General features: G+C 63.6%; 193 protein-coding genes, 1 tRNA gene and 22 pseudogenes (2 of these 216 only partly in view). 91 read left to right on the top strand and 125 right to left on the bottom strand.

Going from position 1 to position 230686, the window contains the following annotated elements; translation table 11 throughout:
* From QIY50_16275 to QIY50_16255, 5 genes and pseudogenes are all read left to right on the top strand, one after another.
* On the top strand, positions 1-1091 hold the 3' portion of the coding sequence (locus tag QIY50_16275; GenBank protein ID WGV18981.1) for an ABC transporter substrate-binding protein. The gene continues 61 nt to the left of window position 1, outside the view; only the last 1091 of its 1152 coding nucleotides appear in the window; its start codon lies off the left edge, out of view; its stop codon occupies positions 1089-1091.
* Positions 1092-1241: 150 nt separating this feature from the next.
* Positions 1242-2274: pseudogene (locus QIY50_16270) on the top strand (ABC transporter ATP-binding protein).
* A 1-nt stretch (position 2275) separates the two neighbouring features.
* Positions 2276-3187 (top strand): ABC transporter permease, encoded by a 912-nt coding sequence (locus tag QIY50_16265; GenBank protein ID WGV18980.1) that lies wholly within the window; start codon positions 2276-2278, stop codon positions 3185-3187.
* Complete coding sequence (locus QIY50_16260) at positions 3177-3983, top strand: ABC transporter permease (protein WGV18979.1); 807 nt, start codon at positions 3177-3179, stop codon at positions 3981-3983. The genes QIY50_16265 and QIY50_16260 overlap by 11 nt, the downstream gene beginning before the upstream one ends.
* Before the next feature lie 17 nt (positions 3984-4000).
* Positions 4001-5425, top strand: coding sequence for a gamma-aminobutyraldehyde dehydrogenase (locus QIY50_16255; protein WGV18978.1), 1425 nt, complete (start codon positions 4001-4003; stop codon positions 5423-5425).
* A 612-nt stretch (positions 5426-6037) separates the two neighbouring features.
* Here the strand turns inward: QIY50_16255 and QIY50_16250 are convergent.
* The gene (locus tag QIY50_16250; protein ID WGV18977.1) at positions 6038-7144 is read right to left on the bottom strand and encodes an NADH:flavin oxidoreductase/NADH oxidase; all 1107 of its coding nucleotides are present in this window, start codon (positions 7142-7144) and stop codon (positions 6038-6040) included.
* 149 nt (positions 7145-7293) lie between these two features.
* Here QIY50_16250 and QIY50_16245 point away from each other — a divergent pair.
* Positions 7294-7434: pseudogene (locus QIY50_16245) on the top strand (DUF3077 domain-containing protein).
* 450 nt (positions 7435-7884) lie between these two features.
* Here the strand turns inward: QIY50_16245 and recJ are convergent.
* Both recJ and QIY50_16235 read right to left on the bottom strand, forming a co-directional pair.
* The gene (recJ, locus tag QIY50_16240) at positions 7885-9594 is read right to left on the bottom strand and encodes a single-stranded-DNA-specific exonuclease RecJ (GenBank protein ID WGV18976.1); all 1710 of its coding nucleotides are present in this window, start codon (positions 9592-9594) and stop codon (positions 7885-7887) included.
* Between the two features lie 8 nt (positions 9595-9602).
* Positions 9603-10145: a YaeQ family protein gene (locus QIY50_16235; GenBank protein WGV18975.1), complete on the bottom strand. Its 543-nt coding sequence runs from the start codon at positions 10143-10145 to the stop codon at positions 9603-9605.
* A 132-nt stretch (positions 10146-10277) separates the two neighbouring features.
* Here QIY50_16235 and QIY50_16230 point away from each other — a divergent pair, with 132 nt between their 5' ends.
* The gene (locus QIY50_16230) at positions 10278-11477 is read left to right on the top strand and encodes a CaiB/BaiF CoA-transferase family protein (GenBank protein ID WGV18974.1); all 1200 of its coding nucleotides are present in this window, start codon (positions 10278-10280) and stop codon (positions 11475-11477) included.
* A gap of 20 nt (positions 11478-11497) precedes the next feature.
* Complete coding sequence (locus tag QIY50_16225; protein WGV18973.1) at positions 11498-12373, top strand: TIGR02285 family protein; 876 nt, start codon at positions 11498-11500, stop codon at positions 12371-12373.
* Positions 12374-12652: 279 nt separating this feature from the next.
* Here QIY50_16225 and QIY50_16220 read toward each other — a convergent pair whose 3' ends face one another.
* The 12 genes and pseudogenes from QIY50_16220 to ffh form a co-directional block, all read right to left on the bottom strand.
* Positions 12653-12934, bottom strand: a complete 282-nt coding sequence (locus tag QIY50_16220; GenBank protein ID WGV18972.1) for a DUF3509 domain-containing protein — start codon at positions 12932-12934, stop codon at positions 12653-12655.
* 79 nt (positions 12935-13013) lie between these two features.
* Positions 13014-13430 carry a histidine kinase gene (locus QIY50_16215; GenBank protein ID WGV18971.1) on the bottom strand — a complete coding sequence of 139 codons (417 nt, stop codon included), beginning with the start codon at positions 13428-13430 and terminating at the stop codon, positions 13014-13016.
* 157 nt (positions 13431-13587) lie between these two features.
* Positions 13588-14997, bottom strand: coding sequence for a threonine synthase (thrC, locus tag QIY50_16210; protein WGV18970.1), 1410 nt, complete (start codon positions 14995-14997; stop codon positions 13588-13590).
* Positions 14998-15055: 58 nt separating this feature from the next.
* Entirely contained in the window at positions 15056-16360 is a 1305-nt protein-coding gene (locus QIY50_16205; protein WGV18969.1) for a homoserine dehydrogenase, read from the bottom strand.
* A gap of 83 nt (positions 16361-16443) precedes the next feature.
* On the bottom strand, positions 16444-17187 hold the full coding sequence (locus tag QIY50_16200; protein ID WGV18968.1) for a thioredoxin fold domain-containing protein: 744 nt from the start codon (positions 17185-17187) through the stop codon (positions 16444-16446).
* 153 nt (positions 17188-17340) lie between these two features.
* Entirely contained in the window at positions 17341-18237 is an 897-nt protein-coding gene (gene xerD, locus QIY50_16195; GenBank protein ID WGV18967.1) for a site-specific tyrosine recombinase XerD, read from the bottom strand.
* Positions 18238-18408: 171 nt separating this feature from the next.
* Positions 18409-18816, bottom strand: a complete 408-nt coding sequence (locus QIY50_16190; protein ID WGV18966.1) for an acyl-CoA thioesterase — start codon at positions 18814-18816, stop codon at positions 18409-18411.
* Between the two features lie 93 nt (positions 18817-18909).
* Entirely contained in the window at positions 18910-19260 is a 351-nt protein-coding gene (gene rplS, locus QIY50_16185) for a 50S ribosomal protein L19 (protein WGV18965.1), read from the bottom strand.
* 42 nt (positions 19261-19302) lie between these two features.
* A complete protein-coding gene (gene trmD / locus QIY50_16180) occupies positions 19303-20055 on the bottom strand; it encodes a tRNA (guanosine(37)-N1)-methyltransferase TrmD (protein WGV18964.1) in 753 nt (250 codons plus the stop codon).
* A 3-nt stretch (positions 20056-20058) separates the two neighbouring features.
* Positions 20059-20596, bottom strand: a pseudogene (rimM, locus tag QIY50_16175) (ribosome maturation factor RimM).
* A 5-nt stretch (positions 20597-20601) separates the two neighbouring features.
* Positions 20602-20853 carry a 30S ribosomal protein S16 gene (gene rpsP / locus QIY50_16170; GenBank protein WGV18963.1) on the bottom strand — a complete coding sequence of 84 codons (252 nt, stop codon included), beginning with the start codon at positions 20851-20853 and terminating at the stop codon, positions 20602-20604.
* Between the two features lie 259 nt (positions 20854-21112).
* Positions 21113-22489 carry a signal recognition particle protein gene (gene ffh, locus QIY50_16165; GenBank protein ID WGV18962.1) on the bottom strand — a complete coding sequence of 459 codons (1377 nt, stop codon included), beginning with the start codon at positions 22487-22489 and terminating at the stop codon, positions 21113-21115.
* Positions 22490-22776: 287 nt separating this feature from the next.
* Here ffh and QIY50_16160 point away from each other — a divergent pair, with 287 nt between their 5' ends.
* From QIY50_16160 to QIY50_16150, 3 genes are all read left to right on the top strand, one after another.
* On the top strand, positions 22777-23586 hold the full coding sequence (locus QIY50_16160) for an inner membrane protein YpjD (GenBank protein ID WGV18961.1): 810 nt from the start codon (positions 22777-22779) through the stop codon (positions 23584-23586).
* 9 nt (positions 23587-23595) lie between these two features.
* Complete coding sequence (locus QIY50_16155; GenBank protein WGV18960.1) at positions 23596-24801, top strand: transporter associated domain-containing protein; 1206 nt, start codon at positions 23596-23598, stop codon at positions 24799-24801.
* A gap of 260 nt (positions 24802-25061) precedes the next feature.
* Complete coding sequence (locus QIY50_16150) at positions 25062-26363, top strand: MFS transporter (GenBank protein ID WGV18959.1); 1302 nt, start codon at positions 25062-25064, stop codon at positions 26361-26363.
* A 115-nt stretch (positions 26364-26478) separates the two neighbouring features.
* Here the strand turns inward: QIY50_16150 and purT are convergent, their stop codons facing one another.
* The 5 genes from purT to QIY50_16125 all read right to left on the bottom strand — a co-directional run bounded on the left by purT (position 26479) and on the right by QIY50_16125 (position 29741).
* Complete coding sequence (gene purT, locus QIY50_16145; GenBank protein WGV18958.1) at positions 26479-27660, bottom strand: formate-dependent phosphoribosylglycinamide formyltransferase; 1182 nt, start codon at positions 27658-27660, stop codon at positions 26479-26481.
* 76 nt (positions 27661-27736) lie between these two features.
* Entirely contained in the window at positions 27737-28204 is a 468-nt protein-coding gene (locus tag QIY50_16140; GenBank protein ID WGV18957.1) for a VUT family protein, read from the bottom strand.
* A 176-nt stretch (positions 28205-28380) separates the two neighbouring features.
* Positions 28381-28572, bottom strand: coding sequence for a DUF1289 domain-containing protein (locus tag QIY50_16135; GenBank protein ID WGV23071.1), 192 nt, complete (start codon positions 28570-28572; stop codon positions 28381-28383).
* 1 nt (position 28573) lies between these two features.
* Complete coding sequence (locus tag QIY50_16130) at positions 28574-29098, bottom strand: gamma carbonic anhydrase family protein (GenBank protein ID WGV18956.1); 525 nt, start codon at positions 29096-29098, stop codon at positions 28574-28576.
* 43 nt (positions 29099-29141) lie between these two features.
* Positions 29142-29741 (bottom strand): CoA pyrophosphatase, encoded by a 600-nt coding sequence (locus tag QIY50_16125; protein ID WGV18955.1) that lies wholly within the window; start codon positions 29739-29741, stop codon positions 29142-29144.
* A gap of 124 nt (positions 29742-29865) precedes the next feature.
* Between QIY50_16125 and QIY50_16120 the strand changes: the two genes are divergently transcribed.
* The gene (locus tag QIY50_16120; GenBank protein WGV18954.1) at positions 29866-30417 is read left to right on the top strand and encodes an NUDIX hydrolase; all 552 of its coding nucleotides are present in this window, start codon (positions 29866-29868) and stop codon (positions 30415-30417) included.
* A gap of 22 nt (positions 30418-30439) precedes the next feature.
* Positions 30440-30994: a L,D-transpeptidase family protein gene (locus QIY50_16115; protein WGV18953.1), complete on the top strand. Its 555-nt coding sequence runs from the start codon at positions 30440-30442 to the stop codon at positions 30992-30994.
* 53 nt (positions 30995-31047) lie between these two features.
* Here the strand turns inward: QIY50_16115 and QIY50_16110 are convergent, their stop codons facing one another.
* From QIY50_16110 to QIY50_16050, 13 genes are all read right to left on the bottom strand, one after another.
* Positions 31048-31248 carry a hypothetical protein gene (locus tag QIY50_16110; GenBank protein WGV18952.1) on the bottom strand — a complete coding sequence of 67 codons (201 nt, stop codon included), beginning with the start codon at positions 31246-31248 and terminating at the stop codon, positions 31048-31050.
* A gap of 231 nt (positions 31249-31479) precedes the next feature.
* Positions 31480-32139 (bottom strand): general secretion pathway protein GspN, encoded by a 660-nt coding sequence (locus QIY50_16105; GenBank protein WGV18951.1) that lies wholly within the window; start codon positions 32137-32139, stop codon positions 31480-31482.
* Entirely contained in the window at positions 32136-32522 is a 387-nt protein-coding gene (gene gspM, locus QIY50_16100) for a type II secretion system protein GspM (protein WGV18950.1), read from the bottom strand. The genes QIY50_16105 and gspM overlap by 4 nt, the downstream gene beginning before the upstream one ends.
* Positions 32519-33595 (bottom strand): GspL/Epsl periplasmic domain-containing protein, encoded by a 1077-nt coding sequence (locus QIY50_16095; GenBank protein ID WGV18949.1) that lies wholly within the window; start codon positions 33593-33595, stop codon positions 32519-32521. Before QIY50_16095 ends, gspM begins: the two co-directional genes overlap by 4 nt.
* Entirely contained in the window at positions 33592-34143 is a 552-nt protein-coding gene (locus tag QIY50_16090) for a type II secretion pathway protein XcpW (protein WGV23070.1), read from the bottom strand. Before QIY50_16090 ends, QIY50_16095 begins: the two co-directional genes overlap by 4 nt.
* A 385-nt stretch (positions 34144-34528) precedes the next feature.
* Positions 34529-34897: a type II secretion system protein GspI gene (locus tag QIY50_16085; protein ID WGV18948.1), complete on the bottom strand. Its 369-nt coding sequence runs from the start codon at positions 34895-34897 to the stop codon at positions 34529-34531.
* Positions 34894-35325: a type II secretion system minor pseudopilin GspH gene (gene gspH, locus QIY50_16080; GenBank protein WGV18947.1), complete on the bottom strand. Its 432-nt coding sequence runs from the start codon at positions 35323-35325 to the stop codon at positions 34894-34896. The genes QIY50_16085 and gspH overlap by 4 nt, the downstream gene beginning before the upstream one ends.
* A gap of 3 nt (positions 35326-35328) precedes the next feature.
* Positions 35329-35763 (bottom strand): type II secretion system major pseudopilin GspG, encoded by a 435-nt coding sequence (gspG, locus tag QIY50_16075; GenBank protein ID WGV18946.1) that lies wholly within the window; start codon positions 35761-35763, stop codon positions 35329-35331.
* Positions 35764-35780: 17 nt separating this feature from the next.
* Entirely contained in the window at positions 35781-36983 is a 1203-nt protein-coding gene (gene gspF / locus QIY50_16070; protein ID WGV18945.1) for a type II secretion system inner membrane protein GspF, read from the bottom strand.
* 3 nt (positions 36984-36986) lie between these two features.
* A complete protein-coding gene (locus QIY50_16065) occupies positions 36987-38435 on the bottom strand; it encodes an ATPase, T2SS/T4P/T4SS family (protein ID WGV23069.1) in 1449 nt (482 codons plus the stop codon).
* Complete coding sequence (gene gspD / locus QIY50_16060) at positions 38435-40150, bottom strand: type II secretion system secretin GspD (protein ID WGV18944.1); 1716 nt, start codon at positions 40148-40150, stop codon at positions 38435-38437. The genes QIY50_16065 and gspD overlap by 1 nt, the downstream gene beginning before the upstream one ends.
* A 52-nt stretch (positions 40151-40202) precedes the next feature.
* A complete protein-coding gene (locus tag QIY50_16055) occupies positions 40203-40628 on the bottom strand; it encodes a pilus assembly protein PilZ (protein ID WGV18943.1) in 426 nt (141 codons plus the stop codon).
* On the bottom strand, positions 40625-42265 hold the full coding sequence (locus tag QIY50_16050; GenBank protein WGV18942.1) for a lipoprotein UxpA: 1641 nt from the start codon (positions 42263-42265) through the stop codon (positions 40625-40627). Before QIY50_16050 ends, QIY50_16055 begins: the two co-directional genes overlap by 4 nt.
* Before the next feature lie 224 nt (positions 42266-42489).
* Here QIY50_16050 and QIY50_16045 point away from each other — a divergent pair.
* Positions 42490-44551: pseudogene (locus QIY50_16045) on the top strand (PhoX family phosphatase).
* Between the two features lie 148 nt (positions 44552-44699).
* Here the strand turns inward: QIY50_16045 and gspK are convergent.
* Positions 44700-45665 carry a type II secretion system minor pseudopilin GspK gene (gene gspK / locus QIY50_16040; GenBank protein ID WGV18941.1) on the bottom strand — a complete coding sequence of 322 codons (966 nt, stop codon included), beginning with the start codon at positions 45663-45665 and terminating at the stop codon, positions 44700-44702.
* 144 nt (positions 45666-45809) lie between these two features.
* Here gspK and tatA point away from each other — a divergent pair, with 144 nt between their 5' ends.
* The 3 genes from tatA to tatC are packed head-to-tail and all read left to right on the top strand — an operon-like array spanning position 45810 to position 47088.
* Positions 45810-46043 (top strand): twin-arginine translocase TatA/TatE family subunit, encoded by a 234-nt coding sequence (tatA, locus tag QIY50_16035; protein ID WGV18940.1) that lies wholly within the window; start codon positions 45810-45812, stop codon positions 46041-46043.
* Positions 46043-46333 carry a Sec-independent protein translocase protein TatB gene (tatB, locus tag QIY50_16030; GenBank protein ID WGV18939.1) on the top strand — a complete coding sequence of 97 codons (291 nt, stop codon included), beginning with the start codon at positions 46043-46045 and terminating at the stop codon, positions 46331-46333. The genes tatA and tatB overlap by 1 nt, the downstream gene beginning before the upstream one ends.
* A complete protein-coding gene (tatC, locus tag QIY50_16025; GenBank protein ID WGV18938.1) occupies positions 46330-47088 on the top strand; it encodes a twin-arginine translocase subunit TatC in 759 nt (252 codons plus the stop codon). The genes tatB and tatC overlap by 4 nt, the downstream gene beginning before the upstream one ends.
* 106 nt (positions 47089-47194) lie before the next feature.
* On the opposite strand, the gene QIY50_16020 is transcribed toward tatC, so the two are convergent.
* Together QIY50_16020 and purL are read right to left on the bottom strand one after the other, a co-directional pair.
* On the bottom strand, positions 47195-47506 hold the full coding sequence (locus QIY50_16020; protein WGV18937.1) for an NGG1p interacting factor NIF3: 312 nt from the start codon (positions 47504-47506) through the stop codon (positions 47195-47197).
* Between the two features lie 3 nt (positions 47507-47509).
* Complete coding sequence (purL, locus tag QIY50_16015; protein WGV18936.1) at positions 47510-51409, bottom strand: phosphoribosylformylglycinamidine synthase; 3900 nt, start codon at positions 51407-51409, stop codon at positions 47510-47512.
* 244 nt (positions 51410-51653) lie between these two features.
* Between purL and mltF the strand changes: the two genes are divergently transcribed.
* Entirely contained in the window at positions 51654-53111 is a 1458-nt protein-coding gene (mltF, locus tag QIY50_16010; GenBank protein WGV18935.1) for a membrane-bound lytic murein transglycosylase MltF, read from the top strand.
* A 110-nt stretch (positions 53112-53221) separates the two neighbouring features.
* On the opposite strand, the gene tadA is transcribed toward mltF, so the two are convergent.
* Together tadA and QIY50_16000 are read right to left on the bottom strand one after the other, a co-directional pair.
* A complete protein-coding gene (gene tadA, locus QIY50_16005; protein WGV18934.1) occupies positions 53222-53701 on the bottom strand; it encodes a tRNA adenosine(34) deaminase TadA in 480 nt (159 codons plus the stop codon).
* Complete coding sequence (locus tag QIY50_16000) at positions 53701-55083, bottom strand: multicopper oxidase family protein (GenBank protein WGV18933.1); 1383 nt, start codon at positions 55081-55083, stop codon at positions 53701-53703. The genes tadA and QIY50_16000 overlap by 1 nt, the downstream gene beginning before the upstream one ends.
* Before the next feature lie 42 nt (positions 55084-55125).
* Between QIY50_16000 and QIY50_15995 the strand changes: the two genes are divergently transcribed.
* The gene (locus QIY50_15995) at positions 55126-58221 is read left to right on the top strand and encodes a membrane-targeted effector domain-containing toxin (protein ID WGV18932.1); all 3096 of its coding nucleotides are present in this window, start codon (positions 55126-55128) and stop codon (positions 58219-58221) included.
* Between the two features lie 47 nt (positions 58222-58268).
* Here the strand turns inward: QIY50_15995 and guaA are convergent, their stop codons facing one another.
* From guaA to QIY50_15975, 4 genes are all read right to left on the bottom strand, one after another.
* Positions 58269-59846 carry a glutamine-hydrolyzing GMP synthase gene (guaA, locus tag QIY50_15990; protein ID WGV18931.1) on the bottom strand — a complete coding sequence of 526 codons (1578 nt, stop codon included), beginning with the start codon at positions 59844-59846 and terminating at the stop codon, positions 58269-58271.
* Between the two features lie 78 nt (positions 59847-59924).
* Positions 59925-61394 (bottom strand): IMP dehydrogenase, encoded by a 1470-nt coding sequence (gene guaB, locus QIY50_15985; GenBank protein ID WGV18930.1) that lies wholly within the window; start codon positions 61392-61394, stop codon positions 59925-59927.
* An 86-nt stretch (positions 61395-61480) separates the two neighbouring features.
* Complete coding sequence (locus QIY50_15980) at positions 61481-62038, bottom strand: sugar ABC transporter ATPase (GenBank protein ID WGV18929.1); 558 nt, start codon at positions 62036-62038, stop codon at positions 61481-61483.
* A 51-nt stretch (positions 62039-62089) separates the two neighbouring features.
* Positions 62090-62845 (bottom strand): sulfite exporter TauE/SafE family protein, encoded by a 756-nt coding sequence (locus tag QIY50_15975; GenBank protein ID WGV18928.1) that lies wholly within the window; start codon positions 62843-62845, stop codon positions 62090-62092.
* Positions 62846-62942: 97 nt separating this feature from the next.
* Here QIY50_15975 and QIY50_15970 point away from each other — a divergent pair, with 97 nt between their 5' ends.
* From QIY50_15970 to leuA, 4 genes and pseudogenes are all read left to right on the top strand, one after another.
* Positions 62943-63821, top strand: coding sequence for a LysR substrate-binding domain-containing protein (locus QIY50_15970; protein WGV18927.1), 879 nt, complete (start codon positions 62943-62945; stop codon positions 63819-63821).
* Positions 63822-63958: 137 nt separating this feature from the next.
* A pseudogene (gene xseA / locus QIY50_15965) lies at positions 63959-65339 on the top strand (exodeoxyribonuclease VII large subunit).
* Positions 65340-65342: 3 nt separating this feature from the next.
* Positions 65343-66170 carry a peptidoglycan DD-metalloendopeptidase family protein gene (locus QIY50_15960; protein WGV18926.1) on the top strand — a complete coding sequence of 276 codons (828 nt, stop codon included), beginning with the start codon at positions 65343-65345 and terminating at the stop codon, positions 66168-66170.
* A 432-nt stretch (positions 66171-66602) separates the two neighbouring features.
* Entirely contained in the window at positions 66603-68276 is a 1674-nt protein-coding gene (gene leuA, locus QIY50_15955; GenBank protein WGV18925.1) for a 2-isopropylmalate synthase, read from the top strand.
* A gap of 237 nt (positions 68277-68513) precedes the next feature.
* On the opposite strand, the gene QIY50_15950 is transcribed toward leuA, so the two are convergent.
* Genes QIY50_15950 through zwf form a run of 3 tightly spaced genes read right to left on the bottom strand, consistent with a single transcriptional unit; the run spans position 68514 to position 71381 of the window.
* Positions 68514-69194: a bifunctional 4-hydroxy-2-oxoglutarate aldolase/2-dehydro-3-deoxy-phosphogluconate aldolase gene (locus tag QIY50_15950; protein WGV18924.1), complete on the bottom strand. Its 681-nt coding sequence runs from the start codon at positions 69192-69194 to the stop codon at positions 68514-68516.
* Positions 69195-69211: 17 nt separating this feature from the next.
* A complete protein-coding gene (gene pgl / locus QIY50_15945) occupies positions 69212-69925 on the bottom strand; it encodes a 6-phosphogluconolactonase (GenBank protein WGV18923.1) in 714 nt (237 codons plus the stop codon).
* Positions 69912-71381, bottom strand: coding sequence for a glucose-6-phosphate dehydrogenase (gene zwf, locus QIY50_15940; protein WGV18922.1), 1470 nt, complete (start codon positions 71379-71381; stop codon positions 69912-69914). Before zwf ends, pgl begins: the two co-directional genes overlap by 14 nt.
* Positions 71382-71592: 211 nt before the next feature.
* Between zwf and hexR the strand changes: the two genes are divergently transcribed.
* On the top strand, positions 71593-72456 hold the full coding sequence (gene hexR, locus QIY50_15935; protein ID WGV23068.1) for a DNA-binding transcriptional regulator HexR: 864 nt from the start codon (positions 71593-71595) through the stop codon (positions 72454-72456).
* Here hexR and QIY50_15930 read toward each other — a convergent pair.
* The 11 genes and pseudogenes from QIY50_15930 to edd all read right to left on the bottom strand — a co-directional run bounded on the left by QIY50_15930 (position 72449) and on the right by edd (position 85800).
* Complete coding sequence (locus QIY50_15930; protein ID WGV18921.1) at positions 72449-73303, bottom strand: D-hexose-6-phosphate mutarotase; 855 nt, start codon at positions 73301-73303, stop codon at positions 72449-72451. The genes hexR and QIY50_15930 overlap by 8 nt on opposite strands.
* Positions 73304-73430: 127 nt before the next feature.
* On the bottom strand, positions 73431-74723 hold the full coding sequence (locus QIY50_15925) for a carbohydrate porin (protein ID WGV23067.1): 1293 nt from the start codon (positions 74721-74723) through the stop codon (positions 73431-73433).
* A 101-nt stretch (positions 74724-74824) separates the two neighbouring features.
* Complete coding sequence (gene ugpC / locus QIY50_15920; protein WGV18920.1) at positions 74825-75979, bottom strand: sn-glycerol-3-phosphate ABC transporter ATP-binding protein UgpC; 1155 nt, start codon at positions 75977-75979, stop codon at positions 74825-74827.
* Between the two features lie 3 nt (positions 75980-75982).
* Positions 75983-76828, bottom strand: coding sequence for a carbohydrate ABC transporter permease (locus tag QIY50_15915; GenBank protein WGV18919.1), 846 nt, complete (start codon positions 76826-76828; stop codon positions 75983-75985).
* The gene (locus QIY50_15910) at positions 76821-77729 is read right to left on the bottom strand and encodes a sugar ABC transporter permease (protein WGV18918.1); all 909 of its coding nucleotides are present in this window, start codon (positions 77727-77729) and stop codon (positions 76821-76823) included. Before QIY50_15910 ends, QIY50_15915 begins: the two co-directional genes overlap by 8 nt.
* A 178-nt stretch (positions 77730-77907) precedes the next feature.
* Positions 77908-79194 carry an ABC transporter substrate-binding protein gene (locus tag QIY50_15905; GenBank protein WGV18917.1) on the bottom strand — a complete coding sequence of 429 codons (1287 nt, stop codon included), beginning with the start codon at positions 79192-79194 and terminating at the stop codon, positions 77908-77910.
* Between the two features lie 104 nt (positions 79195-79298).
* Positions 79299-80549: an AGE family epimerase/isomerase gene (locus QIY50_15900; protein ID WGV18916.1), complete on the bottom strand. Its 1251-nt coding sequence runs from the start codon at positions 80547-80549 to the stop codon at positions 79299-79301.
* A gap of 229 nt (positions 80550-80778) precedes the next feature.
* A complete protein-coding gene (locus QIY50_15895) occupies positions 80779-82233 on the bottom strand; it encodes an ATP-binding protein (protein ID WGV18915.1) in 1455 nt (484 codons plus the stop codon).
* On the bottom strand, positions 82214-82939 hold the full coding sequence (gene gltR / locus QIY50_15890; protein ID WGV18914.1) for a two-component system response regulator GltR: 726 nt from the start codon (positions 82937-82939) through the stop codon (positions 82214-82216). Before gltR ends, QIY50_15895 begins: the two co-directional genes overlap by 20 nt.
* A 74-nt stretch (positions 82940-83013) precedes the next feature.
* A complete protein-coding gene (locus QIY50_15885) occupies positions 83014-83976 on the bottom strand; it encodes a glucokinase (protein ID WGV18913.1) in 963 nt (320 codons plus the stop codon).
* Positions 83973-85800, bottom strand: a pseudogene (edd, locus tag QIY50_15880) (phosphogluconate dehydratase). Before edd ends, QIY50_15885 begins: the two are co-directional and overlap by 4 nt.
* A 264-nt stretch (positions 85801-86064) precedes the next feature.
* Between edd and gap the strand changes: the two are divergent.
* The 6 genes from gap (at position 86065) to QIY50_15850 (ending at position 92997) form a co-directional block, all read left to right on the top strand.
* Entirely contained in the window at positions 86065-87066 is a 1002-nt protein-coding gene (gene gap, locus QIY50_15875) for a type I glyceraldehyde-3-phosphate dehydrogenase (protein ID WGV18912.1), read from the top strand.
* Between the two features lie 246 nt (positions 87067-87312).
* A complete protein-coding gene (locus QIY50_15870; protein WGV18911.1) occupies positions 87313-87825 on the top strand; it encodes a sigma-70 family RNA polymerase sigma factor in 513 nt (170 codons plus the stop codon).
* Positions 87826-87896: 71 nt separating this feature from the next.
* On the top strand, positions 87897-88859 hold the full coding sequence (locus tag QIY50_15865) for a FecR domain-containing protein (GenBank protein WGV18910.1): 963 nt from the start codon (positions 87897-87899) through the stop codon (positions 88857-88859).
* Between the two features lie 267 nt (positions 88860-89126).
* Positions 89127-91730 carry a TonB-dependent receptor gene (locus tag QIY50_15860; protein WGV18909.1) on the top strand — a complete coding sequence of 868 codons (2604 nt, stop codon included), beginning with the start codon at positions 89127-89129 and terminating at the stop codon, positions 91728-91730.
* 202 nt (positions 91731-91932) lie between these two features.
* Entirely contained in the window at positions 91933-92526 is a 594-nt protein-coding gene (locus QIY50_15855; GenBank protein ID WGV18908.1) for a biliverdin-producing heme oxygenase, read from the top strand.
* 54 nt (positions 92527-92580) lie between these two features.
* On the top strand, positions 92581-92997 hold the full coding sequence (locus QIY50_15850; protein ID WGV18907.1) for a YbaN family protein: 417 nt from the start codon (positions 92581-92583) through the stop codon (positions 92995-92997).
* On the opposite strand, the gene arcD (QIY50_15845) is transcribed toward QIY50_15850, so the two are convergent.
* The gene (gene arcD, locus QIY50_15845; GenBank protein WGV18906.1) at positions 92977-94404 is read right to left on the bottom strand and encodes an arginine-ornithine antiporter; all 1428 of its coding nucleotides are present in this window, start codon (positions 94402-94404) and stop codon (positions 92977-92979) included. The genes QIY50_15850 and arcD (QIY50_15845) overlap by 21 nt on opposite strands.
* 437 nt (positions 94405-94841) lie before the next feature.
* Here arcD (QIY50_15845) and arcD (QIY50_15840) point away from each other — a divergent pair, with 437 nt between their 5' ends.
* The 7 genes and pseudogenes from arcD (QIY50_15840) (at position 94842) to gltS (ending at position 103538) form a co-directional block, all read left to right on the top strand.
* Positions 94842-96269: an arginine-ornithine antiporter gene (arcD, locus tag QIY50_15840; protein WGV18905.1), complete on the top strand. Its 1428-nt coding sequence runs from the start codon at positions 94842-94844 to the stop codon at positions 96267-96269.
* A 32-nt stretch (positions 96270-96301) separates the two neighbouring features.
* Entirely contained in the window at positions 96302-97555 is a 1254-nt protein-coding gene (gene arcA / locus QIY50_15835; GenBank protein ID WGV18904.1) for an arginine deiminase, read from the top strand.
* Between the two features lie 69 nt (positions 97556-97624).
* Positions 97625-98635 (top strand): ornithine carbamoyltransferase, encoded by a 1011-nt coding sequence (locus tag QIY50_15830; GenBank protein ID WGV18903.1) that lies wholly within the window; start codon positions 97625-97627, stop codon positions 98633-98635.
* A gap of 180 nt (positions 98636-98815) precedes the next feature.
* A pseudogene (gene arcC, locus QIY50_15825) lies at positions 98816-99746 on the top strand (carbamate kinase).
* Positions 99747-99800: 54 nt separating this feature from the next.
* Positions 99801-100169 carry a DUF5064 family protein gene (locus QIY50_15820; protein WGV18902.1) on the top strand — a complete coding sequence of 123 codons (369 nt, stop codon included), beginning with the start codon at positions 99801-99803 and terminating at the stop codon, positions 100167-100169.
* 355 nt (positions 100170-100524) lie between these two features.
* The gene (locus QIY50_15815; protein ID WGV23066.1) at positions 100525-102033 is read left to right on the top strand and encodes a sigma-54-dependent transcriptional regulator; all 1509 of its coding nucleotides are present in this window, start codon (positions 100525-100527) and stop codon (positions 102031-102033) included.
* 308 nt (positions 102034-102341) lie between these two features.
* Entirely contained in the window at positions 102342-103538 is a 1197-nt protein-coding gene (gene gltS / locus QIY50_15810; protein ID WGV18901.1) for a sodium/glutamate symporter, read from the top strand.
* 16 nt (positions 103539-103554) lie between these two features.
* Here gltS and QIY50_15805 read toward each other — a convergent pair.
* Positions 103555-103845, bottom strand: a pseudogene (locus QIY50_15805) (LysR substrate-binding domain-containing protein).
* 156 nt (positions 103846-104001) lie between these two features.
* Here QIY50_15805 and QIY50_15800 point away from each other — a divergent pair.
* The 7 genes and pseudogenes from QIY50_15800 (at position 104002) to QIY50_15770 (ending at position 112862) form a co-directional block, all read left to right on the top strand.
* The gene (locus QIY50_15800; protein WGV18900.1) at positions 104002-105456 is read left to right on the top strand and encodes a TrkH family potassium uptake protein; all 1455 of its coding nucleotides are present in this window, start codon (positions 104002-104004) and stop codon (positions 105454-105456) included.
* A 338-nt stretch (positions 105457-105794) separates the two neighbouring features.
* Positions 105795-106178: a glycine cleavage system protein GcvH gene (gcvH, locus tag QIY50_15795; protein ID WGV18899.1), complete on the top strand. Its 384-nt coding sequence runs from the start codon at positions 105795-105797 to the stop codon at positions 106176-106178.
* Positions 106179-106189: 11 nt separating this feature from the next.
* Positions 106190-109046: pseudogene (gcvP, locus tag QIY50_15790) on the top strand (aminomethyl-transferring glycine dehydrogenase).
* A gap of 142 nt (positions 109047-109188) precedes the next feature.
* Positions 109189-110565, top strand: coding sequence for an L-serine ammonia-lyase (locus QIY50_15785; protein WGV18898.1), 1377 nt, complete (start codon positions 109189-109191; stop codon positions 110563-110565).
* Positions 110566-110592: 27 nt separating this feature from the next.
* The gene (gcvT, locus tag QIY50_15780) at positions 110593-111714 is read left to right on the top strand and encodes a glycine cleavage system aminomethyltransferase GcvT (protein ID WGV18897.1); all 1122 of its coding nucleotides are present in this window, start codon (positions 110593-110595) and stop codon (positions 111712-111714) included.
* A 355-nt stretch (positions 111715-112069) separates the two neighbouring features.
* The gene (locus QIY50_15775) at positions 112070-112282 is read left to right on the top strand and encodes a cold-shock protein (protein WGV18896.1); all 213 of its coding nucleotides are present in this window, start codon (positions 112070-112072) and stop codon (positions 112280-112282) included.
* A gap of 91 nt (positions 112283-112373) precedes the next feature.
* On the top strand, positions 112374-112862 hold the full coding sequence (locus tag QIY50_15770; GenBank protein WGV18895.1) for an RDD family protein: 489 nt from the start codon (positions 112374-112376) through the stop codon (positions 112860-112862).
* Between the two features lie 176 nt (positions 112863-113038).
* Here the strand turns inward: QIY50_15770 and lptG are convergent, their stop codons facing one another.
* Positions 113039-114100 carry an LPS export ABC transporter permease LptG gene (lptG, locus tag QIY50_15765; protein ID WGV18894.1) on the bottom strand — a complete coding sequence of 354 codons (1062 nt, stop codon included), beginning with the start codon at positions 114098-114100 and terminating at the stop codon, positions 113039-113041.
* The gene (gene lptF, locus QIY50_15760) at positions 114093-115208 is read right to left on the bottom strand and encodes an LPS export ABC transporter permease LptF (protein WGV18893.1); all 1116 of its coding nucleotides are present in this window, start codon (positions 115206-115208) and stop codon (positions 114093-114095) included. Before lptF ends, lptG begins: the two co-directional genes overlap by 8 nt.
* Positions 115209-115509: 301 nt before the next feature.
* On the opposite strand from lptF, the gene QIY50_15755 reads away from it, so the two are divergent.
* The 5 genes and pseudogenes from QIY50_15755 (at position 115510) to rlmF (ending at position 121982) form a co-directional block, all read left to right on the top strand.
* A complete protein-coding gene (locus QIY50_15755; GenBank protein ID WGV18892.1) occupies positions 115510-117003 on the top strand; it encodes a leucyl aminopeptidase in 1494 nt (497 codons plus the stop codon).
* 49 nt (positions 117004-117052) lie between these two features.
* Positions 117053-117484, top strand: coding sequence for a DNA polymerase III subunit chi (locus tag QIY50_15750; protein WGV18891.1), 432 nt, complete (start codon positions 117053-117055; stop codon positions 117482-117484).
* A gap of 5 nt (positions 117485-117489) precedes the next feature.
* Complete coding sequence (locus QIY50_15745) at positions 117490-117855, top strand: DNA polymerase III subunit chi (protein ID WGV18890.1); 366 nt, start codon at positions 117490-117492, stop codon at positions 117853-117855.
* Between the two features lie 210 nt (positions 117856-118065).
* Positions 118066-120913 (top strand): annotated as a pseudogene (locus tag QIY50_15740) (valine--tRNA ligase).
* 118 nt (positions 120914-121031) lie between these two features.
* Positions 121032-121982: a 23S rRNA (adenine(1618)-N(6))-methyltransferase RlmF gene (gene rlmF, locus QIY50_15735; GenBank protein ID WGV18889.1), complete on the top strand. Its 951-nt coding sequence runs from the start codon at positions 121032-121034 to the stop codon at positions 121980-121982.
* 50 nt (positions 121983-122032) lie between these two features.
* On the opposite strand, the gene QIY50_15730 is transcribed toward rlmF, so the two are convergent.
* Positions 122033-122314, bottom strand: coding sequence for an HU family DNA-binding protein (locus QIY50_15730; GenBank protein ID WGV18888.1), 282 nt, complete (start codon positions 122312-122314; stop codon positions 122033-122035).
* A 365-nt stretch (positions 122315-122679) separates the two neighbouring features.
* Here QIY50_15730 and yejK point away from each other — a divergent pair, with 365 nt between their 5' ends.
* Positions 122680-123693: a nucleoid-associated protein YejK gene (gene yejK, locus QIY50_15725; protein WGV23065.1), complete on the top strand. Its 1014-nt coding sequence runs from the start codon at positions 122680-122682 to the stop codon at positions 123691-123693.
* Here yejK and QIY50_15720 read toward each other — a convergent pair.
* The 14 genes and pseudogenes from QIY50_15720 to QIY50_15655 all read right to left on the bottom strand — a co-directional run bounded on the left by QIY50_15720 (position 123641) and on the right by QIY50_15655 (position 134838).
* The gene (locus QIY50_15720; protein ID WGV18887.1) at positions 123641-123988 is read right to left on the bottom strand and encodes a GIY-YIG nuclease family protein; all 348 of its coding nucleotides are present in this window, start codon (positions 123986-123988) and stop codon (positions 123641-123643) included. The two genes, yejK and QIY50_15720, sit on opposite strands and share 53 nt — an antisense overlap.
* Positions 123981-124457 carry a nuclear transport factor 2 family protein gene (locus tag QIY50_15715; GenBank protein WGV18886.1) on the bottom strand — a complete coding sequence of 159 codons (477 nt, stop codon included), beginning with the start codon at positions 124455-124457 and terminating at the stop codon, positions 123981-123983. Before QIY50_15715 ends, QIY50_15720 begins: the two co-directional genes overlap by 8 nt.
* 179 nt (positions 124458-124636) lie before the next feature.
* Positions 124637-125918, bottom strand: a pseudogene (locus QIY50_15710) (CynX/NimT family MFS transporter).
* Between the two features lie 13 nt (positions 125919-125931).
* Positions 125932-126582, bottom strand: coding sequence for a FadR/GntR family transcriptional regulator (locus tag QIY50_15705; GenBank protein ID WGV18885.1), 651 nt, complete (start codon positions 126580-126582; stop codon positions 125932-125934).
* Between the two features lie 237 nt (positions 126583-126819).
* Positions 126820-127866: a histidinol-phosphate transaminase gene (gene hisC, locus QIY50_15700; protein ID WGV18884.1), complete on the bottom strand. Its 1047-nt coding sequence runs from the start codon at positions 127864-127866 to the stop codon at positions 126820-126822.
* Positions 127867-127868: 2 nt separating this feature from the next.
* Positions 127869-129194 (bottom strand): histidinol dehydrogenase, encoded by a 1326-nt coding sequence (hisD, locus tag QIY50_15695; protein WGV18883.1) that lies wholly within the window; start codon positions 129192-129194, stop codon positions 127869-127871.
* Between the two features lie 134 nt (positions 129195-129328).
* Positions 129329-129964: an ATP phosphoribosyltransferase gene (gene hisG / locus QIY50_15690; GenBank protein ID WGV18882.1), complete on the bottom strand. Its 636-nt coding sequence runs from the start codon at positions 129962-129964 to the stop codon at positions 129329-129331.
* A 179-nt stretch (positions 129965-130143) separates the two neighbouring features.
* Complete coding sequence (murA, locus tag QIY50_15685) at positions 130144-131409, bottom strand: UDP-N-acetylglucosamine 1-carboxyvinyltransferase (protein WGV18881.1); 1266 nt, start codon at positions 131407-131409, stop codon at positions 130144-130146.
* A 23-nt stretch (positions 131410-131432) separates the two neighbouring features.
* Positions 131433-131672, bottom strand: a complete 240-nt coding sequence (locus tag QIY50_15680; protein WGV18880.1) for a BolA family protein — start codon at positions 131670-131672, stop codon at positions 131433-131435.
* A gap of 117 nt (positions 131673-131789) precedes the next feature.
* Entirely contained in the window at positions 131790-132092 is a 303-nt protein-coding gene (locus QIY50_15675) for an STAS domain-containing protein (protein ID WGV18879.1), read from the bottom strand.
* A pseudogene (locus tag QIY50_15670) lies at positions 132089-132737 on the bottom strand (ABC transporter substrate-binding protein). Before QIY50_15670 ends, QIY50_15675 begins: the two are co-directional and overlap by 4 nt.
* Positions 132738-132746: 9 nt before the next feature.
* Positions 132747-133232, bottom strand: a complete 486-nt coding sequence (mlaD, locus tag QIY50_15665) for an outer membrane lipid asymmetry maintenance protein MlaD (GenBank protein ID WGV18878.1) — start codon at positions 133230-133232, stop codon at positions 132747-132749.
* The gene (gene mlaE, locus QIY50_15660) at positions 133232-134029 is read right to left on the bottom strand and encodes a lipid asymmetry maintenance ABC transporter permease subunit MlaE (protein ID WGV18877.1); all 798 of its coding nucleotides are present in this window, start codon (positions 134027-134029) and stop codon (positions 133232-133234) included. Before mlaE ends, mlaD begins: the two co-directional genes overlap by 1 nt.
* Entirely contained in the window at positions 134029-134838 is an 810-nt protein-coding gene (locus tag QIY50_15655) for an ATP-binding cassette domain-containing protein (protein ID WGV18876.1), read from the bottom strand. Before QIY50_15655 ends, mlaE begins: the two co-directional genes overlap by 1 nt.
* Before the next feature lie 248 nt (positions 134839-135086).
* Between QIY50_15655 and QIY50_15650 the strand changes: the two genes are divergently transcribed.
* From QIY50_15650 to QIY50_15605, 10 genes are all read left to right on the top strand, one after another.
* The gene (locus tag QIY50_15650) at positions 135087-136061 is read left to right on the top strand and encodes a KpsF/GutQ family sugar-phosphate isomerase (protein WGV18875.1); all 975 of its coding nucleotides are present in this window, start codon (positions 135087-135089) and stop codon (positions 136059-136061) included.
* 12 nt (positions 136062-136073) lie between these two features.
* Positions 136074-136598, top strand: coding sequence for an HAD family hydrolase (locus tag QIY50_15645; GenBank protein WGV18874.1), 525 nt, complete (start codon positions 136074-136076; stop codon positions 136596-136598).
* Between the two features lie 8 nt (positions 136599-136606).
* Entirely contained in the window at positions 136607-137179 is a 573-nt protein-coding gene (gene lptC, locus QIY50_15640) for an LPS export ABC transporter periplasmic protein LptC (protein WGV18873.1), read from the top strand.
* Positions 137166-137690, top strand: coding sequence for a lipopolysaccharide transport periplasmic protein LptA (gene lptA / locus QIY50_15635; protein ID WGV18872.1), 525 nt, complete (start codon positions 137166-137168; stop codon positions 137688-137690). The genes lptC and lptA overlap by 14 nt, the downstream gene beginning before the upstream one ends.
* A complete protein-coding gene (lptB, locus tag QIY50_15630; GenBank protein WGV18871.1) occupies positions 137691-138416 on the top strand; it encodes an LPS export ABC transporter ATP-binding protein in 726 nt (241 codons plus the stop codon).
* A 176-nt stretch (positions 138417-138592) separates the two neighbouring features.
* Positions 138593-140086 carry an RNA polymerase factor sigma-54 gene (locus QIY50_15625; protein WGV18870.1) on the top strand — a complete coding sequence of 498 codons (1494 nt, stop codon included), beginning with the start codon at positions 138593-138595 and terminating at the stop codon, positions 140084-140086.
* 79 nt (positions 140087-140165) lie between these two features.
* Positions 140166-140474, top strand: coding sequence for a ribosome-associated translation inhibitor RaiA (raiA, locus tag QIY50_15620; protein WGV18869.1), 309 nt, complete (start codon positions 140166-140168; stop codon positions 140472-140474).
* A 12-nt stretch (positions 140475-140486) separates the two neighbouring features.
* The gene (gene ptsN / locus QIY50_15615; protein WGV18868.1) at positions 140487-140951 is read left to right on the top strand and encodes a PTS IIA-like nitrogen regulatory protein PtsN; all 465 of its coding nucleotides are present in this window, start codon (positions 140487-140489) and stop codon (positions 140949-140951) included.
* 2 nt (positions 140952-140953) lie between these two features.
* Positions 140954-141808: an RNase adapter RapZ gene (rapZ, locus tag QIY50_15610; protein ID WGV18867.1), complete on the top strand. Its 855-nt coding sequence runs from the start codon at positions 140954-140956 to the stop codon at positions 141806-141808.
* A gap of 19 nt (positions 141809-141827) precedes the next feature.
* Positions 141828-142100 carry an HPr family phosphocarrier protein gene (locus QIY50_15605; GenBank protein WGV18866.1) on the top strand — a complete coding sequence of 91 codons (273 nt, stop codon included), beginning with the start codon at positions 141828-141830 and terminating at the stop codon, positions 142098-142100.
* A 148-nt stretch (positions 142101-142248) separates the two neighbouring features.
* On the opposite strand, the gene QIY50_15600 is transcribed toward QIY50_15605, so the two are convergent.
* The 3 genes and pseudogenes from QIY50_15600 to pmbA all read right to left on the bottom strand — a co-directional run bounded on the left by QIY50_15600 (position 142249) and on the right by pmbA (position 145601).
* On the bottom strand, positions 142249-143625 hold the full coding sequence (locus tag QIY50_15600; protein ID WGV18865.1) for a class II fumarate hydratase: 1377 nt from the start codon (positions 143623-143625) through the stop codon (positions 142249-142251).
* The gene (locus tag QIY50_15595) at positions 143618-144010 is read right to left on the bottom strand and encodes a FagA protein (protein WGV18864.1); all 393 of its coding nucleotides are present in this window, start codon (positions 144008-144010) and stop codon (positions 143618-143620) included. Before QIY50_15595 ends, QIY50_15600 begins: the two co-directional genes overlap by 8 nt.
* Before the next feature lie 242 nt (positions 144011-144252).
* Positions 144253-145601: pseudogene (gene pmbA / locus QIY50_15590) on the bottom strand (metalloprotease PmbA).
* Between the two features lie 108 nt (positions 145602-145709).
* Here pmbA and yjgA point away from each other — a divergent pair.
* Positions 145710-146231, top strand: coding sequence for a ribosome biogenesis factor YjgA (gene yjgA, locus QIY50_15585; protein ID WGV18863.1), 522 nt, complete (start codon positions 145710-145712; stop codon positions 146229-146231).
* A 118-nt stretch (positions 146232-146349) separates the two neighbouring features.
* Here yjgA and tldD read toward each other — a convergent pair whose 3' ends face one another.
* From tldD to mreB, 8 genes and pseudogenes are all read right to left on the bottom strand, one after another.
* Positions 146350-147789 (bottom strand): metalloprotease TldD, encoded by a 1440-nt coding sequence (gene tldD, locus QIY50_15580; protein WGV18862.1) that lies wholly within the window; start codon positions 147787-147789, stop codon positions 146350-146352.
* Between the two features lie 2 nt (positions 147790-147791).
* Entirely contained in the window at positions 147792-148643 is an 852-nt protein-coding gene (locus tag QIY50_15575; GenBank protein ID WGV18861.1) for a carbon-nitrogen hydrolase family protein, read from the bottom strand.
* An 8-nt stretch (positions 148644-148651) separates the two neighbouring features.
* On the bottom strand, positions 148652-152473 hold the full coding sequence (locus QIY50_15570) for a YhdP family protein (GenBank protein ID WGV18860.1): 3822 nt from the start codon (positions 152471-152473) through the stop codon (positions 148652-148654).
* A gap of 82 nt (positions 152474-152555) precedes the next feature.
* A complete protein-coding gene (rng, locus tag QIY50_15565) occupies positions 152556-154013 on the bottom strand; it encodes a ribonuclease G (GenBank protein ID WGV18859.1) in 1458 nt (485 codons plus the stop codon).
* 54 nt (positions 154014-154067) lie between these two features.
* Positions 154068-154680: pseudogene (locus QIY50_15560) on the bottom strand (Maf family protein).
* Positions 154681-154713: 33 nt separating this feature from the next.
* Positions 154714-155202 carry a rod shape-determining protein MreD gene (gene mreD, locus QIY50_15555; protein ID WGV18858.1) on the bottom strand — a complete coding sequence of 163 codons (489 nt, stop codon included), beginning with the start codon at positions 155200-155202 and terminating at the stop codon, positions 154714-154716.
* The gene (mreC, locus tag QIY50_15550) at positions 155202-156218 is read right to left on the bottom strand and encodes a rod shape-determining protein MreC (GenBank protein ID WGV23064.1); all 1017 of its coding nucleotides are present in this window, start codon (positions 156216-156218) and stop codon (positions 155202-155204) included. Before mreC ends, mreD begins: the two co-directional genes overlap by 1 nt.
* A gap of 196 nt (positions 156219-156414) precedes the next feature.
* Positions 156415-157453: pseudogene (gene mreB, locus QIY50_15545) on the bottom strand (rod shape-determining protein MreB).
* A 205-nt stretch (positions 157454-157658) separates the two neighbouring features.
* Here mreB and gatC point away from each other — a divergent pair.
* The 6 genes from gatC (at position 157659) to QIY50_15515 (ending at position 162870) form a co-directional block, all read left to right on the top strand.
* On the top strand, positions 157659-157946 hold the full coding sequence (gene gatC, locus QIY50_15540) for an Asp-tRNA(Asn)/Glu-tRNA(Gln) amidotransferase subunit GatC (GenBank protein WGV18857.1): 288 nt from the start codon (positions 157659-157661) through the stop codon (positions 157944-157946).
* Positions 157947-157961: 15 nt separating this feature from the next.
* On the top strand, positions 157962-159413 hold the full coding sequence (gene gatA / locus QIY50_15535) for an Asp-tRNA(Asn)/Glu-tRNA(Gln) amidotransferase subunit GatA (GenBank protein WGV18856.1): 1452 nt from the start codon (positions 157962-157964) through the stop codon (positions 159411-159413).
* Between the two features lie 11 nt (positions 159414-159424).
* Positions 159425-160870: an Asp-tRNA(Asn)/Glu-tRNA(Gln) amidotransferase subunit GatB gene (gatB, locus tag QIY50_15530; protein ID WGV18855.1), complete on the top strand. Its 1446-nt coding sequence runs from the start codon at positions 159425-159427 to the stop codon at positions 160868-160870.
* Positions 160871-161006: 136 nt separating this feature from the next.
* Positions 161007-161381 carry a septal ring lytic transglycosylase RlpA family protein gene (locus tag QIY50_15525; protein ID WGV18854.1) on the top strand — a complete coding sequence of 125 codons (375 nt, stop codon included), beginning with the start codon at positions 161007-161009 and terminating at the stop codon, positions 161379-161381.
* Positions 161382-161441: 60 nt separating this feature from the next.
* The gene (locus QIY50_15520; protein ID WGV23063.1) at positions 161442-162485 is read left to right on the top strand and encodes a calcium/sodium antiporter; all 1044 of its coding nucleotides are present in this window, start codon (positions 161442-161444) and stop codon (positions 162483-162485) included.
* Positions 162486-162495: 10 nt separating this feature from the next.
* The gene (locus tag QIY50_15515; protein ID WGV18853.1) at positions 162496-162870 is read left to right on the top strand and encodes a carboxymuconolactone decarboxylase family protein; all 375 of its coding nucleotides are present in this window, start codon (positions 162496-162498) and stop codon (positions 162868-162870) included.
* Between the two features lie 126 nt (positions 162871-162996).
* On the opposite strand, the gene QIY50_15510 is transcribed toward QIY50_15515, so the two are convergent.
* The 4 genes from QIY50_15510 to QIY50_15495 form a co-directional block, all read right to left on the bottom strand.
* The gene (locus QIY50_15510; GenBank protein ID WGV18852.1) at positions 162997-164355 is read right to left on the bottom strand and encodes an amino acid permease; all 1359 of its coding nucleotides are present in this window, start codon (positions 164353-164355) and stop codon (positions 162997-162999) included.
* Between the two features lie 56 nt (positions 164356-164411).
* Positions 164412-165353, bottom strand: a complete 942-nt coding sequence (locus QIY50_15505) for an AEC family transporter (GenBank protein WGV18851.1) — start codon at positions 165351-165353, stop codon at positions 164412-164414.
* Positions 165354-165569: 216 nt separating this feature from the next.
* Positions 165570-166130 (bottom strand): response regulator transcription factor, encoded by a 561-nt coding sequence (locus QIY50_15500; protein WGV18850.1) that lies wholly within the window; start codon positions 166128-166130, stop codon positions 165570-165572.
* Positions 166130-167386: an ATP-binding protein gene (locus QIY50_15495; GenBank protein WGV18849.1), complete on the bottom strand. Its 1257-nt coding sequence runs from the start codon at positions 167384-167386 to the stop codon at positions 166130-166132. The genes QIY50_15500 and QIY50_15495 overlap by 1 nt, the downstream gene beginning before the upstream one ends.
* Positions 167387-167588: 202 nt before the next feature.
* Here QIY50_15495 and QIY50_15490 point away from each other — a divergent pair, with 202 nt between their 5' ends.
* From QIY50_15490 to QIY50_15430, 13 genes and pseudogenes are all read left to right on the top strand, one after another.
* Positions 167589-168305, top strand: coding sequence for an SIMPL domain-containing protein (locus tag QIY50_15490; GenBank protein ID WGV18848.1), 717 nt, complete (start codon positions 167589-167591; stop codon positions 168303-168305).
* A 391-nt stretch (positions 168306-168696) separates the two neighbouring features.
* Positions 168697-170322, top strand: coding sequence for an ABC transporter substrate-binding protein (locus tag QIY50_15485; protein ID WGV18847.1), 1626 nt, complete (start codon positions 168697-168699; stop codon positions 170320-170322).
* Between the two features lie 143 nt (positions 170323-170465).
* Complete coding sequence (locus QIY50_15480) at positions 170466-172058, top strand: ABC transporter substrate-binding protein (protein WGV18846.1); 1593 nt, start codon at positions 170466-170468, stop codon at positions 172056-172058.
* A 219-nt stretch (positions 172059-172277) separates the two neighbouring features.
* Positions 172278-173657 carry an OprD family porin gene (locus tag QIY50_15475; protein ID WGV18845.1) on the top strand — a complete coding sequence of 460 codons (1380 nt, stop codon included), beginning with the start codon at positions 172278-172280 and terminating at the stop codon, positions 173655-173657.
* A 78-nt stretch (positions 173658-173735) separates the two neighbouring features.
* Positions 173736-175347 (top strand): annotated as a pseudogene (locus tag QIY50_15470) (ABC transporter substrate-binding protein).
* A gap of 91 nt (positions 175348-175438) precedes the next feature.
* Positions 175439-176449, top strand: a complete 1011-nt coding sequence (locus QIY50_15465; GenBank protein WGV18844.1) for an ABC transporter permease subunit — start codon at positions 175439-175441, stop codon at positions 176447-176449.
* A gap of 10 nt (positions 176450-176459) precedes the next feature.
* Positions 176460-177386, top strand: a complete 927-nt coding sequence (locus tag QIY50_15460; protein ID WGV18843.1) for an ABC transporter permease subunit — start codon at positions 176460-176462, stop codon at positions 177384-177386.
* A gap of 10 nt (positions 177387-177396) precedes the next feature.
* On the top strand, positions 177397-178365 hold the full coding sequence (locus tag QIY50_15455; protein ID WGV18842.1) for an ABC transporter ATP-binding protein: 969 nt from the start codon (positions 177397-177399) through the stop codon (positions 178363-178365).
* Positions 178365-179333, top strand: a complete 969-nt coding sequence (locus QIY50_15450) for a peptide ABC transporter ATP-binding protein (protein ID WGV18841.1) — start codon at positions 178365-178367, stop codon at positions 179331-179333. The genes QIY50_15455 and QIY50_15450 overlap by 1 nt, the downstream gene beginning before the upstream one ends.
* 372 nt (positions 179334-179705) lie before the next feature.
* Positions 179706-180515, top strand: a complete 810-nt coding sequence (locus QIY50_15445) for a nuclear transport factor 2 family protein (GenBank protein ID WGV18840.1) — start codon at positions 179706-179708, stop codon at positions 180513-180515.
* Positions 180516-180579: 64 nt separating this feature from the next.
* Positions 180580-181986 (top strand): FAD-dependent oxidoreductase, encoded by a 1407-nt coding sequence (locus QIY50_15440; GenBank protein ID WGV18839.1) that lies wholly within the window; start codon positions 180580-180582, stop codon positions 181984-181986.
* 32 nt (positions 181987-182018) lie between these two features.
* Positions 182019-182360, top strand: coding sequence for a cupin domain-containing protein (locus QIY50_15435; GenBank protein ID WGV18838.1), 342 nt, complete (start codon positions 182019-182021; stop codon positions 182358-182360).
* A 52-nt stretch (positions 182361-182412) separates the two neighbouring features.
* Positions 182413-183492 carry a polyamine ABC transporter substrate-binding protein gene (locus tag QIY50_15430; GenBank protein ID WGV18837.1) on the top strand — a complete coding sequence of 360 codons (1080 nt, stop codon included), beginning with the start codon at positions 182413-182415 and terminating at the stop codon, positions 183490-183492.
* Between the two features lie 130 nt (positions 183493-183622).
* On the opposite strand, the gene QIY50_15425 is transcribed toward QIY50_15430, so the two are convergent.
* A complete protein-coding gene (locus QIY50_15425) occupies positions 183623-185206 on the bottom strand; it encodes a peptide chain release factor 3 (protein WGV18836.1) in 1584 nt (527 codons plus the stop codon).
* A gap of 557 nt (positions 185207-185763) precedes the next feature.
* On the opposite strand from QIY50_15425, the gene QIY50_15420 reads away from it, so the two are divergent.
* The 4 genes from QIY50_15420 to QIY50_15405 are packed head-to-tail and all read left to right on the top strand — an operon-like array spanning position 185764 to position 189209.
* Positions 185764-186477 (top strand): ABC transporter permease, encoded by a 714-nt coding sequence (locus tag QIY50_15420; protein WGV18835.1) that lies wholly within the window; start codon positions 185764-185766, stop codon positions 186475-186477.
* 13 nt (positions 186478-186490) lie between these two features.
* Complete coding sequence (locus QIY50_15415) at positions 186491-187405, top strand: glycine betaine ABC transporter substrate-binding protein (protein WGV18834.1); 915 nt, start codon at positions 186491-186493, stop codon at positions 187403-187405.
* Positions 187402-188055, top strand: a complete 654-nt coding sequence (locus QIY50_15410) for an ABC transporter permease (protein WGV18833.1) — start codon at positions 187402-187404, stop codon at positions 188053-188055. Before QIY50_15415 ends, QIY50_15410 begins: the two co-directional genes overlap by 4 nt.
* The gene (locus QIY50_15405; protein WGV18832.1) at positions 188052-189209 is read left to right on the top strand and encodes an ABC transporter ATP-binding protein; all 1158 of its coding nucleotides are present in this window, start codon (positions 188052-188054) and stop codon (positions 189207-189209) included. Before QIY50_15410 ends, QIY50_15405 begins: the two co-directional genes overlap by 4 nt.
* A 122-nt stretch (positions 189210-189331) precedes the next feature.
* Here QIY50_15405 and QIY50_15400 read toward each other — a convergent pair.
* The 3 genes and pseudogenes from QIY50_15400 to QIY50_15390 all read right to left on the bottom strand — a co-directional run bounded on the left by QIY50_15400 (position 189332) and on the right by QIY50_15390 (position 193346).
* Positions 189332-191763 (bottom strand): annotated as a pseudogene (locus QIY50_15400) (TonB-dependent siderophore receptor).
* Positions 191764-191871: 108 nt separating this feature from the next.
* Positions 191872-192828 (bottom strand): FecR family protein, encoded by a 957-nt coding sequence (locus QIY50_15395; protein ID WGV18831.1) that lies wholly within the window; start codon positions 192826-192828, stop codon positions 191872-191874.
* A 20-nt stretch (positions 192829-192848) separates the two neighbouring features.
* Positions 192849-193346: a sigma-70 family RNA polymerase sigma factor gene (locus QIY50_15390; GenBank protein WGV18830.1), complete on the bottom strand. Its 498-nt coding sequence runs from the start codon at positions 193344-193346 to the stop codon at positions 192849-192851.
* 493 nt (positions 193347-193839) lie between these two features.
* On the opposite strand from QIY50_15390, the gene QIY50_15385 reads away from it, so the two are divergent.
* On the top strand, positions 193840-195003 hold the full coding sequence (locus tag QIY50_15385) for a type III PLP-dependent enzyme (GenBank protein ID WGV18829.1): 1164 nt from the start codon (positions 193840-193842) through the stop codon (positions 195001-195003).
* Between the two features lie 156 nt (positions 195004-195159).
* On the opposite strand, the gene QIY50_15380 is transcribed toward QIY50_15385, so the two are convergent.
* Positions 195160-195909, bottom strand: coding sequence for a tetratricopeptide repeat protein (locus tag QIY50_15380; protein WGV18828.1), 750 nt, complete (start codon positions 195907-195909; stop codon positions 195160-195162).
* Positions 195910-195912: 3 nt separating this feature from the next.
* Entirely contained in the window at positions 195913-196593 is a 681-nt protein-coding gene (locus tag QIY50_15375; protein WGV18827.1) for a Fe2+-dependent dioxygenase, read from the bottom strand.
* A 222-nt stretch (positions 196594-196815) separates the two neighbouring features.
* Between QIY50_15375 and QIY50_15370 the strand changes: the two are divergent.
* Both QIY50_15370 and QIY50_15365 read left to right on the top strand, forming a co-directional pair.
* Positions 196816-199090, top strand: a pseudogene (locus tag QIY50_15370) (TonB-dependent siderophore receptor).
* A 252-nt stretch (positions 199091-199342) separates the two neighbouring features.
* The gene (locus QIY50_15365) at positions 199343-201898 is read left to right on the top strand and encodes a sulfite reductase flavoprotein subunit alpha (GenBank protein WGV18826.1); all 2556 of its coding nucleotides are present in this window, start codon (positions 199343-199345) and stop codon (positions 201896-201898) included.
* A gap of 128 nt (positions 201899-202026) precedes the next feature.
* Here the strand turns inward: QIY50_15365 and QIY50_15360 are convergent, their stop codons facing one another.
* From QIY50_15360 to trmJ, 21 genes and pseudogenes are all read right to left on the bottom strand, one after another.
* Positions 202027-202818, bottom strand: coding sequence for an amidohydrolase (locus QIY50_15360; protein WGV18825.1), 792 nt, complete (start codon positions 202816-202818; stop codon positions 202027-202029).
* Positions 202806-203954: a pyridoxal phosphate-dependent aminotransferase gene (locus QIY50_15355; protein ID WGV18824.1), complete on the bottom strand. Its 1149-nt coding sequence runs from the start codon at positions 203952-203954 to the stop codon at positions 202806-202808. Before QIY50_15355 ends, QIY50_15360 begins: the two co-directional genes overlap by 13 nt.
* A gap of 225 nt (positions 203955-204179) precedes the next feature.
* The gene (der, locus tag QIY50_15350) at positions 204180-205643 is read right to left on the bottom strand and encodes a ribosome biogenesis GTPase Der (GenBank protein ID WGV18823.1); all 1464 of its coding nucleotides are present in this window, start codon (positions 205641-205643) and stop codon (positions 204180-204182) included.
* A gap of 116 nt (positions 205644-205759) precedes the next feature.
* Positions 205760-206902 carry an outer membrane protein assembly factor BamB gene (gene bamB, locus QIY50_15345; protein ID WGV18822.1) on the bottom strand — a complete coding sequence of 381 codons (1143 nt, stop codon included), beginning with the start codon at positions 206900-206902 and terminating at the stop codon, positions 205760-205762.
* Positions 206903-207541 carry a tetratricopeptide repeat protein gene (locus QIY50_15340; GenBank protein ID WGV18821.1) on the bottom strand — a complete coding sequence of 213 codons (639 nt, stop codon included), beginning with the start codon at positions 207539-207541 and terminating at the stop codon, positions 206903-206905.
* A gap of 39 nt (positions 207542-207580) precedes the next feature.
* Entirely contained in the window at positions 207581-208870 is a 1290-nt protein-coding gene (gene hisS / locus QIY50_15335) for a histidine--tRNA ligase (protein ID WGV18820.1), read from the bottom strand.
* 25 nt (positions 208871-208895) lie between these two features.
* Positions 208896-210005, bottom strand: a complete 1110-nt coding sequence (gene ispG / locus QIY50_15330) for a flavodoxin-dependent (E)-4-hydroxy-3-methylbut-2-enyl-diphosphate synthase (protein ID WGV18819.1) — start codon at positions 210003-210005, stop codon at positions 208896-208898.
* Between the two features lie 3 nt (positions 210006-210008).
* The gene (locus QIY50_15325) at positions 210009-211052 is read right to left on the bottom strand and encodes a DUF4115 domain-containing protein (protein ID WGV18818.1); all 1044 of its coding nucleotides are present in this window, start codon (positions 211050-211052) and stop codon (positions 210009-210011) included.
* Positions 211049-211810 carry a type IV pilus biogenesis/stability protein PilW gene (pilW, locus tag QIY50_15320; protein WGV18817.1) on the bottom strand — a complete coding sequence of 254 codons (762 nt, stop codon included), beginning with the start codon at positions 211808-211810 and terminating at the stop codon, positions 211049-211051. Before pilW ends, QIY50_15325 begins: the two co-directional genes overlap by 4 nt.
* 14 nt (positions 211811-211824) lie before the next feature.
* Positions 211825-212970: a 23S rRNA (adenine(2503)-C(2))-methyltransferase RlmN gene (gene rlmN, locus QIY50_15315; protein WGV18816.1), complete on the bottom strand. Its 1146-nt coding sequence runs from the start codon at positions 212968-212970 to the stop codon at positions 211825-211827.
* Positions 212971-212994: 24 nt separating this feature from the next.
* A pseudogene (gene ndk, locus QIY50_15310) lies at positions 212995-213427 on the bottom strand (nucleoside-diphosphate kinase).
* 89 nt (positions 213428-213516) lie between these two features.
* Positions 213517-213717: a Fe-S cluster assembly protein IscX gene (gene iscX, locus QIY50_15305; protein ID WGV18815.1), complete on the bottom strand. Its 201-nt coding sequence runs from the start codon at positions 213715-213717 to the stop codon at positions 213517-213519.
* Between the two features lie 10 nt (positions 213718-213727).
* The gene (gene fdx / locus QIY50_15300) at positions 213728-214069 is read right to left on the bottom strand and encodes an ISC system 2Fe-2S type ferredoxin (protein WGV18814.1); all 342 of its coding nucleotides are present in this window, start codon (positions 214067-214069) and stop codon (positions 213728-213730) included.
* A 3-nt stretch (positions 214070-214072) separates the two neighbouring features.
* Positions 214073-215935 (bottom strand): Fe-S protein assembly chaperone HscA, encoded by a 1863-nt coding sequence (gene hscA, locus QIY50_15295; protein WGV18813.1) that lies wholly within the window; start codon positions 215933-215935, stop codon positions 214073-214075.
* Positions 215936-215977: 42 nt separating this feature from the next.
* Complete coding sequence (gene hscB, locus QIY50_15290; GenBank protein WGV18812.1) at positions 215978-216499, bottom strand: co-chaperone HscB; 522 nt, start codon at positions 216497-216499, stop codon at positions 215978-215980.
* A gap of 8 nt (positions 216500-216507) precedes the next feature.
* Entirely contained in the window at positions 216508-216831 is a 324-nt protein-coding gene (gene iscA, locus QIY50_15285; protein WGV18811.1) for an iron-sulfur cluster assembly protein IscA, read from the bottom strand.
* Positions 216832-216859: 28 nt separating this feature from the next.
* On the bottom strand, positions 216860-217246 hold the full coding sequence (iscU, locus tag QIY50_15280; protein ID WGV18810.1) for a Fe-S cluster assembly scaffold IscU: 387 nt from the start codon (positions 217244-217246) through the stop codon (positions 216860-216862).
* Between the two features lie 46 nt (positions 217247-217292).
* Positions 217293-218507: an IscS subfamily cysteine desulfurase gene (locus tag QIY50_15275; GenBank protein WGV18809.1), complete on the bottom strand. Its 1215-nt coding sequence runs from the start codon at positions 218505-218507 to the stop codon at positions 217293-217295.
* A 46-nt stretch (positions 218508-218553) separates the two neighbouring features.
* Positions 218554-219045 carry a Fe-S cluster assembly transcriptional regulator IscR gene (gene iscR / locus QIY50_15270; protein ID WGV18808.1) on the bottom strand — a complete coding sequence of 164 codons (492 nt, stop codon included), beginning with the start codon at positions 219043-219045 and terminating at the stop codon, positions 218554-218556.
* 179 nt (positions 219046-219224) lie between these two features.
* Positions 219225-220011, bottom strand: a pseudogene (gene cysE, locus QIY50_15265) (serine O-acetyltransferase).
* A gap of 3 nt (positions 220012-220014) precedes the next feature.
* The gene (trmJ, locus tag QIY50_15260) at positions 220015-220770 is read right to left on the bottom strand and encodes a tRNA (cytosine(32)/uridine(32)-2'-O)-methyltransferase TrmJ (GenBank protein WGV18807.1); all 756 of its coding nucleotides are present in this window, start codon (positions 220768-220770) and stop codon (positions 220015-220017) included.
* Positions 220771-220921: 151 nt separating this feature from the next.
* On the opposite strand from trmJ, the gene suhB reads away from it, so the two are divergent.
* Positions 220922-221740: an inositol-phosphate phosphatase gene (gene suhB / locus QIY50_15255; protein ID WGV18806.1), complete on the top strand. Its 819-nt coding sequence runs from the start codon at positions 220922-220924 to the stop codon at positions 221738-221740.
* A gap of 217 nt (positions 221741-221957) precedes the next feature.
* On the opposite strand, the gene QIY50_15250 is transcribed toward suhB, so the two are convergent.
* From QIY50_15250 to secD (QIY50_15240), 3 genes and pseudogenes are all read right to left on the bottom strand, one after another.
* A complete protein-coding gene (locus QIY50_15250; GenBank protein WGV18805.1) occupies positions 221958-222500 on the bottom strand; it encodes a glycine zipper 2TM domain-containing protein in 543 nt (180 codons plus the stop codon).
* 118 nt (positions 222501-222618) lie between these two features.
* Complete coding sequence (gene secF / locus QIY50_15245) at positions 222619-223527, bottom strand: protein translocase subunit SecF (protein ID WGV18804.1); 909 nt, start codon at positions 223525-223527, stop codon at positions 222619-222621.
* Between the two features lie 10 nt (positions 223528-223537).
* Positions 223538-225133 (bottom strand): annotated as a pseudogene (secD, locus tag QIY50_15240) (protein translocase subunit SecD).
* Here secD (QIY50_15240) and QIY50_15235 point away from each other — a divergent pair.
* Positions 225117-225518 (top strand): hypothetical protein, encoded by a 402-nt coding sequence (locus QIY50_15235; GenBank protein WGV23146.1) that lies wholly within the window; start codon positions 225117-225119, stop codon positions 225516-225518. The pseudogene secD (QIY50_15240) and the gene QIY50_15235 overlap by 17 nt on opposite strands.
* Here the strand turns inward: QIY50_15235 and secD (QIY50_15230) are convergent.
* The 4 genes and pseudogenes from secD (QIY50_15230) to queA form a co-directional block, all read right to left on the bottom strand.
* Positions 225506-225772: pseudogene (gene secD / locus QIY50_15230) on the bottom strand (protein translocase subunit SecD). The gene QIY50_15235 and the pseudogene secD (QIY50_15230) sit on opposite strands and share 13 nt — an antisense overlap.
* A gap of 64 nt (positions 225773-225836) precedes the next feature.
* The gene (yajC, locus tag QIY50_15225; GenBank protein ID WGV18803.1) at positions 225837-226172 is read right to left on the bottom strand and encodes a preprotein translocase subunit YajC; all 336 of its coding nucleotides are present in this window, start codon (positions 226170-226172) and stop codon (positions 225837-225839) included.
* A gap of 42 nt (positions 226173-226214) precedes the next feature.
* A complete protein-coding gene (tgt, locus tag QIY50_15220; protein ID WGV23062.1) occupies positions 226215-227330 on the bottom strand; it encodes a tRNA guanosine(34) transglycosylase Tgt in 1116 nt (371 codons plus the stop codon).
* Between the two features lie 14 nt (positions 227331-227344).
* Positions 227345-228394: a tRNA preQ1(34) S-adenosylmethionine ribosyltransferase-isomerase QueA gene (gene queA, locus QIY50_15215; GenBank protein ID WGV18802.1), complete on the bottom strand. Its 1050-nt coding sequence runs from the start codon at positions 228392-228394 to the stop codon at positions 227345-227347.
* 107 nt (positions 228395-228501) lie between these two features.
* Here queA and QIY50_15210 point away from each other — a divergent pair.
* Together QIY50_15210 and QIY50_15205 are read left to right on the top strand one after the other, a co-directional pair.
* Positions 228502-228586, top strand: a tRNA-Leu gene (locus QIY50_15210).
* Positions 228587-229050: 464 nt separating this feature from the next.
* The gene (locus QIY50_15205) at positions 229051-230046 is read left to right on the top strand and encodes an IS110 family transposase (GenBank protein ID WGV18801.1); all 996 of its coding nucleotides are present in this window, start codon (positions 229051-229053) and stop codon (positions 230044-230046) included.
* A 75-nt stretch (positions 230047-230121) separates the two neighbouring features.
* Here QIY50_15205 and QIY50_15200 read toward each other — a convergent pair whose 3' ends face one another.
* On the bottom strand, positions 230122-230686 hold the 3' portion of the coding sequence (locus QIY50_15200; GenBank protein ID WGV18800.1) for a LysR substrate-binding domain-containing protein. The gene runs 344 nt beyond the window's last position; the window shows 565 of its 909 coding nt (coding positions 345-909); its start codon lies beyond the right edge, outside the window; it ends in the stop codon at positions 230122-230124.

The raw sequence follows: 230686 nt of genomic DNA, 5'->3' as shown, positions 1-230686 counted from the left end.
GCTTGCAGGCTGGCGAACCGCCCAAGGCCCTGGGGCCCGGCGAGGGCCGCCTGGACATCGTCGCCTGGCCCGGCTACATAGAGCGCGGTGAAAGCGACAAGGCCTACGACTGGGTGACCGGTTTCGAGCAGGAAACCGGCTGCAAGGTCAGCGTGAAGACCGCCGCCACTTCGGACGAGATGGTCAGCCTGATGACCAAGGGCGGCTACGACCTGGTCACCGCCTCGGGTGATGCGTCGCTGCGGCTGATCGCGGGCAAGCGGGTACAACCGATCAACACCGACTTGATCCCCAACTGGAAGAACATCGACCCACGGCTGCAGAACGGCGGCTGGTACGTGGTCGACAAGCGAGTCTATGGCACCCCGTACCAGTGGGGGCCGAATGTTCTGCTGTACAACACCGAGGTGTTCAAGCAGGCACCCACCAGCTGGGGCGTGCTGTTCGAGCCGCAGAACCTGCCCGACGGCAAGCCGAACAAGGGCCGCGTGCAGGCCTACGACGGGCCGATCTACATCGCCGATGCGGCGTTGTACCTGAAGACGGCCAAGCCGGAGCTGGGCATCCAGGACCCATACGAGTTGAACGAAGCGCAGTACAAGGCCGTGCTGGAACTGCTGCGCCAGCAGCAACCGCTGATTCACCGCTACTGGCATGACGCCACGGTACAGATGAGCGACGTGAAGAATGAAGGCGTAGTCGCCTCCAGCTCCTGGGGTTATATGGTCAATGGCCTGAAGGCCGAGAAGCAGCCCGTGGCCTCGACCATCCCCAAGGAAGGCGCGACCGGCTGGGCCGATACCACCATGCTGCACAGCGAGGCCAAGCACCCTAACTGTGCCTACAAATGGATGGACTGGTCGCTGCAGCCGAAGGTACAGGGTGACGTGGCAGCCTGGTTCGGTTCGTTGCCTGCAGTACCGGCGGCCTGTACCGGCAGCGAGCTGCTGGGGGCCGAGGGTTGCAAGACCAATGGCTTCGACAACTTCGACAAGATCGCCTTCTGGAAAACCCCGCAGGCCCAGGGGGGCAAGTTCGTGCCGTATAGCCGCTGGACCCAGGATTACATTGCGATCATGGGTGGGCGCTGAGGTTGCCTGAATGCCTGGCCCGGCCTCTTCGCGGGCTTGCCCGCTCCCACAGGTAGGGCACCGGCCTTGAAGGCTGTGTAGTACCTGTGGGAGCGGGCGTGCCCGCGAAGAGGCCGGCACAGGAGAAACTTTGATGCCTGGAGCCCACGCATGCCCCTAGCCGTTCAGTTCACCCAGGTCTCCCGCACCTTCGGCGAGGTCAAGGCCGTCGACCAGGTCAGCATCGACATCGTCGATGGCGAATTCTTTTCCATGCTCGGCCCCTCTGGCTCGGGCAAGACCACCTGCCTGCGCCTGATCGCCGGCTTCGAGCAACCCACCAGCGGTTCGATCCGCATCCACGGCGTCGAAGCCGGCGGCGTGCCGCCCTACCTGCGCGACGTCAACACCGTATTCCAGGACTACGCATTGTTCCCGCACATGAACGTACTGGACAACATCGCCTACGGCCTGAAGGTAAAGGGCGTGGCCAAAGCCGAACGCCACAGCCGCGCCGAAGAAGCCTTGGCGATGGTGGCTTTGGCCGGCTACGGCGGGCGTAGGCCGGCGCAGCTGTCCGGCGGCCAGCGTCAGCGCGTGGCCCTGGCCCGTGCGCTGGTCAACCGGCCACGGGTACTGCTGCTGGACGAGCCGCTGGGCGCGCTGGACCTGAAATTGCGCGAACAGATGCAGGGCGAGCTGAAAAAGCTGCAGCGCCAGCTGGGCATCACCTTCATATTCGTCACCCACGACCAGACCGAGGCGCTGTCGATGTCCGACCGTGTCGCAGTGTTCAACCGCGGCCGTATTGAGCAGGTCGACACCCCGCGCAACCTGTACATGCAGCCGGCCACCCCCTTCGTTGCGGAATTCGTCGGCAGCTCCAACGTGGTGCGCGGCGAACTGGCCATGGCGCTCAATGGCAGCCCGGCGCCCTTCTCCATCCGCCCCGAACACATCCGTCTCGGTGACCCGGCCACAACCGGTGAGCATGTCCAGGTCAGCGGCCTGCTGCACGATATCCAGTACCAGGGCAGTGCCACCCGCTACGAGCTGCAGCTGGACAGCGGCCAGTTGCTGGCGGTGAGCCAGGCCAACGACCGCTGGCAGGCGCAGGCACACGGCCTGGCAACCCGGGCAACGGGTCCAGGCCCACTGGCCCCGCGAAGCCATGACGCTGCTGCAGGAAACCGAGGGCCGCTGACATGAGCACATTGCGCGGCCTGTCCAACCTGCTGTACCGGCGCCCCAACCTGTACCTGGCCCTGCTGTTGATCCCGCCACTGACCTGGTTCGGCGCGATCTACCTTGGCTCGCTGCTGAACCTGCTGTGGCAGGGCTTCTATACCTTCGACGACTTCACCATGGCGGTAACCCCGGACCTGACCCTGGGCAATTTCACCGCACTGTTCAACCCGTCGAACTTCGACATCATCCTGCGCACCCTGGGCATGGCGCTGGCGGTGTCGCTGGCCAGTGCGGTGCTAGCCTTCCCTGTCGCCTACTACATGGCGCGCTACACCAGCGGCAAGACCAAGGCATTCTTCTACATTGCAGTGATGATGCCGATGTGGGCCAGCTACATCGTCAAGACCTACGCCTGGACCCTACTGCTGGCCAAGGGCGGCGTGGCCCAGTGGTTCGTCCAGCAGCTGCACCTGGATGCCTTGCTGCAAACCGTACTGGCCGTGCCAGGCGTGGGCGGCAGCACCCTGTCGACCTCGCACCTGGGCCGCTTCATGGTGTTCGTGTATATCTGGCTGCCGTTCATGATCCTGCCGATCCAGGCTTCGCTGGAGCGCTTGCCGCCGTCGTTGCTGCACGCCTCGGCAGACCTCGGCGCCCGGCCCGGGCAAACCTTCATGCAGGTGATCCTGCCACTGTCGATCCCGGGCATTGCCGCCGGCTCGATCTTTACCTTTTCGCTGACCCTGGGCGACTTCATCGTGCCGCAGTTGATCGGCCCGCCCGGTTATTTCATCGGCAGCATGGTCTATGCCCAGCAAGGGGCGATCGGCAACATGCCGATGGCCGCCGCGTTCACCCTGGTGCCTATCGTGCTGATCGCGGTGTACCTTTCCATCGTCAAGCGCCTGGGGGCCTTCGATGCACTCTGAAAAAGCCTCGACCGGGCTGCGCCTTGCCGCCTGGGGCGGCTTGCTGTTCCTGCACTTTCCGATCCTGATCATCTTCCTGTACGCCTTCAATATCGAAGACGCAGCGTTCAGCTTCCCGCCCAAGGGCTTCACCCTGAAGTGGTTCGCCGTAGCTTTCGCCCGGCCCGATGTGCGGGAGGCGATCACGTTGTCGCTGCAGGTGGCCTGCCTGGCCACGCTGATCGCCCTGGTGCTCGGCACGCTGGCCTCGGCGGCGCTGTACCGGCGCAGCTTTTTCGGCAAGGAGAGCATTTCGCTGATGCTGATCCTGCCCATCGCCCTGCCCGGCATCATCACCGGCATCGCCCTGCTCTCGGCGTTCAAGACCCTGGGGATAGAGCCTGGGGTGTTCACCATCGTGGTCGGCCACGCCACGTTCTGCGTGGTGATCGTCTACAACAACGTGATCGCCCGCCTGCGGCGCACTTCGCAGAGCCTGATCGAAGCCTCGATGGACCTGGGCGCCGACGGCTGGCAGACCTTCCGCTACATCATCCTGCCCAACCTCGGCTCGGCGCTGCTGGCCGGCGGCATGCTGGCCTTTGCCCTGTCGTTCGACGAAATCATCGTCACCACCTTCACCGCCGGCCACGAACGCACCTTGCCGATCTGGCTGCTCAACCAGCTCAGCCGCCCGCGCGACGTGCCGGTGACCAACGTGGTCGCCATGCTGGTGATGCTGGTGACCATGCTGCCGATTCTTGGCGCCTATTACCTGACCCGTGGCGGCGAAAGCGTCGCGGGCAGCGGCAAATGACCCTGGAGGATTCCCCGATGCAAACGCAGATGCTGATCAATGGTCAAATGGTCGCTGGCCAAGGCCCGGCCTGGACCGTGCTCAACCCGGCGCTGGGCACTGCCCTGGCGCAGATCAACGAAGCCAGCGAAGCCCAGGTGGACAGCGCCGTACGCGCCGCCGACCAGGCCTTCGACAGCTGGTCGCAAACCAGCCCCAAGGAGCGCTCGCAAACCTTGCTGGCGCTGGCCGACGCTATCGAAGAACATGGCGATGAACTGGCCAGGCTGGAATCGCAGAACTGCGGCAAGCCGCTGAGCGCCGCGCTGAATGACGAGATCCCGGCGATTGCCGACGTGTTCCGCTACTTTGCCGGTGCGGCGCGCTGCCTGGGCGGCTCGGCAGCCGGCGAGTACCTGCCGGGCCATACGTCGATGATCCGCCGCGACCCGCTGGGCGTGGTGGCTTCGATCGCGCCTTGGAATTACCCGTTGATGATGCTGGCGTGGAAGATCGCCCCGGCCCTGGCGGCCGGCAATACGGTGGTGATCAAGCCCTCCGAGCTGACCCCGCTGACCGCCCTGCGCCTCGGTGAACTGGCCCGGGACCTGCTGCCAGCGGGGGTGCTGAACATTCTCTTCGGCCGTGGCCAGACGGTCGGTAACCCGCTGGTCACCCACCCCAAGGTGCGCATGGTGTCGCTGACCGGCTCGATCCCTACCGGCGCACACATCATCAGCGCCACTGCCGACAGCGTGAAACGCATGCACATGGAACTGGGCGGCAAGGCCCCGGTTTTGGTGTTCGATGATGCCGACATCGACGCCGCCATCGACGGTATCCGCACCTTCGGCTTCTACAACGCCGGCCAGGACTGCACCGCCGCCTGTCGGCTGTATGTGCAGGACGGCATCTACGAGCGTTTCGTCGAACGCCTGGGGGCCGCAGTGGCCAGCCTCAAGCCAGGCCTGCAGGATGCCGAGGACACTGAACTTGGGCCACTGATCAGTGCACAGCACCGCGACAAGGTCGCAGGGCTGGTGCAACGGGCCATCGCCCAGCCGCATATTCGCCTGGTGACGGGTGGCAAGGCGATTGATGGCGACGGTTTCTTCTTCGAGCCGACGGTGCTGGCCGATGCGCTGCAGGATGACGAAATCGTGCGCAATGAAGTGTTCGGCCCGGTGGTGTCGGTGACCCGCTTCAGCGACGAAGCGCAGGCGCTGGAATGGGCCAACGACTCCAACTACGGCCTGGCCTCATCGGTCTGGACCCGCGACACCGGCCGCGCCCACCGCCTGGCGGCGCGCCTGCAGTATGGCTGCACATGGGTGAACACCCACTTCATGCTGGTCAGCGAAATGCCCCATGGCGGGCAGAAGCATTCGGGGTATGGCAAGGACATGTCGATGTATGGGCTGGAGGACTACACCTGTGTGCGGCATGTGATGATCAAGCATTGAGGGTAAAGCCTGGGCTGAGATCGGCACCTCAGTCCGGGAGCTTTCCTGCAATCGGTTCGGCCCATTCCTAATGCCACATCCTTTAGCTTGTAGTCATCGAAACTGGATTATCACGAGGCTGGATGACATGAAATATCGAGGACAACGAGCAAAGGTGAAATACAGCAAGGAAGACCATTCATGGGTCGGGCACCTTTGCACGACTTGCGATATCGTCGGGTTTCACGCTCGGTCGCGCAGGCTATTGCCTGCCGCGTTCAAAGAGGCAGTGGACGACTATTTGGAAGTAGCCAATAGAAAGGAGTAAGTATCAACGCCTGACTTTGCGCGATTTCTGTGGGAGCGGGTTCATCGAGGCGTCGAACCGCCGCGAACACCGGCAAAGCCGGTGCCCTACACCGAGTCGCCTTCTTCGCGGGCATACCCGCTCCCACAGATACCGCACCGCATTCAAAGGCAGTGCAATACTGTGTAGGAGCGGCCTTGTGTCGCGAAAGGGCCGCAAAGCGGCCCCGGCAATATCAGCGGCGGAGCTGAAAACCTGGGGCCGCTTCGCAGCCCTTTCGCGACACAAGGCCGCTCCTACAACGACCGCGTAATGCTTGGGTCAGGTCAATCCCGCAGGTCCGACTCGTGAATCGGGTTGGCCCGGCTGGTGGCGCGCTGGTACTGCGCTGGCCAGGTGGCCTTGTTGCCGCCCAGATCATCGTCGGCATGCAGCGGCCAGTACGGGTCGCGCAGCAGTTCACGGGCAAGGAAGATGATGTCGGCCTGGCCGGTGCGCAGGATGTGCTCGGCCTGGGCCGGTTCGGTAATCATGCCCACGGTGCCGGTAGCAATTTCCGACTCCTTGCGCACGCGCTCGGCGAAGCGGGTCTGGTAGCCGGGCCCGGTGGGGATTTCGGCATTGACCGAAGTGCCGCCGGAGGACACGTCGATCAGGTCGACGCCCAAGCCACGCAGGCGGCGCGCCAGTTCGACGGTTTCATCCGGATTCCAGCCGTCCTCGACCCAGTCGGTGGCCGATACACGCACGAACAGCGGTAACTCGGCAGGCCAGACCTTGCGCACGGCCTCGACCACCTGCAGGGTCAGGCGGATGCGGTTTTCGAAGCAACTGCCGTATTCGTCGCGACGCTGGTTGCTCAGCGGCGACAGGAACTGGTGCAGCAGGTAGCCATGAGCGGCGTGGATTTCGACCACCTTGAAACCGGCCTTCAGGGCACGCTCGGTCGAGGCGACGAAGGCGGCGATCACATCCTGGATCTCGTCATGGGTCAGCTCGCGTGGCGGTGTGTGTTGCGGGTCGAAGGCGATCTTCGACGGCCCCACCGGCTGCCAACCGCCCTCTTCCAGTTTGACGCTGCCTTGCTTGCCCAGCCACGGGCGATAGGTGCTGGCCTTGCGCCCGGCGTGAGCCAGCTGAATACCGGGCACGCCCCCCTGGGCGGTGATGAAACGGGTGATGCGCTGCAATGGGGCGATCTGCGCGTCGTCCCACAAGCCGAGGTCTTCAGCGGTGATGCGGCCATCGGCGGTAACCGCCACGGCTTCAGTGATTACCAGGCCCGCACCACCCACGGCGCGGCTGCCTAAATGGACAAGGTGCCAATCGTTGGCCAGGCCATCGACAGCGGAATACTGGCACATCGGCGAAACAGCTATGCGGTTGGGCAGGGTCAACTGACGCAGGGTGTAAGGCTCGAGCAACAGGCTCATGAGGGCACCTCCCAAGGACTCCAATGGTGATCCGGCCCGAACACTCAATTGCACGTCCTTGGCCCGGGTCCGGTCATAACATCAGACTAGACCAGAATGGTTGGGGGGGAGGTTCCATGGGATTTTGGGTGGGGGTGCGGGGGCTTGGCTCGAAAGTGATGGGCTATGTGCGAGAGCTGACCATCGTCGGCCTGATCGATGAGAAACCCATGATGATCTGGGCTGCGCACTATCTCAGTGCGATGGCCAAGGCACTGATGGATGATGCCGAGTTAGGTATGGCGCGCTAAGTTTGATGTGATCATCGATCGCACATGGAGCACATTAGCCAGCCCGCCGCAGAGCCTTGTGGGAGCGGGTTTACCCGCGAAGAATGCGACTTGGTGCATGGCACCGGCTTCGCCGGTGTTCGCGGCGGTTCGACGCCTCGATGAACCCGCTCCCACAGGTACAGCGCAAGCCTTGAGCCCGGTGCAGGCCCTGTGGGAGCGGGCATGCCCGCGAAGCAGCGACTCGGTGGATGGCACCGGCTTCGCCGGTGATCGCCGGCAAGCCAGCTCCCACAGGTACAGCGCAAGTCTCAAGCCCGCCGCAGGCCCTGTGGGAGCGGGTTTACCCGCGAAGCAGGCGACGCGGTGCATGGCACCGGCTTCGCCGGTGTTCGCGGCGGTTCGACGCCTCGATGAACCCGCTCCCACAACGGGCCAGCGCCAGGCCGTCAGCAGCGGCGGTATCTACCCTCAGCGCGGCTCCATGTGCGCAATCATCAACTGCACACTCTCATTACCGCGAAACTCGTTCACATCCAGCTTGTACGCCAACTCCACCCAGCGCACCGTCGGGTTCGGCCACACTTCGCGGTCGATACCGAAGGCAATGCCATCCAGCCGCACCGAGCCACATTCGCTCTTGAGCACCACCTTCAAGTGCCGCTCACCGACCACACGCTGCTCCACCAGCTGGAACACGCCATGGAACAGCGGCTCGGGGAAGTGCTGCCCCCAGGGCCCGGCATGGCGCAGGGCCTTGGCCAGGTCGAGGTGGAACTCCTCCACCGCCAGGCTGCCATCGGACAACAAGCGGCCGGTCAGGTCTTCTTCACGCAACTGGCGCCGTACTTCTTCGTCGAACGCCTCGGCAAATGCCGGGAAATTGGCCTCGGGCAACGACAGCCCCGCGGCCATGGCGTGGCCGCCGAACTTGCTGATCAACTGCGGGTGGCGCGCCGCCACGGCATCCAGTGCATCACGAATATGGAACCCCGGTACCGAGCGCGCCGACCCTTTGAGCATCCCTTCGCCAGCATTGGCGAAAGCAATGGTAGGCCGGTGGTAACGCTCCTTCAGGCGCGATGCCAGAATTCCGATAACACCTTGGTGCCAGTCGGCATCGAAAAGGCACAGGCCATAGGGCATGGACTCGACCGGCAGGTCCTTGAGCTGCGCCAGGGCCTCGCGCTGCATGCCTTGTTCGATGGACTTGCGGTCCTGGTTCAGGTCGTCCAGCTGCTGGGCCATGTCCTGGGCCTGGGCCGCGTCTTCACAGAGCAGGCATTCGATACCCAGGCTCATGTCGTCCAGGCGCCCGGCAGCGTTCAGCCGTGGGCCGAGGATGAAGCCGAGGTCGGTCGAGGTGATGCGCCGGTGATCGCGACGGGCCACCTCCAGAATGGCCTTGAGCCCTGGCCGGGCGCGGCCGGCGCGAATGCGTTCGAGGCCCTGGTGCACCAGGATGCGGTTGTTGGCATCCAATGGCACCACATCGGCGACGCTGCCCAGGGCAACCAGGTCAAGCAGTTCGCCGATGTTCGGCTGTGGCTGCGTTTCGTAGCGCCCCAGGCTGCGCAGGCGCGCACGCAGCGCCATTAGCACGTAGAAGATCACCCCTACCCCGGCCAGCGCCTTGCTCGGAAAGCTACAGCCCGGCTGGTTGGGGTTGATGATCGCGTCGGCATCGGGCAACTCAGCGCCCGGCAGGTGGTGGTCGGTGACCAGCACCTTGAGCCCGGCGGCCTTGGCGGCCGCCACACCGTCCACGCTGGAAATACCGTTGTCCACGGTGATCAACAACTGCGGCTGACGTTGCAGTGCCACCTCGACGATTTCCGGGGTCAGGCCGTAACCGTATTCGAAGCGGTTGGGCACAAGGTAATCGACATGGGCCGCCCCCAGCAGGCGCAGGCCCAGCACGCCGACAGTGCTGGCAGTGGCACCGTCGGCATCGAAGTCACCAACGATGAGGATGCGCTGGCGCTGGTCGATAGCCTCGACCAGCAGGTCCACGCCGGCCTCGATGCCCTTGAGCTGCTGGTACGGCAGCAGGCGCGCGAGGCTTTTGTCCAGCTCGGCCTCGCTCTGCACGCCGCGCGCGGCGTACAGGCGGGTCAGCAAGGGTGGCAGGTTACCCAGGAATGGCAGGGTCGGAGGCAGCGGGCGAGGTTCGATACGCATGGGGTGGTTCAGCCGCGCTCACCCAGCAGCCACTCCAGCTGCACTTCGTGCTGGCCACGGTCGTCGGTGACGAACACGGTGCCTTCGCTGATCATCACGTCCCACTTGATGGTACGGGGCATGTCGGTGGCGAGGGTTTCCAGCACCTCCTGCGGCACGGCAGCGATGCTCAGGTTCTTCAGGCCCTTGACGGCATCTACCACCTTGTTCTGCCATACCCGCAGGCTGCCGTAGGCCAGTAGGCTGGTGCGCTCGGTACGGCGCGAGCACCAGGTCAGGCGGTCGGCGTCCGGCTGGCCCACTTCGATCCAGTGCAGGATGCGATCGTCCAGGCTCTTTTCCCACAGCGCCGCTTCGTCCACATCGGACAAGCCACGGCCGAACGACAGGTTTTCGTTGTACCAAAGGGCGTAGGCCAGCAGGCGCACGGCCATGCGTTCTTCGGTTTCCGAAGGGTGGCGGGCGATTGTCTGCCGGACGTTTTCGTACACGCCGCGGTCGAGGTCGGTCAGGTTCAGTTCGAATTTGTAGGTAGTGGACGGCTGGGCCATGGTCGACGGGCTTCTTGCGCAAAGAAAAGTGGCACAGTCTAACCGATACTGTCCTTCGTTGCCCCGCAGCAGTATCTGCCGCTTCGGACCTATGATAAAACCACGCCTCTGCCCAGCTGCCACGGATGCCCCATGACTACGCCCAGCAAACCCCTCGCCGGCCTCAAAGTTGTCGAACTCGGCACCCTCATCGCTGGCCCGTTCGCCTCGCGCATCTGTGCCGAATTCGGCGCCGAGGTAGTCAAGGTCGAATCGCCCGACGGCGGCGACCCGTTGCGCAAATGGCGCAAGCTGTACGAGGGCACCTCGCTGTGGTGGTTCGTGCAGGCCCGCAACAAGCAGTCGCTTACCCTAAACCTCAAGCACCCCGAAGGTCGCGAGATTCTCAAGCGCCTGCTGGCCGATGCCGACATCCTGATCGAGAACTTCCGCCCGGGCGTGCTGGAAAAACTCGGCCTGGGTTGGGACGTGCTGCATGCACTCAATCCGCGCCTGGTAATGGTGCGCCTGTCGGGATTCGGCCAGACCGGGCCGATGAAGGACCAGCCGGGCTTCGGCGCCGTGGGCGAGTCGATGGGTGGCCTGCGCTACATCACCGGTTTCGACGACCGCCCACCCGTGCGCACCGGCATTTCGATCGGTGACTCGATTGCCGCCCTGTGGGGGGTGATCGGCGCACTGATGGCACTGCGGCACCGGGAAGTCAACGGCGGCCAGGGCCAGGTGGTGGATGTGGCCCTGTACGAGGCGATCTTTGCCATGATGGAAAGCATGGTCCCGGAGTTCGATGTGTTCGGCTTTATCCGCGAACGCACCGGCAACATCATGCCGGGCATCACGCCCTCCTCCATCCATACCAGCGCCGACGGCAAGCATGTGCAGATTGGCGCCAACGGCGATGCGATCTTCAAGCGCTTCATGCAGGCCATAGGCCGCACCGACCTCGCCGACGACACGAGCCTGGCCACCAACGATGGCCGTGACCTGCGCCGTGACGAGCTGTACGGGGTGATCGACCGCTGGGCCAACAGCCTGCCGCTGGAGCAACTGATGCAGGTGCTGAACAGCGCCGAAGTACCGGCCAGCCGCATCTATTCGGCCGAGGACATGTTCAGTGACCCGCAGTACCTGGCACGCGAAATGTTCCTGCAGGGCAAACTGCCGGACGGCAAGCCGTTCCGCATGCCGGGCATCGTGCCCAAGCTCTCGGACACCCCCGGTTCCACCGAGTGGGTCGGCCCGGCGCTGGGCGAACACACCGAGGCGCTGCTCGGCAGCCTGGGCTACGACACCGCGGCCATCGCCAGCCTGCGCGCAGCAGGCACGGTCTGACCCTGGCGCGGCCCTGGTCCATGCGCGCGGCCCGTTGCGTACGTTACCTGGCCCTGCTGTGCGGGCTGCTGCCGGCGTTGCTGCTGCAGCCTGCCAGCGCCAAGGAGCGCATCTTCTGGCTGGTGCGTGACCTGCCGCCGTTCACCATTTTCGAAGGACCGGGAACCGGCCAAGGGGTTATCGACCAGCTGTTGCCGCTGCTGATCGGGCAGATGCCCGAGTACGACCACAGCATCGTGCGGGTCAACCGCGCCCGCGGCATCCAGATGCTGCAGGATCCGAAAAGTTTCACCTGTGACCCGACCCTGCTGTGGACACCGGAGCGCGCCGAGTATGTGCGCTTTTCCACACCCTCTTTGGGCGTGCTCAGTGGCGGCCTGGTGCTGCGCAAGGACAGCGAGGCGCTGGTGGCGCCTTACCTCGATGACCAGCAGGTGGACCTGCATGGCCTGCTGAGCAAGACCCCGCTGAAGCTGGGGGTTGTCGCCGAGCGCAGCTATGGCACGCAGATCGACGCCATCCTGCGCCAGTTGCCCGACACCGCGCTCAGCCGCCACTATGGCAACGACGCCACCGCCAACCTGTTGCAGATGCAACAGCTGGGGCGCCTGCGTATGGTGCTCGGCTACTGGCCCGAAGTGCGCTACCTGGTCGAGCAGCAGGGTGGAACACTGGCCGATTACCGGTTTCATCCTGTACAGGGTGTGAACCGCTACCAGTTCCTGCATGTAGGCTGTTCGAACAGTGAGTCGGGGCGTGAAGCGATTGCGCACATCGACCAGCTGCTGCCTGCCCTGCGCCGCAATGTGCTGCCGGCGTTGTATGCACGCTGGCTGGACCCGGCATTGCAGGAAAGCTACCTGGAAGAGAGCAAGCGCTTCTTCGAAGACCACTAGCCTGCCCGGCACCTGTAGGAGCGGCCTTGTGTCGCGATGGGGCGCGTAGCGGCCCCCACATTTTCAGCTTCGCAGCGAAGATTGCCGGGGCCGCTTTGCGGCCCATCGCGACACAAGGCCGCTCCACAAGGATATGTGCCAGCCAGCAAAAAAAGAAACCCCGGACGCTGGGGAAACACGCCCGGGGCCAAGCGAAAGCCCTTGGGGCTTCCCGTGACAGCCTTGCCAGCGCCGGAGCAAAGCACTGGCTGGCTGCCCTTACTGTTTCTGATAAGCCACTCAGGCAAAGGTTCCGTGGGGTTGCTGGCGCTGCTGCAGGGCTGCGATCACACAGGGCTGCAAACGCCCTTCGGCAATCTGCAGGTCACGGTGCAGGCCATCCACAAGGTCGATCAACAGGCGTTGTTCCTGCAACTGGCGCTCGCTGACCGTGCGCCGCAGGGTGATGCCGGTGAGGCTGTCGTGAACGGTCAGTTGGCGATTACCCTGGGCATCGGCGATGCCGAGGTGGGCCTGATAGGGTGTCAGGGCTTCGTTGAGCAGTCTGCAGATTCTTTCCATCCGGATCACTCGCTGCGTGGTGGGGTATAGAGGAACTGACCAACAGACGCAGCGGAAAGTTCGTTACACCGCGCCCGCTTCAGTGAGCATGCTGGGCAGATGTGACAGTTTGAATACGCCGCCCGGGGCGCACCTGTATGGCTTGCAGGGCACGCTGCAGGCGTGGCATCGACAGCGGCCAGGGCAGCTCGGCGAGCACCCACAGCCCGCGGCTTCTGGCCTCTTGGGCCAGGTTGCGGCGTTTTGGGGTGGCCTGGCCCACGAACAGCAAAGCGCGTGTTCGCTGCTGCTTGAGCACGGCAAGTCCGGCCCGGGTTGGCATGGCATGATCAAGGATCAGCAGATCGGGGCAGTGATCGCCATTCAGGCAGGCATCGAGATCCGCGCCGGTTTCGCTGATGCGCACATGGAAGATGCCCTGGGCGTTGAGGGCCTGGTGCAGGAGGATCTGATGGGATGGGCGAGCCTGGTGAATCAACACGTAGGGCTGGTGCATGAGCCGCTCCTGGTTGGAGGACCGGCTAATTTAGTCTTGGCGCTGGGCTATCTGAATAGGACTTTTCTGATGCAGCACTGGGAAGAGTCGGGGAAGCAGGGCTGCTTTGCAGCCCATCGCCGCGGTTCGGCGATGGGCCGCAGAGCGGCCCCGATATTTACAGCGGCTTGCCGCGATTACCATGCTGGCTGACAAAGCCCTGCACAGCCTTCAGGTCATTGGCCAGCACCGTGCAACGCTCTTCACGGCTGAACAGGTCGCTGAGGTGCGCCGGCAGCTCCAGCGCCTTGCCTACACCGGCCTTCTCCACCGCTTCCGGGAACTTGACCGGGTGCGCGGTACCCAGCACCACCATCGGCGTGTCCAGGCTGCGGCGGCACTCGCGGGCGGCCTTGACGCCAATTGCAGTGTGCGGGTCCAGCACCTCACCGGTAGCGGCGAACACTTCGGCGATCGTCTCGCAGGTTTGCTCATCGCTCACTGCCAGCGAGTCGAACAGCTTGCGCGCTTCGGTCCAGCGGTCTTGCTCGACGCTGAAGCCGCCACCTTGCTTGAAGTTGGCCATCAGCTCGGCAATGGCGCCGCCGTTGCGGCCGTGCAGGTCGAACAGCAGGCGCTCGAAGTTGGACGAGACCATGATGTCCATCGACGGCGACAGGGTCGCGTGCAGGGTTTCCTTGACGTACTGGTTGCCGCTCATGAAGCGGTGCAGGATGTCATTGCGGTTGGTGGCGACGATCAGCTGGCTGACCGGCAGGCCCATGTTACGTGCCAGGTAGCCGGCAAAGATGTCGCCGAAATTGCCGGTCGGCACCGAAAACGCCACGGAACGCGCCGGGCCACCCAGCTGCAGGGCCGCGTGGAAGTAATAGACGATCTGGGCCATGATCCGCGCCCAGTTGATCGAGTTGACGGCAACCAGGCGGGTGCCCTTGAGGAACGACTGGTCGGCGAAGCTGGCCTTGACCATTTCCTGGCAGTCGTCGAAGTTGCCTTCGATGGCGATGTTGTGGATGTTGTCACCGAAGATGGTAGTCATCTGCCGGCGCTGCACTTCCGACACGCGCTGATGCGGGTGCAGGATGAAGATGTCGACGTTGTCGCAACGGCGGCAGCCTTCGATGGCGGCAGAACCGGTATCACCGCTGGTGGCGCCGATGATCACCACGCGCTCGTTGCGCTTGGCCAGTACGTGATCGAGCAGGCGACCGAGCAGTTGCAGGGCGAAGTCCTTGAACGCCAGGGTCGGGCCGTGGAACAGCTCCAGTACCCACTCGTTGCTGTTCAGCTGACGCAGCGGGGCAACTGCGGCGTGGGCGAACTCGCCGTAGGTTTCTTCGAGGATCTTCTTGAAGTCGGCGTCGGCGATACTGCCTTCGACGAACGGGCGCATCACCCGGAAGGCCAGTTCGTGGTACGGCAGGCCGGCCCACGAGGCGATTTCTTCCTGGGTGAAGCGTGGCAGGTTTTCCGGGACGTACAGGCCGCCGTCGCTGGCCAGGCCAGCCAGCAGGACGTCTTCGAAATTCAGGGCCGGTGCCTGGCCGCGGGTACTGATATAGCGCATGGGTGCAAACCTTCGATGCTGGGGCCGGGGCCGCGCTGGCGGCCTGCCGGCACTATTGTTAGTTGAGCTGTTCGACGCGAATGCGCACGACCTTGCCGACCACGTCCTGCAAGGCTTCCAGGGCGACGATAGCGTCGTTGATGCGCTGCTCGACCACGCGGTGGGTCAGCAGGATCATCGGCACCAGGCCGTCCTGCTCCTCGGCTTCCTTCTGCATGATCGACTCGATGTTGATGCCACGCTCCGAGAGGATGCTGGCCACCTGGGCCAATACGCCCGGGTGATCCTTGGCCTGGATGCGCAGGTAGTAGGCGCTTTCGCAGGCTTCGATCGGCAGGATCGGGTGGGCCGACAGCGAATCCGGCTGGAAGGCCAGGTGCGGCACGCGGTTTTCCGGGTCGGAGGTCATGGCGCGGACCACATCGACCAGGTCGCCGACCACCGACGAAGCGGTAGGCTCCATGCCGGCACCCGCGCCGTAGTACAGGGTGGAGCCGGCAGCATCGCCGTTGACCATGACGGCGTTCATCACGCCATTGACGTTGGCGATCAGGCGGTCGGCCGGGATCAGCGTAGGGTGAACGCGCAGCTCGATACCTTCGGCAGTACGGCGGGCCACGCCCAGGTGCTTGATGCGGTAGCCCAGGGCCTCGGCGTAATTCACGTCAGCAGTGGTCAGCTGAGTGATGCCTTCGGTGTAGGCCTTGTCGAATTGCAGCGGGATGCCGAAAGCGATAGAGGCGAGAATGGTCAGCTTGTGCGCGGCATCGATGCCTTCAACGTCAAACGTCGGGTCGGCTTCGGCGTAACCCAGCGCCTGGGCTTCGGCCAGCACGTCCGGGAAGGCACGGCCCTTCTCACGCATTTCGGTGAGGATGAAGTTGCCGGTGCCGTTGATGATACCGGCCAGCCAGTTGATGTGGTTGGCCGACAGGCCTTCGCGGATGGCCTTGATCACCGGGATGCCACCGGCCACAGCCGCTTCGAAGGCAACGATCACGCCCTTCTCGCGGGCCTTGGCGAAGATTTCATTGCCGTGCACGGCAATCAGCGCCTTGTTGGCGGTGACCACGTGCTTGCCGTTTTCGATGGCCTTGAGCACCAGGTCGCGGGCCACGGTGTAGCCACCGATCAGTTCGATGACAATGTCGATCTCCGGGTTGCTCGCAACTTCGAACACATCAGCGGTAATGGGGGTACCGGTAATCTGGCAGTTCGGGTTCTGCGAGCGCATGGCAATCTGTGCCACTTCAATACCGCGCCCGGCACGGCGGGCGATCTCCTCGGCGTTGCGCTGAAGTACATTGAAGGTTCCGCCACCGACGGTCCCCAACCCACAGATGCCTACTTTGACCGGTTTCACTGTGAACTCCCCATTGTACGGCCGGCACCTATGCCGACCGTGAAACATGCCGTCACCCCATGACGACGGCGTACTGAATTGGATTATTTGGCCAGTGCCAGCTTGGCGACCTGTGGCGCCGGCTGGTAGCCCGGAATGACCTGGCCGCTTTCAAGGACGATCGCCGGCGTGCCGTTGACGCCGATCGACTGGCCCAGCTGGAACTGCTTGCTGACCGGGTTGGCGCACTTGGCGGCCTTGATTTCCTCACCCTCGACCATCTTGTCCATCGCCGCACGGCGGTCGCTGGAACACCAGACGGCCTGCAACTGCTGGTCACCCGGCGAACCGAGGCCCTGGCGCGGGAAGGCGACATAGCGCACTTCGATACCGCGGCGGTTGAGTTCGGGCACTTCGGCGTGCAGCTTGTGGCAGTACGGGCAGGTGGTGTCGGTAAACACGGTAATGTGCGATTTGGTCTCGCCCTTGGCAGGATAAACCACCATCTCGGCAGCTGGAATGCCGTTGATGAGCTTGGCAATGCCCAGGCGCTCGGTCTTCTCGGTGAGGTTGACCGGCTTGCCGTCCTGGATCTGGAACAGGTAGCCCTGCATCACGAACTGGCCGTCGCCGCTGGCATACAGCACACGGCCGCCCTGCAGCTTGACTTCATACAGGCCGCTGACCGGGCTGCTGGCCACGCTTTCGACGGGCACTTCAAGCTCGAGGTTCTGCAACGACTTACGGATAGCCTGCTCGGCAGCGGTATTGCTGTCGGTTGCCGCGGCAACGGCAAAGGTACTGGCCAGCGCCAACGCGGCGGCGGCGAAAAACTGGGTCACGCGCATGGGAACTCCTGAAGGCGGACAGGGGCCGGAGGGCGTCACTTGCGGAAAATACGCGGTGACCGTGCGGCCCTTGGTGCAAACCGCCCAAGCCTACCACATCACACCGCCGGTGAAGGGCCTTGCAAGGACCAGTCGGCGGAACATGAAAAACATTCATCCACGCGGGTGGTGCTGGGCATGCAGTTGCTGCAGGCGGGCCTTGGCGACATGGGTGTAGATCTGTGTGGTTGACAAGTCACTGTGACCCAGCAGCATCTGCACCACACGCAGGTCGGCACCATGGTTTAGCAGATGAGTGGCGAAGGCATGGCGCAGGGTATGCGGCGACAGCGGTTTGTCGATGCCGGCGACCCGGGCATGGTGCTTGATGCGATGCCAGAAGGTCTGGCGGGTCATCTGCTCACCGCGCAGGCTGGGAAACAAGACGTCGCTGGGGCGGCCATTGAGCAGTTCGGCGCGGCCATCGCGCAGGTAGCGCTGCAACCACAGCACCGCCTCTTCCCCCATGGGCACCAGGCGCTCCTTGCTGCCCTTGCCCATCACTCGCAGCACACCCTGGCGCAAGTTGACCTGGTCAAGGGCCAGGCTGACCAGCTCGGTGACTCGCAGGCCGCAGGCGTAGAGCACTTCGAGCATGGCGCGATCACGCTGGCCGATGGCTTCGCCCAGGTCCGGGGCCTGCAACAACGCTTCGACGTCAGCTTCGGACAACGACTTGGGCAGTGGCTTGCCCAGTTGCGGCATCTCGACCTGCAGGGTCGGGTCGATGGCTACCCGTTTTTCCCGCAGCAGGTAGCGGAAAAAGCCGCGCAAGCCGGACAGGAAGCGTGCCGTGGAGCGTGGCTTGTAGCCTTGGTCGAGGCGCCAGGCCAGGTGGTCGAGAATCAGCTCGCGGCCGGCGTCGGGCAAGCTGACGCCGTGTTCCTGCAACCAGCCGTTGAACAGGGCCAGGTCGCTGCGGTAGGACACGCGGGTGTTGTCGGACAGGCCCTTTTCGAGCCACAGGGCGTCGAGGAACTGGTCGATCAGGGGGTGGTCTAGGGCGGGCATTCGGGGGCTGCTGGGTGTTGAAGGTGGGGCTAGTGTTTCACAGCAGCTTGGGGGTTGTCTGTACTGGCCCTATCGCCGGCAAGCCAGCCCCCACAGGAACCCCACAGGCATGAATACTGTGCAGTACCTGTGGGAGCTGGCTTGCCGGCGATAGGGCCAGTACAGGAGTAATCAGATCTGCGGCAAAACAGGCACCGGGCGCTTGTCCTCGTCGATGGCAACGAAGCTGAACACCCCGTGGATCGCCCGCTCGCGCCCATCCAGGTACATGTTCTCGACGAACACATCCACCTGCACCTGCAAGCTGGTGTTACCTACCTTTATGACCGAACCCACCAGTTCGACGATCGAACCCGCCGGGATCGGGTGCTTGAAGTCGATGCGGTCGGTGGACACGGTCACCAGCGGCAGGCGGCAGAAACGTGTGGCGGCGATGAACGACACCTCGTCCATCCACGCCAGGGCGGTGCCGCCGAACAAGGTGTTGTGGTGGTTGGTGGTGTTGGGGAACACCGCCTTGGTCACGCGGGTCACCGACAACTCGGTGCGGCGCTGGATTTCCTGGTCTCGGGTAGTCATGGCAATCACATTTTCGGGGGGCAAAAAGCAAAAAAGCAGCCCGAAGGCTGCTTTTTTCTCGCTAGGCGGCCTTGGCCACCGGGCAAACTGCACTCAGGACAGTTTTTCCTTGATGCGAGCGGCTTTGCCGGACAGATCGCGCAGGTAGTACAGCTTGGCTTTACGCACGTCACCACGACGTTTCACGGCCAGGCTGTCGATTTGCGGGCTGTAGGTCTGGAAGGTACGCTCTACGCCAACGCCGCTGGAGATCTTGCGCACGGTGAAGGCGCTGTTCAGACCGCGGTTACGCTTGGCGATAACGACGCCTTCGAACGCCTGCAGACGGGAACGCTCACCTTCCTTCACTTTAACCTGAACGACAACGGTGTCGCCTGGTGCGAAGGTCGGGATTTCCTTGCTCATCTGCTCGGCTTCGAGCTGCTGGATGATCTTGTTGGTCATGCTGTGCTCCTAAGATGGATACGTGATCCACCATCGATACGTTTAACTATCGTCCCGCTCGCGGAGATATTCCTCGAGCAGCTTCTTCTCTTCTCCAGAAAGCGAGCGACTTTCCAGAAGATCGGCGCGTCGTTCGAAGGTCCTACCAAGGGACTGCTTCATTCTCCAACGCCGGATGTGTGCATGGTTGCCACTTAGCAACACGTCGGGAACACGCTGATCCGCATACACCTCAGGCCGGGTGTAGTGCGGGCAGTCGAGCAGACCGTCGGTGAAGGAATCTTCTTCCGCCGAGTCCACATGCCCTAAAGCTCCGGGCAGCAGCCGTGTAACCGCATCGATCAGTACCATGGCCGGCAGCTCGCCACCGGAAAGCACATAGTCGCCAATCGACCACTCCTCATCGACATGAGCCTCGATAAAGCGCTCGTCGATGCCTTCATAACGACCGGCGATCAGGATCAACGATTCCTGTTCGGCCAGGCCTTTGACCGCCTGCTGAGTCAGCTTGCGGCCTTGTGGCGAAAGGTAGATCACCTTCGCCGCTGCTCCGGTCGCTTGCCTGGCGCTAACCAGGGCGTCTTCCAGAGGCTTGATTTTCATCACCATGCCCGGACCACCGCCAAACGGCCGATCATCCACCGTATGGTGACGATCTGAGGTGTAGTCCCGCGGGTTCCAGCAAGTCACCTGAAGCAACCCCTGTTTCACCGCGCGGCTGGTAATGCCGTACTCCGTGATGGCCGAGAACATCTCGGGGAACAACGTGATGACGTCTACGCGAAGGTTACCCATCGTTTAGAAGTCCGCGTCCCATTCAACCCGCATCACGCCTGCTTCCAGGTCGATGTCGAGCACACATTGCGCCGTATAGGGCAACAGACGCTCGCGATCATCCAGGCTGCCTGCGCAGGGCTTGACCACCAAGTACATCGTTCGCACCGGTCTCCAACAGGTGATCGACCTTGCCGAACAGCTGTTCGTCCTGGTTGATGACCTTCAGGCCCACCAACTGGTACCAGTAGTACTCGTCAGCAGCCAGGTTGGGCAAAAGGCTCCGCGCAATGCAGATTTCGTAACCGCTCAGAAGACGGGCTTCATCGCGATCATCGAGGCCTTTCAGCTTCACGACCAGGCCCTTCTGGGAGCCACGACCGTTGACCAGCTCGACCTGCTTTACCTTGCCTTCGTGCCGAAGCGTCCAGCGCGGATAATCCAACAGGTTTTCAATCGGATCGGTAAAGGAATACACCTTCACCTCGCCGCGAACGCCGTGAACCGAAAAAATCTTGCCAACGACGATGAGGTCGTCAGCCTTTTCTGGCGTCGCGTTCATACTACTCAGGCAGCAGCCTTGGCAGCGTCCTTCAGCAGCTGAGCAACGCGCTCAGACGGCTGTGCACCCTGGCTCAGCCAGTAGTTGACGCGCTCTTGGTTGACCGACAGCTTGACTTCGGCGCCAGCAGCGATCGGGTTGAAGAAACCTACGCGCTCAACGAAACGGCCGTCACGGGCGTTACGCGAGTTGGTCACGGTCAGGTGGTAGAATGGGCGCTTTTTCGAGCCGCCACGGGCCAGACGAATGGTTACCATGTGAACATCGTTCCTATAGTCGGTGCTGCAGTTGATACAGCAGCTGGTACTGCAAATCTGAATGCCAAATAGGCACACGGGTGCCCAAAAGGCCGCATATTCTCGGGGAATACACGGACATTTGCAAATGACTTTTTCGGCAAGGCCCTGCCCCGCCGTCCAGATCTGCCGGTTGAGCCGCGAAATCCGCGGCCATTGCCCCGCCACAGCGGGGGTTCTGGGTACCTGCCGGACAAACGGCAGGCACCCGGAATAGAGGTTACAGCTTCGGCATGCCGCCGCCCGGCAGCATCCCGCCCAGGCCGCGCATCATCTTGGCCATGCCGCCCTTGGCGGAGAATTTCTTCATCATCTTCTGCATTTGCTTGTGCTGCTTGATCAGGCGGCCGACGTCCTGCACCTGGGTGCCGGAGCCGATGGCGATACGGCGCTTGCGCGAGCCGCTGATCAACTCTGGATCACGGCGCTCGGCCGGGGTCATGGAGTTGATGATCGCTTCCATCTGCTTGAACTGCTTTTCGGCGGCGCCCTGGGCATTGCCCATCTGCGACAGGTTGACCCCGCCGATGCTCGGCAGCTTGTCCATCAGGCCGCCGAGGCCGCCCATGTTCTTCATCTGCTGCAGCTGGTCGCGGAAGTCTTCGAGATCGAAGCCCTTGCCCTTCTTCAGCTTCTTGGCCAGCTTGTCGGCCTTGGCCTTGTCGATGTTCTGCTCGGCCTGTTCGATCAGGCTGAGCACGTCACCCATACCGAGGATGCGCGAGGCGACGCGGTCGGGGTGGAACGGTTCGAGGGCTTCGGTCTTCTCGCCCATACCGATGAACTTGATCGGCTTGCCGGTGATGGCACGCACCGACAGCGCGGCACCGCCACGGGCGTCGCCGTCGACCTTGGTCAGCACCACGCCGGTCAGCGGCAGCGCCTCGCCAAACGCCTTGGCGGTGTTGGCGGCGTCCTGGCCGGTCATGGCGTCGACCACGAACAGGGTCTCGATCGGCTTGACCGCGGCATGCAACGCCTTGATCTCGTCCATCATGTCGGCGTCGATGTGCAGGCGGCCGGCGGTATCGACGATGACCACGTCGATGAACTTCAGCTTGGCTTCACGAATGGCCGCTTCGGCGATGGCCACGGGCTTCTGGCTGATATCGGAGGGGAAGAAGGTGACACCGATGTCGTTGGCCAGGGTTTCCAGCTGCTTGATCGCCGCCGGGCGGTAGACGTCGGCGGACACCACCATCACGCTCTTTTTCTTGCGCTCCTTGAGGAAGCGCGCCAGCTTGCCGGCAGTGGTGGTCTTGCCGGCACCCTGCAGGCCGGCCATCAGCACCACGGCGGGCGGGGCGGCGTTCAGCGCGAGGTCTTCGTTGGCCGCGCCCATCAGGCTTTCCAGCTCGGCCTGGACGATCTTCACGAACGCCTGGCCCGGAGTCAGGCTGCGCGACACTTCAGTGCCGACTGCACGGTCCTTGACGCTGTTGACGAAATCCTTGACCACCGGCAGGGCAACGTCGGCCTCGAGCAGGGCCATGCGCACTTCGCGCAGCGTGTCCTTGATGTTGTCTTCGGTCAGCTTGGCCTTGCCGGTGACATGGCGCAGCGTCTGTGACAGGCGGTCGGTCAGGTTTTCGAACATGGTGATCCTTTCAGGCCCAGTAAAAGCCGAGGTTTGTCAGGCGCCCAGCGGGAATGCATACCCGCCAGGCACAGCAAGGCGGCGATTATAGCGAAGTGCGGCGGCGGCGCACACCTTGCTGGCGGCCTGGTAGATATTCGGTGGCTGTGCCGGCCTCTTCGCGGGTGAACCCGCTCCCACAGGGTCTGCACCACCTTTCGCGAATGCCGCCCGCGGTCTGCCAGTCTTCCTAGACCAGCGCGATCTATGCCAAACTCCGTCTCTTTAAGGCTCGCCAACCAGGACTTATGTTCTCCTCACCCAGCCTCATCCCCAACCTGATCGCCGCCGGCCTATATATAGCCGCGGCCATCTACCAGGGCTCTTATCTTGCCCAGAACCGCAAGGCCGACAAGCGCTTGCTTGCCCTGCTGGGTGCCTTCGCGGTGCTCGCCCAGGCCGGTGCGCTGTTCTTCCAGCTGATCACCCCGCTGGGCCTGAGCCTGGACTTCTTCAGTGCCGCCAGCCTGATCGCCGTGGCCGTCATCGCCCTGACCCTGCTGGCCTGCTTGCGCATACCCGTGGAAAACCTGCTGGTGCTGCTGTTCCCGCTGGGCGCGGTGACCGCGCTGCTGGCCCAGTTCGCGCCCCCCGGCACAGTGCCGCTGGTAAACGAAGAGCCGGGCATCCTCGCGCATATCCTGCTGTCGATCCTGGCCTACGGGCTGTTCACCATCGCGGTGTTCCAGGCACTGCTGTTGCTGCTGCAGGACCGCCAGCTGAAGAACAAGCACCCGTCCGGGCTGATTCGCAACTTCCCGCCGCTGCAAACCATGGAAAGCCTGTTGTTCGGCTTCCTCTGGGCCGGCTGGTGCCTGCTGTCGCTGTCGCTGATCTCCGGCTGGCTGTTCCTCGACAACTTGTTTGCCCAGCATCTGGTACACAAAACCCTGCTGGCCTGTGTCGCCTGGGTGGTGTTCAGCGTGCTGCTGTGGGGCCGCAGCCGCCTGGGCTGGCGTGGCCACAAGGCCATCCGCTGGACGCTGGCCGGTTTCTGCCTGCTGATGCTGGCCTATTTCGGCAGCAAGCTGGTTCGCGAATTCATCCTGCATATCTGACGGCCACCCATGGATACCCTGCCGTACGCACCGCTATTCGGCACCCTGGCATTGGCGCTGTTGTGGTCAGCGCTGTTCACCGCGGTGGATGCCGCCCGCCTGCAACTCAATGGCGCGTTGCGCGCCGGCGAGGACGGCCAGCCTGTATTGCCGGCCCAGGCCCTGGTGCTGTGCGCCAGCCTGGGCAAGTTGCTGGTGCTGGGCCTGGCATGCCTGGTCGGCCAGCGCCATAGTGGCGAGCACGGCTTCTGGCTGGCCGGCTTGGCCGCCACCCTGGTCCTGCTGGTGTTTGCCGAATACCTGCCGCGGCGCCTGGCCCGGCGCAATCCGCAGGCGTTCGCCAGCCTCGGCGCCAGCCTGCTGAAAGTCCCCCTCGCCCTGCTGCAACCGCTGGCCTGCTTGCTGGATGGCATCGCCAAGCTGATCCTGCGGCCGTTCCGCGTGCAACCCACGGCCGTGGCCCTGCACCCGCAGGAAGCCGACGAGTTCGACGAGGACGAGGAGCACGAAGCACCGCGCCACGGCTTGCTGGACGGCCTGCAGTCACTGAACAAGATGACCGTCAACGACATCCTGGTACCGCGCAACGAAGTGGACGGCATCAGCCTCGACGAGCCTGTCGAGCGCATCATCGAGCAACTGATCGTCAGCCGCCACACCCGTCTGCCGGTGTACCACAGCGACATCAACCAGGTTGAAGCGATCCTCAACACCAAGCTGATCAGCCACCTGCTGCCCAAGGCCGAACTCACCCTGGAAACGCTGCTCGGCGCCTGCTACGAGCCTTATTTCGTGCCTGAGAGCACCCCCCTGCAAATGCAGCTGCTGAACTTCCACAAGCAGCAGCGCCGCCTGGGCGTGGTGGTGGACGAGTACGGCGAAGTGCTGGGCATCGTAACCCTGGAAGACATCCTCGAAGAGATCGTTGGCGAGTTCGAGGATGAACAGAGCCTGGACAACCCCCACGTGCACCCGCAGCCCGATGGCACCTTCGTCATCGACGGCACCGCTTCGCTGCGCGAAATCAACCGCACCCTGGGCTGGCACCTGCCCTGCGACGGCGGGCCGAAAACCCTCAACGGGCTGGTCACCGAAGCGCTGGAAAGCATCCCGGAAAGCGCTGTTTGCCTGAAGATCGGCCGCTATCGCCTGGAAATCCTCGAAACAGAGGACAATTGTGCCAGCAAGGTACTGGTGTGGACCGTGACCCGATAGCTATACTCGGGTTACGCTTACCCAGCCCCGCCGTCCCGCCTGCTACCCGCACCCGGCGCTCCACGGCCAGTCCGCTCCACTGACACGCCCTGCGGTCCTGCTTCAACACCCCGAACAGCGCCCGCCCCGCCCCTATCCCCCTTGGGCTATCGTCAGTCGGGCGCGCACAATAACAAAACGCTCCCGCGTCCACGCAGCGGTGCTTGCCTTATTGCCTCGCACGCCCATGGAGCCGGACCAGACTGTTAGGGACCTACTTAATGACAACCAGCAGCACCTATGCCGAAGCGCCTGCCGCGCCGGTCAACTCGCCCGCGCGGGTAGCCACCGCCAGCTTCATCGGCACCGCCATCGAGTTCTACGATTTCTACGTCTATGCCACCGCCGCTGCCCTGGTGATCGGCCCGGTGTTCTTCCCGTCCGGGTCGGGCACCGCGCAGATGCTGGCGGCCTTCCTCACCTTCGGCATCGCCTTTCTTGCCCGCCCGCTGGGCTCGGCGCTGTTCGGCCACTTTGGCGACCGTATCGGCCGCAAGTCGACCCTGGTCGCCTCGCTGCTGCTGATGGGCGTGTCCACCACCGCCATCGGCGTGCTGCCGGGCTACGACAGCATTGGCGTATGGGCGCCGATCATCCTCTGCCTGTTGCGCTTTGGCCAAGGCCTGGGCCTGGGAGGCGAATGGGGTGGCGCGGCTTTGCTGGCCACCGAGAACGCGCCGGAAGGCAAGCGCGCCTGGTTCGGCATGTTCCCGCAGCTGGGCCCGTCGATCGGCTTCCTGGCCGCCAACGGCCTGTTCCTGACCCTTGCCTTGGTGCTCAGCGACGAGCAGTTCCGCGAGTGGGGCTGGCGCATACCGTTCCTGCTCAGCGCCGCGCTGGTACTGGTGGGCCTGTATGTACGCCTGAAGCTGGAAGAAAGCCCGGTATTCGCCAAGGCCGTCGCCCGCCACGAGCGGGTGAAAATGCCGGTGGTCGACCTGTTTTCCAGATACTGGCTGCCTACCCTGCTGGGCGCAGCGGCGATGGTGGTGTGCTACGCGCTGTTCTACATCTCCACAGTGTTCTCGCTGAGCTACGGCGTGACCACGCTGGGCTATAGCCGCGAAACGTTCCTGGGCCTGCTGTGCTTCGCGGTGGTGTTCATGGCCCTGGCCACCCCCCTGTCGGCCTGGCTCAGCGACCGCTACGGGCGCAAACCGGTGCTGATCGTCGGCGGCCTGCTGGCGGTGGCATCAGGCTTTACCATGGAGCCGCTGCTGACTTCGGGGTCGACTGCAGGGGTGGCGTTGTTCCTGGCCATCGAGCTGTTCCTGATGGGCGTGACCTTTGCGCCGATGGGGGCCTTGCTGCCTGAACTGTTCCCGACCCACGTGCGTTACACCGGCGCTTCGGCGGCGTATAACCTGGGTGGCATCGTCGGCGCCTCGGCGGCACCGTTCTTTGCCCAGAAGCTGGTGAGCATGGGTGGGTTGAGCTGGGTAGGGGGTTATGTGTCGGCGGCGGCGGTGATCAGCCTGATTGCCGTGCTGTGCCTGAAAGAGACCCGCAATACGCAGCTGTAAAGTAATGGGGGCCGCGTTGCGGCCCTTCGCGGGCACGCCCGCTCCCACAGGGGTAGCGCCGAAACCTGTGGGAGCGGGCGTGCCCGCGAAGGGCTGCAACGCAGCCCCGATCGGATCAGAACTCGACCTTGACCGCCTGCGATGCACGGGTCGCCTTGGCCCGCGCCGCTTCGACCGACTCGTCACGTGCCAGGCACACGCCCATGCGACGGGTACCGTTGATTTCCGGCTTGCCGAACAGGCGAATGGCGGTATCCGGCTCGCTCAGCGCCGCGCCCAGGTTGGCAAAGCTGGTCTGCTGCGACTGCCCCTCTGGCAAGATCACCGCCGAAGCCGACGGGCCGAACTGGCGCACCGCCGGAATCGGCAGGCCGAGAATGGCGCGGGCATGCAGGGCAAACTGCGACAGGTCCTGGGAAATCAGGGTCACCAGGCCGGTGTCATGCGGGCGTGGCGAGACTTCGCTGAACCACACCTGGTCGCCCTTCACGAACAGCTCAACACCAAACAGGCCGCGACCGCCCAGGGCATCGGTGACTGCCTTGGCCACGCGCTGCGATTCGGCCAGGGCCTTCGCGCTCATGGCCTGCGGCTGCCAGGATTCCTGGTAATCGCCTTTCTCCTGGCGGTGGCCGACCGGCTCAAGGAAGGTGGTGCCGCCAACGTGGCGCACGGTCAGCAGGGTAATTTCGTATTCGAAGTCGATAAAGCCCTCGACGATCACCCGGCCCTTGCCGGCGCGGCCGCCTTCCTGGGCGTAGTCCCATGCCTTCTGCAGGTCGGCATCGCTGCGCAGCAGGCTCTGGCCTTTGCCCGACGAGCTCATTACTGGCTTGACCACGCACGGGTAACCGACGTCGGCCACGCCCTTGGCGAAGTCCTCAAAGGTGTCGGCAAAGTGGTACGGCGAGGTTGGCAGCTCCAGCTCTTCGGCGGCCAGGCGGCGGATGCCTTCACGGTTCATGGTCAGCTGGGTGGCGCGGGCGGTCGGCACCACGTTGAAACCTTCGTTTTCCAGCTCGACCAGGGTGGCGGTGGCGATGGCTTCGATTTCAGGGACGATGTAGTGCGGCTTCTCGGCCTCGATCACGGCGCGCAGGGCTACGCCATCGAGCATGTTGACCACGTGGCTGCGGTGCGCCACCTGCATTGCCGGGGCATTGGCGTAACGGTCGACGGCGATCACTTCGACGCCCAGGCGCTGCAGCTCGATCACCACTTCCTTGCCCAGCTCGCCACAGCCGCAGAGCAGTACACGGGTCGCGGTGGGCGACAAGGGGGTTCCGATACGGGTCATTTCAGGTCCTCGAAGGCGTCCGGGGCCGCACCAGGCTTGGCGCCGCCCGCTGAAAAAGGACCGCTATTCTACACCATCAACCCGCTACGGCGGCCCGCCGGGCGCGAAATGCCATGGCCAGCCACACGGCGGTGACACCGGCGAATTTCGAAGCCATGGCGGTGCCGATCACGGCCGGGGTCAGGGCACCGATCATGCCGAAGAAGATGAAGGTGTCTACCGGGATGCTAAGCGCCGAACTCAGCCACAGCCGATCGCGCAGCGGTCGACGGGTGATGCTGAACACCAGCCAGTCGATCAGCTCGGAAATGAAGAACGCAGTGGCACTCGCCAGGGCGATAGCCGGTTCCGAGGTGACATAGGACAGCACCAGCGCCACCAGCATGGCGACCAGGGCGCCATGGCCGAAGCGGGTCTGCACCATGTCGCGCAGGATGAACACCAGGCCGCCCCAGGCGGACCAGATGATGTCCAGGTGTGGCGCGCTGGAGAAGGCGTAGTTGATCAGCACTACGCTGCTGATGTAGGCAATCAGATAGAACATGGCGGGCTGTCTTTGAGCAAGCGGCACAGATTACCGCTGGGCCGTTCGCGGGTAAACCCGCTTCGGGGGCTGTCGCTGTACCTGTGGGAGCGGGCGTGCCCGCGAACACCGGCAAAGCCGGTGCCATGGAGCGCAGTGGCTGCTTCGCGGGCACGCCCGCTCCCACAGGGAATGCGTCAGGCCTGGAGGATGAGGCCGGCAGCCACTGCCCGTTCATGGCAGCGCTTGAGCACCGCCCGGCGCTCGTCATTGTCCATCCGCCCCCAGCGGCCGATCTCGGCCACGGTTCGCTGGCAGCCGGTGCAGATATCCTGCTCGTCCAGCGCACAAATGCTCACGCACGGCGAGGCCACCGGACGCTCTACCACATCACTCATCGTCAACCACCAGCTCCTGGGCATATCGCTGGGCATTATGCACATAGTGCGCGGCGCTGGCTTCAAGCATGCGTTTCTGCTGCTCGGTCAGCTCGCGCACCACCTTGCCCGGCGAGCCCATTACCAGCGAACCGTCGGGGATCTCCTTGCCTTCTGCAATCAGCGCATTGGCGCCGATGATGCAGTGCTTGCCGATGCGTGCGCCATTGAGGATGACCGCGTTGATACCAACCAGGCTGTAGTCGCCCACCGTGCAGCCATGCAGCATGGCGTTGTGACCAACGGTCACTCCCTTGCCCAAGGTCAGCGGCGAGCCCATGTCGGTGTGCATCACCGTGCCATCCTGAACGTTGCTGCCCTCGCCAATGTCGATCAGCTCGTTGTCCCCGCGCAGCACCGCGCCAAACCACACGCTGGCATTGGCCTGCAGGCGCACATTGCCGATCAGCGTCGCGTTGGGTGCGGCCCAACTGGTGGGGTGGCTCTCGACCCGCAGGTCACCCAGGCGGTATTTCATGCTTGCTCCTCAGGCTGCAATGCAGACGACGGGGTGGCCCCGCTCAGTTTTCGATGTAACGCTCCGGGGGCTGGTGCAGGCTGATGCCGGCATCGAACAACAGATTGACCAGTTCGACGATCATGATCGCCGACAACCCCCAGATCTTGTATTCGCCATACCGATAGCTAGGGACGTACCAGCTGCGCCCCTGGTAATCGATACGGTGGGTATGGTCGCGCGGGTCCTGGCGGAAGAACTCCAGCGGCACGGTGAATACTGCCGCGATCTCGGCATCATTGGCGCGGTATTCGACAAAATCGGGGATAAGCCCGACGAATGGCGTCACTTTCAGGCCATGCAGCGAAATCAACGGGCTGAGCGGGCCGATCACTTCCACCAGGCCTGGCGGCAGGCCGATTTCTTCTTCGGCTTCGCGCAGGGCGGTGAACACCAGGTCCGGGTCTTCCGGGTCGCGGCGGCCGCCAGGAAAGGCCACTTCGCCGCCATGGGTGGACAGGCCCTTGGCGCGCAAGGTCAGGACCAGTTCGGGCGCTTCGCTGCGGGTAATGGGCAAAAGTACCGCCGCTTCGGGGAACCGTCGGTCGGTTTCCAGTGATGCGGGTTGGTGTTTGCTCATTCGGCGAAGTAGCTCGTCCAGCATTGCGCACGCTCGTATCCAAGGCCTGCCTTGCATGATGCACCAAAGGTGCGAAGCACCCAAGCCCTGTGCGCTTGCGGCAAACCGACTGTCGCGCCAAGATAAACCTGAGCAAAGGGAACCCTACATGAAATACTGCAGCGCCTGCGGCCAGCCGGTCACTCAGCAGATCCCCGAGGGTGACAGCCGCTTGCGGTATGTCTGCGGCTCTTGCCGGATCGTCCATTACCAGAACCCCAACATCGTCGCCGGCGTATTGCCGACCTGGGGCAGCCAGGTGCTGCTGTGCCGGCGCGCCATCGAGCCACGCCGCGGTTTCTGGACCTTGCCTGCCGGCTTCATGGAAAACGGCGAAACCCTCGACCAGGCCGCCCGTCGCGAAACCGTCGAGGAAGCCTGCGCCCGGGTTGGCAGCATGAGCCTGTACCAGCTATTCGACCTGCCGCACATCAACCAGGTGCATGTGTTCTTCCGCGCCGAGCTGGCAGACCTTGATTTCGCTGTCGGCGTCGAAAGCCTGGAGGTGCGGCTGTTCGAAGAACATGAGATACCGTGGGGCGAGCTGGCTTTCCGCACCGTCACTCGCACACTAGAATGCTACTATCACGACCGCATCGGGCAGCACTACCCCATAGGCCATGAGTACCTGCCGCCGATGAACGTCACTACCACTACCTAGAAGCTTTCAGGGATACCGTTACATGCGCTGGTTGTTTGCCCTTTTCTGCCTTTGCGTTACCTCGGTGTCCCAGGCGGCCTTCACCGAGACCATCATCCGCAAGCCCCAGCCGGCAGTGCAAACACCCTCGCCTTCGCAGCAGGCCATGCAGCCGCTGATCGACAAGGTGCTGGTCATCAAGTCCGAACGCCGCCTGCAGCTGATCAGCCGCGGCGAACCGCTGAAAACCTACCGCATCTCGCTGGGCAAACAGCCAAAGGGCGCCAAGGAGCGCGAAGGCGACAAGAAAACCCCCGAGGGCCTGTACTGGCTGGACTGGCGCAAGCAGAGCGACCGTTTCAACCTGGCCATGCACATCAACTACCCGAACATCAACGATGCTGCCCGTGCCACCCGTGAAGGGGTGAGCGCCGGCAGCATGATCATGATCCATGGCACGCCAATCAACGACGAGTACCCGGAGTGGTACTTCCATACCCTGGACTGGACGGATGGCTGTATTGCCATGCGTAACCGCGACATGCAGGAAGTGTGGGACCTGGTGCGGGATGGGACGTTGATCGAGATTCGGCCTTGAGGGCGTAACAGAAAGCTATTGCAGGCCCGGCAGCGCGTAGGCGTTGAGGGCAATTAGCTCAGGCGTGGCAAGAGGGTGACCAAAGCAAACACCATCAGCGCCAACCCAGCCCCAAGGGTGAACGGCAACCAAAGTTTTATCGGGTTGGCACGCACCGTCTGGCGCATTTCTGCATGGAAAGCTGCTACGTCGGCGTGCAACTGCGCCAACTCGGTAGCGGGGTCGAAGGGAGGGACAGGACGGCGTGTCGGCATGGATCATCCTCAATTGCAAATATCAGGGCACATGGACAGCTGCCCGTAGGGTCAAACTCTGAGTGGACCAGAGCAATAATTCAAGTCTACCGCGACGGACCAGGGTGAATTCATTCACCCGAGACCAAAAACAGAAGGTTCTGTAGGAAAAGGTCGGCAGCAGCAATATTGCTGCTGCCCAATAGGCAAACGCAGTACCTGTTACAACAAGCTTGTTGTTGGTAGACGGATCTACCAGCGCAGCTCCCGTCGCCCTGTTAAAGCCTGCGGCCCAAGCCACTGTGCGCCGCGCAGCAAAGGCGTCAACTCCGCCTCAGGCTGCAACTCAAACACTACCTGCGCCCGTCGTGCGAGCAAATCAGCATCCACTGCCACCTGATGCTGCCGCTGCTGTGCCAACTGCCCTCGCAAGCGCCAGCCGCCGCGGCAGTCCAACTCCAGCCAGCCATGCCCCAACCCCAGTGACCATGGTTCGCTCAGGGCAAGGTCGGTCACCGTGACGCGGCCTTCGCTGGCGTGGCATTGGCGCCCAGCCCCCTGAAGCCGCAATGTCCCCTGCCACTGACCCGCAAGACGGTAATCGCTCAGCGCTGTCGTCTGGGCGCCTACCGCTGATGCCTCAGCCCGCCAGCGCCAAGGCCAGCCTTCGGCACGCAACTGCCAGGCCTGGCCCTGGAAGCCCAGCTGGGCGTTCGCCTGCAAGCGCCAAGGCTGCACCGTCCAGTGCAAAGGCCCGACCGGGCCCAACTGTCGAGCCTGGCCTTGCCACAGGCTGCCACTGGCGTCCCGCATTGGCAGGCCGAACGCACGCACCACCCAATTGGCCGGAAGCTCAACCAATACCGACACCACGAACACCAACACAACCCACGCCATGCCCTTGCGGCTCATGGCTGCATCACCAGGTTGAAGCGCAGGCCCTTGCCATCCTGCTCCAGCCCCCATTGCAATAGCTGTGCACCTTCTGCACGCAGGCTTTGCAACCAGCCTTGCAGCACTCGCTCGTCGGCCACCTGCCCATGCAACTGCCAGACCTTGCCCTGCGCATCGACCTCGGCCAGTTCAATCTGTCGCGCCTGGGCCGACTGGCGTAGCCGCTCCAGGTTCAACCCCGGGCCGCCTTGCAGGCTGGCGGCCTGTTCGGCCAGCCCGCGCCACTGGCTTAGCTCACGCCACTGAGCAATGCCTGTACGCAGGGCCAGGAAGCCCAGCAACAGGGCAATCAGTGCCCAAGCGAACATCAGGCGATGACGCTGTAGCCAATCGAGGTTCATGAGGCGGCCCCCAGGTCGAAGATCACTTGGGCAGCTTGAACCTGCACAGTGGCGCCTGCTGCAGCCGCCATGTCCTGCCATGGCGGCGTACTGCCCTCCCCCTCCAGGCGCAAGTGCCACCGCTGGCCATCGAAGCGCACCGCTTGCAGGCGCCAGCCGGAATTGTTACGCAGCCAAGCCTGCAAGCGGGTTTGCAGGTCCTCCAGCTGACGCGTGCGCAGTTGCTGTTGCAGTTCGTTTTCACGCAGGCGCTTGAGGGCCTGCGCGGCATGCCGGGGGCTGCTCTGTTCGCCGGTCACGGCGATGACCTGGCTGCGCCAGAGTTGCGCCTGGCGCCATTGCTGGGTCAACCATAGGCCACCCCAAACTGCCGCCAGTAGCAGGCAAGCGGCAAACAGACGCTGATGCTGGCGGGACAATACCGGCATCGAGCGCATTTTGCGGGTGCGCTCGAACAGGCCAGGCACTGAGTCGAGTGGTGCCAAGGTACTTGGCCAGTCGCCGCTAGACGGCAGCTTTTGCAGTGATGCCCAGGGTTGCTGCGGCACACTACCCAGCGCAACCGGCCAAGCCAACCAGTGCTCCTGGCCGTCCTCGGTTACCCCCTTGTACAAGGACAGGTCGGTAGCACGCTGCCAGTTCCAGGTGCTGCCTACCTCCGGCGTTGGCAGTAACTGCAACTCTGCCCAGCAACGCTCCACCTGCAAACCCCATGCAACACATTGCTCACGCCACGCGTCCAGCTGCTCACGGGCCACCACCAACAGGCGAAGGTGCCCGGGTTCACGGGCCAGGCAAGCGCAAGCCACTTCGCCGGTGGCCTGCAACAAGCGGTCTTCGAGCAGCAGCGGCCACTCCTCGCGCTTGAGCCCGGGCGGAGCCGGCACATGGAAATGGCTGCAGGCTTCGCCAGGCAGGATCAGCGCAACACGGGCCTGCAGGTTGCCCGGTGGCTCGCCCTGCCCTGCACTTTGCACAGAACCGCCCTCAACCAGCGCCCAGTGCCAGACCGGCCCCGGGCGCAGCAGCAGCCACGATCGGGCCGGGGTGCGCCGCTTCCATTCAAGCTTCATGAGCGCCCCCACGGGAGGGCGAAGGTGCAAACATAGGGTGCTCCGTCACGCTGCAGTTCCAGACGCACGCCACGGCCGGGGTGCGCCGGTTGGTCGGAAGGCCAGGCCAGCCAGCGGCCGCCCTGGTAATACAGAACATTCATGGCACTGACCCGGTCGAGCCGCTCGCGCTGGACCCAGCGTGGAGCGGCGGCGGCGTACAGGTCGGCCGAGCTTTCCAGCAGCAGGCGCTGCTCGCGGGCCTCGAAGCGCAGGCGCTGGCGTTGCAGGCGCGAACCGCCCTCAGCCTCCGGCAGGCCGGTGCTGGCGACCCACTGCAACTGGTTGCTGGCGGGTTGCCAGTCCAGCCAGCGGCTGGCCAGCGGCAGGCGCTGGTCGTAGACGCGGCGCAGCACCGGGCTGTCGAAGCGGCGCTCCAGGGCCAGGCAGAAGTCCAGTACCGAGGTTTGCTGGGTGGTGACTTGCAGGCGTTCGCGGACCTTGAGCCAGCCGTTGACCAGGGCGGCGAGCAGGATGCCGAGGATGGCGGTCAGGGCCAGGGCAACCATCAACTCGATCAGGGTGAGGCCGGCCTGGCGGTGTTTGCTGGGCTGGGTCCAGAGCTGACGGGTATGCGCCCTCTTTGTGGGAGCGGGCGCGCCCGCGAACACCGGCGAAGCCGGTGCCATACACCGAGTCGCCTGCTTCGCGGGCATGCCCGCTCCCACAGAGACCGCGCAAGCATCACGATCTCTGTAACTCATGACCGCTCCAGGGGCAGGCCGGCCTGGCGCTGTTTCGTGGGCAGGATACCGGGCTGGCGGGTATACGCCCTCCCTGTGGGAGCGGGCGCGCCCGCGAACACCGGCGAAGCCGGTGCCATCCAACGAGTCGCCTGCTTCGCGGGCATGCCCGCTCCCACAGGGACGGCACAAGCTTCACGATTTCTGTAACTCATGGGCGCTCCAGGAATACGGTGTACTGGCCTAGCGGCAGGCGCTGGTCGCGGTCGGCGAACAGTCGCAGTTCGCCACGGCGCAGGTCGCGCACACCTGTGCGGCGCAACTGCAATTGCCAATGGCAGCGCTGGCCGCCCTGGCTCAGCTCACCGTCCACCTGGTTTTCGGCAGGCCAGTACTGCTCGACGGCGAAGCGGGTTTGCAGTTCGCGAGCGCACAGCAGGCCAAGGCGGTGCTGTTGCAGGTTGTGCTGCACCGCCAAGCGCTGGCGCAGGACCTGGCTGGTGATAACCGCCAGAACAGCGGCAATCGCCAGTGCCACGGTCACTTCCAGCAAGGTGAAACCCCGCTGCCCCTGCTTCATGGCGCCACCTGCAAGCGGCCATCACGGTCCCACGCCCATTGCTGGCTGCCATCGCCCCAGCGCCAGCGCACATTGCCCGGCTGTGCCCAGCCATGCGGCGTGAACAACAGGCGCGGCTGCGGGCTGGCTGGCCAGTCCGGGTGCAAGCCCTTGGGCCAGTCGCCAAGCGCGACCGCTTCGGTTACCCAGCCATCGCCCTCGCGGCGCACAAACTCCGGGCGCTGGCCATTCCAGCGCAGCCCGCGCAATTGCCCAGCATGCCGGGCCAGTGCGGCCTGGCCACGGGTCTCTGCCGCCAGCCGCTGCAGGGCCTGGTCGACGCCGGCCTGGCCGTTGCCCAACCCGGCCACCGCCAGCCCGGTCATCAGCCCGGCAATGGCCAGCACCACCAGCAGCTCGATCAGGCTGAAGCCCCGCTGACAGCGCACCCGTTACAGCTCCCAGTTACCAAGGTCGGCATCCTGGCCTTCACCGCCCGGCTGCCCGTCGGCGCCCAGCGAGTATACATCGACCCGGCCATGTTCGCCGGGCATGCGGTACTGATACGGGGTGCCCCAGGGGTCTTCCGGCAGGCGGCGCACGTAGCCGTCGCTGCGCCAGGCCCGTGGCAGCGGTTCCTGTGCCGGCTTTTTCACCAGCGCGGCCAGGCCCTGCTCGCTGCTGGGGAAGCGCAGGTTGTCCAGGCGGTACATGTCCAGCGCCTGCTCCAGGGTGGCCAGGTCGGCCATCACCTTTTGCTTCATGGCCTTGTCCTGGTTGCCCAGCACGCTGGGCGCGACCACGGCGATCAGCAGACCGATGATGAAGATCACCACCATGATTTCCATGAGGGTGAAGCCGCGCTGGCGGTTACGTCGATGCTGCATGGCAGTACTCCTTGTCGTCACAGTTGCAGGCCCTGGTTGAGTTGCATGATCGGCAGCAGCACCGCCAGCACGATGAACAGCACCACGGCGCCCATCACCAGGATCATCAGGGGTTCGAACAGCGCCATGGCGGTATCGACCTGGCGGGCGAAGCCGCGCTCCTGGTCGTCGGCCACGCGCTCGAGCATGTCGGCCAGTGTCCCGCTGGCCTCGCCGCTGCCGACCATGTTCACCAGCAGCGGCGGGAATTGCTGGCTGGCATCCAGCGCGCGGTGCAGGCTGGTGCCGCCCTGCACCTGCTGGCGCACCTGCTCCATGGCCAGGCGGATGCGCCGGTTGCCGACGGTTTCGGTGGCCACTTGCAGGGCTTCGAGCAGGGCCACGCCGCTGCCGCTGAGGATCGCCAGGCTGCGTGCCAGGCGTGCGCTTTCCAGCACCTGCAGCAAACTGCCGATGCGCGGCAGGCGTAGCAGCACCTGGTCACGGCGCAGGCACCAGTGCGGTTTGCGCAGTAACCAGCCACCGACCACACCAAGTAACAGCGCCAGCCCCAACAGCCAGGGGCCGGCGTGCACCAGCCCCTGGCTGAGACCGATCAGCAACGAAGTAATCAGCGGCAGGCTTTGCCCGGCGTGGGCAAATTGTTCGGTGAGCTTGGGCACGACGAAGGTCATCAGGCCGACCACCACGGCAAGTGACACCGCCATCAACACGGTGGGGTAGATCAGCGCGGTACGTGCCTTGTGCTGCTGTCGTTGCACCTGTTCCAGGTGGTCGGCAAGGCGGGTCAGCACCTGGGCCAGGCGCCCGGACCGCTCGCCGGCCTCGACCAGCGCGCAGTACAGGCCGGTAAACGGTGCCCCCTGACGCGCCAGGCTGCGCGCCAGGCCCAGGCCTTCGGCCAGCGAACCGCGCAAGGCCACCAGCACACCGTGCAGGGCGGGCTGGCGCAGTTGCCGTTCCAGGGTAGCCAGGGCGTCGACCAGCGGGATACCGGCACCGGTCAGGGTGGCCAGCTGGCGGGTCAGTTCGCACAACTGGGGGCGGCTCAGACGTTGGCGCCGGGGTTGCCGGGTGCCGGCTTCGTGACGCTGCAAGCGGCGGGCGAACAGGCCCTGCTCACGCAACAACTGACGGGCATGACGTTCACTGTCGGCCTGCAAGCTGGCCTTGTGGGGCTTGCCGGCGAGGTCGACGGCCTGGTAGCGATAGGTCGGCATGGCTCAGCCCTGCACCACGCGCAGTACTTCGGCCAGGCTGGTCTCGCCACGAGCCAGGCAGTCGCTGGCCATCGCCACCAGGCTCTGCCGACGTGCGCCCAGGTAGTCCTGCATGGCCAGTTCACTGGCACCGTCATACAAAAGGCCGATCAGCCCGGCGTCCAGTTCGATGAATTCATACAGGCCCAGGCGCCCGACATAACCGCTGCCCTGGCACTGCTCGCAGCCCACCGCGTGGTAGCTGCTGCCCAGCGCCGCCAGTTCGGGCCACAGGTCGCGTTCCGCCTGCTGCAGCGGGTGCGCCACGGCACAACTGCACAAGCGCCGCACCAGGCGCTGGGCCAGCACGCCGCGCAGGCACGAGGCGATCAGGAACGGTTCGATGCCCATATCGCGCAGGCGGGTCACCGCGCCCACCGCACTGTTGGTGTGCAGGGTGGACAACACCAGGTGGCCGGTGAGGCTGGCCTGTACGGCGATCTGAGCGGTCTCCTGATCGCGGATTTCGCCGAGCATGATCACGTCCGGGTCCTGGCGCAGGATGGCGCGCAGGCCGCTGGCGAAGGTCAGCCCGGCGCGCGGGTTGATGGCGGTCTGGCCGATGCCGGCGATAGCGTATTCCACCGGGTCCTCGACAGTGAGGATGTTGCGGCTGCCGTCGTTGAGGCTGTTGAGGCTGGCATACAAGGTCGTAGTCTTGCCCGAACCGGTCGGCCCCGTGGACAGCACGATGCCGTTGGGCCGCGCCAGGCAACTGCGCAGGCCGTGCAGCACCGCCGCCGGCATGCCCAGGTTGCCCAGCGCCAGCAGGCTGGCCTGCTTGTCGAGCACGCGCATCACCACCCGTTCGCCGTGGATGCCGGGCAGGGTCGAGACCCGCACATCCACTTCGCGCCCCGCCGCGCGCAGGGTGATACGGCCATCCTGGGGCTGGCGCTTTTCGGCGATGTCCAGACGGGCCATGACCTTGATCCGCGACACCAGCATGGCGGACAGCGCGCGCGGTGGGCGCAACACTTCGCGCAGGTGACCATCGACCCGCAGGCGCACCACCAGGCTCTGCTCGAAGGTTTCGATATGGATGTCCGAAGCACGCAGGCGCAGGGCCTGGCCGAACAGACCGTTGATCAGGCGGATCACCGGGGCTTCGTCGTCGCTTTCCAGCAGGTCCTCGATGCGCGGCATTTCGCTCATCAGGCTGTCCAGGTCGACCTGGTCGCCGATGCCTTCGATCAGCGCCTCGGTGGCAGCATCGCCGGCCTGGTACAGCTGGCCGAGGCGTTCGTCGAACAGCGCAGGCTCCAGGTATTCGACCAGGCTGGGCTGACCGTGCACACGCAGCAGTTCCTGCAACTGGGCGCTGTCGGCGTCGGGCCGCAGCCACAGCTGCCAGCCGTGCTCCGCCGGTGCCATGGCCACCCCGCTCTGGCGTGCCTGGCGATAAGGCAGCATCACCAGTTACCACCTTCCAGCCGTGCACGGCTGGAGGGGAACACCTGCAGCAGTGGCGTAGCGCCTTGCGCCTCAGCCAGGTCAGGCAACTGCAGTGGCGTGGTCTGCTGCAAGGTGCGGTACTTGGCTTCGCTGAGCCCGGCCAGGCTCGGCCCGTCACGCAGGATGCGCGGGCGAATGAACACCATCAGGTTCTGCTTGGTGTTCTTCGTGGCGTCGGAGCGGAACAGCCGGCCCAGGTAAGGGATATCGCCTAGCAGCGGTACGCGCTGGTCGCTGGTGCTCAGTTCGTCGCTGATCAGGCCGCCGAGGATCACCAAGCCGTTGTCCTCGACCATGACCTTGGTCTTGATCTCGCGCTTGTTGGTGATCACGTCGCTGGCAGCCGTGGTGTCGGCAATCGACGACACTTCCTGGACGATGTCCAGGCGCACGCTGTTGTCGATGTTGATCTGCGGCTTGATGCGCAGCTTCACCCCGACTTCCTTGCGCTCGATGGTCTGGTACGGGTTGGCGTTGTTCTGCGTCACCGATCCGGTGACGAAGGGCACTTCCTGGCCAACCAAGATCGACGCCTCGGCGTTGTCCAGGGTCAGCAGGGTGGGTGTGGACAGCAGGTTGAAGCCGCTCTTGCCCTTCAGCGCGTTAACCAGCATGGCGAAGTTGAAACCGCCACCGAAATGGCCGATACCCGCCATTGCGCCGGTGGTGCTGGACAACAGGTCGCTGAGGGCCTCGTTGTCGCCACTGGCAGCGGCCCCGGCGATGCTGGCGATGTTCACCCCGTTGCTGCCGAAATTGACGATGCCGGCACCGAACTTCTCGTCGGCGAACAACCACTGCACGCCCAGTTCCTGGGCGCTGCTGTCGGAGACCTCGGCGATGATCGCTTCGACCACAACCTGGGCACGGCGGATGTCCAACTGCTCGACGATGGCGCGGTAAGCGGCCAGCTCGCTGTCGGGGCCGACCATGACCACGGCATTGGTGCCTTCTTCGTATTCCAGGCGGATGCCCGAGCCTCCGGCAACAGCCACCACGGGCCGGTCCTTGCCCTCGCCTTCGCCCGCGCCTTCGGAGGGCGCCATGCCTTCCTGGCTGAGCCCGCGCAACACCTTGACCACTTCGCCGGCATTGGCATGGCGCAGGTAGATGACCTGGGTACTGCCACTGCCTGGCGCCTCCTGGGGGCGGTCGAGCTGACGCAGCAAGCTGTCGATACGTTCCAGGTTGCTGCGCCAGTCGGTAACCACCAACTGGTGCGCCGCCGGATAAGGTGTGATCACACCGACCCGTGGGTCGATCAGGGGCTTGAGAATGCCCAGCACCTGCTCGCTGGCGGCGTTGCGCACGTTGAATACCCGAGTAGCCACGCTGTCGCTGCCCTCCCCCTGCTGCCCTCCCGCCTCCACCGGCACAGGCTCCAGGCGAGCGGCCTGGTCGGGAACGATCTTCACGCTGCCATTGGGCAGGTCGACCGTGGCATAGCCCTGGGCGCGCAGCTGGGCCAGGAAAATATCGTAGATCGCGTCGGCGTCATGCAGGTCGACGGTGCGCACGGTGACCTTGCCCTTGACCCGGGGGTCGACGATGAAGGTGGTGCCGGTGATGCGCGACACGCTGTCGATGAACTCGCCCAGGTCGGTGTCGACGAAGTTCACCTCGTACATCGGCGTGCCGTTGTCGTCGAACACCGGCTCTTCGGCACAGGCCATGGACAGCGCCAGGCTCAGCGCGGCCGCTACGCAATTATCTGACAGGCATCGTTCATCCTTGCCGCTTGAAGCCGGTCACGGCGGGGCGTGGCGGCCAGGGCAGGCGTTCACGCCGCCCCTGGTTGTTGAAAATCAGGCCATCGCTGTCGATGTCCTGCAGCACTATCCCTGGCGCCAGGCGCTGGCCGCGGGCCAGGGTGCGCACCTGCTCGCCAAAGCGCAGCACCACCACGCTGGAGGCCAGCGGCCGGGCCTTGAGGCCGCCGAGGTAATGCAGCGGCAGGCGGGTGATGGTGATGGCACCGTCGTCGACGGGCACCTGCCAGTGGCCGACCATCAAGCCCGGCAGCGGTTTGTCGGCAGCTGCAGGCGCAATGGCCGGTTGCGGCTGGCGGCCCAGTTGCAGCACGCACTGCGCGGCTAGCCAACCGGCCAGGGTCAGGCCAGCACCCGTGAGCAGGCGCGAGGCGAGCATCACGAGGCCAGCTGCCTTGGGTGCCAGCCCGGGTGCCCCTGCACGTAGCGCACTTCGGGCAGTTGCAGCGGCGCCAGTTGCCAGTCGCTCGGCTGGCGCGCGAGCCAGGCTTCAACCCGTTGCCACAGTGGCTCGCCGGCCTGGGTCTCGAATTGCAGGCCAAAGGTGCGGCACAGGCCCTGCACCGGCTCCAGGCCACTGATGCGCTTGCCTTGCGGGCTGTAGCTGACACGCCAGGCCTGGCCCTGCCAGCGCGGCAGGTCCTGGCTGTTGTCCAGCAGCAGTGGGTCGCCGAACAGTTGCTCCGCTGCGTTTTCCAGAACCTGCTCGACCTGCCGGGCCGGCGCTTCGACCACCGGTGCCGGGTAGCCACCGGTAAGGCTGATCAAGTGTTCGCGGGTAATGGCCGCCCCGGCGGGCAGCGGGTAGTCGTAACGCAGGCCCGGCAGCAGCACCGGCATGCTGCTGTCCGCGGCCAAGGCCTGATGCAGCAGGCGGTCCCAGCTGCCGCCTCGGGTGTCTCGGCGCCACAGCGCCTGGGGCGCGCGGGCCAGCGGTTGATCGAGCCAGGCCGCGTGGCCGGCACGCTGCTGGCGCAGTTCTGCCTGCAATGCCCCGACACGCTGCTGCGCGGCGGGTGCCAGCTGTTGCTCGAAGGCCGGATAGAAACGCCCATCGAACTGCCACCGCCCGGCCACGCGCTGGCAGCGCAGGCGGAAGGCGCCGCTGCCCCGACAACCGGCGAACAGCACCGGTACGCGGCGGCCGCTGGCCTGGCTCACCTCGACCGGCGCCGGCCACAGGTCCTGGCCACGAGCGCACAGCAGCACGTCGATCTGTGGCACCCGCTCGGCCAGCCACAGGCCCGGCCCGGTACCGACATCGGCCATGGCCACCACCAGGTCGGCCTCGCGCCGGGCCTGTTCGAATACCGGCTGCAACGACTGATACCACTGTTTAAGCGAGGCTTTCTGGTCCTGGGCATAGGGGTCGGTCACGCCGACCACGGCAATACGTGCGCCGCCACGTTCGAAGAAGTGCAAGGCATCCAGGCCCAAAGCCTGACGTTGCGTGTCCGCCAGCCCGGCGCCCAGGGTAACGGCGGTAGCCTGGCGATAGAGCGCCAGGCTGCGCTGTGGCCACAGCACGCGCTCATCGCTGCTGACCCGCGCTTCGATGCCCAGCAGCTGGCTGCCTTGCAAGCCGCTTTCGCCCTGAGTCAGGTAGGCCAGGCCGCTGCCATTCCAGCCTTGGCCGTTTTCCAGGGTCAGGCTGTTGCCCGCCCCAGCCTCGCCGCGCAATTGCTCCAGCAACGCCGCCAGCACCGCATAGCCGCCCAGTTGGGCAGATGCAGCCTGGCTGGCATCGAGCAGTGGCGCCAGCCGTGGGTCGGCGATACTGGCGCTGCTGCCGGTCATCCATGGGGCACGGCCCAGGTGGCTGACCGGCCCCAGGCGGGTGGCCGGCACCACGGCCTGGCCAGGCTGGCGGGCATCAAGGGTATCGGCCACGTACAGCAGGTCGAGGTGGGCGCTGCCGCCCTGCTGCCCAGGAAAGGCGGAGCAGGCGCCGAGCAACGGTGCCAAGGCACCGACACCCATCCAGCCAATCACTTCGCGCCTGTGCACACTGCTTGCCATCGAACCTGCCATCCTTATCCATGTTCACTCCGGGATCCGGATGTTGCGGCGTTGGCATTACAGTTTGATGGCAGAAATCCGACAGCCATTCCAAATTGTTCTGTAGGGCACACTTCTAAGAGCGAGTTGTTTTAAACCCTCCTTAACATTTCTGCCAAGGAATCATCATATTTGCGCACTAAAGTCGCGGTTTCCTCCAACTCAGCCAACATAAGGACACCCTGATGAGTCGAGATACCGGCGACAACCTGGACCGGAACCAAAGCGGCAACCTGCCGATGGCCAACGTCATGGACGCCTACCTGAGCCGCCGCAGCGTGATACGCGGCAGCCTGGGCGCCGCCATCGCCATGATTGCCGGTACCGGCCTGACAGGCTGCTTCGACGGTGGTGGTTCCGATCACGATGATCCGGTCACCGAGCCGCCCGTGACTGAACCGGAAGTGCCGAAACTGGCACTGGGCTTCCAGTCCATCCCCGGCTCGCGCACCGACGCCTGCGTAGTTGCCGCCGGCTACAGCGCCTATGTGCTGGCGCCTTGGGGCACGCCGATCAACAGCAACGGCAACCCGTGGAAGTCCGACGGCAGCAACACCTCGACCGACCAGGCCAACGCCATGGGCATGCACCATGACGGCATGCACTTCTTCCCCATCAACGGCAGCTCCGAAGACGGCCTGCTGGCGATCAACTTCGAGTACATCGACACCGCCGCCCTGCACCCGGCCGGCCCGACCACCGATGTCAACGGCAAGCGCCCGGTCGAGGAAGTGCGCAAGGAAATCAACGCCCACGGCGCCGGCGTGGTGCGCCTGCAGAAAATCGGTGGCCGCTGGCAGGTGGTCGACAACGACCCGCTCAACCGCCGCTTCACTACCGCCTCGCGCATGGAAATCACCGGCCCGCTGCGGGGTACCGACCCACGTCAAGACCAAGTACTCCACCGCCGGCACCCACTGCCGTGGCACCAACAACAACTGCGGCAACGGCTACACCCCGTGGGGCACCTACCTGACCTGTGAAGAGAACTGGCCAGGCATCTTCGTCAACAAGGGCACCCGCCCCGAAGACCAGCGCCGTATCGGCGTGGGCACCTCCAGCGGCCAGTACAAGTGGGAAACCGCAGCCGGTGACAGCAGCGAAGTGGCCGACGAGTTCGCCCGTTTCGACGTCACCGTCAAAGGCGCCAGCGCCACCGACGACTACCGCAACGAAGCCAGCACCTACGGCTACATCGTCGAAATCGACCCGTACAACAGCAACACCCTGGCCACCAAGCGCACCGCGCTGGGCCGTTTCCGCCACGAAGGCTGCGCCCCAGGCCTGCCCGTCGCCGGCAAGCCGCTGGTGTGGTACATGGGTGACGACTCGAATAACGAGTACCTGTACAAGTGGGTGTCCACCGCCGTGTGGGACGCCGCCGACGCCAACCCGGCCGACCGCCTGGCCACCGGTGCCAAGTACCTCGACCAGGGCAAGCTGTACGTGGCCCGCTTCAATGCCGACGGCACTGGTGTATGGCTACTGCTGGACGTGGCCACCGCCACCACTGGCGGCAGCACCCTGGGCGCATTGTATGGCGACCTGCCGGGCATCATCCTCAACACCCGTGGTGCTGCCGATGCCGTGGGCGCGACGCCGATGGACCGCCCGGAATGGACCACGGTCAACCCGCTCAACGGCGACGTCTACCTGACCCTGACCAACAACAGCGCGCGCACCCCGGAAAAGGTCGACGCAGCCAACCCGCGCGGCCCGAACCGTCACGGCCACATCATCCGCTGGCACGACAGCGACGACCAGTTGAGCTTCACCTGGGACATCTTCGTGTTCGGCGCCAATGCGGCCGGCACCGCCGACATCAACCGCTCCGGCCTGACCGAACTGAACCAGTTCGCAAGCCCCGACGGCATGAGCTTCGATAGCCGTGGCGTGCTGTGGTTCGAGACTGACAACGGCGAGAGCAGCGTGACCGACTACACCAACGACCAGCTGCTGGCAGTGATCCCCACCAATCTGGTGGATGCCAGCGGCAAGCAGGTGCCGGTGAATGCCCAGAACCAGGTGGACCTGCGACGCTTCTTCGTCGGGCCGAATGGCTGCGAGGTGACCGGGATTACCTTCACCCCCGACAACAAGACACTGTTCGTCAACATCCAGCACCCGGACAACTGGCCGTATACCGACAAAGCTACCGATGCCACTCCGGCAGGCACCACGGTAAGACCCCGGGCTGCGACGGTAGTGATCCAGCGGATTGATGGCGGGGAGATTGGCACCGTCTGATCGAGCTGCGCACGAGGGCCGCTTTGCGGCCCTTTCGCCGGCAAGCCAGCTCCCACAGGGGTGTCACAGATTCTGCGGGCTCTGGTATCCCTGTGGGAGCTGGCTTGCCGGCGATTGGGCTGCAAAGCAGCCCCGGCAATCTCAAGCCCTACCACACCATCGGCTCCCGACTCCGCACCCGCACCTGCTGCGCCGGCACCCGGGCATGCCATTGCACCACCCCCAGCGCTTCCACCTGGAACTCGCTGCGTATCACCCGCCCCTCCTCCGCGAACGACAACTGCAACAGGAAATACCCGCTGTTCAGTAGCAGCCCTTCGCTCAGCCGTTCGAAGGTTTCGTCATCCACCGCTCCCAGCGCCTGGCGCAGAGCGGCCGCATCCAAATACCCCGACGCCGGCCGGCCGCTGATGATACGGCTGAGCAACGAGCGTGGGTAACGCCCTTCGTACAGCGCCTCCAGCAGCGGCAGGTGCTCCAGTCCCAGGGCATTTGCATTCAGCCGCCAGCCAGTGGTCTGCGGCAACGCACACAGCATCGGGTAGCGTGCCTGGCGGCTGGCATCCTGCTCCAGCAACAGGTTTAGTTCGCTGGTATCGAGCATCGGCTGGTTGGCCGCCAACCGTGGTGGCTGCTGGCGCAGGTACTGGGCACTTTCGGCACCTTGCAGGCGGGCATCGCTGTCGGCGTCGAGCCAGTCGGCCAAGGCATCGACCAGCCGCTCGGCAGCCATGTCGTCACCCAGCAGGTAACGCAACTGGCGCTCAGCACGCTCGCCGTCAGCGCCGAGCAGCGCATTGACGTTGAAACAGGTGTGCTGGTCGCGCACCCGCAACTGCGCCTGACCAGCGCCAAAATCGTAGCTCAGAGGCTGCCCGCGCAAGGCCTGCCAGAACAGCGGGCTAAGCCGCCAGCTGGGGTCACGCAGGGCCTGTTCGGCATAGGCCAGGCCTGCCTGCTCCATCGCTCGCGCCTGAACCCGCTGGTGCAACAGGCGCACATCATCGACCTGGCGCCGGCCGTCTTCCACCAGCCAGGCCATGCCCGCCGCCAGCATCGCCAGCACCACCATCACCATCAGCAGGGCCGCGCCCTGCTGTTGCCTGCCACCCATCCGTGCGTGCCTCCATCGCTGAACAAAACGCCAGTCAACACGTCCGGTGTTGCAGGTAGATGGCAGTGACCGTTCGTCATGTGCACGTCATCTACGCGAGGCAGGATTGCCTTTCCTTTTCATGACCTTACAGGAGTGGTCGCAATGGGTGGCATTGGAATCTGGCAACTGGTGATCGTACTGCTGATCGTATTCCTGCTGTTTGGTACCAAGCGCCTCAAGGGCCTGGGCAGCGATGTGGGCGAGGCAATCCAGGGTTTTCGCAAGTCGATGGGCGGTGACACGGACACCAACGCCCCAGGCCAGGCACAGGTGCAACAACAGGCCCCGCTGACCGGCCAGGCCACGCAACAGCCACAAGCGGACCGGCAGGCCTGATGTTCGAGGTAGGTTTCAGCGAGTTGCTGCTGGTCGGCATCGTCGCCTTGCTGGTGCTGGGCCCGGAGCGCTTGCCGGTGGCGGCACGCACCCTCGGGCGCGGCCTGGGTCAGGCACGCCGGGCCATGCACGCCCTGCGCACGCAGGTGGAGCGCGAGATCGAGTTGCCTAACCTCGACAGCGCGCCGTTGCAGCGCCTGGAACAGGAGATCCGCCAGGGCATCAGCCTGACTGCGGAGCCGGCCAATGATGCGGCCACGGTCGCGCTGCCCAAGGAAAACGCCTCATGAGTATTGCCATGGACCCGGCGGCGAGCATGCCGCTGACCGAACACCTGCGCGACCTGCGCAAGCGTCTGGTGCGCTGCCTGGCTGTGCTGGCGCTGGTGTTCGCCGGCCTGTTCCCCTTCGCCCAGACGCTGTACACGCTTGTTTCCGAACCGCTGCGGCGCTTTTTGCCGGAAGGCGCGAGCATGATCGCCACCAGCGTCACCTCGCCGTTTCTGACCCCGTTCAAGCTGACCGCGATGTGCGCGTTGTTCATCGCCATGCCGCTGTTGCTGCACCAGGCCTGGGGCTTTCTGGCGCCGGGGCTGTACCGCCGTGAACGGCGCATTGCCCTGCCGCTACTGGTGTCGAGCATTGTGCTGTTCTATGCCGGCATGGCCTTCGCGTTCTACCTGGTGTTCCCGATGATGTTCGGCTTCTTTGCCAGCGTGACACCAGAGGGTGTGGCGATGATGACTGATATCAGCCAGTACCTGGACTTTATCCTGGCGCTGTTTCTGGCATTCGGGCTGGCGTTCGAGATCCCGGTGGCAACGTTTATCGTGGTCTGGGTGGGGTTGGCCGATGTGGCTACGTTGCGACGCAGCAGGCCCTACGTGATCGTCGGCTGCTTTGTGGTGGGGATGATTCTGACGCCGCCGGATGTGTTTTCACAGACGATGCTGGCGGTGCCGATGTGGGTGCTGTTCGAGGTGGGGCTGCTGGCTTGTGGGATGTTGAAGCGGCCCGGGCAAACCAAAGAGATTGTGGTTGGGTGATCCGGCCTCTTCGCGGGCAAGCCCGCTCCCACAGGTACTGCACAATGCTTGAGAGCTGTGCAGTACCTGTGGGAGCGGGCTTGCCCGCGAATTGCCTTGATGCGGTCTAGAATTCGGCGAGCCGCCAGACTTCGTAGGCCGGCGTTTCATACGGGTGGCTCTGCTTGAGCGCAGCGACGACCTGGGCAATCAGGTCGTCAGCCACCACCAGCTCCACCTTCCACTCCTCCACCACCTCGACCTGACCGGTTTGCCCGAGGTACGGCTGGCTGCCGTCCAGCGGGCGAAACTGGCCCTGGCCCAGCGTCTGCCAGGCGCAGTGGTCATAGCCGCCGATGCGCCCGCCACCTGCGGCGAACACAGCGGCCTTGACCACTTCGACATGGCTGGCGGGGACGAAGAAGGCGAGCTTGTACACGCCTTAGTTCACCCACACCCGTGCATTACGGAACATACGCATCAGCGCGGCGTCTTCCTGCCACTCGTCCGGGCGCCAGGAGTTCTGCACGGCGCGGAACATACGCTCCGGGTGCGGCATCATGATGGTCACGCGGCCATCGCGGCTGGTGAGGCCGGTGATACCACGCGGCGAGCCGTTCGGGTTGGCCGGATAGGCTTCGGTGACCTTGCCGTGGTTGTCGACGTAGCGCAGGGCCACGCAGCCGGACATGTCCGCAGCCAGCAGTGCCTCTTCGCTGGCGAATTCGGCATGGCCTTCACCGTGAGCGATGGCGATCGGCATGCGCGAACCGGCCATGCCTTGCAGGAAGATCGAGTTGGACTTCTGCACCTCGACCATGGCCACGCGCGCCTCGAACTGCTCCGAACGGTTGCGCACGAAGTGCGGCCAGTGCTCGGTGCCCGGGATCAGCTCGTGCAGGTTGGACATCATCTGGCAACCGTTGCACACGCCCAGGGCGAAGCTGTCGGTACGCTCGAAGAAAGCCTGGAAGGCGTCGCGGGCGCGGCTGTTGAACAGCGCCGACTTGGCCCAGCCTTCACCGGCACCCAGCACGTCACCGTAGGAGAAACCACCGCAGGCGACCAGGCCCTTGAAGGCTTCGAAGTCGACACGGCCGGCGAGGATGTCGCTCATGTGCACGTCGATGGCGGCGAAGCCGGCGCGGTCGAAGGCGGCTGCCATCTCGACCTGGCCGTTGACGCCCTGCTCGCGCAGGATGGCCACTTGCGGGCGCACACCCTTCTTGATGTACGGCGCGGCGATGTCGTCGTTGACGTCGAAGCCCAGCTTTACCGACAGGCCCGGGTTGTCTTCCTCGAGCAGCAGGTCGAACTCCTGGTCAGCGCAGTCAGCGTTGTCACGCAGGCGCTGGATCTGGTAGCTGGTTTCGGCCCACTGGCGCTGCAGCATGCGGCGGTCGTCGTCGAACAGCACTTCGCCGTTCAGGCTGATGGACACTTCACCGTTGTTGACCGGCTTGCCGATCACCGCAACGCAGCCTTCACCCAGGCCAGCGGCGCTGAACTGTGCCAGCACGTCCGGGGTGGCATCCTGACGAACCTGGATGACCGCGCCCAGCTCTTCGTTGAAGAGGATGGCCGGCACGTCACCCTTGCTGTCGGTCAGCGGATCGAGGTGCAGGTCGAGGCCGCAGTGGCCGGCAAAGGCCATTTCCAGCACAGTGGTGACCAGGCCGCCGTCGGAGCGGTCGTGGTAGGCCAGCAGGTGACCGTCGGCGTTCAGGCCCTGGATCACGGCGAAGAAAGCCTTCAGGTCTTCGGCGTCGTCGACGTCCGGTGCCTGGGCAGCGATCTTGCCGTAGGTCTGGGCCAGGATCGAGGCGCCCATGCGGTTCTTGCCACGGCCCAGGTCGATCAGGATCAGATCGGTCTCGCCCTTGTCCATGCGCAGTTGCGGGGTCAGGGTCTTGCGGATGTCGGTGACCGGAGCGAAGCCGGTGATGATCAGCGACATTGGCGAGGTGACGCTCTTCTCGACGCCCTCGTCGCTCCACTTGGTCTTCATCGACATCGAGTCTTTGCCGACCGGAATGGTAATACCCAGCTCCGGGCACAGCTCCATGCCGACAGCCTTGACGGTGTCGTACAGGCGCGCGTCTTCACCCGGGTGGCCAGCGGCGGACATCCAGTTGGCCGACAGTTTGATGTCGGACAGCTTTTCGATGCGCGCAGCGGCCAGGTTGGTGATGGTCTCGCCGATTGCCATGCGGCCGGACGCCGGGGCATCCAGCAGGGCCAGCGGGGTACGCTCACCCATGGCCATGGCTTCACCGGTATAGACGTCGAAGCTGGTGGCGGTGACGGCGCAGTCGGCCACCGGTACCTGCCACGGGCCAACCATTTGGTCACGAGCTACCAGGCCGGTGATGGTGCGGTCGCCGATAGTGATCAGGAAGCTTTTGCTGGCCACAGCCGGGTGGCTGAGGACGCGCTGAACGGCGTTATCCAGGTCCAGCTTGCTCGGGTCGAAGTCATCGCCCAGCTCGGCTTCGCGGGTTACCGAACGGTGCATGCGCGGCGGCTTGCCCAGCAGCACGTCCAGTGGCATGTCCACCGGGGTGTTACCGAAGTGGCTGTCGCTTACGGTCAGGTGCTGCTCTTCAGTCGCTTCACCGACCACGGCGAACGGGCAACGCTCACGTTCACAGATAGCCTTGAAACGCTCGAAGTCGACGGCGCTGACGGCCAGCACGTAACGCTCTTGCGATTCGTTACTCCAGATTTCGTGCGGGGCCATGCCCGGCTCGTCGTTGGGCACGTTGCGCAGCTCGAAGCGGCCGCCACGGCCACCGTCGTTGACCAGTTCAGGGAAGGCGTTGGAGATACCGCCCGCGCCAACGTCGTGGATGAAGGCGATCGGGTTGGCGTCGCCCAGCTGCCAGCAACGGTCGATGACCTCTTGGCAACGGCGCTCCATTTCCGGGTTTTCACGCTGTACCGAGGCGAAGTCGAGGTCTGCCGAGCTGGCACCGGTGGCCACCGACGAAGCGGCGCCGCCACCCAGGCCGATCAGCATGGCCGGGCCGCCGAGTACGATCAGCTTGGCGCCGACGGTGATTTCGCCCTTCTGCACGTGGTCTTCACGGATATTGCCCATGCCACCGGCCAGCATGATCGGCTTGTGGTAGCCGCGCACTTCTTCACCGTGCGGGGTGTTGATGGCCTGCTCGAAGGTACGGAAGTAACCGGTCAGGGCCGGGCGACCGAACTCGTTGTTGAACGCGGCGCCGCCCAGTGGGCCTTCGATCATGATGTCGAGGGCGTCGACGATGCGTTCAGGCTTGCCGTAGGCCTGCTCCCATGGCTGTTCGAAGCCCGGGATACGCAGGTTGGATACGGTGAAGCCGGTCAGGCCAGCCTTGGGCTTGGCGCCACGTCCGGTCGCGCCTTCGTCGCGGATTTCGCCGCCGGAGCCGGTGGAGGCACCGGAGAACGGGGCGATGGCGGTCGGGTGGTTGTGCGTCTCGACCTTCATCAGGATGTGCACCGGCTCCTGCACCGCGCCGTACTGGCGGGTTTCAGGGTTCGGGAAGAAACGGCCGGCAACGTTGCCGACGATCACCGAGGCGTTGTCCTTGTACGCCGACAGCACACCTTCGTTGTGCATCTGGTAGGTGTTCTTGATCATGCCGAACAGGCTCTTTTCCTGAGCCTGGCCGTCGATGTCCCAACTGGCGTTGAAGATCTTGTGGCGGCAGTGCTCGGAGTTGGCCTGGGCGAACATCATCAGTTCGATGTCGTTCGGGTTGCGCTTGAGACCCTGGAAGGCGTTGACCAGGTAGTCGATCTCGTCTTCGGCCAGGGCCAGGCCCAGGTCGACGTTGGCCTTGGCCAGGGCGTCACGGCCACCGGCGAGGATGTCCACCGAAGTCATCGGCTTGGGCTGGGCATGGCTGAACAGGTCAGCGGCCTGCTCCAGCTGGCCGAGCACGCGCTGGGTCATGCGGTCGTGCAACTCGGCGGCGATCAGTTCGGCGTCGGCTTCGCTCAGGCTGCCGGCCACGTAGTAGGCGATACCGCGCTCCAGGCGCTGGATCGACTGCAGGCCGCAGTTGTGGGCGATGTCGCTGGCCTTGCTGGCCCAGGGCGAAATGGTGCCCAGGCGCGGCACGACCAGGAACAGGCGGCCGCTCGGCTCCTGTACCGGCACGCTCGGGCCGTACTTGAGCAGACGGCCCAGCACCTGCTGCTGGTCGGCGGTCAGCTCGCCGTCGACATCGGCGAAGTGGGCGAATTCGGCATACAAACCAGTAACAGCGGGGACTTTCTGGCTCAGTTGCTCGAGTAATTTACCGTGGCGAAAGGCAGAAAGGGCAGGAGCGCCGCGCAGGATCAACATCGTCGGGACAGCCTCAGGAAGGGGTGTGCTTAGAGGCCGTGCATTCTAGCCTAATTCGAAGGGTTTCGGCACCCGCTCTAAGCCACGGCTGCCGGGCGGCGGAACCGGACTTTCGGGTCAAAAAAATACACCTGCTTCGCTCGCCCTGTAGCGGCCTGGGCCGCCATTGCACATAAAGCGCTACCAGACAAGCTAACAGTTGTCGAGATATGGCTGGGCCAGTCCTTTGCGTATACTGCAACCTATGTTCGCCCACACTGCTTTGCGCCAGCGTTGCGCCAGATGGCTTTTCGCAACCGGACTCTTTCTGCTGCTCGGTGCCTGCGTTGAAAAACCCAGCACCCTCGAGCGCGTGAAGGAGGATGGCGTGCTGCGCGTGATCACCCGCAACAGCCCGGCCACCTACTTCCAGGACCGCAACGGCGAAACCGGCTTCGAGTACGAGCTGGTCCAGCATTTCGCCGAAGATCTCGGCGTGAAGCTGCAGATCGAGACCGCCGACAACCTCGACGAGTTGTACGATAGCCTCGGCAAGCCCTCCGGCCCGGTGCTGGCAGCGGCCGGCCTGGTCACCAGCGAACGGCGCAAGGCCCAGGTCAGGTACTCCCACCCGTACCTGGAAGTCACCCCACAGGTCATCTACCGCAACGGCCGCACGCGCCCCACCGATGCCAAGGGCCTGGTCGGCAAGAAGATCATGGTACTCAAGGGCAGCAGCCACGCCGACCAGCTGGCCGAGCTGAAAAAGCAGTACCCGGGCCTGGAATACGAAGAATCCGACGCCGTCGAGGTGGTCGACCTGTTGCGCATGGTCGACGAAGGGCAGATCGACCTGACCCTGGTCGATTCCAACGAGCTGGCAATGAACCAGGTGTACTTCCCCAATGTGCGGGTGGCCTTCGACCTGGGCGACACCCGCGACCAGCGCTGGGCGGTGGCGGCCGGTGAAGACAACAGCCTGCTCAACGAGGTCAACGAGTTCCTCGACAAGGCGCAGAAGAACGGCACCCTGCAACGCCTGAAGGACCGCTACTACGGCCATGTCGACGTACTGGGCTATGTGGGTGCCTACACCTTTGCCCAGCACCTGCAGCAGCGCCTGCCCAAGTACGAGAAACATTTCAAGAGCTACGCCAAGGTCGAGCAGGTGGATTGGCGCCTGCTGGCTGCCATCGGCTACCAGGAATCGATGTGGCAGCCCGAGGTTACCTCCAAGACCGGCGTGCGCGGCCTGATGATGTTGACCCAGCGCACCGCCCAGGCGATGGGCGTGTCCAACCGCCTGGACCCGAAGCAGAGCATCCAGGGCGGGGCCAAGTACTTCATGAAGATCAAGGAAGAGCTCGACGACAGCATCCAGGAGCCGGACCGCACCTGGTTCGCCCTGGCCGCCTACAACGTAGGCACTGGCCACCTGGAAGACGCCCGCACCCTGGCCAGGCGCGAGAAGCTCAACCCGAACAAGTGGCTGGACGTGAAGAAGATGCTGCCACGCCTGTCGCAGAAGCAGTGGTATCGCCAGACCCGGTACGGCTATGCCCGGGGCGGCGAGCCGGTGCATTTCGTGGCCAACATCCGTCGCTACTACGACATCCTCACCTGGGTGACCCAGCCGCAGCTCGAAGGCCAGGTGGCCGAAGGCAGCCTGCATGTGCCTGGGGTGAACAAGGACAAGCCGGCGGAGCAGTCGCCGCCTATGTAAGCCTGCCCCGGCCCCTTCGCGGGCACGCCCGCTCCCACAGCTACACCACAGGCCTGAGGGGAGTGATATTCCTGTGGGAGCGGGCATGCCCGCGAAGAGGCCGGTACAGGTTAAGACTTGGCCCTGCGAGCCTTGAAGAAGTCACTGAGGATCTGCCCGCACTCCTCCGCCAGCACCCCGCCCTCCACCAGCACGCGGTGGTTCAGGAAGCCCTGCCCGAAGAACTGCCCCTGGCTCTGCACGATCCCCGCCTTGGGCTCCAGCGCGCCGAACACTACCCGCATCACCCGCGAATGCACGATCAACCCCGCACACATGCTACACGGCTCCAGGGTCACGTACAGGGTGCTGCCGGGTAGCCGGTAGTTACTGGCGGATTTCGCCGCCGCGCGGATGGCTACCATTTCGGCGTGTGCGCTAGGGTCACTGTCGATGATCGGCCGGTTGAAGCCCTGCCCGATCACCTGCCCATGCTGCACCAGCACCGCGCCCACCGGCACCTCGCCCATGGCCGCACCTTCGGCGGCCAGGGCCAGGGCCAGGCGCATGAATTCCTGATCGCGGCTGCGATCGATGATCTGCGGTCGCATCAGACCACCGCGATCGCGGCCATCAGGCCGGTTTCCATGTGGTCGATGACGTGGCAGTGGAACATCCAGGTGCCCGGGTTATCCGCCACCAGTGCCACCTGGGCGCGCTCGTTCCTGCCCAGCAGGTAGGTATCGGTGAACCAGGGCTCCTTGATGTCATGGCGGTTGGAGCCGATCACCTTGAAGCTCATGCCGTGCAGGTGAATCGGGTGTTGGTACTGGGTCATGTTCTTCAGCTCGAAGATGTAGCTCTTACCCTTCTTCAGCGTGGCGATCGGCCGCTCGGCGCAGGTCTTGTCGGTGATATCCCAAGCCTGGCCGTTGATCTGCCACATGCTCGACGGCCTGTCCTGATCCGTAGTGACCGAAACTTTCGCCGCCCACTCGAAATTGAAGTTGAGCTTTTCGGCATTCTCCAGGTCCGGCTCGGCGATCGGGTTGGGCGGCAAAGCCGGCGGCCAGTCGCTCGGCGCGTCGTTGCTGGCCACCGAACGCAGGGTGCCCAGGCGCACGAAACCGTCGCGCAGCGAGATCTCCTCCCCCGCCTCGGGAATACGGATAGCCAGGCAGATACGCATGCCTGGGCCGAGCCAGTAGTCATCGTCCAATGGGCGTGGGGTTACCGGGTTGCCGTCCAGAGCATAGATTCTGGCCTCGCAGTTGCCCTTGAGATTGATGCGGTAGGTCCAGGTGTTATCGAGGTTCAGCAGGCGCACCCGCACTACTTGGCCGGCTGGCAGCTCGGTGACCGAATCGGCCTGGCCATTGATGGTGATCAGGCGCCCGGCGGTGCCATTGCGCGCCGCCTCACGCGGAATGCTGAACGGCAGCCAGGCCCCCTGCTCGTCGACGTGCCAGTTTTTCAGGCTCAGCGTGCGCTCATGCTGGAAGCCGGTCGGTTCGCGCTCCTCGACGATCAGCGGGCCGACCAGGCCACGGCCCAGCTCCTCGGAACTGCTGACATGCGGGTGGTACCAGTAGCTGCCCGCGTCTGGCACGCGGAACTTGTAGTCGAAGTACTCGCCCGGCTTGACCGGTAGCTGCGACACATAAGGCACGCCGTCCATTTCCAGCGGCAGGCGAATGCCGTGCCAGTGGATGGTGGTTTCGACCGGCAGGTGGTTGATGAAGCGCACCCGCAGCCAGGTACCCTGGCGCACGCGCAATTCGGTACCCGGTGCCGACGGGCCGAAGGCCCAGGCCTCGGTCTTGAAGCCCGGCACCAGCTCGACGTCCAGGGGCGCTGCGATCAGCTCGTAGTCATGGCCGGCGTTGTTGTCTTCGACCTTGCCCAGCCAGTAACGCGCCGCGCCACCGGCGCCCAGGCCAACCACAACCAGGCCGGTCAGGCCCTTGAGCATTTGTCGACGGGTGAAGGACATCGGTGCGGGTACCTCGTGTTCTGCGCAATCAAGCTGCCAGCAGTGGCTGGCGATGAAGGGCGAATACGATACACCTGCAAATGGGAAAGTTTAAGTGAAGTGTTATTACGGCACGTGCCGGATAAATGCGTAGATAACTACCGCACCCTGCGGACGCGGTTCGACCAGGCTCGAACGCTCAATCACAACGAGGTAGCGTTCATGGGGCTGCAAATACTGGTGCCTAAGGCCGAACAACAACTGCGCGACCTGGCGCGACCACTGGTCAGCGCTTGTCCGGATCTTCGGCAGATGGCCCGTGAAACCGCGATCACCGTTCTGAAGAAGCATGGCCATGCCGCGCTAGACCCGGATCACGTCCACCTCAATCGCTTCATGGCCGCGCAAAGCAGCCCGCGAACGTTCAGCGGATGGCAACATCACGACGCGCCGTTCCAGTCTTACACGCTGCCACAGTTGGTGATGCACCGTTTCGACGTCAATGATCAGGACAACAGCGACCTGCTCAGCTACCTCAGTGGCTTCTACACCGACGGCCCAGACGCCGAAGTGTATGACGAGCACAATGAAATCCCCATAGCGCCCAAGGACGTGCTGGATGATTTCTGGGATATCGACTTCAGCAGCGCTTATCACGAGCATCTGGATGCTTTCTGGCATCAGCACGCCGATGGCTATCGCACGCTGGCCAAGATCAACTTCCTTGCCAAGGTTGTCGAAACCTGCGCGGCCGACCCTACCAGTGACCTGTCCAGCTGCGCCCGCCAAGTGGCTCAGGCACTCACCGGTCACGACATCGGTCAACCATCACTGAAGCAGTTGAACGAGGAACATCGACCCGATGCAGGTTTTCGCGTGTGCACCTTCGATATCGGCGGCCATGTGGCCAGTGACTTCCTGCGCATCGAACTGCCCGATGGCCGACAATTGCTCTACACACCGGGTGAAGTCGATGCCCTGCACCTCTTCGCAGACCGCAAGGCGCTTTACTGGTGGGTGCTGAACAATACCAACGAAGCGGACAACCGGGCACGCTTCGTGAGCCACTTTGCGCTGTCGTCCCGTTCCGAACGCGAGGACAGCACCGGGCTGAATCACATGATTGACCTGTTGTTCTTCAATTGGGGAGGTGACGATCATCACTGCCTCAACCAGCTGGACAAGAGCTTGCCCGGGGATGCCTTCAGCCACCTGCGTGACGCCGCGCGCCAGCGCATGACCGATGACGCCAACTTCGCCTTGCGTTCCAATGATGACCTGCGCAAGCAGTTATGGATCGGTTATCTCAAGGCCTTCGGCAAGGTCTTCAGCCCACTCGCGGCGCTGGACTGGCCCGTAGCCCTGGCAGCAGTGGGCGCAGGGCTGGTGGATATCGGCCTGAACATCGACCAGGCCGTCAACGGCCATACCACCGGTGAACGTCACGCCGGCGTGATTGGCGCCATCTTCGCTGCGATAGACACACTGTTCAACGCTGCAATGCTGGCCAGTGCAGCGGGAAGCAACGTCAAGAATGAGCTAGTCGAGGTTGCTGAAGCGCCCCCCGAAGAGAGCCCCCCGTTCGAGGTAGAGACGGCGCCTGCATCGCCCGAGCAGATCGAAACCTGGGTGCCAGGGCCATTCAGGCCTGTGCAACAGGCCGAGCTGCTGGCGCCTTTCGAATCCAACGTCGTGCTGCATGGCAACCCAGGCGACGGCCAATTGGCAGGCATCCATGCTCAAGATGGCAATTTCTATGCGCTGATCAGTGACACCCCTTATCAGGTACGTTTTATCAGTGAGTTGAAGTCTTGGGTGGTGATCGACCCTGAGAATCCTTACTCCTTCTATCGCAACGTGCCCATTAGCAGGGACGCTGCAGGTCACTGGCAACCGCAGGCGCGGCCACGCCTATCGGGTGGTGGCGGCCTGCCGCGCAAGCTGCTCGGACTGTGGGGCAGGAGCACGCATACGGCATCCGAGCCACTGCCGCCGACGCCCTATGAAGTACCTGGCAGCTTACGCTCCACTCTCAGAGACTCGGCAATCGCTCCCGGCCAAGAGCACTTGCTCAGTGGCATCATGGCCTTCCCGGAACCAGCACAAAATACCGCCTTTGCCGAATTCAGGAAGCTGCGTGACACCCTGGCCGAGGATGCGCAACAGTACCTGGCCTCCGCTGAATTGCCTGCAAGACCACAGATTCCCCGACTACCCCGCGAGGCAAGCGCCAAGCAGATCATCCGCAGCGTCTATGAAAACAGCGATGGCCTGGTAATCGGTGAAAGCCATTCTCAAGTTGGCAGCAAGGCCTTTTTGATCGACAACATGACACTGCTGAAGAAAGCCAAGGTCAGGGTGCTGTACCTGGAGCATTTCATGACCGAATTCCAGCAGGCCGACCTCGACTTGTTCCATGTCAGCGGTGAGATGCCACCCGCGCTGAAGCGCTATGCGCAAGCGCTGGATAAAGGTTTTGGCATCGATGCCTCCAGCCGTTACACCTTCTTGAACCTCCTGCAAGCCGCACAAAAAGAAGGCATCCGCATCCAGTCGATCGATTGCATGGCCAGCTACCGACAAGCCTGGGAAAGAGCGCCTTCGCAGGTGATCCGCCAGCAGATGATGAACTTCTTTGCCCACGAGATCATCGAGGCCGACCAGGCAACACGCGGCCTGAGCAAATGGGTTGCCTTGATGGGCAACTCCCACTCCAATACTTTCAAAGGTGTTACCGGCCTCAGCGAGTTGCAAGGGGCAATCGGGCTGCGCGTCGAAGATATCGCCCTGAGCGAGGTCGGGGGCGTGGAAGTGGACCCTGGGTATACCGGGGTCGCGCAAGGCGACCTGTCCGTATTCAACCTCAAGGGCGACCTGCGCCTGCAAGTACCGACCGCAGTTCAGATCCCGTCCGGCGCGCCCTTGGAAAACCTGCTTCGCAATACGGGCACATTCACGTTCGATTCCATCGATGGCCAACTAAATCTGATAAATCGCGGCCGTAATGGGCTGCTGAAGTACACGCCAGTCCTTCAGGAAGGCGACAGGTTATACCTCGACAGGGCGGACTGGCCATGGATCAGCGGGCGTCGCTTGGCCAGCCTGCAGGAAATACGCTCCACACTGGTACGCCAGGGCATGCGCTACATCATGCGATAACCTGGCAGAAACGACGAGGGCGCCTTGCGGCGCCCTCGTGGCTCAACTTATTCCCACTCGATAGTGGCTGGCGGCTTGCTCGACACGTCGTAGGTAACGCGCGAGATACCGTCGATTTCGTTGATGATACGGCCGCTGACGGTTTCCAGCAGTTCGTACGGCAGGTGCGCCCAGCGCGCGGTCATGAAGTCCACGGTCTCGACGGCACGCAGGGCAACGACCCAGGCGTAGCGACGGCCGTCGCCAACGACGCCGACCGACTTGACCGGCTGGAATACCACGAATGCCTGGCTGGTCTTGTGGTACCAGTCGGCCTTGCGCAGTTCTTCGATGAAGATGTGGTCGGCACGACGCAGGATGTCGGCGTATTCCTTCTTCACTTCACCCAGGATGCGCACGCCCAGGCCCGGGCCCGGGAACGGGTGGCGGTAGACCATGTCGTACGGCAGGCCCAGCTCCAGGCCGATCTTGCGCACTTCGTCCTTGAACAGTTCACGCAGCGGCTCGACCAGCTTGAGGTTCATTTCCTCCGGCAGGCCACCGACGTTGTGGTGCGACTTGATCACGTGGGCCTTGCCGCTCTTGGCGCCAGCCGACTCGATCACGTCCGGGTAGATGGTGCCCTGGGCGAGGAACTGGATGTTTTCCAGCTTGCTGGCTTCGGCATCGAACACGTCGATGAAAGTGCGGCCGATGATCTTGCGCTTCTTCTCCGGGTCGGCTTCGCCGGCCAGGTTGTCGAGGAACTGCTTTTCAGCGTCGGCGCGGATCACCTTGACGCCCATGTTCTCCTTGAACATGGCCATCACCTGGTCGCCTTCGTGCAGGCGCAGCAGGCCGTTGTCGACGAATACGCAGGTCAACTGGTCGCCGATGGCGCGGTGCAGCAGTGCGGCAACGACAGAGCTGTCGACGCCGCCGGACAGGCCCAGCAGGACGTTGGCCGAACCGACCTGCTCACGCACCTGGGCGATGGCGTCTTCGACGATGTTGGACGGAGTCCACAGGGCTTCACAGCCGCAGATGTCCTGCACGAAGCGGGACAGGATGCGACCGCCCTGCTTGGTGTGGGTCACTTCCGGGTGGAACTGCACGCCGTAGTAGCCGCGTGCGTCGTCGAACATGCCGGCGATCGGGCAGCTCGGGGTGCTGGCCAGCACGTGGAAATTGCCCGGCATCTGGGTGACCTTGTCGCCGTGGCTCATCCACACGTCCAGGCCCAGCACGCCGTCGGCGTCGATGTGGTCTTCGATGCCGTCGAGCAGGCGGCTCTTGCCGACCACGTCAACGCGGGCATAACCGAATTCACGCAGGTCGGAACCTTCGACCTTGCCGCCCATCTGCTCGGCCATGGTCTGCATGCCGTAGCAGATGCCCAGCACCGGTACGTTCAGGTCGAACACGGCCTGCGGGGCGCGTGGGCTGTTGGCTTCGTGGACCGACTCGGGGCCGCCGGCGAGGATGATGCCGCGCGGGTTGAATTCGCGGATCGCTTCATCGTCCATGTCGAACGGATGCAGCTCGCAGTACACGCCGATTTCGCGCACGCGGCGGGCGATCAGCTGGGTGTACTGGGAACCGAAATCGAGGATCAGGATGCGGTGAGCGTGAATGTCGAGGGCCATGACTCAATCTCGTCAGTGGAAATCGGAAACGACGCGGGGCTGTCACGACAGCCCCGCATGCTTGTATTGCTTGAAGCCTCAGCCTACGCGGTAGTTAGGGGCTTCTTTGGTGATCTGCACGTCATGCACGTGGGACTCGGCCATGCCGGCACCGGTGATGCGCACGAATTCCGGCTTGGTGCGCATCTCTTCGATGGTTGCGCTGCCGGTGTAGCCCATGGACGAACGCAGGCCGCCCATCAGCTGGTGGATGATCGCGGCCAGGGCGCCCTTGTAGGGAACGCGGCCTTCGATGCCTTCCGGTACCAGCTTCTCGGCACCGGCCGAGGAGTCCTGGAAGTAGCGGTCGGACGAGCCTTGCGCCTGTGCCATGGCACCCAGCGAGCCCATGCCGCGGTAGGCCTTGTAGGAACGACCCTGGAACAGTTCGACTTCGCCCGGAGCTTCTTCGGTACCGGCGAACATCGAACCCATCATCACGCAGGAAGCACCGGCGACGATGGCCTTGGACAGGTCACCCGAGAAGCGGATGCCGCCGTCGGCGATCAGCGGCACGCCAGTGCCTTCCAGCGCAGCGGCCACGTTGGCGATGGCGCTGATTTGCGGCACGCCGACACCGGCAACGATACGGGTGGTGCAGATCGAACCTGGGCCGATACCGACCTTGACGGCGTCAGCGCCAGCTTCGGCCAGCGCCTTGGCGGCAGCGCCGGTGGCGATGTTGCCACCGATCACCTGCACTTGCGGGTAGTTCTCTTTCACCCAGCGAACGCGGTCGATCACGCCTTTGGAGTGACCGTGGGCGGTGTCGACCACCACCACGTCAACGCCAGCAGCCACCAGAGCGGCAACGCGCTCGCCGGTGTCCTTGCCGGTGCCGACTGCGGCGCCGACGCGCAGGCGACCCTGGTCGTCCTTGCTGGCCAGCGGGTAGGCCTTGGCCTTTTCGATGTCCTTGACGGTCATCATGCCCTTGAGGTTGAACTTGTCGTCGACGATCAGGACTTTTTCCAGGCGGTGCTTGTGCAGCAGCTCGCGGACTTCGTTCTTGTCGGCGCCTTCGCGGACGGTGACCAGACGCTCTTTGGGGGTCATCACGTCGCGGACCTTGGCGTCCAGGCGGCTTTCGAAGCGCACGTCACGGGAAGTGACGATGCCGACCAGGTCGCCGTTCGCCAGCACCGGTACGCCGGAGATGTTGTTCAGGCGGGTCAGGTCGAACAGGTCGCGCACGGTGGCGTCGGCGTCGATGGTGATCGGGTCCTTGACCACGCCAGCCTCGAACTTCTTGACCTTGCGCACTTCGCTGGCCTGCTGTTCGATGGTCATGTTCTTGTGAATGATGCCGATGCCGCCTTCCTGGGCCATGGCAATGGCCAGGCGCGCTTCGGTCACGGTATCCATGGCGGCGGAAACCAGCGGAATGTTCAGCTCGATGCCACGGGTCAAACGGGTCTTGAGACTGACTTCATTGGGCAGTACCTCGGAATAGCCAGGTACAAGGAGGATATCGTCGAAGGTCAGGGCTTCTTGGCTGATACGCAGCATCGCGGGGGCTCCCGGGCGGGAAAAATGGAAGCGCGCCATTATACTCATGCACGGCGCGCCGCTCAATGCAAAATAAGGGCCTTCGGTCAGCCTTGTGGCAGTTTTACCTGGACCACGGCCACCGGCTGGTCGAGCCAGTCGGCGAAGCTGTCGAGAAAGGCCTGGGTGAACCCGGCCTCGCCCCAGTTGTTGAAGATGAACCCCAGGTTGGAAAAGGCACATGGCTGCAGGTAAATGAAGCCATTAATGTCATCTTCGAAGCCGCACAGCGGGCAGGTGAAGTTGTCGCTCACCGCCGGCATCCATTCTTCCAGGCTTTCAAAAAGCGGCTCGCCCACCTCACGCCGGCACTCGGGGCAACCGGCCTCTTCGAGGAAACCTTCGGTAGGGGTATAGATGCAGCGCTTGAGCATCACCTCAAGGCCATTCACCTGCTCGCCAAAGGGCAGCTTCTGCGGATGCAGGGCCACTTTGCGGGCACCTTCAGCCAAGGCATGAGCCATGCGGTTACCGGTGCGGCCACAGGTGGTCAGCTGTTCCTCGACGATTTTCTCGCGCACCAGCCAGCGCAGAATGGCACGGGCACGGGCTTCGTGCGCCGGGACGGTAGACAGCTTGGGAACGATGATGCTCTGGTTGTTCATGAACGGGACAAGCCTGAAAAACTGCGGTAATGGCGCAATTCTACCGCCTGCTCAGGCGCTCAGGTAGCGACCGATCAACGCCAGGCCGCTGGCCAGCACCAGCCAGGTGACCAGGCGCACGAAGGCTTCGCGGGACAGCCGGTGGGTAAGCCTGCGTCCGGCCCAGAGGCCGACTAACATGACCGGCAACAGGCAGGCGGCGAGCAGCAGCAGGCTTGGGTCGGCATAGACGCCAGCGATCAGGAACAGCGTCAGGCGCACCACGGTACTGCAACTGATCAGCGCGCTCTGGGTGGCACGCACTTGTTCCTTTGCTTCCAGCCGTGCGCTCAGGTACAGGGCATAAAGGAAGCCGCCACTGCCGAACAAGGCACCGAACAGCCCGCCTGCCGTACCCATTGGCACTGCCCAGAGACCGGACAGACTGGCCGGCCGCACTTTCACCGCCAGCCCGTACACGGCATATGCCGTGACGAACAGGCCCATCAGCAGCAGCAACAGGTCGGACTTCAGCTGTAGCAGAAATACCACGCCCAGCGTGCAGCCTATGGCCATGAACGGCAGCAGCCGCAGCAGCTCGCCGCGCACGACATCACGACGCGAGGGCAGCAGGTTGCCGAAGGCGGCGACGAAGTCCAGCAGCACCAGCAGCGGAATGATCCGCGACAGCGGCATGAAGTGGACAAGCACCGGGCCGGCCACCAGTGCGGTGCCGAAACCGGCGATACCGAAGACGATGTAGGCCACGCCGACACCCAGCAGGATGGGTAGCCAGTCAAGGCCGGAAAACGACAGTTGAGCAAGCATGGCAGCAGTTCCTTTGAAGACAGGCAAAGGTTAGCCAGCCATGAGCCATGCCGACTAATATGCCTTTTTCGCCACAACCATCTCGAAAAGGCATGACATGACGTCGATCCGCCAGTTGCGTTACTTCGTGGAAATCGCCGAATGCGGCAGCTTCAGCGGTGCCGCCGAGCGGCTGTACATCGCCCAGTCGGCGCTGAGCCGGCAGATCAAGGAGCTGGAACAGCAACTGGGCACGCCGCTGTTCGAACGCACCGCGCGCCTTCCGCACCTGACACTGGCGGGCCAGGCCTTTCTGGAACGGGCGCGGCGCTTGCTGGCCGACCTGGCGCAGGCGGAGCGGCTGACCCGCGATATTGGTGAGGGGTTGCGGGGCAGCCTGCGCCTGAACCACTCCAGTACCGTGCCGCTGACCGGCCCGCTGCTGGCTCGCCTGGGCGGCTACTTGCGCGACAACCCAAAGGTTTCACTGGAAATTGCCCAACAGTCGTCAGAGGCGCAACTGGAGGATATTGCTGACGGACGCCTGGATATCGGCCTGCTGCGTTTGCCGGTGCTACGCCAGCATGAGGGCGTGGTGCTGCATGAGCTGTTCAGCGAGCCACTGCTGCTGGCGGTTGCTGCTGGGCATCCATTGGCTAGTGCGGCACAGGTGAAGCTTGAGCAGTTGCGCGAGGAGCGCTTTATTTCCATTCCGCACCGGGATCGTGGCGGGCTGAGTTACCTGTCGGCCTCGTTGTGCATGGAGGCAGGCTTTTTTCCGCGGGCAGCGCAGGTGCTGTCGCGCAAGACCACGCAGTTGCAACTGATTCAGGCAGGGTTCGGGGTGGCGTTGTTGCCGGCGTGCATGGGTGAGATTGCGCCGGCTTCGGTCAGCTTCGTGGCGCTGGAGGGGGGCTGTGAGAGTACCGTGGCGCTGGCCTGTCGCCGGGATGCGGGGCAGATGGTGCATCAGTTCGTGGCAGCGATGCAGACCTGAAGGGCCTCATCGCCGGCAAGCCAGCTCCCACAGGGATAGCGTGAGGCTCCAGACCAGCGCGCTACCTATGGGAGCTGGCTTGCCGGCGACAGGGCCAGGACAGACAACCGGGGCCGATGTCCTTTATGATGCCCGCCATGATCAGAGACCCCTTCGAACGACTCGGCCTGGACCGCGAGGTCCTTACCGTCAGCCAACTCAACGGCCGCGCCCGGGTGCTGCTGGAAGACGTGTTCCGCAGCGTGTGGGTGGAAGGCGAGATTTCCAACCTCGCCCGCCCTGCGTCGGGCCATATGTATTTCACCCTCAAGGACAGCGGCGCCCAGGTGCGCTGCGCGCTGTTCCGGCAGAACGCCACGCGGGTGCGCCAGGCCCTGCGCGACGGCCTGGCGGTACGGGTACGGGGCAAGGTTTCGCTGTTCGAGGGGCGTGGCGACTACCAGCTGATTCTCGATACCGTCGAGCCGGCCGGCGATGGTGCCCTTCGCCTGGCTTTCGAAGCCCTGAAGGAAAAGCTCGGTGCCGAGGGGCTGTTCAGCGCCGAACGCAAGCAGCCGCTGCCGGCCCACCCGCAGCGCATCGGCATCATCACCTCGCCTACCGGCGCGGTGATCCGCGACATCATCAGTGTGTTCGGTCGCCGTGCCCCGCAGGTGGAACTGAACCTGATCCCCACCGCAGTGCAGGGCCGCGAAGCCATTGCCCAAATCGTGCGCGCCATCCGCCTGGCCGACAGCCTCGGGTTCGATGCACTGATCCTGGCCCGGGGCGGCGGCTCGCTGGAAGACCTGTGGTGCTTCAACGAAGAAGCCGTGGCGCGGGCCGTGGCCGCCTGTGTCACGCCGATTGTCAGTGCCGTGGGCCATGAGACCGATGTCTCGATCAGCGACTTCGTCGCCGATGTGCGAGCGCCCACGCCCTCTGCCGCGGCCGAGCTGCTGGCCCCCGACAACAGTGGCCTGCAGCAACGCCTGGATGGCCTGCAACGGCGCCTGCTGCTGCGCATGCAGAACCGCCTGACCCACGACCGCCTGCGCCTGGAGTCGCTGACCCGGCGCCTGCGCCACCCGGGCGAGCGCCTGCGCCAGCAGGCCCAGCGCCTGGACGACCTGGACATGCGCCTGCGCCGTGCCTTCATGCTCAACCTCAACCAGCGCCATCAGCTGCTGGCACGCCTGGACACCCGCCTCGCCGCGCAGCACCCGGGGCGCACCCTGAAACTGCTGGGCCAACGCCTGGACAGCCTCGCCGAGCGCCTGCCACGGGCCATGCGCGAAGTGCTCAAGGACCGCCGCCAGCGCTTCCAGGCCCAGTTGCAAACGCTGCAGGTGGTCAGCCCGCTGGCCACCCTCGCCCGCGGCTACAGGCATCCTGCTGGATGAACGGGGCCAGGCCATCCGCAGCGCCGAACAGACCCACAATGGCCAACGCCTGACCGCCCGCCTGAACGAAGGCGAGCTGTTGGTGCGGGTCGAAGACAACCACCTGACCCCGGTCACCCTCTCACTTCTGGACTGACACATGCCCCGCCTGCTCGCGCCCCTGCTTGCCCTTTCGCTCCTGCTGCTGGCTGGCGGCGCCCAGGCCAGCTACATCACCCGCACGCTGAACAAGCCGGTACCTGGCGGCGTGGCGGTGGTCGACCTCGGCCCCGCCGCCAGTGCGCCCAGCGCCCGCTTCGACGGCAAACCGGTACTGGTGGTGAAGGAACAGGACAACTGGCTGGCCATCGTCGGCATCCCGCTGACCCAGAAGCCCGGCACCGCCGTGCTGAACCAGGGCGGCCGCACCCTGCCCTTCACGGTCGGCAGCAAGAAGTACCCCGAGCAGCGCATCACCCTGAAGAACACCCGCCAGGTCAACCCGAACCCTGCCGACCTCAAGCGCATCGACCGCGAGCTGGCCGAGCAGATAAAGGCTTACCGCAGCTTCAGCCCGACCCTGCCGAGCAACCTGATCCTCGACAAGCCGGTCAACGGCCCGCTGTCGAGCAAGTTCGGCGTGCGCCGCTTCTTCAATGGTGAAGAGCGCAACCCGCATGCCGGGCTGGACTTCGCGGTGCCGGCCGGTACACCGATCAAAACCCCGGCCAATGGCAAGGTGATGCTGGTGGGGGATTACTTCTTCAATGGCCGCACGGTGTTCGTCGACCATGGGCAAGGCTTTATCAGCATGTTCTGCCATATGTCGAAGATCGATGTGCAGGTCGGGCAGCAGCTGCGCCGGGGCGAGGTGGTCGGGCGTGTGGGCTCGACCGGGCGGGCTACCGGGCCGCACATGCACTGGAACGTCAGCCTGAACGATGCGCGGGTGGATCCGGCGATTTTCATTGGGGCGTTCCAGCCCTGAGACCGCGGTGCCTGCTTCGCGGGCACGCCCGCTCCCACAGGTATTGCGCTGCGTCTTGAGGCTGCATTGTACCTGTGGGAGCGGGCGCGCCCGCGAAGAGGCCAACACAGTCGACATCAGTTCAACCGTGTTGCGCCATCGAAAAATACCACGCAAAAATAGACAAGCACTCAGCTCAATGAAGCTATAAAATCTCGCCTAATAGCTTTTTTTAAGCATTTCTCTCAATTTTTCCCGAACGCTTGCCATCCCCCACCCCACTGGTTAGGGTTGAAGGCATGAAAACCTTCAGCACCCTCATCCTGCTCCGACAACATCGCAGCCTCTGCCTGGTCAGCGCCCGACTACCAGGCTGAATCGCGTCGCCTCGCCTTTCCATCTCGTTATCGCTCGGCAGGCCCGATCTCGGCCGCACACAAAAGGATTGCTTCCATGACCATGCTCAAAGACCCTTCGAAGAAGTACCGCGCTTTCCCGACCATCGACCTGCCTGACCGTACCTGGCCGTCGAAGACCATCACCGCCGCGCCAATCTGGTGCAGCTCCGACCTGCGTGATGGCAACCAGTCGCTGATCGAGCCAATGGATTCGGAGAAGAAGCTGCGTTTCTGGAAGACCCTGGTGCAGGTTGGCGTGAAAGAAATCGAAGCCTCGTTCCCGTCCGCTTCGCAGACCGATTTCGACTTCGTGCGCATGCTGATCGAAGACGGCCACATCCCGGACGACACCACCATCCAGGTGCTCACCCAGGCCCGTGAAGACCTCATCGCCCGCACCTTCGAGTCGCTGCGCGGGGCGAAGAAGGCCATCGTCCACCTGTACAACGCCACCAGCCCGTCGTTCCGCCGCATCGTCTTCAACCAGGACAAGCAAGGCGTGAAGGACATCGCGGTGAACGCGGCCAAACTGTTCGTCAAGTACGCCGCCCAGCAGCCGGAAACCCAGTGGACCTTCCAGTACTCGCCAGAAACCTTCAGCGCCACCGAGATGGAGTTCGCCAAGGAAGTCTGCGACGCGGTCATCGAGGTGTGGAACCCGACGCCTGAGCACAAGATCATCCTCAACCTGCCGGCTACCGTGGAAGTGTCCACGCCGAACATCTACGCCGACCAGATCGAGTGGTTCTGCCGCAACGTCAGCCGTCGCGACAGCGTGATCATCAGCCTGCACTGCCACAACGACCGTGGCACCGGCATCGCCGCTACCGAGCTGGGCCTGATGGCCGGTGCCGATCGCGCCGAAGGCTGCCTGTTCGGCAACGGCGAGCGTACCGGTAACGTCGACCTGGTGACCCTGGCATTGAACCTCTACACCCAGGGCATCGACCCGCTGCTGGACTTCTCCGACATCGACGGCGTGCGCAAGGTGGTCGAGGAGTGCAACCAGTTGCCGGTGCACCCACGTCATCCTTATGTGGGCGACCTGGTCCACACCGCGTTCTCCGGCTCGCACCAGGACGCCATCCGCAAGGGCTTCGCCAAGCAGCAGGAAGGCGAGCTGTGGGAAGTTCCTTACTTGCCGATCGACCCGGCCGACATTGGCCGCAGCTACGAGGCGGTGATCCGCGTCAACAGCCAGTCGGGCAAAGGCGGCATCACCTACCTGCTCGAGCAGGAATACGGCATCAGCCTGCCACGCCGCATGCAGATCGAATTCAGCCAGGTGGTACAGGGTGAAACCGACCGCCTGGGCCTGGAAATGACCGCCCAGCAGATCTACAGCCTGCTGCACAAGGAGTACCTGCAGGCCAACGCTCCGTACGCGCTGGTCAGCCACCGCCTGCAGGAAGAGAACGGCCACAGCGCCGTGGAAGTGGAAGTTGCCGGTGAAGGCGAAACCACCCTGCACTGGCGCGGCAAGGGCAACGGCGCACTGGAAGCGCTGGTGGTCGGCCTGCCGATTGCCGTGGAGATCATGGACTACAACGAGCATGCGATTGGCGCCGGTACCAATGCCAAGGCTGCGGCTTACATCGAACTGCGCGTGGCCGGTGGCCGCCCGGTACACGGCGTAGGCATCGATGAAAACATCACCACGGCCAGCTTCAAGGCACTGTTCAGCGCACTGAACCGCTCGCTGAGCCAGCAGGAAGCCAAGGCGGCCTGAGCCGTATGCGATGAATGAGAAAGCCCGCATCGTCTGATGCGGGCTTTTTTTGTTGGCCTGTGCCGGCCTCTTCGCGGGCTTGCCCGCTCCCACAGGTACTGCACAACTCCCGAGAGCGGCGCAATCCTGTGGGAGCGGGCGAGCCCGCGAAAGGGCCCGCACAGGCAATGCAAAAACTGCAGGCAAAAAAAGGGGCGCCGACCAAGCGCCCCATAAGCCGTAAAGCACACAACAAATTCAGTTGGCGTCCAGCAGCGCCATCGCCTCCGCACTGCAGGCTTCGATCCGCGCCCAGTCGCCATTCTTGATCCAGCTGCTGTCGAGCATCCAGGTGCCCCCCACGCACATCACATTAGGCAGCGCCATGTAATTGCGCACGTTGGCCGGGTTCACGCCGCCCGTAGGGCAGAAACGAATATCGCCGAATGGGCCGCCAAAAGCCTTGATCGCCGCCACGCCGCCGCTGATTTCCGCCGGGAACAGCTTGAAGCGACGGTACCCAAGGGCGTAGCCCATCATGATTTCAGACGGCGTGCTGATGCCTGGCAGCAGCGGGATTTCGCTGTCCACACCGGCTTCGAGAATGTCCTGGGTAATGCCTGGGGTAACGACGAATTGCGCACCCGCCGCTTCAACCGCCGCGAACATGTCGCGATCGAGTACGGTGCCAGCACCGACGCAAAGTTCCGGGCGCTGCTCGCGCAACACCTGGATGGCCTTCAGGCCGTGCTGCGAGCGCAAGGTCACTTCCAGGGTACGGATACCGCCGGCGGCCAGGGCGTCAGCCAGCGGCAGGATGTCTTCCTCACGGGCGATGGTGATCACCGGCAGGATGCGCGCCTCTTTGCAAATGGCGTCGATCCGTGCGGCTTTGTCGGCCATCGAGAGCTTGGGCTGTGGGCGTTCAAGGGTGGTCATGACTGTGGATCCTTGGCTCATGGGCACCAGTAGATGTCCAGGGGGGCGTGAAGAAAAGCGCGAATCGGCATTTCGGAAAGGTCGGTGCCAGCCAGCGCGGCGCGCAGGGTAGCGAGTTTGCCCTGCCCTTGTACGGACAGCGCGGTGAAAGCGGCACTGGCCAGCAGCGAGCGAGTCATCGACAGGCGCTGGTGCGGTACGCTCGGTGCCAGCAAGGGCAGGCAACGGCGTGGGTTGGCCAGGTCGAGGGCGGCGTCCAGGTTGGGGCTGGCGGGGAACAGCGAGGCGGTATGGCCATCGTCACCCATGCCCAGCACCAGCACATCGATCGGCGGCAGCTCGGCCAGCGCCTGGTCGGCTTTTACGGCAGCGGCGTCGAGGTTCTCCGCCTGCTGGTACAAGCCAACGAAACGGGCCTTGGCCGCGGCGCCCTTGAACAGGTGGCGGGCCAGCAGGCCGGCATTGCTGTCGGCGTGCTCCACCGGCACCCAACGCTCATCGGCCAGGCTGACGGTGACCCTGGCCCAGTCGAGGTCTTCGCTGGCCAGCTGTTCGAGGAACGGTACCGGGCTGCGACCGCCCGACAGCACCACGCAGGCCTGGCCCTTGCTGGCGATCGCCTCACGCAGGTGCGTAGCCACGTCATGCGCCTGGCGCACGGCCAGGGCCTTGGCGCTGGCCAGCTCGAGCACGTTCACCGAGCCGGGCAGTTTCAGTTCAGATATCCCCATACCACGCCCTCCCATCGCGCGTGATCAGTGCAATAGAGCTCATCGGCCCCCAGGAACCTGCCGCATATGGCTTGGGCGCATCACCCGCGTTACGCCAGCCGGCAATCAGCTGGTCGCACCATTTCCAGGCATATTCGATTTCGTCCTTGCGCACGAACAGGTTCTGGTTACCGCGCATCACTTCGAGCAACAGCCGCTCGTAGGCATCCGGAATCCTTGCGCTGCGCCAGGTGTCGGAAAAATTCAGCTGCAAGGGGCCGCTACGCAGTTGCATGCCTTTGTCCAGGCCCTGCTCCTTGGTCATCACCCGTAAAGAAATGCCTTCGTCCGGTTGCAGGCGGATGATCAGCTTGTTACCGATCTGCAAACGCTGTTCCGGGGCGAAGATGTAGTGCGGCGTTTCCTTGAAATGGATGACGATCTGCGACAGCTTCTGCGGCATGCGCTTGCCGGTACGCAGGTAGAACGGCACCCCCGACCAGCGCCAGTTGCGAATGTCGGCACGCAGTGCGACGAAGGTTTCGGTGTCGCTCTGGGCGTTGGCGTTGTCTTCTTCGAGATAACCGGGCACCGGCTTGCCATCGCTATAGCCGGCGATGTACTGGCCGCGCACCACGCGGGTGCTCAGCCCTTCACCGGTGATCGGTGCCAGCGCCTTGAGGACCTTGACCTTCTCGTCACGGATGGCATCAGCGGACAGTTCGCTGGGCGGATCCATGGCGATCAGGCACAGCAGCTGGAGCAGGTGGTTCTGGATCATGTCGCGCAGCTGGCCGGCCTTGTCGAAGTAGCCCCAGCGGCCTTCGATACCGACCTTCTCGGCGACGGTGATCTCCACATGGGAGATGGAATTCTGGTTCCACTGGGTTTCGAACAGGCTGTTGGCGAAACGCAGGGCGATCAGGTTTTGCACCGTTTCCTTGCCCAGGTAGTGGTCGATGCGGTAAACCCGGCTCTCGGGGAAGAACCGCGCCACGGCATCGTTGACCCGCCGCGACGACTCCAGGTCGTGGCCAATGGGCTTTTCCAGCACCACTCGGGTGCGTGCGGCCAGCCCGGCCTTGTCGAGGTTTTCGCAGATGGCCCCGTACACCGCCGCAGCGGTGGCGAAGTAGGCGATCAGCGGCAGCTCGCCCGGCAACTGCTCGGCCAGGGCCTGGTAGCCCTCGGGCTGGAGGAAGTCCAGGTGCTGGTAGCTCAGCCTGGCAAGGAAACGGCCCAGCGCGGCTGGCTCGATATCGGCCTCGGGCACATGCCGACGCAGGTGCGCTTCGATGCTGTCCAGGTGGCCCTGCGCGCTACCGGCCTCACGGGCCAGCGCCAGCAGGCGGGTGTCCGGGTGCAACAGGTTGGCCCGGTCCAACTGGTAAAGCGCAGGAAACAGCTTGCGCAATGCCAGGTCGCCGAGGGCGCCAAACAGGGCAAAGGTGCAAGGTTCGACACTGATCGCAGCCATGATGTTGGTTCTTTCCTAAAGTTGGTCTAGGAATACCGCTTTCACATACGGTTTTCAAGGGATAATGTAGTAAAAACCACAACATTACACGTAGGTGTTACAGACAAGTGGTACGTCAACCGCGCCGACAGTACGATAGACGACCGTGCAAAAAGCCTGCTGCTCCCACAGCCGGCTGTCTTCCCGACCCAAGGACACACCCATGGACCGCGTGCGAAACCTCCTGGAACAGATCCAGGGCCGCCTCGACGAGCTGAACAAGGCCGAACGCAAAGTCGCCGAAGTCATCCTGCTCAACCCGCAACAAGCCACCCGTTTCAGCATCGCTGCGCTGGCCCAGGCGGCCAAGGTCAGCGAACCGACCGTCAACCGCTTCTGCCGCTCGTTCGGCGTCAGCGGTTATCCCGAGCTCAAGCTGCAACTGGCGCAGAGCCTGGCCAGCGGCGCCGCCTACGTCAGCCGCGCGGTGGAAGCCGACGATGACCCGGCAGCCTATACCCAGAAGATCTTTGCCAGCGCCATTGCATCGCTCGACGGCGCCTGCCAGCAGCTCGACCCGCAGCAGGTCAGCCGTGCCGTGGACATGATGATCCAGGCCCGGCAGATCCACTTCTTCGGCCTGGGCGCCTCGGCGCCGGTGGCGCTGGACGCCCAGCACAAGTTCTTCCGCTTCAACCTGGCAGTATCGGCCCACGCCGACGTGCTGATGCAGCGCATGCTGGCCTCGGTGGCGCACACCGGCGACCTGTTCGTGATCATCTCCTACACCGGTCGCACCCGCGAACTGGTCGAGGTGGCCCGCCTGGCCCGGGAAAACGGCGCCTCGGTGCTGGGCCTGACCGCCGCCGGTTCGCCGCTGGCCAATGCCTGCAGCCTGAGCTTGCACATTCCGCTGCCGGAAGACACCGACATCTACATGCCGATGACCTCGCGGATCATCCAGCTGACCGTGCTCGATGTACTGGCCACCGGCATGACCCTGCGCCGCGGCGTGGACTTCCAGCCGCACCTGCGCAAGATCAAGGAAAGCCTCAACGCCAGCCGCTACCCGATCGAGGACGACGAGCTCAGCTGAGCCGGTGTGCCTGCAGGCGCAGGTGGGCACGCTGCCCCGGCGCCAGGCTCAGGCCCTCGCCACTGCCGCTGGCGGCCTCGACGCAGACGAAACGCTGGCATTCGCGGCCGCTCACGCCCATCAGCGGACGGTTGCCCGGGTGCCAGACCACGGTGTCGTCACTGTCGCCGGTATCGATGCACAGCTCACGCTGCCAGGCCGGGTCCTGCAGTTGCACCCGCGGCGTGCCGGGGTAGACCTTCTGGCAGCCGCCCTTTAGCTTCAGCGCGCCATCCTCTCGGCAGGCCTGGCGGTTCAGGCGGTCGTAGCCTTCGATATCCTCGAGCCCGGACAGCGCTATCTCGGACACGTCACTAATACGCCAGTAGGCCAGCAGAGCATGGCTCAGCTGGCAGGGTTCGCTGTCCTGGTGCTCGGTGCTCAGGCTCAGTTCCATGCGGCTGCCCAACCGGGCATGCAGGTCGACCTGCCAGTCGCACAGGTCCAGTCGCCACTTCAGGGTTACGCCGTCTTCATCCTCGCGGCTATCCACCAGCTTCCAGTCCAGCAAGCGGGCCCAGCCATGGGCCGGCCACAGGTCTTCGCTGGGGTGGCGGCCATACCACGGCCAGCACACCGGCACACCACCACGGATCGCCCCGACCTGCGGCCACTGCTCGGCACACCACAGCCAGGGCCGTTCGCCGGCCGGCTGGAAATGCAAAAGCTGCGCGCCCTGGCGGCTGAACACCGCCTGGCAACGTGGGTGGTCGATGATCAACACATCGCGCTGCTGGTAACGCTCCCACTCGAATGTCGGCCGGGGCCGTTGCGAGGCAAAGAAGCGATGGAGCGGATGTTCAGGCATGGTTCAGAGCTCTTGTTGTTTGAGATAGCGCTGTCTCGGCCTATTCCCGACACCCACTGCAGGGCAGTGGGTGCCGAATATCGAGATAGGGTCGAAAATGATTGGCGTAAATTTACAACAATTGCCCTCAGAATGACGACTGAATCTTCAAACCCGCGACCAGCGCGTTGTCCACCTCATCCACCCCGCCGGGGCTCTTGATGTACTGCAGGTTGGGCCGCACGGTCAGCCAGTTGGTCACATGGAAGCCGTAGTAGAGCTCGGCGTTGTACTCGGTGCGTTGCAGCGGCACGAAGCCGGGGTTGTCGTAATCGCTGATGCCGCTCTGGGCGTTGAGCAGTTCGGCGCGTTTCTTCACGTCGTCATTCACATGAATGCGCGCCACGCCGAAGCCGATATCGTCCTTGGGCCGGGCGTCGAAAGCGCCTTTGTAGACCAGGCCAACCTGCTGGTAGTTATCGACCACGTTGGTGGCCTTGTCGTGTACGGTGAAGTTGGCGAACAGGCTCAGCCCACGGTTGACGTCGCCGCCATGAGCGGTGACCTGCTGCTGCGCCACTACCCACCAGCCATGCTTGCTGGAATGCGACTTGAAGGCCTCGCCGGTCAGGGCCTGCGGGTTGCCGTTGACGTCATCGAAGACATCGTCGGCCTTGGCCGTGCTGTAGTAGTAACCCAGGCGGTACTCGCCCGGCAGGCCGTTGACCTTGGGTGACCACACTGCTTCCACTGGCAGGATCGCGCCTTTGGTGCCGCTGCCACTGAGTTTGAAGCCGTTGCCGGTTTCCAGGTTGGAAGGGTTCTGCTCGAAGGCACCGACCTGGACGAAGAATTCCGGAGTGATGTTGTATTTCACCCGCAGCGCCCACTGGCTGACTGGCCAGTTGTACCAGATACCGCCGACCCAGTTGCCCACCTGCGAGCCGCAGAAGGCCAGGTTCTGGAAGTCGCAGGGGAAGCTGTTGAAGTCCTCGCCCTCGCCGAAGCGGCCGAATTTAACGTCCAGCGCACCGTCGAAGTACTTCTGCTTGACCCACATCTGGGTCAGGCGCCAGGTCTGGCCGCGGCCCCACACTTCCTGCACCGAGCTGAACTGCCCGGCGCGCGGGTCGCTGATGCGGTCGTTGGACAGGTTGCGGCCGCTGCGCTCGGTGATTGCCAGCTTGAACTCGGCATCGTGCCAGCCGAAGATTTTCTGCAAATCCAGGTGCGCGCCAAGGGCGAACTGGTCGCTGTAGCGCGCGGTCTTGTCGTCGTTGTAACCACCGTGCAGGTTGCCGGCAACCTCACCGACATAATCGAGGGTGAAGTCATAGCCCTTTTCCAGCAGCTCGGTGCGGGTACCGCCCCAGTCGCCGGTCATCCACTTCGATTCGCTGGAAAAGGCCTCGGCAGCCTGCGCGCCGCTGCCGGCGGCCATCGCCAGCGGAGCGAGCAAGGCCAGCGAGCCCAATGTCCTGATGCGTTTGCGCTGTTCCATCCCTTTGCGTCCTCTTTTTTCTTATTGATGGTGTAGACGAGTTATCGGCCTTTGAAGTGCGCCACGTTGTCCTTCATGGTTGCGGCAGTGGTGGCCAGGTGCAGGCGCTCGCCGCTGTCGGCGTCGAACAGCAGCACCCGGGCCGGGTCGAACTGGAGGTTCAGGTTGTCACCTACCTGGCACGTCACATCCGGCGCCAGGCGGCAGCAAACCTTGGTCTGGTTGAGGGTGACGAACACCAGCAGGTCCGGCCCGGTAGGCTCGGTCACCTGCACCTCGGCGCGGATGCCCGGCAAGCCATTGCCCTCCCCGGTGCCCAGCGCGATCTGCTCGGGGCGGATGCCCAGAATGATCTCGCGCCCCTCGAGTTCGTCGGCAGCCAGCCCCAGGGGCAGTTCGCAGCGCGCCTGGCCGCTGTCGAGCAGCGCCAGCAGGCGGCCATCCTGTTTGGTCAGGCGTACCGGGATGAAGTTCATCGGCGGCGAACCGATGAAGCTGGCGACAAACTGGTTGGCCGGGTCGTTGTAGATCTGTTGCGGGGTGCCGAACTGCTGGATGATGCCGTCCTTCATCACCGCCACCTTGTCGCCCAGGGTCATGGCCTCGATCTGGTCATGGGTGACGTACACGGTGGTGGTCTTCAGGCGCTGGTGCATCAGCTTCATTTCGGTGCGCATCTCGACGCGCAGCTTGGCATCGAGGTTGGACAGCGGTTCATCGAACAGGTAGATCTTCGGCCGCCGCGCCAGCGCCCGGCCCATGGCCACGCGCTGTTGCTGGCCGCCGGACAGCTGCGCCGGCTTGCGCGCCAGCAGGTGCTCGATCTGCAGCAGCTTGGCCACCCGCGCCACCTCCTCGTCGATGGCAGCCTGGGGCAGCTTGCGGATCTTCAGGCCGAACTCGATGTTCTCGCGCACGCTCATGGTCGGGTACAGCGCGTAGGACTGGAACACCATGGCGATGTCACGATCCTTGGGGCTCATGCCACTGACATCCTGCTGGTCGATGAGGATCGCCCCGCCGGTGATCTGCTCCAGGCCGGCAATGCAGTTCATCAAGGTCGACTTGCCGCAGCCCGACGGGCCGACCAGGATCAGGAACTCACCGTCCTTGATCGACAGCTGGATGTCCTTGAGGGTGTCCGGCAAGCCGCTGCCGTAGGTCTTGTTCACATTGCGAAGTTCGAGCGTTGCCATGACTTACCCCTTTACCGCGCCAGCCGTCAGGCCGCGGACGAAATATTTGCCTGCCACCACGTAGACCAGCAGGGTTGGCAGGCCGGCAATCATCGCCGCCGCCATGTCGACGTTGTATTCCTTGGCCCCGGTACTGGTGTTGACCAGGTTGTTCAAGGCCACGGTGATCGGTTGCGAGTCGCCGCTGGAGAACACCACGCCAAACAGGAAGTCGTTCCAGATCTGGGTGAACTGCCAGATCAGGCAGACCATGATGATCGGCGTGGACATCGGCAGGATGATGCGGCGGAAGATGGTGAAGAACCCGGCGCCATCCAGCCGCGCAGCCTTGACCAGCGCATCGGGGACGCTCACGTAGAAGTTGCGGAAGAACAGCGTGGTAAAGGCCAGGCCATAGACCACGTGCACCAGCACCAGGCCGCTGGTGGTGCTGGCCAGGCCGAGCTTGCCGAGGGTGAACGAGGCCGGCAGCAGCACGGTCTGGAACGGCAGGAAGCAGCCGAACAGCAGCAGGCCGAAGAACAGCTGCGAACCACGGAAGCGCCACATCGACAGCACATAGCCGTTCAGCGCGCCGATGGCGGTGGAGATCAGCACCGCTGGCACGGTGATCATGATCGAGTTCCAGAAGTATCCGCTGACCGTGCTCCAGGCCTTTACCCAGCCGATGCCGGTAATGACCGCCGGCCAGCTCAGCAGGTTGCCGGTGCTGATATCGTCCGGGGTCTTGAAGCTGGTCAGCAGCATCACCACCAGCGGCACCAGGTACAGCAACACGGCCAGCAACAGCACCGCGTGAATGGCGATGCGGCTGAGGCTCAGCACCGGTTTGTCGACAGGGCTATGCATGGCGTTTGCTCCGCAGCTCCGAGTACAGGTAAGGCACGAGGATCGCCAGGATCGCCCCGAGCATGAGGATGGCGCTGGCCGAGCCCATGCCCATCTGCCCGCGGCTGAAGGTGAACGAATACATGAACATCGCTGGCAGGTCGGACGAATAGCCCGGGCCGCCGGCGGTCATTGCCGCCACCAGGTCGAAGCTCTTGATGGCAATGTGCGCGAGAATCATCAGCGAGCTGAAGAACACCGGGCGCAGGCTGGGCAGCACCACACGCCAGTAGATGCGCGGCAGGCTGGCGCCGTCGATCTGCGCGGCACGGATAATCGACGGGTCGACACCGCGCAGGCCGGCGAGGAACATCGCCATGATGAAGCCCGATGCCTGCCATACCGCGGCAATCACCAGGCAGTACACCACCCGGTCCGGGTCGATCAGCCAGTCCAGGCGGAAACCTTCCCAGCCCCAGTCTCGCAGCAGCTTGTCCAGGCCCATGCCCGGGTTGAGCAGCCACTTCCAGGCAGTGCCGGTGACGATCATCGACAGCGCCATGGGGTACAGGTAGATGGTGCGGATGAAGCCTTCGCGGCGGATCCGCTGGTCCAGCAGGACCGCCAGCAACACGCCGATGACCAAGCTGATGGCGATGAACAGGCCGCCGAACAGCAGCAGGTTCTTGCTCGCCACCCACCAGCGGTCGTTGTCGAACAGCCGGGCGTACTGGGCCAGGCCGGCCCACTTGTAGGTCGGCAGGAAGGTCGACGTGGTGAAGGACAGGACAAAGGTCCAGAGGATGTAGCCGTAGAAGCCCACCAGGACGATGAACATGCTTGGGGCCAGCACCAGCTTGGGCAGCCAGCGCTGTAGCGCGTCCAGGGGTGATGCCCGCAGTTGGGCGGTTGTAGTGGTCATGGTTCACCTCAAAGGCGCCGCACTCCCCTGTAGGAGCGGCCTTGTGTCGCGATGGGCTGCGCAGCAGCCCCAAAGGACTCAAGGTCGATTACCTACCTAAGATCGAGTGCGCAGGTTATGGGGCTGCTGCGCAGCCCATCGCGACACAAGGCCGCTCCTACAACGGGATCGAGTGCGTTTATTGGGCAGCCTTGACCGCTGCCGCCAGCTTCTTCGCCGCATCGGCCGGGTCGGCCTTGGGGTCGTTGATGTAGTTGGTCACCACATCGAAGAACGCGCCCTGCACGGCCAGCGTGGTGGCCATGTTGTGCGCCATGCTTGGCTGCAGGCCGCCATTTTTGGCATCAGCCAGGAAGTCCTTGGCGGAGGTCTGCGCACAGGCGTCAAAGCCATGCTTGCCCATGTCGGCCAGCATGTCGTTGCGCACCGGGATCGAGCCCTTGTTGCTGCTGAAGACCTTTTGGAAGTCCTCGCCCAGCACCTTGCGGGCAATATCCTGCTGGCCGGCAGAGGTGCCGGCGTCGTTCTGCTTGAACACCACCAGTGAGTCGATGTTGTACAGGAAGGCCTTGTCGGTGCCGGGGAATGGCACGCACTGGTAGTCCTTGCCGGCGGTTTTCTTCGCCAGGGTCCATTCGCTCTTGGCCCAGTCGCCCATGATCTGCATGCCGGCCTTGCCGTTGATGACCTTGGCCGCTTCCAGGTTCCAGTCCTGGCCTTTGCCATCCGGGTCCATGTAGGTGGCAACCTTTTTCAGTTCGGTCAGCGCCTTGACCATCTGCGGGCCGGTCAGGGCCGTGCTGTCGAGGTCGACCAGCGCCTTCTTGTAGCCATCGGCCCCCATCACCGCCAGCACCACGCTTTCGAACACGGTGCTGTCCTGCCACGGCTGGCCGCCATGGGCGAGCGGAATGAAACCGGCGGCCTTGAGCTTGTCGGCAGCGGCGTAAAATTCGTCGAGGGTGGCTGGCGCCTTGTCGATGCCGGCCTTCCTGAAGACGTCGGGGTTGATCCACAGCCAGTTGATGCGGTGGATATTCACCGGCACGGCGACATAGTCACCGTCGTACTTCACGGTGTCTGCCACTTTCTTGTCGAGCAGGGAGTCCCACTTTTCTTCCTTGGCCACATCCTTGAGCACCTCGGTGTCGAGCAGCCCGGTGGCCGCCCAGTCCTGGATGTCCGGGCCCTTGATCTGTGCAACACCCGGCGGGTTACCGGCCACCGCGCGGCTCTTGAGCACGGTCATGGCGGTGGCACCGCCACCACCGGCGACAGCGCCGTCCTTCCAGGTGAAACCATCCTTTTCGACCTGGGCCTTGAGCACATCGACCGCCGCTTTTTCACCACCGGAGGTCCACCAGTGCACCACCTCGACACTGCCTTTGGCATCGGCAGCCAAGGCACTCAGCGGGAACAAGGAGGCCAGTGAGATTGCGGCAGCGAGACGGAGCGTGGAATTCATCGAAGCACCTTTCTTGTTGTTATGCCGTGCAAGTCGATCGCTTGCGTTGCATGAAGTCTAAACAGCGTGCTCGCCTCGCCAGGTAACGAAGCGATGCGTGAATGTCATCGTTTGGTTACATTGCCGGCCAGGCTGCTGGCCAGGCTGGGTGCCAGTGGCAAGCCCGGCAGCAGCAGCGCCTGGTAGGCATGGTAGAGGTCTGGCTTGCCTGGCCAGATGGTCGCGGCCGGCTGGTTGTGCGCATCGAGTTCGTGGTGCCAACTGCCAGCGGCGTGGTCAATGAAATGGCTGGCGATGAAGTCCCAGCAACGGCGATACCAGTGCTCGTAGTGCGCCTCGCCGGTCCGCTGCAACAGTGCCGCGGCTGCGGCGCAGGCTTCGGCATGCACCCAGTGCAGGCGTGCGCGCACCACCGGGCGATCGGCCCAGTCCAGGGTGTAGACGAAACCGGGCGCGCCATCGACGTGCCAGGCCTGCTGGCAGGCAGCGTCGAACAATGCGCGGGCGCCACCTGGCAGCCAGCCGGGTGCGTGCAGCCCCGCCCGTTCCAGGCTGGCCTCCAGGTGCAGCAGCAACCGCGCCCACTCCAGGGCATGCCCGGGCGTGGAGCCATAAGGCCGGAAGTGGTCTGCCGGGTGCGCCTGGTTGTAGTGCGGCAATGGCTGCCAGAGGGCGTCGAAATGCTCGATGACCCGGTAGCCGTTGGCGGCGGCATGGGTACGGATGATGCGCTCGGCGATACGCAAGGCGCGTTGCAGCCACAGGCTGTCGCCCGTAACGTCTGCCAGGGCCAGGAAGGCCTCGACCGCATGCATGTTGCTGTTGGCGCCACGGTATTGCTCGGGCAACTGCCAGGTGCGGGAGAAAGCTTCCCGCAAAGCGCCCTCCTCTTCGCTCCAGAACTGCGCTTCGAGCACCTGCACCGCATCTGCCAGCAGGGCGGGTGCCTCTTCAGCGCCGGCCATCACCGCCGAGCTGGCGGCCAGGGCGACGAAGGCGTGCAAGTAAGCCGCCTTGCCACTGTCCTCATGGCCACCAGGGTGAGCGAACCAGCCGCCGTAGGTGGCATCCTGCAGCGCACCGCGCAAGGCGGCCACACCGTGTTCGGCATAGGCCAGATAGCCAGGCACGCCCTGCAGGTGGGCCAGGGCGAAGCAATGGGTCATACGGGCGGTATTCAGGGTTTCGGCGCGGGCACCGGGGGCAAGCTGCCCCTTGGCATCCAGATTGCCAAAACCCTCGGGCAGTTTCGCGGCCTTGGCGAAGGTCAGCAGGCGCTGCCCTTCGGCCATGCGCCAGGCGGTGTGAGCCGGGGCATCGAGCCAACGGGTGGAAGGCAGGTTGGAAGGGTTCATGGGCCAGCTTGATCCTTGCCAGTCGTGTGCGAATTCTAGTGAGCGGGGTTGGGTGAGTTGTCACGAAGGACAGTGGGTTTGTCACCGGGCAGTGACATTTCGCTTACCTGTACCGGCCTCTTCGCGGGCAAGCCCGCTCCCACAGGTACAGCGCAAGCATTGCGATTTGTGTGGTCCCTGTAGGAGCAGCCTTGTGCTGCGAAGAGGCCGGTACAGGCAACACACCCCTTCAGTCCATGCCCCGCGGCAGATACAAGGTCACCCGCAACCCGCCCTCACGCAGGTTCAGCAAGCTCACCTCCCCGCCATGGCTATGGGCTATGTTGCGCGCAATCCCCAACCCCAGCCCGTACCCCTGCTGCTGCCCGGCCAGACGGAAGTGCGGCTCGAACACTTGCTCCAGCTGCTGTTGCGGTACCCCCGGCCCCTGATCGTCTACCTGCAGGACGAACCCCTCGGCAGTGTCGATGATGCGCAACCGCGCCCGCTCGCCGTACTTGATGGCGTTGTCGATAAGGTTACCGATGCAGCGCCGCAGCGCCAGCGGCTTGCCCGGGTACGGCGCCAGTGCGCGGCCTTCGAGCGTGATGCGGCCATCGCCCAGGTAAGGCTCGGCAAGGATCTCCAGCACCTGGTTGAGGTCGACCGGCTCGATGTTCTCGTGGATGTCGGTGTCCTTCACGCACTGCAAGGCGCCTTTGACCAGCAGCTCCAGTTCGTCCAGGTCCTGGCTGAACTTGGCCTGCAGGCGCTCGTCCTCGAGCAGCTCGACGCGCAGGCGCAAGCGGGTTATCGGCGTGCGCAGGTCGTGGGAAATGGCACTGAACAGCTGGCTGCGCTCGGTCAGGTAGCGGCTGATACGCTCGCGCATGCTGTTGAACGCGCGCCCCACCTCGACCACCTCGCTGCCCCCGCCTTCAGCCACCGGCGCCACATCGGCGCCCAGCGACATCTCCCGCGCAGCCCGCGCCAGGCGCTTGAGTGGCCAGCTCTGCCAGTGCACCAGCAAGCCGATGAACAACAGCAGCAAGGCCGTGGTCAGCACGATGAAGCCGATCTGCTGGCGCGGCAGGCGTTCGGCTTCCAGGCTGGTGTAGGGCTCGGGCAGTAGCGAGGCGATGTACAGCCACTCGTCCTCGCCCAAGCGGATCTGGGTTACCAGCACCGGCGGGTTGAGCGGTTCCAGGGTCAGCGAGTAATGCGCCCAGGAACGTGGCAGTTCGTCGAGCTTGAGGCCGCTGTTGAAGATGCGCAGGTCGTCGGGCGCAACGAACTCCACGGAAATGTCCATCTGCGAGCCCAGACGCTCATGCAGCACCTGCTTGAACACATCGATCACCGCCTGCTTGCGCGGGGTCACGGGCAGCACCGGCATGTCCAGCGGCTTGGCATTGAGCGACACGAAGAAGCGCGTGCCGCCCATGCTGCGCAGCTGGTCGAGGACCATGGGCCGATAGGCCACCGGCAGCGAGCGGAAGTAGCTGACGCTGGCGCTCATTGAATGGGCCAGGCTGCTGGCGCTGGCACGCAGGCCCTGCAGCTGGCTGGCGCGTAACTGGGCAACCCAGATGATGCTCGACAGGCCCTGGGCCAGCAGCACTACCAGCAGGGTCAGCAGCAGCATGCGCCCCAGCAGCGAGCGCGGCAGCAGGCGCCAGCGCCGCTCAGGGCGCATTGCAGACATGGGCAGCCAACAGGTAGCCGCTGCCACGTACGGTGCGAATCAGCCGGGGTGGTTTGTCGGTATCGCGCAGTCGCTGGCGCAGGCGGCTGACGGCCATGTCGACGATGCGGTCCAGCGGCATCGGCTCGCGGCCACGGGTGGCGTTGCCGATGGTGTCGCGGTCGAGGATCTGCTGTGGGTGGTCGAGGAACAGCTTGAGCAGGGCGAAGTCGGCGCCGGAGAGGATCACCTCCTCACCGTCGCGATGGAACAGGCGGTGGCTGACCGTGTCCAGCCGCCATTCGTCAAAAGCCAGCACCGCACTGCCCGGCGCCGCCTGGCCGAACTCGGCGCGACGCAGCAGGGCCTTGATCCGCGCTTGCAGTTCACGGGGGCTGAACGGCTTGCCAAGGTAATCGTCAGCGCCCAGCTCCAGGCCGATGACCCGGTCGGTTTCGTCGGAGCTGGCGGTGAGCATGATGATCGGTACCCGTGCCTGGCGCGGGTGCTGGCGTACCCAGCGGCACAGGCTGAAGCCGTCTTCGTCGGGCAGCATGACATCGAGAATGACCAGGTCGCAGGGCGTGGACTCCAGGGCGCGGCGAAAGCCCTTGCCATCGGCTTCGGCGTGCACCTGGAAGCCGGAGCGGCTGAGGTAGGTTTGCAGCAGTTCGCGGATTTCCTGGTCGTCGTCGACCATCAGGATCGATTTGCCGGCAGTGCTCAAGGTGGTCCTTCCTTTTTGTCAGTTACAGGTCTTTGTTGCCTGCTATTGGGGCTGCTTCGCAGCCCCCACTTCACCTATCCATGATCCAACGCCTGCTGCAAGGCCACCCCGGCCCCCAGCAACCCGGAAAACTCCGCCGTCACCAGCCAGACCGGCACGCCAGCGAAATAGCCACTCATGCAACCCTTGTCGGCAAAACTCGCGGCAAACCCGCTGCGCAGGAACAGCTCGGCAAAGCGCGGGATCACGCCGCCGACAATATAGACCCCGCCGCGTGCGCCCAAGGTCAGAACATTGTTACCGGCAACACGACCAAGAAACCGGCAGAACTGCTCGATCACCGCCAATGCCCGTGGCTCGCCGCCCAGCGCGGCATCGGTGATCTGCGCCGGGGTGGTGTGTCGGGGGATGTCGCCGTCCAGCGCGCAGATTGCCTGGTACAGGCGCAGCAGGCCACCGCCACTGAGCACGGTTTCGGCGCTGACATGGCCGATCTGGCTATGGATCTGTTGGTGAATAGCCGCTTCACGGGCATTGCCCACCGGCAAGTCGACGTGCCCGCCCTCGCCCGGCAAGGCGCACCAGCGCTGGTCGCCCAGACGCAACAGGGAGCCAACGCCCAGGCCGGTGCCGGGGCCGATGACCAACGCAGGACGTGAAAGGTCGGCCTGGCCCGGGCATACCTCACGGAATTCGCCTTCGCGCAGGCGGGTCATGCCCAGCGCCATGGCGGTGAAATCATTGATCAGCAGCAACTGCTCGATCTGCAGCCTCTGGCAAAACGCGAGGCGGCTCAGGCGCCAATGGTTGTTGGTGAAGCGGAACTCGTCACCGTTAACCGGCCCGGCCACTGCAAGGCAGGCCGCAATCAGCCCACCGCGAGCAATGCCAAGCCCGTCGAGGTACGCCTCGATGGCCTGTTCCGGGCTGGTGTAGTCCTCGGTCGCAAAGACCTTCACTTCATGCAGCTGGTTGTCTCGCCACAACGCAAAACGGGCATTGGTGCCGCCGATGTCGCCAACCAGCAGGTCCTTCATTTGAGGTTCTCCAGGGCCGAGGTGAACGCACTGGCGCCCTGCTCTGCCGGGCTGAACGCCATGCGCATGAAGCCGAACAGCTCGCGCCCGCAGCCCAGGTCGTTACCCTGGGGCGCTGGCGGCAGGTCGCGGCTGGCCAGTTCTTCGGCCGACACCATGACCCGCAGCGTGCCTTCGACACCATCGACCCGCACGATATCACCGTCACGCACCCGCGCCAGCGGGCCGCCGTCATAAGCCTCGGGGCAAACGTGAATGGCCGCCGGGATCTTGCCCGAGGCACCGGACATACGCCCGTCGGTAACCAGCGCCACCTTGAAGCCACGGTCCTGCAGCACACCGAGGAAGGGCGTGAGCTTGTGCAGCTCCGGCATGCCGTTGCAGCGCGGGCCCTGGAAGCGCACCACGGCGACGAAGTCGCGCTCCAGCTCGCCGGCCTTGAACGCATCGGCCAGCGACTGCTGGTCATGGAACACCCGCGCCGGGGCTTCGACCACCTGGTGCTCGGGGGCGACTGCAGACACCTTCATCACGCCGCGACCAAGGTTGCCCTCCATCACCCGCAGGCCGCCTTCGGCCGAGAACGGCCGCGCCACCGGGCGCAGGATGCTTTCGTCCAGGCTGTGCAGCGGCCCTTCGCGCCATACCAGCTTGCCGTTGTCGAGGAACGGCTCCTGGGTGTAGCGGCGCAGGCCATGGCCGGCCACGGTTGTTGACGTCTTCGTGCAGCAGCCCGGCATCGAGCAGCTCGCGGATCAGGAAGGCCATGCCGCCCGCAGCCTGGAAGTGGTTGATGTCGGCCTTGCCGTTGGGGTAGACGTGGGACAGGGTCGGAACGACCTCGGACAGGTCGGCCATGTCCTGCCAGGTCAGCTGGATACCCGCAGCCTGGGCAATCGCAGGGATGTGCAGGGTATGGTTGGTCGAGCCGCCGGTAGCATGCAGGGCAACGATGGAGTTGACCAGTGCCTTCTCGTCGACGATTTCACCCAGCGGCATGAAGCTGCCGCTGGCCTTGGTCATGCGCGTGACCTGCTGCGCGGCCTCGGCGGTGAGCGCATCACGCAGCGGTGTGTACGGGTTGACGAACGAGGCGCCCGGCAGATGCAGGCCCATCACCTCCATCACCAGCTGGTTGGTGTTGGCGGTGCCGTAGAAGGTGCAGGTGCCCGGGCTGTGGTAGGACTTCATCTCCGACTCCAGCAGCTCTTCGCGGCTGGCCTTGCCCTCGGCGTAGCGCTGGCGCACGTCGGCCTTCTGCTTGTTGGAAATGCCGGAGACCATCGGCCCGCCCGGGACAAAGATGGTCGGCAGGTGGCCGAAGCGCAGCGCCCCCATCATCAGGCCGGGCACGATCTTGTCGCAGATGCCCAGCATCAGCGCGGCGTCGAACATGTTGTGCGACAGGGCGACGGCGGTGGACATGGCGATCACTTCACGGCTGGCGATGGCCAGCTCCATGCCCGGCTCGCCCTGGGTCACGCCGTCGCACATGGCCGGCACGCCACCGGCGAACTGGCCGACCGAGCCGACCTCGCGCAGGGCCTGCTTGATCTGCTCGGGGAAGTGCTGGTACGGCTGGTGCGCCGAAAGCATGTCGTTGTAGGCCGAGACGATGGCCACGTTGGCCGCGTTCATCAGGCGCAGGGTCTGCTTGTCGTCGCTGCCGCAACCGGCCACGCCATGAGCGAAGTTGGCGCACTGCAGGCTGGCACGCATGGGGCCGTCACTGGCCGCGCCGCGAATCAGTTGCAGGTAGCGTTCGCGGGTGGCACGGCTACGTTCGACCAGCCGCTGGGTGACCTCAAGGATGCGCGGATGCATGTACTGGACTCCAGGCTAATTGTAAGGGCGGTTTGCGGGCATTTCCCCTCCAAACGATTGCGGCCTAGGCTCAATGTAAAGCAGCCCGCTGCATCGCTGGGGGTACGTCGCCCAACCACTCGTTGTATGTTTAACCAAAATACTGCCACTAAAAAGGCTTGTTTTCTATCGTCAGGTGAATAATCTTGTAATTCCAACAACAAAACCGTTTCAGTGAAGCTCCTTTGTGCCACAGGTTTCACTCGGACTGCCAGAGGTACTGCCATGACCCTACGCATCGCCATCAATGGATTCGGCCGCATCGGGCGCAACGTCTTGCGCGCACTGTATACCCAAGGCTACCGCCAGGACCTGCAGGTCGTCGCCATCAACGACCTGGGCGACAGCGCCATGAATGCCCACCTGCTCAAGTACGACAGCGTGCACGGCACCTTCGATGCCAGCGTCGAAGCCGACCACGAGAGCCTCACGGTCAATGGTGACCGAATCGCGGTCAGTGCCATCCGCAACCCGGCCGAACTGCCCTGGAAGGCCGAAGCGATCGATGTGGTGTTCGAATGCACCGGGCTGTTCACCGAGCGCGCCAAGGCCGCGGCACACCTGGCTGCAGGGGCTGGCAAGGTGATTGTCTCGGCACCGGCCAAAGGCGCCGACGCTACCGTGGTGTACGGGGTCAACCATGACATTCTGCGGGCCTCGCACCAGATCATTTCCAATGCCTCCTGCACCACCAACTGCCTGGCACCGATTGCCCAGGTGCTGCACCGCGAGTTCGGCATCGAACAGGGCCTGATGACTACCATTCATGCCTACACCAACGACCAGGTGCTGACCGATGTGTACCACAGCGACCCGTACCGCGCGCGCTCGGCGACCCAGTCGATGATCCCGAGCAAGACCGGCGCTGCCGAGGCCGTGGGCCTGGTATTGCCGGAGCTGGCCGGCAAGCTGACCGGCATGGCGGTGCGGGTGCCGGTGATCAACGTGTCGCTGGTCGATCTCACCGTCAACCTCAAGCGCGAAGCCACGGCCGAGCAGGTCAACCAGCTGTTCCTCGAGGCCAGCAAGCATTCCAGGGTATTGGGCTACAACGCTTTGCCGCTGGTTTCCTGCGATTTCAACCACAACCCGCTGTCGTCGATCTTCGATGCCAACCATACCCGGGCCAACGGGCGCATGCTCAAGGTGCTGGCGTGGTATGACAATGAGTGGGGGTTCTCTAACCGCATGCTGGATAACTGCCTGGCGTTGTGCAACGCCCGCTGAGCTTCGGCATGTTCTCTGTAGGAGCGGCCTTGTGTCGCGGTGGGCTGCGCAGCAGCCCCTGCAATCTGTGCCAAGGCCGAAATCCCGGGGCTGCTGCGCAGCCCATCGCGACACAAGGCCGCTCCTACACCGGGACCGCGCAAGACTGGGGACTCACAATCTTTACCTTTTCCTAACATTTCCAAACTTGACCTCCGATACTGATGATAAGCATTATCATTAACCTTTCGTCGGCCAGGTCCCCCTGTGAGTCAGTCCCGGTTCAACTCTGTCTTCCTCGTCCAGCGCCTTCCCCTGCTGCGCACCCTGCAGCGCATGGTGGGCAACCCCACCACGGCCGAAGACCTGTTGCAGGAAACCTACCTGCGGGTGTCCCGCGCCCTCGCTGAGCGGCCTGTCGAACACCTCGAACCGTTCGTGTTCCAGACCGCACGCAACCTGGCCCTCGACCACCTGCGCGCGCGCCGGGTGCAATCGCGCATGCTGGTCGACGACGTGCCAGATGACGTCCTGCACAGCGTGGCCGCGCCGGCCACCAGCAGCGAGGATGCCGCCCATGCCGAACGGTTGCTCAAGCAGCTGAGCCTCAGCCTCGACCAGCTGAGCAAACGCCAGCAGCGCATCTTCATCCTCAGTCGCCTGCATGGCGCCACCTACCAGGAAATCGGCGAACAACTCGATGTTTCGCCCAGCACGGTACAGAAGGAACTGAAACTGATCATGGCGATCTGCATGGGTGTCGCCGACCGCCTCAAGTAAGGGCACGCAAAGCCCTTGCCACGCCCCGCGTCAGGCTTGATCATTCGCAAAAAATCATTCAGGGACTCACCGTGACCGATAGCCCCGCCCCCCGCCCGTCACCCGCCGGGCCCAGCGCCCGTGCTCGTGCCATGGACGAGGCGCTGGACTGGCTGGTGCGCCTGCAATGCGCCAACGCCGAGGACACCCAGGCCTTCGAAGCCTGGCTGAGCGCAGCGCCGGAAAATGCCGAGGCCTATGTCGAGGCAGAAGCCCTGTGGAACGGTGCGCCGCTGCACCAGCTGGCGGCGCAGATGCACCAGCGGCAGCGCCGCTCGTGGCACGGGCGCCTGCGCAGCCACTGGAAACCCCTGGCAACGGCGGCGCTGCTGCTGATCGGGCTGTTCACCCTCGGCAACCTGCCCATACGCCTGCAAGCCGATCACTTTACGGTGGTAGGCGAGCGCCAGCGTCTGCAGCTGGAAGACGGGGCGAAAGTGCTGCTGAACACCAATTCGGCATTTGCCAGCGAGCAGCGTGACGACCGCCAGGTCGCCCGCCTGCTCCAGGGCGAGGCCTATTTCCAGGTACCCGAAGGCGCGCCGCGGCCCCTGGAAGTGCAGGCCGGACCGTTGCGCGCGCAGGTGCGCGACACCGATTTCGCCGTGCGCTACCTCGACGGCGAGGCACAGGTGCGGGTGCAGCGCGGCGATGTCGATCTGCAGGGGGCCCGCGACCAGCGCATCCGCTTGAGTGCCGGCGACAGCATCAGCGTCGGCCCCCAGGGCTTCGGCCAGCGCCAGCGCCCCGACATGCACAAGGACCTGGCCTGGGTCGACGGCCGCCTGGTATTCGAGAACTGCCCGTTGAGCCAGGTGCTGGCGGAGGTGCAACGCTACTACCCGGGCTGGATCATCAACCGCAATGCGCAGCTGGAAGACGTTGCGGTCACCGGCAACTACCGCCTCGACCAACCGCTGGAAACCCTGCGCGCGCTGGCCCACATCACCTCGGCACGGCTGCAGGAATACCCGGCGCTGGTCATCCTGAACTGATCCGCAAATCTGAAACCCGACACGGTCCCTGTGGGAGCGGGCGTGCCCGCGAACACGGGCAACGCCCGTGCCATCCACCGCGGCGCCTGTTTCGCGGGCTTGCCCGCTCCCACAGAAGTCGTGATACGGATCGCCAGACCGCAATCCAACTTTTTTTACGCAGTCACGCTACCCCGCCCGTCTCGTTATAGCCAATGCAACTGATTCTCGTTTGAAAACGAGGACAGCCATCACCTATAACAGTCTGCGCGTCAGGGAGCGCTTCCGATGTCCACAGGTCCTACCCGCCCCTCCACCCGTCCTCGCCATGGAGGGCAACCGTCCCTCCTGAGCCTTTCCCTACTGAACCTGGCCCTGCTCGCCAGCGGTGCCGGCAGCCTGCCGGCGCTGGCCGCCGAGCCGGCACACGCCAGCAGCCCACGCATGGGCGACTACCGCTTCAGCATCGGCCAGCAGCCGCTGGTTTCGGCCATCAATGCCTTCAGCCAGGTCACTGGCTGGCAGGTCGGTTTCAGCGCTGAGCTGGCCGACGGCGTGGCCTCGCCAGGGGTGCAGGGTTCGCTACCGCCGGAAGCCGCCCTCAAGCGCCTGCTGCTCGGTACCGGCCTGGGCATTCGCCAGATCAGCCACGGCAATGTGGTGCTCGAACGCCAGGCCAGCGCCAATGTGATCGCCCTGCAACAGGTCACCGTCAGCGCCACGCGCAACGCCCAGGACGTCAGCCAGGTACCGAGCACCGTCAGTGTGCAGACCCGCGAGGAACTGGACCGGCAGAACGTCAACAATATCCAGGACCTGGTACGCTACGAGCCGGGTGTGTCGGTGGCCGGCACCGGCCAGCGCAGCGGCCTGAACGGCTACAACATCCGGGGCATCGACGGCGAGCGCATCCTCACCCAGGTCGATGGCGTGTCGATCCCCGACAGCTTCTTCTACGGCCCCTACGCCCAGACCCAGCGCAACTACGTGGACCCGGAAATCGTCAAGCGGGTGGAAATTCTCCGCGGCCCGGCCTCGGTGCTGTATGGCAGCAACGCCATCGGCGGGGCAGTGAGCTATTTCACCCTCGACCCGGACGACATCATCAAGCCCGGCAAGGACGCCGGTGCACGCCTTAAGACCGGCTACAGCTCGGCCGACGAAAGCTGGCTGACCTCCGCCACCGTCGCCGGTCGCCAGGGCGACTTCGACGGCCTGTTGCACCTGAGCCAGCGCAACGGCCACGAAACCGAGACCCACGGCGGGCACAGCGGTGACGGCCTGTCGCGTACCGAAGCCAACCCGATGGACGTGCGCACCACCAACGTGCTGGCCAAGCTGGGCTGGAACTACGCCGACGACGCGCGTCTGGGCTTCACCTACGAACGCTACAAGGATGACCTCGATCAGAACATCCTCAGTGCGGTGGGCGGGCCGTTCATTCCTGGCCGTGGTGCCTCGGGTTACTACAAGGCGCGTAACGGTAACGACACCATCACCCGTGAGCGCTTTGGCATCAACCATGAGTTCGGCCTGGATTCGCTGGTTGCCGACCATGTGAAGTGGAGCCTGAACTACCAGATCGCCAAAACCGACCAGTACACCGAGGAGGTCTACGCACCACCTGGTCGTCAGGTGCTGCGTACCCGCGACACCACTTACAAGGACCGCCAGTGGGTATTCGACGCCCAGCTGGACAAGGCCTTCAGCCTCGGCGCCACCGAGCACCTGCTGACCTATGGCACTACCCTCAAGCACGAGAAGGTCACCGGTTCGCGCAGCGGCACCGGCACCTGCCTGGCCGTTGGCTCAGGTTGTTCCGCCGCTGGCGCCGAGCGCCCGGCAGACGGCCAGGCACTGGTCAGCGACTTCCCGGACCCGACCGTGAACACCTACAGCCTGTTTGTGCAGGATGAAATCCGCTGGAACAACTGGACCTTCATGCCGGGTGCTCGTTACGACTACACGCGCATGGAGCCCAGGTTCACCGAGGAATTCCTGCGTGGCCTGGAGTCCTCCGGTATCGCGCCCACCTCCCAGGACGACTCGGACAAGAAGTGGCACCGTGTCTCGCCCAAGTTCGGCCTGACCTACGCCTTCAACGACAACTACACCTGGTACGGCCAGTACGCCGAAGGCTTCCGCACTCCGACTGCCAAGTCCATGTACGGGAAGTTTGAGAACATCGAGCAAGGCTACCGCGTGGAAGGCAACCCGGGCCTGGAACCGGAAAAGAGCAAAAGCTATGAAACCGGCCTGCGTGGCAACTTCGACGCCGGCAACTTCGATGTGGCGGTGTTCTACAACAAGTACCGCGACTTCATCGACGAGGACGCCGTACAAAGCGCCAACCTGGAGCAGACCTTCCAGGCCAACAACATCAAGCACGCCACCATCAAGGGTGCCGAGGTCAAGGGCCGCCTGAACCTCGACCACTTCGGTGCACCGCAGGGCCTGTATACCCAGGGCTCGATCGCCTACACCCATGGCCGCAACGATGACAGCGGCGAGCCACTGAACAGCGTCAACCCGCTCAAGGGCGTGTTCGGCCTGGGTTACGAACAACAGCACTACGGCGGCCTGCTGAGCTGGACGCTGGTCAAGCGCAAGACCCGCGTCGACGACAGCACCTTCTATTCGCCCGACGGCTCGAGCGCCAAGTTCCGCACCCCGGGCTACGGGGTACTGGACCTGACCGGTTACTACAAGGTCAGCGACGACGTGACCATCAACGCCGGCCTGTACAACCTCACCGACAAGAAGTACTGGCAGTGGGACTCGGTGCGCAGCTACGACGGCCAGGGTGAAGCGGCCGTGACCCAGCCGGCCAACATCGACCGCCTGACCATGCCGGGGCGCAACTTCGGCATCAATGTGGTCTGGGATATCTGACCCTTTGCACCCGTAACGGCCTCTTCGCGGGCTCGCCCGCTCCCACAGGTACTGCGCAAGCCTTGGGCCTGCGCTGGACCTGTGGGAGCGGGCGAGCCCGCGAAGAGGCCAGTACAGGCAACACGAAAACCCGATTTTTTTACTGTTCCGTCCCCGCTGTTTCGTCTTGTCTCTAGATGCCCCCCTTTCCAAGGACTGCCCCATGACCGACCGCCCAGCCCTGCGCTCCCAGCGCCTCAACCAGATTACCCACGCCCCCCATGCCGAACTGGATGCCCTGGTCAAAGCCCACGCACCCTTCGACAGCCGCGAAAGCTTCGCCCGCTTCGTGGTCGCCCAGTACCTGTTCCAGGCCGAGCTGCAAGCCCTGTACAACGACCCACAACTGATCACCATCGTCCCCGACCTGGCCGAGCGCTGCCGTGCCGAACAGGCCCGCCTGGACCTCGCCGATCTCGATACCGAAGTACCGTCAGCCGTGCCGGGCGGCCTGCGCAACCCGAGCCTGGGCGAGGCAATGGGCTGGATCTTCGTCTCCGAAGGCTCCAAACTGGGCGCTGCGTTTCTGATCAAGCGTGCCGTGGCCCTGGGCTTGTCCGACAGTTTCGGTGCCCGCCACCTGGGCGAACCGGCTGGTGGCCGTGCCGAAGGCTGGAAGCAGTTCACCCGCATTCTGGATGGCCTGGCCCTGTCGGCCGAAGAGGAAGCCGCTGCCGAACGCGGCGCAGTTGCTGCCTTCGAGCGGTTCACCGAGCTGCTCAAGCACGCCTACGCCGCAGATGCCGCGCTGGTTTGACACGCCATACCCGGCCACCCTACCGGTGGCCGAACCGTTTTATGCAGTGAGACCATGACCCGACCCGCCCGCTCGAAACTCGCCCGCCTGCTGTATGCGATCCTGGCTTACGTAAGCCTGGGCGTGGGCCTGGTCGCGATCGTCATTCCCGGCCTGCCGACCACCGAATTCATCCTGCTGGCCGCCTGGGCGGCCACACGCAGTTCACCGCGCCTTTCTGCCTGGCTGGAAAACCACCGGTTGTTCGGGCCGATCCTGCATAACTGGCGCAATGGCAAGGTAATCCAGCGGCGGGCCAAGGTCAGCGCGACCCTCAGCATGCTGCTGTGCGCGGGCCTGATGCTGACGCTCCTGGAACACCGCTGGCCGGTATTCCTGGCCATTGCCGGCATGACCCTGGGCAACCTGTGGATCTGGTCGCGCCCGGAGCACGCCCCCTGCCCTGCCCCGTCACAAGCTCAGCAGCCCTGAATACAGGGCGTAGGCCGCCAGTGCGGCACCTGCCAGCACGGCGGCGAAAATCAGCTTTTCCCAAGTGGTGAACAAGGCTTTGCCCTGCTCATGCTTGGCCCTGGCGAACAGGACCACGCCCGGCGCATACAGCAGCGCCGACAGCAACAGGTACTTGAGACCGCCGGCGTACAACAGCCACACGGCATAGGCCAAGGCAACCAGCGCCACCAGCAAATCCTTGCGACGCAGGGCCGGCTGCCCGGCATAGGTTTCTGCGCGCACCGCCAACAGCACGGCGTAGGCCGCTGACCACAGGTAGGGCACCAGGATCATCGACGAGGCCAGGTAGATCAGGCTGGTGTAAGTACCGGCGGAAAACAGCGTGATCAGCAGGAAACCCTGGATCATGCAGTTGGTCAGCCACAGGGCGTTGGCCGGCACATGGTTGGCGTTTTCCTTGGCCAGAAAGCGCGGCATGGTCTTGTCCCGCGCCGTCGCGAAGAGGATCTCGGCGCACAGCAGCGCCCACGACAGCAGCGCGCCAAGCAGCGAAACTGCCAGGCCGATACTGATCAGCAAGGCTCCCCAGGGCCCGACGATATGCTCCAGCACCGAGGCCAGCGAGGGATTTTGCAACCCGGCCAGTTCTGGCTGGGTCATTACCCCCAGTGACAGCACATTCACCAGCACCAGCAGCGCCAGCACGCCCAGGAAACCGATCACCGTGGCCTTGCCCACATCCGAACGGCGCTGGGCGCGCCCGGAATACACGCTTGCGCCCTCGATACCGATGAACACGAACACGGTCACCAGCATCATGTTGCGCACCTGCTCCAGCACGCTGCCGAACTGCGGGTTGCTCAGACCCCAGATGTCACGCGTGAAGATATCGGCGCGGAAGGCGAACGCCGCGATCACCACGAAAATCAGCAGCGGCACCACCTTGGCCACGGTGGTCACCTGGTTGATGAACGCCGCTTCCTTGATGCCGCGCAGCACCAGGAAATGCACCGCCCACAGCAGCAGCGAGGCGCAGCCGATGGCGATTGGCGTGTTGCCTTCGCCGAACACCGGGAAATAGAAGCCCAGGGTACTGAACAACAGCACGAAATAGCCGACGTTCCCCAGCCAGGCACTGATCCAGTAGCCCCAGGCCGAGGAAAACCCCATGTACTCGCCAAAGCCGGCCTTGGCGTAGGCGTATACCCCCGAGTCCAGCTCCGGCTTGCGGTTGGCCAGGGTCTGGAACACGAAGGCCAGAGCCAGCATGCCGACCGCGGTAATACCCCAGCCGATCAGCACCGCCCCCACATCGGCACGCGCCGCCATGTTCTGCGGCAACGAGAAGATCCCGCCACCAATCATCGAGCCGACCACCAACGCGATCAACGCGCCCAGGCGCAGCTTCTGTCCCGGTTCGCTCATGAGCCTTCCTTTTTTTTGCGCGCTGTCATGGGTTTGAAACGCCCGTGCGGGTCATATAAACGTTGTTACTTATAATGATCGTAGTGCATGAAGCTATAGCACTCATAACCGCTTTGTCTATGCCGCCCGGTGTGTAAAAACTAGCAGCTCCCGGGCAACTAGAGAAGAAACTGATAAAACTCGAAATTCTTGTAAAAAATTTGCGAAAGCGGCAAAAGCGGCTAGCTTCAAGCATCGCAGGCCGAACAGAGCGATTGCTCTAGATGGACATGGAGGTGCCAGCGCGCGCGGCCTGTAGCAGAAGCTGTCGGCACACTCCAGGAGTACCCGTGAAGGAATTTTCCTACTTCACGTGGCCATGAACTGACCTATGTCAGCGAATGGTAGCGGCGTCGGATTTACGCTGTTGTCAACTTTCTCCTGGCAGGAGTTGTTAAATGTCTGATTCATCCGGAAAACTAAAGCTCGGCGCGTTAGTTGCACTTGTGGTCGGTTCGATGATTGGTGGCGGGATCTTCTCGTTGCCGCAAAACATGGCGGCCAGCGCAGGGGTTGGCGCGGTTCTGATCGGTTGGGCGATTACCGCAGTCGGCATGCTGACCCTGGCCTTCGTGTTCCAGACCCTGGCCAACCGCAAGCCTGACCTGGATGGCGGGGTGTACGCCTATGCCAAGGCCGGTTTCGGCGATTACATGGGCTTCTCTTCGGCCTGGGGCTACTGGATCAGTGCCTGGCTGGGCAACGTCGGCTATTTCGTGCTGCTGTTCAGCACATTGGGCTATTTCTTCCCGATCTTTGGCGAAGGCAACACCCCGGCCGCCATCATAGGCGCCTCGGTGCTGCTGTGGGCGGTGCACTTCCTGGTACTGCGCGGCATCAAGGAAGCGGCATTCATCAACCTGGTCACCACCATCGCGAAAGTGGTACCGCTGGTGCTGTTCGCCCTGATCTGCCTGTTCGCCTTCAAACTCGACATCTTTACCGCCGACATCTGGGGCCTGGGCACGCCAGAGCTGGGCAGCGTGATGAACCAGGTGCGCAACATGATGCTGGTCACCGTATGGGTGTTCATCGGCATCGAAGGCGCGAGCATCTTCTCGGCGCGGGCGGAAAAACGCAGCGACGTGGGCAAGGCCACGGTGATCGGCTTCGTGACCGTGCTGCTGTTCCTGGTACTGGTCAACGTGCTGTCGCTGGGCATCATGACCCAACCGGAACTGGCCAAGCTGCAGAACCCGTCGATGGCGGCCGTGCTGGAACATGTAGTCGGCCACTGGGGCGCGGTGCTGATCAGCGTCGGCCTGGTCATCTCGCTGCTCGGGGCCCTGCTGTCGTGGGTGCTGCTGTGCGCCGAGATCATGTTCGCCGCCGCCAAGGACCACACCATGCCCGAGTTCCTGCGCCGCGAGAACGCCAAGCAGGTACCGGCCAACGCCCTGTGGCTGACCAACGCCATGGTGCAGATTTTCCTGGTGATCACACTGTTCTCCAACAGCACCTACCTGTCGCTGATCTACCTGGCCACGTCGATGATCCTGGTGCCCTACCTGTGGTCGGCCGCCTATGCCGTGCTGCTGGCAGTGCGCAGCGAAACCTACGAACAGGCCCTGGCCGAACGGCAGAAGGACCTGATCATCGGTGGCATCGCCCTGGTGTACGCGATCTGGCTGCTGTACGCCGGCGGCGTGAAATACCTGCTGCTCTCGGCCCTGCTCTACGCACCTGGCGCGATCCTGTTCGCCAAGGCCAAGCGTGAGGTTGGCCAGCCTGTCTTCACCAACGTGGAAAAACTGATCTTCGCAGCCGTGGTCATCGGTGCCCTGGTGGCAGCCTTCGGCCTGTACGACGGCTTCCTGACCCTGTGATCCACGTCTTCGTTCAATTGGAGGAATGAACCATGTCCGCTGAAAAACAGAAGTACGGTGTCCACTCCGAAGCCGGCAAACTGCGCAAAGTGATGGTTTGCTCGCCGGGGCTGGCGCACAAGCGCCTGACGCCGAGCAACTGTGACGAGCTGCTGTTCGACGATGTGATCTGGGTCGACCAGGCCAAGCGTGACCATTTCGACTTTGTCACCAAGATGCGCGAACGTGGCGTGGATGTGCTGGAGATGCACAACCTGCTGACCGACATCGTCCAGCAACCCGAAGCGCTGAAGTGGATTCTCGATCGCAAGATCACCCCTGACACTGTCGGTGTCGGCCTGACCAACGAAGTGCGCAGCTGGCTCGAAGGCCTCGAACCGCGCCATCTGGCCGAGTTTCTGATTGGCGGCGTCGCTGGCCAGGACCTGCCGCAGAGCGAAGGTGCCGAAGTGGTCAAGATGTACAACGACTACCTGGGCCACTCCAGCTTCATCCTGCCACCGCTGCCCAATACCCAGTTCACCCGTGACACCACCTGCTGGATCTACGGCGGAGTGACATTGAACCCGATGTACTGGCCGGCGCGACGTCAGGAAACCCTGCTGACCACCGCCATCTACAAGTTCCACCCGCAGTTCACCAACGCCGACTTCCAGATCTGGTACGGCGACCCGGACAAGGAACACGGCCAGTCCACCCTCGAAGGCGGCGATGTCATGCCGATCGGCAAGGGCATCGTGCTGATCGGCATGGGCGAGCGCACCTCGCGCCAGGCCATCGGCCAGCTGGCACAGAACCTGTTCGCCAAGGGTGCGGTGGAAAAGGTCATTGTTGCCGGCCTGCCCAAATCGCGTGCCGCCATGCACCTGGATACCGTGTTCAGCTTCTGCGACCGCGACCTGGTCACGGTCTTCCCGGAAGTGGTCAAGGAGATCGTGCCGTTCATCATTCGCCCGGACGAGAGCAAGCCATACGGCATGGATGTGCGCCGCGAACACAAGTCGTTCATCGAAGTGGTGGGCGAGCAACTGGGGGTCAAGCTGCGCGTGGTCGAAACCGGCGGCAACAGCTTCGCTGCCGAACGCGAACAGTGGGATGACGGCAACAACGTGGTGGCCATCGAGCCGGGCGTGGTGATTGGCTACGACCGCAACACCTACACCAACACCCTGCTGCGCAAGGCCGGCATCGAGGTCATCACCATCAGCGCCGGCGAACTGGGCCGGGGCCGTGGCGGCGGCCACTGCATGACCTGCCCGATCGTGCGTGACCCGATCGACTACTAACGACCATTACCCCCGGCCGCCCTTACCCAGCGGCGGCCGGTGCGTTCACCAAACTCAAGGAGAAAAGTCATGGCGTTCAACATTCACAACCGCAACCTGCTCAGCCTGGAACACCACACCACACGCGAGCTGCGCTACCTGCTGGACCTGTCCCGCGATCTCAAGCGCGCCAAGTACACCGGTACCGAGCAGCAGCACCTGAAGGGTAACAACATCGCACTGATCTTCGAAAAAACCTCCACCCGTACCCGCTGCGCCTTCGAAGTGGCCGCCTATGACCAGGGCGCCAACGTTACCTACATCGACCCCAACTCTTCGCAGATCGGCCACAAGGAAAGCATGAAGGACACCGCCCGCGTGCTCGGGCGCATGTACGACGCCATCGAGTACCGTGGCTTCAAGCAGGAAATCGTCGAAGAACTGGCCAAGTTTGCCGGCGTACCGGTGTTCAACGGCCTGACCGACGAATACCACCCCACCCAGATGATCGCCGACGTGCTGACCATGCGTGAGCACAGCGACAAACCGCTGCACGACATCAGCTACGCCTACCTGGGCGACGCCCGCAACAACATGGGTAACTCGCTGCTGCTGATCGGCGCCAAGCTCGGCATGGATGTGCGCATCGCCGCGCCCAAGGCACTGTGGCCGCATGACGACCTGGTCGAGCGTTGCCGCAAGTACGCCGAGGAAAGCGGCGCGCGCATCACCCTCACCGAAGACCCGGTTGCCGCAGTCAAGGGTGTGGACTTCGTACACACCGACGTGTGGGTATCGATGGGTGAGCCGATCGAAGCCTGGGGCGAGCGCATCAAGCTGCTCAAGCCGTATCAGGTGAATGCACAGCTGATGAAGTCCACCGGCAACCCGCGGACCAAGTTCATGCACTGCCTGCCGGCGTTCCACAACTCCGAAACCAAGGTAGGCAAGCAGATCGCCGAACAGTACCCGGACCTGGCCAACGGTATCGAAGTGACCGACGACGTGTTCGAGTCGCCGGCCTGCATCGCCTTCGAGCAGGCGGAAAACCGCATGCACACGATCAAGGCGATCCTGGTGTCGACCCTGGCTGACCTGTAAGCCTTGTCCGCCTACCGGGGGGCTGCGCTGTACTTGTGGGAGCGGGCATGCCCGCGAATGCGTCAACCGCACCAGTGATGGTGCCTGGCCTGGCCTCTTCGCGGGCACGCCCGCTCCCACAGGGAACCCTGCAACCTCCGTGTAGCGGCAGCTCATTCTTTTCGTTAAAGGACATTCCCCATGCGTATCGTTGTTGCATTGGGCGGCAACGCCCTGCTGCGTCGCGGCGAGCCGATGACCGCTGACAACCAGCGCGCCAATATCCGCACCGCCGCCGAACAGATCGCCAAGATCCACCCAGGCAACGAGCTGGTCATCGCCCACGGCAACGGCCCGCAAGTAGGCCTGCTGTCGTTGCAGGGCCTGTCCTACAAGCCCGACGAGGCCTATCCGCTGGATGTGCTGGGTGCCGAGACCGAGGGCATGATCGGCTACATGATCGAACAGGAACTGGGCAACCTGCTGGCCTTCGAAGTGCCGTTCGCTACCCTGCTGACCCAGGTCGAAGTGGACGCCAACGACCCCGCCTTCAAGGACCCGACCAAGTTCATCGGCCCGGTCTACGGCAAGGAAGAGGCCGAGCGCCTGGCCAAGGAAAAGGGATGGGTGGTCAAGGCCGACGGCGACAAGTACCGCCGCGTGGTGGCCAGCCCGAAACCCAAGCGCATCTTCGAGATCCGCCCGATCAAGTGGCTGCTGGAAAAGAGCAGCATCGTGATCTGCGCCGGTGGCGGCGGCATCCCTACCATGTACGATGAAAACCGCAAGCTCAAGGGCATCGAGGCGGTGATCGACAAGGACCTTTGCTCGGCCCTGCTGGCAGAACAGCTGGACGCCGACCTTCTGATAATCGCCACGGACGTCGATGCGGCCTACATTGACTGGGGCAAACCCACGCAGAAAGCCATCGCCCAGGCGCACCCCGACGAACTCGAACGCCTCGGCTTCGCCGCCGGCTCCATGGGGCCGAAGGTGCAAGCAGCCTGCGACTTTGCCCGTAATACCGGCAAGGTGGCGGTGATCAGTTCGCTGGAAAACATCGAAGACATCCGTCAAAGGCACTGCCGGTACGCGGGTGTCCACCGCCAAGCCGGGGATCAGCTACCGTTGAATGCAGTGGGCGGGCCGATTGGCCCGCCATTTTCACCTTGCAGAGGAGTTCGCCATGGCCCAGTACCAGCCCGGTCATGTACACATCGAGCGCACCGCGCTGAACAAGAACGACCACAGCTATGACCTGAACATCGAATACGAAGCCGCGTCGGATCCCAAGGAAGGCAGAGGTATCCAGTTCAAGATGCACGGCAGCATCGAAGGCAAGCCAGTCGAAGAAAAGTTCTTCCTGGCCAAGGATCAGGTGTTGCCCAGCTTCCTCATGCTGCTGACCCGCAAGGCACAGTCGTACCTGACCCCACCGAAGAAATTCGAGAACCTGAGTTCGCCGCACAAGCTTTATGACCATATGTTCGCGGACATTCGCGAAAAGCTGGATGTGAAGTCGGGCGACCCGATCAAGCCTGAGCATCTGGAGTAATTTCGATAATCGGGGCTGCTTTGCAGCCCATCGCCGGCAAGCCAGCTCCCACCCCGACCGCGCTGACCTCAAGCCATGCGCAGTACCTGTGGGAGCGGGCAAGCCCGCGAAACAGGCGACGCGGTGGATGGCACGATGGCACGGGCTTCGCCCGTGTTCGCGGGCCCGCCCGCTCCCACAGGGATCGCGCCAACTTTTAGAAACTGAGCAAGACAGTTCCTCCCACCTTGATCGCATCGGCCTCAAGGCCTGTGCAGTGCCTGTGGGAGCTGGCTTGCCGGCGATGGGCCGCAAAGCGGCCCCGGCGATGTTGAGGCATACTACCGCCCTCCCCGGCCACCACTTCATCCTCCCCATGCGCATCCACGTCAGCTTCATCGACCGCGTCGGCATCACCCAGGAAGTCCTCGCCCTGCTCGGTGCCCGCAACCTCAACCTGGACGCCGTGGAGATGGTCCCGCCGAACGTCTACATCGACGCCCCCACCCTCAGCCCCGCCGTGCTCGAAGAACTGCACGACGCGCTGTTCGAGGTACATGGCGTGCAATCGGTGGACGTGGTCGACATCCTCCCTGGCCAACGCCGGCACCTGCAGCTTGATGCCCTGCTGGCGGCAATGAGCGACCCGGTGCTGGCCGTGGACAGTGCCGGCAAGGTGCTGCTGGCCAACCCGGCGCTGATCGAGCTGTGCGGCCGCGAATCGGCCGGGCGCTCGGTGGGTGAACTGTTCGGCGACCCGGGGCTGCTGCAGGCCCTGCTGGACAACAACTTCCACCTGCCCATGCGCGAGATGCAGCTCAACGGCCAGAGCCTGCTGCTGGACGCCACCCCCATCACCAACGCCGGCGGCCTGCTGACGCTGTACCCACCCACGCGCATGGGCGAACGCTTGTCGGCCCTGCACCACGACCACGCCGAAGGCTTCGATGCCTTGCTCGGCGAGTCACCGGCCATCCGCACCCTCAAGGCCCGCGCCTTGCGCGTGGCGGCGCTCGATGCGCCGTTGCTGGTGCATGGCGAAACCGGCACAGGCAAAGAGCTGGTAGCCCGCGCCTGCCACACCGTCAGCAGCCGCCACGCAGCGCCATTCCTGGCCCTGAACTGCGCCGCGCTGCCCGAAAGCCTGGCCGAGAGCGAACTGTTCGGCTACGCCCCCGGCGCCTTCACCGGTGCGCAGCGGGGCGGCAAGCCCGGGCTGATGGAGCTGGCCAACCAGGGCACGGTGTTCCTCGATGAAATAGGCGAAATGTCGCCGTACCTGCAAGCCAAGCTGCTGCGCTTTCTCAGCGATGGCAGCTTCCGCCGGGTGGGTGGCGACCGCGAAGTGAAGGTGGATGTACGCATCATCAGTGCCACCCACCGCGACCTGGAGCGCATGGTCGCCGAAGGCAGCTTCCGCGAAGACCTGTTCTACCGCCTGAATGTGCTCAACCTGCAAGTGCCGCCGCTACGCGATCGTGGCCAGGACATTCTGATGCTGGCGCATTTCTTCATGCAGCAGGCCTGCACGCAGATCCAGCGCCCGCCCTGCCGGCTGACCCCCGCCACCCATTCGGCACTGCTGGCCAACCCTTGGCCGGGCAATGTGCGCCAGCTGCAGAACGTGATATTCCGCGCCGCAGCCATTTGCGAGGGCAACCTGGTGGATATCGGTGACCTGGATATCGCCGGCACCTCGGTGGCCCGTGGCCAGGACGGCGAAGTGGCCAGCCTGGAACAGGCCGTGGGCGATTTCGAGCGCGAGCTGCTGCAACGCCTGTACGCCAGCTACCCCTCGACGCGGCAACTGGCCGGGCGCTTGCAGACCTCGCATACCGCCATTGCCCAACGCCTGCGCAAATATGGAATACCGGGTAAAACCTGATACCTGTCAGATCGCGTCAACGGGGCTGCTACGCAGCCCATCGCAGGCAAGCCAGCTCCCACAGGTATCGCACACGTCCTGAATTCTGCGCGATACCTGTGGGAGCTGGCTTGCCTGCGATGGGCCGCAAAGCGGACCCTGATAGTTATTGTAATAATCCGATTGTTATTCAGGCTTTTCCTACGCCAGTGAAAGATACTCTCCCACGCATGCCTCGTAGAATGGTGACAGTGCAATCCTGCCTGTCACCCCGCTTACCCGCCCCAGAGCGGGAAGTGGTTCGCTACTGGATATAACGAGAGTACCTGATGTTTGAACTCGATTTTTACGGGACGCTTGTAGCCGCCTCTTTAGTATTGTTATTGGGGCGCGGCCTTGTTGCACGCATTGGCTTCTTGCGCACTTACAACATTCCGGAACCTGTCGCCGGCGGCCTTGTAGTAGCCTTGGCACTCTTGGCGTTGCGTAGTTTCGATGTCCATGTGAAATTCGATACCTCACTGCAAGCCCCTCTGATGCTGGCATTCTTCGCCACCATCGGTTTGAGTGCAGACTTCGCCAGCCTGAAAAAAGGTGGCCGCGCGGTTACCGTATTCCTGCTGGTGGTAACCGGCTTGCTGCTGGTTCAGAACGCCATGGGCATCGGCCTGGCAACGGCACTGGGGCTCGACCCGCTGATGGGCCTGCTGGCCGGGTCCATCACCTTGTCGGGAGGCCACGGCACAGGCGCTGCGTGGGGGGCCACGTTCACCGAAAAGTTTGGCCTGGCCTCGGCCTCCGAACTGGCAATGGCGTCCGCTACCTTCGGCCTGGTGCTGGGCGGCCTGATTGGCGGACCGGTCGCCCGGCTACTGATCAAACGGGTAAAAGCACCGGGCATCGAAGAAGCTGCACCGCAACTGCCCAAGGGTTTCGAACAACCGGAAAAAGAGCGCCTGATTACATCGTTTTCATTTATCGAAACACTGGCGCTGATCGCTGTCAGTTTGCTCGCGGGTTCGTTACTTGACGGTTTGTTGAAAGGCACTGCCTTTGAACTGCCTACCTTCGTTTGCGTGCTGTTCGTGGGTGTGGTTTTGCGAAACGGCCTTTCGGCATTCGGCTTTTATCATGTCTTCGAGCGGGAAGTCTCGGTATTGGGCAATGTGAGTTTGTCGTTATTCCTGGCCATTGCCTTGATGTCGCTCAAGTTGTGGGACCTTGCGGCGTTAGCGTTACCGTTCTTTGTGTTACTCGCCGCACAGACACTGGTCATGGCACTGTTTGCGATCTTTGTCACGTTCCGGGTCATGGGCCGCAACTATGATGCAGCGGTACTGGCTGCCGGACATTGTGGTTTCGGCCTGGGTGCAACGCCGACGGCAATCGCCAACATGCAAGCGGTGACCCAGCGCTACGGAGCCTCGCACATTGCCTTTCTGGTGGTACCGATGGTGGGAGCGTTCTTCATCGACATCATCAATGTCATCGTCATCAAGCTGTATCTGGCCTTGCCGTTCTTTTGAATCAGACGCGGAACAGTCAGCCGGTAAAGTGCTCCGCCAGGTGCTGCCCGGGATCCGTTGACAGGGCCTGGTGCAGCAGTTTCTCCAGGATCGAGAAAAAGCACTTTATGTGGGGCTGCCTCAACGCCTGAGGCCGGGTCACCATGTAGACGTCCATATCTGGAAGGGGCAGATCGACAAACAACTCGATCAAATCCTTGGCCAGGATCCGGGGAAGTACCGCCACCCCCATCCCGCGCCTCACTGATTCGAGCTGTGCGCTGAACGAGTTCACGCGGATCGGCGCACGTTCCAGCCCCCCTGCCTTTGATATCACTCGGGTACAGGACGCAAAGGCACCACTGATAAACTGTCATACCGGCCCTACGATGCAACAGCCGGCTCATGACCTTTACGGCTTCTTTACTGGACAATGCCGTGGCGTTGTAAATACTGCCCGGCATAACCCCCGTGAGCTTGTTCGATGCCTATCCCCGCGCGGCATTTCATTGCCTTCATCATCGGTGTCTTCCTGATTACATTGTCCCTCAGCATGGTCGTACCCATGGCCACGTTGATCCTGCACGACCGTAGCGACGATCTCGGGGCATTTCTCTGGTCGAGCCTGATCGCGCTGTGCGCAGGCCTGGCATTGGTAGCCCGTGGCGTACCTGAAGCGCCGCAGATCCGCGCCAGGGACATGTATTTCCTGACCACAGCGAGCTGGGTCGTCGTTTGCGCGTTCGCCGCCTTGCCTATGGTGCTGATTCGACACATCAGCTACACGGATGCATTCTTCGAAACCATGTCAGGCATCACCACGACCGGTTCCACGGTACTGACAGGCCTCGACAGCGCCTCTCCTGGGCTGTTGATCTGGCGCTCCATGCTGCACTGGCTCGGAGGAATCGGCTTTATTGGCATGGCCGTCGCGATTCTGCCGCTGTTGCGTGTCGGTGGCATGCGCCTGTTTCAGACCGAATCCTCGGACTGGTCGGACAAAGTGACACCACGTTCGCATGTCGCGGCAAAGATGATTCTCGCGGTATACCTGGGGCTCACCGCAGTCGGCACGCTCGCGCTATGGATCGCCGGGATGACCCCGTTCGAAGCCATCAATCATTCGATGTCGCTGATCTCGACCGGTGGCTTCTCCACTTCCGATGCATCGCTCGGGCACTGGACACAGCCAGCAGTGCATTGGGTGGCAGTCGTCATCATGATTCTCGGCGGCCTGCCCTTCACCTTGTATGTGGCAACATTGCGCGGCCATCGCCGGGCGTTGATCAAGGATCAGCAAGTTCGCGGGTTCCTCGGCTTTCTGGCCTTCGTATCGATCACGGTAGGTAGCTGGCTCTGCTGGCATAGCGACTTGCCTTGGTGGGATGCTTTAAGGATCGTGGCGGTCAATGTCACCTCGGTGGTCACTACGACGGGGATTGCAGTCGGTGACTACACGCTGTGGGGCAGCTTTGCCGTTCTGTTGTTCTTCTATTTGACGTTTGTCGGGGGATGCTCAGGGTCAACATCCGGGGGCCTGAAAATCTTCCGCTTTCAGGTGGCCGCATCGTTGCTCGTCAGCAGCTTGAAGCAGTTGATCCACCCACGTGCAACGATCTCGAAAAAGTACAATGGCCATCCCATCGACGAAGACATCGTGCGTTCGCTGCTGACGTTCTCGTTCTTCTTCTTCATCACCATCGCGGTAATTGCCCTGCTGCTGTCCCTGATTGGGCTCGACTGGACCACTGCTTTGAGTGGTGCAGCCACTGCCGTATGCAACGTTGGACCCGGCTTGGGCAACCTGATCGGACCGGCCGGCAATTTTGCCTCGCTGCCCGATGCAGCGAAGTGGTTGCTTACGATCGGGATGTTACTGGGCCGGCTCGAAATCCTTACCGTGCTGGTACTCGTTGCCCCCGCTTTCTGGCGCTTCTAGGCAGAACGTTCACGCACCTGCAAGGCCCATTTTGGGCGACAGTTTCTGCCCCCAGCCAAAGGGCAGCCCGTCACCGTATCCATTTCATTACACTGTAATGAATTCGCTACAAACCACTTTGGCGAGGGCTGTACAAGGGTTTGATCGCCAAACTCTTTTCCCGTCGCCATAGCCTGTAGCGTTTTCATTCCGCAGTGATCATGGCAGGCAGGCACTAAAACACCTAACTGATTGATTTAAAACACTTTTATCCGATTGGCCGCATTTTTGCTAAGGGAATCCCAACCCCAAGAGCGCGGAGCCACCGCGCCTAACGCCCTGCTTCCCGAGGATTCCCCATGAGCGAGTTGCGTTTCACTGAAGATCACGAATGGCTGCGCGTCGAAGCCGATGGCAGCGTCACCGTGGGCATCACCGCCTACGCCCAGAACGCCCTTGGCGATGTGGTTTTCGTGCAACTGCCAGAGTTGCAGCAGTATGAGAAAGGCAGCGAAGCCTCCACCGTCGAGTCGGTCAAGGCCGCCAGCGGTGTGTACATGCCCCTGACTGGCGAGGTGGTGCAGATCAACGACCAGCTCGAAGACAGCCCGGAACTGGTCAACGAAGACCCGATGGGCGAAGGCTGGTTCTTCCGCTTCATGCCCGCCGATGCCAGCGCCGTGGCCGCCCTGCTCGACCAGGACGCCTACGACCGCCTGATCAAAGCCAACGACGACGCCTGAGGAACTCTGCCATGACCATCAACCTCGGCACCGCCAACGAATTCATCGCCCGCCACATCGGCCCGCGCGCCGCCGACGAGCAGGCCATGCTGGCCGCTCTCGGCTTCGACTCGCTGGAAGCCATGACCGCCGCGGTCATTCCCGACAGCATCAAGGGCACCAGCGTACTCGGTTCGCACGACGGCCAGAGCGAAGCCGACGCGCTCGCCGCACTCAAGGCCATCGCCGGCAAGAACCAGCTGTTCAAGAGCTACATCGGCCAGGGCTACTACAACACCCACACGCCGGCGCCGATCCTGCGCAACCTGCTGGAAAACCCCGCCTGGTACACCGCCTATACCCCGTACCAGCCAGAAATTTCCCAGGGCCGCCTGGAAGCGCTGCTGAACTTCCAGACCCTGATCAGCGACCTGACCGGCCTGCCGATCGCCAACGCCTCGCTGCTCGACGAAGCCACCGCTGCCGCCGAGGCCATGACCTTCTGCAAACGCCTGTCGAAGAACAAGGCCAGCCATGCCTTCTTCGCCTCCGTGCATTGCCACCCGCAAACCCTCGACGTGCTGCGCACCCGTGCCGAGCCGCTGGGTATCGAGATCGTGGTCGGCGACGAGCGCGAGCTTGGCGATGTCAGCGCCTTCTTCGGCGCCCTGCTGCAGTACCCGGCCAGCAACGGTGAAGTGTTCGACTACCGCGAAGTGATCGAACGCTTCCACGCCGCCAATGCCCTGGTCGCCGTTGCCGCCGACCTGCTGGCCCTGACCCTGCTGACCCCGCCGGGCGAGTTCGGCGCCGACGTGGCCATCGGCAGCGCCCAGCGCTTCGGCGTGCCACTGGGCTTCGGTGGCCCGCACGCGGCCTACTTCGCCACCCGTGACGCGTTCAAGCGCGACATGCCAGGCCGCCTGGTCGGCGTGTCGATCGACCGCTTCGGCAAGACCGCCCTGCGCCTGGCCATGCAGACCCGCGAGCAGCACATCCGCCGCGAAAAGGCCACCAGCAACATCTGCCACCGCGCAGGTGCTGCTGGCCAATATCGCCAGCATGTTCGCCGTGTACCACGGCCCGGCCGGCCTCAAGCGCATCGCCGAACGTACCCATGCCCTGACCGCGATCCTGGCCGCCGGCCTGAAGGCGCTGGGCGTGCAGGTAGTGGGCGCCAGCGCCTTCGACACCCTGACCCTGGCCACCGGTGGTGCCACCGCCAGCCTGCATGACAAGGCGCGCGCCCAAGGCATCAACCTGCGCCAGATCGATGCCGCCCACGTGGGCCTGTCGCTGGACGAAACCAGCAGCCAGGCCGACGTCGAGGCCCTGTGGCAACTGATCGGTGGCGACCAGGCCCAGCCAGACTTCAACGCCCTGGCCGCCAGCACCGGCTCACTGCTGCCTGCCGCCCTGCTGCGCCAATCGGCCATCCTGCAGCACCCGGTGTTCAACCGCTACCACAGCGAAACCGAGCTGATGCGCTACCTGCGCCGCCTGGCCGACAAGGACCTGGCGCTGGACCGCAGCATGATCCCGCTGGGCTCTTGCACCATGAAGCTGAACGCCGCCAGCGAAATGATCCCGGTCACCTGGGCCGAGTTCGGCAACCTGCACCCGTTCGCCCCGGCCGAGCAGAGCCAGGGCTACCTGCAGATGACCACCGAGCTGGAAGCCATGCTCTGCGCCGCCACCGGCTACGACGCCGTATCGCTGCAGCCCAACGCTGGCTCCCAGGGCGAGTACGCAGGCCTCTTGGCCATCCGCGCCTACCACCGCAGCCGCGGCGAAGGCCACCGCGACATCTGCCTGATCCCGTCGTCGGCCCACGGCACCAACCCGGCCACCGCGCACATGGCCGGCATGCGTGTGGTGGTCACCGCCTGTGATGCCCGCGGCAACGTCGATGTCGAGGACCTGCGCGCCAAGGCCATCGAGCACCGCGAGCGCCTGGCCGCGATCATGATCACCTACCCGTCGACCCACGGCGTGTTCGAGGAAGCGATCGGCGAAATCTGCGCGATCATCCACGACAACGGTGGCCAGGTGTACATCGACGGCGCCAACATGAACGCCATGGTCGGCCTGTGCGCCCCGGGCAAGTTCGGCGGCGACGTTTCCCACCTGAACCTGCACAAGACCTTCTGCATCCCGCACGGCGGTGGCGGCCCGGGCGTCGGCCCGATCGGCGTCAAGTCGCACCTGGCACCGTTCCTGCCCGGCCACGCACAGCTGAAAAACACCGAGGGCGCGGTATGCGCCGCGCCGTTCGGCAGCGCCAGCATCCTGCCTATCACCTGGATGTACATCCGCATGATGGGCGGTGCCGGCCTCAAGCGTGCTTCGCAAATGGCGATCCTCAACGCCAACTACATCGCCCGTCGCCTGGAAGAGCACTATCCTGTTCTGTATACCGGCGGCAATGGCCTGGTGGCCCATGAGTGCATCCTCGACCTGCGCCCGCTGAAGGACATTAGCGGCATCAGCGTCGACGACGTGGCCAAGCGCCTGATCGACTTCGGCTTCCACGCCCCGACCATGTCCTTCCCGGTGGCTGGCACGCTGATGATCGAACCGACCGAAAGCGAGTCCAAGGAAGAACTGGACCGCTTCTGCGACGCGATGATCCAGATCCGCGAAGAAATCCGCGCGGTCGAGAACGGTAGCCTGGACAAGGACGACAACCCGCTGAAGAACGCCCCGCACACCGCGGCCGAGCTGGTAGGCGAATGGGCCCATGGCTACAGCCGCGAGCAGGCGGTATACCCGCTGCCGAGCCTGGTGGAAGGCAAGTACTGGCCACCGGTCGGCCGGGTCGACAACGTGTTCGGCGACCGCAACCTGGTGTGCGCCTGCCCGTCGATCGAGAGCTATCAGGACGCCTGACCCGACTCTCTGGCCTCATCGCCGGCAAGCCAGCTCCCACAGGGGCCTCACCGCACCCAAGACTGGTGCAGTACCTGTGGGAGCTGGCTTGCCGGCGATCGAGTGCGCAGCACTCGCCTTTACCTTCTGGAGGGAACGAGCAATGTCACTGAGCGTCTTCGACCTGTTCAAGATCGGCATCGGCCCCTCCAGTTCCCACACAGTCGGCCCGATGCGCGCCGCTGCGCGTTTCGCCGAAGGGTTGCGCCGTGATGGCCTGCTTGCCAGCACCGCCAGCGTCAAGGCCGAGCTGTATGGCTCGCTCGGCGCCACCGGCAAAGGCCACGGCAGCGACAAGGCCGTGCTGCTGGGCCTCGAAGGTGAACACCCCGATATCATCGACACCGACACCATCCCTGCCCGCCTGCAGGCCATCCGCGACAGCGGTCGGCTGAACCTGCTCGGCGAGCACAGCATCGCCTTCATCGAAAAGCAGCACCTGGCGATGATCCGCAAGCCGCTGGATTACCACCCCAACGGCATGATCTTCCGCGCCTTCGACGAGGCCGGCCTGCAAATCCGCAGCCGCGAGTACTACTCGGTGGGCGGCGGTTTCGTGGTCGACCAGGACGCCGCCGGCCACGACCGCATCGTCGAGGACAGCACACCACTGACCTACCCGTTCAAGACCGCCAAGGAACTGCTCGGCCACTGCACGGCGCAGAACCTGTCGGTGAGCCAGGTGATGCTGGCGAACGAGGCCGCCTGGCGCCCGGAAGCGCAAACCCGCGCCGGGCTGCTGCGCATCTGGCAGGTGATGCAGGATTGCGTCGAAGCCGGTTGCCGGCATGAAGGCATTCTGCCGGGCGGGCTCAAGGTCAAGCGCCGGGCGCCAGCGTTGTACCGTCAGCTGAGCCGCCACCCGGAGGCCAGCCTGCGCGATGCCCTGTCGGTGCTTGACTGGGTCAACCTCTACGCCCTGGCGGTAAACGAGGAAAACGCCTACGGCGGACGTGTGGTCACCGCACCCACCAACGGCGCAGCGGGCATCGTCCCGGCAGTGCTGCACTACTACATGCGCTTCGTACCGGGTGCCAACGAGGACGGGGTGGTGAGGTTCCTGCTCACCGCCGCGGCCATCGGCATCCTGTACAAGGAAAACGCCTCCATCTCCGGCGCCGAAGTGGGCTGCCAGGGCGAGGTCGGCGTGGCCTGCTCGATGGCCGCCGGGGCGCTGTGCGAGGTGATGGGCGGCAGCGTGCAACAGGTGGAAAACGCTGCCGAAATCGGCATGGAACACAACCTGGGCCTGACCTGCGACCCGATCGGCGGGCTGGTCCAGGTGCCTTGCATCGAGCGCAACGCCATGGGCTCGGTAAAGGCGATCAACGCGGTGCGCATGGCCTTGCGCGGCGACGGGCAGCACTACGTGTCGCTCGACAAGGTGATCCGCACCATGCGCCAGACCGGCGCCGACATGAAAAGCAAATACAAAGAGACCGCCCGTGGCGGCCTGGCCGTCAACATCATCGAATGTTGACCCGACAACAACAGCAAGGAGTCACCGATGTCCGAAACACTGCTCAAGACCCCACTGCACGCCCTGCACCTGGAACTGGGTGCGCGCATGGTGCCGTTCGCCGGCTATGACATGCCCGTGCAGTACCCGCTGGGCGTGCTCAAGGAACACCTGCACACCCGCGAGCAGGCCGGCCTGTTCGATGTCTCGCACATGGGCCAGATCACCTTGCGCGGCAGCGATGCCGCCAAAGCCCTGGAAAGCCTGGTGCCGGTGGATATCATCGACCTGCCGGTGGGCATGCAGCGCTATGCCATGTTCACCAATGAGCAAGGCGGCATCCTCGACGACCTGATGGTCGCCAACCTGGGCGACGACACGCTGTTCCTGGTGGTCAACGCCGCCTGCAAGGACCAGGACCTGGCCCACCTGCAAGCGCACATCGGCAACCTTTGCGAGATTCAGCCACTGTTCGAGCAGCGTGCCCTGCTCGCCCTGCAAGGCCCGGCAGCGGTCAAGGTACTGGAGCGCCTGGCCCCGGAAGTGGCCCACATGACCTTCATGCAGTTCCGCCGGGTGAAACTGCTGGGTGAAGACTGCTTCGTCAGCCGCTCGGGCTACACCGGCGAAGACGGCTACGAAATTTCGGTACCGGCACAGGCTGCCGAAGCGCTCGCCCGCCGCCTGCTGGCCGAGCCCGAAGTACAGCCGATCGGCCTGGGTGCGCGCGACTCGCTGCGCCTGGAAGCCGGCCTGTGCCTGTATGGCCATGACATGAATACCGAGACCACGCCGGTCGAAGCCAGCCTGCTGTGGGCCATTTCCAAGGTGCGCCGTGCCGATGGCACACGTGCCGCCGGTTTCCCGGGCGCCGAAGCCATCTTCGCCCAGCAGCGCAATGGCGTGGCGCGCAAACGTGTGGGTCTTTTGCCGCAGGAGCGTACGCCAGTGCGTGAAGGCGCGGATATTGTCGATGCAAACGATAAACCCGTAGGCAAAGTGTGCAGCGGCGGTTTTGGCCCGACACTCGGTGCACCTGTAGCAATGGGTTATATCGATAGTGAACATGCTGCAATCGACACCCCACTGTTCGCCGTGGTGCGAGGCAAGAAGGTTGCCTTGAAAGTCAGCAAAATGCCTTTCGTGGCACAACGTTACTACCGGGGCTGAAGCCGCTTTGTGAAGGTTGCGGGCAGGTTCGACATATTCGATTTCGAACCTGCCCAATAACTTTTGAACATGGCGCCAGGCCAGGCGCCATGCCGTTTCCGACAATTTTGTCGGTTACCGGCAAACGGCTGGTTTTCCATACGACCAAGGGCTTGTTTTTCGCTCGGGAGTTGGCGTAGAGTCACTGCACTGTGTTTGCATGGGTCGCAACAGTTCGTGACCTGGGCCAGTAGCCGCAATCTGCTACAACCCGTTTGACGTCTCTTACTTTCCTGCAACCCAGCCCAGTAATCTTTTGCATGTTTATTGCAAAAGAAACTGTCATCAAAATTCAAGCTTCATAGGAAATAAGACAATGGCTGAGCGTCAGAACGGTACCGTCAAGTGGTTCAATGACGAAAAAGGTTACGGCTTCATCACTCCAGAAAGCGGTCCGGATCTGTTCGTGCACTTCCGCGCTATCGAAGGTAACGGCTTCAAGAGCCTGAAAGAAGGCCAGAAGGTCACCTTCGAAGCAGTCCAGGGCCAGAAAGGCATGCAGGCTGACAAAGTTCAGGTCGCCGGCTGAGCCGAACCCGACTTCGAGAAAAGCCCCTGCCAAGTGCAGGGGCTTTTTTTTGCCCGTAGAATAGCGGCTTCGTCTTCTGGAGCCGTTCTGCATGTCCAAGCCTCTGCTCACACCCCAGGGTGATTTTCCGCCGGTCGGCCTGGGCCGGCGCCTGGCGGCGATGTTCTACGACTTCCTGCTGTGCACGGCGCTGCTTATCGTGACCGCCGGTGCCTACAAGATGATCCAGATGGCGATCATCGGCGAAGCTCGCATGCGTGAGCTGACCGAAGCTGGCGCGCTGGACGGCGACCCGCTGCTGTCGACGGTGCTTCTGTTCGCCTTGTTCGGCTTCTTTGCCAAGTTCTGGATCCATGGCGGGCAGACCCTGGGCATGCAGGTGTGGGGCGTGCGGGTACAGAACGCAGACGGCACGGCTATCAGCCTGTGGCAGGCACTGTTGCGCTTTGTGGTGTCGATCGCGTCGTGGCTGTGCCTGGGGCTGGGGTTCCTCTGGGTGCTGATCGACAAGCGCAAACGCGGCTGGCATGACATTTATTCGGAAAGCCAACTGGTGCGGGTGCCGAAGCAGAAGAAATGAGCTGAGACCTGTATTGCCTGCTCCCGCCTCTTCGCGGGCTCGCCCGCTCCCACAGGAACCTCACAAGCCTGGGGACCTGTGATGAACCTGTGGAAGCGGGCAAGCCCGCGAAGAAGCCAACACAGATGCCAGCAAAAAGCCGACCCTGAGGTCGGCTTTTTTTGCAGCTCAGGCCATCAACCGGCCCGGCGCAACAACCACACACCGGCCAGCGCACAGATGCCTGCCGGAATCACCACCGCCAACAGCGGCGGGAAGCCGAACACCTGGCTCGACGGCCCCAGCAGGTCCTGGGCGATGCGGAACACGAAGCCCACCAGCACACCGGTGAATACGCGCTGGCCCAGGGTCACCGAACGCAGCGGGCCGAAGATGAAGGAAATCGCCATCAGCACCAGCGCCGCGGTCACCATCGGCTGCAACACCTTGGTCCAGAACGCCAGCCAGTAACGGGCATTGTTCAGCCCCTGGTCTGACAGGTAGTGGATGTAGTCCCACAGCCCGGTGATGGACAGCGACTCCGGCGCCAGGATCACGGTATTGAGCAGTTGCGGCGTGAGCGAAACATCCCAGCGCTCTTGCGGCGTGTTCACCACTTCGGTGTGGTCGCCACGGAAGAAGGTGGTGCGCACGTCGGCGAGCAGCCAATGGTCATCCTGGTACTGCGCTCGGCGGGCAAAGCTCGAGGTGACGATCTTGCGCTCGCTGTCGAAGCGGTAGCGGGTCACCCCCAGCAGCAGGCCGTTGGGCTGCACGGCGTTGATGTGCACGAACTCCTCGCCCTGGCGGTGCCACATGCCGCGCTTGGAGCTTTGCGCATCACCACCGCCCTGTGCCAGGGAACGGTCGGCCTGGGCCTTGTTCTCGGTCACCGGTGCCACGTATTCACCGATCAGCAGGCCGACCAGCATCAGCACCAGCATCGGCTTCATCACCGCCCAGACGATGCGGCCGATGGACACTCCGGCGGCGCGCATGATGGTCAGTTCGCTGCTGCTGGCCAGGCTGCCCAGGCCGATCAGGCAACCGATCAGGGCGGCCATCGGCAGCATTTCGTAGAGGCGCCGTGGGGCGGTGAGCAAAACGAAGTTGCCCGCCTCCATCACCGTGTAGGTATCGCTGAGGTCGCTCATTTCATCAATGAAGGCGAACAGCGAGGCCAGGCCAAGGATGATCCCCAGTACGGCGAGAATGGCCAGCAGCACGCTCTGGCCGATGTAACGGTCGAGCTTACCCATGGGCCACCTCCGCACGACGGGCGGCGCGCTTGAGGCGCAGCGGTTCCCAGTACATCAGGCCCAGGCCGATCAGGAGGAACAGGCCGTGGACCCACCACATGCCCAGGGCGATCGGCAGTTTGCCCTTCTCGAGGGCGCCACGTACGGAAATCAGCATTGTCAGGTAGGCCATGTACAGAAGAATTGCCGGCAGCAGCTTGAGGAAGCGGCCCTGGCGCGGGTTGACCCGCGACAGCGGTACCGCCAGCAGGGTGACGACGAACACCAGGATCGGCAGCGACAGCCGCCATTGCAGCTCGGCGCGCTCACGCAGGCCCTTTTTGCCGATCAGCTCGGAGGTGGGGACGGCCTCGCGTTCGGTCACTTCCTCGCTGACCTCCGGCTTGGGCAGCAGCACGCCGTAAGTGTCGTACTTGATGGCGCGGTAGTCGGCCTGGCCCGGGTTGCCGTCGTAACGGTAGCCGTTTTCCAGTACCAGGTAGCGGTTGCCGTCAGCCTGAATTTCCTGGTGGCCTTTTTCAGCAACCAGCACCGACGGCGCACGGTCCTTGGTCTTGTCCTGGTTGAAGCGTTTCTCGGAGATGAACACGCCGGCCAGGTTGATGCGGTCGTCCGACAGCTCTTCGGTGTACGTCACCCGCGAACCGTCGCGCAGGGTCTGGAAGCGGCCTGGCACCAGGGTATCGAACTCGGTCAGGGCATCCTGCTGGCTGATGATCTGCTGCACCTGGGCCACGCCCAGCGGCGCCAGGCTGAGGCTCAGCCAGGCCACCAGCAGGGCGACCAGCGCGGCGGGGGCCATGGTCAGGCCCAGCAGGCGTTGCTGGCTCATGCCGGTGGCCGACAGCACGGTCATCTCGCTTTCCAGGTACAGGCGCCCGTACGCCAGCAGAATGCCGAGGAACAGCCCCAGAGGCAGAATCAGCTGCAGGAAGCCCGGCAGGCGGAAGCCCATGATCAGGAACAGCACGCTCGGGTCGAGCACGCCCTGGGCAGCCTGGGCCAGGTACTTGATGAAGCGCCCACTCATGATGATCACCAGCAGCACGGCGCTGACGGCGCTCAAGGTCACCAGGACCTCGCGGGACAGATAACGAAAGACGATCAAACCAGACACTCCTGGGTTGTCAGGGCGGACTGCCAATCAGTGGCGCCAGACAATGACTTAGTACAGCCAAGACCAATGCCGGTTCGCCAAAGGCGAACCTCCATGTAAAGTGCGCGCATTATCCTGTGATTGACCGCCCCTGTCACTTCGCCGCGCATGAAGGCGCATAACGGGGTTGTCAGCACGCTTGCCGCAGGCTCAAACTGGCAGCTTTTCCGCCGGCGCGCGACGACGCGGCCAGGCCCGCCCAGAGCGCTGGAAGACACAGCGCCGACTGTATCGATCATTCGGGGATCCTGACATGGAACTGGTTGTAAAAAGCGTAGCTGCTGCATCCGTAAAAACCGCCACCCTGGTCCTCCCGGTAGGTGAAAACCGCAAGCTCGGCGCCGTGGCCAAGGCCGTGGACCAGGCCAGCGAAGGCGCCATCAGTGCCGTGCTCAAGCGTGGCGACCTGGCCGGCAAGCCGGGCCAGACCCTGCTGCTGCAGAGCCTCCCGGGCCTGAAGGCCGAGCGCGTATTGCTGGTGGGCAGCGGCAAGGACGAAGCGCTTGGCGACCGCGCCTGGCGCAAACTGGTTGCCAGCGTCGCCGGTGTGCTCAAGGGCCTGAACGGCGCTGATGCCGTGCTGGCACTGGACGACATCGCAGTCAGCAACCGCGACGCCCACTACGGCAAGTACCGCCTGCTGGCCGAAACCCTGCTCGATGGCGATTACGTGTTCGACCGCTTCAAGAGCCAGAAGGCCGAACCACGCACCCTGAAGAAGGTCACCCTGCTGGCCGACAAGGCCGGCCAGGCCGAGGTCGAACGTGCGCTCAAACACGCCGGCGCCATCGCCACCGGCATGGCCTTCACCCGCGACCTCGGCAACCTGCCGCCCAACCTGTGCCACCCAAGCTTCCTGGCCGAACAGGCCAAGGACCTGGGCAAGGCGCACAAGGCGCTGAAGGTCGAAGTACTGGACGAGAAGAAGATCAAGGACCTGGGCATGGGCGCGTTCTACGCCGTCGGCCAAGGCAGCGACCAGCCACCACGCCTGATCGTGCTCAACTACCAGGGCGGCAAGAAGACCGAGAAGCCGTTCGTGCTGGTGGGCAAGGGCATTACCTTCGACACCGGCGGCATCAGCCTCAAGCCTGGTGCCGGCATGGACGAAATGAAATACGACATGTGCGGTGCCGCCAGCGTGCTCGGCACCCTGCGTGCGGTGCTCGAACTGCAGCTGCCGGTCAACCTCGTGTGCCTGCTGGCCTGCGCCGAGAACATGCCAAGTGGCGGCGCCACCCGCCCGGGTGACATCGTCACTACCATGAGCGGGCAGACCGTGGAAATCCTCAACACCGACGCCGAAGGCCGCCTGGTGCTGTGCGACACCCTGACCTACGCCGAGCGTTTCAAGCCGCAGGCAGTCATCGACATCGCCACCCTGACCGGTGCCTGCATCGTCGCCCTGGGCAGCCACACCACCGGCCTGATGGGCAACAACGACGACCTGGTCGGCCAGTTGCTCGACGCTGGCAAGCGCGCCGACGACCGTGCCTGGCAGCTGCCGCTGTTCGATGAGTACCAGGAACAACTGGACAGCCCGTTCGCCGACATGGGCAACATTGGTGGGCCGAAGGCCGGCACCATCACCGCCGGCTGCTTCCTGTCGCGCTTTGCCAAGGCCTACGACTGGGCGCACATGGACATCGCCGGCACCGCCTGGGTCAGTGGTGGCAAGGACAAGGGCGCCACTGGCCGCCCTGTGCCCCTGCTGACCCAGTACCTGCTGGACCGCGCTGGCGCCTGACGCCGTGAAGCCGGTGGCGCCCCGCACGCCACCGGCCGGCGATACCACCATGAGCAAAGTCGATTTCTACATCCTGCCCACCGACTCGCTGTCGGCGCGGCTCGATTTCGCCTGCAAGCTGTGCGAAAAGGCCTGGCGCCTCGGCCACCGGGTCTACCTGCATTGCCAGGACGCCGAGCAGCGCGATGAGCTGGACCAACGCCTGTGGCGCTTCAAGGGCGAGGCCTTCGTGCCCCACGATCTCGCGGAGGTGCATGCCGACGCCAGCGTGGCATTGGGCCTGGCGGCCGACAGTGCAGGCAATCACCACGACCTGCTGATCAACCTGGGCGCCGGCGTACCGGGCTTTGTCGGCCAGTTCGAGCGGGTGGCCGAAATCGTCGTTGAGGAGCCTGGCATCCGCCAATCGGCCCGTGACCGATTCCGTTTCTACCGTGAACAGGGCTATGCTCTGCAAGACCACCGCTTACAGCGACTTTGACGACGATGGACAAGCCCTCCCCCCTGCCCGACTCCACCCATCTGCTCGATGACCTCGAGTCGATCCGCCAGCTGCTTGGCGACGCCGACCTGCAACCACCGCTGCTGACCGAGACGGTGGAGCAGATCCCGTTGCTGCTGGAAGAAGCGCCCGGCAACCCTGTGCCTGTGGCCGAACCGGTTGAGCCCGAGCCCGAAGACGACCCGCAGACCCGCCGCCAGGACACCCTGCTGCACCTGGAAAGCGAGCTGCGCGCGGCGGCGCAGATGATCATGCAGGACGTTATCAACGACTTTACCCCGCACATCGAGAACGAGATCAAGCGCCGGCTGGATGCGCGGATCGAGCGGTTGATCAAGCGTTCCGAGTAATACCGGGTATCAGCGGCGCCTGCTTCGCGGGCACGCCCGCTCCCACAGGTACGGTGCAAGCTTCGAGACTTGCACCGTACCTGTGGGAGCGGGCGTGCCCGCGAAGCAGGCGCCACGGTTCCGTCAGTTGTCAGCAGCTTGTCGCCTGCGGCCCCCAGCTTGGTTATACTTCCCGGCTTTCCCGAATAAATGCACAGGGTCCCGCCGCGCATGGATAAGACCTACCAGCCGCACGCCATCGAAACTTCCTGGTACAACACCTGGGAGTCCGAGAACTATTTCGCCCCACAAGGTGCAGGCGAGTCCTACACCATCATGATCCCGCCGCCGAACGTGACCGGCAGCCTGCACATGGGCCACGGGTTCAACAACGCGATCATGGACGCCCTGATCCGTTTCCGCCGCATGCAAGGCCGCGACACCCTGTGGCAGCCAGGTACCGACCACGCCGGCATCGCCACCCAGATGCTGGTCGAGCGCCAGCTCGAGGCCAAAGGCCAGAATCGCCACGACCTGGGCCGCGAAAAGTTTCTGGAAAAGGTCTGGGAATGGAAGGACCAGTCCGGCGGCAACATCAGCCGTCAGATCCGTCGCCTGGGCTCGTCGGTCGACTGGAGCCGCGAACGCTTCACCATGGACGACGGCCTGTCCGAAGCGGTCAAGGAAGCCTTCGTGCGCCTGCATGAAGACGGCCTGATCTACCGCGGCAAGCGCCTGGTCAACTGGGACACCAAGCTGCACACGGCCATCTCTGACCTCGAAGTGGAAAACCACGACGAGAAGGGCCACCTGTGGAACCTGCGCTACCCGCTGGCCGACGGCGCGAAGACCGCCGAAGGCAAGGACTACCTGGTAGTCGCCACCACCCGTCCGGAAACCCTGCTGGGTGACGCTGCCGTGGCGGTCAACCCGAATGACGAGCGCTACCAGGCACTGATCGGCAAGTTCGTCGTATTGCCGCTGGTCGGCCGTCGCATCCCGATCATCGCCGACGACTACTGCGACCCCGAGTTCGGTACCGGCTGCGTGAAGATCACCCCGGCCCACGACTTCAACGACTACGAAGTCGGCAAGCGCCACAACCTGCCGCTGCTGAACATCTTCGACAAGAACGCCTTCGTGCTGGCCAGCGCCCAGGCTTTCAACCTCGACGGCAGCGTCAACGAGCAGGTCGACACCCGGTTGCCGGCCCAGTACGCCAACCTCGACCGCTTCGTCGCGCGCAAGCAGATCGTCGCCGACCTGGACGCCCAGGGCCTGCTGGTGAGCATCGACGACCACGCCCTGAAAGTGCCGAAAGGCGACCGTTCGGGTACCGTCATCGAGCCGTGGCTGACCGACCAGTGGTACGTTTCCACCAAGCCGCTGGCAGAACCTGCCATCGCCGCCGTGGAAGATGGCCGCATCCAGTTCGTGCCCAAACAGTACGAGAACATGTACTTCTCGTGGATGCGTGACATCCAGGACTGGTGCATCAGCCGCCAGCTGTGGTGGGGCCACCGCATCCCGGCTTGGTACGACGAGGCCGGCCAGGTCTATGTCGGCCGCAACGAGGAAGAGGTGCGCGCCAAGCATAACCTGGGCGCCGACGTGGTCCTGCGCCAGGACGACGACGTCCTCGACACCTGGTTCAGTTCGGGCCTGTGGACCTTCTCCACCCTGGGCTGGCCGGAGCAGACCGAGTTCCTCAAGAAGTTCCACTCCACTGATGTGCTGGTGACCGGCTTCGACATCATCTTCTTCTGGGTTGCGCGCATGATCATGCTGACCATGCACCTGATCAAGAACGAGGATGGCACCCCGCAGGTACCGTTCAAGACTGTGTACGTGCCACGGCCTGGTCCGTGACGGCCAGGGCCAGAAGATGTCCAAGTCCAAGGGCAACGTACTGGACCCGCTGGACATCGTAGACGGCATCACCCTCGACGCCCTGCTGGAAAAACGCACCAGCGGCATGATGCAGCCCAAGCTGGCCGAAAAAATCGCCAAGCAGACCAAGGCCGAGTTCCCCGAAGGTATCGCCAGCTACGGCACCGACGCCCTGCGCTTCACCTTCTGCTCGCTGGCCTCCACCGGCCGTGACATCAAGTTCGACATGGGCCGCGTAGAAGGCTACCGCAACTTCTGCAACAAGATCTGGAACGCCGCCCGCTACGTGCTGGACAAGGGCGAGGACTGCGGCCAGAACGGCGAAGCCGTCGAGCTGTCGCTGGCCGACCGCTGGATCATCTCGCAGTTGCAGCGCACCGAAGCCGAAGTGACCCGCCAGCTGGAGCAGTTCCGCTTCGACCTGGCCAGCCAGGCACTGTACGAGTTCATCTGGAACCAGTACTGCGACTGGTACCTGGAGCTGTCCAAGCCGGTGCTGTGGGACGAGAACGCCCCTGTCGAGCGCGCCCGTGGCACCCGCCGCACCCTGGTGCGCGTGCTGGAAGTGGCGCTGCGCCTGGCGCACCCGTTCATGCCGTTCATCACCGAAGAAATCTGGCAGCGCATCGCGCCGCTGGCCGGCATCCACGGCAAGACCATCATGCTGCAGCCGTGGCCGGTGGCCAATGAAAGCCGCATCGACGCCGCCGCCGAAGGTGACATCGAGTGGCTCAAGGAGCTGATGGTCGGCCTGCGCAACATCCGCGCCGAGATGAACATCGGCCCGGGCAAGCCGCTGCCGCTGTTCCTGAAGAACGCCAACGCCGACGACCAGCGTCGCCTGCAGGAAAACGAAGCCCTGCTGAAGAAGCTGGCCAAGGTCGAATCGTTCACCGTACTGGGCGATGCCGACGAAGCGCCGCTGTCGGCCACCGCCCTGGTCGGTGACCTGCAAGTGCTGGTGCCGATGGCCGGCCTGATCGACAAGGATGCCGAGCTGGCGCGCCTGAACAAGGAAATCCAGCGCCTGCAAGGTGAAGTGGCACGCGTGGGCGGCAAGCTGTCCAACGCCGCCTTCGTCGACAAGGCACCGCCTGCAGTGATCGAGAAGGAACGCGCCAAGCTGGCCGAGTCCGAACAGGCCCTGGCCAACTTCACCGAGCAACATGCGCGGATTGCAGCGCTGTAATCAAAAGTGAAGCCATAGCGGGCTGCTTCGCAGCCCATCGCCGGCAAGCCAGCTCCCACAGGAAAAGCGCTGTACCTGTGGGAGCTGGCTTGCCGGCGATGCTTTTCAGGACTCGACAATGACCCAGAAACCCACCCTGCACCCGCGCAACCGCCACCAGGGCCGCTACGACTTCCCCAGCCTGATCAAGGCCCACCCTGACCTGGCGCGCTTCACCATCACCAACCCCCACGGCAAACCCAGCATCGACTTCGCCAACCCTGAGGCCGTGCGGGTGTTCAACCGTGCCCTGCTCAAGGCCCAGTACGGCATCCAGCACTGGGATATCCCCGCCGACTATCTATGCCCGCCGATTCCCGGACGCGCCGACTACATCCACGTCGCCGCCGACCTGCTGGCCGACGACAATGCCGGCGAGATTCCCAAGGGCGCCCAGGTGCGCGCACTGGACATCGGCGTGGGCGCCAACTGCATCTACCCGTTGCTGGGGCACACCGACTACCGCTGGCGCTTCCTCGGTTCGGACATCGACCCCGTGGCCCTGGCATCGGCCAAGGCCATCGTCCAGGCCAATGGCCTGGGCAAGGCCATCAGCCTGCGCCAGCAGGCCAACCGTGCGCACATCCTCAGCGGCCTGCTGCAGGAAGACGAACGCTTCGACCTGACCCTGTGCAACCCGCCCTTCCATGCCTCACGCGACGAAGCCACCCGTGGCAGCCAGCGCAAGTGGAAGAACCTGGGCAAGCAGGACCCCAAGCGCAAGCTGCCGGTGCTCAACTTCGGCGGTCAGAACAATGAACTGTGGTGCGAAGGCGGCGAGATCCGCTTTGTCACCCAACTGGTCAGCGAAAGCGTGCAGTACGCCAAGCAGGTCTTGTGGTTCACCAGCCTGGTGTCCAAGGCCAGCAACCTGCCGGGGATCGAGGCCGCGCTAAAGAAAGCGGGCGCCAAGGCCGTGCGCACCCGTGAAATGGGCCAGGGGCAGAAGCAAAGCCGCATGGTCGCCTGGAGCTACCACGACGACGCCGCGCGCCAGGCCTGGCACGCCGGGCGTAAAACCCAGGCATGAAAAAACCGCGCCCGGGCAAGCCGGGCGCGGTTTCGTCAAAGCTTCAACAATTACTTGTTGATGGCGTCGGTCAGCACTTTGGCTGGCACGAACTTGACGACTTTCTTGGCAGCGATTTCGATGGCAGCGCCAGTCGAAGGGTTGCGGCCGGTACGGGCAGGACGCTCGGTGACTTTCAGCTTGCCGATGCCTGGCAGAGTGATTTCAGCGCCGTTTTCCAGCTGGTCGGCAACGATCTGGCCCAGTTGCTCCAGAGCGTTCTTGGCGGTGGCTTTTGGCGCGGCGATCGATTCGGCGATGTCGGCAATCAGTTGGTCTTTGGTCAATGCCATGGTGGTGTTCCTTCCCTATCAAATTCGATGGTTATGCAGCGGACTACGACGTTATCGGGCCAGCCCCTGAAAGTGGAGGGCCGCGCCAATCGCGTATGTAGATACGCAAATCGACGTTTGGTTCGACACGACGACAGCACGCTGCCAGCAATGCGCCACACAAGGGGCGCAAGACCGCGCAAAGCTACCACAGGAGCGGATAAATATCCGCTGCGCACTTCGATTTAATGCAGGTTTTTCGGGGGTTTTAGCCGAAAACGCACAAATCTGAACAAAAAACGAACAACCGGCATTTCTGCCAACATCCGGCCACTGCATCACCTGGTGTCTAAGGTAAACTGCACGACTTTTGCAGCTCGCCGAGAATTCCATGTCCAATCCGTCATTGCATCGTTCACCTGATCGACAAAAAGCCCGATGGCAGCCCCGCCGTGCTGCATGCCCGCGACTCCGAACTGGCCGCCTCCGACGCCATCGAAAACCTGCTGGCCGACCTCAATGACAGCTACAACGCCAAGCAAGGCAAGGCTTGGGGTTTTTTCCACGGTGAGTCTGGCGCCTACCCGCTCAGTGGCTGGCTGAAGCAGTACCTGGACGAAGAAAAGGACTTTACCGCCTTCAGCCGCGTGGCCGTGGAGCACCTGCAGAAGCTGATGGAAGAATCCAACCTGTCGACCGGTGGCCACATCCTGTTTGCCCACTACCAGCAAGGCATGACCGAATACCTGGCGATCGCCCTGCTGCACCACAGCGAAGGCGTGGCGGTGAACGCCGAACTCGACGTGATGCCTTCGCGCCACCTCGACCTTGGGCAGCTGCACCTGGCGGCGCGCATCAACCTGTCGGAGTGGAAGAACAACCAGAACTCCAAACAGTACATTTCGTTCATCAAGGGCAAGAACGGCAAGAAAGTCTCGGACTACTTCCGTGACTTCATCGGCTGCCAGGAAGGCGTCGACGGCCCGGGCGAAACCCGCACCCTGCTCAAGGCCTTCAGCGACTTCGTCGAGAGCGAAGACCTGCCTGAAGAGTCCGCCCGCGAAAAAACCCAGACCCTGGTCGAGTACGCCACTACCCAGACCAAGCTGGGCGAGCCGGTCACACTTGAGGAGCTGTCCAGCCTGATCGACGAGGACCGGCCCAAGGCGTTCTACGACCACATTCGCAACAAGGACTACGGCCTGTCGCCGGAAATCCCCGCGGACAAGCGCACCCTCAACCAGTTCCGCCGTTTCACCGGGCGTGCCGAGGGGCTGTCGATCAGCTTCGAAGCGCACCTGCTGGGGGACAAGGTCGAATATGACGAAGAAGCAGGGACCTTGATCATCAAGGGCCTTCCGACCACCTTGGTGGATCAGCTGAAGCGGCGCAAGGACTGATGGCCCCGAGGGCTGCTGCGCCATAGGAAGCCACCAACGCCTCCTTCGCCGACTTGCGCAGCCGCTTCACCAGCCGCTCCTGGCGCAACGCCTCGCCCTTGTCCGGCCATTGCTCCACATACACCAGCGCCTGGGCCGGGCTGGTCTTGAAGTAGCGCGCGCCCTGCCCTTTCTGGTGCGCCAGGAAGCGCCGCTGCGGGTCATCGCTGATGCCGCAGTACAACGAACCATTGGCCGCCCGCACCAGGTAGACATACCAGGGCTTGCTGACAGCGACTTCGTCGATTTCACTCACCCCGGGCCTGCTGGAACGCGCGCAACCCTTTGAATGCCTGCTGGCGTACCTTGTTCTGCACCAGCGGCGACCAGCCCAGCAGCACGCCTGGCATACCCAGCGCCTGCCGCGCCCAGCGCCACATGTCGAAGTGGTCATCGTGCTGGCAGATCAGCCCGTCACGGATCACGAAACGCGCCTGGATATCGTTGACCACGGTGCGGCCGGTCTGGCTGAACAGGTAGGTCGCAACCCAGTGCGCTCCACCACTACGCTCGTCAGCGCGGACGCTGTCGAAGGTCAGGGTGAAGTCCTTGGCGCGAGTGGTGAGCATCCGCCACATGTCGCCTGCATCCTTGCCGCGCAGGGTGCCGAAGACCGGGTCGCTGAAGACGATATCGTCGCTGTAGCAGGCGACCATGGCCTCGGCGTCCAGGCGCTGGAATGCCTGGTAGAAGCGGGTGATCAGGTCGCGGTTGGCGTCGCTCATGGGGGCTGGTCCGTCCTGGGGGATGAAAGCAGCACGATAAGCTGCCACGACGCCTTACGCCAGTGCCGGCCTCTTCGCGGGCTCGCCCGCTCCCACAGGTACAGCACAGCATTCAAGGTGTGCGCGATCCCTGAGGGAGCGGGCATGCCCGCGAAGAGGCCGCTACTGCCAACAGCCCTTCAGACCCTCTCGCTGCTCACCTGCACATGCAAAGCCCGCCCGGCCCCCAGGCCCGAACACGATGGCACCTACACCCAACACGGCAAAAATCCACCCCACTGCCGCCCAGCCCCCGGTCAGGTCATGCACCAGCCCCACTGCAAATGGCCCCATCGACGCCAGCGTGTACCCCACCCCCTGCGCCATGCTCGACAGGTTCGCCGCCACATGGGCATCCTTCGAGCGCAGCACGATCAAGGTCAGCGCCAGGGCAAAGGTACCGCCCTGCCCCAGGCCCAGCACCACCGCCCAGCCCCACAGCCCGGAAAGCGGCGCATAAAGGCAACCGAACAGACCAGCCAGGGTAATCAGCATGACCAGCACGATCGCCAGCCGCTGGTCCTTGCCGCGAGTGGCCAGCCAGGGCGCACTGAGCGAACTGGCCAGCTGCACGATTACCGAACCCGACAGCACCAGCCCCGCTTCGGTCGGGCTCAGGCCGCGGCCGATCAGGATCGATGGCAACCAGCCGAAGACAATGTAGGCCAGCGAAGACTGCAAGCCCATGTACAGGGTCACTTGCCAGGCCAGCGGATCACGCCAAAGCCCACGCACGCGGTAGGCCACCTTGTGCAGACCATGGCCCTGGCGGGCTTGCGGCAGCCATACCAACATGGCCAGCAGAGCCGGCAACACCCAGAAACCCAGCCCCAGCGCCCAGCTGTCGTCGAAATGCCGGGCCAGGGGTACCGTGGCACCCGCCGCCATGGCCGCGCCCAGGCACAACGCCATGGTGTACACGCCGGTGAGAGTGCCAGCGTGCTGCGGGAAGTCGCGCTTGACTATCCCCGGCAGCAATACACCAACAATACCGATACTGGCCCCCGCCATCAGGCTGCCGAGGAACACCCCGATAGCGCCAAAGGTACTGCGTAGCACAATGCCCAACGCCAGGGTGAGAAGAATACCGAGGATCACCCGCTCGCTGCCAAAGCGCCGCGCCAGCACCGGCGCCAAGGGGGCGAACAGGCCCAGGCACAGCACCGGCAGGGTGGTCAGCAAACCGGCCTGCGAGGCATTCAGCCCCAACCCTTCGGCAACCTGGCCCAGCACCGGCGCCATGCTCGACAGCGCCGGGCGCAGGTTCAGGGCCACCAGCACCAGGCCCAGCAGCAATAGCCAGGGCCGCCGCACGACCACGGGCTGCTGCTGGACCTGCTCGTCGTCAGCCTCGGCGTCGATCAGCAATTCATCGAGGTCCCGCTCGTTCGATGGAGTGTTACGGGTGATGGATTCAGGCATGGCCTTCTCGGAGTCAGGATTCGATAAGGGTACGGCTCAGGCGCTTGGCCCGCTCCGCATCGCGTTGCTCGATGGCGGTGAGGATCTGCCCATGCAGGTCGAACGTGGCCTGGCAGCGCGGTACGGTCGCCATGTTGCGCTGCAGCGCGGCAGCCACTACCCCGGAAAAGTACCGGTACAGTTCACTCAAGGCCGGGTTATGGGCGGCATCGACCAAGCGCTGGTGAAACACCAGGTCGCAGGCCACATAAGCATCGATATCACCGTGAAAATGCCTGGCACTGTTGGCCAGGGCATCACGCAGCGCTTGCAGGTCGGCGTCGGTACGGCGCAGCGCTGCAAGGCCGATAGCCTCGGCTTCGAGGATGTGGCGGGTTTCACGGGCCTGCTCGGGCGTGCAACGGGACATCGCCTGCACCGCCTGCAGCGGGTCCTGGGCAGTGCGCAGGTAGCTGCCGTCGCCCTGGCGTATCTCTACCAGGCCACTGAACGCCAGCACGCGCATGGCCTCGCGTACGGTGTTGCGGCTGATGCCCAACTGCAGGGCCAGTTCCGGTTCGGTCGGCAGGCGCTGACCGACTTGCCAGTCGCCCAACTCGATGCGTTCGCGCATGCGCTCGACGGCCAGTTCGACCAGGGAGCGCTTGGTTAATTCGGTGCCCATACAACTCAACCAATCATCCGATGAATTTGCTTAGCTTACTAGCGAGCAAGGCGTTTGTCATTGCCACTGCGCTGCCTGTACTGACGCAATCGCCGGCAAGCCAGCTCCCACCACACCGACCTCAAGCCATGTGCAGTATCTGTGGGAGCTGGCTTGCCGGCGATGAGGCCAGCACAGGCAGTAAAGAAAGGTGCTTCCCCAGGGCCTGTGTACCCCGTGGAAGCGGTGGCGATACCGTCAGTTCAACGCATCGAGCAGCGCCTGGTTCATCTCTGGCGTACCGATGGTGATGCGCAGGAACTGGGCAATGCGTGGCTGCTTGAAGTGGCGCACGATCACGCCCTGCTCACGCAGGCGTGCAGCCAGCTCACCGGCATCTTGTTGCGGATGGCGGGCGAAGATGAAGTTGGCCGCCGACGGCAGCACTTCGAAGCCCTTGGCCTGCAGCTGCTCGACCAACACCTCGCGGCTGTCGATCACCTTGCGGCAGGTTTCCTCGAAGTACTCGCGGTCCTCGAACGCCACCGCCGCGCCGATGATCGCGGCACGATCCAGCGGGTAGGAGTTGAAGCTGTTCTTGATCCGCTCCAGCGCCTCGATCAGGTCCGGGTGGCCCACCGCCAGGCCAACCCGCAGCCCGGCTAGCGAGCGCGACTTCGACAGGGTCTGGGTGACCAGCAGGTTGTCGTAGCGGTCCACCAGGCTGATCGCCGTTTCACCACCGAAATCGATGTAGGCCTCATCGACCACCACCACCGAATCACGGTTGGCCTGCAGCAGCTGCTCCACCGCCTGCAATGGCATCAGGCAGCCGGTCGGCGCGTTGGGGTTGGGGAAGATGATGCCGGCATTGGGCTTGTGGTAGTCCTCGATGCGGATCTGGAACTGCTCGTCCAGCGCCACCTGTTCGAAGGCGATCCCGTAGAGCCCACAGTACACCGGGTAGAAGCTGTAGCTGATGTCCGGGAACAGCAGCGGTGCGTCGTGCTGGAACAGGCCATGGAAGATGTGCGCCAGTACTTCGTCCGAACCGTTGCCGACGAACACTTGCGCCGGGGTCACGCCGTAGTACTCGGCCACCGCCTGCTTCAGCCGGTCACTGTTCGGGTCCGGGTACAGGCGCAGGTTGTCGTTCAGCTCGCCGCGCATGGCCTCCAGCGCCTTGGGCGACGGGCCGTAGGGGTTTTCGTTGGTGTTCAGCTTGACCAGGCGGGCCAGCTTGGGCTGCTCGCCCGGCACGTAAGGCACCAGGTCCTTGACGAAGGGGCTCCAGAATCGACTCATGCTCAGTTCCCCTTCTCTTGGGTCAGGATGCGGTATTCAGCGCTGCGGGCGTGGGCGGTCAGCGATTCGCCACGGGCCAGGACCGAGGCGGTGTGGCCCAGCTCGGACGCCCCCTGCTCGGAGCAGAAAATGATCGACGAACGCTTCTGGAAGTCATACACCCCCAGTGGCGACGAGAATCGCGCAGTGCCGGAAGTCGGCAGCACGTGGTTGGGCCCTGCGCAGTAGTCGCCCAGCGCTTCGCTGGTGTGGCGGCCCATGAAGATCGCGCCAGCGTGGCGGATGTGCGGCAACCAGGCCTGCGGGTCGGCCACCGACAGTTCCAGGTGTTCCGGCGCGATGCGGTTGGCCACTTCCATGGCCTGCTGCATGTCACGCACCTGGATCAGCGCACCACGGCCATTGATCGACTTCTCGATGATCTCGGCGCGCTCCATGGTCGGCAGCAGCTTGTCGATGCTGGCGGCAACCCGGTCGAGGAAGGCGGCATCGGGGCTGACCAGGATGGCCTGGGCATCTTCGTCGTGCTCTGCCTGGGAGAACAGGTCCATGGCGATCCAGTCCGGGTCGGTCTGGCCGTCGCACACCACGAGGATTTCCGACGGCCCGGCGATCATGTCGATACCCACCTGGCCGAACACATGGCGCTTGGCGGTGGCGACGTAGATGTTGCCCGGGCCGACAATCTTGTCCACCTGCGGCACGCTTTCGGTACCGTAGGCCAGCGCGGCCACAGCCTGGGCGCCACCAACGGTGAACACACGGTCGACACCGGCGATGCAGGCAGCCGCCAGCACCAGCTCGTTGACCTCGCCACGCGGGGTCGGCACCACCATCACCACCTCGGCCACGCCGGCAACCTTGGCCGGGATGGCGTTCATCAGTACCGACGACGGGTACGACGCCTTGCCGCCCGGCACATACAGGCCGGCGCGGTCCAGCGGGGTGACCTTCTGGCCAAGCACGGTGCCGTCGGCTTCGGTGTACTGCCAGGAATCCTGCTTCTGCCGCTCGTGGTACATGCGCACACGGTTGGCGGCCTTTTCCAGGGTTTCGCGCTGGGCCGGGGTAATGCGGGTCAGGGCCAGCTCCAGGCGCTCGCGACCGAGGATCAGGTCACCAATCGACTTGGCATCGACGCCATCGAAACGCTGGGTGAATTCCACCAGTGCCGCATCGCCGCGCTCGCGCACGGCCTTGATGATGTCGAGCACTCGCTGGTTGACCGCGTCATCGGACACACTTTCCCAGCTCAGCAGATGATCCAGATGTCGGGCGAAATCCGGGTCAGCAGCGTTGAGACGGGCAATTGCAGTGGACACGGTCATGGCGAGGGCCTCGATTATTGGCGAATGCTCAGGCGCCCTAGGCTACCAGTCCATCCGCGCGGGCACCCGAGAAAAATGGCTATGACGCGGATAGACGGGCGCGACAGCGAAGGTCGCGCACAGAAGGTAGTAAGTCAGCCGCGGTGTCGCGATTCGACCGCTCCGCGCAGCGTGTCGATCAGGCTCTGGATACGGGCGTGCTGCATTTTCATGGAGGCCTTGTTGACCACCAGGCGCGAGCTGATCGTGGCGATCAGTTCCTGGGGTTCCAGGCCGTTGGCACGCAGGGTATTGCCGGTGTCGACCACGTCGATGATCTTGTCGGCGAGGTTGATCAGCGGTGCCAGTTCCATCGAGCCGTACAGCTTGATGATGTCGACCTGGCGGCCCTGTTCGGCGTAGTAGCGTTTGGCTACGTTGACGAACTTGGTCGCCACGCGCAGACGGCCCTTGGGCTCGGGTGCACCAACCACGCCAGCGGTCATCAGCTTGCAACGGGCAATCTGCAGGTCCAGGGGCTCGTACAGGCCCTGGCCGCCATACTCCATCAGCACATCCTTGCCGGCCACACCCAGGTCGGCGGCACCATGCTCGACATAGGTCGGCACATCGGTGGCACGCACGATCAGCAGGCGCACATCGTCCTGCGTGGTGGGGATGATCAGTTTGCGGCTCTTGTCCGGGTTCTCGGTCGGCACGATACCGGCCTCGGCCAGCAACGGCAGGGTATCGTCGAGAATACGGCCTTTGGAAAGCGCGATGGTCAACATTGGAACGTCGGTCCTTAAGCGGCTACTGCCGGCCGGGCGCAGAGCCCGACCGCATTCAATTCGTTAGGCCCATCCTGTAGGAGCGGGCTAGCCCGCGAACACCGGCAGAGCCGGTGCCATGAACCGCGGAGGCTTCTTCGCGGGCATGCCCGCTCCCACAGGATGTGCCAGGCAGATAACTAGCCCGGTACGCGACGGATCTTCGCGCCCAGCATCTGCAGTTTTTCTTCGATGCACTCGTAACCACGGTCGATGTGGTAGATGCGATCGATCAGGGTATCGCCTTCGGCTACCAGCGCCGACAGCACCAGGCTGGCGGAAGCTCGCAGGTCGGTGGCCATTACCGGGGCACCCTTCAGCGCCTTGACGCCAGTGACGATGGCAGTGTTGCCTTCGACCTGGATCTGCGCGCCCATGCGGTGCATTTCGTAGACGTGCATGAAACGGTTTTCGAAGATCGTCTCGATCACCGCGCCAGTACCTTCGGCAATGGCGTTGAGCGAGATGAACTGCGCCTGCATGTCAGTCGGGAACGCCGGGTAGGGAGCGGTACGCAGGTTGACGGCTTTCGGCCGCTTGCCGTGCATGTCCAGCTCGATCCAGTCTTCACCGGTGGTGATGTCGGCGCCGGCTTCCTTGAGTTTTTCCAGGACGGCTTCAAGGATGGTCGGGTCGGTGTCCTTGACCTTGACGCGGCCACCGGTCACGGCAGCGGCCACCAGGTAGGTCCCCGTCTCGATACGGTCCGGCATCACGCGGTAATGGGCCGAATGCAGGCGCTCGACGCCATCGATGGTGATGGTGTCGGTACCAGCGCCCTGGACCTTGCCGCCCATGGCATTGATGAAGTTGGCCAGATCGACCACTTCCGGCTCGCGCGCGGCGTTCTGCAGCACGCTGCGGCCCTTGGCCAGGGCAGCGGCCATCATGATGTTCTCGGTACCGGTCACGCTGACGGTGTCGAAGAAGAAGTGCGCACCGCGCAGGCCACCCTCAGGCGCCTTGGCCTTGATGTAGCCGGCTTCGACTTCGATCTTCGCGCCCATGGCCTCGAGGCCACGGATGTGCAGGTCGACCGGGCGCGAACCAATGGCGCAACCGCCAGGCAGGGCCACTTCGGCCTCACCGAAACGGGCAACCATCGGGCCCAGCACCAGGATCGAGGCGCGCATGGTCTTGACCAGCTCGTAAGGCGCGACCAGGGTCTTGATGGTGCGTGGATCGATCTCCACCGCCAGCTTTTCGTCGATCACAGGCTCGATGCCCATGCGCCCGAAAAGCTCGATCATGGTGGTGATGTCGTGCAGGTGTGGCAGGTTGCCCACGGTGACCGGGCCGTCGGCCAGCAGGGTCGCCGCCAGAATCGGCAGGGCTGCGTTCTTCGCGCCCGAAATGCGGATCTCGCCATCAAGGCGAGCGCCGCCAGTAATAATCAGTTTGTCCATTGGAATCTCGCCGCCACGTTGGCTCAGGTGCGCTCAGCCCAGGCTGCGCTGCTGAAAAATTTCATGGTTACCGCATGGATGCTGCCATTGGCGATCCACGGATTCAGGTGAGCATAGATCGCCTGCTGGCGTTTGACCGGGCTCAGGCCAGCCAACTCGTCGCTGATCACGTTCAACTGGAAGTTGCAGCCTTCGCCTTCAACTTCGACCCGGGAACCCGGCAATTTCTCTTCAAGGAAGCTTTTAACTTCTACGGCCTGCATGCTCAACCTCAATCGGCGCCCGATGCGCACGGGTCGGCCATCATACAAAAAAGCCCCTCGCCTGCGAAGCCCAACGAGGGCTTCGCTGACCGAGGGGCCATCACAAGTGCGTAGCCATCATGTTGCCAGCACTTCATCGAGGTCATAAACCTCGGCAATTTCCCGCATGTCGTCGGGCATGCTGCGCACCAGGCACGCCTTGCCGGCGGCCTGGGCATCGCGCATGAAGGCCAGCAGCAACGACAGGCCGACACTGGTGGAGCGCTGCACTGCCGAGCAATCGAGTACCAACTGCGCCTCGCGACAGGCCGCGATCAGCGCCTTGCCCTGTTTGCGCAGGACCGGCCCGCTGCGGTAGTCCAGCTCGCCTGCCAGGCACAGCACGCCCGGCTCGGCCATGCTTACCCCGGCCTCACTCATTTGACGGTCTTCTCTGGCGAGTTGTCGGCGGCCTGCTTGGCCTTGGCCACTTCGCCGGCCCAGCCGTCAATGGTCTTGTCCAGGTCGTTGCCATTTGCGCTGCATGGCGTCGGCGAACTGGTCGCGGAACAGCTTGCCGATGTTGATGCCGTTGACGATCACGTTACGTACTTTCCATTCGCCACCCAGATTTTCCAGGGTGTACTGCACCGGGTACACGGCGCCATTGTTGCCGGTGACCTTCATGCCCACGGAGGCGCGCTTGCCGTCATCGGCCTTGGCCGGGTCTACGACGATACCCTGGTTGTTGTACTCCAGCAGCGCGTTGCCGTAGAACTGGAACAGGCTGCGCTTGAAGTTTTCCTGGAACCGCTGCATCTGCTCGGGCGTGGCCTTGCGCGAATACTTGACGGTCATGATGCTCTTGGAAATACCGTCGGCGTCGACCACCGGCGCGAGGATCCGGTCGAGGGTGTCGTAGAACGCTTGCGGGTTGGACTTGTATTGTTCCTTGTTGGCCTTGAGCTCACCCAGCAGCTCGGTGGTGGTGCTCTGCACCACGTCGTGCGGCGACTGCGCGGCCAGTGCCATCAGGGGGAAGGCCGCCAACAGGACCAGCAGGCCACGTCGCAGGATGGAAATCATGGAAACTCCTTAATTAGCCGGTTGCGCTTCTTTAGGTTCCTTGCCAACGGAGTTGAGCAGGAACTTGCCAATCAGATCTTCCAGCACCAGCGCCGACTGGGTGTCGTGGATGGTCCCGCCGTCCTTGAGCACCTGGTCCTCACCGCCCACGCTGATGCCGATGTACTTCTCGCCAAGCAGCCCGGCGGTCAGGATCGAGGCAGTGGAGTCGGTCGGCAGGTTGTCCACCGACTTGTCCAGTAGCAGCGTCACCCGACCGGTGTAGGAATCACGGTCCAGATCGATGGCGGTAACCTTGCCGATAGTGACACCGGCCATGGTCACTTTAGCTCTGACCGTCAAACCGGCGATATTGTCGAAGTAGGCATAAACTTTATAGGAATCGCTGCTCGGGCTGGCCGACAGCCCGCTGACACGCAGGGCCAGCAGCAGCAGCGCCAGGATCCCGGCCAGGAGGAACAGGCCGACACCGATTTCCAGGGTGCGGTTTTGCATCAGAAATCTCCAAACATCAAGGCGGTCAGAATAAAGTCCAGACCCAGCACTGCCAATGAGGCATAGACCACGGTCTTGGTGGTGGCACGGCTGATCCCCTCTGAGGTGGGCTCACAGTCGTACCCCTGGAATACGGCGATCCAGGTCGTGACGAAGGCGAATACCAGGCTCTTGATAAGCCCGTTGAGCACGTCGTCGGTGAACGAAACACTGTTCTGCATGTTGGCCCAGAATGAGCCTTCGTAGACGCCCAGCCAGTCCACCGCCACCCACGAGCCGCCCCAGATGCCGACCACGCTGAAAATCAGCGCCAGCAACGGCAGCGAGATGAAACCGGCCCAAAGCCGCGGTGCGACAATGTACTTGAGCGGGTCGACACCGATCATTTCCAGGCTCGACAATTGCTCGGTGGACTTCATGTTGCCAATTTCGGCGGTCAGCGCCGAACCGGCACGGCCGGCGAACAGCAACGCGGTCACCACCGGGCCGAGCTCTCGCAACAGGGTCAGGGCGACCATCTGCCCCACCGCCTGTTCCGAGCCGTACTTGGTCAGGATGCTGAAGCCCTGCAGCGCCAGCACCATGCCGATGAACACGCCGGAGACGACGATGATCGCCAGCGACAGCACGCCCACCGAGTACAGCTGCCTGGTCAGCAGCTGGAAGCCGCCACCGATGCCGCCGCGGCCGATCAGCGCATGGAACAGGAACAGGCAGGATCGCCCCAGCACCGCCAGCACGTCGATTGCCGAGCGGCCCAGCAGGCGGACACGTTCGAGTAAGGATCTTCTGCGCATCAACGCGCTCCCAGCAGGTCGGCGCGGTAGTCAGGCGCAGGGAAGTGGAAAGGTACCGGGCCGTCCGGATCGCCCTTCATGAACTGGCGAATGCGCGGGTTGTCCGAGCCCATCAGTTCGTCAGGCGTCCCCTGGCCCAGCACCTGGCCGTCACCGACCACATAGATGTAGTCGGCAATGCTGGCGGTTTCCGCCAGATCATGGGAAACCACGATGCTGGTGATACCCAGGGCATCGTTGAGCAGGCGGATCAGGCGCACCAATACGCCCATGGCGATCGGGTCCTGGCCGACGAACGGTTCGTCGTACATGAGGATCTGCGGGTCCAGGGCAATCGCCCGGGCCAGCGCCACACGGCGTTTCATGCCACCGGACAGTTCGTCGGGCATCAGGTCGATGGCACCGCGCAGGCCAACGGCCTGCAGTTTCATCAGCACGATATCGCGGATCATTTCGTCCGACAGCTGGGTGTGCACACGCAGCGGGAACGCAACGTTCTCGAAAACATCGAGATCGGTGAACAGCGCGCCGCTCTGGAACAGCACCCCCATTTGCTTGCGGGCGTCGAACAGGTCACTGCGCGACAACGTCGGCAGGTTCTGCCCGGCAACCCAGACCTCACCGCTGGCAGGGCGCAGCTGCGCGCCCATCAGGCGAAGCAACGTGGTCTTGCCGCAACCCGATGGCCCCATGATACCGGTGACCTTGCCGCGCGGGATGCGAATGTCGACGTTGCTGAAAATGCTGCGCGAACCGCGTTTGAAGGTAACCCCCTTCAACTCGACCGCGTAGGCGCTATCCACACTCATCTAGACTCCTTGCTGGTGCAGCCTCGTCCTAATGGACGTCGGCCTTCTTCTGGAAGGCACAAGCGCCCCTGGCAGGCCGAATAGCGGCGAACTATAGCACCGCTGACAGCGCCGCCCCAAGGTCGGCTAACGAGTCGTTCAGCCCTGCGACAGGCTGGCGAGACATTCGCCACGGCAATCGAAAGCGTGAGGGTTTCTTTCATTGCAGCTATAATCGCCGCCTTTTCATCAGGCATTGCTTTTTCGACATGAGCCAATCCAGCGAGCTGATCCAATCCGCCCAACGCACCCTGCGCCTGGAACTCGAGGCCGTAGAGGCCCTGCTGGCGCGCATCGACGACAATTTCGTCAAGGCCTGCGAGCTGATCCTGGCCAGCAAGGGCCGGGTCGTCGTGGTCGGCATGGGCAAGTCCGGGCACATCGGCAACAAGATCGCCGCCACCCTGGCCAGCACCGGCACACCGGCGTTTTTCGTGCACCCGGCCGAAGCCAGCCATGGCGACATGGGCATGATCACCCGTGATGATGTCATCCTTGCCCTGTCGAACTCCGGCAGCACCGCCGAAATCGTCACCCTGCTGCCGCTGATCAAGCGCCTGGGCATCAAGCTGATCAGCCTGACCGGCAATCCGGACTCGCCGCTGGCCCAGGCTGCCGAGGTCAACCTCGACGCCCGCGTCGAGCAAGAGGCCTGCCCGCTGAACCTGGCCCCCACCTCCTCCACCACCGCATCGCTGGTGCTGGGCGACGCGCTGGCCATTGCCCTGCTCGAAGCCCGCGGCTTCACCGCCGAGGACTTTGCCTTCTCGCACCCGGGCGGTGCGCTGGGCCGCCGCCTGCTGCTCAAGGTGGAGAACGTGATGCATGCCGGCGACGAACTGCCTCAGGTACCCCGCGGCACCCTGCTCAAGGACGCACTCCTTGAAATGTCCCGCAAAGGCCTGGGCATGACGGTGATCGTCGAAGCCGACGGCAAGCTGGCCGGGATCTTCACCGACGGCGACCTGCGTCGCAGCCTGGACCGCAACATCGACGTCCACACCACCCTGATCGACCAGGTCATGACCGTGCATGGCAAGACGGCCCGCGCCGAAATGCTCGCGGCCGAGGCCCTGAAGATCATGGAAGACCACAAGATCGGCGCCCTGGTGGTGGTGGACCGCGAGGACCGCCCCACCGGCGCCCTGAACATGCACGACCTGCTGCGCGCCGGCGTAATGTAAAGGAGCGATGGAATGAACCAGGACCTCATGCAACGCGGCAAGCACATCAAGCTGGCAGTGTTCGACGTGGACGGCGTGCTCACCGACGGGCGCCTGTACTTCCTCGAGGACGGCAGCGAATTCAAGACCTTCAACACCCTCGACGGCCAAGGCATCAAGATGCTCATGGCCTCGGGCGTGACCACCGCAATCATCAGCGGGCGCAAGACCCCGGTGGTCGAGCGCCGGGCAAAGAACCTCGGCATTCCGCACCTTTACCAGGGCCGCGAGGACAAACTGGTGGTGCTCGACGGCCTGCTCGCCGAACTGGGCCTGAGCTATGCTCAAGTGGCCTACCTGGGCGACGACCTGCCCGACCTGCCGGTGATTCGCCGGGTCGCCCTGGGCATGGCGGTGGCCAACGCCGCGCCGTTCGTTCGCCAGCACGCCCACGGCGTGACCCAGGCACGGGGCGGCGAAGGCGCGGCCCGTGAATTCTGTGAACTGATCATGCAGGCCCAGGGCACCCTGGACGCTGCCAACGCCAACTACCTGTAAGGCTGCCCATGTTCAGCAAGAAAGCCCGCAACATTGCGCTGCTCGCGGTGATCGCTGCCCTGCTGGTGGCGATCGGCTACTGGAATGTCAGCCCGGAAAGCTTCCTCGACAAGCCGGTGACCCAGGTCGACGCAAGCGCCATCGACTACTACGCGGTCAACGCCCACAGCCTGCAGTTCCTGCCCGACGGCAAGCTGCAGTACGAAATGACCGCCGACAAGGTCGAACACCTCAAGGCCAGCGAAATCACCCTGCTGACCACGCCGGACCTGCACCTGTACCGCGGCACCGAATACCCGTGGCACGTGCAGAGCACCCGCGCCGAGGTCAACCCGGACGGCAGCGAAGTCGAACTGATCGACAACGTCCGGGTTGCCCGCACCGACGAAAAGCAGCGCGAAATGATCATTACCAGCTCACGCATGACCGTGTTCCCGCAGAAGCAATATGCGCAGACCGAGCAAGCCGTTAGAATCGACGGCGCCGGTGGCACAACTACGGGCAAAGGAATGAAAGCGTATTTGAAAGAAGGCAAGATGGACTTGCTCTCTAACGTAAGAGGACAGTATGAGGCTCGTTAAAACCCTCCCCCTTTTGCTCAGCCTGAGCGCAGCACTGGGAAGCGCGAGCGCCCTCGCCCTGCCGAACGACCGTGACCAGCCGATCCGCATCCAGGCCGACAACGCCCACCTGGACGACAAGCAGGGCGTGGCCACCTACACCGGCGACGTGATCATCACCCAGGGTTCGATGATGATCAAAGGCAACACCGTGACCATCACCCGCTCCGCCTCCGGCGACATCGACGTGGTGACCTCGGTGGGCAACCTGGCCTACTTCGAGCAGCAGCAGAGCGCGGCCAAGCCGGACAAGATGAAAGGCTGGGGCGTGACCATCCAGTACCAGTCGCAGAAGGACCTGGTGATCCTCACCGATCGCGCCAAGGTCGAGAACGAAGGCAACACCACCGAAGGCGAAAAGATCGTCTACAACACCCAGACCCAGGTGGCGACCGCCGGTCGTGGTGGCAACGTGACCTCGCCGCGTCAGCGTATCGACATGGTGATCCAGCCCAAGAAGAAGGCCGAGTAAATGGCAACCCTCAAAGCCCAGCACCTGGCCAAGAGCTACAAGGGGCGGCAAGTCGTGCGTGACGTCAGCCTGTCGATCGACAGCGGCCAGATCGTCGGCCTGCTCGGCCCCAACGGCGCCGGCAAGACCACCTGTTTCTACATGATCGTCGGCCTGGTCCAGGCCGAGCAGGGGCGCGTGCTGATCGACAACCTCGATGTCAGCCACCAGCCCATGCACGGGCGCGCCCGCGCCGGTATCGGCTACTTGCCGCAGGAAGCCTCGATCTTCCGCAAGCTGTCGGTGGCCGACAACATCATGGCCATCCTCGAGACCCGCAAGGACCTCGACCGCGACGGCCGGCGCAAAGAGCTGGAAAGCCTGCTGCAGGAGTTCCACATCAGCCACATTCGCGACAACCTCGGCATGAGCCTGTCCGGTGGTGAGCGCCGCCGCGTGGAAATTGCCCGTGCGCTGGCGACCGCACCCAAGTTCATCCTGCTGGACGAACCGTTTGCCGGTGTCGACCCGATCTCGGTCGGCGACATCAAGCAGATCATCCACCACCTCAAGGCCAAAGGTATCGGTGTACTGATCACCGACCACAACGTGCGTGAGACCCTGGATATCTGCGAAACCGCCTATATCGTCAATGATGGCCGGCTGATCGCCGAAGGCGACGCCGAAACCATCCTGGCCAACGACCTGGTCAAAGAAGTTTACCTGGGCCACGAGTTCCGGCTCTGAGCCCGGCACGCGCCTGGAGTACTGGCAAATCGCCCTGAAACCGGGGTTAAAGTTGTTACAGTACTCTAGGCAAACGCTACAATTTAAGGCATAAAACTTGCTTGATCTGGCGCCCCGGCGCCCTCGTGTAGTGGATGGCGCATGCGCGCCGGCGAACAAGGTATTAAGCCCCAGCCATGAAACCATCGCTCGTCCTAAAAATGGGCCAGCAACTGACGATGACACCGCAGTTGCAACAGGCCATCCGCCTGCTCCAGCTCTCCACCCTGGACCTCCAACAGGAAATCCAGGAAGCGCTGGAGTCGAACCCGATGCTCGAACGTCAGGAAGACGGCGACGACTTCGACAACAGCGACCCGATGGCCGACAACGCCGAGAACAAGCCGGCCGCCGAAGTCCAGGACAACAGCTTCCAGGAAAGCACCACCAGCGCCGACACCCTGGAAGACGGTGAATGGAGCGAGCGCATCCCCAACGAGCTGCCGGTCGACACCGCCTGGGAAGACATCTACCAGACCAGTGCCAGCAGCCTGCCGAGCAACGACGACGACGAGTGGGACTTCACCACCCGTACATCGGCCGGGGAAAGCCTGCAAAGCCACTTGCTGTGGCAATTGAACCTGGCCCCGATGTCCGACACCGACCGCCTGATCGCCGTCACCCTGATCGACAGCATCAACGGCCAGGGTTACCTGGAAGACACCCTCGAAGAAATCTGCGCCGGTTTCGACCCGGAGCTGGATATCGAGCTGGACGAGGTCGAAGCGGTGCTGCACCGCATTCAGCAGTTCGAGCCTGCCGGCATTGCTGCCCGCAACCTGGGCGAATGCCTGTTGCTGCAGCTGCGCCAACTGCCCGCCAGCACCCCGTGGATGACCGAAGCCAAGCGCCTGGTCACCGATTTCATCGACTTGCTCGGCAGCCGTGACTACAGCCAGCTGATGCGGCGCATGAAAATCAAGGAAGACGAGCTGCGCCAGGTCATCGAGCTGGTACAAAGCCTCAACCCGCGCCCTGGTTCGCAGATCGAGTCCAGCGAGCCCGAGTACGTGGTGCCCGACGTCATCGTGCGCAAGGACAGCGACCGCTGGCTGGTGGAACTGAACCAGGAGGCCATCCCGCGCCTGCGCGTCAACCCGCAGTACGCCGGGTTCGTGCGCCGCGCCGACACCAGCGCCGACAACACCTTCATGCGCAACCAGCTGCAGGAAGCGCGCTGGTTCATCAAGAGCCTGCAAAGCCGCAACGAAACCCTGATGAAGGTGGCCACGCAGATCGTCGAGCACCAGCGCGGCTTCCTCGACCACGGTGACGAAGCGATGAAGCCGTTGGTGCTGCATGACATCGCCGAAGCGGTAGGTATGCACGAGTCGACCATTTCGCGGGTTACCACGCAGAAATACATGCACACGCCGCGTGGCATCTACGAACTGAAATACTTTTTCTCCAGCCACGTCAGCACCTCCGAAGGCGGAGAATGCTCGTCCACGGCGATCCGCGCGATCATCAAGAAACTGGTTGCGGCGGAAAATCAGAAAAAGCCATTGAGTGACAGCAAGATCGCTGGTTTACTGGAGGCACAAGGCATCCAGGTAGCCCGTCGCACCGTCGCCAAGTACCGCGAGTCCCTCGGCATCGCACCGTCGAGCGAACGCAAGCGACTGATGTAGCCCCTGAGATGTGCCACAGCGTTTGTGGGGCAGGTGCAAGACCTGCCTCTTTATGCACGGGCAACAAAGGAGAAGCTGTATGCAAGTCAATATCAGTGGACAGCATGTAGAAGTCACCCAGCCACTGCGCGATTATGTGCTTGAAAAGCTCGCTCGCGTGGAAAGTCACTTCGACAAGATCACCAACGTGCAGGTCATCATGAAAGTCGAGAAGCTGCAGCAGAAGGTCGAGGCGACCTTGCAGATTCCCGGCGGCGAAGTGGTTGCCAACGCCGAACACGAAGACATGTATGCAGCGATCGATGCCTTGGCCGACAAGCTCGACCGCCAACTGAAAAAACACAAGGAAAAACAGCAAAGCCTGCTGCAAGGTGCAGCTGCCCGCTGATCCCCCCCATCCATGATCCGACTTGAAACCATCCTGACCCCCGGCCGTTCCCTCGTGAACGTGCCGGGTGGCAGCAAGAAGCGCGCCCTGGAAAAGGTCGCCACCGTCATCGCCGAACAAGTGCCAGAACTGGAGATGCAGGATGTCTTCGAAAAACTGGTCGCCCGGGAAAAACTCGGTTCGACCGGTTTCGGCAATGGCATCGCCATTCCGCACTGCCGGCTTGAAGGATGTTCCGCTCCGGTCAGCGCCCTGCTGCACCTGGAAGCCCCTATCGACTACGACGCTATCGATGGCGCACCGGTGGACCTGCTGTTCGTCCTGCTGGTGCCAGAAGCCGCCACCGATGCCCATCTGGAATTGCTGCGCCAGATTGCCAGCATGCTCGATCGCAAGGAGGTTCGTGATCGCCTGCGTGCGGCCACCAGCAGCGAGGCCCTGTTCCAGGTTGTCCTGGACGTACAGAACGAGCACTGAACATGCGCTTGATCATCGTCAGCGGCCGGTCCGGCTCCGGCAAGAGCACCGCCCTCGATGTCCTGGAAGACAACGGTTTCTACTGCATTGACAACCTGCCCGCCGGGCTGCTGCCGCAGCTCGCAGAAAATGCGCTGATCAACACTGAATTACTGCAACCCAAGGTCGCCGTGTCGATCGACGCGCGCAACCTGCCCAGCCACCTCTCACGTTTTCCCGAGTTGCTCGAAGAAGCCCGCGCCCGGCATATCCAGTGCGACGTACTGTACCTGGATGCCGACGAAGACATGCTGCTCAAGCGCTTCTCGGAAACCCGCCGGCGCCACCCGCTGACCAACGCCAACCGGTCGCTGGCGGAAGCCATTCGTGTGGAAAGCGAACTGCTGGGGCCGATTGCCGACCTGGCCGACCTGAAGATCGACACCACCAGCCTGAACCTGTATCAGCTGCGGGATTCGATCAAGCTGCGCCTGCTCAACCAACCCGAGCCTGGCACTGCGTTCCTGGTCGAGTCATTCGGGTTCAAGCGCGGAATGCCGGTCGATGCCGACCTGGTGTTCGATGTGCGCTGCCTGCCCAACCCCTACTGGAAGCCCGAGCTGCGTGAGCACTCCGGCCTCGACCAACCGGTGATCGACTACCTGGCCGCACAGCCGGACGTCGAAGAAATGTTCAACGACATTTCCAGCTACCTGCTCAAGTGGCTGCCCCGCTTCGCCGCCAGCAACCGTGCCTACGTCACCATTGCCATTGGCTGCACCGGCGGCCACCACCGCTCGGTGTATATCACCGAGCGCCTTGGCCAGTTGCTGCAGCAATCCCTGAAAAACGTCCAGGTCCGCCACCGCGACCTCTAGCCCAAGGATCCGCCCCACGATGCCCGCCCGTGAAATTACCATCATCAACAAGCTGGGTCTGCATGCCCGGGCGGCGGCCAAGTTCGTCGGCGTTGCCGGCCGCTTCCCCTGCCAGGTCAGGGTTGGCCGTGCGCCCGACAAGCTGGTGGATGGCAAGAGCATCATGGCGGTGATGATGCTGGCGGCCGGCAAAGGTACACAGGTGCACCTGCATACCGAAGGCGAGCAGGACGAGGACGCCATGGCAGCGCTGGTCGAGCTGATCAACAATTATTTCGACGAAGGCGAATAAGTTTCGCAGGCCCCTGTGGGAGCGGCTTTAGCCGCGAAGAATCCAGCGCGGTGCATGGCACCGGCTGCGCCGGTGTTCGCGGGCAAAGCCCGCTCCCACAGGGTCCCCGCTAATGCCTGAGAGAGGCCTTGTGTCGCCAAAGGCAGTATCAGATACCGCCAGCGGTGAGTTTTTCCGGGTCAAGCAGCGCTTCCAGCTGATCACGCGAAAGGTCGGTGTGCTCCAGCGCCACATCGATGACCGGACGGCCCTGCTTGTAGGCAGTCTTGGCGATCTCGGCCGCCTTTAGGTAGCCGATGATCGGGTTCAGCGCGGTGACCAGGATCGGGTTGCGGGCCAGGGCTTCCTTGAGTTTGCCTTCGTTGACCTTGAAGCTGGCAATGGCCTTGTCGGCCAGCAGGCGGCTGACATTGGCCATCAGCTCGATGCTCTCCAGCAGGTTGCGGGCGATCACCGGCAACATAACATTCAGCTCGAAGTTGCCGGACTGGCCAGCGATGGCGATGGTGGCGTCGTTGCCGATGACCTGGGCGGCGACCATGGCGGTGGCCTCCGGAATCACCGGGTTGACCTTGCCGGGCATGATCGAAGAGCCCGGCTGCAGGCCTTGCAGTTCGATTTCGCCCAGCCCGGCCAGCGGGCCGGAGTTCATCCAGCGCAGGTCGTTGGCGATCTTCATCAGCGCCACGGCGGCAGTCTTGAGCTGGCCTGACAGGGCCACGGCGGTGTCCTGCGAGCCGATCAGGGCGAACAGGTTTTGCCCGGGGGTGAACCTGACCTGCGTCAGGCCGCTGAGCTGGTGGGCGAAGCTGGCTGCGAACCGGGGGTGGGCGTTGATGCCGGTGCCCACGGCAGTGCCGCCCTGGGCCAGCGCCTGCAGGCTCGGCAGGGTCGCCTCGATGTGCGCCTTGGCGCCATTGATCTGCGCCGCCCAGCCATCCAGCACCTGGCTCATGCGCACTGGCATGGCGTCCATCAGGTGGGTACGGCCGGTCTTCACGTACTGATGCACCTGTGCCGACTTGGCCTCGATCACCTGTATCAGATGCACCAGGGCTGGCAGTAGTTGCTCGTGCAGGGCCAGGGCGGCGCTGACGTGAATGGTGGTCGGGATGATGTCGTTGCTGCTTTGGCCGCAGTTTACGTGGTCGTTGGCGTTGACAGCCTCACCCAGCACGCGGCTGGCCAACGTGGCGATCACCTCGTTGGCGTTCATGTTCGAACTGGTACCGGAGCCAGTCTGGAACACATCCACCGGGAAATGCTGGATGAAGTCACCCGTCAGCAGTTGCTCGACTGCGGTTACGATGGCCTGGCCTTGCGCGGTCGACAGCTGGTCCAGTTCGACGTTGGCCTTGGCTGCGGCGGCCTTGGCCAGCAGCAGTGCGCGAATGAACTGGGCCGGCATGCGCTGGCCACTTATCGGGAAGTTGTCGACCGCGCGCTGGGTCTGGGCACCGTACAGGGCCTGGGCCGGCACCTGCAGTTCGCCCATGCTGTCACGCTCGATTCGGTTATCACTCATCATCAGATCCTTGCATCAGTTCATCGGGAGAAATCGACGGCAGCAGGCGGCAATTGGCCAACTGCAGGGCATAGGGCTGCCAGCGCTGGTTTCGCACCTCGCGGTCGAGGTTGCGCAGGTCCAGCAGCGGGCGCCAGGCCTGGTCGAGGCACAGACAGCGCCAATGCCAGGGCAGCATGCGGTCGCTGGCGGTATCCAGCAGCAGGCGGAAGGAGGTCAGCGCCACCGTCCATGGCGAGGTTTCGGTGCAGCACACCAGGTAGCGGCCTTCGGCCAGGTAATGCTCGATCAGGCGCGGCTCGTCGGGTTCGAGTGCGCAGCGGATTCGCCGGCTGAGCCAGCGCCAGTTTTCCAGGTAGGGCAGTTCGCGGAGGACGGATTTCATGAACATCATCGCCGGGTTACTGGATAATGATATTCATTATTAATTGATAGATAGAATCACTTCAAGTACGAAGTGATGAAACAAAAACCCGGCGTGGGGGCCGGGTCTTCGGTTTTTTTAAAAAATTCTCTGTAACCTGCGCCGGCCTCTTCGCGGGCTTGCCCGCTCCCACAGGTTCTTCAGGCTGATGCAGTACCTGTGGGAGCGGGCAAGCCCGCGAAGAGGCCGGCACAGGCTGTGGATCAGCTACCTGCCACAGTCATCCGCTCGATCAGCACCGACCCGGTGTGAATGTTGCTGCGGGTCTCAAGATCGCTGCCAATCGCGACAATCTGCCGGAACATGTCCTTCATATTGCCGGCAATGGTCACTTCCTGCACCGCATGCTGGATCTCGCCATTTTCGACCCAGAACCCTGCCGCGCCACGGGAATAATCCCCGGTCACCATGTTCAGGCCATGCCCCATCAACTCGGTCACCAGCAGCCCGCGGCCCATGCGCCGGATCAGCGCCGCCTGGTCTTCGACACCGTGGCTGACGAACAGGTTGTGCACGCCGCCGGCATTGGCCGTGCTTGGCAAGCCCAGCTTGCGCCCGGAATAGGTCCCCAGCAGGTACGACACCAGTTCGCCCTTGTCGACGAACGGCTTGGCATAGGTAGCCAGGCCATCGCCATCGAATGCGGCACTGCCCAGTGCCCGCGGTATGTGCGGGCGCTCGTCGAGGGTCAGCCAGGTGGGGAACAGGCGCTGGCCAATAGTGCCCTCCAGGAACGAGGACTTACGGTACAGGTTGCCGCCGGAGATGGCCGACAGGAAGCTGCCGAACAGCCCCCCGGCCAGCTCGGCCGAGAACAACACCGGTACCTCGCAGGTCGGCACCGGCCGCGCCCCCAGGCGGCTGGCAGCACGCTGGGCAGCCCGTACGCCGATGCTACGCGGATCGGCCAGCAGGTTGCCCTGGCGGTTAACGTCGTACCAGTAGTCACGCTGCATCTGCCCGTCGCCTTCGGCGATCATCACGCAGCTCAGGCTGTGCCGGGTCGAGGCGTAGCCACCGATGAAACCATGGCTGTTGCCATACACGCGGCAGCCCTGGTGGGTATTGAGGGTGGTACCGTCGGCGTTGAGAATGCGCGGGTCAGCGTCGAACGCCGCCGCCTCGCAGGTCAGAGCCATAACTCGATGGCCTTCTCGGGCTCGAGGTTCCAGTCGTGGTACAGGTCCAGGTCGGGGATCTCGCGGGCCATCAGCGCCGCGTCGGCCAGGCCGGAACATTCATCCTCGGAGGTATGTTTGGCAATCGCCAGGGCAGCGGCGACGGTTTCACGGATCGCGTCCGGGCCACTGGCCGAGGTGCTGGCCGAGCCTTTGCGCTGGCCGACATAGAGGGTGATGCCAAAGCCTTGGTCGCGATTGAACTCGACCGTTTCGACCTCACGCTGGCGTACCGTGGTGGACAGGCCCTGCTCCAGCGACACCGCCACTTCGCAGGCACTGGCCCCCTGGCGGCGCGCCTCGGCGATGATCGCCTCGACCTGCTCCTGCAATGCTGGCAGGTCCTTCGGACCTACGCTCTGGACTGCACTCATGGTTCTCTCCACTCAAATTCTGCGTTCGGCGAGGGTCATTCTACGACCGGGCCGGACAAGCGGCCCCCGACTGGTTATCATGGCGGCGATTTCTAGCGGACTGCCACCATGGTTGATTCAAACGACGACGCCTTCGACGGCGAAAAAAGCAAAACCCAGATCAAGCGCGAGCTGCATGCGCTGGTCGAACTCGGCGAGCGCCTTACCACGCTCAAGGCCGATACCCTGGCCCGCCTGCCGTTGACCGACGAGCTGCGCAAGGCGCTGGCCGAAGCCAGCAAGCACACCGCTCACGGAGCCCGCAAACGCCACATGTCGTTTGTCGGCAAGCTGATGCGCGTGCAGGACCTGGATGCGATCCAGGCCTTGCTCGAACAGATGGACAGCTCGACCCGCCAGTACAACGAGCGCTTCCACAGCCTGGAACGCTGGCGCGACCGGCTGATCGACGGTAACGACGAAGACCTCGAGCGCTTCGTCAATGAGTACCCCGACACCGATCGCCAGCAGCTGCGCTCGCTGGTGCGCCATGCCCAGCACGAGAAGGCGCGGAACAAGCCGCCTGCTGCCGCGCGCAAGGTGTTCAAGTACATCCGCGACCTCGACGAGCTGCAGCGCGGCTTGCGCTGATCGCCCTGGGGCCGCTGTGCGGCCCATTCGCAGCACAAGGCTGCTCCTACGGAAACACGCGATCCCTGTAGGAGCAGCCTTGTGCTGCGAATGGACCGCAAAGCGGTCCCCGAAGCCATCACGCCCCGGTACCGCCCACGGTAATCGCATCCAGCTTCAAGGTCGGCTGCCCGACCCCTACCGGCACCGACTGCCCGTCCTTGCCGCACGTCCCCACCCCGCTGTCCAGCGCCAGGTCGTTACCAACCATCGACACCCGGCTCATCGCCTCCGGACCATTGCCGATCAGGGTTGCGCCCTTCACCGGCGCGGTAATCCTGCCGTCTTCGATCAGGTAGGCCTCACTGGTCGAGAACACGAACTTGCCGCTGGTGATGTCCACTTGGCCACCGCCGAGGTTGGCGCAGTAGATGCCCTTCTTCACCGAAGCGATGATTTCCTGCGGGTCGCTTTCGCCGGCACGCATGTAGGTGTTGGTCATGCGTGGCATCGGCAGGTGCGCGTAGGACTCACGGCGGCCGTTGCCGGTCACCGCCATGCCCATCAGGTGCGCGTTCAGCTTGTCCTGCATGTAGCCCTTGAGCACACCGTTCTCGATCAGCGTGGTGCATTCGGTCGGGGTACCTTCATCGTCCACGCTCAGCGAACCCCGGCGGCCTTCGAGGGTGCCGTCATCGACGATGGTGCACAGGCTCGACGCCACCTTCTCGCCAATGCGGCCGCTGAACGCCGAACTGCCCTTGCGGTTGAAGTCACCTTCCAGGCCATGGCCGACAGCCTCGTGCAGCAGCACGCCCGACCAGCCCGAACCCAACACTACCGGCAGGGTACCGGCCGGCGCCGGAATCGCTTCCAGGTTCACCAGCGCCTGGCGCAACGCTTCGCGGGCATAGCCCATGACCCGTTCCTCGGTGAAGAAGCGGTAGTCGGTACGCCCGCCACCGCCCTGCCCGCCGCGCTCGCGACGGCCGTTCTGCTCGACGATGACGCTGACGTTGAAGCGCACCAGCGGGCGCACGTCGGCAGCAAGGCTGCCATCGGCCGCAGCGATCAGGATGCGCTCCCAGACCCCGGCCATGCTCACGCTGACCTGCTGGATACGCGGGTCCAGGGCGCGGGTGGCGGCGTCGACGCGCTTGAGCAGCTCGACCTTCTCGGCACGGCTGAGCACATCCAGCGGGTTGTCCGCCGAATAAAGAGCCGCCACGTCCTGGCTGCGGAAGGCCTGCACCTTGCCGTTCTGCCCGGCACGCGAGATCGAACGGGCAGCACGGGCGGCCGAGGTCAACGCTTCGAGGTTGATCGCGTTGCTGTAGGCAAAGCCGGTCTTTTCACCCGACTGGGCACGCACGCCCACGCCCTGGTCGAGATTGAAACTGCCCTCTTTGACGATGCCGTCTTCCAGCGCCCAGGTTTCCGAGATCTGGCCCTGGAAATACAGGTCGGCGGCGTCGATGCCGGGGCCGGCCAACTCACCCAGCACGCTCTGCAGGCTGTCCAGGGTCAAGCCGCCTGGGGCCAGGAGCTGCTCGCTGACGGTGGATAACATCTGGCTCATAGTCACTCCGAGGTGTGCGCAGGCCGCAACGCGCCCTGCGAGAAAAAGCGCCGGTGCGAAACCACCGGCATGCGCGCCCGGATGGACGCTTGTTCGTCAATGTCGCGCTCGGCGAGCAGTACCGCTTCACCTTGCGCCTGTTCCGCGACGATGCGCCCCCAGGGGTCGACGATCGCCGCATGGCCATGGGTTTCCCGTGGCCCCGGGTGAGTGCCGCCCTGTGCCGCAGCCAGCAGGTAGCACTGGGTCTCGATGGCCCGGGCGCGCACCAGCACTTCCCAGTGCGCCGCGCCCGTTACCGCAGTGAAGGCGGCCGGCGCAGTGATCAGTTCCGCGCCGGCGGCACGCAGTGCGCTGTACAGTTCGGGGAAGCGCAGGTCGTAGCACACGCTCAGCCCCAGCCGCCCTACCGGCGTATCGGCTACCACCACCTGGGCACCGTGGGCGTAGTCGTCAGACTCGCGGTAGCGGCCACGGTTGTCGGCAACGTCCACATCGAACAGGTGCAGCTTGTCATAGCGTGCCGCTATCTCACCGTGTTCGTCGACCAGCAGCGAGCAGGCATGGGCCTTGGCTTCGGGCTGGCCGACCGGCGGCAATGGCAAGGTACCGGCGACAATCCATAACCTGAGGTCGCGGGCGGTGCGTTTCAACCATGGCAGGATCGGCCCTTCGCCCAACGCTTCGGCGTGGCCGATGGCAGCGGCGTCCTTGCGGCCCATGGCGGCGAAGTTTTCCGGCAGCACGGCCAGCCGTGCACCGCCAAAGGCGGCCTGCTCCAGCAAGGCGCCGGCGCGCTGCAGGTTGGCCAGCACATCGTCCTGGCTGACCATCTGGATTACAGCTGCCTTCATGGGCACTCCTAGCGGGATTTTTCGAAAGGTTTCACAAATGTGATTCTAGGCTCTTTCACCGGCCCTTCGACACGGTAGTGCACGCTGGCGAAGCGCGACACACGGTCCCCGATCAGCCGGTCGACCAGGAACAGCGCCCCGCCCACGGCGGGAGCGCCGACAATCAGGGCCGCCAGCGGCAGGTTGTTGGTCACCGGCAGGCTCACCTGCAGATTGGCATCGACCCGGTCGCGGGCCAGGTCCAGGGTACCGTCCAGCTCGAAGTTGCTCGACGGGCCGGTCACTGTGATGGGCTCGCGGGTCACGTAGACACCGTCACTGGCCACCAGCAAGCCTTTGACCCGGTCATAGGCCAGGCCCTTGTCGAACAGGTCGGAGAAGTCCAGGCGCAAGCGCCGGCCGATGGAGTTGAAGTTCAGCAGGCCGAACACCCGCAGCGCCTGGGCACTACCTTCGACCTCGACGAACTGGCCGGTGCGCAGCGCTGCGTCCATGCTGCCCGAGAAGCGCTTGAGGCTCACCGAGGCCGGCGAACCCGGCCAGCGGCCATCCACATCCAGGCGGAAGTCGCGGCTGGTGGCAGTCGGGGCAAAGCCCCAGGCCTTGAGCACATCCGCCAGGTTCTTGCCGTCCAGGCGCCCCTTGTACCAACTGCTGGTGCTGCCCGGTTCGCCTTCCCAGCCGCCACCACCATCGATACGCAGGCCCTTGAAGTCAAGGTCGATGTCGCTGGCGGTCACGCCACGCGCGGTCGGCCGCAGCTTGAGCGACGCACTGCCATACAGGTCGTCACCGCGATAGAGCTTGTCGATGCTCAGGTCCAGCGCCGGCACCTTGCGCGGGTCGAACGAGGCCAGCGGGTCCGGGCCTTCCTCGGCCTGCTTTTCAGCGGCGCTGGCGGCAGGCAGGCGCAAGGTCTGCATGCGCACGACCATGGGCGCACCCTTGGCATCCGGCACCCGGGCGTTGCCGATGACCTCCTTGCTGTCGAGGCGCAGATCCCAGGCCGGGCCACCACGCGCCAGGCGCACCACGGCCTGGTTCAGGTCCAGACCAAAGGCTTTCAGCTGGCCGATGCTCAGGTCGACACCTTGCAGGTTCTGCCGCGCGCTACCGCCCGGGTCGTCGCCGGCCAGGCGCGCCGCCTGCTCCTGCCAGGGCCCCAGGTCCAGCGTCTCCAGGCGCCCGCGCACTCGCAGGCCCTGGCCGGCAGGCACCTGGGCGTCACCGGCACCCAGCAGCAACTCGCCACGGCCCTGGCCCAGCTTGTCGGCCGGTGCGGCGTACGCTAAGCGGGCAAGGTCGGTGTAGGCGACGTCGAAGCGCCGCTCCGGCCCCTGCAGGGTCATGCTGAAACGGGTGTCACGGGTATCGCCCGCCGTCTTGCCGAAGGGCGCCGGCAGGTCGATGGCCAGGCCCTTTAGGCTGGAATCGACACGCAGGCGGTTTTCCCGGCTACCCAGGCTGACCTGCAACTGGTACGGCAGGTCGCCGGAAGCCGGCAAGGCCTGCTTGAACTGCAGCCATTCGGTCAGCGCCTTGAGCGATACCCGGCCATTGGCGTTGATGCGGGTCTGCATCTGCCCTGGCTGGCCTTCGGCGGTAATTTGCGCCGTCACCGGCTTGCCGAAGGCCTGCAGGCTGATGCCCTTGCCGCTCAGGCCCTTGTCGAAATCGAAATTGAAGTCCCCCTTAAGGCGGCTCAACTCCAGGCTCGGCGGCGCAACTTTTAGCCGCGCATCATTGGTGGCAAAGTCCACCTGCACTTTCGGCCGCTGCCCGCGGGCCAGCGGAATGTCGAGCTTGACCTTGCCCTTGAGCGGCCCCTCGCCCTCCCACCCGGCGAAAATCTCGCCAGTGCCGATTGGCGCTTCCTTGAGAATCTTCAGGCCATCGCCCAGGCTGCCGTCGAAGTCGCCATCGAGGTACAGGTGGCTTTGCTGGCCCTCGTCGACATGAGGGATATCGACGCTCACGTCACTGACATTGGTGTCGAGCAGTACGCCACGTTGGGCCCTGATGCGCACGCCACTGTCCTCGATGAACACATCGCCATCCACGTGCTGCACTTGCGGCCAGCCCGGCTGGAAGTCCAGGGCGGCATCACGCACCTTGAAGAACAGGCTGATACTGCGGGCTTCTGGCGCGACGCCATGGTTCAGCGAGCCTTGGTACTGGAAGTAGCCTTCGTCCACCGTACCTTTGACAATCGCGCTGCGCAGCCATTCGTCGAGGGCCGGGCTGAGCACCTCGGGCAGGTACTTGGCGGTGTAGCGACCATCGCCTTCGGTCAGGCCGACGCGCAGGTCCATGTAGTCCTCGCGGCCCTCGTCGAACAACAGGCGGATGAGGAAGTCACCGGCAATCTTGCCCTCCTCGCCCAGTACCTTGAGGTAAGGCGCGACCAGGGTGAAACCTTCCTTGTCCAGGGCCCAGGTCAGGCGCGCGTTGGCCTTCTGGTAGTGCCAGGGTTTGGCGAAGATCGGGTACAGGTGCAGCATGAACGCCTCGGTATCCAGGCGCAGTTCGCCATGACCAAGGTCACCGCTGATGCTGCCGCTGACATTACCGGCTGCCGGGGCATTGTGATAGGCATCGAAACCGACCTTCTCCAGGTTGGCCTCGAACTGCAGGCGCTTGTCACCCTCGGCCTTGGGCCGGGCTTCAAGGCGCACATTGCGCAGCGCGCCGGTCAAGTTCAGGCCATCGACCACGGCCATGACCTTGTCCGGCAGCGGCGCGAGGGCATCGATCACCGGGGTCAACGGCGTAAGGTCGAGGCGGTCGGCCTGCACTTGCCAGCTTTCCGCAGCTGCATCCTCGCCGGGGCGCTGCTGCAATTGCAGGTGCGACTCCCAACGGGTCTTGCCGATATCCATGGCCAGGGAGTCGACCACCACATCGAAGCCTTGCTCCCGGCGCTGGAACCAGGCGCCCAGGGCCAGGTTGTTCAGCCTGGCCGCCTTGCGCCCGGCATAGGCACCGTGCAGCTCCGGTGCATTGAGGCGTACGACGGCCTGCTGCAACTGCCCCTTGCTCCAGTCGACCCAGAACTCGCCGCCCGCCCGCAGGGCGTCGGCATGCCACTGACCCAGCAGGCGTGGCGGCAGCCACCGCGCCCAGTCACTCTGTGGCAGGCTCAGGTAGGCTTCGACCTGGCCGTCGCGCCAGGCATTGGCCGAGGCACGGCTGCGCAGGTTCAGCGACAGGGGTTGGCCATCGGGCAGGGTCGCGCGCAGGTCCAGGGCGTGGCGCGAAGCTCCGGCCTGCAGGCCGACGCTCACATAAGTCAGGGTCAACGGGTCACGCTGCCAGGGGTGCAGGGTCACCTGGCTGTCGAACACATCGATGCGGCCCAACTGGCGCAGGCGCTGCAACAACTCGGCGGGATCGAGCGGCGCATCGTCCTTCTTCGGCAGGCCTTCAAGGCTCCAGGCGCCCTGTTCGTTCTCGCGCAGGATCAGTTGCAGGCCGCCCAACTGAATGCGTGTCAGGCGCACTTCTCGGGTGGTGAGGCTGGCCCAGACATCAGGTACCACCTTGACGTCGTCCAGGCGCAGGGCCGCGGCCCCCTCGCCCAGTTGCAGGTCGCGCACCTGCAGCACCGGTGCCAGGCCGCTCCAGCGGCCTTCCAGGGCACCGATGTGTACGGGCAGGCCCAAAGCCTGCTCGGCCTTGCTCTGCACATCGGCGCGATACTCGGCCACCAGTGGCACCAGTTCGCGGCCAAGGCTGACATACAGCGCTACCAGTACCGCCAGCAGAGCGCAAATGCCCAACCCCCAGCGGGTCAAGGCGACAAGAACGCGGGTCAGACGTCCCATGGCCATTGCCCTCCAGGTCGTTTATCCATGATGGCCCGTCGTCCCGGTTTTTCCAGCCCGGGCCACCCGCGGCGCGTTTCAGAAGGCGTCAGAGCAGCACCACATCGTATTGTTCCTGCGAATACATCGACTCCACCTGGAAACGAATGGTTCGGCCGATGAAGGCTTCCAGTTCCGCGACGTTACCGGACTCTTCATCCAGCAGCCGGTCGACCACCTTCTGGTTGGCCAGCACGCGGTAGCCTTCGGCCTGGTAGGCACGTGCCTCGCGCAGGATCTCGCGGAAGATTTCGTAACAGATTGTCTCGGGGGTTTTCAGCTTGCCACGGCCCTGACAGGCCAGGCAGGGCTCGCACAGCACCTGTTCCAGGCTTTCCCGCGTGCGCTTGCGGGTCATCTGCACCAGGCCCAGTTCGGTGATGCCGATGATGTTGGTCTTGGCGTGATCGCGCTCGAGCTGCTTTTCCAGGGTACGCAACACCTGGCGCTGGTGCTCTTCGTCTTCCATGTCGATGAAGTCGATGATGATGATGCCGCCGATGTTGCGCAGGCGCAGTTGCCGGGCGATGGCGGTGGCAGCCTCGAGATTGGTCTTGAAGATGGTTTCTTCGAGGTTGCGATGGCCGACGAAAGCGCCGGTGTTCACATCGATGGTGGTCATTGCTTCAGCCGGATCGACCACCAGGTAACCACCAGACTTGAGCGGTACCTTGCGCTCCAGCGCGCGCTGGATCTCGTCCTCGACGCCGTACAGGTCGAAGATCGGCCGTTCGCCCGGATAGTGCTCGAGGCGGTCGGCGATTTCCGGCATCAGTTCGCCAACGAACTGCGTGGTCTTCTGGAAGGTTTCCCGCGAGTCGATGCGGATCTTCTCGATCTTCGGGTTGACCAGGTCGCGCAGGGTACGCAGGGCCAGGCCCAGGTCCTCGTAGATGACCGTGGGCGCGCCGCAGGTCTTGATCTGGGTACCGATCTGTTCCCACAGGCGGCGCAGGTAGCGAATGTCCTGCAAGATCTCTTCGGCGCGGGCGCCTTCGGCCGCGGTGCGCAGGATGAAGCCGCCGGCGTCCTTGATGTTCTCGCTTTCCATGCAGTCGCTGACCACTTGCTTGAGGCGCTCGCGTTCGGCTTCGTCTTCGATCTTCAGGGAAATGCCGACATGACTGCTGCGTGGCATGTACACCAGGTAGCGCGACGGGATCGACAGCTGGGTGGTCAGGCGCGCGCCCTTGCTGCCGATCGGGTCCTTGGTCACCTGTACCACCAGGGCCTGGCCTTCATGCACCAGGGCAGTGATGTTCTCCACCGCCGAGCCTTCACGCTGGGAAATTTCCGAGGCGTGGATGAACGCCGCGCGCTCCAGGCCGATGTCGACGAAGGCCGCCTGCATGCCCGGCAGCACGCGTACCACCTTGCCTTTGTAGATATTGCCAACGATGCCCCGGCGCTGGGTGCGCTCGACGTGCACTTCCTGCAGCACCCCGTTTTCCACCACCGCCACGCGCGATTCCATCGGGGTGATGTTGATCAGGATCTCTTCACTCATGGCAGGCTCTCGTCAAGGGTATTCGGTAATGATGGATCGCGTATGCAGTGCTGGCTACCGCTGCTTTGTTACCTCTGGCATATGCGCGGGCATTTGCCAGCAGGCGATGCCAAACTGGCCAAGCAGGTCGGCCGTTTCACTGAGGGGCAAGCCGACCACCGCCGAGTAGCTGCCGGTAAAGGCCGGTGACGAACACCGCGCCCAGACCCTGGATGGCATAGCCGCCGGCCTTGTCCGCCGGTTCGCCGCTGGCCCAGTAGCGTTGCGCTTCGTCGGCGCTGATCGCACGGAAGCGCACCTTGCTGGTAACGCACAGGCTTTGCACGCGTTGGCGGTCGCTCAGGGCGACTGCGGTCAGTACCTGGTGCTCACGCCCCGAAAGGTCGGCCAGCATGGCCAAAGCATCTTCGCGGTTATCCGGCTTGCCGAGAATACGACCATCGAGCACCACGGCAGTGTCTGCGCCCAGCACCACAGCCGGGCCTTCTACGCTGGCCAGGCCGGCGGCAGCCTTGGCCCTGGCCAGGCGCTCGACGTAGGCCGTGGCGCTTTCATCGGGTAGCGGGGTTTCATCGATGGGGGCACTGACGACACTGAACGGCACACCGATCTGGGTCAGCAGTTCACGCCGACGGGGCGAGCCGGAGGCCAGGTAAAGTGGGTTCATGCAGACATCTCCCTGTCAGTCGCGGCGGCGCCGTCAGTTGATATGCAAGCGTCGACGCAGGTCGCGCAAGGCGAAGCTGATCCACGGCCAGAGCAAGGCGCTGATCACCGCCGACCAGACCAGCGCCAGGGTGGGCAGGCGGTTGCCGGTCAGCGCGCTGAGCCACAGCTGGATCAGCTGGGCGATACCGAAGATCACCAGGATCACCAGGCTTTGCTGCCACAGGGGGAACATGCGCAGGCGCTGCTGCAAGGACAGCACCAGGAAGGTGATGAGGGTGAGGATCAGCGCGTTCTGCCCCAGCAGGGTGCCGTACAGCACATCCTCGGCCAGGCCCAGCACGAACGCGGTGGTCATGCCGACCTTGTTCGGCACGGCGAGGGTCCAGAACGATACCAGCAAGGCCAGCCACATGGGCCGGAACACGTCCATGAACTGCGGCATGGGCGAAACGCTGAGCAGCAAGCCGATGGCGAAAGTCAGCCAGATGACCCAGCCGTTGTTGCGGCGTGATACAGCCATCATTGCCTCCGGGTGTGAGCGGGTGCGGCAGCCGGCGTAGCTGGTGCGGCCGCCGGGGCTGCAGGCTGAGCAGCCGGGGCCGCAGGTGTAGCCGGCGCGGTAGGCGCGGCAGGCGCCGGCGCACTGTGCTCGCCCGTCGCGGCCTGCTGGCCTGGGGCGGCGGCGCCCTTGCGGTCAGCCTCTTCCTGGGCGATGCCGGCATCGGTTGCACGCTGCTCCGGGGTACGTCGGTCACTGAACACCAGCAGCATGTAGCGGCTGCGGTTGAGCGCGGCGGTGGGGATGGCGCGAACGATGGCAAACGGCTGGCCGGAATCGTGAATCACTTCGTTGACCGTGGCCACCGGGTAGCCGGCCGGGAAACGTTGCCCCATGCCGGAACTGACCAGCAGGTCGCCTTCCTTGATGTCGGCGGTATCGGCCACATGGCGCAGTTCCAGGCGCTCCGGGTTGCCGGTGCCGCTGGCAATGGCGCGCAGGCCGTTGCGGTTGACCTGCACCGGGATGCTATGGGTGGTATCGGTCAGCAACAGTACCCGCGAGGTGTACGGCATCAGCTCGACCACCTGGCCCATCAGGCCACGGGCATCGAGCACCGGCTGGCCCAGAAACACGCCATCACGCTCGCCCTTGTTGATCAGGATGCGGTGGGTGAAGGGATTGGGGTCGACACCGATCAGCTCGGCCACTTCGACCTTTTCGTTGACCAGCGCCGAGGAGTTGAGCAACTCGCGCAGGCGCACGTTCTGCTCGGTCAGGGCCGCCAGCTTCTGCAGGCGCCCCTGCAGCAGCAGGGCTTCGGTCTTGAGCTTTTCGTTTTCGGCGATCAGTTCGGTGCGGCTGCCAAACTGGCCCGCCACACCTTGCCACGCACGCTGCGGCAGGTCGGTGATCCAGTACGACTCCATCAGTACCAGGCCCATCTGGCTGCGCACTGGTTTGAGCACGTCGAAGCGCGCGTCGACAACCATCAACGCGACCGACATCACCACCAGGACGAGCAGGCGAACGCCCAGCGAAGGGCCCTTGGAGAAAAGCGGTTTAATGGGCCGTTCCTCGTGGACGACTCAGGAGGTCATTGGACATGGGACAACGCACCAGCCTGGTTGCGGGTTGACGGATACGGCGCCCCGAACGGGCGCCAGCCCAGCACATACAGGTAGCACTGTGCGTACTACCTGTAAACCGGGCGCTCGTGAACAGCGAGCGGAATCACTCGCTGGAGAGCAGGTCCATCGCGTGCTTGTCCATCATCTCCAGGGCGCGACCGCCACCACGGGCGACACAGGTCAGCGGGTCTTCAGCAACGATCACCGGCAGACCGGTTTCCTGGGCCAGCAGCTTGTCCAGGTCACGCAACAGTGCGCCACCACCGGTCAGCACCAGGCCGCGTTCGGCGATGTCCGAGGCCAGCTCGGGCGGCGACTGCTCCAGGGCACTCTTGACCGCCTGGACGATGGTCGCCAGGGATTCCTGCAGCGCTTCGAGCACTTCGTTGGAGTTCAGGGTGAAGGCACGCGGAACGCCCTCGGCCAGGTTGCGGCCGCGCACGTCGACTTCGCGTACTTCGCCGCCCGGGTAGGCGGTACCGATTTCCTGCTTGATGCGCTCGGCGGTGGACTCGCCGATCAGGCTGCCGTAGTTGCGGCGCACGTAGGTAACGATGGCTTCGTCGAAGCGGTCGCCGCCAACGCGGACGGATTCGGCATAGACCACGCCGTTCAGGGAGATGAGCGCGATTTCAGTGGTACCACCACCGATATCGACAACCATCGAGCCGCGGGCTTCCTCGACCGGCAGGCCGGCACCGATGGCGGCGGCCATCGGTTCCTCGATCAGGAACACTTCACGGGCACCGGCACCCAGGGCCGACTCGCGGATGGCGCGGCGCTCGACCTGGGTCGACTTGCACGGCACGCAGATCAGCACGCGCGGGCTCGGCTGCAGGAAGCTGTTCTCGTGAACCTTGTTGATAAAATATTGCAACACTTTTTTCGCAGACGCTGAAGTCGGCGATGACGCCGTCCTTCATCGGACGAATGGCAGCAATGTTGCCAGGCGTACGGCCCAGCATGCGCTTGGCTTCGGTACCGACGGCGACGACGCTTTTCTGGTTGCCATGGGTACGGATGGCAACAACCGAGGGCTCATTCAGGACGATACCGCGCTCACGCACGTAAATAAGGGTGTTGGCAGTACCCAGGTCGATGGACAGATCGCTGGAAAACATGCCACGCAGTTTCTTGAACATGGGAAAGTGACCCTGGGGAAAGCGTGGGTAAAAAAGTGCGGCAAACTCTAACAATGGCAGGGATTTTGGGCAAGGAGCCAATATGTTAAATTGGCTGTTTTTCCGAGCAAGCCAGCAGAATTTCGCGGCCGTTAGACCGCCAGAAAGCTGACATGTTCCTCACCACGGACCCGAATTTCGGTCTTTGTTTCCCCTGGAGATCCCCATGGCGCTTGAACGCTGCGATGTGGAAAAGATCGCCCATCTGGCCCGTCTGGGCCTGAATGATGGCGAACTGCCACGCATTACTGACGCACTGAACAGCATTCTCGGGCTGGTCGACCAGATGCAAGCGGTCGACACTACTGGCATCGAGCCACTGGCCCACCCCCTGGAGGCCAGCCAGCGCCTGCGTCCCGACCAGGTCACCGAAAGCAACCAGCGCGACGCCTACCAGGCCATCGCGCCGTCGACCGAAAGCGGTCTGTACCTGGTTCCCAAAGTCATCGAGTAAGGGATAGAGCCTGCCATGCATCAATTGACCCTGGCCGAGATCGCCCGCGGACTCGCCGACAAGTCGTTTTCCTCCGAAGAGCTGACCGGCGCCCTGCTGGCGCGCATCAAGCAGCTCGACCCACAGATCAACAGCTTCATCAGCGTCACCGAAGAGCTGGCCCTGGGCCAGGCGCGTGCCGCCGACGCCCGTCGCGCCGCTGGCGAAACCGGCGCGCTGCTGGGTGCCCCGATCGCCCACAAGGACCTGTTCTGCACCAACGGCGTACGCACCAGCTGCGGCTCGAAGATGCTCGACAACTTCAAGGCGCCGTACGACGCCACCGTGGTTGCCAAGCTGGCCGAAGCCGGCATGGTCACCCTGGGCAAGACCAACATGGACGAATTCGCCATGGGTTCGGCCAACGAATCCAGCTACTACGGCGCGGTGAAGAACCCATGGAACCTCGAGCACGTTCCGGGCGGCTCGTCGGGTGGTTCGGCCGCAGCAGTGGCTGCGCGCCTGCTGCCAGCCACCACCGGCACCGACACCGGCGGTTCGATCCGCCAACCGGCGGCACTGACCAACCTTACCGGCCTCAAGCCGACCTACGGCCGCGTGTCGCGCTGGGGCATGATCGCCTATGCCTCCAGCCTCGACCAGGGCGGCCCGCTGGCCCGCACTGCCGAAGACTGCGCCCTGCTGCTGCAAGGCATGGCCGGTTTCGACGCCAAGGACTCCACCAGCATCGAAGAGCCGGTGCCGGACTACAGCGCCAACCTGAATGCTTCGCTGCAGGGTCTGCGCATCGGCCTGCCGAAGGAGTATTTCGGTGCCGGCCTCGACCCACGCATCGCCGACCTGGTACAGGCCAGCGTCAAGGAGCTGGAAAAGCTCGGCGCGGTGGTCAAGGAAATCAGCCTGCCGAACATGCAGCATGCCATCCCGGCCTACTACGTGATCGCCCCCGCTGAAGCCTCGTCCAACCTGTCGCGTTTCGACGGCGTGCGTTTCGGCTACCGCTGCGAAAACCCGAAAGACCTGACCGACCTGTACAAGCGTTCGCGTGGCGAAGGCTTCGGTGTCGAAGTGCAGCGCCGCATCATGGTCGGTACCTACGCCCTGTCGGCCGGCTACTACGACGCCTACTACGTGAAGGCGCAACAGATCCGCCGCCTGATCAAGAACGACTTCATGGCCGCTTTCAACGACGTCGACCTGATCCTCGGGCCGACCACGCCGAACCCGGCCTGGAAGCTCGGCGCCAAGAGCAGCGACCCGGTCGCCGCCTACCTGGAAGACGTCTACACCATCACCGCCAACCTGGCGGGCCTGCCGGGCCTGTCGATGCCGGCCGGCTTCGTCGATGGCCTGCCGGTCGGCGTGCAACTGCTGGCGCCCTACTTCCAGGAAGGCCGCCTGCTCAACGTCGCGCACCGCTACCAGCAAGTGACCGACTGGCACACCCGCGCCCCCAACGGCTTCTGAGGAATTCACACATGCAATGGGAAGTTGTGATCGGGCTGGAAATCCACACTCAGCTCGCCACCCAGTCGAAGATCTTCTCCGGCAGCGCCACCACCTTCGGCTCCGAGCCGAACACCCAGGCCAGCCTGGTTGACCTGGGCATGCCCGGCGTACTGCCGGTACTGAACCAGGAAGCCGTACGCATGGCGTGCATGTTCGGCCTGGCCATCGATGCCGAGATCGGCAAGCGCAACGTGTTCGCGCGCAAGAACTACTTCTACCCGGACCTGCCCAAGGGCTACCAGATCAGCCAGATGGACCTGCCGATCGTCGGCAAGGGCCACCTGGACATCGCCCTGGAAGACGGCACCATCAAGCGCATCGGGGTTACCCGCGCACACCTGGAAGAGGACGCCGGCAAAAGCCTGCACGAAGACTTCAGCGGCTCCACCGGCATCGACCTGAACCGTGCCGGCACCCCGCTGCTGGAAATCGTCTCCGAGCCTGACATGCGCAGCGCCAAGGAAGCCGTGGCCTACGTCAAGGCGATCCACGCGCTGGTGCGTTATCTGGGCATCTGCGACGGCAACATGGCCGAAGGCTCGCTGCGTTGCGACTGCAACGTGTCGATCCGCCCGAAAGGCCAGGCCGAGTTCGGCACCCGCTGCGAGATCAAGAACGTCAACTCGTTCCGCTTCATCGAGCGCGCGATCAACAGCGAGATCCAGCGCCAGATCGACCTGATCGAGGACGGCGGCAAGGTGGTACAGGAAACCCGCCTGTACGACCCGAACAAGGACGAGACCCGCTCCATGCGCAGCAAGGAGGAAGCCAACGACTACCGTTACTTCCCCGACCCCGACCTGCTGCCGGTGGTGATCGAGGACAGCTTCCTCGAAACCGTCCGCGCCGGCTTGCCGGAACTGCCGACGCAGAAGGTCGAGCGCTTCCAGAGCCAGTACGGTCTGTCGGCCTACGACGCCAACGTGCTGGCCTCCAGCCGCGAACAGGCAGACTACTTCGAGGAAGTGGTGAAGATCGGTGGCGACGCCAAACTCGCCGCCAACTGGGTCATGGTCGAACTGGGCAGCCTGCTGAACAAGCTGGGCATCGAGATCGACCAGGCACCGGTCAGCGCCGCTCACCTGGGCGGAATGCTGCTGCGTATCCGCGACAACACCATCAGCGGCAAGATCGCCAAGACTGTGTTCGAGGCCATGGCTGCCGGTGAAGGCGATGCCGACAGCATCATCGAAAGCAAGGGCCTGAAGCAGGTCACCGATACTGGTGCGATCGACAAGATGCTCGACGAAGTGCTGGCGGCCAACGCCGAGCAGGTCGAACAGTACCGCGCAGCCGACGAGGCCAAGCGCGGCAAGATGTTCGGCTTCTTCGTCGGCCAGGCGATGAAAGCCTCCAAAGGCAAGGCCAACCCGGGGCAAGTGAACCAATTGCTCAAGGCCAAGCTCGAAGGGTGATTTGAAAATGCGGCGAGGGCCCTGCCCTCGTTCGCGGGCTTGCCCGCTCCCACAGGTACTGCGCCGCTTCCACAGGCGGTGATATACCTGTGGGAGCGGGCAAGCCCGCGAATGGCTGCACTGGAGACCTCCTGACTTGCTAAAACGATCCCTGAGCACCCTCGCCCTCTTCACCCTGCTGGCCGGCTGCGCCAGCCAGGACGTCGACCCCGACGGCTACGACAAGACCGGCACTGCTTCCTATTACGGCGCTCGCCACCACGGCAAACGCACCGCCAGCGGCGAACCGTTCAACCAGCATGGCCTAACCGCCGCTCACCGCAGCCTGCCCTTCGGTACCCGGGTTCGGGTGACCAACCTGGCCAACCAGCGCAGCGTAGTGGTGCGCATCAACGACCGTGGCCCACATACCCGCGGCCGCCTGATCGACCTGTCACGTGCCGCCGCAGAAAAAATCGGCATGATCCGTAGCGGAACCGCGCGCGTGCGAGTACAAGGGCTTAGCGACTGACGCGACAGGAGTCCGACCATTTTCGACCTCGCCACCCTTCCCACCTTCAGCCTCCTGCAACTGGGTATCGCCCTGCTGTTGCTGGTCGGGGGTGCCGAACTGCTGGTGCGCGCAGCCCTGCGCCTGGCCCAGCGCCTGCACGTACGCCCGCTGATCATTGGCCTGAGCCTGGTGGCTTTCGGCAGCACTGCGCCACAAATGACCGTAAGTCTGCAGGCCGCTTACCAAGGCGCGCCGGATGTAGCGGTAGGCAGCGTAATCGGCAGCAATATCTTCAACGTACTGGTCATTCTCGGCCTGGCCGCATTGATCATCCCGCTGCGCGTGTCGCGGCAACTGGTGCGCCTGGACATTCCGCTGATGATCGTCGCCAGCGGCCTGGTCTATGCGTTATCCGCCAATGGCCACCTGGGGCGGGTCGAAGGGGTGTTGCTGCTAATCGGCCTGGTCGGCTATCTGGCGATACTCTGGCACCAGTCGCGCCACTATGCACGCACCTACCCCGCGCCGACCGCCGTCACAAACGGCGCCGGGCGCTTCTGGTCGGGCACCCTGCTGCAGGTGCTGGCCGGCCTGGGCCTGCTGAGCCTGGCGGGCCATTTGTTGCTGGAGGCCGCCGTAGAGTTGGCCACCGACCTGGGTCTGTCCGAGCGCATCATCGGCCTGACCGTCGTTGCCATCTGCACCTCCCTGCCGGAACTGGCCGCCGCGCTGATCGCCGCCCTGCGGGGTGAACGGGAAATCGCCGTAGGCACAGTGATCGGCAGCAACCTGTTCAACCTGCTTGCCGTGCTGGGCCTGACCGCAGTGGTCACTCCCGAACCGCTGTCGATCTCGCCCAACGCCCTGGCCTTCGACCTGCCGGTGATGCTCGGTGTTGCCGCGCTGAGCCTGCCGGTGTTTTATTCCGGCTATCGCATCACCCGCGCCGAAGGCCTGGTGTTCCTCTGCCTGTACCTGGCCTATGGGCTGCACGTGGCGGCGTTTACCATGGGCATGCCACTGGCCGGCCGCCTGGAGCGGTTGATGCTGTTCTATGTACTGCCGGTGCTCGCCATGGTGTTGCTGTACACCACAGTGCGCGCCTGGCGCCGCCAACACTAAGGAAAACAACATGGCTGATAACCAGAAGACCGGCGAACAGATTCGACGTCAGGTAATGGGCGATGCGTTCGTCGACCGCGCTTTGGGCAACGCCACCGACTTTACCCAGCCACTGCAGGACTTCGTCAACGAACATGCCTGGGGCAGCGTGTGGGCCCGCGACGGGCTACCGTTGAAAACCCGCAGCCTGATTACCCTGGCCACGCTGACGGCACTCAAGTGCCCGCAGGAACTCAAGGGGCATGTGCGCGGGGCATTGAACAATGGCTGTACAGTGGAAGAGATTCGCGAAGCGCTGCTGCATTGCGCGGTGTATGCGGGGGTGCCGGCGGCGATTGATGCCTTCAGGGCAGCCCAGGAAGTGATCGACAGCTATCAAGGCTGATTCAGCCTTTTTCAGGCCCGGCCTCTTCGCGGGCACGCCCGCTCCCACAGGTCCCCCACAGGCCCTGGAACCTGTGCATTACCTGTGGGAGCGGGCGTGCCCGCGAAGAGGCCAGGCCTGCCTTGCCTATTTGGCCTGGCGAGCCTTCTTCATCTTGAAGGCCACCCACAGCACCAGGATCCACCCAGGAATCAGCATCACCGAGATGCGAATCGGCGGGGTCAGGTACATCACCACCAGGATCAGCACGATGAACGCCAGGCACAGGTAGTTGGTGACCGGGTGCCCCCAGCTCTTGTAGAACGGGGTAATCCCGGCGGCCAGCTTGGCCTTGCGGAACTTCAGGTGGGTAATGCTGATGCTCGCCCAGTTGATCACCAGCGCCGATACCGCCAGGGCCATCAGCAAACCAAAGGCCTCACCCGGCATCAGGTAGTTGATCAGCACGCACAGCCCGGTGGCGAAAGCCGACACGCCCAGGGCGGTCAGCGGTACGCCGCTACGGCTTACCTTCAGCAACTGACGCGGTGCGTCGCCCTGGCTGGCCAGGCCGAACAGCATGCGGCTGTTGGCGTACACGCAGCTGTTGTACACCGACAGTGCGGCCGTAAGCACCACGATATTGAGGATGGTCGCCACCAGGTCACTGTCCAGTTCGTGGAAGATCATCACGAACGGGCTGCCACCCTGCACCACCTTCTGCCACGGGTACAGCGACAGCAGCACTGCCAGGGCACCAATGTAGAAGATGAGGATGCGGTACACCACCTGGTTGGTGGCTTTGGGGATGCTCTGGCGCGGGTTGTCAGCCTCGGCGGCGGTTATACCCACCAGCTCCAGGCCGCCGAACGAGAACATGATCACTGCCAATGCCATCACCAGGCCGGTGACGCCGTTGGGGAAGAAGCCGCCATACTGCCAGAGGTTGGCCACGCTGGCGTCCGGGCCGCCATTGCCGCTTGCCAGCAACCAGGCGCCGAAGCCGATCATGCTGACGATGGCCACCACCTTGACCAGGGCGAACCAGAACTCCATCTCGCCGTAGACCTTCACCTGGGTCAGGTTGATCAGGTTGATCACCACGAAGAAGATCGCCGCCGTGGCCCAGGTGGGGAAACCGGGCCACCAGTACTGCACATAGATACCCACCGCCGTCAGCTCGGCCATGCCGACCAGCACGTACACCACCCAGTAGTTCCAGCCCGAGACGAAGCCAGCGAACTCGCTCCAGTATTGGTGGGCGAAGTGGCTGAAGCTGCCGGCCACCGGCTCTTCCACCACCATTTCGCCTAGCTGGCGCATGATCAGGAAGGCCATCAGGCCGGCAATGGCATAGCCCAGCAGCACGGAGGGGCCGGCCAGCTGGATGGTCTGGGCGATGCCCAGGAACAACCCGGTACCAATGGCCCCGCCCAGCGCGATCAGCTGGATATGGCGATTCTTCAGCCCGCGCTGTAACCGCTCGGGCGTGCTCTGGTCTTGCATGAAGTGTCCTTTAGCTCAGTGAGGCTGTGTTTTTTGTGTTGTTTGCAGTCAAGGATCTAGATCCATCCGCCCCACTGCAAGATGAAAATACCAATGTTGGTGGTGATCGCCGCCATTAGCGTGGTAATCACGATGATCGACGCCGCCAGCTCATGGTTACCCTTGGCCGCCCGCGCCATGACGTAGCTGGCCGCTGCGGTCGGGCTGCCGATATACAGGAACAGGATGCCCAGCTCGGCCCCACGGAAGCCGCATAGCCAGGCGCCGAGGGTACCGAGCAGCGGTAGCCAGACCATCTTCGCCAGGCTGGCGTCGATGGCCAGCCGGCCACTGTCGCGCAGCGCCGCCATCGACAGCGTGCCGCCGATGCAGATCAGCGCCAGTGGCAGGGTCATCTGCGCCAGGTAGTCGCCCGAGGTCAGCAGCCAGTTGGGCAGCGGCACCTGGCCGTAGGCCATGGGCGTGGCCACCAGTACACTGATGATCAGCGGGTTGCTGAAAATGCTCTTGCAGATGCTCCACGGGTCGGACTTCAGGTCCGGGCTGTAAACCGCCAGCACAACCGCCGACAGCGAGTTGTACAGGAGGATGACCAGACCGGCGAGCACCGCCCCCAGGGAAATACCGTAGTCGCCGTACAGGCTGGCAGCCAGGGCCAGGCCGATTACGCCGTTGTTGCCGCGAAATGCTCCCTGGGTATAGATGCCCCGGTCGGCCGCCGGGCTGCGCCAGATGGCCAGGCCCCAGGCAATGGCGAAACCGACCAGGGTGGCGACGATGAAATAGAGGAGGACCCCGGGCTTGACCGCCGTGGCCAGGTCAGCGTGGTAGATGCCGAGGAACAACAGCGCCGGCATGCACACGTTGAACACCAGCTGTGAGGCAACGCGGTTGAAATTGTCGTCGATCAGGCGGATACGTTTGAGCAGCACGCCCATGAACAGCATGGCGAAGACCGGTGCCGTGATGTTCAGTGTCTGGATAAGAAGGGCGAGCATGCGCAAGCGATCCTGGAGGGGTTGCCGTTAGGCGGCTAATGATACGCCAACGGCCGGGACTTGCGGGGATCGCGGGGTAATACAGAGAAATTTCTGTCAGTACCAGCCTCTTCGCGGGCTTGCCCGCTCCCACAGGTATTCCACAAGCCCAAGACCTGTGCAGTACCTGTGGGAGCGGGCGAGCCCGCGAAAGGGCCGGTACAAGCCCGGCAGGAATCAGCGCCGAACCGGGCGCTTCTGCAGTTTGCGCTGCAAGGTCCGCCGGTGCATGCCCAGCGCCCGCGCAGTGGCCGAGATGTTGCCCTCGTGCTCGTTCAGCACGCGCTGGATGTGCTCCCACTGCAGGCGGTCGACCGACATCGGGTTTTCCGGCACCAGGGTATCCAGGTCGGTGTGCTCCGACAGCAAGGCCGCCAGCACATCGTCGGCATCGGCCGGTTTGCACAGGTAGTTGCAGGCACCGCGCTTGACTGCCTCCACCGCGGTGGCGATGCTGGAGTAGCCGGTCAGGATCACCACGCGCATTTCCGGGTCCAGCTCCAGCAGCTTGGGCAATAGCACCAGCCCGGAGTCGCCGTCCATCTTCAGGTCCAGCGTGGCGTAGTCCGGCAGGTCCTGCTGGGCCAGGATCAACCCTTCCTCGGCAGAGCTGGCAGTGCTGACGCGGAAACCGCGGCGGCTCATGGCCCGGGCCATGACCCGGGTGAAGGTGGCATCGTCATCCACCAGCAGCAGGTGCGGCAGCTCTTCGCCTTCGACCTGGTTTTCTTCGCTCATCATTCATCTCCTCGCTTGCCATAGGGCAGGCGCAGTTCGGTCAGGGTGCCACCCTGTTCATGACTATAGAGTTTCACCGAACCGCCCGCACGGGTCACGCTGGCCTTGCTCAAGAACAGGCCCAGGCCGAAGCCTTTGCCTTTGGTGGTAATGAAAGGTTTGCCGATCGCTTCGGCGATGGCCGGCGGCACGCCGGGGCCATGGTCACGGATGCTGATGACAATGTCATGGGTGTCCCAGTCCAGACGCACTTCAAGGTCATCGGGGCAGGCATCGGCGGCATTGTTCAACAGGTTCAGCAGTGCCTGGGTCAGGTCCGGTGGCGGGGTCAGCCGCGGCACCTGGCCGTCGCGCAGGCGCTGGAAGCGGTAGCTGGCTTCCGGGCGCATCAGGTGCCAGCGGTTGAGCGCGTCGTCCAGCCAGGCCGTCACGTCCTGCTCCACCACGGCCAGCCGGCGGTTGGCTTCGGCGGCACGGACCAGCTGTTGCAGGGTTTCCTTGCACAGCTTCACCTGGTCCTGAAGGATCTGCAGGTCTTCCTGCAGCAGCGGGTCGGCGTGGTCCTGGCGCATTTCGTTCAGCAGCACGCTCATGGTCGCCAACGGCGTGCCCAGCTCATGGGCGGCGCCGGCTGCCTGGGTGGCCACGGCCAGCAGCTGCTCGTCGCGCAGGCTCTCTTCCCGCCGCTCGGAACGCAGCTGCTCCTGGCGGCGCAGCTCTTCGGCCATGCGCGCGGCAAAGAAGGTGATCACCGCGGCAGCCAGGGCAATGCTCAACCACATGCCATAGACCTGCATCTTGTCCCGCGCCATCGGCAGGCCTTCGAGCGGGTAGAACTGCACCAGCAACAGGCTGTAGGCGGTCAGGGCAATACCGGAAAGGATCAGCGAATACAGCCATGGCAAGGTGACTGCGGCAATCGCCAGCGGCACCAGGTAATACGACACGAACGGGTTGGTCGAGCCGCCGGAGTAATACAGCAAGGCACTGTGAATCAGCAGGTCGCAGGCCAGTTGCAGGGCATACTCCAGCTCGGTAACCGGCAACGACAGGCGCAGGCGCAGGGCGGTGAAGGCACACAGCAGTGAAGACAAGGCCAAGGTGCCGGCCAGCGACAACCAGGGCAAGGGCAGCAGTTCGGTCCAGTAGGCGACACCCACGGAGCCGGCCTGGGCAGCCAGGACCAGGACCCGAATGACGGTCAGGCGCCAGAGGTTCTGGCGGGTAGCGGACAGCGGTTGTACGGCGGCGAGCATGAGCTCTCCTGATGAGTGCTCCAGAAAAATCGGCTGGAGTATACCGAAGCCGGGCGCCCTGCTGCAGCGATGCGGCAAAGCGCCACACTTTGTCACAGGTTGATGATGGCACTTTTGAACCCACTACACTGTTGCCGGTCTGATGGGCCATGCGTGGGATGGATGATCACAACCCACGCCTTATTTTGCCAAGGAGTACCACATGCAAATCCCACGTCGCGGCACCGCCCTGATCCTGTCCTGCGGCCTGCTCGCCAGCCTGCCGGCGCTGGCGGCCGATGAGCCACGTTACAACCAGGTCTCGCTGCGTGCCGAAGTCAGCAAGGAAGTGCCACGCGACCTGATGGTCGTGACCCTGTACAGCGAAGCGCAGAACACCGACCCGGGCAAGCTCGCCAAGCAGATCACCGAAACCATGAACAAGGCCGTGCAGCAGTCGCGCCAGGTCAAGGACGTGAAAATCAGCCAGGGCAGCCGCAACAGCTACCCGGTGTATGACAGCAAGGGCCAGAAAATTTCCGGCTGGCGCGAACGCGCCGAACTGCGCCTGGAAAGTGCCAACTTCCCTGCCCTGTCGCAGCTGACTGCCGACCTGCTGCAAGAGCTGAAGATGGGTGGCATGGACTTCTCCATCGCCCCGGCCACGCGCAAGGCCAGCGAGGATGCACTGCTCAAGGATGCAGTGGATGCGTTCAAGGCGCGCGCGCAACTGGCTACCGAGGCGCTGGGTGGCAAGGGTTACAAGGTGGTCAGCCTGAACCTCAACAGCAGCGGCTACCCACGCCCGTACCTGCGCAGTGCGCCGATGGCGATGAAGGCCATGGGGGCTGATGAAGCAGCGCCGGCGCCGGATATCGAGGCCGGGACCAGCGAAGTGAGCATGAATGCCGATGGCTTGATTGAAGTGCAGATGCCTTGAGATCGCCGGGGGCGCTTTGCGCCCCATCGCCGGCAAGCCAGCTCCCACAGGGACCACGCAACCCTGACAAGTAGTGGAACCCTGTGGGAGCTGGCTTGCCGGCGATGAGGCCATCCGAAAAAACGCGTTTTTCAGACCTTTCCTACGCACCACCAAGGTGCTTCCTACATCCCGCCCCGCCCAGAAACATCCCGCAAAAAGCCATCATTTTGCCCGCGCAAACGTTTAACTTCGCTGAAAGTTATACCAATGCGACATTCATGTACGTGCGTACCACTTTTCTGGCGCCAATCATCCGCCTCCATATTGCATTGGCAATTTCCCTGCATAAGTATCCGCAGGTCGGCTCACGAGGCCGCCTCAATCGAAAAATGACAACAATGAGGCCATCATGCTCAAACACGCAGTCATTCCGTTCCTGCTAGGTGCAGGTTTGCTTTCCGGCGCACCGTCGGCCCTCGCTGCATCGAACCTGGTGTTCTGCTCCGAAGGCAGCCCGGCCGGCTTTGACCCGGGGCAATACACCACAGGAACTGACTTCGACGCCTCGGCCGAGACCGTATTCAACCGCCTGACCCAGTTCGAACGTGGCGGCACTGCAGTCATCCCCGGTCTGGCGACCAAGTGGGAAGTCTCCGATGACGGCAAGACCTACACCTTCCATCTGCGCGAAGGGGTCAAGTTCCACACCACCGACTACTTCAAGCCCTCCCGCCCCTTCAACGCCGACGACGTGCTGTTCACCTTCAACCGCATGCTCGACAAGAACCACCCGTTCCGCCAGGCCTACCCCACCGAGTTCCCGTACTTCACCGACATGGGCATGGACAAGAACATCGCCAAGGTGGAGAAGCTCGACGAACACACGGTCAGGTTCACCCTCAATGAAGTCGACGCCGCGTTCATCCAGAACCTGGCCATGAGCTTCGCCTCGATCCAGTCCGCCGAATACGCCGACCAGTTGCTCAAGGATGGCAAGGCCGCCGACATCAACCAGAAGCCGATCGGCACCGGCCCGTTCGTGTTCAGCAAGTACCAGAAGGACGCGCAGATTCGTTTCAAGGGCAACAAGGACTACTGGCAACCCGATGACGTGAAGATCGACAACCTGATCTTCGCCATCACCACCGACGCCTCGGTGCGCATGCAGAAGCTGAAGAAGAACGAGTGCCAGGTCACCCTGTTCCCGCGTCCGGCCGATATCGAACCGCTGAAGAAAGACCCCAAACTGAAAATGCCTGACCAGGCCGGCTTCAATCTCGGCTACATCGCCTACAACGTGATGGACAAGGTCAAGGGCAGTAACGAGGCCAACCCGCTGGCCCAGCTGAAAGTGCGCCAGGCGCTGGACATGGCCGTGGACAAGAAAAAGATCATCGAGTCGGTCTACCAGGGCGCCGGCCAGTTGGCCGTCAACGCCATGCCGCCAACCCAGTGGTCCTATGACGACAGCATCAAGGACGCGCCATTCGACCCGGAAAAGGCCAGGCAGCTGCTCAAGGAAGCCGGCATCAAGGAAGGTACCGAAATCACCCTGTGGGCGATGCCCGTGCAACGCCCGTACAACCCCAATGCCAAGCTGATGGCCGAGATGCTGCAATCCGACTGGGCCAAGGTCGGCATCAAGGCGAAGATCGTCAGCTACGAATGGGGTGAATACATCAAACGCTCCAAGGGTGGCGAACAGGGCGCCATGCTGATTGGCTGGAGTGGTGACAACGGTGACCCGGACAACTGGCTGGGCACCCTGTACGGCTGCGATGCCATGAACGGCAACAACTTCTCCAAGTGGTGCTACAAGCCCTACGACGACCTGATCAAGCAAGCCAAGGCTACCCCGGACCAGGCCAAGCGCACCGAGCTGTACCAGCAGGCACAGCACATCCTCAAGGAGCAGGTGCCGATCACCCCGATCGCCCACTCCACGGTGTATCAGCCCATGAGCGCCAAGGTGAAGGATTTCAAGATCAGCCCGTTCGGCCTGAACTCCTTCTACGGCGTCAGCGTGGACAAATAGGCTAGCCAGGGCACCCGCCGAGCGGGTGCCCCGCCAACCTCCTACCCCTTCATGTCGTCCCGCCGCTACCCGCAGCGGGGTCGGCGAACTGTTGCCGCCATTCGTACGCCGAGGCGGCGCCAACAGCCGTAAAAGGATTTGCCATGCGCCATACCACCCGCCTTTCCGCCCTGCTGGCCCTGGGCCTGATCAGCCAATCGCCGGCCCTGCTGGCCAACAACCTGGTGTTCTGCTCCGAAGGCAGCCCCGCCGGCTTCGACACCGCCCAGTACACCAGCGCCACCGACAACGACGCCGCCGAACCGATCTACAACCGCCTGGTCGAGTTCGAGCGCGGCGGCACTGCCGTGCACCCTGCCCTGGCGACCCGCTGGGAGGTGTCCGAGGATGGCCTGCGCTACACCTTCCATCTGCGCGAAGGGGTGAAATTCCACAGCAACAAGGCCTTTGCACCGAGCCGCGACTTCAACGCCGACGACGTGCTGTTCACCTTCAACCGCATGCTCGACAAGAACCACCCGTTCCGCCAGGCCTACCCGACCGAGTTCCCCTACTTCATCAGCATGGGCCTGGACAAGAACATCGCCCGTGTCGAGAAAACCGCCCCCATGACCGTGGTTTTCACCTTGAACAAGGTCGATGCCGCGTTCATCCAGAACCTGGCCATGAGCTTCGCGTCCATCCTGTCTGCTGAATACGCCGAACAACTGATGGCCAGCGGGCGCCCCAGCGACATCAACCAGCAGCCGATCGGCACCGGGCCGTTCGTGTTCCAGCGTTACCAAAAGGATTCGCAGATCCGCTACAAAGGCAACAAGGCGTATTGGGCTCCGCAGGAGGTGAAGATCGACAACCTGGTGTTCTCGATCAACGTCGACCCTTCGGTGCGTATCCAGAAGCTGCGCCGCAACGAATGCCAGGTCACCCTGCACCCGCGCCCCGCCGACCTGCCGGCGCTCAAGGCCGACAGCAAACTGCAGGTGCTGCAGCAGCCGGGCTTCAACCTTGGCTATATCGCCTACAACACCCAGCATCCACCGTTCGACCGCCTGGAGGTACGCCAGGCGATGGATATGGCGGTGAACAAGCAGGCGATCATCCAGGCTGTGTACCAGGACTCCGGGCAACTGGCAGTCAACGCCATGCCGCCGACCCAGTGGTCCTATGACGACAGCCTCAAGGACGCCCCCTTCGATCCGGAAAAGGCCAAACAGCTATTGCAGCAGGCCGGGGTCAAGCCGGGCACCGAGATCACCCTGTGGGCCATGCCGGTGCAGCGCCCGTACAACCCCAACGCCAAGCTGATGGCGGAAATGCTCCAGGCCGACTGGAGCAAGCTCGGCTTCAAGGTGCGCATCGTCAGCTACGAATGGGGCGAGTACCTCAAGCGCATGAAAAGCGGCGAGCACGATATCGCCCTGATCGGCTGGACCGGGGACAACGGTGACCCGGACAACTGGCTGGGCACCCTCTACAACTGCGATGCCATCGGCAGCAACAACTACTCGCTGTGGTGCGACCCGCAGTATGACAGCCTGGTCAAGCAGGCCAAGCAGGTCACTGATCGCGCGCAGCGCACCGCCCTGTACCAGCAGGCCCAGCAGCGGCTCAAGCAACAGGTGCCGATTACCCCGGTGGCGCATTCCACGGTCAACCAACCGCTCAGCGTCAGGGTTTCCGACTTCAAGGTCAGCCCGTTCGGGCGCAATGATTTTTCCGGTGTGAGTGTTGATTAAACGTTAGCCGGTACCGGCCTCTTCGCGGGCTTGCCCGCTCCCACAGGGATCTTCTCAGGTTCACGACACCTGTGGGAGCGGGCGCGCCCGCGAAGAGGCCGGAACAGCCGACACCACTTCCCGATTCCGCCCGGTCACCCCGGGCAACCCTGGCAACACCGCAGCAAGAAACCCGGCCCACAAGGCCGGCATAACTAGAAAAGAAAGGGAGCTTCAACCTTGAAAACGTTCACCTTGACCGCACTGGCCTTATCCATCAGTGCCTTATCCACCGTGGCCCAGGCCGACCCGCAAAGCCAGGACTACATTCCCATCACCCTCAAAGTCAGCAGCGAGCAGGAGCAGGCCAGCGGCTTCATCGACGGCCAGAGCCTGTCCGGTAGCACTCGCAACTGGTACGCCCGCGAACGCGCCGCACGCGCCCCGCTGTGGAGGTACTACAAGAGCGACGGCACCCGCCATCCCACCCACAGCCGCGAGAACTGGGTGCAGGGCACCATTCTCAACTACAGCTCAGGGTTCACCCAGGGCACCGTCGGTTTCGCCGTCGAAGCCGCCGGCTACAATGCCATCGCCCTGCAGCAGAGCCGCGAAGCTGTCGCCGGCCCCAACAACCGTACCCTGACCCACAGCGACGGCGACCCGATCGGCCAGTGGAGCAAGATGGGCCTGGCCAACGTCAAGGCCCGCGTGTCCAACACCACCCTCACCGTTGGCCGCCAATCGGTGGACACGCCGATGATCGCCTATATCGGCAACCGCGCCCTGCCGTCGAGCTTCCAGGGTGCATTCCTGCACAGCGCCGAATTCGACAACCTGAGCTTCGACCTGGGTACTTTCGACCGCGTCTCACCGCGTACCGAACAGAGCCTCAGCAAGTTCCGCAGCGAATACAGTGCCACTGGCGTGGAAACCGACCGCGCCAGCACCGCCGGCATCAACTACCAGCCGTTCAAGAGCCTGAGCACCAGCCTGTACGCCACCAAGGTCGACGACTTCTGGAACCAGTACTACTTCGGCGCCAACCACGTGCTCGGCGACAGTGCTGTACTCAGCCTGAGCACCGGCCTGAACTACTACAAGACCGTCGATGCCGGCAGCAAGAAGATGGGCGAGATCGACAACGACACCTACAGCCTGTCGCTCGGCCTGACCCACCAGGCCCACACCCTCAGCGCCTCCTGGCAGCAGGTCAACGGCAACGAGTACTTCGACTACCTGCACGAAACCAACGGCATCTACCTGGCCAACTCGCTGCTGTCGGACTTCAACGGCCCCAACGAGAAATCGCTGCAGATTTCCTATGTGCTGAACATGGCGCCGTACGGCGTACCGGGCCTGAAGTTCAACCTGTACAACGCCCGCGGCTGGGGCATCGACGGTACCCATTACCGCGGCACCGCCTACGACGTGAATGGCCTGGATGGCGAAACCCACTACGAGTGGGGCATCGGCACCAGCTACGCGGTACAGAGCGGGCCGCTGAAAGACACCAGCATCCGCGCCACCTATACCGCGCACCGCGCCAGCAAGGCCCAGGGCGATGGCAGCCTGGATGAGTTCCGGGTGGTTACCACCATTCCATTCAACATTCTCTGACCACCGGCGCCACGGCCTGCTTCGCTGCGGGCCGTGGCGGCTACGCTGGAATCAATGCAAACAGGGAGTCTTCACCCCATGCAGAGAGCTTTCATGAAATCGCTACCGCTGCGCCTTGCCCTGGCAGCGCTGGTCCTGGGCAGCGCCACGCAACTGGCGGCCAAACCGCTGGTTGTGTGCACCGAAGCCAGCCCTGAAGGGTTCGACATCGTCCAGTACACAACAGCGGTCACCTTCGACGCCGCCTCCGAGACGCTGTTCAACCGCCTGGTCGACTTCAAGCCTGGTACCACCGACGTCCAGCCGGCACTGGCCGAACGTTGGGACATCTCACCGGACGGACTGACCTACACCTTCCACCTGCGCCGGGGAGTGAAGTTCCACAGCACCGACTACTTCAAGCCCACTCGCGAATTCAACGCCGATGATGTGCTGTGGAGCCTGCGCCGCCAGCTCGACCCGGCCCACCCGTGGCACGACAAGACCAGCGTCGGCTACCCATACTTCGAAAGCATGGCCTTCAAGAGCCTGCTCAAGTCGGTGGACAAGACTGATGACCACACCGTGGTGATCACCCTCACCCGCCCGGAAGCACCGTTCCTGCGGGACATGGCCATGGGCTTCACCTCGATCTACTCCGCCGAATACGGCGACCAGTTGCTCAAGGCCGGCAAAACCGCCGAGCTGAACAGCAAGCCGATCGGCACCGGCCCGTTCATCTTCCAGCGTTACAACAAGGACGCCCAGGTCCGCTTCAAACCCAACCCGGACTACTTCCGCGGCAAACCACCGGCCGACGCCCTGATATTCGCCATCGCCACCGACAGCAATGTGCGCCTGCAAAAGCTTCGTGCCAATGAATGCCAGGTCGCGTTGTACCCCAAGCCGGAGGATGTGCCATCGATCAAGGCAGACCCCACGCTAAAGGTGGCCGAGACCGAAGCGCTGGTCACCGGCTACATCTCGATGAACACCCAGCACAAGTACCTGAGCGATGTGCGTGTGCGCAAAGCCATCAACATGGCCTTCGACCGGCCAGACCCATGTCGACCAGCTGTTTGGCAAAGGTAACGCTCAGGTGGGGGTGAACCCGTACCCGCCGAGCATGATCGGCTACAACAAAGAGAACAGTAACCCGGCCCGCGATCTGGCCAAGGCCCGTGAACTGCTCAAGGAAGCCGGGGTGCCGGAAGGCACGGTGATCACCCTGTTCACCCGCAACGGTGGCGGCCCAACCAACCCCAATCCGCGGTTGTCCGCCGAGATGCTGCAAGCCGACCTCAAGCAGATAGGCCTGAAGCTGGATATCCGCGTGATGGAATGGGCCGAAATGCTGCGCCGGGCCAAGAAGGGCGAAGCCGACCTGGTGTCCACTGGCTGGGCGGGTGACAACGGCGACCCGGACAACTTCCTCACCCCGCTGCTCAGCTGCGAGGCGGCGAAGAACGGCGAGAACTATGCCCGCTGGTGCAACCCTAAGTTCCAGGAACTGATCAGCCGCGCCCGTGAGGTGATCGACAACGACGAGCGCGCAAGGCTCTATAGCGAGGCATTGAAGGTGTACGATGAGGACCAACCCTGGATCAGCATGGCCCACCCGAAGGTGTTCACGGCCATGCGTGACAACGTGGAGGGCTACGTAGTCAGCCCTCTGACCAACAACAACTTCGCCACCACCAAGGTGAAGTAGAACAACAACGACCGCCGGCACCCCGCACGGGAACCGGCGGCACCACCGTAGCGGGCTGATCGCCCCACGGCCTGATGAGGTAACCCCGACAATGTTGAGCTTTATTGCCCGGCGCCTTGGCCTGCTGATACCGACCTTTTTCGGTATCACCTTGCTGACCTTCGCGCTCATACGCCTGATCCCCGGCGACCCGGTGGAAGTGATGATGGGCGAGCGCAGGGTCGACCCCGAAATGCATGCCCAGGCCATGGAGCGCCTTGGCCTGAACAAGCCGCTGCCGGTCCAGTACCTGGACTATGTCGGCAAGCTGGCCCAGGGTGACCTCGGTGAATCGCTGCGCACCCGCGAGAGCGTGTGGCACGAGTTCCTCACCCTGTTCCCGGCCACCCTCGAACTGGCCTTCGCCGCCCTGCTGTTCGCCGGCATCGTCGGCCTGCTGGCCGGGGTGATTGCCGCGCTCAAGCGCGGTTCGCTGTTCGACCATGGGGTAATGGGCATTTCCCTGGCCGGTTACTCGATGCCGATCTTCTGGTGGGGCCTGATCCTGATCATGTTCTTCTCGGTGAGCCTGGGCTGGACCCCGGTGTCCGGGCGCATCGACCTACTCTATGACATCGAGCCGAAGACCGGTTTCATGCTCATCGACACCCTGCTCAGCGACGAGGAAGGCGCTTTCAAGGACGCGGTGATGCACCTGATCCTGCCGGCCATCGTGCTCGGCACCATCCCGCTGGCGGTGATCGCCCGCATGACCCGCTCGTCGATGCTCGAAGTGCTGCGCGAGGACTACATCCGCACCGCCCGCGCCAAAGGCCTGTCGCCAGCTCGCGTGGTGTTCGTGCACGGCCTGCGCAACGCGCTGATCCCGGTGCTGACCGTGTTCGGCCTGCAGGTCGGCACGCTGCTGGCCGGTGCAGTGCTGACCGAAACCATCTTTTCCTGGCCGGGCATCGGCAAGTGGCTGATCGAAGCCATCGGTGCCCGTGACTACCCCGTGGTCCAGAACGGCATCCTGTTGATCGCCTGCCTGGTAATCCTGGTCAACTTCGTCGTGGACATCCTCTACGGCCTGGCCAACCCACGCATCCGTCATCAGCGCTGAGGCCCTCGTCATGACTAGCCCGATTCCGAAATCCGTCACGCCGGCCAGCCCGGTGGACCAGAGCCTGCTCTACCCCTCACCGTACAAAGAATTCTGGCAAGCCTTCGCCCGCAACAAAGGCGCGGTGATGGGCCTGGCCTTCATGTGCCTGGTGGTGTTCTGCGCGCTGTTCGCGCCGTGGGTCGCCCCGCACGACCCGAGCGAGCAGTACCGCGAGTTCCTGCTGACCCCGCCGGTGTGGCTCGAAGGTGGCAGCTGGCAGTTCATCCTCGGCACCGACGAGCTGGGCCGCGACCTGCTTTCGCGGCTGATCCAGGGCGCGCGGCTGTCGCTGCTGATCGGCCTGTCGTCGGTGCTGATGTCGTTGATCCCTGGCATCCTGCTGGGCCTGCTGGCCGGTTTCTTCCCGCAACTGCTCGGCCCGTCGATCATGCGCCTGATGGACGTGATGCTGGCCCTGCCCTCGCTGCTGCTGGCAGTAGCCATCGTCGCCATCCTCGGCCCAGGCCTGATCAACACCGTGATCGCCATCGCCATCGTGTCGTTGCCATCCTACGTGCGCCTGACCCGCGCCGCCGTGATGGGCGAGCTGAACCGCGACTACGTCACCGCCGCCCGCCTGGCGGGTGCAGGGCTGCCACGGCTGATGTTCGTCACCGTGCTGCCCAACTGCATGGCACCGCTGATCGTGCAAGCCACCCTCAGCTTCTCTTCGGCCATCCTCGACGCCGCCGCTCTGGGCTTCCTCGGCCTTGGCGTGCAGCCGCCGACCCCGGAGTGGGGCACCATGCTGGCTTCGGCCCGCGACTACATCGAGCGCGCCTGGTGGGTAGTGAGCTTGCCCGGCCTGACCATTCTGCTCAGTGTGCTGGCAATCAACCTGATGGGCGACGGCCTGCGCGATGCGCTGGACCCGAAACTCAAGAACGCCGCCTGAGGAGAACGCCATGTCACTGTTGCAAATCAACAACCTTAACGTGCGCTTCGGCGACGCCAATGCGGTACCGGTGGTCGATGGCCTGGACCTGATGGTGGAGGCCGGCGAGATCCTGGCCATTGTCGGCGAATCCGGCTCGGGCAAGTCCGTGACCATGATGGCCCTGATGGGCCTGATCGATGCCCCGGGGCGCATCACTGCCGACGCACTCACCTTCGACGGCACCGACATGCTCAAGCTCAGCGGCCGGCAGCGACGCAAGGTGGTGGGCAAGGACATCGCCATGGTCTTCCAGGACCCGATGACCGCGCTCAACCCCAGCTACACCGTGGGCTATCAGATCGAGGAAGTGCTGCGCCAGCACCTGGGCCTGAAGGGCAAGGCCGCACGCCAGCGTGCCCTGGAGCTGCTGAAAAAGGTCGAGATCCCGGCTGCCGAAAGCCGCCTGGACGCCTACCCGCACCAACTGTCCGGCGGCATGAGCCAGCGCGTGGCGATTGCCATGGCGATTGCCGGCGAGCCCAAGCTGCTGATTGCCGACGAGCCCACCACTGCGCTGGACGTGACCATCCAGGCGCAGATCATGGAGCTGCTGGTCAACCTGCAGAAGGAGCGCAACATGGCGCTCATCCTGATCACCCACGACCTCGCCGTGGTCGCCGAAACGGCCAGGCGGGTGTGCGTGATGTACGCCGGCCAGGCCGTGGAAGTGGGCCAGGTGCCGGAGCTGTTCGATGTGCCCGCTCACCCCTACAGCGAAGCGTTGCTGGCGGCGATCCCCGAGCACAGCATCGGTGCCGAACGCCTGGCCACCCTGCCCGGCATCGTCCCCGGCCGCTACGACCGCCCCGTGGGGTGCCTGCTGTCACCGCGCTGCCCGTACGTGCAGGACAACTGCCGGCGCCAGCGCCCGCCCCTCGATCCCCAGGCCCATGGCCTGGTGCGTTGCTTCTACCCGCTGAACCAGGAGGTGGCGTGATGGCCGTCGTTCTATCCGCCCGGGAGCTGACCCGGCATTACGAAGTCTCCCGCGGGCTGTTCAAGGGCCACGCCCTGGTCCGCGCGCTGAATGGCGTGTCGTTCGAACTGGAGGCCGGCAAGACCCTGGCCGTGGTCGGCGAGTCCGGCTGCGGCAAGTCCACCCTGGCCCGCGCCCTGACCCTGATCGAAGAGCCGTCGTCCGGTTCGCTGCAAATTGCCGGCACCGAAGTGAAAGGCGCCAGCAAGAGCGAGCGCAAGCAACTGCGCCGCGACGTACAGATGGTGTTCCAGAGCCCCTACGCCTCGCTCAACCCACGGCAGAAGATTGGTGACCAGCTGGCCGAGCCGCTGCTGATCAACACCTCGCTAAGCAAGGCCGAGCGGCGAGAAAAGGTGCAGAAGATGATGGAACAGGTCGGCCTGCGCCCCGAGCATTACCAGCGCTACCCGCACATGTTCTCCGGTGGCCAGCGCCAGCGTATCGCCCTGGCCCGGGCAATGATGCTGCAACCCAAGGTGCTGGTGGCGGACGAGCCGACCTCGGCGCTGGACGTGTCGATCCAGGCTCAGGTGCTGAACCTGTTCATGGACTTGCAGAAGGAGTTCAACACCGCCTATGTGTTCATCTCGCACAACCTGGCGGTGGTGCGGCATGTGGCCGATCAGGTACTGGTGATGTATTTGGGGCGGCCGGCGGAGATGGGGCCGAAAGAAGATATTTACGAACGACCATTGCACCCGTATACCCAGGCATTGCTATCGGCCACGCCGGCGATTCACCCGGACCCGTTGAAGCCGAAGATCCGTATTGCCGGGGAGTTGCCCAACCCGCTGAACCCGCCGGATGGGTGTGCGTTTCACAAGCGCTGCCCGTATGCGACCGAGCGGTGTGCCAAGGAAGTGCCGGCGCTTAGGCAGGTGGGTACCCGGCAGGTGGCTTGTCACTATGCCGAGCAGTTCCTCTAAATCGGCGTAGCCTTCATCGCCGGCAAGCCAGCTCCCACAAGGATCTCCACAGTACCCAAGCCCTGTGCAGTACCTGTGGGAGCTGGCTTGCCGGCGATGGGCCGCAAAGCGGCCCCGAAAATCTCAATGCATAAAGAACCAGATCAGGATAATCACCGGAATCGGCACCCCGATCATCCAAAGCAGTATCGAGCGCATGGCCTTTCTCCTTGTTCGATGGTGAACAAACCGGTGCACTCGCCATGCCACTGGTATCAAAAAACTACATTCATATGAATCAAGGGCTTACCTCCCAAGCCGCTTGGCAAAACCGTGCAATATGCCGGATCCGCCCCCTTGCACCTGGGTGTTCTGCAATGCACTATCAGGCGCATGACCGCCACCACCCTCCCCGACGGCCCCGAGCAGACCTCGCTCACCGCCGACACCGTGCTGCGCTACCACCTGTGCTGGAAGCACCGCGACCTCGACGGCGTCATTGCGCTCTACCACCCCGACATCCAGTACCACGACTTCTTCCAGAACCGCGTGCTCGGCTACCAGGAACTGCACGACTACGTGCGCGCCTGCCTGCCCCATGAAGCCGGCGAGGACATCGTCCACATCGACCGCATCCGCGTCGATGGCTGTACCGCGTTCATCCAGTACCAGGTCACGGTGCAGGGTGGTGACGGGCTGGTGGCGTTCCAGTCCAGCGAGGCGATCACCGTCAAGGACGGCCTGATCTGGCAAGTAAACGAGTACGCCACGCTGGTCCGTCAGAACGGCAGCGGCCACCCCAGCAGCGGCCCGCGCCCAGCCACCAGCCGCCTTGGCCTGTCCCCCCGGCAACTGTCGACCATGGCCCAGGACCTGGAGCACTACTTCCAGCGCCAGCGCCCCTACCTGGACCCGGAGCTGGACCTGCAGCAGGTTGCCGACGCCAGCGGCTACAGCCGCAACCAGATCTCCTACCTGCTCAACCAGGTACTCGGGCGAAGCTTTTACCGCTACGTCAACCAGGCCCGCCTGCAGCACCTGATGGCCAGCCTCGATGACGACAGCGTCGAGGCCACGATCGACGAGTTGGCGTTCAATGCCGGTTTCAACTCGCTGTCAGCGTTCTACAAGTGCTTCCGCGAACACACCGGGCTCACCCCCAAGGCGTACCTGAAGCAAATTTCCCTGCGTGCACGCACGTAGGACAGCCGCCCGCCGACACCACTAGGATCGCCCACAGACCTTGACGGATGTGGAGCCGAACCCGATGCAACCCCTGCGCACGCTCAGCCTGTGGATGGACCAGCTTGACGAGCCGCTGTGCGCCCGCCCGGCCCTGCGCGAGGACCTGAACGCGGATGTGTGCATCATCGGCGCCGGCTACACCGGCCTGTGGACCGCCTACTACCTAAAGCGTCAGGCGCCGCAGCTGAACATCGCCGTGATCGACGCCAACATTGCCGGCTTCGGTGCTTCCGGGCGCAACGGCGGCTGGCTGATGGGCAACCTGCTCGGCGAAGACCGCCTGCTGGCCACCCTGTCGCCGCAACAGCGCCGCGCCAGCATCGACCTGCTGCATGGCATACCCGATGAAGTGCACAGCGTGCTGCAACGCGAAGGCATCGACTGCGACTACCGCAAAGGCGGCGTGCTGTACTGCGCCGCGCGCTACCCGGAACAGGAGCGCAGTCTGCGCGCCTACCTCGACGATCTTTATCGCCAAGGCATGACCGAGGACGACTACCGCTGGCTGCGCCCCGAACAGCTGGACGCCCAGTTGCGGGTCAGCAACGCCTATGGCGCCATCTACAGCCCGCACACCGCAACCATCCAACCCGCCAAGCTGGCGCGTGGCCTGGCCCGGGCGGTAGGAGCGCTGGGCGTACCCATCTACGAAAACACACCCGCCATCGACTGGCAGCCCGGTGAGGTGCGTACCCCATTGGCGCGCATTCGATGCCAATGGATGGTACCCGCCGTGGAGGGCTACGCCGTCAGCCTGCCACCACTGGGCAAACATCAGCTGCCGGTACAAAGCCTGCTGGTGGCCACCGCCCCCCTGCCGGAAGCCACCTGGGAACAGATCGGCCTGAACCGGGGCCAGGCCTTCAGCGAGAGCAGCCGCCAGGTCACCTACGGCCAGCGCACCGCCGACAACCGCCTGGTGTTCGGCGCCCGTGGCGGCTACCGCTTCGGTGGCCGCCTGCGCGAAAACTTCACCCTCACTGAACAGGAAATCGAGCTGCGCCGCTACCTGTTCAGCGAACTGTTCCCTCAGCTGAAGCACGTGCGCATCACCCATTCCTGGGGCGGCAACCTGGGCATGGCGCGGCGCTTCCGCCCGCACATGCTCTGCGACCGCCAGCGTGGCATCGCCCTGGCCGGCGGCTACGGCGGTGAAGGTGTCGGCGCCACCAACCTGGGCGGGCGCACCCTGGCGGCGCTGATCCTCAACCAGCACAACGAGCTGACCGCGCAACCCTGGGTGCTCGACAACCGCCCGGTTGCGAGCCTTGCCAGCTGGCCGCCCGAGCCGTGCCGGTGGCTCGGCTACAACGCGATCATCCAGAGTTTCGTCCACGAGGACCGGACCCTTGCCAACCCCGCCAGTGCGCCTTGGAGGCGGCGCCTTGCCAGCAACCTTGCAGACTTCATGGAAGGCTTCATGCGCTGACTTCCCTTTTCCCGACACAGGATTTACCGGTCATGAGCATCACCCATTTCAAGAACACCGATAGCGCCGTGCTCGATAGCTCCAACCCCGTTGCAGTACCGCTCGGCGAGCCTGTGGCGGTGACCTCGGTCACCTGCGTGGAACGCAGCGACGGCGTTGAAACCGGCATCTGGGAGTGCACCCCCGGGCGCTGGCGACGGCAGATCGTGCAGCAGGAGTTCTGCCATTTCATCAAGGGCCGCTGCACCTTCACCCCCGATGGTGGCCAGCCCCTGTTCATAGAAGCCGGAGACGCATTGATGCTACCGGCCAACAGCACCGGCACCTGGGATATCCAGGAGACCGTGCGCAAGACCTACGTCCTTATTTTCTGATCCGCTGATCGCCTGCCTTCGATAACAACAGACAAAGCAAGGTAACCCCGACATGCGCACGCTCCTTCTCGCCCCCTTGATGCTGGCCGCCAGCGTGGCCGGCGCCGCCGAAACGGTGAAGATCTACAACTGGTCCAGCTACGTTGCCCCCGACACACTGAAAAACTTCCAGCAAGCCAGCGGTATCGTGCCCACCTACGACGTTTACGACAGCAACGAAACCCTCGACGGTAAGCTGATGACTGGCAACTCCGGCTACGACGTGGTGTTTCCGTCCAACCATTTCATGGCTCGGCAGATCCAGGGCAAGGCCCTGAAGCCGCTGGACAAGTCGCAGCTGCCCAACTGGCACAACCTCAACCCGGTGCTGATGAAGGCGCTGGAGGTGAACGACCCGGGCAACCAGTACGGCTTCCCGTACCTGTGGGGCAGCACTGGCATCGGCTACAACGTCGACAAGGTCAAGACGGTGCTCGGCGACAACGCACCGGTGGACTCCTGGGACCTGATCTTCAAGCCCGAGTACATGAGCAAGCTGAAAAGTTGCGGCGTCGCCGTGCTGGACAACGGCCCCGAGCTGTTGCCCATCGCCCTGCACTACCTGGGCCTGCCGCACCACAGCCAGAACCCGGCCGACTACGACAAGGCCAAGGCGCTGCTGATGCAGGTGCGGCCGTACATCAGCTACTTCCACTCCTCGAAGTACACCGGTGACCTGGCCAACGGCGACATCTGCGTGGTGGTGGGCTTCTCGGGGGATGTGCTGCAGGCGAAGAACCGCGCCGAAGAGGCGAAGAACGGGGTGAAGGTGGGGTATTCGATCCCCAAGGAAGGTGCGCCGATGTGGTTCGACATGGTGGCCATGCCGGCCGATGCACCAGATGAGAAGGCCGGTTACGCCTACATGAACTACCTGCTGCAGCCAGAGGTGATGGCCAACATCAGCAACCATGTGCAGTACGCCAACGGCAACCTCAAGGCGGACGGGCTGGTGGAGCCGGCGATGAAGGGTAATACGATGATTTACCCGAGCGAGGACGTGATGGGCAAGCTGTATGCGCTGGAGGCGATGCCGGCGAAGATCGACCGTATTCGGACGCGGATCTGGACCAGTATCAAGGCAGGAAATTGAATCGGGGCCGCTTTGCGGCCCTTCGCGGGCACGCCCGCTCCCACAAGGATCGCGCAACCTTCAGGTGTTGTGATTCCCTGTGGGAGCGGGCGCGCCCGCGAAGGGCTGCAAAGCAGCCCCAATTCTGCGATCAGTGATGCTCGCGGGTAGCGCGGAACTTGATGTCCGGCCAGCGCTCTTCCATCAGCGACAGGTTGACCCGGGTCGGTGCCAGGTAGGTCAGGTGCCCGCCGCCGTCGATGGCCAGGTTTTCCATGGCCTTGTTCTGGAATTCCTCGAGCTTCTTCTTGTCGTCGCAGCCGATCCAGCGCGCCGACCATACGGTGATCGGCTCATAGGCGCACTCGACTTTGTACTCTTCCTTCAGGCGGCTGGCGACCACGTCGAACTGCAGCACACCGACTGCACCGAGGATGATGTCGTTGCTGCGCTCAGGGAAGAACACCTGGGTAGCACCCTCTTCGGCCAGCTGTTGCAGGCCCTGGCGCAACTGCTTGGATTTCAGCGGGTCCTTCAGGCGCACGCGGCGGAACAGCTCCGGGGCGAAGTGCGGGATACCGGTGAAGCCCAGCGCCTCGCCTTCGGTGAAGGTGTCGCCGATCTGGATGGTGCCGTGGTTGTGCAGGCCGATGATGTCGCCGGCATAGGCCTCTTCCAGCTGCTCGCGCTCGGAGGAGAAGAAGGTCAGCGCATCGCCGATACGCAGGTCCTTGTTGATCCGCACGTGGCGCATCTTCATGCCCTTTTCGTACTTGCCCGAGCAGATGCGCATGAAGGCGATGCGGTCGCGGTGTTTCGGGTCCATGTTCGCCTGGATCTTGAACACGAAACCGGTGAACTTCTCTTCCACAGGCTCGACGGTGCGCTCGTGGGCAACACGGCCCAGTGGACGCGGCGCCCAGTCGACTACTGCGTCGAGCACGTGGTCGACACCGAAGTTGCCCAACGCGGTACCGAAGAACACCGGGGTCAGCTGACCGTTGATGAACTCTTCCTGGTTGAAATCGTGGCAGGCACCCTGCACCAGCTCCAGCTGTTCGACGAACGAGTCGTACTGGTCGCCCAGGTGGGCACGGGCCTCATCGGAATCCAGCTTCTGGATGATCTTGGCTTCGGTGCGCTCGTGGCCGTGGCCCGGGGTGTACACCACGATGTAGTCACCGGTCAGGTGGTACACGCCCTTGAAGTCGCGGTAGCAGCCGATCGGCCAGGTGATCGGCGCAGCCTTGATCTTCAGTACCGCTTCGATCTCGTCCAGCAGTTCGATCGGGTCGCGGATGTCGCGGTCGAGCTTGTTGATGAAGCTGACGATCGGTGTGTCGCGCAGGCGGCACACGTCCATCAGGGCGATGGTACGTGGCTCTACACCTTTACCGCCGTCGAGCACCATCAGCGCCGAGTCCACCGCGGTCAGGGTGCGGTAGGTGTCTTCCGAAAAGTCTTCGTGGCCTGGGGTGTCGAGCAGGTTGATCATGTGCTCGCGGTACGGGAACTGCATCACCGAGGTGGTGATGGAAATGCCGCGCTGCTTCTCCATTTCCATCCAGTCGGAGGTGGCGTGGCGGTCGGACTTGCGCGACTTCACGGTACCGGCGACGGCAATGGCCTTGCCCATCAGCAGCAGCTTCTCGGTGATGGTGGTCTTACCGGCGTCGGGGTGGGAAATGATTGCGAAAGTGCGGCGCTTCGCGACTTCGGCGGCCTGGTTGGTCATGGGAAATCGCCTGACTGGGGGATTTAAAAGGGGCGATATCATACCTGAAGTTGGGCCGGGACCAAAACCTGCTGCACCGGCGATGCCTGTTCCGGCCCTTTCGCGGGCACGCCCGCTCCCACAGTGACCGCACCGCATCCAAAATCTGTGCGGTACCTGTGGGAGCGGGCGTGCCCGCGAAGAGGCCGGCACAGCCACAATACCTTCACCAGTCAATCCGTTTATCCCGACAAATCGCCACAGAGCAGGTCATTCAACGCCTGCAGAACATTAAACCACTGTTTTTTCTCGCCGTTTTCATGAACACCCAGTGATTAGCACTGGCCAAATGCCGCCCCAGATGGGAACCTTTACGCCCTCGGAGACGTCCACTCCCCCGCAACCCGCTTCGCTTGGGGACTGGTTTCATCAGCAATATCGGGCCCGACGGGGTTCGGCTCATGGCCTGATCGCAGCCTACGGGGTGCCTCACGCTGCTACTCGCGAACACACCACCCGCCGCCAGGAATGGCCGGCAACCAAGAAGTGTGCTCGCCGACTACACAAGGAGTCCGCCTGTGGCAAAACGCTACGGAAAAGGGCTGTTGGGATGGGCCACCGTGCTCGTCATCCTGGCCCTGCTGGTCCACTGGATCGGCATCGACACGATCGCGCGTTATCGCGACGATCTTGGGTTCTACCTGCAAGCGCACCTGGTACTGGTGCTGGCTTCGATGGCGGCGGCGCTGGCCGTGGGCATCCCCGCCGGCATTGCCTTGAGTCGACCGCACCGGGTCGACAAAGCCGAGCGCTTCATGCAGTTGTTCAACGTTGGCAACACCATCCCTCCCCTGGCCGTTCTGGCCATCGCCCTGAGTATCCTCGGCATCGGCGCCGGGCCCGCGATCTTCGCGCTGTTCCTCGCCTCCCTCCTGCCCATCGTGCGCAACACCTACGAGGGCCTGAAAAACGTCCCCGCCTCGCTCAAGGAAGCCGCCACCGGCATCGGCATGACCCCGCGTCAGCAACTGTGGCAGGTGGAACTGCCCAACGCCGTGCCGATCATCGTCGGCGGTGTGCGCGTGGCCCTGGCGCTGAACGTCGGCACCGCGCCACTGGCGTTCCTGATTGGCGCCAACAGCCTGGGCAGCCTGATCTTCCCCGGCATTGCCCTGAACAACCAGCCACAACTGCTGCTCGGCGCTGCCTGCACCGCGCTGCTGGCGCTGGTGCTCGACGCGGCGGTGAGTGCCTCCAGCAAACGCTGGCTGGAACGTGGCCTGGCTGGATAACAAGAGGGAACGCATGAACAAGAGAATCGCCTTGCTGCTGGGCGCGGCCCTGCTGTTCGCAGGATTTGCCCAGGCAGCGGAAAAACCGTTGATCCGCATCGGCGCGCGGGTGTTCACCGAACAGACCGTACTCGCCGAAATCACCGCGCAATACCTGCGCGCCAACGGCTTCGACGTGCGCGTCACCAGCGGCCTGGGCAGCAGCATCGCGCGCCAGGCCCAGGAAACCGGGCAGCTAGACCTGATGTGGGAATACACCGGTGTGTCACTGGTGTCGTACAACCATATCGATGAGCGCATGCCCAGTGCCGAGGCTACCTACGCCAAGGTCAAGGCACTGGACGCGAACAAGGGCCTGATCTGGCTGACCCCGTCGAAGTTCAGCAACACCTACGCGCTGGGCCTGCCCAGGCAGGTCGCCGAGGCTTATCCACAGATCAACTCGATCAGCGACCTCAACCAGGTGCTGCGTGACGAAAGCCGCCGCAACCACCTGGTGGCGCTGGACACCGAGTTCGCCAACCGCCCGGACGGGCTGGTCGGCCTGAAGGCGATGTACGACTTGCAGGTGGGCCGTGCCAACATCCGCCAGATGGATGCCGGCCTGGTCTACACCGCCATGCACAACAACCAGGTGTTCGCAGGCCTGGTGTACACCACCGATGGTCGCCTGAATGCGTTCAACCTCAAGCTGCTGGAAGACGACAAGCACTACTTCCCGGACTACACCGCCGCCCCGGTGGTGCGCAAACAGGTACTCGACGCCAACCCGAAGCTGGCCAGCCTGCTCAAGCCACTGGCCGAGCAACTGGATGACGAAACCATGCGCCAACTCAATGCCAAGGTCGATGTCGAGCACCAGAACCCGACGTCCGTGGCCGCCACCTTCCTGCGTGAGCACCCACTGAACAGCGAGGGCCAACCATGAACCTGCTCGACACATTCGCCCACCTCGACTGGGCCCAGGTGCTGCAGCTGACCTGGCAGCACATCATGCTGGTCGGCGTCGCCGTCGGCCTGGCGATCATCGTCGGCGTGCCGCTGGGCATCCTGATGACCCGCTTCCCGGCAGTCGCCGGCCCCTTGCAGGCCAGCGCCACGGTGCTGCTGACCATTCCTTCCATCGCCCTGTTCGGCCTGCTGCTGCCGTTCTACTCCAGGTTCGGCCAAGGCCTCGGGCCGTTGCCGGCGATCACTGCAGTGTTCCTCTATTCACTTCTGCCGATCCTGCGCAACACCTACCTGGCCCTGACCAACGTCGAACCCGGCATCCGTGAAGCGGCGCGCGGCATCGGCATGACCTTCGGCCAGCGCCTGCGCATGGTCGAGCTGCCCATCGCCGTGCCGGTGATCCTCGCCGGCGTGCGCACCGCCGTGGTGATGAACATCGGCGTGATGACCATCGCCGCCACCATCGGTGCGGGCGGCCTTGGCGTACTCATCCTTACCTCCATCAGCCGCAGCGACATGTCGATGCTGCTGGTCGGCGCCGTGCTGGTCAGCCTGCTGGCGATCATCGCCGACCTGCTCCTGCAAACCCTGCAACGTGCCCTGACTCCAGAAGGACTGCGCCCATGATCGAACTGAAGAACCTCAGCAAAACCTTCAACGTCAACGGCAAGGACGTCAAAGCCGTCGATTCGGTAAGCCTCACCGTCAACGAAGGGGAAATCTGCGTGTTCCTCGGCCCCTCGGGCTGCGGCAAGAGCACTACCCTGAAAATGATCAACCGCCTGATCCCCCCCACTTCCGGCCAGGTGTTCATCAATGGCGAAGATACCACCGGGCTGGACGAAGTCACCCTGCGCCGGCACATCGGCTATGTGATCCAGCAGATCGGTCTGTTCCCCAACATGACCATCGAGGAGAACATCACCGTGGTGCCGCGCCTGCTCGGCTGGGACAAACAGAAGTGCCATGAACGCGCCCGCGAACTGATGCACATGATCAAGCTGGAGCCCAAGCAGTACCTGCAGCGTTACCCGCGCGAGCTGTCCGGTGGCCAGCAGCAGCGTATCGGCGTGATCCGAGCCTTGGCGGCGGAAGCGCCGGTGCTGCTGATGGACGAGCCGTTCGGCGCGGTCGACCCGATCAACCGCGAGATGATCCAGAACGAGTTCTTCGAGATGCAGCGGGCCTTGAACAAGACCGTGATCATGGTCAGCCACGACATCGACGAAGCGATCAAGCTGGGCGACAAGATCGCCATCTTCCGCGCCGGCAAGCTGTTGCAGCTGGACCATCCGGATACCCTGCTGGCGCACCCGGCGGACGAGTTCGTGAGCAACTTCGTCGGCCAGGACAGCACCCTCAAGCGGCTGCTGCTGGTGCGTGCGGAGGATGCGGCGGACAACGCGCCATCGGTGAGCCCGCAGACGCCGGTGAGCGATGCGCTGGAGCTGCTGGACGAGCACGACCGCCGCTACGTGGTGGTGACCGATGCGCAGAACAAGGCGCTGGGCTACGTGCGCCGGCGCGACATGCATCGCCAGCAAGGGACCTGTGGCGACTTCCTGCGGCCGTTCAATGCCACGGCTTCGCATGATGAGCATTTGCGCATACTGCTGTCGCGGATGTACGAGTTCAACCGGGCGTGGCTGCCGGTGCTGGATGCCGAGCAGGTGTTTTTGGGCGAGGTGACGCAGGAATCGATTGCGGCTTACCTGAGCTCGGGGCGCTCGCGGGGAGCGAAGACCAGCATCGTTTCGCCGGCTGAGGCGGTGGCCTCTTAGATTGCTGGGGGCGCTTTGCGCCCCTTTCGCGACACAAGGCCGCTCCTACAGGAGATCGCGCTCCCCTGTAGGAGCGGCCTTGTGTCGCGAAAGGGCCGCAAAGCGGCCCCGGCGATCTCGGCTCAGAACCCTACACTGGCCTGCACATAGAACGTTCGCGGTTCGCCCACATAAATGCCGGCATTGTTGTCGCTGGAGCGGGTGAAGTACTGTTTGTCGAACAGGTTCTTCACCCCCGCCGCCAACTTCAGGTTGGACATTTCCGGTCCGAACTCATACCCGCCACGGGCATGCCAGGTCACGTAACCCGGAATATCGCCATACTGCCCATCGGCACTCGGCTCGGTGATGTAGTCGCCGTTGAAGCTGCCGTCGGCATTGATCCCGGTCCCCGGCGCGCGCTGTCTGGATTGGGCATAGGCATCCAGGTTCCAGGTCCAGCGATTGACTGCATAGCGCACCCCGGCAGTGGCCACCTGGCGTGAATAGAACGGCAGGTCGCGGCCCTTGAAGCCAGGAATGTCGCCTTCATAAGTAGCGCGGGTATAGGTGTAGCCACCGCTCACCGACAGCCCTGCCAGGCGCGGGTCCAGCCCGTCCAGGTCATAGCGCACCGAGGCCTCGATCCCCTGGTGCTTGGTCGCACCGAGGTTGGTCCAGCCCACATCGTTGCTGATGTACTGCAGTTCGTCATCGAAATCGATGTAGAACGCCGTCAGCTCACCGGCAAAGCCGCCATTGTCATAGCGGGTACCGATTTCGTAGGTCTTGGCCTTTTCCGGCTCCAGGCCATTGGCCGTGCTGTTGCCTGTACCACCCTGGCCCAGCTGGAAGTACTGCAGGCTGCCGAACGAGGTCTCGTAGTTGGCGAACACCTTCCACGCATCGGAAATGTGGTACATCACGCTCAGCGCCGGCAGCGGCTCGTTGCTGGTGATGCTGCGCTTCTTCTCCGGCACCGGCTGGCCGTTGGCACCGAGCACCGGGCGGTCGCGCCAGTCGGTGTTGATGTGCTCGAAGCGGATACCCGGGGTGATGGTCCAGTTACCCACATCAATCTTGTCGTCGATGTAGTAGGCGCTGGCCTCGGTACCACCGCTGCGGTCCTGGAACACATGGCCGTCGGAACCGGGGGCGGGCGTCGGCACGTTGTCGATCAGCGCCAGGCGGGTCGACTGCTCACGCATCGCTTCCTTCAGGTAGCGGTAGCCCACGCTGACTTCCTGGGTGGTCGGGCCGGCGAAGAAAATCCGCGACAGCCGTGGTTCGATGGCGAAGGTGTGGTAGTTGCGCGGGTACGAAGACAGGGTCTTCATGTCGCGCGAAGCAATGGCGCTGCCGCGGAAGCTGTCGGTGTAGTAGGTCAGCACTTCGAACTGGGTGGCGTCGTCGAGCTGGCGCTGCCACTTGAACGACACGTCCTTGCGCCGGCCGGCGAAGTAGTCGTAGTCACGCAGCGACTGGTACGGGTTGCTGTCGTACTGCGCCTGGGTCAGGCCGCCAGGCATGTCGGCACGGCCGTCGTAGTAGTGGAAGTTGAGCCAGAACTCGTCAACGTCGGTCGGCGCCCAGTGGGTCTTGAGGATGACGTCGTCGATGTCGTTGCCGTTGTTGCTTTCACGGTAACCGTTGCCATTCACCCCGGTGTACAGCAACGCCACGCCCATGCCGTTGTCCGCCGTACCGCCGACGAAAGCCGACTCGGTGTGCTTCCAGCCGCCATGCTGTGAGGTTTCCAGGGTGGTGGACAGCTCGGCCGAAGCCTTCTCCGGGATCGCCCGGGTGACGAAGTTGATCACCCCGCCGACGTTCTGCGGGCCATAGCGCACGGAGCCGGCGCCACGCACCACATCGATGCTGTCGAGGTTGCCCGAGGAAATCGGCGCCATCGACAGCTGCGGCTGGCCATAGGGTGCGAAGGCGGCCGGGATGCCGTCGATCAGCACCGTGGAGCGTGGCGACAGGCGTGAAGTCAGGCCGGGCGAACGCCCACGTTCAGCGACAGGTCGCTGCCGCCGGTGCCGTTGGAGTCCTGCACCTGTACGCCCGGGATACCACGCAGCACGTCGCGCACATTCATTGCGCCCTTCTCCACCATCGCCTCGCGGCGTACCACGGTGCGTGCGCCGGGGTGGTTCTGCACCACGCTCTGCTGGGCATCGCCCAGCCAGTCACCGACCACCTTGATGTCGGTAGGCGCCAGCTCCAGGCTGCCGCTGGTGAGGGTGGCATCGGCCTGGGCCGGCTTGAGCACCACGGTGCCCTGGGACATCTCGTAGGTCAGGCCACTGCCTTGCAGCAGTTGCTGCAGCGCCTGCTCGGGTGCCAGCTGGCCGGACACCGCCGGGGCCTGCTTGCCCGCTACCAGCTCGGGGCTGAAGAACAGCTGCAGGTTGGTCTGCTGGCCGAGCTGGTTCAACGCCGAAGCCAACGGTTGGGCCTGGATCTGGATGGTGCTGCCGGTCTCTGCGGCCTGGCTGTTGACGGTCACGGCGCTGACCGCCAGGGCCAGCGCCACGGCGCGGAAGCGTGGGAAGGGCTTGTTGTTGTTCACGTCGTCGAAACTTCCTGGAATACGGAATAAACGCCAACCGCATGCAAATGGAAATGCTTGGCAGTTGCAGCTGGCGGGGAAGACGAACGAGCGGAAAAAAACCTGAATCTATTTCGCGATTATTTCGCGCGAGCCATCTTCATGGGCCTTGATGGCCACCGGCAGGATGCTCGGCAAGGCGCGCAGCAGCGCGTCGGTGTCGTCGGTGCTGAAGGTGCTGGACAGCCGCAACTGCGCGACTTTGCCGGGGGCGATCCGCAGCGGCTGGCTGCGGTAGCGCGAAACTTCGGCAACCACCTCGGCCAGGGTGGCGTTGTCGAACACCAGCCTGCCTTGGCGCCAGGCCGTCAGGGCGCCGGTATTTACCCTATAGGGCACAGCCACCTGGCCTTGCGCATCTATATGCGAGCCTTGACCCGCCGTGAGTTGCGCCACCGAGGCGCCCTTGCCCTGCACACGCACCGAGCCTTGCTCCACGGCCACGCGGGTGCTGGCCGGGTCCAGGCGGACGTCGAATCGGGTACCGGTTACGGTCACGCTACCCTGGGCAGTGTCGACCACGAACGGCCTGCCACTGTCATGCGCGACGGTAAACATCACTTCACCCGCCATCAGCCGGACATGCCGCTGGCCGGCGCTGAAAGCGACCTGCACGTGCGTGCTGCCGTTGAGTTCAAGGTGCGAGCCGTCCGGCAGGTCCACCTGCCGGCGTTCATTGAAGGCGGTCTGCACGCTGCCCTGGTGATTCAGTTGCTGGTAGTGCCAGCCACCCCAGCCCAGGCCCAACGCTAGTGCGGCCACACTGGCGGCCAAGGCCTGGCGCACGAAGCGTCGACGTGGCAAATGGCGTACCGCGGCCGGCTGGCACAGCGCCTCCAGGCGCTGGCGGGGGATGGAACCGGCGGCCTGCCACAGGCGGTCGAGCTGCTGATACTCTTCACGGTGCCGTACATCGCTTTCCAGCCAGGCGTGCAGTTGCGCCTGCAGCACGGCATCGCGAGGCGCATCCTGCACGCGGGCGAACCATGCCGCCGCCTGCTCGCGGACGGAACCGTGCTGTTTCATCGAAAAGGTCTCCTGACTCATCAAGCCGACACATCCAGGTGCTCACGCAGATGCCGGAGCGTGCGGATCATATACTTTTCGACCATGTTCTTGCTCAACCCCATGCGCTCGGCGATCTCGGCCTGGGTCAGGCCTTCGAGCTTCTGCCAGATGAACACCTGCCGGCATTTGAGCGGCAGTTCGGCCAGCGCCCGCTCGACACTGTCGGCCAGCTCAAGCGCCTGCACGTAGGCCTCGGGGTCGCCACTGCCGGCCACGCCTTCGTCGAAGGCTTCCAGCTCCAGGACCTGACGACGGTCCTCGCGACGGAACCCGTCCACGGCAATGTTGCGTGCGGTCTGGTGCAGGTAGGCACGAGGCTGCTCGACCTGCTCGCGCGGGTTTTCCAGCACCCGGACAAAGGCATCGTGGGTGAGGTCCTCGGCCTGCTGTCGACTGCGCAACTTGCGCGTCCAGGTGCCGATCAGCTCATGGTAGTGGTCGAGGAAGCCTTTGGGTCCGGACACGGTCGGGGTCATCAGGGAGGCGGACAAGGGTGCGAATAGTAATGTTTCTCATCAAAACCGGCAATTCCGCCAGTCGGTAACAAAAAATTTATCGTCTTTTTCATGCACGGCGGTGCAAGGAAATGTGGCCATAAATATGAACACCTGGGGCCCTTTCGCGGGCACGCCCGCTCCCACAGGAATCGCGCGATGCCTGTAGGAGCGGGCGTGCCCGCAAAGGGGCCAGCGCGGTCCATTCCACAATTTTTTACGCTTGAAACACTGTGGGGAACATCAGCCGGTCACACGAGTCGGTTATTCAAATGGCTGGTCGTCGATCCGCGTCGATCACGCCCGGATTGCCTGTTGATTCTGCATTCTTCACGCCCTAAAGTGCGCGCCGAACGTCCATGCTGGAAACGATCCATCCGGCTCAAGTACTGAGTAGGCGAACCAAAGTGGGGATACGGAGGGCGTTCAGTTTGCAGCCACTTAATCTTTCAGTTTGCCCATGGAGTCCCTGAGCATGTCGATCCAGGTCGAAGACTATTTCGCGCGTGACACTTTCCAGAAAATGAAGGCGTTCGCCGACAAGCAGGAAACCCCGTTCGTACTCATCGATACCCAGATGATCAGCCAGGCCTATGACGACCTGCGTGCCGGTTTCGAATTCGCCAAGGTGTACTACGCGGTCAAGGCCAACCCGGCCGTCGAGATCATCGACCTGCTCAAGGAAAAAGGTTCGAGCTTCGACATCGCCTCGATCTACGAGCTGGACAAGGTACTGGGCCGCGGCGTAACCGCCGACCGCATCAGCTACGGCAACACCATCAAGAAGTCCAAGGACATCCGCTACTTCTACGAGAAGGGCGTGCGCCTGTATGCCACCGACTCTGAAGCCGACCTGCGCAACATCGCCAAGGCCGCGCCGGGCTCGAAAGTGTACGTGCGTATCCTCACCGAAGGCTCGACCACTGCCGACTGGCCGCTGTCGCGCAAGTTCGGCTGCCAGACCGACATGGCCATGGACTTGCTGATCCTTGCCCGCGACCTGGGCCTGGTGCCTTACGGCATTTCCTTCCACGTGGGCTCGCAGCAGCGCGACATCAGCGTGTGGGACGCCGCCATCGCCAAGGTCAAGGTGATCTTCGAGCGCCTGAAGGAAGAAGACGGCATCGAGCTGAAGCTGATCAACATGGGTGGCGGCTTCCCGGCCAACTACATCACCCGGACCAACAGCCTGGAAACCTACGCCGAAGAGATCATCCGCTTCCTGAAGGAAGACTTCGGTGACGACCTGCCGGAAATCATCCTCGAGCCAGGCCGTTCGCTGATTGCCAACGCCGGTATCCTGGTCAGCGAAGTGGTACTGGTTGCACGCAAGTCGCGCACCGCCGTCGAGCGCTGGATCTACACCGACGTGGGCAAGTTCTCCGGCCTGATCGAAACCATGGACGAGTCCATCAAGTTCCCGATCTGGACCGAGAAGAAAGGCGAGACCGAAGAAGTGGTCATCGCCGGCCCGACCTGCGACAGCGCCGACATCATGTACGAGCACTACAAGTACGGCCTGCCACTGAACCTGGCCATCGGCGACCGCCTGTACTGGCTGTCGACCGGCGCCTACACCACCAGCTACAGCGCAGTGGAATTCAACGGCTTCCCGCCGCTGAAGGCCTACTACCTGTAATGCAAAACGGGGCCGCAAGGCCCCGTTTTCATCTGTGCTTTCCTGTACCGGCCTCTTCGCGGGCACGCCCGCTCCCACAGGTACAGCGCAAGCCTGCCGGGCAGTGATATCCCTGTGGGAGCTGGCTTGCCGGCGATAGGGCCGGCACAGGCAACCTCAGTTTCCTCGCCGTTCGATCTCGTCGGCATACCGCCCCGCAAAGGCCATCAACACCGGCCCCGCACCCTGCAAGGTCACCAGTGCCGCGCGCAGGAAATTCATGTTCCCCTCGACCCGTGCTTTCTCCAGCCAAGGCGCGGCTTCCGCCACCTGCCCACGCTCGACCAACACCAGCCCCAGGCTGAACATGCCACGAAAATCCCCCGCCTCGGCCGAACGCCGATACCAGCGCACCGCCCGAGCCGGACTAGGCGCCGTGGCGATACCCTGCTCCAGGTAACGCCCATACAGGTTCATCGACTTGGCATGCCCCATGTGCGCGGCCTTTTCGTAACACATCAATGCCTGCGCCTGGTTGACGGGTAGCCCTCGCCCGGTGGCGAACAGGTTGCCCAGGTTGTAGAGCCCCCAGTCCAGCCCGGCATCGGCTGCCTGGGCATAGTGGATGGCGGCCTGCGAAAGGTCTGCGCTGCCGCCCCAGCCATGCTCCAGGCAACGCCCCAGCATGTTGTGCGCCATGGCACTGCCGCCCTGCGCGGCAATGCCGAACCAGCGCCGGGCTACGCTGGCGTCGGCTTCGATGCCACGCCCGTCGAGCAGAATCTGCCCCAACAGCAACTGCGCTTCGACCGCGCCCTGCCCCGCCGCCGCCAGGATCGCCTGGGCGGCCTTGCCAGGGCTTTCTTCCAGCATGGCCTGCAAACCGGCCACATCCACCACTTCTTCACGCCGCAACTGATAGGACATGGCTCAGACCTCGGCCCAGCGGCGCAGCAGGTTGTGGTAGGTGCCGGTCAGCTGCAGCAGTGATGGGTGGTCCGGCACATCGGCAGTCAATTGCTGGATGGCATTGTCCATCTCGAACAGCAATGCCCGCTGGCTGTCCTCGCGCACCAGGCTCTGGGTCCAGAAGAACGCGGCGTAACGCTGGCCACGGGTCACCGGGTTGACCTTGTGCAGGCTGGTGCCGGGGTACAGCACCAGGTCACCGGCAGCCAGCTTCACCTGCTGCACGCCATAGGTGTCCTGGATCACCAGTTCGCCGCCGTCATAGCTGTCCGGCTCGCTGAGAAACAGCGTGGACGACAGGTCGGTGCGCACCCGCTCCGGGCTGCCCTTGGGCTGGCGCAAGGCGTTGTCGATGTGGAAGCCGAAATTGCCGCCTTCGCGGTAGCAGTTGATCAGCGGCGGGAACACCTTGTGCGGCAAGGCTGCGGACATGAAGCGCGGGTTCTGCCACAAGCGGTCGATCAACGCACTGCCGATCTCCTTGGCCAGCGGGTGACCTTCCGGCAACTGCAGGTTGTGCTTGGCCTTGGCCGACTGGTAGCCAGCCGTGATCTTGCCGTCAGCCCAGTCGGCCTGCTCCAGCGCCTCGCGGATACGGGCCAGTTCATCGGCATCGAACAGACCGGGGATGTGAAGCAGCATGGCGGCAGCACCGTTGGCAAATGTAAAGGCGCCAATGATATTGATTCCCTTTTGCGCTTCACAAGCCCCATTCGCCGCCTAAGACGTTTCAGCTTGATGAAACCGTAATGGCAAATTGTAAAGATTGTAAATTCTTCACGAATGGTAACGACTCTCAATTGTGAGTCACAATTGCTTACATTAACATCCGCGGCCTCTACACCTTGGGGAAGGTCCTAAGCAATGCGCCAGTCCGTACCATCTGCAGTGAGCTCACCACGCCTGATCGTGTCTGCCATCGGCGTTGCCCTCAGCGCCTCGTCGGCCTACGCCGCCGACCCGGCCGCCAACAGCGCGATCACCCTCGACGCCACCAGCGTCAACGGCAAGGCTGAACAGGCCAGCACCGATTACAAAGTCGACAAGGCCTCCTCGCAGAAGTACACCGCGCCGCTGGTAGACACCCCGCGCTCGGTCACCGTGATCCCGCAACAAGTGATCAAGGACACCAGCGCCCTGACCCTGCAGGACGCCCTGCGCACCGTGCCAGGCATCACCATGGGTGCCGGCGAAGGTGGCAACCCGTCCGGCGACCGCCCATTCATCCGTGGCTTCGACAGCCAGAGCTCGATGTACCTGGACGGTGTGCGCGATACCGGTTCACAAACCCGCGAAATATTCGCCATCGAGTCGGTGGAAGTGGCCAAGGGCCCGAACTCCTCGATCGCTGGCCGTGGCGCTGCCGGTGGCACCATCAACATGGTCAGCAAGCGTGCGCACCTGGGCAATTCGCTCGACGGCGCCTGGACCTGGGGCAGCGATCAGACCCAGCGCTACACCCTGGATGGCAACTACCAGTTCAGCGACAGCGTCGCCGGCCGACTGAACCTGATGACCCACAAAAGCAATGTCGCTGGCCGCGATGAGGTCAACTACGACCGCTGGGGCGTGGCACCTTCGCTGGTGTTCGGCCTGGGCACCGATACCCGCGTGAGCCTTGACTACTACCACGTGGAAAGCGACGACCTGCCGGATTCGGGTATTCCCTACAGCCTGCGCTCCGGCAGCTCGGCCGCTCGTACCTCGGCCAACCCGGACAAGCCGACCCACGGCGGCGGTTAGCAGCAGCAACTACTACGGCCTGGTCGGTCGCGATTTCTCCAAGAGCCGCGCAGACATCTCGACCATCAGCATCGAGCACGACCTGAGCGACGCGCTGACCATCAAGAACACCCTGCGCCACGGCAATACGCTGCAGGACTACATCTACAGCCAGCCAGACGACAGCAAGGGCAACATCCTCAACGGTGAAGTCTGGCGTCGCCCGAACAACCGTGTCGCCAACACCCGTACGACCACCAACCAGACCGACCTGTATGGGGATTTCTACGTTGGCGGCATGAAGAACAGCTTCTCCACCGGTATCGAACTCAGCCGGGAAACCTCGGTGAAATCGGGCTATGACGTCACCGGTTTCGGCGCCGGCAACTGCTCCAGTGCAACAGGGCAGATTTCCGGTGTCTGCACCTCGTTCCCGAACCCCAACCCGCATGAACAGTGGGACGGCACCATCAGCCGCACCGAAGCCGGCGCCGATACGGCTGGCAACACCCGCGCCATCTACTTCACCGACACGCTGGAGCTGGACCCGGCCTGGTTGCTGACCATGGGGCTGCGTTACGACCACTTCGACACCAAGGTCAAGACCAAAGCGGCCAACGGTTCTACAAGTTTCAAGACCGAAGACACCAGTGAGTTCGTCACTGGCCAACTGGGCCTGACCTGGAAACCTGCCGACAACGGCAGCATCTATGTTTCCTATGCCACCTCCGCCACCCCGCCTGGCGCCTCGCTCGGCGAAGGTTCCGACGGCAACGCGCTGGTCACGGCCACCACGACCAGCGAGCTGAAACCGGAAAAAACCACCAACTACGAAATCGGTACCAAGTGGGATCTGCTCGACGAACGCTTGGCGTTGACCGCAGCCATTTTCCGCACCGAGAAGGAAGACGCCCGTGTACTGGTCGATAACAACACCTACCAGAACATCGGCAAGACCCGTGTCGATGGCCTGGAGCTGAGCGCCAGCGGCAAGCTGACCGACGCCTGGCAAGTGTTCGCCGGCTACACCTACCTGGATGCCAAGCTGGTCGACGGCGGCGCGCAGCGGGTCGGTACGGTGTTCATCGAGGGTTACAACGATGGCAATCAACTGCCTAACACACCGAACCACAGCCTGACCCTGTGGACCACCTACAACGTCACGCCGAAGCTGACCCTTGGTGGTGGTGCCTTCTACGTCGATGAAGTGTTCGGCAACACCACCAACAGCGTGATGGTCGACTCGTACTGGCGCTACGACGCCATGGCCAGCTACAAGCTGACCAAGCATGTCGACCTGCAACTGAACGTGCAGAACCTCACCAACGAGGTCTACTACGACAAGGCCTACAGCGGGCACTATGCCAACCAGGCCGCCGGGCGGACTGCGCTGTTGACCACCAGCTTCCACTTCTGATGCCGGGATGGGGTTGATCTGTTGAATGGGCTGCGCCTGTGCCGGCCCTTTCGCGGGCTCGCCCGCTCCCACAGGGCAGCATAGCCCTCGAGCCCTGTGGCGTACCTGTGGGAGCGGGCAAGCCCGCGAAGAGGCCAGTACAGGCGACCACTAACAGAAGCCCCCGCCCCGTTCATCCCCGTGAGCGGGGCGTTTGCGTATCAAGGCATAATGCACGCCGCGCAGTGTGCGGCAGAAACACAAGGTGATCATGTGGTGAAGAAGACGCTGTTCCAATTGCACTGGTTCTTTGGCATCACCGCTGGCCTGGTGCTGGCCTTGATGGGCATCACCGGGGCCTTGTACTCGTTTCAGGAAGAACTGCTGCGCGCGTTCAATGCCGATGTGCTCAAGGTAGAAGTGCGCGCCGAAGGCGTGCTACCGCCGGCCGAGCTGGTACGTCGGGTCGAGGCCCAGCAACACGACAAGGTGGCGATGCTGTGGGTCGATGTGCGCGAAGGCAACGCCGCACGGGTCGCCTTCACCCCGCCACCGGGCGAGCGCCGTGGCCAGATGCGCTATGCCGACCCGTACACCGGCGAACTCAAGGGCGAGGTGGCCGGGCAAGGCTTTTTCAACCTCATGCTCAACCTGCACCGCTTCCTGGCCATGGGCGACAGCGGCCGGCAGATCACCGGTGCCTGCACCCTGATGCTGGTGTTCTTCTGCCTCTCCGGCCTGTACCTGCGCTGGCCGCGCCGGGCGCTGGACTGGCGCACCTGGCTGACCTTCGACTGGGCCAGGAAAGGCCGTGCCTTCAACTGGGACCTGCACGCGGTGGCCGGCACCTGGTGCCTGCTGTTCTACCTGTTGTTCGCCCTGACCGGTCTGTTCTGGTCCTACGAGTGGTACCGCGAAGGCCTGAACAAGCTGCTGGCCGACACGCCGGCCGCAGGCCAACAGCAAAAGCGTGGCGAAGGCCGTGGCCGCCACGGGCCGCAGAAGGTCGACAAGAACGCCCCGCCGCTGGTGGTCGACTATGACGCAATCTGGGCCAACCTCAAGGACGCCGCAGGCCCGGGCCTGGCCATGTACAACCTGCGCCTGCCACCGACTGGTGGCCAGCCGGCCAACCTGTTCTACCTGCTGGACAATGCCGACCACCCGCGTGCCTTCAACACCCTGGTGCTGGACCCGGCCAGCGGCCAGGTGAAAAGACATGACCGCTACACCGACAAATCCTTCAAGGCCCAGCTGCTGCAGAGCGTCTACGCCCTGCATGTGGGCGAATACTTCGGCTTGCCGGGGCGCATCATCGTCACCCTCGCCAGCCTGACCATGCCGCTGTTCTTTGTCACCGGCTGGCTGCTGTACCTCGACCGCCGCCGCAAGAAGCGCCAGGTACGCGCCGCCCGTGGCAACGTTGCCCACAGCAACGGCAGTGGCGACAGCTGGCTGATCGGCTTCGCCAGCCAGAGCGGCCTTGCCGAACAACTGGCCTGGCAGAGCGCCGGGCAGCTGCAGGCAGCCGGCCTGCCGGTTCAGGTGCGCGCCCTGGCCGACCTGGGTGAAAACGACCTGCGTCAGGCCCGTCGTGCGCTGTTCGTGGTCAGCACCTTCGGCGACGGCGAAGCCCCCGACAGCGCCCGCGCGTTCGAGCGCAAAGTGCTGGGCCAGCCTTGGGCGCTGAACAACCTCAGCTATGCCCTGCTCGCCCTCGGTGACCGCCAGTACCCGCACTTCTGCGGCTTTGCTCGCCGCCTGCAGGCATGGCTGGGCGAGCGAGGCGCCAGCAGTGCGTTCAGCCCGGTGGAAGTGGACAACGCCGACCAGGCCGCGCTGCAGCAGTGGCAGCAGGAACTGGCGCAACTGACCGGCGCCCAGCCGGTGGCCGCCTGGCAGCCGCCGCGTTTCGGCAACTGGTCACTGGTGCACCGCGAACTGCTCAACCCGGCCAGCCAGGGCCAGCCGGTGTACCTGCTCGGCCTGCGACCGCAAGAGCCCGCCAGCTGGGAAGCTGGCGACCTGGTGGAGATCCTGCCGCTCAACGGTCAGCCAAGGATCGATGCCTTCCTCGATGGCATGGCGCTGGACGCGGGGGCCAAGGTACAAGTGAATGGCCTGAGCGAAACCCTCGCCCAAGCCTTGGCCGGCCGTCAGTTGCCGAGCCGTCGCGATCACCTGATCGGCTTGCTGCCGCAAGCACTGGTCGATGCACTGGTGCCGATCGGCAGCCGCGAGTACTCGATCGCCTCGATCGCCAGCGATGGCGTACTGGAGCTGATCGTGCGCCAGGAACGCCACGCCGATGGCAGCCTGGGTCTGGGTTCCGGCTGGCTGACCGAGTACCTGCCACTGAACGGTACGCTGAGCCTGCGCCTGCGGCGCAATAGCAGCTTCCACCTGCCGGAAAGCGCAGCTCCCATGATTCTGATCGGCAACGGCACCGGCCTGGCCGGCCTGCGCAGCCTGATCCGGGCAAGGGTGAATGCTGGCGAGCAGCGTAACTGGCTGCTGTTCGGTGAACGTAACAGGGCACATGACCTGCTGTGTGGTGACGAGTTGCAAGGCTGGCTGGACAGCGGCGACCTGGCCCGGCTGGACCTGGCATTTTCGCGGGATCAGGCCGAGAAGGTGTATGTACAGGATGTGTTGCTGCAGCAGGCTGATGAGCTCAAGCGCTGGGTTGTGGATGGCGCCTGTGTGTATGTATGTGGCAGCCTGCAAGGGATGGCTGCGGGAGTGGATGCGGCGCTCAACGGTATCCTCGGGGAAGCCGCTGTGCAGCAGCTGATCGAGGATGGGCGGTATCGGCGGGATGTGTATTGATTACCGGTTGATGTAATCAGTGCCGGCCTCTTCGCGGGCTTGCCCGCTCCCACAGGGTGCTCACGGACTCGAAAGCTGTGCAGTACCTGTGGGAGCGGGCAAGCCCGCGAAGAGGCCGGTACAGGCTGTCAGTGCAGTTCGAAGGTATCAGCATCCAGGTTGGCCGGGAACTTGGCCCGGTAGGCCGCCAGCTCCGCAGCGCTCAAGACTGCGGTGAACACTCCGTCGGCCTCCCCCGCGCTGAGCAGGCTCTCGCCCTGGAAATCCAGCACCTGGCTGTCGCCGGAATAGGCAAAGCCCTTGCCGTCGGTGCCCACCCGGTTGACCGCCGCCACATAACACAGGTTCTCGATACCGCGCGCCGGCAACAGCCGGTTCCAGTGCTGGCGGCGCGCAGCCGGCCAGTTGGCGGTGTACAACAACAGGTCGGTGTCCTGGGCATCGCGGCTCCACACCGGGAAGCGCAGGTCGTAGCAGATCAACGGGCGAATCCGCCAGCCCTTGAGCTCGAACTGCACCTGGCGCTCGCCCGGGGTGTAGTGCTTGTGCTCGCCGGCCATGCGGAACAGGTGGCGCTTGTCGTAGTGCAGGATCTCGCCGTCGGGTCGCGCCCACAGCAGGCGGTTGCGGTGGCTGCCATCGGCGGCCTGGATGATCACGCTGCCGGTGATCACCGCGTTGTACTTCTTCGCCTGGGCTTTCAGCCACTTGTAGGTCGGGCCGTTCTCCGGCTCGCAAAGGCTTTCCGACTGCATCGAAAAACCGGTGGTGAACATTTCCGGCAGAATCACCAGGTCCACCTCGCCTACCTGCTCCAGCAGCACCTCGAAGTGCGCAAAGTTGGCTTCGCGGTCATGCCAGGCCAAGGTGGTTTGCACCAAGGCGATTTTCAGGTTCGGCAGTTCGCTCAGATCGCGCATAGTCTTTCCGCTGCCTGACGCAGCGTCTCCTCTCGTTTGGCAAAGCACAGGCGGACCAGGCGTTGCTCAGGGATGGGTTGCTGGTAGAAAACCGACACCGGGATGGTCGCCACGCCGTGCTCACGGGTCAGCCACAGCGACATGTCGACATCGTTCAGGTCCGGGCGGATCTGCGAATAGTCCACCAGCTGGAAATAGGTACCCGCCGTGCGGGTGAAGCGGAACCGCGAGCCCTCCAGCAAGCCGCAGAACAGGTCACGTTTGGCCTGGTAGAACGCCGGCAGTTCATCGATATGCTCAGGGTGCTCGGCCATGAAATCGGCCAGGGCGCACTGCAGCGGCGTCACGCCGCAGAAGTTGACGTACTGGTGCACCTTGCGCAGCTCGGCGCTCAGCACCGGTGGGGCGATCACGTAACCGGTCTTCCAGCCGGTGACGTGGTAGGTCTTGCCGAACGAGCTGACCACGAAGGCGCGCGGGTACAGCTGCGGGTGGGCCAGCACGCTGGCATGGCGCACACCGTCGTAGACCAGGTGCTCGTAAACCTCGTCGCTGACCAGGTAGATATCGCGGTCAGCGATAAGCCTGGCCAGCTGGTCGAGGTCTTCTCTGGTGATCAGTGCGCCGCTGGGGTTGTGCGGCGAATTGAGGATGACCATGCGCGTGCGCGGGCTGAGGGCATCGCTGAACTTCTGCCAGTCGATGCGGAAGTCACCGTCGCTCAGCTGTACATGCACGCAGCGGCCACCGGCCAGCTCCACTGACGGCTCATAGCTGTCGTAGCACGGGTCGAAAACGATAACCTCGTCACCGGCATGCACCACTGCCTGAATGGCGCAGAAGATCGCCTCGGTGGCGCCTGGGGTGATGGTCACTTCCTGGTCGGCATCCACCTGCACGCCATACAGCCGCGCGACCTTGGCTGCCACCTGCTGGCGCAGGGCCGGCAGGCCGGTCATCGGCGAATACTGGTTATGCCCGGCAGCCACATGCCGGCCCACTGCATCGAGCAGGGCCTGCGGGCCATTGAAGTCGGGGAAGCCTTGCGACAGGTTGAGCGCGCCGGTCTGCACGGCGAGCTGGGACATGGTGGTGAATATGGTCGTGCCGACATTCGGCAGTTTGCTGCGGATCATGGAGCCCTCTTTCCTGGGGTGTATCCGGCACGGGGTGGAGTCCGAGCATAGCGGATCGGGCGGTCAGGAAAAAGGTTGAAACAATGGGGGGATTGCTTTGGATCAATGGGCCTCTTCGCGGGCTTGCCCGCTCCCACAGGTACCCCACAAACCTGTGGCTTGTGCAGTCCCTGTGGGAGCGGCGGTGCGGCGACCCGACAAGCCCGCGAAGAAGCTGACGCGGAATCAGCGCTTGTCGCGGCGCTTCTTCTCGGCCTTCTTGTGGTGCGACATCAGGCGGCGCTTCTTGTTGACCTGGCGGTCTGTGAGGGTGTTCTTCTTGCCCTCATACGGGTTCTCACCGCCCTTGTACTCGATGCGGATCGGCGTACCGACCAGCTTCAGCACGCGCCGGTAGGTGTTCTCAAGGTAACGCGAGTACGACTTCGGAATCTTGTCGGTCTGGTTGCCATGGATCACGATCAGCGGCGGGTTGGCACCACCGAGGTGGGCATAGCGCAGCTTGATGCGGCGGCCGTTGACCAGCGGCGGCTGGTGCTCGCTCACGGCATCTTCGAGGATCTGCGTCAGGCGGCTGGTCGGCCAGCGAGTGACCGCCGACTTGAACGCAGCCTGCACCGACTTGTACAGGTGGCCCACGCCAGTGCCGTGCAGTGCGGAGATGAAGTGGATGTCGGCGAAGTCGACGAAGAACAGCCGGCGTTCCAGCTCGGTCTTCACGTAGTCACGCTCGCCCGGCTCCATGCCGTCCCACTTGTTCAGCGCAATGACGATGGCGCGGCCGGCTTCCAGGGCGAAGCCCAGCAGGTTCAGGTCATGGTCCACCACACCTTCGCGGGCATCCATGACGAAGATCACCACGTTGGCGTCCTTGATCGCCTGCAGGGTCTTCACCACCGAGAACTTCTCGACTTCCTCGTGGATCTTGCCGCGCTTGCGCACGCCGGCGGTGTCGATGAAGGTGTACTTCTCGTCATCGCGCTCGAACGGGATGTAGATACTGTCGCGGGTGGTGCCCGGCTGGTCGTATACCACCACGCGCTCTTCGCCGAGCATGCGGTTGACCAGGGTCGACTTGCCGACGTTAGGGCGGCCGATGATGGCGATCTTGATGCCATCCTTCTCGCTCGGGCCGGGGATACGCACCGCTTCTTCGCCTTCGGCGACTTCGGCATCCAGCGCTTCCTCGACCTGGTCACGCGGGATGTGGCCAAGCACGGCTTCCATCAGCGCGTTGATGCCACGGCCCTGGGAACCAGCTACCGGAATGGCGTTGCCCATGCCCAGCGGCGAGAACTCGGCGCGGGCGACGTCGGCGTCGATGTTGTCGATCTTGTTGGCAACCAGGATCGCTTCCTTGTTCCGCTTGCGCAGATGCTCGGCGATCATCTGGTCGGCGGCGGTCATGCCGGCGCGGGCATCGACCAGGAACAGCACGTAGTCGGCTTCTTCGATGGCCATGAGCGACTGCTCGGCCATTTTTTCGTCCATGCCCACTTCGTCACCGGTGATACCGCCGGTGTCGATCAGGATGAAGGAGCGACCCTGCCAGCTGGCATCACCGTACTGGCGGTCACGGGTCAGGCCCGACAGGTCACCGACGATGGCATCGCGGGTCTTGGTCAGGCGGTTGAACATGGTGGATTTGCCGACGTTCGGGCGGCCCACCAGGGCGATTACGGGAACCATTCGGCTCTCCACTCTTGAATTCTTGAAAATGCAAAGGCCGCTGCAAGGCAGCGGCCGGAGTTCGGGCGGCGCGTCCTGCGCCGCGGCTTGAAGCCCGCAAGGCTTCAAGCATAGCTTCAGCGGATGGTCAGTGCCTCGAGCTTGCCGCTGTTGCCGAAGACGTAGATGGTGTCGCCGACCACAAGTGGGCGGGCACGCAGACCATCACTGTCGATACGCTCACGGCCGACGAAGCGGCCATCGACCTGGCTCAGCAGGTGCAGGTAACCCTCGAAGTCACCTACCGCCACGTAGCTGGAGAACACCTCAGGCGCGGTCAGCTGGCGGCGAGCCATGGTGTCGTTGCTCCACAGGGCGCTGGACGAGCGCTCGTCGACGCTTTCGACAGTACCCGAAGCTTCGCTGACGTAGACGTTGCCGAAGCCCTGGGCGACACCCACATAGCTGGAGGCATCGCGCTGCCACAGCACGCGGCCGCTTTCCAGGTCCAGGCCCGCAACGCGGCCCTGGTAGGTGCTGACGTACAGGGTACCACCCGACAGCAGCAGGCCGCCGTCGATATCGACCACACGGTCCAGCTCGGAACGGCCCTGCGGAATCGCCACCCGGCTTTCCCACACCGGCACGCCGTTGTTGATGTCCACCGCCACCACCTTGCCGGTGGACAGGCCGGCGACGGCCAGGCGGTTGGTGGCGATCGGCGCGCCGGTACCACGCAGGGTCAGCACCGCCGGGGTGTTTTCGTAGATCCAGCGGCGGTCGCCAGTAGCGGCATCCAGGCCGATCAGGCGGTCGTCCTGGGTCTGCACCACCACCACGTCACCGTTGTTGGCGGGCGGGGCCAGCACTTCGCTGGTCACGCGGGAGCGCCAGCGCTCCTCACCGGTGCTGGAGTCCAGCGCGATGACTTCACCCTTGAGGGTGCCGATCATGACCAGGCCGTAACCCACGCCGACAGCGCCGGATACCGGCAGCTCGAGGTCCTTCTTCCACACCACGTCGCCGGTGATGCGGTCGAGGGCGAAGACTTCGCCGTTAACGTCGGAAGCGTAGATACGGTCGTTTTCGATGGCCGGTACCAGGGTGTTGTAGGTCTCGCCCTGGCCGTCACCGATCGAACGGCTCCACTGCTTCTTCAGCACCACTTCCTCGGTGAACTTGGTCAGCTCGGCCGGGGGCAGTTCCTTCTTGCTGTTGCTGCTGCAACCTGCGGCCAGTACGGCCAGGGTCAGCACTGCTGCATGTTTCCAACCGATCACTTACGCGTCCCCTTTGGCCAAGTCATCCAGCTTCAATTGCAGGCCACCGACCGCCGCCTCATCGGACAGCGCAGCCTTGGCTTTCTCGTAGGCGCTGTGCGCATCGTCGGCGCGGCCCAACTGCACCAGCAGGTCACCTTTCAACTCTTCGCGGCTGGCCAGGAAGGCTTTGTCGGCGTCGCCGTCGAGCAGCTTGAGGGCGTCCTCTGCCTTGTTCTGGGCGGCCAGAACACGTGCCAGGCGCTGACGCGAAATTTCGCCCAGGGTGGCATCGGCCGGCTTGTCCAGCACGCCCTTCAGCTCGGCAGCAGCGTCGTCGAGCTTGCCGCTCTCGACCGCGACCTTGGCCACGAACAGGCTGCCGTACTGGGCGTAGGCGGTACCGCCGAACTCGCTCTTGAGCTTGCCGGCCAGTTCCGCGACCTTGGTCGCGTCAGGCTGGCCAGTCGGCGTCAGGCTGGTTTCCAGCAAGGCCTGGTACAGCTGCGAGGCACCTTGCGACTGATTGTTCTGGTACTTGTGCCAGGTATTCCAGCCCAACACCACCACGCCAGCCAGCAGGGCACCGGTCAGCAGCGGCTTGCCGTTGCGGTTCCACCAGTCCTTGACCCCTGCCAGTTCATCATCGGTACTCGACACCCCAATACTCCTTTTCGCCTATTCGCTTGTTGAACCGCGTTACGCCTGCGCGATCGCGGTTTCCAGGTGCTCTGCCAGAGCATCCCAGGCAATGTTCTGTTGTTCGCCCTGTCCACGCAGGGGCTTGAAGCCGATCTCTTGTCTGGCCAGCTCGTCATCACCGAGGATCAGGGCGAACAGCGCGCCGCTCTTGTCGGCTTTCTTGAACTGGCTCTTGAAGCTGCCACCACCGGCATTGACTGCCAGGCGCAGGCCCGGCAGACGGTCGCGCAGGCCTTCGGACAGGCGCAGGCCGGCCAGCTCCGCCTGCTCGCCAAAGGCGCACAGGTAGACGTCGATCTGCCGGCTGATGGACTCGGGCACCTTGCCCAGGGTTTCCAGCAGCAGGATCAGGCGCTCGATGCCCATGGCGAAACCGACGCCCGGGGTCGGCTTGCCACCCATCTGCTCGACCAGGCCGTCGTAACGGCCACCGGCGCAGACGGTGCCCTGGGCACCGAGCTTGTCGGTGACCCACTCGAACACGGTCTTGCTGTAGTAGTCCAGGCCACGCACCAGCTTGGTGTTGATCACGAACGGGATGCCGGCAGCGTCCAGGCGGGCCTTGAGGCCCTCGAAGTGCACGCGCGACTCTTCGTCCAGGTAGTCTTCCAGCTTCGGCGCGCCGACCAGCACCGCCTGGGTGTTCTGGTCCTTGCTGTCGAGAATGCGCAGCGGGTTGCTTTTCAGGCGACGCTGGCTGTCTTCGTCCAGTTGCTCCAGGCGCGCCGAGAGGAACTCGACCAGCGCGTCACGGTAGCGCGCACGGGCTTCGCTGGTGCCCAGGCTGTTGAGTTCCAGCTTGACCGCATCCTGGATGCCCAGCAGGCCCCACAGGCGCCAGGTCAGCATGATCAGCTCGGCGTCGATGTCCGGGCCGTCCAGGTTGAACACTTCCACACCAATCTGGTGGAACTGCCGGTAGCGGCCCTTCTGCGGGCGCTCGTGGCGGAACATCTGGCCGATGTACCACAGTTTCTGCACCTGGCCGTTGCCGGTGATGCCATGCTCGAGCACGGCACGCACGCAGGCGGCGGTGCCTTCGGGGCGCAGGGTCAGCGAATCGCCGTTGCGGTCCTCGAAGGTGTACATCTCTTTTTCGACGATGTCGGTCACTTCACCGATGGAGCGCTTGAACAGCTCGGTGAATTCAACGATCGGCGTGCGGATCTGGCTGTACCCGTAGGTGTCCAGCAGGCCGGCCACGGTGCCTTCGAAGTAGCGCCACAGCGGCGACTGTTCCGGCAGGATGTCGTTCATGCCACGGATGGCTTGCAGCGATTTGCTCACGAAAAGTCCTTACGAATTCTGTGTGTCAGCCACGGACGATCAGCGCCGCGTCGGCTTCGGCCTTTTCGGCCGCTTTCTGGCGGATGAGCTTTTCCAGCTCGTCGACCAGGTTGTCGTTGGTCAGCTTCTGTGCCGGCTTGCCGTCGATGTAGATCAGGTTCGGCGTACCGCCCGTCAGGCCGACATGCGCTTCCTTGGCCTCACCCGGGCCGTTGACCACGCAACCGATCACCGCCACGTCCAACGGCACCAGCAGGTCTTCCAGGCGCCCTTCCAGCTCGTTCATGGTCTTGACCACATCGAAGTTCTGCCGCGAGCAGCTCGGGCAGGCGATGAAGTTGATGCCGCGCGAGCGCAGGTGCAGCGACTTGAGGATGTCGTAGCCGACTTTCACTTCTTCGACCGGGTCGGCCGCCAGCGAGATACGGATGGTATCGCCAATGCCTTCGGCCAGCAGCATACCGAGGCCGACTGCGGATTTCACTGTCCCCGAGCGCAAGCCACCGGCTTCGGTGATGCCAAGGTGCAGCGGCTGCACGATCTGTTTGGCCAGCAGGCGGTAGGCTTCGACGGCCATGAACACATCGGAGGCCTTGACGCTGACCTTGAAGTCCTGGAAGTCCAGGCGGTCCAGATGCTCGACGTGGCGCAGGGCCGACTCGACCAGCGCCGCCGGGGTCGGTTCGCCGTACTTCTTCTGCAGGTCCTTTTCCAGGGAGCCGGCGTTGACGCCGATACGGATCGGGATACCGCGGTCGCGGGCGGCATCGACCACCGCACGCACACGGTCTTCACGGCCGATGTTGCCCGGGTTGATACGCAGGCAGTCGACACCCAGTTCGGCCACGCGCAGCGCGATCTTGTAGTCGAAGTGGATGTCGGCAACCAGCGGCACGCTGACCTGTTGCTTGATGCGGCCGAACGCCTCGGCGGCGTCCATGTCCGGTACCGACACGCGCACGATGTCCACGCCGGCATCGACCAGGCGCTGGATCTGCGCCACGGTGGCAGCCACATCGTTGGTGTCGGTGTTGGTCATGCTCTGCACCGCGATGGGGGCATCACCACCCACCGGCACATTGCCGACCCAGATTTTGCGGGATTCGCGACGTTTGATCGGAGATTCGCCGTGCATGACTTACTGTCCCAACTTCAGGCGAGCGGTCTCGCCACTGGTGAACGGGGCAACATCGACGGCCTGGCCGTTGTAGCTGACCTGGGCGCCACGGGCAAAGCCCAGGCGTACCGAGAACGGCGGCTTGCCGGTCAGCTCGAGGTTGTCCCCCTTGCGCTTGATGGCGCTGAACAGCACCTTGCCGTTGCCGTCGGTGACCTGGGTCCAGCAATCGGCCACGAACTGGATGGCCACCTTGGCGCTGCCGGCGGGCACTGCGGCCGGGGCGGCAGGCTCGGCGGCAGCGGCCACGGCCGCTACAGGCGTAGCGGGTGCAACTGTCGCCGGGGCCGGGGCAACCGGCGCGGGCGCGGTAGCAGGTACACTGGCGACCGGTGGCACAGGCGCCTGCTGGGCCGGTGCCGGCACTGCGGCAGCGGTAGCGGCAGGCGCCGGGCTCGCCGGTGCAGGTTCGGCGGCGGCAGGCTGTTCGGCAGCGCCCTGCTCCAGCGGCAGCGGTGCGCTCTCGGGTTGCTGGCCAGCGGAAACGGCCTGATCTTCAGGTTCATCGAGCGGGTGAATCTGGGTGGTACCGTCGGCGCTTTCGACTTCGACGTGCTCCAGGGCGATCTTGGCCAGCTCCTTGCCACGCAGGCTGCCCTGGTCCTGCCACCAGACGAAGCCGCCGCCCACAACTGCCACCAGCAGCAGCAGGCTGACGCCACGCAGGATGTTGTGCGACAGGCGCACCGGCTCTTCGATACGGCCCAGCGAGTGCACGTCGCTGCCTTTGGCGTGGGTGCCGGTGTAACGGTCGAAGGCCTCCACCAGGGCAGCCTGGTCCAGGTCCATCAGCTTGGCATAGGCGCGGATATAACCACGGGCGAAGGTATGCCCCGGCAGCTTGTCGAAGGCGCCGGTTTCCACGTGGTTCAACGAACTGACAGTGAGGTTGAGCTTGCGGGCCACCTCGGCTTGTGACCAGTCCCGCTTCTCACGGGCCTGACGCAAAAGCTCACCGGGGTTCTGGCCAGGCGCTACTGCTACTTCGGGATGCGCGGCTTTCATCGTTGCTCCGACAGGTATTGCTGATATTCCGGCGTACCGGGATAAAGTCGTTGTAATTGCTGGCCCAGCTCGGCCAGTGTGCCCTGCTCGTCGAATACCCTGGCAAGGCGGCTGCCCAGCAGCAGGCTACGGGCATCGTGGTCACTCAACTGGCTGAAACGATCGTAGTAGTCCCGGGCCGGCACATAATGCCTGTTTTCGTAGGACAACTCAGCCATTTCCAGCAACGCTTTCGGTTGCCGCTGGTTGAGTTGCAAAGCTTTCAGCAGATACGCATGGGCCTGGTCGCGGCGCTCGAGCTTAAGGGCGGTCAGGCCCAGGTTCTCGTACACGCGTGAGCGCTCAGGATACAGGGTATCGGCGCTGGCCAGGCGAAACATCTGTTCGGCCTCGACAAATCGCCCCTGAGCATAAAGGAAACTGCCGTAATTGTTGCGAATTCGCGTGCTGCCCGTGCGCGCCTGCAGCGCCTTGCGAAAGTGCGCTTCGGCCAGCGACGGCTCGCCTTCGGCCTGGAACACCAGCGCCAGGGCGGCGTGCGCATCGGCATCACCGCCATCCAGCGCCAGGGCCTTGCCCAGCGGCACCTTGGCCTGCCCGGTCAAACCCTGTTGCAAATAACCCAGCCCAAGCTGCACATAGGCCCGCCCCGCCTCGGCCCTGCCCTGGCGGCTGGCCAGGGGGTCTCCCGTGCCGCCCGACACGCAGCCGGCCAGCAGCGAAAGCGCAAGGATCGACAGCGCGGCGCGCAGGCTCATGGGCAAGGTCCCGGTCAGTGGCTGGCGGGGCTGTCTTGCAGCTCGGCGTCCGCGGACAGCTGGCGTACAGCGATGTAGCGCTCGCTGCGGCGGGTGCGGTCATTGACCTGGCCGACCAGTTGACCACAGGCAGCGTCAATATCATCACCGCGGGTGGTGCGGGTGGTGACGTTGAAGCCACCGTGGTGCAACAGGTCCTGGAAGCGGCGGATGGCGTTGTTGCTCGGCCGCTCGTAGCCGGAGTGCGGGAACGGGTTGAACGGGATCAGGTTGATCTTGCATGGCACGTCGCGCAGCAGCTCGATCATCTGCGCAGCATGCTCAGGCTGGTCGTTGACGTCCTTGAGCAGGGTGTACTCGATGGTCAGCACCCGCTTGCCACCCAGGGTGGACATGTAGCCCATGCACGATTCCAGCAGCATCTTCAGCGGGTACTTCTTGTTGATCGGTACCAGCTTGTTGCGCAGTTCGTCGTTCGGTGCGTGCAGCGACAGGGCCAGCGACACATCGATGTGCTTGGCCAGCTCGTCGATCATCGGCACCACGCCCGAGGTGGACAGGGTGACGCGACGCTTGGAAATGCCATAGCCCAGATCTTCCATCATGATCTTCATGGCGGCGATGACATTGTCGAAATTCAGCAGGGGTTCGCCCATGCCCATCATGACCACGTTGGTAATGGCGCGGTCGATCTTGGCCGGAACGGTCCCGAAGGATTTGTTGGCAAGCCACACCTGGCCGATCACTTCGGCGGCGGTGAGGTTGCTGTTGAAGCCTTGCTTGCCGGTGGAGCAGAAGCTGCAGTCCAGTGCACAGCCGGCTTGCGACGACACGCACAGGGTGCCGCGATCGTCGGTGGGGATGTAGACGGTTTCGACGCAGCTGCCGGAGGCAACGCGGACCACCCACTTGCGGGTGCCGTCGGCGGAAATGTCTTCACTGACCACTTCCGGGCCCCGAATCTCGGCAACGGCCTCGAGCTTTTCGCGCAAGGCCTTGCCGACATTGGTCATGGCGGCGAAATCGTCGACGCCAAAGTGGTGAATCCATTTCATGACCTGACCGGCACGAAAACGCTTCTCTCCGATCGACTCGAAGAATTTTTCCATTTCCTGCAGGGTCAGGCCCAACAGGTTGATCTTGCCAGTCATGTCACTCATGGAATCACCCAAGACCTGCTTCGCTTAGCGAATGCGGTCGCACAGCTCGGTAGCGGAGAAGAAGTAAGCGATTTCGCGGGCAGCCGAAGCTTCCGAGTCGGAACCGTGAACAGCGTTCTCATCGATGGAAACGGCGAAGTCAGCACGGATGGTGCCGGCAGCAGCTTCTTTCGGGTTGGTGGCGCCCATCAGTTCGCGGTTGGCCAGAACGGCGTTTTTCGCCTTCCAGAACCTGAACGATGACCGGGCCGGAAGTCATGAAGGCAACCAGGTCGGCGAAGAAGCCGCGCTCTTTGTGCTCGGCGTAGAAGCCTTCGGCTTCGGCTTTCGACAGTTGCTTCATTTTCGAAGCGACGACGCGCAGGCCGGCTTTCTCGAAGCGAGTGGTGATCTCGCCGATGACGTTCTTGGCAACGGCGTCAGGCTTGATGATGGAGAAAGTACGTTGAACAGCCATGGAAAACTCCAGAAAAATGAGTGTTGCGAAAAATTAAACCCGCGAATTATACGCGGGTTCCAGGGGATTGCCTAACCTGCAGGACGCGTTCAGTCGGCTTCTTCGATCCAGGCCGCCTGGATGGCCTCGAGCACTTTCTCACCGCCGCGTGACGGATCGTCGCTGAATTCTGGCAAGGCCAGCACCCAACGGTGCAGATCGACGAAATTCACATAACGAGGATCGACGTCCGGCTTGCTTTCTGCAAGCTGAATGGCGATCTCAAGTACATCAATCCATTTCAGGCTCATGGGGCAAACCTCAGTGCGGCGCTTCGGCGGCGTGGTTGAGCGAATACTTGGGGATCTCGATGACCAGGTCCTGGTCAGCGACGACCACCTGGCAGCCGAGGCGCGATTGAGCCTCCAGGCCCCAGGCCTTGTCCAGCATGTCCTCTTCCAGTTCGTCGGCTTCTTCGAGCGAGTCGAAACCCTTGCGCACGATGCAGTGGCAAGTGGTGCAGGCCTTGACGCCGCCGCAGGCGCTTTCCATCTCGATGTGATGGTCGTGGGCCAGTTCCAGGATGTTGGTCCCGGGTTCGACCTCCACGGTCAGGCCTTCGGGGCAGAACTTCTCGTGCGGCAGGAATGTCACCAGCGGCATCGGTTACTCCTCGATCTCATTCAGGTTGCGCCCGGCCAGTGCGGCTTTGACCGTCGAATCAAGGCGGCGGGCGGCAAATGCGTCGGTCACCTGCGACAGACGCTTGGTCTGTTGCTCGATGGCTGCGCCATCGGTGCCGGCCAACAAATCACGTAGTTCTTGCATCTGGAATTCGATGGCGTCGCGCTCGTCACTGCTGAGCAGGCGCTCACCGTCGGCGTCCAGGGCGCCCTGTACCGCTTCGAGCAGGCGCTCGCCGTCCACCTGGTGTTCACGCAGCTGGCGGGCCTGCTTGTCGGACCCTGCGTGTTCGAAGGAGTCCTTGAGCATGCGGGCGATTTCGCCGTCGGTCAGGCCGTAGGACGGCTTGACCTGGATGCTGGCTTCCACGCCCGAACCCAGCTCGCGGGCGGCGACGCTGAGCAGGCCGTCGGCGTCGACCTGGAAGGTGACGCGGATTTTCGCCGCACCGGCGACCATGGCCGGGATGCCACGCAGCTCGAAGCGCGCCAGCGAGCGGCAGTCGCTGATCAACTCGCGCTCGCCCTGCAGCACGTGGATCATCATGGCCGTCTGGCCATCTTTATAGGTGGTGAACTCCTGGGCGCGGGCCACCGGGATGGTGGTGTTGCGCGGGATCACCTTCTCCATCAGCCCGCCCATGGTCTCAAGGCCAAGCGACAGCGGGATGACGTCCAACAGCAGCAGTTCGCCACCTTCACGGCGGTTGCCGGCCAGGGTATCGGCCTGGATGGCGGCACCGATGGCCACCACCTGGTCGGGGTCGATCGAGGTCAGCGGGGTACGGCCGAACAGTGCACCGACGGCTTCACGAACACGCGGTACGCGGGTCGAACCACCGACCATGACCACGGCGCTGACTTCTTCCAGCTCGATACCGCTGTCACGCACGGCGCGGCGGCAGGCCTTGAGGCTACGGGCCACCATGGGCTCGATCATGGCTTCGAAGCCGGCGCGGCTCAGCTCGCCCTGCCAGGCGCCGTGGCTGACGCTGACCACGTCGGCGTCGGTCAGGGCTTCCTTGGCGGCGCAGGCGGTTTGCAACAGCGCACGCTGGGTGGCCGGGTCCAGGTCGGACGACAGCCCGGCCTGTTCGATGATCCAGCCGGCAATGGCATGGTCGAAGTCGTCACCACCCAGGGCAGTGTCGCCACCGGTGGCCAGCACTTCGAATACCCCGGCAGTCAGGCGCAGGATGGAAATGTCGAACGTACCGCCGCCCAGATCGTAGATGGCAACCACGCCTTCGGCGTTCTGGTCCAGGCCATAGGCCACGGCAGCGGCAGTCGGCTCGTTGAGCAGGCGCAGCACGTTCAGGCCGGCCAGGCGTGCAGCGTCCTTGGTGGCCTGGCGCTGGGCATCGTCGAAATAGGCCGGCACGGTGATCACTGCCCCCACCAGCTCACCACCGAGGGTGGCTTCGGCACGCTCGCGCAGCACCTTGAGGATATCGGCGGACACTTCCACCGGGCTTTTCGGCCCTTGCACGGTGTCGATGAACGGCATGTGCGATTCACCGCCAACGAAGCGGTACGGCAACTGCTCGCCCAGCTGCTTGACGTCGGCCAGGCCGCGCCCCATCAGGCGCTTGACCGAAAGCACGGTGTTCAGCGGGTCGCTGGAAGCGGCATCGCGTGCCGCCTGCCCCACTTCGTTGCGCCCTTCGAGGTAGCGCACCGCGGACGGCAGAATGACATTGCCCTGTGCGTCGGGCAGGGGCTCGCTACGGCCGCTGCGCAATGCGGCAACCAGGGAGTTGGTGGTACCCAGGTCGATCCCCACCGCCAGGCGGCGCTGGTGCGGCTGAGGGCTTTGACCGGGTTCGGCAATCTGCAGTAGGGCCATGCTTATCTGAATACCTTAGGTGCCATCACGGGCAGCACCGGGTTAATCGTCGAGGCGCTCTTCCAGTTGGCGCACTTCTTGGGCGAGCTTGTCGAGGAACTGCATGCGGCGCATCAGGCGTTCAGCCTTGTCGCGCTCGCCAGGGGCGTCCCAGCAGGCGGCAAAGTCCTCGTTCAGCGTGTCCTGGGCGACCTTCAGGCGCTTCTTGAACACGGCCACGCCATCGAGGTCGGCTTCGTCCTGCAGTTCTTCGAGCTCTTCGCGCCACTGCATCTGCTGCAACAGGAAGTCCGGGTCGTGGACCGTGACTTCCTGGGGCACTTCGTGGCCGCCGATGGCCAGCAGGTAGCGGGCACGACGCGGCGCACTGCGCAGGGTCTGGTAGGCGTCGTTGAGGGCTGCGGACTTTTCCAGCGCCACGCGTTGCTCGCGCTCGGAGGCGTCGGCGAAGCGGTCGGGATGGACTTCGCGGGCCAGCTCGCGATAGCGAGTGGCCAGCTTGTCGAGATCCAGGCGGAAGCTTGGCTGGAGGTCAAACAATGCGAAATGACAAAGAGTACCCACAGCCAGCCTCAAACGTTGAAGCTTTCGCCGCAGCCACATTCACCGCGCACGTTAGGGTTGTTGAACTTGAAGCCTTCGTTCAACCCTTCCTTGACGAAGTCCAGTTCGGTGCCATCGAGGTAGACCAGGCTCTTGGGATCGATGATCACCTTGACGCCATGGTTCTCGAACACCTGGTCTTCGTCCGCCAGCTCGTCGACGAACTCCAGCACGTAGGCCAGGCCCGAGCAACCGGTGGTGCGCACGCCCAGGCGAATGCCTTCACCCTTGCCACGCCCTTCCAGGGAACGCCGCACGTGGTTGGCGGCGGCTTCTGTCATGCTGATAGCCATCAGGACTCCTTACCTCGCAACAGGCGACTTAGATCAAGCCTTTCTTCTGCTTGTAATCGCGTACGGCTGCCTTGATGGCATCTTCGGCGAGAACCGAGCAGTGGATCTTGACCGGCGGCAACGCCAGTTCTTCGGCCAGCTGGGTGTTCTTGATGGTTTCGGCTTCGTCCAGGGTCTTGCCCTTCATCCACTCGGTGGCGAGGGAGCTGGAAGCAATGGCCGAACCGCAACCGTAGGTCTTGAACTTGGCGTCTTCGATCACGCCCTGCTCGTTGACCTTGATCTGCAGACGCATCACGTCACCGCAGGCCGGTGCGCCGACCATGCCGGTACCGACGTCCGGATCTTCGGCGTTCATCTTGCCGACGTTGCGCGGGTTTTCGTAGTGGTCGATGACCTTTTCACTGTATGCCATGGTGCAATTCCTTCCTCATCAGGGAGCCGCTCTTGCCGGCGACTGCTTAGTGGGCGGCCCACTCGATCTTGGAGATGTCAACGCCGTCTTTGTACATGTCCCACAGCGGCGACAGCTCACGCAGTTTGTTCACGGCCTCGCAGACTTTCTGCGCGGCGTAGTCGACTTCTTCTTCGGTGGTGAAGCGGCCGAAGGAGAAGCGGATCGAGCTGTGCGCCAGCTCGTCGTTGCGGCCCAGGGCGCGCAGTACGTAGGACGGTTCGAGCGACGCGGAGGTGCAGGCCGAACCGGACGATACGGCGATGTCCTTCAGCGACATCAGCAGCGATTCGCCTTCGACGTAGTTGAAGCTCAGGTTCAGGTTGTGGGGTACGCGGGCAGTCTTGCTGCCGTTGACGTACAGCTCTTCGAGGTCCGAGACCTGCTTGAAGAAGCGGTCGCTCAGGGCCTTGATGCGCACGTTTTCCGCGGCCATTTCCTGCTTGGCGATGGCAAAGGCTTCGCCCATGCCGACGATCTGGTGGGTCGGCAGGGTGCCCGAACGCATGCCGCGCTCATGGCCACCGCCATGGATGATGGCTTCCAGACGTACACGCGGCTTGCGGCTGACGTACAGCGCGCCGATGCCTTTCGGGCCGTAGACCTTGTGCGCCGAGAACGACATCAGGTCGACCTTCAGCTTTTGCAGGTCGATTTCGACCTTGCCGGCCGACTGCGCGGCGTCAACGTGGAACAGCACGCCGCGCGAGCGGGTCAGTTCACCGATGGCGGCGATATCGTTGATCGAGCCGACTTCGTTATTCACGTGCATCAGCGACACCAGGATGGTGTCGTCGCGCAGCGCCGCCTCGACCATGGCCGGGGTGACGATGCCGTCTTCGCCTGGCTCGAGGTAGGTGACCTCGAAGCCTTCACGCTCCAGCTGGCGAGCGGTGTCCAGGACCGCCTTGTGCTCGATCTTGGAGGTGATGATGTGCTTGCCCTTGGTCTGATAGAAGTGCGCGACGCCCTTGAGTGCGAGGTTGTCGGACTCGGTGGCACCGCTGGTCCAGACGATTTCGCGCGGATCGGCGTTGATCAGCTCGGCAACCTGGCGGCGACCGTTCTCGACCGCTTCCTCGGCTTTCCAGCCAAAGACGTGGGAGCGCGAAGCCGGGTTACCGAAGTTCCCGTCGACCAGCAGGCAGTCGGCCATCTTCTGGGCCACACGTGGGTCGACCGGGGTGGTCGCGGAGTAATCGAGGTAGATCGGCAACTTCATTTGTCTCTCCTATCAGGCGGTGGCGTCGCTCGTCGTCCCAAGGGGATCAATCGACGGCGGACGTCTCAATCTTGTCCAGCTGGGCGGCTCGGCCTGCGACACGCCGCAGGTCCTGGCGCTGGGCGACTTCCTGCACCTCACGGCGCATGACGAGGTCAGCCAGGCTGATGCCGCTGAGGAATTCATGGATCTGCTGGCTGAGGTCGCACCACAGGTGGTGGGTCAGGCAGGTGTCACCGGCATGGCAGTCCCCGAGGCCCTGGCAGCGGGTGGCATCGACCGATTCGTTGACCGCATCGATGACCTGGGCCACCTGGATGGTTTCCATGCCCCGCGACAGTTGGTAACCACCGCCTGGACCACGCACGCTGGAGACCAGGCTGCTGCGGCGCAGCTTGGCGAACAGCTGTTCCAGATAAGAGAGGGAAATGCCCTGGCGCTCGGAAATGTCGGCCAAAGACACCGGCCCATGCTGCGCGTGCAACGCCAGGTCGAGCATGGCGGTCACGGCGTATCGGCCTTTGGTAGTCAGTCGCATGGCTATTGGGTACCACGGGAGTTTCGGGATGAGTGCGAGTATGCGATTCCCGAGCATTTAAGTCAACTATTAGACCTAGTGCTTTAGTCGGGTTTGCATCGGGGAGGCGGGCGCGATTGTAGCAGACAGGGGGCGTGAGCACACGCCCCGTATGTCACCACGCTTTCAGTACGGCGCAATCAATGCGACTGCGTGTCGCGCTGGGCCAACTCGGCCACTTCCTTGAAGTCATCTTCCGGCAGGGCTGGCAGCTCCTTGGCGCAATAATCGCTACCCATCCTGGTCAGGGCGCCGCACATGCCCTCCAGCCGCTCGTCGACTGCCTGCAGGTGGTCGAGCATCTGGCCGATGGCACGAGCCACCGGGTCGGGCATGTCGCCACTGACACCATAGGCATCAAAGCCGATTTTCTCGGCCATGGCCTTGCGCCTGGCCTCGAGCTCATTGTCTTCGCTCTTGACGATGATTCGCCCAGGGATGCCGACCGCCGTGGCGCCGGCCGGCACCGCCTTGGTCACCACCGCATTGGAACCGATCTTGGCCCCGGCCCCGACGGTGAACGGCCCGAGCACCTTGGCCCCCGCCCCTACCACCACGCCGTTTTCCAGGGTGGGGTGACGCTTGCCTTTGTTCCAACTGGTACCCGCCCAGGGTCACGCCCTGGTAAAGCGTGACATCGTCGCCGATCTCGGCTGTTTCGCCGATGACGATGCCCATGCCGTGGTCGATGAAGAAGCGTCGGCCGATGGTGGCGCCGGGGTGGATCTCGATGCCGGTCAGCCAGCGGCCGAAGTTCGACACCAGGCGGGCCAGCCACTTTAAATCACGCTTCCACAGGGCATTGCCCAGGCGGTGCAGCCAGATGGCGTGCATGCCCGGGTAGCAGGTGAGCACCTCGAAGGCGTTGCGCGCGGCAGGGTCACGGTGGAATACGCTTTGAATATCTTCACGCAGGCGTTCGAACATCTGTCAGTCCTTCCGTTTATGCGGCTCGCCCCGGACCACTTTCTGGGTCTCGGTGAGAATGCCGCGCAAAATGCTCATTTCCGAACGTTCAACCGCGACCCGCCCATACAGCCGGCGCAGGCGCGGCATCAGGTGCTTGGGCTTGTCGGGGTCAAGGAAACCGATGCCGACCAGGGTTTTTTCCAGGTGGTCGTAGAACAGCTCCATTTCGTCCATGGTCGCCAGCTCGCTGGCGTCAACCTTCTCGACCTTGCCCGGCGCTGCACCGGCGGCCAGCCAGGCCATGCGCACCTCGTAGGAGAGCACCTGGACAGCGGCGGCCAGGTTCAGCGAGCTGAAGTCGGGGTTGGAGGGAATGTGCACGTGGAAGTGACATCGCTGCAGTTCTTCGTTGGTCAGGCCGGCGTGTTCACGCCCGAACACCAGGGCGATTTCCTCGCCCCCGTTGGCATGCTCCACCGCCTTGGCCCCGCACTCGCGCGGGCCGATCAGCGGCCAGGGGATGCTCCGTTCACGGGCGCTGGTGCCCATCACCAGGTTGCAGCCGACCAGCGCCTGCTCGAGGCTGTCGACCACCTGGGCATTGGCCAGCACATCGTCGGCACCCGAGGCTCGGGCACTGGCGTCCTCGGCGGGGAACGCTTTCGGCTGCACCAGCACCAGACGCGACAAGCCCATGTTTTTCATGGCTCGCGCAGCGCCGCCGATGTTGCCGGGGTGGCTGGTATTGACCAGAACAACACGAATATTTTGCAGCAAGGTGTTGTGCTCACAGATGCAGGAATCAGGGCCTTCGATCTTACAGAACCGACAGACGTAACGCCACGAAAGCAAATGTGACACTTCTGCCGCCAAAGTTTTCTGCTAGAATGATCGGCTTTCTTCTTTAACATCTCCAGGTGACCCGCCCATGCAGCCTATGCTGAATATCGCCCTGCGCGCCGCTCGCAGCGCCAGTGAACTGATTTTCCGCTCCATCGAACGCCTGGATAGCATCAAGGTCGATGAGAAAGAGGCCAAGGACTACGTTTCCGAAGTCGATCGCGCTGCCGAGCAGAGCATCGTCAACGCCCTGCGCAAGGCCTACCCGAACCACTCCATCCAGGGCGAGGAAACCGGCCTGCACGCGGGTAGCGGCGAAGAAGGCAAGGATTACCTGTGGATCATCGACCCGCTGGACGGCACCACCAACTTCCTGCGTGGCATCCCGCACTTCGCGGTCAGCATCGCCTGCAAATACCGTGGCCGCCTTGAGCACGCCGTGATCGTCGACCCGGTTCGCCAGGAAGAATTCACCGCCAGCCGTGGCCGTGGCGCCCAGCTCAACGGTCGCCGCCTGCGTGTCAGCTCGCGCACCAGCCTGGAAGGCGCCCTGCTGGGCACCGGCTTCCCGTTCCGCGACAGCCAGATGGCCGACCTGGACAACTACCTGGGCATGTTCCGCGCCCTGACTGGCCAGACCGCCGGCATCCGCCGCGCCGGCTCCGCCAGCCTGGACCTGGCCTACGTGGCTGCTGGCCGTTTCGACGCCTTCTGGGAGTCGGGCCTGTCCGAGTGGGACATGGCGGCTGGCGTGCTGCTGATTCAGGAAGCTGGCGGCCTGGTCAGCGACTTCAACGGTGGCCACGACTTCCTCGACAAGGGCCATATCGTTGCGGGCAACATCAAGTGCTTCAAGGCCGTGCTGACGGCCATCCAGCCGCACCTGCCAGAAAGCATGAAGCGCTAAGCGCGAATTGCAGATACGAAAAAGCACCCCGCGGGGTGCTTTTTTTGTGCCTGTACCCATATCCCAAGGCTTTCGGGATCCGTGCAGGAGCGGCCTTGTGTCGCGAAAGGGGTGCGAAGCAGCCCCGACAATCTCTGATATGCCACAGATCATGGGGGCGCTTCGCACCCCTTCGCGACACAAGGCCGCTCCTACAAAGAGCAGACCGCGCCGGGACTTACTGCCCGGCTTCGCTGAGAATCAGCTTGCCATTCTTGTCCACCGGAATGGTCGACCCGGGCTCGTGATCCATCTTCACCTGGCCCACCTTGTCGCCAATGGTGTACTTCACGTTGTAGCCCACCACTTTCTCACTGATGTCGTTGACTGTATTGCAGCGGGTTTGCGTGGTGGTGTAGGTGTCACGCTCCTGCATGCCTTCCTGCACCTTGTTACCGGCATAGCCACCACCGACCGCACCGGCCACGGTGGCGATCTTCTTGCCGCTACCACCACCGATCTGGTTGCCCAGCAGGCCACCGGCAATGGCGCCCACCACGGTACCGGCGATCTGGTGCTGGTCCTTGACCGGCGCCTGCCGCGTCACTGCGACATCCTTGCAGACCTCACGGGGGGTTTTTACCTGTTGTTTGATCGGTTGCACGTCGGTGACCTGCGCATATTCAGGCCCCTTGTTGACCAAGCTGTAGGTCGCGACAGCACCTCCGGCAGTCACACCGACAGCACCCAGTACCGCACCCACCAGCATTGATTTGTTCACATGAACCTCCTGATCATACCCGCGGGTCCGACCCGCCTTCTCCCAGCCTTGGAGCGAAAAAAAAGGCGCAAGTTCAACACTTGCGCCTTTTCGGCCGCCGGGCGGCATGCAGCATGCCTTATGGACGGTCGTCCACACCGTCGGTCTTGGCCGGCGGGATCAGGTCTTCACTGTTCAGGTTCAGCCAGATCAGCACCACGTTGGCGATATAGATCGACGAATAGGTACCGGCCATGACGCCGATGAACAGGGCCAGCGAGAAGCCGAACAGGTTGTCGCCACCGAAGAACAGCAGCGCGGCAATGGCCAGCAAGGTCGAAACCGAGGTGGCGATGGTCCGCAGCAGGGTCTGGGTGGTGGAAACGTTGATGTTCTCGATCAGCGAAGCCTTTCGCATGACGCGGAAGTTCTCGCGCACCCGGTCGAACACGACGATGGTGTCGTTCAGCGAGTAGCCGATGATCGCCAGCACTGCCGCCAGCACGGTCAGGTCAAAGGTGATCTGGAAGAACGACAGGATACCCAGCGTCACCACCACGTCGTGGATCAGCGAGACGATCGCGCCCACAGCGAACTTCCACTGGAAGCGGAAGGCCAGGTAGATAAGGATGCCGCCCAGCGCCAGCAGCATGCCCATGCCACCCTGGTCGCGCAGCTCTTCACCCACCTGCGGGCCAACGAACTCGACACGTTTGACCTTGGCCGGGTTGTCGCCGCCGGCCTTCTGCAGGGCTTCGGCTACCTTGTTGCCCAGTTGCGGGTCATCGCCCGGCATGCGCACCAGCAGGTCAGTGGTGGCGCCAAAGCTCTGCACCACCGCCTCGTGGAAGCCGGAGTTGACCAGCTCGGCACGCACCGCCTTGAGGTCGGCCGGGCGCTCGTAGGTCAGCTCGATCAGCGTACCACCAGTGAAGTCCAGGCCGAAGTTCAGGCCCTTCTGCCACCAGCTGAACAGCGCCAGCACGGTGAGGAGCACGGTAACGGCGAACGCAACATTGCGCACGCCCATGAAGTTGATGGTTTTCATCGCAGCTCCCTCAAACCCACAGCTTCTTGATGTCACGCCCGCCGCAGGTCAGGTTGACCATTGCACGGGTCACCATGACGGCGGTGAACATCGAGGTGAAAATCCCGAGGGACATGGTGACCGCAAAGCCTTTGACCGGGCCGGTACCCATGGCGAACAGGATGCCGCCGACCAGCAGGCTGGTCAGGTTGGCGTCGATGATCGCGGTGTAGGCGCGGTTGAAACCTTCATGAATGGCGCGCTGCACCGACATGCCGGCGTTCAGCTCTTCGCGAATACGCGAGAAGATCAGCACGTTGGCGTCCACCGCCATACCCATGGTCAACACGATACCGGCAATACCCGGCAGGGTCAGGGTGGCACCCAGCAGCGACATCAGCGCCAGCAGCAGGACCATGTTGCCCGCCAGGGCAATGGTGGCGATCACACCGAAGGCACGGTAGATGGCGATGATGAACAGCGAGACGAACAGCATGCCCCACAGCGATGCATCGATACCCTTGGTGATGTTGTCGGCACCCAGGCTTGGGCCGATGGTACGTTCTTCAGCGAAGTACATCGGCGCAGCCAGACCACCGGCACGCAGCAGCAGGGCCAGTTCGGACGATTCACCCTGGCCGTTCAGGCCGGTGATGCGGAACTGGCTGCCCAGCGGCGACTGGATGGTCGCCAGACTGATGATCTTCTTCTCTTCCTGGAAGCTCTGTACGGCAACGTCCTTCTCGACGCCGTCGACGGTCTGCTTGACGTAGCGGGTCACCGGCTTCTGCTCGATGAAGATCACCGCCATGCTGCGGCCGACGTTGCTACGGGTAGCGCGAGTCATCAGCTCGCCACCGTGGCCATCCAGGCGGATGTTCACCTGCGGGCGCCCTTGCTCGTCGAAGCTGGCCTGGGCGTCGGTCACCTGGTCACCGGTGATGATCAGGCCGCGCTCGACCGCGGCGGAACGGCCGCCTTCACGGAACTCGAACACCTCGGTAGTGGCCTTGGACGCGCCCGGCTCGGCACCGAAGCGGAACTCCAGGTTGGCAGTTTTACCCAGGATACGCTTGGCTTCGGCAGTGTCCTGCACGCCTGGCAGCTCGACCACGATGCGGTTGGCGCCCTGGCGCTGGACCAGCGGCTCGGCCACGCCCAGTTCGTTGACCCGGTTACGGACGGTGGTGAGGTTCTGCTTGATCGAGTATTCGCGGATCTCGGCGACTTTCGCCTGGGTCAGCGCCAGACGCAGCACGGCGAGCTCGTTGCGCTCGGTGGTGGTCAGGTCGAAGTCATTGAAATTCTTGCGGATCAGGGCACGAGCCTGTTCGCGGGTAGCATCGTCTGCGAAGCCCAGCATGATGCCGCCATCCTGCTGAGGCAGGCTGCGGTAGCGGACGCGCTCTTTGCGCAGCAAGGTCTTGACCTCGCCTTCGTAGACTTTCATGCGGGCGCTCATGGCCTTGTCCATGTCCACTTCCAGCAGGAAGTGCACACCACCGGACAGGTCCAGGCCCAGCTTCATCGGGCTTGCGCCCAGGTTGCGCAGCCATTGCGGGGTAGTCTGGGCCAGGTTCAGGGCCACGACGTAATCATCGCCCAGTGCCTTGCGCACTACATCCTTGAGAGAGAGAGAGAGAGAGAGAGAGAGAGAGAGAGAGAGAGAGAGAGAGAGAGAGAGAGAGAGAGAGAGAGAGAGAGAGAGAGAGAGAGAGAGAGAGAGAGAGAGAGAGAGAGAGAGAGAGAGAGAGAGAGAGAGAGAGAGAGAGAGAGAGAGAGAGAGAGAGAGAGAGAGAGAGAGAGAGAGAGAGAGAGAGAGAGAGAGAGAGAGAGAGAGAGAGAGAGAGAGAGAGAGAGAGAGAGAGAGAGAGAGAGAGAGAGAGAGAGAGAGAGAGAGAGAGAGAGAGAGAGAGAGAGAGAGAGAGAGAGAGAGAGAGAGAGAGAGAGAGAGAGAGAGAGAGAGAGAGAGAGAGAGAGAGAGAGAGAGAGAGAGAGAGGCTGGCAGCTGATCTTCCTGACTGGTCAGACGGATCAGCCCACTGCCCTTCTCACCCAGGCTTGCACCCTTGACGGCGATCTTGGCATCGCCCAGCGCCTTGCTGACGCGGTCGAGGTCGGCCTGGTTCACCTGCAGCGCCGAGCTGGCACCACTGATCTGAACCGCCGGATCATCCGGGTAGAGGTTGGGAGCGGAATAAATAAAACCGATCGCCAGTACCAGCACGATCAGTGCGTATTTCCACAGAGGGTATTTGTTCAGCATCACGCCGCCCGTTCAAGACGCGGGGCGCTTTGCGCGCCCCGACTGGAAAAATGAAACCGGTAACTCAGATAGCCTTGAGCGTACCTTTTGGCAGGGTGGCCGCGATGGCACCCTTCTGGAACTTCAGCTCGACGCTGTCGGAAACTTCCAGTACCACGAAGTCATCGGAAACCTTGACGATCTTGCCGGCGATGCCGCCGTTGGTGACAACTTCGTCACCCTTCTGCAAGTTGCTCAGCAGGTTCTTCTGCTCTTTTGCACGCTTGGCCTGCGGGCGCCAGATCATCAGGTAGAAGATGACCAGGAAACCGACCAGGAAAATCCACTCGAAACCGGTACCGGCTGGGCCGGCGGCAGGTGCTGCAGCGTCCGCGTATGCGGCGGGGATCAAGAAGCTCATTGGGCACTCCTAATGTAATTTTCTAATAATGGATGCAGACAGTCAGTCCAAAGGCGGTACGGGAAGCCCGCGCTTGGCGTAGAAGGCGTCGACAAAGGCGGCCAATTTACCCTGTTGAATAGCCTCGCGTAAACCGGCCATCAAGCGCTGGTAATGGCGCAAGTTGTGGATGGTATTCAGCATGCTGCTCAGCATTTCGCCGCACTTGTCCAGGTGATGGAGATAGGCGCGGGAGAAGTTGGTGCAGGTATAGCAGTCGCAGGTCGGATCCAACGGCGATTCATCGTGGCGATGGAACGCGTTGCGGATCTTGATCACCCCCGTATCGACGAACAGATGACCGTTGCGCGCGTTACGCGTGGGCATCACGCAATCGAACATGTCGACGCCGCGGCGCACACCCTCAACGAGATCCTCAGGTTTGCCTACCCCCATAAGGTAACGAGGTTTGTCAGCCGGCATCTGGCCCGGCAGGTAATCCAGCACCTTGATCATTTCGTGCTTGGGTTCGCCCACCGACAGGCCACCGATGGCCAGGCCGTCGAAGCCGATGTTTTCCAGGCCTTCCAGCGAGCGCATGCGCAGGTCCTGGTACATGCCGCCCTGGACGATACCGAACAGCGCCGCGGTGTTGTCGGCGTGGGCGTTCTTCGAGCGCTGGGCCCAGCGCAGCGACAGCTCCATGGACGCGCGCGCCACATCGTGCTCGGCCGGGTACGGGGTGCACTCGTCGAAGATCATCACCACGTCCGAACCCAGGTCACGCTGCACCTGCATCGACTCTTCCGGGCCCATGAACACCTTGGCGCCATCGACCGGCGAGGCGAAGGTCACGCCCTCTTCCTTGATCTTGCGCATGGCGCCCAGGCTGAACACCTGGAAACCACCGGAGTCGGTAAGGATCGGGCCTTTCCATTGCATGAAATCGTGCAGGCCGTTGTGCTTCTTGATCACCTCGGTGCCCGGGCGCAGCCACAGGTGGAAGGTGTTACCGAGGATCATCTCGGCGCCGATGGCCTCGATGTCGCGCGGCAGCATGCCCTTGACCGTGCCATAGGTGCCCACCGGCATGAACGCCGGGGTTTCCACGGTGCCGCGTGGGAAGGTGATGCGGCCACGACGGGCCTTGCCGTCGGTGGCCAGCAGTTCGAAGGACATTCGACAGGTGCGACTCATGCTTGATCCTCGGGCCCGCGTGGCGCCGGATTGCGGGTGATGAACATGGCATCACCGTAACTGAAGAAGCGGTACCCCTGCTCGACCGCCGCCGCGTAGGCGGCCATGGTCTCGGGGTAGCCGGCGAAGGCCGAGACCAGCATCAGCAGCGTGGACTCCGGCAGGTGGAAGTTGGTGACCAGGGCGTCGACCACATGGAATGGCCGGCCCGGGTAGATGAAGATGTCGGTGTCGCCGCTGAAGGCCTTGAGCACGCCATCGCGCGCCGCGCTCTCCAGCGAGCGCACGCTGGTGGTGCCGACCGCGATCACCCGGCCGCCACGGGCGCGGCACGCTTCGATGGCATCGACCACATCCTGGCTCACTTCGAGCCACTCTTTATGCATGTGGTGGTCTTCGATCTTGTCGACCCGCACCGGCTGGAAGGTGCCCGCGCCCACGTGCAAGGTAACGAAAGCCCGCTCGACGCCCTTGGCGGCGATCTTTTCCAGCAGCGCCTCGTCAAAGTGCAGGCCAGCGGTGGGCGCGGCGACCGCACCAGCGCGTTCGGCGTACACGGTCTGGTAGCGCTCACGGTCGGCGCCCTCGTCCGGACGGTCGATGTACGGCGGCAGCGGCATATGGCCGACGCGGTCGAGCAATGGCAGCACCTCTTCGGTGAAGCGCAGCTCGAACAGCGTGTCATGGCGCGCGACCATTTCGGCCTCGCCACCGCCGTCGATGAGGATCACCGCGCCTTCTTTCGGCGCCTTGCTGGCGCGCACATGGGCCAGCACCCGGTGGCTATCGAGCACACGCTCGACCAGCACTTCCAGCTTGCCGCCGGAGGCTTTCTGGCCGAACAGGCGCGCCGGGATGACCCGGGTGTTGTTGAACACCATCAGGTCGCCCGGGCGCAGGTACTCGAGCAGATCGGGAAATTGCCGGTGCGCCAGCGCGCCGGTTGGCCCATCGAGCACCAGCAGACGGCTGCCATGGCGCTCGGCCAACGGGTGGCGGGCGATCAGGGAATCGGGGAGTTCGAAGGAAAAATCGGCGACGCGCATGATGATGTTCGGTTCGGCAGGGCCGGGAAGTTTAGCCCAATGTGTGAAAATTGACCATGAAAGCCGATTGACCGACCAGCGGTGGCTCTCTATACTGCGCGCCACATGCCCTGATGGCGGAATTGGTAGACGCGGCGGATTCAAAATCCGTTTTCGAAAGGAGTGGGAGTTCGAGTCTCCCTCGGGGCACCAAGATCCGGAAAAAACCGACCTTATGGTCGGTTTTTTTTCGCCTGTGATTTGGCAGCGCGTAGAGAACTGGGTTCGCAAGCGCTCCGCATACCCTGTAGGAGCGGGCCTTGTGTCGCGAAAGGGCTGCAAAGCAGCCCCGGCAATTTCAACTATTGCGCATCAATCCTGGGGCCGCGTTGCGGCCCTTTCGCGACACAAGGCCGCTCCTTGTATGTTGTGTCTGGCCTAGCGGGAGAGGTTATTCTCGTCGGGCTGAAGAAGCACTTCCGGGGAGGCCGATCGCTCCTGAAGGCAGGTATTGCCCCTGACCTTGTATGTAGAGAGGCCCCCGCCTCATTGCCCACTGCGAAGAGTATCGAGAAGCCGACAAGTCGGACTTCGCATTACAAGGTTGCAGCAGCATGAAGTTCGAGGTCGGGGAACCGGAGGCCATTGTTACCTAACTCGCTTGGGAGAGGGAAGGAATGAGTGTCTGGGTTGGCGTCGATATCGGCTCACGTACTTCGGTCGTTGGGGTGCGTAAAGATGGGCGTCCGGCCGGACAGTGGGATATCGCTCAAACCCCTGCAGGCCGTAAGGCTGCGGTGAAAAAGCTGCTGGCACTCAAACCCAAGTCGATCGTGATGGAGGCGACCGGAATCTATTACCTGGACTTGGCCCTTGAGCTACATGCGGCTGACCTCCCTGTATCCGTGATCAACCCCAAGAGCTTCCACAATTTCGCCAAACTGATGCTGGTGAACAGCAAGACCGATGCAATAGATGCTCAACTGCTGTCCGAGTACGGCGAGCGTATGACACCGCGCTTGTGGACACCTCCAAGCCTTGTGCAGCTTGAACTGAGGGCTCTGGGGCGACACATCAATCGTTTGGTGGGGCATCGTACAAGGGCGAAGAACGAACTGCATGCATTGCAGGCGACCGCTACAACCGTGTCGATGCTGATCGAGGATCAGGAGGAAGCGATTGCTTCACTGGATAATCGAATTGAGCGCTTTCGTAAGGCGGGCCGCGAGCTGGTCGCCCAGTGTCCGACGCTTACTCGGCAGTACAAGCAGCTGCTCGCAGGGCCTGGGATGGGAGAAGTCTCTGCACTTGCGGCATTGGCTGAACTGACCATCCTTCCTCAAATGCTCAAGTCCTCGCAGGTAGCTCGCCACGCGGGTCTCGATGTTCGACAGACCCAATCGGGAACGAGCATTGATAAGCCCGGCAGACTCGGCAAAAGTGGGAATGCTTATCTACGGGCAGCCATGTACATGCCTGCCTTGACCGCAGTGCGCTGCGACCCTTATGCGAAGGCTTTTTACGAGTCGTTGGTCAACAGGGGCAAGAAGAAAATGCAGGCTATCGCTGCTGTCATGCGCAAGTACCTGACAGGCATCTGGGCATGTATGCGCGGGGATGAGCCATTTGATACGGCCAAGCTTTTCAGCTCTGAACACCTCAGAAAAGCTTGACCGCCAACAGAGTATCTACAGGGATCGCGCCAACTTATAGATTTGAGCAAGAAGGTTGCTCCACAGCCGTACCCATCAGTAGCGCCAACGATCCAGCTGCCCCTGCGCACGGCTGCTGAAGAGGCTCAGCAACTCGCGCAGGGTATGCGCTGGCGGTTCGTCAGTGCGGGTTACCGCATATAGGGTGATCGGCAGCGCCGGGGCCAAAGGACGAATCGCGGTCGCCCCAGGCGCCGCGCCAAGGGCGGTGAAGGGGTCGATGACCGCCAGCCCAGCACCGGATTCGACCATCGCCCTGGCCAGTGAATAGGTCTGCACCGCAATGCTCACCCGTGGCGGCGGCTCCACCGCCTTGAGGTAGCTGTCGAGGCGCACCGACAGCGGGTCGGCGCTGGACAGCCCGATCAAGGGCGCACCGGCCAGTGCCGTCAACGGCAGCGGCTTGCCTTCATCCTCCAGCGGCCAATAACCTACCGGTGCCAACGCCACCAACACCCCGCTGGCCAGCGCCTGGGCCTTCAGCGCCGGGTGATCGGGCTGTTGCAGGGTCAGGGCGACATCGATCTCCCGCATCAACAGGTTCTGCACCAGTTCGCGACTGTGAGCACTGGACAGCTCGCAAGCGATGTCCGGATAACGC

The sequence above is a fragment of the Pseudomonas putida genome, assembly GCA_029953615.1.
Taxonomy (GTDB): Bacteria; Pseudomonadota; Gammaproteobacteria; order Pseudomonadales; family Pseudomonadaceae; genus Aquipseudomonas.
This window is presented reverse-complemented; position numbering and strand designations above follow the sequence as displayed.

Bases quoted from the DNA above. Each gene is read 5' to 3' on its own strand.
- QIY50_16265 (WGV18980.1), top strand. From the start codon at position 2,276: ATGAGCACATTGCGCGGCCTGTCCAACCTGCTGTACCGGCGCCCCAAC.
- QIY50_16260 (WGV18979.1), top strand. From the start codon at position 3,177: ATGCACTCTGAAAAAGCCTCGACCGGGCTGCGCCTTGCCGCCTGGGGC.
- QIY50_16255 (WGV18978.1), top strand. From the start codon at position 4,001: ATGCAAACGCAGATGCTGATCAATGGTCAAATGGTCGCTGGCCAAGGC.
- QIY50_16250 (WGV18977.1), bottom strand. From the start codon at position 7,144: ATGAGCCTGTTGCTCGAGCCTTACACCCTGCGTCAGTTGACCCTGCCC.
- recJ (WGV18976.1), bottom strand. From the start codon at position 9,594: ATGCGTATCGAACCTCGCCCGCTGCCTCCGACCCTGCCATTCCTGGGT.
- QIY50_16235 (WGV18975.1), bottom strand. From the start codon at position 10,145: ATGGCCCAGCCGTCCACTACCTACAAATTCGAACTGAACCTGACCGAC.
- QIY50_16230 (WGV18974.1), top strand. From the start codon at position 10,278: ATGACTACGCCCAGCAAACCCCTCGCCGGCCTCAAAGTTGTCGAACTC.
- QIY50_16225 (WGV18973.1), top strand. From the start codon at position 11,498: ATGCGCGCGGCCCGTTGCGTACGTTACCTGGCCCTGCTGTGCGGGCTG.
- QIY50_16220 (WGV18972.1), bottom strand. From the start codon at position 12,934: ATGGAAAGAATCTGCAGACTGCTCAACGAAGCCCTGACACCCTATCAG.
- QIY50_16215 (WGV18971.1), bottom strand. From the start codon at position 13,430: ATGCACCAGCCCTACGTGTTGATTCACCAGGCTCGCCCATCCCATCAG.
- thrC (WGV18970.1), bottom strand. From the start codon at position 14,997: ATGCGCTATATCAGTACCCGCGGCCAGGCACCGGCCCTGAATTTCGAA.
- QIY50_16200 (WGV18968.1), bottom strand. From the start codon at position 17,187: ATGCGCGTGACCCAGTTTTTCGCCGCCGCCGCGTTGGCGCTGGCCAGT.
- xerD (WGV18967.1), bottom strand. From the start codon at position 18,237: ATGCCCGCCCTAGACCACCCCCTGATCGACCAGTTCCTCGACGCCCTG.
- QIY50_16190 (WGV18966.1), bottom strand. From the start codon at position 18,816: ATGACTACCCGAGACCAGGAAATCCAGCGCCGCACCGAGTTGTCGGTG.
- rplS (WGV18965.1), bottom strand. From the start codon at position 19,260: ATGACCAACAAGATCATCCAGCAGCTCGAAGCCGAGCAGATGAGCAAG.
- trmD (WGV18964.1), bottom strand. From the start codon at position 20,055: ATGGGTAACCTTCGCGTAGACGTCATCACGTTGTTCCCCGAGATGTTC.
- rpsP (WGV18963.1), bottom strand. From the start codon at position 20,853: ATGGTAACCATTCGTCTGGCCCGTGGCGGCTCGAAAAAGCGCCCATTC.
- ffh (WGV18962.1), bottom strand. From the start codon at position 22,489: ATGTTCGAAAACCTGACCGACCGCCTGTCACAGACGCTGCGCCATGTC.
- QIY50_16160 (WGV18961.1), top strand. From the start codon at position 22,777: ATGTTCTCCTCACCCAGCCTCATCCCCAACCTGATCGCCGCCGGCCTA.
- QIY50_16155 (WGV18960.1), top strand. From the start codon at position 23,596: ATGGATACCCTGCCGTACGCACCGCTATTCGGCACCCTGGCATTGGCG.
- QIY50_16150 (WGV18959.1), top strand. From the start codon at position 25,062: ATGACAACCAGCAGCACCTATGCCGAAGCGCCTGCCGCGCCGGTCAAC.
- purT (WGV18958.1), bottom strand. From the start codon at position 27,660: ATGACCCGTATCGGAACCCCCTTGTCGCCCACCGCGACCCGTGTACTG.
- QIY50_16140 (WGV18957.1), bottom strand. From the start codon at position 28,204: ATGTTCTATCTGATTGCCTACATCAGCAGCGTAGTGCTGATCAACTAC.
- QIY50_16130 (WGV18956.1), bottom strand. From the start codon at position 29,098: ATGAAATACCGCCTGGGTGACCTGCGGGTCGAGAGCCACCCCACCAGT.
- QIY50_16125 (WGV18955.1), bottom strand. From the start codon at position 29,741: ATGCTGGACGAGCTACTTCGCCGAATGAGCAAACACCAACCCGCATCA.
- QIY50_16120 (WGV18954.1), top strand. From the start codon at position 29,866: ATGAAATACTGCAGCGCCTGCGGCCAGCCGGTCACTCAGCAGATCCCC.
- QIY50_16115 (WGV18953.1), top strand. From the start codon at position 30,440: ATGCGCTGGTTGTTTGCCCTTTTCTGCCTTTGCGTTACCTCGGTGTCC.
- QIY50_16110 (WGV18952.1), bottom strand. From the start codon at position 31,248: ATGCCGACACGCCGTCCTGTCCCTCCCTTCGACCCCGCTACCGAGTTG.
- QIY50_16105 (WGV18951.1), bottom strand. From the start codon at position 32,139: ATGAGCCGCAAGGGCATGGCGTGGGTTGTGTTGGTGTTCGTGGTGTCG.
- gspM (WGV18950.1), bottom strand. From the start codon at position 32,522: ATGAACCTCGATTGGCTACAGCGTCATCGCCTGATGTTCGCTTGGGCA.
- QIY50_16095 (WGV18949.1), bottom strand. From the start codon at position 33,595: ATGAAGCTTGAATGGAAGCGGCGCACCCCGGCCCGATCGTGGCTGCTG.
- QIY50_16090 (WGV23070.1), bottom strand. From the start codon at position 34,143: ATGGTTGCCCTGGCCCTGACCGCCATCCTCGGCATCCTGCTCGCCGCC.
- QIY50_16085 (WGV18948.1), bottom strand. From the start codon at position 34,897: ATGAAGCAGGGGCAGCGGGGTTTCACCTTGCTGGAAGTGACCGTGGCA.
- gspG (WGV18946.1), bottom strand. From the start codon at position 35,763: ATGCAGCATCGACGTAACCGCCAGCGCGGCTTCACCCTCATGGAAATC.
- gspF (WGV18945.1), bottom strand. From the start codon at position 36,983: ATGCCGACCTATCGCTACCAGGCCGTCGACCTCGCCGGCAAGCCCCAC.
- QIY50_16065 (WGV23069.1), bottom strand. From the start codon at position 38,435: ATGCTGCCTTATCGCCAGGCACGCCAGAGCGGGGTGGCCATGGCACCG.
- gspD (WGV18944.1), bottom strand. From the start codon at position 40,150: ATGGCCTGTGCCGAAGAGCCGGTGTTCGACGACAACGGCACGCCGATG.
- QIY50_16050 (WGV18942.1), bottom strand. From the start codon at position 42,265: ATGGCAAGCAGTGTGCACAGGCGCGAAGTGATTGGCTGGATGGGTGTC.
- gspK (WGV18941.1), bottom strand. From the start codon at position 45,665: ATGGGTGGCAGGCAACAGCAGGGCGCGGCCCTGCTGATGGTGATGGTG.
- tatA (WGV18940.1), top strand. From the start codon at position 45,810: ATGGGTGGCATTGGAATCTGGCAACTGGTGATCGTACTGCTGATCGTA.
- tatB (WGV18939.1), top strand. From the start codon at position 46,043: ATGTTCGAGGTAGGTTTCAGCGAGTTGCTGCTGGTCGGCATCGTCGCC.
- tatC (WGV18938.1), top strand. From the start codon at position 46,330: ATGAGTATTGCCATGGACCCGGCGGCGAGCATGCCGCTGACCGAACAC.
- purL (WGV18936.1), bottom strand. From the start codon at position 51,409: ATGTTGATCCTGCGCGGCGCTCCTGCCCTTTCTGCCTTTCGCCACGGT.
- mltF (WGV18935.1), top strand. From the start codon at position 51,654: ATGTTCGCCCACACTGCTTTGCGCCAGCGTTGCGCCAGATGGCTTTTC.
- tadA (WGV18934.1), bottom strand. From the start codon at position 53,701: ATGCGACCGCAGATCATCGATCGCAGCCGCGATCAGGAATTCATGCGC.
- QIY50_16000 (WGV18933.1), bottom strand. From the start codon at position 55,083: ATGTCCTTCACCCGTCGACAAATGCTCAAGGGCCTGACCGGCCTGGTT.
- guaA (WGV18931.1), bottom strand. From the start codon at position 59,846: ATGGCCCTCGACATTCACGCTCACCGCATCCTGATCCTCGATTTCGGT.
- guaB (WGV18930.1), bottom strand. From the start codon at position 61,394: ATGCTGCGTATCAGCCAAGAAGCCCTGACCTTCGACGATATCCTCCTT.
- QIY50_15980 (WGV18929.1), bottom strand. From the start codon at position 62,038: ATGAACAACCAGAGCATCATCGTTCCCAAGCTGTCTACCGTCCCGGCG.
- QIY50_15975 (WGV18928.1), bottom strand. From the start codon at position 62,845: ATGCTTGCTCAACTGTCGTTTTCCGGCCTTGACTGGCTACCCATCCTG.
- QIY50_15970 (WGV18927.1), top strand. From the start codon at position 62,943: ATGACGTCGATCCGCCAGTTGCGTTACTTCGTGGAAATCGCCGAATGC.
- QIY50_15960 (WGV18926.1), top strand. From the start codon at position 65,343: ATGCCCCGCCTGCTCGCGCCCCTGCTTGCCCTTTCGCTCCTGCTGCTG.
- leuA (WGV18925.1), top strand. From the start codon at position 66,603: ATGACCATGCTCAAAGACCCTTCGAAGAAGTACCGCGCTTTCCCGACC.
- QIY50_15950 (WGV18924.1), bottom strand. From the start codon at position 69,194: ATGACCACCCTTGAACGCCCACAGCCCAAGCTCTCGATGGCCGACAAA.
- pgl (WGV18923.1), bottom strand. From the start codon at position 69,925: ATGGGGATATCTGAACTGAAACTGCCCGGCTCGGTGAACGTGCTCGAG.
- zwf (WGV18922.1), bottom strand. From the start codon at position 71,381: ATGGCTGCGATCAGTGTCGAACCTTGCACCTTTGCCCTGTTTGGCGCC.
- QIY50_15930 (WGV18921.1), bottom strand. From the start codon at position 73,303: ATGCCTGAACATCCGCTCCATCGCTTCTTTGCCTCGCAACGGCCCCGG.
- QIY50_15925 (WGV23067.1), bottom strand. From the start codon at position 74,723: ATGGCCGCCGGCAGCGGCGCGCAGGCTGCCGAGGCCTTTTCCAGCGAA.
- ugpC (WGV18920.1), bottom strand. From the start codon at position 75,979: ATGGCAACGCTCGAACTTCGCAATGTGAACAAGACCTACGGCAGCGGC.
- QIY50_15915 (WGV18919.1), bottom strand. From the start codon at position 76,828: ATGCATAGCCCTGTCGACAAACCGGTGCTGAGCCTCAGCCGCATCGCC.
- QIY50_15910 (WGV18918.1), bottom strand. From the start codon at position 77,729: ATGACCACTACAACCGCCCAACTGCGGGCATCACCCCTGGACGCGCTA.
- QIY50_15905 (WGV18917.1), bottom strand. From the start codon at position 79,194: ATGAATTCCACGCTCCGTCTCGCTGCCGCAATCTCACTGGCCTCCTTG.
- QIY50_15900 (WGV18916.1), bottom strand. From the start codon at position 80,549: ATGAACCCTTCCAACCTGCCTTCCACCCGTTGGCTCGATGCCCCGGCT.
- QIY50_15895 (WGV18915.1), bottom strand. From the start codon at position 82,233: ATGTCTGCAATGCGCCCTGAGCGGCGCTGGCGCCTGCTGCCGCGCTCG.
- QIY50_15885 (WGV18913.1), bottom strand. From the start codon at position 83,976: ATGAAGGACCTGCTGGTTGGCGACATCGGCGGCACCAATGCCCGTTTT.
- gap (WGV18912.1), top strand. From the start codon at position 86,065: ATGACCCTACGCATCGCCATCAATGGATTCGGCCGCATCGGGCGCAAC.
- QIY50_15860 (WGV18909.1), top strand. From the start codon at position 89,127: ATGTCCACAGGTCCTACCCGCCCCTCCACCCGTCCTCGCCATGGAGGG.
- QIY50_15855 (WGV18908.1), top strand. From the start codon at position 91,933: ATGACCGACCGCCCAGCCCTGCGCTCCCAGCGCCTCAACCAGATTACC.
- QIY50_15850 (WGV18907.1), top strand. From the start codon at position 92,581: ATGACCCGACCCGCCCGCTCGAAACTCGCCCGCCTGCTGTATGCGATC.
- arcD (WGV18906.1), bottom strand. From the start codon at position 94,404: ATGAGCGAACCGGGACAGAAGCTGCGCCTGGGCGCGTTGATCGCGTTG.
- arcD (WGV18905.1), top strand. From the start codon at position 94,842: ATGTCTGATTCATCCGGAAAACTAAAGCTCGGCGCGTTAGTTGCACTT.
- arcA (WGV18904.1), top strand. From the start codon at position 96,302: ATGTCCGCTGAAAAACAGAAGTACGGTGTCCACTCCGAAGCCGGCAAA.
- QIY50_15830 (WGV18903.1), top strand. From the start codon at position 97,625: ATGGCGTTCAACATTCACAACCGCAACCTGCTCAGCCTGGAACACCAC.
- QIY50_15820 (WGV18902.1), top strand. From the start codon at position 99,801: ATGGCCCAGTACCAGCCCGGTCATGTACACATCGAGCGCACCGCGCTG.
- QIY50_15815 (WGV23066.1), top strand. From the start codon at position 100,525: ATGCGCATCCACGTCAGCTTCATCGACCGCGTCGGCATCACCCAGGAA.
- gltS (WGV18901.1), top strand. From the start codon at position 102,342: ATGTTTGAACTCGATTTTTACGGGACGCTTGTAGCCGCCTCTTTAGTA.
- QIY50_15800 (WGV18900.1), top strand. From the start codon at position 104,002: ATGCCTATCCCCGCGCGGCATTTCATTGCCTTCATCATCGGTGTCTTC.
- gcvH (WGV18899.1), top strand. From the start codon at position 105,795: ATGAGCGAGTTGCGTTTCACTGAAGATCACGAATGGCTGCGCGTCGAA.
- QIY50_15785 (WGV18898.1), top strand. From the start codon at position 109,189: ATGTCACTGAGCGTCTTCGACCTGTTCAAGATCGGCATCGGCCCCTCC.
- gcvT (WGV18897.1), top strand. From the start codon at position 110,593: ATGTCCGAAACACTGCTCAAGACCCCACTGCACGCCCTGCACCTGGAA.
- QIY50_15775 (WGV18896.1), top strand. From the start codon at position 112,070: ATGGCTGAGCGTCAGAACGGTACCGTCAAGTGGTTCAATGACGAAAAA.
- QIY50_15770 (WGV18895.1), top strand. From the start codon at position 112,374: ATGTCCAAGCCTCTGCTCACACCCCAGGGTGATTTTCCGCCGGTCGGC.
- lptG (WGV18894.1), bottom strand. From the start codon at position 114,100: ATGGGTAAGCTCGACCGTTACATCGGCCAGAGCGTGCTGCTGGCCATT.
- QIY50_15755 (WGV18892.1), top strand. From the start codon at position 115,510: ATGGAACTGGTTGTAAAAAGCGTAGCTGCTGCATCCGTAAAAACCGCC.
- QIY50_15750 (WGV18891.1), top strand. From the start codon at position 117,053: ATGAGCAAAGTCGATTTCTACATCCTGCCCACCGACTCGCTGTCGGCG.
- QIY50_15745 (WGV18890.1), top strand. From the start codon at position 117,490: ATGGACAAGCCCTCCCCCCTGCCCGACTCCACCCATCTGCTCGATGAC.
- rlmF (WGV18889.1), top strand. From the start codon at position 121,032: ATGACCCAGAAACCCACCCTGCACCCGCGCAACCGCCACCAGGGCCGC.
- QIY50_15730 (WGV18888.1), bottom strand. From the start codon at position 122,314: ATGGCATTGACCAAAGACCAACTGATTGCCGACATCGCCGAATCGATC.
- QIY50_15715 (WGV18886.1), bottom strand. From the start codon at position 124,457: ATGAGCGACGCCAACCGCGACCTGATCACCCGCTTCTACCAGGCATTC.
- QIY50_15705 (WGV18885.1), bottom strand. From the start codon at position 126,582: ATGGGCACCGAATTAACCAAGCGCTCCCTGGTCGAACTGGCCGTCGAG.
- hisC (WGV18884.1), bottom strand. From the start codon at position 127,866: ATGAGTCGATTCTGGAGCCCCTTCGTCAAGGACCTGGTGCCTTACGTG.
- hisD (WGV18883.1), bottom strand. From the start codon at position 129,194: ATGACCGTGTCCACTGCAATTGCCCGTCTCAACGCTGCTGACCCGGAT.
- hisG (WGV18882.1), bottom strand. From the start codon at position 129,964: ATGTTGACCATCGCGCTTTCCAAAGGCCGTATTCTCGACGATACCCTG.
- murA (WGV18881.1), bottom strand. From the start codon at position 131,409: ATGGACAAACTGATTATTACTGGCGGCGCTCGCCTTGATGGCGAGATC.
- QIY50_15680 (WGV18880.1), bottom strand. From the start codon at position 131,672: ATGCAGGCCGTAGAAGTTAAAAGCTTCCTTGAAGAGAAATTGCCGGGT.
- QIY50_15675 (WGV18879.1), bottom strand. From the start codon at position 132,092: ATGAGTGAGGCCGGGGTAAGCATGGCCGAGCCGGGCGTGCTGTGCCTG.
- mlaD (WGV18878.1), bottom strand. From the start codon at position 133,232: ATGCAAAACCGCACCCTGGAAATCGGTGTCGGCCTGTTCCTCCTGGCC.
- mlaE (WGV18877.1), bottom strand. From the start codon at position 134,029: ATGCGCAGAAGATCCTTACTCGAACGTGTCCGCCTGCTGGGCCGCTCG.
- QIY50_15655 (WGV18876.1), bottom strand. From the start codon at position 134,838: ATGAGTGTGGATAGCGCCTACGCGGTCGAGTTGAAGGGGGTTACCTTC.
- QIY50_15650 (WGV18875.1), top strand. From the start codon at position 135,087: ATGAGCCAATCCAGCGAGCTGATCCAATCCGCCCAACGCACCCTGCGC.
- QIY50_15645 (WGV18874.1), top strand. From the start codon at position 136,074: ATGAACCAGGACCTCATGCAACGCGGCAAGCACATCAAGCTGGCAGTG.
- lptC (WGV18873.1), top strand. From the start codon at position 136,607: ATGTTCAGCAAGAAAGCCCGCAACATTGCGCTGCTCGCGGTGATCGCT.
- lptA (WGV18872.1), top strand. From the start codon at position 137,166: ATGAGGCTCGTTAAAACCCTCCCCCTTTTGCTCAGCCTGAGCGCAGCA.
- lptB (WGV18871.1), top strand. From the start codon at position 137,691: ATGGCAACCCTCAAAGCCCAGCACCTGGCCAAGAGCTACAAGGGGCGG.
- QIY50_15625 (WGV18870.1), top strand. From the start codon at position 138,593: ATGAAACCATCGCTCGTCCTAAAAATGGGCCAGCAACTGACGATGACA.
- raiA (WGV18869.1), top strand. From the start codon at position 140,166: ATGCAAGTCAATATCAGTGGACAGCATGTAGAAGTCACCCAGCCACTG.
- ptsN (WGV18868.1), top strand. From the start codon at position 140,487: ATGATCCGACTTGAAACCATCCTGACCCCCGGCCGTTCCCTCGTGAAC.
- rapZ (WGV18867.1), top strand. From the start codon at position 140,954: ATGCGCTTGATCATCGTCAGCGGCCGGTCCGGCTCCGGCAAGAGCACC.
- QIY50_15605 (WGV18866.1), top strand. From the start codon at position 141,828: ATGCCCGCCCGTGAAATTACCATCATCAACAAGCTGGGTCTGCATGCC.
- QIY50_15600 (WGV18865.1), bottom strand. From the start codon at position 143,625: ATGAGTGATAACCGAATCGAGCGTGACAGCATGGGCGAACTGCAGGTG.
- QIY50_15595 (WGV18864.1), bottom strand. From the start codon at position 144,010: ATGAAATCCGTCCTCCGCGAACTGCCCTACCTGGAAAACTGGCGCTGG.
- yjgA (WGV18863.1), top strand. From the start codon at position 145,710: ATGGTTGATTCAAACGACGACGCCTTCGACGGCGAAAAAAGCAAAACC.
- tldD (WGV18862.1), bottom strand. From the start codon at position 147,789: ATGAGCCAGATGTTATCCACCGTCAGCGAGCAGCTCCTGGCCCCAGGC.
- QIY50_15575 (WGV18861.1), bottom strand. From the start codon at position 148,643: ATGAAGGCAGCTGTAATCCAGATGGTCAGCCAGGACGATGTGCTGGCC.
- QIY50_15570 (WGV18860.1), bottom strand. From the start codon at position 152,473: ATGGCCATGGGACGTCTGACCCGCGTTCTTGTCGCCTTGACCCGCTGG.
- rng (WGV18859.1), bottom strand. From the start codon at position 154,013: ATGAGTGAAGAGATCCTGATCAACATCACCCCGATGGAATCGCGCGTG.
- mreD (WGV18858.1), bottom strand. From the start codon at position 155,202: ATGGCTGTATCACGCCGCAACAACGGCTGGGTCATCTGGCTGACTTTC.
- gatC (WGV18857.1), top strand. From the start codon at position 157,659: ATGGCGCTTGAACGCTGCGATGTGGAAAAGATCGCCCATCTGGCCCGT.
- gatA (WGV18856.1), top strand. From the start codon at position 157,962: ATGCATCAATTGACCCTGGCCGAGATCGCCCGCGGACTCGCCGACAAG.
- gatB (WGV18855.1), top strand. From the start codon at position 159,425: ATGCAATGGGAAGTTGTGATCGGGCTGGAAATCCACACTCAGCTCGCC.
- QIY50_15515 (WGV18853.1), top strand. From the start codon at position 162,496: ATGGCTGATAACCAGAAGACCGGCGAACAGATTCGACGTCAGGTAATG.
- QIY50_15510 (WGV18852.1), bottom strand. From the start codon at position 164,355: ATGCAAGACCAGAGCACGCCCGAGCGGTTACAGCGCGGGCTGAAGAAT.
- QIY50_15505 (WGV18851.1), bottom strand. From the start codon at position 165,353: ATGCTCGCCCTTCTTATCCAGACACTGAACATCACGGCACCGGTCTTC.
- QIY50_15500 (WGV18850.1), bottom strand. From the start codon at position 166,130: ATGAGCGAAGAAAACCAGGTCGAAGGCGAAGAGCTGCCGCACCTGCTG.
- QIY50_15495 (WGV18849.1), bottom strand. From the start codon at position 167,386: ATGCTCGCCGCCGTACAACCGCTGTCCGCTACCCGCCAGAACCTCTGG.
- QIY50_15490 (WGV18848.1), top strand. From the start codon at position 167,589: ATGCAAATCCCACGTCGCGGCACCGCCCTGATCCTGTCCTGCGGCCTG.
- QIY50_15485 (WGV18847.1), top strand. From the start codon at position 168,697: ATGCTCAAACACGCAGTCATTCCGTTCCTGCTAGGTGCAGGTTTGCTT.
- QIY50_15480 (WGV18846.1), top strand. From the start codon at position 170,466: ATGCGCCATACCACCCGCCTTTCCGCCCTGCTGGCCCTGGGCCTGATC.
- QIY50_15465 (WGV18844.1), top strand. From the start codon at position 175,439: ATGTTGAGCTTTATTGCCCGGCGCCTTGGCCTGCTGATACCGACCTTT.
- QIY50_15460 (WGV18843.1), top strand. From the start codon at position 176,460: ATGACTAGCCCGATTCCGAAATCCGTCACGCCGGCCAGCCCGGTGGAC.
- QIY50_15455 (WGV18842.1), top strand. From the start codon at position 177,397: ATGTCACTGTTGCAAATCAACAACCTTAACGTGCGCTTCGGCGACGCC.
- QIY50_15450 (WGV18841.1), top strand. From the start codon at position 178,365: ATGGCCGTCGTTCTATCCGCCCGGGAGCTGACCCGGCATTACGAAGTC.
- QIY50_15445 (WGV18840.1), top strand. From the start codon at position 179,706: ATGACCGCCACCACCCTCCCCGACGGCCCCGAGCAGACCTCGCTCACC.
- QIY50_15440 (WGV18839.1), top strand. From the start codon at position 180,580: ATGCAACCCCTGCGCACGCTCAGCCTGTGGATGGACCAGCTTGACGAG.
- QIY50_15435 (WGV18838.1), top strand. From the start codon at position 182,019: ATGAGCATCACCCATTTCAAGAACACCGATAGCGCCGTGCTCGATAGC.
- QIY50_15430 (WGV18837.1), top strand. From the start codon at position 182,413: ATGCGCACGCTCCTTCTCGCCCCCTTGATGCTGGCCGCCAGCGTGGCC.
- QIY50_15425 (WGV18836.1), bottom strand. From the start codon at position 185,206: ATGACCAACCAGGCCGCCGAAGTCGCGAAGCGCCGCACTTTCGCAATC.
- QIY50_15415 (WGV18834.1), top strand. From the start codon at position 186,491: ATGAACAAGAGAATCGCCTTGCTGCTGGGCGCGGCCCTGCTGTTCGCA.
- QIY50_15410 (WGV18833.1), top strand. From the start codon at position 187,402: ATGAACCTGCTCGACACATTCGCCCACCTCGACTGGGCCCAGGTGCTG.
- QIY50_15405 (WGV18832.1), top strand. From the start codon at position 188,052: ATGATCGAACTGAAGAACCTCAGCAAAACCTTCAACGTCAACGGCAAG.
- QIY50_15395 (WGV18831.1), bottom strand. From the start codon at position 192,828: ATGAAACAGCACGGTTCCGTCCGCGAGCAGGCGGCGGCATGGTTCGCC.
- QIY50_15390 (WGV18830.1), bottom strand. From the start codon at position 193,346: ATGACCCCGACCGTGTCCGGACCCAAAGGCTTCCTCGACCACTACCAT.
- QIY50_15385 (WGV18829.1), top strand. From the start codon at position 193,840: ATGTCGATCCAGGTCGAAGACTATTTCGCGCGTGACACTTTCCAGAAA.
- QIY50_15380 (WGV18828.1), bottom strand. From the start codon at position 195,909: ATGTCCTATCAGTTGCGGCGTGAAGAAGTGGTGGATGTGGCCGGTTTG.
- QIY50_15375 (WGV18827.1), bottom strand. From the start codon at position 196,593: ATGCTGCTTCACATCCCCGGTCTGTTCGATGCCGATGAACTGGCCCGT.
- QIY50_15360 (WGV18825.1), bottom strand. From the start codon at position 202,818: ATGCGCGATCTGAGCGAACTGCCGAACCTGAAAATCGCCTTGGTGCAA.
- QIY50_15355 (WGV18824.1), bottom strand. From the start codon at position 203,954: ATGATCCGCAGCAAACTGCCGAATGTCGGCACGACCATATTCACCACC.
- der (WGV18823.1), bottom strand. From the start codon at position 205,643: ATGGTTCCCGTAATCGCCCTGGTGGGCCGCCCGAACGTCGGCAAATCC.
- ispG (WGV18819.1), bottom strand. From the start codon at position 210,005: ATGCACGGCGAATCTCCGATCAAACGTCGCGAATCCCGCAAAATCTGG.
- QIY50_15325 (WGV18818.1), bottom strand. From the start codon at position 211,052: ATGAAAGCCGCGCATCCCGAAGTAGCAGTAGCGCCTGGCCAGAACCCC.
- pilW (WGV18817.1), bottom strand. From the start codon at position 211,810: ATGAGCCTGCGCGCCGCGCTGTCGATCCTTGCGCTTTCGCTGCTGGCC.
- rlmN (WGV18816.1), bottom strand. From the start codon at position 212,970: ATGAGTGACATGACTGGCAAGATCAACCTGTTGGGCCTGACCCTGCAG.
- iscX (WGV18815.1), bottom strand. From the start codon at position 213,717: ATGAGCCTGAAATGGATTGATGTACTTGAGATCGCCATTCAGCTTGCA.
- fdx (WGV18814.1), bottom strand. From the start codon at position 214,069: ATGCCGCTGGTGACATTCCTGCCGCACGAGAAGTTCTGCCCCGAAGGC.
- hscA (WGV18813.1), bottom strand. From the start codon at position 215,935: ATGGCCCTACTGCAGATTGCCGAACCCGGTCAAAGCCCTCAGCCGCAC.
- iscA (WGV18811.1), bottom strand. From the start codon at position 216,831: ATGGCTATCAGCATGACAGAAGCCGCCGCCAACCACGTGCGGCGTTCC.
- iscU (WGV18810.1), bottom strand. From the start codon at position 217,246: ATGGCATACAGTGAAAAGGTCATCGACCACTACGAAAACCCGCGCAAC.
- QIY50_15275 (WGV18809.1), bottom strand. From the start codon at position 218,507: ATGAAGTTGCCGATCTACCTCGATTACTCCGCGACCACCCCGGTCGAC.
- iscR (WGV18808.1), bottom strand. From the start codon at position 219,045: ATGCGACTGACTACCAAAGGCCGATACGCCGTGACCGCCATGCTCGAC.
- suhB (WGV18806.1), top strand. From the start codon at position 220,922: ATGCAGCCTATGCTGAATATCGCCCTGCGCGCCGCTCGCAGCGCCAGT.
- secF (WGV18804.1), bottom strand. From the start codon at position 223,527: ATGAAAACCATCAACTTCATGGGCGTGCGCAATGTTGCGTTCGCCGTT.
- yajC (WGV18803.1), bottom strand. From the start codon at position 226,172: ATGAGCTTCTTGATCCCCGCCGCATACGCGGACGCTGCAGCACCTGCC.
- tgt (WGV23062.1), bottom strand. From the start codon at position 227,330: ATGTCCTTCGAACTGCTGGCCACCGACGGCAAGGCCCGTCGTGGCCGC.
- queA (WGV18802.1), bottom strand. From the start codon at position 228,394: ATGCGCGTCGCCGATTTTTCCTTCGAACTCCCCGATTCCCTGATCGCC.
- QIY50_15205 (WGV18801.1), top strand. From the start codon at position 229,051: ATGAGTGTCTGGGTTGGCGTCGATATCGGCTCACGTACTTCGGTCGTT.